Below are 221511 nucleotides of genomic sequence, written 5' to 3'. Positions count from 1 at the left end.
GCCGGTGGCGGAATGGCAGGCGTCGAGGATCGCCACCAACTCGGCGCCGGTATCGAGGATCGCCTGCATCTTCACCTGCAACTCGTCATCGACGATGGCGTTCTCGACCGCGCCGATCGCACCGCGCCAGCCGGTGCTGTCCGAGGGCAGCAAAATCTCGTCATAGCCGCCGGCCTCGTCGCCGTTCTGGTCGGGCGCCTGCGAGCCATGGCCGGAGTAGTAGAAGATCACCGTGTCGCCAGGCCCGGCCTTGGCGGCCAGATCGTCCAGCGCGGCAAGGATCGCGGCGCGGGTCGGGTCGGCGGCGGGGGCCAGACCCTGCGCCAGCCTGGCACCCGGAGTCGTCAGCACCCGGATCAGCGCCGGATCGGCGCCGCGCGCCAGCAGCGCATCGGCCAGCAGGCCGACATCGTTCTGCGGCCCTTTCAGATCGGCATCCAGGCTGTGATAATCCGAAACCCCGACCAGCAGGGCCCGCACCTCGGCCAGGGCCGGGCTTGCGGCGCCAAGGGCCAGCGGCAAGACGGTAGACAGGAGGCGGTTGCGGAATCTCATGTCCGTCAACCTACCCGCTGGATCAAACCAATCAAGGAAAGTCGTTTACCTAACAGAACTTGTCATCCAGGGCCCCCCGGCGGGGAACAAGGGCTCAGGCCGGGGACTCCGGCCCCGGGGCAGCGGCGGCGGGCGGCGCCAGCTTGGGCCAGGCGGTCTCCACCGCGAAACCCTTCTCGACCGGCAGCAGCCGCAGCCGGGCGCCGTGCCTTGTGGCGATCGCCTGCACCAGCGCCAGCCCCAGCCCGTGCCCCTTGGTCGTGCGATCCCGCTCGGCCCGGACAAAACGCTCGAATGCCTCGTCGCGGATTTCCGCCGGCAGGCCGGGGCCGGTATCGGTGACGCTCAGCAGGTGGCGGTCGGGGCCCTCGGTCAGCGAGAGGGTGACGGATTCGCCCTCGGGCGTGAACTTGATCGCATTGTCGAGCAGGTTGGACAGCAGCTGGGCGATCAGATTGCGGTCGCCGAGAACCCAGAGACCGGGGTCGATATGTATAGACATATTCAGTCCCTTGTCCTCGCCCAGAGGCTCGTAGAGCTCGAACACCTCGGCGGCGCATTGCGAGAGATCGACCGGCACGACCCCGGCGGCCGAACCGGACTGCGCCTCGGCCGAGGAGATGTCCAGCAGGCTGTCGAAAATCCGGATCGTGCCGCGCATCTCGGACTGTATGGCGGCAATCTCGGCATCCTGCCCCTTCAGGTTCTGCAGCTTCTGCATCATCCGGTTCAGCGGGGTGCGCAGCTCATGCGCGATGGAATCGGACAGCCGGTGGGTGGCGCGGTTCAGGGTCTCGATCCGGTCCAGCATCTGGTGGACATGGCCTTCCAGAGCGCCGAACTCGTCATGGCTGCGGGGGCCGGGCAGGCGGGCCGCCAGATCTCCTGCCGCGACCCTGTCGGCCAGACCGTTCAGCCGCTCGATCCGGCGCAGTACCAGCCGCGCCACCACCCAGCCGGCAGCCAGCGCGGCCAGAACCATGAAGGCGGCAACCACCCAGATCATCTGCCGCAGATCGGCCAGGGTGCGATCGACCTCGCCGGTGCCGCGCGCCACCAGCAGCGGGAAGCCGCCCGGCAGCATCCGGGTCACGCCCTGATAGGAGGTCAGGGTCTCGCCAAGGATGACGTTGAACTGGCGCAGGCCGGTGATCGAGAAGTCGTCGCTGGCCAGCGCCGGCAGGCCCTCGGGCCAGGTCTCGATATTCCCGGCCAGTTTCTCGCCGGCCTTGTCCTGCAACAGGAAGATCGCCTCGAACGGATCGGTGCCGGCGCGGAATTCCATCGCCTGGCGCAGGGCCGGGATACGGCGCTGTTCGTAGAGCGCCGCGAAGGCGTCCATGTCGCTTTGCAGAAGCTCGATCTGCCGGGCCGTCAGGCTGCGTTCGGTCAGCCGATACTGCGCCACCATGGCCGCCAGCGAAATCACGATGATCCCCGCCGCCACCGCCAGCGTCAGCCGCAGCGAGGCGGGGCCGGGGCGTGGCAGCATCAGCTCTCGACGCCCGTCGGGGCCGGGGCGGTCGGCGCGAAGACATAGCCTTCGCCGCGCGCGGTCTGGATGATCGGGCGCCCGGCGGCGGCTTCGAGTTTCCGCCGCAACCGCCCGACATGGACATCGACGACATTGGTCTGCGGGTCGAAATGCAGGTTCCAGACATTTTCCAGCAGCTGCATCCGCGTCACCGTCTGCCCGGCGTTCTGGGCAAAATAGGTGATCAGCTCGAATTCCTTCGGGCTCACCGCGACATGGTTGGTGCCGATATGCACGGTCCGCGCCTTCATCCGGATCTGCACGTCGCCGAAGGTGATCAGGTCGTTGTCGAGCACCTCCATGGTTCGCCGCCGCAGCAGCGCCCGCAACCGTGCCTTCAGCTCGTCCGGTTCGAAAGGCTTGGCCAGATAGTCGTCGGCGCCGCGGTCGAGACCCTCGATCTTGTTCGCCGCCCGACCCAGGGCCGAGACCACCAGGATCAGCGCGTTCGAGCCCTTGGCCCGGATCCGGGGAATGGTGTCGATCCCGTCGCCGCCGGGCAGGGTGCGGTCGAGCACGATGACCGCGAAATCGGCCAGGCCCGCCGCTTCCAGCCCGGCATCGAAACTGCGCATCACGATCGGCTCGGCATCCAGCTCGGCCACGGTCCGGGAAATTGCGGCGGCGGTTTCGGAATCATCTTCGACAATCAAAATGCGTGTATCTGTCATAACCCTACCCTTGCGTCACAACTTCAGAAAAGAACCACCGCCGGGTCAAGAACATTCGCCCCGCCGACCGGCCGCGCGCCGCGCCCCTTGCCCCAGGGATCGACGATGACATGCAGGGTCTCGCCTTCGCGGCGCTCGATCAGCAGCACCAGCGGCCCGGTGACCTCCAGCGTCGCCAGATCGACCTCGGCCACCGGCTTGCCGTTGATCGTCAGGATGATGTCGCCCTCGACCAGGCCGGCAAAGCCCGCCGGGCTGGCCGGGTTCAGCCCGGTGACCCGGCCGTCGCTGCCGCAGGCGATGCCGAGACCGGCGAAACTGTAGCTGGCGACCTTGCCGGGCGCGGCGCCGGCCGACATCTTGGCCAGGATGGACCCCGTCGGTTTCAGGTCCAGCACCACCCGCACCCGGAAGCCCTGCCGCAGCACCGTCAGCTCGGGGAAATCGCCGATCCGCGCCTCGATCCGGAATGCCAGGTCGCCGGGCGCATGCAGCACCCCGGCGCCGAAGGCCAGGATCACGTCGCCCGGTTCCAGCCCGCCGCGATCCGCGATGCTGCCCGGTTTCACGGCGTCGATGAGCAATCCGCGCTCGGCCTCGATCCCCAGGGCCGCCGCGATCTTGCGCGACACCGGCCGCAGCCGCAGCCCGAGGTCCGGCACCGGCTTCAGCGAGCCGTCGGCCAGTACCGGCACCAGCCGCTCGATATCGACCGAGGACATCGCATAGGCGATCCCGGCGAACAGCCGCGAGCCGTCGGCGATCTGGCTGTTCATCCCGACCAGCCGGCCCTCGGCATCGACCAGCGGGCCGCCGGAGGAGCCCGGGTTCACCGCCGCGTCATGCTGCACATAGCGGATCGGCATCGCCTCTTCGATCTGCCGCCCGGTGGCCGAGATCATGCCCTGCGTCGCGGTGAATTCGGCGCCCAGCGGGGCGCCCAGGGCAAAGACCGGCTCTCCCACATCGGGAAGGTAGTCGGCCGGCAGCAGGCCCTTGCCCAGCACCGCGTCGGGCACCGCGATCAGCGCGATGTCGCGGCCCTTGTCGCGGGCCACCACACGGGCCGACAGCCGCTGCCCGTCGCGGGTCCGCAGCTCGACCGTGGTGGCATCGCCGACCACATGCTGGTTGGTGACCGCCAGCTGTCCGTCGCCCCAGAGGAAGGCCGACCCCAGGAAGGCTTCGTCGAGGTCATCCGAATAGACGACCAGCACCGCGTCCATCGCCTTGTCCAGCGCCGTTGCGCGGGCCGGACCGGCGAAATGCATCAGCGCGGCAAGCACCAGCGCGATCATGGGAATCAGCCGTGTCGGGCTGGTGGGGCGCCAGCGGCGGGGCTGGGCTGCGCGGGATGGGGTTGCCTGATAGGTCACGGTCATGATCTCCAATCTCTGGTTGAACCCTTGGTAACGCAGGGGTTTCCACGAGGCACATGACAAGTCCCGTCACAAAGGGGCGGCATCGGCTTTTTCGTTTGAATGCGGATGATCCGGCCAAGCATAGTGACGGCAGATTTGCATTGGAGACGACCGACATGTTTCTTGATCCTCTTTCCCGCAGCGCGACGGCGCTGGTGCTGAGCCTGGCCCTGGCGCTTCCTGCGGCGGCCGGGGATGGCAGCCTCCGGCAGCTCGACCTCTCGGCCCAGCTCTATGCCCGCGGCATCGCCGACGGCGATCCGCTGCTGGTTCTGGCGGCGGCGAAACTGCGCAAGGGCCTGTCCTTTACCCCGGCGCCGCGCGATACCAAGACGCCCGCCGCCGATGCCGCCGCCCCGGCGCCGATCACCTGGGACGAGATGCTGGACAGCGCCCGCGAACTGGCCGCCGGCGACCCGGCGCTGCTGGGGCTGATCGAGGACGTGGCGGCGGAGAGCGCGAAGGGCGTGACCACCGGCCAGGTCTACTCGATCTCGCGGATCGACGATGGCGGCGAGGATGTCTATGACAACCTGCCCTTCGCGGCAGGGGAATATGCCGAGGTCTATGTCGAAAGCGCAGACGGCAGCGATCTGAACCTCTATGTCTATGACGCGGCGGGGCGGCTGGTCTGTTCGGATACCGATATTTCGGCGATCTCCTATTGCGGCTGGCGCCCGTCCGAAGGTGGGGCCTTTACCATTCGGGTCGAGAACCGTGGCCAGGGTGATGCTGGCTATTCGTTGATGACGAATTGAGGAAACCGTTATGAAACGCCTGCTTGCAGCAACTGCCCTGTCGATGCTGATGGCCACCCCCGGGCTGGCCCGCGAGAGCTGGGCGATCCTGGTCGGCGCCGCGCAATACGACAACCTGGACGAGCGCTACTGGCTGAGGGGTCCGGCCAACGACATCGAACTGGTCGCGACCTATCTGGAGACCAACGACACGATGCGCTTTGCGCCGGACCATGTGCTGGTGCTGGCGGACGGGATCGAGGGCGCGCCGCGGCCGACGCTGGCGGCGATCCGTGCCGCCTTCGCCGAGATCGCCGAAAAGGCGCAGCCCGGCGATTTTGTCTATCTGCATTTCTCCGGCCACGGCTCCCAGGCCCCGGCGCCGGAAGGCTCGGGCGAGCTCGACGGTCTGGACGAGCTGTTCCTGCCGGTCGATATCGGCCCCTGGGAGGACGCGATCGGCCATGTCGACAATGCCCTGGTCGATGACGAGATCGGCGCGATGATCGACGCGATCCGGGCCAAGGGCGCCGATGTCTGGGCGGTGTTCGACAGCTGCCATTCCGGCACCGTCACCCGCGGTGCCCCGGATGGCGACGAGGAGGTGCAGCTGCGCAAGCTGCCGCCCGAGGCCCTGGGCATTCCGCTGGAGCGGATGGACGCGGCCGAGGCCGAAGCCGCCGGGCAGAGCCGCGGCCTGCCCGACCCGCGGGCCCGGCCGGAGCCGCCGGTGGATGTGGCGGAACCCGAAGGCATGGGCAGCTTCATCGCCTTCTTCGCGGCCCAGACAAACGAGACAACGCCGGAGAAGCGGATGCCCAAGGGCGCCCCCGACCGGCGCCCGCAGGGGGTCTTCACCTACACGATCTTCGAGACCCTGGCCGAGCGGCCCGGCATCACCTATCGCCAGCTGGCCCAGGAGGTCCTGCGCAAATACGCGGTCAAGAACCTGACCCGCACCACGCCGATGTTCGAGGGCGACCTGGACGGGGTGGTGTTCGGCGGTGCCGGCTCGGGCCGGGTCCAGCAATGGCCGGTGGCGGTCAAGGGCGAGGTGGCGACGATCGACGCCGGAAGGCTGCATGGCATCGGCGAGGGCGAGCGGCTGGCGGTGCTGACCTCGCCCGCCGATACCGAGGATCAGGCACTGGGCTGGGTCGTGGTCTCGCAGGTCGATACCTTCACCACCCGGGCGGTGGCCGAGGGCGGGCTGAAGCTGGCCGACATTCCCAAGGGCGCGGTGCTGCGCAAGGTTTCCGAGCAGATCGACTTCACCCTGACCGTGGCGCTGCCCGAGGGCGACGACCCGGTCGCGGTCGCGACCCGCGAGGCGGCGGCCCGGCTGGCGGCAGACCCCGAGACCGGCCAGCGCCTACGCTTCGTCGAACCGGGGGCCGAAGCCGACCTGCGCCTGGCGGTGCTGCCCGACAGCGACCGGCCGGATGCGATCTGGATCCTGCCCTCCTCGGGCATGATCGACACGGCCGAGGCTTCGGTGCCCTCGGTCTCGACCGGCGACAAGACGGTGGACGAACTGTCCGCCGTGCTGGGCGAGGATTTCATGTGGATGGCGCGGGCGATCAACCTGATGAAGATCGGCGCCGCCACCGGAGGCTCGGGCCTGGCGGTGAAGGCCGAACTGCGCCGCGCCCGCTGGGACCCGGTGGCCGAGGATGTCGATGCCTCGACGCGCGACGTGCTCGACACCGCCAACGTGCCGCGGCTGATCCCAGACGACGTGATCGGCGCGCGGCTGGAGAACACGACCGACGGGCCGGTGGATTTCAACATCCTCTATGTCGGCGCGGATTACTCGATCACCTGGATGGGCAACGGCCGGCTGCAACCCGGCGACGTGCTGGACGACGACTATGTGCTGGTTTCGGACAGTGCCTTCGGCCGCGACCGGATGGTCGTGGTGCTGACCCCGGCGGCGGAACAGTCGGCGGTCGAGGATCTCTCGTTTCTCGAACAGCGCGAGGTCGAACTGTCCCGGGGCAGCATGACCGATGTCGAGGCGGCGATGCGCGACGCCGGCTTCGGCGAGACCACGCGCGGCGCGGTCAGCCTGAAGAAGAAGCGGAAGGATGCCGGACCAGGGAAGGAGCCGATGATCCTGCAATTCGAGATCGACACGGTGCCGGGGACGGAGGGCTGAGCCCCGGCGCCCTGACGGTGGCGCGGGACGGCCGGCATCCGGCGGTCAGCGGCGGATGTCGTCTTCCAGGAACCAGCGCACCGAATCGGCAAAGGACGCATCGGCGGCGAAACCCAGGGCGGCGCCCTTGCCGGGCACCAGCGCGGTGCGCCAGCCCTTGACGATGGTCTCGATCACCGGGTCGGTTTCCCAGGTGATGCGGGCCTCGGCCTCGGGGCCGAAGACCTCGGTCATCGCGGCGATCATCTCTCCGATCGTGTCGGTCCGGCCCGGCAGGTTGAGGCAGCGATTGGTGCCGAAGGCGGCGCCCTCCAGCTCGGCGGCATAGATCAGGTTGCCGATCACGGTGCGCGGCGCAGTGTGCCAGACCGGAAAGTCGCGCGGCACCGGGCAGTTTGCCGGGCGCCCTTCCATCGGGTCGCGGAAGATCGAGGACATGAAGGACGAGGCCGCCGCATTGGCCTTGCCGGGACGGATCGAGACGGTCGGCAGCCGCAGCCCGCGCCCGTCGATCAGTCCGCGCCGCGAGAAATCGTTCAGCAGCAGCTCGCCAATCGCTTTCTGGGCGCCATAGGAGGTCTGCGGATTCAGCTCCAGCCCGTCATGGATCGGGTCCGGCTCGTCGCCACCATGCACCGCCCAGGACGAGGCATAGACCACGACCGGCTCGTTGCCCGCCGCCCGCGCCGCCTGCAACAGGTTCAGCGTGCCGGTAAGGTTGACCCGCAGCCCGAGGTCGAGATCAGCCTCGGCCGCGCCCGAGACCACGGCGGCCAGGTGATAGACCACATCCGGTTTCGACGCGAACAGCGCCCCGACCTGCGCCGGGTCCGAGATATCGGCCGCGGTCCCGGTCACGGGGAAGGGCGCTTCGATCGCCGCCGGCGCGGCCAGATCGACCAGTTCCATGGCGCTGATGTCCTGCCCGCGCAGCTTGCCGCGCGCCGCCAGCGCCCGGGCCAGCTTCTGGCCCAGGAACCCGCCGCCACCGGTGACGAGGACCCTCATATGGTCCATCCGCCGTCGATCACATGCGCCTGGCCGGTGGTATAGCCGCTCTCGTCCGAGGCCAGATAGACCGCCAGCGCGGCAATCTCCTCGGGCGTGCCGATCCGGCCCATCGGCTGCCGGGCGATGAACTGCGCCAGCGCGGCCTCGTAATCCCCGGTGGCCCGCAGCCGGGCGTGCAGCGAGGGGCTGTCTACGGTGCCGGGGCAGATGCAGTTGCAGCGCACGCCCTGGGTCACGAAATCCTTGGCCACCGATTTGGTCATCCCGACGACCGCCGCCTTCGAGGCCCCATAGATGAACCGTCCCGGCGCCGAGGTGACGGACGAGGCGACCGAGGCCATGTTGATGATCGAGCCGCCGCCGCGCTCGACCATGCCCGGCAGGGCCGCCTGCATCGCAACGAACTGGGCCCGCGCGTTCAGCGAGAAGGCGAAATCCCAGTCGGCATCGGTGGCCTCAAGGATGGTGCCGGAATGGACATAGCCGGCGCAGTTGAACAGCACGTCCGGCGCCGCCGCGACCACCGCTTCGCGCAGCGCCGCATCGTCGGTGACGTCCAGCCCCAGAACCTCGCAGTCCAGGCCCTCCAGCAGCGTCGCGTCCCGGTCGGTCGCGACCAGACTCGCGCCCTCGCGCAGGAAGGCTTCGGCCGAGGCACGACCGATCCCCTGGCCCGCTGCCGTGATGAAGGCGCGCTTGCCCGATAGTTTCATTGCGTGGTCTCCTTCCGGTTTCGCCAAGGTCTCGCCCGAGACGTCGGGGAAGGCAAGAGAAGCCATCTTGGTCTGACAAATACCCGCCAACCCCCTTGACCGCGCCGCTGTCGGACGGAATAGGTTGGACCGATCCGAGGGAGATTGAAGATGGCTGACCACGATACCCGTGCCAACAAGACCTACCGCAGCCAGGAGTGGTTCGACAATCCGAACAACCCGGGCATGACGGCGCTCTATCTCGAGCGCTACCAGAACCACAGTTTCAGCCGGGAAGAGCTGCAATCCGGTCGCCCGATGATCGGGATCGCCCAGACCGGCAGCGATCTGGCGCCCTGCAACAAGATTCATGTCTTCCTTGCGGATCGGGTCAAGGCGGGGATTCGAGATGCCGGCGGCGTGCCGATCGAGTTCCCGGTGCACCCGATCCAGGAAACCGGCAAGCGTCCGACCGCCGCGCTGGACCGCAACCTGGCCTATCTCAGTCTCGTCGAGGTTCTGCACGGCTACCCGATCGACGGCGTCGTGCTGACCACCGGCTGCGACAAGACCACCCCGGCGATGCTGATGGGCGCCGCGACGGTGGATCTTCCGGCCATCGTCCTGTCCGGCGGGCCGATGCTGGACGGGCATTGGCGCGGCAAGCTGGCCGGATCGGGCACCGTGGTCTGGGAAAGCCGCCGCCTGCTGGCCGAGGGCAGCATCGACTATGACGAGTTCATGAACCGGGTCTGCGCCTCGGCGCCCTCGCTGGGCCATTGCAACACCATGGGAACCGCCTCGACGATGAACGCCCTGGCCGAGGCCCTGGGGATGAGCCTGCCGGGCTGCGCCGCGATCCCGGCGCCGTTCCGCGAGCGCATGGTCATGGCCTACGAGACCGGCAAGCGGATCGTCGAGATGGTCAAGCAGGAGCTGCGGCCCTCGGCGATCATGACCCGCGACGCCTTCATCAATGCCATCGTCACCAATACCGCCATCGGCGGCTCGACCAACGCGCCGCCGCATCTGCAGGCCGTCGCCCGCCACATGGGGGTCGAGCTGAGCGTGCAGGACTGGCAGGACTACGGCTATGACAAGCCGCTGCTGGTGAACATGCAGCCGGCCGGCGAATATCTCGGCGAGAGCTTCCACCGCGCCGGCGGCATCCCGGCGGTGATGGGAGAGCTGAAGAAGGCCGGGCTGATCCGCGAAGACTGCATGACCGTCAATGGCAAGACCATGGGCGAGAATCTGGAGGGCTGCGAAAGCGCCGACCACGCGGTGATCAAGACCGTGGCCGAGCCGATGCGCGAAAACGCGGGCTTCGTGGTGATGAAGGGCAATCTCTTCGACTCCGCGATCATGAAGACCAGCGTGATCTCGGAAGACTTCCGCAAGCGCTTCCTGTCCGAGCCGGGCAAGGAGGGCATCCACACTGCCCGCGCCGTGGTCTTCGAGGGCCCCGAGCATTATCACAGCGCGATCAATTCGCCCGAGCTTCAGATCGACGCCAACTGCATCCTCTTCATCCGCGGCGTCGGCTGCGTCGGCTATCCCGGCAGCGCCGAGGTGGTGAACATGCAGCCGCCGGACCGGCTGATCCGGGAAGGCATCAACCACCTGCCCACGGTCGGCGACGGCCGCCAGTCGGGGACCAGCGAAAGCCCCTCGGTGCTCAATGCCAGCCCGGAAGCCGTCGTGGGCGGCGGCCTGGCCTATCTGCAGACCGGCGACATGGTCGAAATGGACCTGAACACCGGGCGGATGAACGCCCTGGTGTCGGACGCGGAATGGGCCGCCCGCAAGGCCGCCTGGGTGCCGCCGAAGATCGAGCATCAGACCCCCTGGCAGCAGATCTACCGCGAGAATGTCGGCCAGCTCGGCGATGGCGGCTGTCTCGAACTGGCGACGAGCTATCAGAAGGTCTATCGCAACCTGCCGCGCGACAACCACTGACTCCGCCGCGCCGGAGGGATTGCAGCGCGGCGCCGATGCCGCGAAAACCACCCGGCGGCGCCGGCCGGCGCCGCCCCCGGCCTGCCCGGGGCAGGCATCACCATGAAAGGACTCCAGATGAAACTGCTGCGCCACGGGCCGAAGGGCCAGGAAAAACCGGGAATGCTGGATGCCGGGGGGCGGATCCGCGACCTCTCCGCCGTCGCTCATGACTTCGCCGGTGACTCGGTCTCGCTGGCGGCGCTGGACAAGCTGCGCGGTCTCGACCCGACCAGCCTGCCCGAGGTCCCCGGCGACACCCGGATCGGCGCCTGCCTCGCCTCGGTGCCGAATTTCTGGTGCATCGGGCTGAACTATGCCCAGCACGCCGCCGAAACCGGCGCCACCCCGCCGAAGGAACCGATCCTGTTCTCCAAGGCCACCAGCGCGCTGGCCGGGCCGGACGATCCGGTGGTGATCCCGAAGGGCTCGGTCAAGTCCGACTGGGAGGTGGAACTGGGCGTGGTGATCGGCGCCCGGGTCGATCACGTGTCCGAGGCCGACGCGCTCTCGGTGGTGGCCGGCTACTGCACGATCAACGACCTTTCCGAGCGGGAATGGCAGACCGAACGCGGCGGCACCTGGACCAAGGGCAAGTCGGCGCCCGGTTTCGGCCCCTGCGGCCCCTGGCTGGTCACGGCCGACGAAGTCCCGGACCCGCAGAAGCTGGGCCTCTGGCTGTCGCTGAACGGCGAGAAGGTGCAGGACAGCGATACGTCCGACATGATTTTCGGCGTTGCCGAGATCGTCAGCTATGTCAGCCGTTTCCTGACTCTGCTGCCGGGCGACGTGATCGCCACCGGCACCCCGCAGGGCGTCGGCATGGGGATGAAACCGCAGCGCTTCCTGCGCCCCGGGGACGAGATCGAGCTCGAGGTCCAGGGCCTCGGCCGCCAGCACCAGAAAGTGGTCGCCTACCCCGGCTGATCCCGTCTTCGGGTCTCAAATACTCCGGGGAGGGTCCGGGAGGGGCAGCGCCCCTCCCGGCGGGTCGGCCCGGGCGCAGCCCGGGGCGAAGCCTATTTCCCGGTCTCGAATTCCTCGGCCAGGATCGCGAAGCGCTCGTGGTCGCGCCAGTCGCCGTCGATCTTCAGATAGCGCGGTGAAAAGCCCTCGTGCCGGAACCCCAGCCGCCGCACCAGTGCCAGCGACGGCGCGTTGCCGGGCTGGATATTGGCCTCGATCCGGTGCAGCCCGATCACCCGGAAGCCGCGCCACAGGGTCAGCCGCACCGCCTCGGTCATCCGGCCGCCGCCGGTGACTCCGGCGATCCCCCAATAGGACATGTAGGCGCTGCAGAAGGCCTTCATCACGATCTGGCTGAGGTTCGTGACCCCGACCAGCGCCCCGCTGTCGCCGTCCTCGGCCAGGAACCCGGCCGCAATGCCCGCGGCATGGCCGGCCCGCCAGTTCCGAAATCCCGCCATGTCGGTGAAGGGCGCCACCCAGGGCGCGTGCAGGCCGGTGCTGGCCCGGTGTGCGGCGATCAGCGCCGGCCCGTCGGCATCGGTCGCGGCGCGGAGGGTGATCCTTGGCGGTAGACGGCTCATGGCGCGGGTCCGGCGGCTTGACGGCCCCGCCGTGGCGCCAAGGGTCGTCGGGCCGGCGCCGGGGGGGAGGGCACGCGCCCCGAAGGGTTCGGGGCGCGTAGGTCAGTTCAGCGCAAGTCTTCCGGCAGGATCGCCTCCGGAATGTTCTGATAGCTCACCGGGCGCAGGAAGCGGCGGATCGACAGGGTGCCGACCGAGGTGGCGCCGAAATTGGTCGAGGCCGGGTAGGGCCCGCCATGCACCATCGCGTCGCAGACCTCGACCCCGGTCGGGTAGCCGTTGGCCAGGATCCGGCCGGCCTTGCGCTGGAGGATCGGCATCAGCGATTGTGCCGCCTCGGTATCGGCATCGTCCATGTGCAGGGTGCAGGTCAGCTGCCCCTGCACCGACTTCGCCACCGCGCGCATCTGCTCGAGATCCTTGACCCGCACCACCAGGCCCAGCGGTCCGAAGACCTCTTCGCCCAGGGCTTGGTTGGCCAGCCAGTCGTCGCCGGTGGTGGCAAACAGATAGGGCGTCGCCGAGCGCAGGTCGCACATCGAGGTCAGCACCTCCTGAACACCGCTGGTTCCGGCCACCCTGTCACGGCCCTGGCGATAGGCCTGGGCGATGCCGTCGGTCAGCATGGTCTGCGGCCCGACCTTCTCCAGCGCCGCCTGGGCGGCGGCGACGAAAGCGTCGGCCTCGGGACCCTCGATCACCACGGCGATGCCGGGATTTGTGCAGAACTGGCCGGCGCCCATGGTCAGCGATCCGGCCCAGCCCTCGCCGATCGCGGCGCCGCGGGCCGCGACGGCGGCGGGGAGCAGGAACATCGGGTTGACGCTTCCCAGCTCGCCGAAGAACGGGATCGGCTCGGGACGTTGGGCGCAGAGGTCGAACAGCGCCCGGCCCCCGGCCAGCGAGCCGGTGAAGCCCACCGCCTTGATCAGCGGATGCTGCACCAGCCCGGTGCCGACATCGCGGCGCCCGCCCTGGATCAGCGAGAAGGTGCCCGGATGCACGCCGCAGCTCTTCTGCGCCGCCAGGATCGCCTCGGCGACGATCTCGCCGGTGCCGGGATGGGCCGAGTGGCCCTTGACCACCACCGGGCAGCCGGCGGCCAGCGCGGCGGCGGTGTCGCCCCCGGCGGTCGAGAAGGCCAGCGGGAAGTTCGAGGCGCCGAACACGGCCACCGGGCCGATCGGCTGCTCGATCAGCCGGATGTCCGGGCGCGGCAGCGGCTTGCGATCCGGCAGCGCCGCATCGTGGCGACGGTCGAGATAGTCGCCCTTCAGGATATGCTCGGCGAAGAGCCGCAGCTGGCCGGTGGTCCGGCCACGTTCGCCTTCAAGCCGGGCAGCGGGCAGGCCGGTCTCGGAACAGCCGATCTCGGTGATCGCCTCGCCCCGGGCCTCGATCTCGTCGGCGATGGCGTTCAGGAAGGCCGCCCGGTCGGCGCGGCTGCTGTAGCCATAGCTCCAGAAGGCCGCCTCGGCGGCTTCGCAGGCGGCATCGACATTGGCCACGGTGCCGACCGAGAAGCTGTGGGCCGGGCCCTGCGCCGGGCTCGACTGGAACTTCGCTTCGCCGTCGACCCATTCCCCGGCGATCAGATGTTTGCCGTGAGGGGTAAATTTCAGTGCGTCCTGCATGGCGGGCTCCGTTCCAGGTTTCAGGTCCAACAATTGAGGCGGACAATAGTCCACGCGGCGCGGGGGGCAAGGGCATAGATCGACATCGCGCAGGCCGAGTCGGCCGCCCCGGGTCCGAATCGGCCGGCCTTGGTGTCGCGCCGGGGTTTCGGGCCGGATTCGGGGCCGGCAGTGCAGCGCCGCAACAGTTTCGGCCGGACTCGGCCGGACTCGTGCCGATTCGGGTGCCGGACGGGTGAATCTCTTCCATTGAAGCCGCTTTTATGGCAACAGAAAGCATGAGGGGTGCCGAATTGCGCCATCTCCTTCGCTTTAGGATTGGAGAGACTTACATGAAGAAATTCGCTGCAACCGCCGCGCTGGTCGCCAGCTTCACCGCTTCCTCCGCCATGGCTGGTGGCCCGGGCCCTGTCATTATCGAAGACGCTCCGGTCATCATCGAAGACGCCGGCTCGTCCTCCTCGGCCGGTTCGCTGGGCGCAGGTGGCGTCATCGGTGCGCTGCTCCTGCTGGGTGTGGTCGCCGCGATCGCGTCGAGCTCGGACTGATCTCCGACACGGATCTGGAATTAGGCAAGGCGGTTCGGTCATCGGACCGCCTTTCTTGTGCGCGAGGCTCTGTCTCGGCGTGGCTCCGGTCCGCGGCTTGACGGAAATCGCGGAATAGTTTTACCTGACGCAAATCCAATATCCGGATTGGGCGGGTAAATTCTTGATTTCCAAAGATATCACCCTGCGGGGCCTGCAAATCTTCGAGGTCGTCGCCCGGACCGGCTCGGTCGCCAAGACCGCGCAGGAACTGGGCATGTCGCTGCCCGCGGTATCGCAGCAGCTCAGGAACCTGGAAGACTCGGTCGGCCGCTCGCTGCTCGACCACGGCCGCAGGCCGATGCTGCTGACCCCGGCGGGCACGGCATTCCTGAAACGGACCGAGGACATCCTGCGCAGCCTGCGCCGGGCCTTGACCGAGGCCTCGGTGCTGGATCTCTCGCATGTCCCGCAGCTGCGGCTGGGGGTGATCGACGATTTCGACAACCATGTCACGCCCGAACTGGCCGCCGCCCTGGCGGGCACCCTGGCCGATTGCGAGTTCCGCCTGCATATCCGTCCCAGCCACGAGCTGTGCGAACTGGCCCGCGCCCGCATGCTGGACGTGGTGGTGGCCGCGGCGCAGGTCGGCGGCATCGAGGGGCTTGAGGAATACCCGCTTCTCGCCGACCCTTTCATGCTGATCGTGCCGCGCGGCTTTGCGCTGGACCGGGCCGAGCCGATGCAGTCGCTCTCGGCACTGCCGTTTCTGCGCTACGACCGCAACCAGATGATCGGCCAGCAGATCGAGGCGCAGCTGCGCCGCCTGAACCTGAACCTGCCGAACCGGTTCGAGCTGGGGTCGAACCCGGCGATCACCGCGCTGGTCGCGCATGGCAGCGGCTGGGCGGTGACCACCGCGCTCAGCTATCTGCGCTCGGGCCAGTTCCACGACCGGGTCGAGGCGCTGCCGCTGCCCTTCGAACCCTTCTCGCGGACGATCTCGCTGTTCGCGGCCTTCGACTGGATCACCGGCGCCGCCAGCGAGCTGGCCGGCACCCTGCGTCGCCTGCTGATGTCGGAAGTGATGCCGGCAATGCACGAGCACCTGCCCTGGGCGGCGCCGCAGATGCGGGTGCTGCATCCCGAATAGCCGCCGCCGCGGCCCGGGTCACTTCAGCAATTGCTGAAAGGTGATGTAACCCATCACCGGGTGCAGGTACTGCCGCGACTGCCAGAGGGTGCCGTCATCGCCGATCCAGTAGTCGTTGCGGATCGTGCCGCCATAGCTGTCAGAGCAGACCTCGGCCATGTGCCGTGTCGCATGGCTGCGTTCGAGGATTTCGATGGTCTCGGCGCCGACCGGGTCCATCCGGCAGCTCAACCGCGATTTCAGGATCTGCCGGTCGCCGCCGATGTAGCGCATCACCTTGCCGTAGCTGCTGCTCTCGTCGGTCCGAAGCGCCGCGAGAGTGGCATCGGTCTCTCCCGCCAGAAGGTCGCCGGGCAATCCGCGGCTGGCCGAGAGCACGCCCTGTTTCAGCGTCACCGACAGCTTGTCCAGAGAGACCCAGGTGCCGTAACCGCCGTTCTGCCGGGCCAGGCGCAGCGTCGCGGCGGCCTTGCTGCGTTCGATCGAGGCCAGGATCAACGGCCCCTTGGCGTCTTCCAGCGCCGCCCGGGTCAGCTGGGCGGCGGGCGGGGGCGGGGCCTTGTTCCGGCCCTTGATCTTCTGGGTGATCAGGCGGGTCGCTTCGGTCAGGGGCGATGTGGTGCCTTCGCCGCCGGATGAGCAGGCGGCCAGGCCAAGGGCCAGCGCCAGAACCATCCCGCGGATCATCGCCAGAACATCCCCCATTCCCGCGACAGCTCCAGCGAGTGATAGTCGCGCACGCTGTCGTAGAGCCGGCCTTCCATCTCCAGCATCTGGCCGCCGTCACGCACCAGCGGCCGCAGCACCATCCCGGTGGTGCTGGTCGTCGGCTTGCCCAGCAGCCAGCTCAGCGGGACTTCCACCCGGATACCCTTGTCGAACGAGCCTTCGCCGAAATCCTCGTGGGAGACATCGGTCAGGGTGGCGAAGGCGCCGACCTTCCAGCCGTTGGCGAATTCGCGGTCCAGCGCCACGGTCGCGCCCCAGTCGCCGGCCAGATAGCGCCCGGCCTGGATCGAGGTCAGGTAGCCGTTGCCCAGGGCGTAATAGGCCGAGACATGGCCGGTCACGACCGAATAGTCCTGAAACCCGAAGCCGCCGTCGAAATCGCGTTGCTTGACCCAGTTCGCCTCGGCGCCCAGGGCCAGGCGGCTGTCCACCGGCTTCCACAGCACCTCTGCCGATACGCCGCCGAACATCCGCTCCAGATAACCGGCGGAGACGCGGCCGTAGAGGTCCTTGCCGGGCCGGAAGTAATAGGAGGCGGTCAGGTGTTCCAGAACCGTGCTGCCTTCCTGGGCATAGCGCAACGCATCCGAGCGGACATGCGGCAGGACCGAATCCGAAACCCGGTCGCTTTCGTCGTAGTTGCCATAGACGCGCTGCGTGACCGACCCCGAGAGGACGAAGCCCGGGGCGACCTCGAAGCTGCCCCTGGCGCGCAGGCCGACGTCGCCCAGCACCGGATTCCGCGGGTCGAACACGCCGATCGTGGCATAGGGCTCGATGGCCCAGCTCAGGCGCGGATAGGCGCCCTCGGCTTCGATGCCGCGCGGCTGGTCGGCGGCATCGGTGATCTCTGCGGCGGCCAGGATTTGTTCGGTGCCGTCGGGCAGGTTCTCGAACCGTTCGAGATCGCTGCGCCGGATCGTCACCGCCGAGGCCGGGATGCCGTTGACCACCGGCACGACCGAGATCACCTCGACCGAGGGCGGCAGGATATAGCTCATCGCCCGCATCACCCGGCCGATCGCCATCGGCTCGGCATCGTATCGGGTGTTGCGGATCCGCAGGGTCGCGGTGTTGCCGGTGACCTGCATGTGCTCCAGCAGCATGCCCTCGTTCGCCACCGCCTCGGCCGAGACCCGGCGGATGGTGTCGGTATTGGCCGGATCGGCGGTCCATTCGGTGCCCCAGCTGTCCAGGGCACTTCGGTCGCGCGGCTTGACCGGCAGCGGCGCCTTGGCGTTGGAGCCGGGCAGGGCGGGCTTCTTGGGATTCAGGATGAGGCTGGCCGAAAAGCCCAGCGTCGAGCCATACATGTAATAGGCCCCGACATGGAAGGAGTCGGAGAGCTTGTATTCGGCGCCGATGTTGAACGGGCTGGCCCTTTCGAACAGGTCGCGGCTGTCGGACTCCAGCGTATAGGCGTCCGAGGAATACTCGAACTTCAGGGTCAGCTTGTCCGTCGGCGCGAATTGCAGCCCGGCAAAGGGGGCGACCGGGCCGCGGAACCATTGTGCCGTGTTCAGCGTGCCGCCGAGGTCGCCGGCGCTTCTGTCGGGGCGGGTGCCGATGCTGCCGATGCTGCCATGGCTGCCGAACCGGCCCCAGCCCAGACCGGCGCTGACCTTGACCTTGTCGCCAAGGTTCTTGGTCGCAACGACATATTCCGCCGAAGAGTAGCCGGTGCCCAGAAAGTCCTGCAATCCGACGGTGACGGCGGGCATATACTTGCCTTCGTCCAGCAGCCGGAAACGGATGTCGAAGCTGCGGTCGTAGTAATCGACATAACCGCCAAGATTCAGGTCCTTGAACTTGGAATAGCGGAAGCTGGCCGAAATCCGGTCGGTCAACTGAAACGACAGGTTGGTGCGCTGAATGCCGGCGAAACTGGAAAGCGTCATCGACAATTGAGCGTCGGGCGCGCTTTCGCCTGAGGGCATGTCGATGGTGCCCGGCACACCATAGAGGTTCAATGACCCGGCAGGTTCGGGCAGCACTGACCCGGTGCTTGCCGCGACGGCACAGCAGGTCAGCGCCGCAACGCGACCCTTGCGGACAATGGCCCGCTGCCGTGATCGATAACGTTTGCTCACCGGCACTGCCCCTTTTCCGGTCGCAATTCTATTTCCCGCCAGATTAGCCTGATGCTGCGGAAAGTAAACTTTCCCGGGTTGGTGGCGGCTGGCTATTGGCCGGGCTGCGTCGAAAACACAACTGTGCCGGGGGCCTCGTCGAAGGCATTGTCCCGGATCCAGCGCAGCACCACCTTGCGCGCGGCTTCGGCATCCGACGCGTCCAGCGCCAGTTGCAGATCCCGCAGCATCGTTGCGACCTCGATCTCGGACAGGGACTCCTCCTGGGCCCGCAGGATTTTCGGATGCGGTGTCGTCACCCTGTCGGGTCCGCTCAGCAGTTCCTCGTGCAGCTTCTCGCCGCGGCGCAGGCCGGTGATGACGATCCGGATGTCGCCGTTCGGGTTGTCGTCGCTCTGCACCGTCAGCCCGGCGCCCTCGATCATCTGTTCGGCCAGGCGCCGGATCGGCACCGGCTCTCCCATGTCGAGCACGAAGAGATCGCCGCCGCGGGCGAAGCTGATGGCGGTCAGCACCAGCCGCGCGGCCTCGGGGATCGTCATGAAATAGCGGGTCACGTCGTCATGCGTGACGGTGACCGGCCCGCCGCGCGCAATCTGGTCGTGGAACAGCGGAATGACCGAGCCGGAAGAGCCCAGGACATTGCCGAAACGCACCATGGAGAACCGGGTTTCCGTCGCGCGGGTGGCCAGGTCCTGCACGATCAGTTCGGCCATCCGTTTCGAGGCGCCCATCATGTTCTTCGGCCGCACCGCCTTGTCGGTCGAGACCAGCAGGAAGTTCTCCAGCCCCATGTCGCGCGCGGCCTCGGCGACGACGCGGGTGCCGATGACGTTGTTCTGCAGGCCCGCCAGAGGGTTCTCCTCGACCAGCGGAACATGCTTGTAGGCGGCGGTGTGCAGCACCGTCTGCACGCCGTATTCGGCGATCACCCGGCGCACGGTCCCGGCGTCGGTGACAGAGCCGAGCTGCGCCACGATCTCGGGCGGGGTCCGGTCGTCGATCCCGCGCAGCATGTCGATCCCGCGCAGCTCCCGGTCGATCTGGTAGAGCGCGGGTTCCGAGTTGTCGAACAGCACGATCCGCGCCGGGTTGCAGTCGGCAAGCTGGCGACAGAGTTCCGAACCGATCGAGCCGCCGGCGCCGGTCACCATGACCGACCGCCCGGCGAAGGTATCCCTTGCGCCCGGCAGTTCGTCCTGGATCTGGGCGCGTCCCAGAAGCCCTTCGAGAGAGACCGGCTCGATCCGGCGCAGCAGCTCCTTCTCGCCGGCCAGCTGCGCAAAGGAGGGCACCGCGTGAACATCCACATCGAAGCTCTGCAGCCGCGCCAGCTTCAGCGACAGTTCGCTGCGCGACAGCTGCGGCATCGCCAGCAGCACCCGGTCGATCCGCCGGTTCCGGATCAGCTGGCGCAGATCGCCGGGCCCATAGACCGGCACGCCCGAAATCGTCAGCCCGCGCAGGGCGGGGTTGTCGTCGACGAAGGCCAGCGGGTCGATCGAGTCATGCGTCGACAGCGCGGCGGCAAGCTGTATCCCCGTCGATCCGGCGCCATAGATCAGCACCCGCCGCTGTTCCACCTTGCGCCGGTAGACCCAGAGCAGGGCGTGCAGCATCCCGATCCGGCCCAGCACCGAGATGGTGAACAGGATCAGCCCGTAGGTGTAGAACAGCGAGGCCGGAACCGACGAGGGCCAGACGCGGTCCACCGCCAGGCCGGCGACGGCCATCAGCGATGCAAAGACCGCGGTGCGCAGGATCGCGCTCCAGTCATAGGCGTTCAGCTTGATCTTCGGCAGGCCGAGCCCCCAGGCCAGGCTGCCGCCGATCAGCGTCAGGGCCGGGAACAGCAGCCAGGCGTTGGCAAGATCGGCAGACCCGGGGAGCCGGTTCAGCGACAGCGACAGCGCCTTGAACAGCGACAGGTTGATGACCAGCAGATCCGCCAGCAGCAGCAACATGCGCTTTCGGCGGCGGCTCATGTTCTCGGCCAGATGCCGCAACGAGACGCCGCCGCGGTGATAGCTCATGCGCAGTCGGCGGAGGGCTTTCACATCCGATCTCCCGAACCCGCGTTGCTGCACGTCGCTGCCATATTCGATCCACGTCCCGTGAAATCAGGAAAAACCATTGTCAGGGTCTTGTTTCTTTCGCGCGTCATTCACTTGGCAGGGGGCGCCATCCACGGCAACCGGCAACCCGGATGTGCTAGCAGATTGCGCGTGTTTCCGCTAGATGGCGGGCTCCGGCGCGGCAAGGATCGGCAGGGTCCGCCCGGTCTACCTGCGGCGCGCCCATCGGCCCCGCCGGCCAAGCAGCACGGCGCCGGTGGCCAGGATCATCCGCATGTCCGTGCAAAGCGTCCGGTGGCGCTGATAGATCAGGTCCAGCCTGGCCTTGCGGGGCACGCAGCGGCGGGCATAGATGCGGTCGGTTTCCTCGGCGTCGGTGGCCTGGGCCAGCAGCCGGGCCTCGTGCCGGTGAAACACCAGCGAGGCCAGCCCGGTGACGCCCGGACGGCTCTGCAGCACCCGGGCATAGAGCGCCGGGAACCTCTCGACATATTGCCGGAGCGGCGGACGCGGGCCGACGAACCCCATGTCGCCGCGCAGGATGTTCCACAGCTGCGGCAACTCGTCCAGCCGGGTGGTGCGCAGCCAGCGCCCGCTGCGGGTGATCCGGTCCCGCTTGTCGCCGCCCGAGACTCCCCGGTCCTGCGCGACGCCCCGCATGGTGCGGAACTTCCACAGGGTGAAGCCCCGGGTCGGGCTGCGCATCCTTTCGGCGCCGTAGAGCACCGGGCGCCCGTCCCGCAGAAGGATCAGAACCGCGATCGCGGCCAGCAGCGGCAAGGTCACCACCGCAAGGACCAGCGCCAGTGCCAGGTCGAAGATCCGCTGCGCAGTCACCGGACCGGCTCCGCGGGAACCGCCGCGCCGGTTGGGGCTGGGATGGGCCGGGCCGGGTTCGGCATCAGGGATCTGTCCTTGCGGTCGGGAAGCGCAATTCTTGCCGAAGCGCCGAAAGATGCAAGGCTGGATGCCGGGCCGGTCCCGGCAGGGGGCGGCGGGCGCGTTCGGGGCTTTCGCCGCGCCGACGCCCGGCATAGAATTTTGACCATTCGGTCATGCTTGCGGGAATCGGCCCCGCGTGCGACCGTCCCGACGCTTGCCCGACTGCATGAGGACTTCGAATTGCCCAGCGATGCGCCTGCCGCCAACCGGTCCCACCTTCCGCTTGTCCAGGGTGTGCCCGAGGGCCTGACCCGCAATCCGGGGATGCCGCTGGACCTCGACTGGGTCGCCTCGGTCCAGGCCAATACCTCGGCGATCGAGCGGCGGGCGGCCAGCCTGCCGGGGCGGCGCTCGGTCAAGAAAGAGTATCAGGCGGCCTGGCTGCTGAAGGCGGTGACGCTGATCGACCTGACGACGCTTTCGGGCGACGACACGCCGGGCCGGGTCCGGCGGCTCTGCGCCAAGGCGGTGCATCCGGTGCGGCAGGACATTCTCGACGCGCTCGGGATGCGCCCGATCACCACCGCGGCGGTCTGCGTCTATCACGAGATGGTGCCGACGGCCGTGGCGGCGCTGGAGGGAACCGGGGTTCCCGTCGCCGCTGTCAGCACCGGCTTTCCGGCCGGGCTGTCGCCGCTGCCGTTGCGGATCGCCGAGATCGGCGAAAGCGTGAAGGCCGGGGCCTCCGAGATCGACATCGTGATTTCCCGCCGCCATGTGCTGACCGGCAACTGGCAGGCGCTCTATGACGAGACCCGCGCGATGCGCGAGGCCTGCGGCGAGGCGCATATGAAGACGATCCTGGCGACCGGAGAGTTGCAGACCCTCCGCAATGTCGCCCGCGCCTCGCTGGTCTGCATGATGGCGGGGGCGGATTTCATCAAGACCTCGACCGGGAAAGAGCCGGTGAATGCCACGCTGCCGGTCTCTCTGGTGATGATCCGGGCGATCCGCGACTATCAGGCCCGGACCGGGATCAAGGTCGGCTACAAGCCCGCGGGCGGGATTTCCAAGGCCAAGGACGTGCTGACCTATCTGGCGATGATGAAGGACGAACTGGGCGACCGCTGGCTGCAGCCCGACCTGTTCCGCTTCGGCGCCTCGTCCCTGCTGGGCGATATCGAGCGGCAGCTGGAGCATTTTGTCACCGGGCGCTATTCCTCGGCCAGCCGGCATCCGATGTCATGACCCGCCGCCCGGAATATCCGAAGGGCGGCGCCTGCCTGGGCGGGCGCGAAGCGCCTGCCGGGGGGCAGGCAGGCGCTGCCCGGTCTGCCGACCGGGCGATGCCCTGGCCACCAAGACCGCAGCACGCCACCACTCCGGAGGGCACAGTATGACCGTATCCCAAATCTTCGACTCGATGGACTACGGCCCGGCCCCGGAAAGCGCCGCCGAGGCGCTGGCCTGGCTGGTCGATGGCGGCAGTGCCTTCGGCCATTTCATCGACGGCAGCTTCACCAGGCCCGGCAAGGGGTTCGAGACCCGCAACCCGGCGACCGGCGCGGTGCTGGCCAGGGTCACCCAGGCCACGCAGGCCGATGTGGATGCGGCGGTCAAGGCGGCCCGTGCGGCGCAGCCGAAATGGGCCGGGCTGCCGGGCCATCAGCGGGCGCAGAAACTCTATGCCCTGGCGCGGCTGGTGCAGAAACACGCGCGGCTGTTCGCGGTGCTGGAGACGCTCGACAACGGCAAGCCGATCCGCGAGAGCCGCGACATCGACGTGCCCTTGGTGGCGCGGCACTTCTACTACCACGCCGGCATGGCGCAGCTGATGGAAGAGGAACTGCCCGACCGCGAGCCCCTCGGCGTCTGCGGCCAGATCATCCCCTGGAACTTCCCGCTGCTGATGCTGGCCTGGAAGGTCGCCCCCGCCATCGCGATGGGCAACACGGTGGTGCTGAAGCCGGCCGAATACACCTCGCTGACGGCGCTGCTGTTCGGCCAGATCTGCCAGGAGGCCGGGCTGCCCGCCGGCGTGGTCAACATCGTCACCGGTGACGGCGCGGTGGGCGAGATGATCGTCGGGCATCCCGATATCGACAAGATCGCCTTCACCGGCTCGACCTCGGTCGGCCGCAAAATCCGCGAGGCCACGGCGGGGTCGGGCAAGGCGCTGACGCTCGAACTGGGCGGCAAGTCGCCCTATATCGTCTTCGACGATGCCGATCTCGACAGCGCCGTCGAAGGGCTGGTCGATGCGATCTGGTTCAATCAGGGCCAGGTCTGCTGCGCCGGGTCGCGGCTGCTGGTGCAGGAAGGCGTCGCCGAACGCTTCTACGGGAAGCTGAAACGCCGGATGGACGGTCTCAGGATCGGCGATCCGCTGGACAAATGCATCGACATCGGCGCGGTGGTCGATCCGGTGCAGCTGGAAACGATCACCCGGATGGTGGAGGAAGGCGGCGCCGAGGGTGAGGTCCACCGCTCCGCCGCCCCGCTGCCCGAAGGCTGCTACTACCCGCCGACGCTGATCACCGGCCTGCACCCGGCGGCACGGCTGATGCAGGAGGAAATCTTCGGCCCGGTGCTGGTGGCCACCACCTTCCGCACCCCGGCCGAGGCCGTCGCGCTGGCCAACAACACCCGCTACGGGCTGGCGGCGACGCTCTGGACCGAGAATGTCAATCTGGCGCTGGACGTGGCGCCGAAACTGGCCGCCGGGGTGGTCTGGGTCAACGCGACCAACCTCTTCGACGCGGCGGCGGGTTTTGGCGGGGTCCGCGAAAGCGGCTTTGGCCGCGAAGGCGGCTGGGAAGGGCTGCGGGCCTATACCCGCGCCAGGGGCAAGGCGAAGGCCCTGAAACCCGTGCTGCCCGCGGCGGCGCCGGACAAGCCCCAGGTCGAAGGGATGGACCGCACCGCGAAACTCTATATCGGCGGCAAGCAGGCCCGCCCCGATGGCGGCTACTCGCGCGCCGTCTGGTCGCCCAGGGGCAAGCTGCTGGGCCATGTCGGGCTGGCCAACCGCAAGGACATCCGCAACGCGGTCGAAGCGGCGCAGGCGGCCAAGGGCTGGGCCCGAACCACCGGCCATCTGCGGGCGCAGATCCTCTATTACATCGCCGAGAACCTCTCGGCCCGGGCCGGGGAATTTGCCGGGCGGATCGCTGCGATGACCGGGCAGGGCGGCAAGACGGCCGAGGCCGAGGTGGCCGCGTCGGTCTCGCGTCTCTTCACCTATGCCGCCTGGGCCGACAAATACGACGGCGCCGCAAAGGGCGTGCCGTTGCGCGGCATCGCGCTGGCCATGCACGAGCCGGTCGGTGTCATCGGCGCCTTCTGCCCCGACGAGGCGCCCTTGCTGGGCCTGGTCTCGGTGATCGCGCCGGCGGTGGCGATGGGCAACCGGGTGGTGGCCGTGGCCTCGGGCGCCTGGCCGCTGGCCGCGACCGACTTCTATCAGGTGCTGGAAACCTCGGACCTGCCCGGCGGGGTGGTCAACATCCTCACCGGCTCCGCCACCGAACTGGCGCCGCATCTTGCGGGCCATATGGACGTGGACGCGGTCTGGAGCTTTTCCTCCACCGACCTATCCGGGGTGATCGAGCGCGAGAGCGCCGGAAACCTCAAGCGGACATGGGTCAACAACGGCCGGGCGCGGGACTGGATGCAGCCCGATGCCGGCGCCTTCCTGGCCGCATCGACCGAGGTCAAGACGATCTGGGTGCCCTACGGAGAATAGCGTCCGCGCGCCTTTCCGGCCGCGAAACCGCCGGAATTCTGGAGCGATCGTGACGGACCCGTGAGGCCGGTAATACTTGCCCCGCCCGGATTCCGTGTTAAGCCAAGGCTTTGCAGGATTCGGAATAGTAACAGGTCGATGACAACATCTGCTTCACGTTTTTCGCGCCGCACGGCATTGTTGATGATGGGCGGCTTCGTTTCTGCCTGTGCCGCGAGGCCCGACGACACGGCCCCGCCGACGACCCAGGCATATGACGAAGGCTACGGTCCGCTCGAAGACGGCGAATACGTCCTGCCGCATGTCGATCCGGCCTATACCGCCGGGGTCAACAAGCGTGCCCTGGTCACCTACACGGGCGACGAGGCTGCCGGCAGCATCATCGTCGATCCGTTCGCCAAGTTCCTGTTCTACACGCTCGGCGACGGCACCGCGATGCGCTATCCGATCGCGGTCGGGCGGGAAGGGCGCGGCTTCCGCGGCACCGCCACCGTCAAGCTGAAGAAAAAGTGGCCGGGCTGGATGCCGACCCAGAACATGATCCGCACCGAACCCGAGGTCTATGCCAAATATGCCGCCGGCGTGCCGGGCGGGCTGCGCTCTCCGCTGGGTGCGCGGGCGCTCTATCTCTATCGCGGCAACCGCGACACCTATTACCGGATCCACGGCACCAACGACCTGCCGTCGATCGGGCACAACTCCTCGGCGGGCTGCATCCGGCTGTTCAACCACGACATCATCGATCTCTACGACCGGGTCGAGATTCCGTCGCACGTGCGGGTCCGCACGCTGGACGAGTCGGTCGAGAAGGAAGGTCTGGAAATGGCCCATCGGGGCGACGACATGGCCCCGACCGTGACCGATATCGACACCGGCGCCATCGAGATCGAGAACCTCTGATCGGGCGCCTCTCGCTTAAGCAAACGCGAGTCCCATGCCCCCGGGGCGGCAGAGCCCGCCCCCGAAGCGCCTTGGCGCGGAATTTCCGGTGCAGGCTGGTGACAAACCCGCTAGGATTTCCGACATAGGACAAGGTGATTGACCCAAGGGGACTGAAATGGCCGATCTGGAAGCCCAAATTCGCGAAAGCCAGGAGCAGGTGGCGCAGACGCAGGCGCGAATTTCCGCCGTGACAAGCCGGATTGAAACGGCGCGGGCCAAGCTGGCCAGCGGCGACGATATCTCGGTCGATATCGAGAATGCCTCGCTGGAAGAGGTCCATCGCCACACCGATCTGATGAACGCCAATATCGCCGAACTCATCATGGGGCTCGACGATGTGACCGCCGGCTTCTCGCGCGATTTCGACGAGATGCGCAACAAGACCGGCTGGGAGACCTTCGTCGGGATTTTCAGCAAGGGCAAATCCGAGTCGATGCGGCAGGAACGGATGCGCACCGCCAGCATCGACGACAAGCTGCAGGATCTGATCGGCAAGTCCGACATCATCGTGAAGCTTCTGGAAGGCCAGCTTGCGACGCTGAACGACCAGAAGGCCAGGGTCGAGACCAACCTCACCGCCACGCTGGACGAACGCGAGGCCGTGGTCGGGGAACTGGAAACCCTGCGCGCCGACATCCAGGCCATGGACCCGAAGATCATCGAGCTGGAAAACAAGATCAGCGTCGAACAGGATGCCGCCGCCCGGACCAAGCTGGAAAGCGATCTGGCGGCGCTGAACGCGCAATATAACGAGATGGTCCAGCAAGAGCAGGTCATGCTGGCCAAGAGCCAGACGCTGGAACGCTATATCGAGGCCGGCAAGACCTGGGTGGACAGCCTGCAGAACCAGGCCGCGACCCAGATGGTGCTGATCAACAAGCTTCAGACCGATACCAAGCAGCGGGTGGTGCTCTACGACGCGCTGACCAAGTCGCTGAAGACCGCGCAGCAGCAGGACGTGGCGCACCGGATCAACGAGATCGGGGTCGAGACCGACAAGGAAGCCCAGGCGGCAATGGCGGCCATCGGATCGGCCACCAACACGCGGATGGCCGAGATGCTGGAGGCGCATGAGGATCACATGGTCTTCGCGCGCAAGGTGCTGGAGCAGAAGGCCAAGGCCGACGAACGCTTTGCCCGCCGCTTCCAGGCGATCGTCGAGAAGCACGACAAGAACCTCTACGGTTCGGAGGGCTGATCCGGGCCAATGGCGGAGCCGGGAAACACGGTGGATCTCGAGGCCGACCATGTCGGCCTGACGGACACCTATGCGGTGCGCCGCTATTTCCGCAAGTTCGAGACGATCATCGGCCACATGGGCCGGGTCGCCGACGAAATGCGGGCCGAGGGCAGCCTGTCGCGCTCGGATGTCGAGGTTCTCACGGTCTATGTCAGGGCGCTCTCGGCCACCTTCGGGGCGCTCGGGCACAAGTATCTGCTGACCGGCCGCGATCCCGGCCAGGTCTTCGGCAGCCTGTCGATGGACCGCGTCGAAAGCGGCTTTCCGGTGTTCCGCGAACTGCTGGTCATGGCCAATGACGCCCAGCAGGCCGGGGTGCATCTGTCGGGGATGCCGACGGTGGCCGAGCTGAAGGAGCAGATGATCCACGAGATCCTCTCGGAACAGCAGATCCCGACCAAGCTGCAATTCGCCCTGTCGCAGCGGCTCTACTATCAGGCGCTCTACGACGGCGGGCTGTTCTGGGCGACCAACGACCCGGTGGCGCACTGGATCGGCGATCTGGGCGAGGACCGGCGCCGGTTCATGGTGCATTGGGCGGTCTATGACAGCCAGATCAACCTGCCCACCGTCTACCTGATGGAGGTCGAGGATACCGGCTCCTGGGCGCTGCCCAAGGACACCCGCCGCTGGCCCGAGGCGCAGCGCCATCTGATCGCGCAATCGGTGGCCGGGCTCAAACTGCTGACCATCGCCCAGGGGTTCGACCGGGATTTCGACGACCTGCACCCGAAACGGCTGCGCCGCTTCCATCTCGGGCCGATGTACAGCTCGGCCTACACGCTGCAGACCGGCCCCCTGCGCGAGGTGCTGGAGGACGCGGGGTCGGAAGAGGGGCAGGACTGGGCCCTGGCCTGGACCGTCGAGACCCTGGAAAGCGAAAGGGTGGAGCAGGAGAAGAGCGGCTGGTTCGGCAAGGTCGAGCGGCAGATCTTCGCGCTCGATCCGTTCTCCGGGCGCGGCGTCGATACCGGCGCGACCCGGACCGAACGGGCGATCATCCTGCCGGCCCGACCCTATCAGGTGCTGGCCGAACGCAACCCGCCGGGCTTTCGCGAGGTCCGCAAATTCGTGGTAAGCCCGAAGGGCCGGGTGCTGAGCTACCGATGACCGCCCGCCCGCCCCATATCCGCTTGCCGGCCCGCGGCAGGCACATTTTGAAAAGCATGAATTTCAAGGGAACCGCCGCATGAGCCAGACCTCCGACCAGATGGAACTGCGCGAGGACGACATCCGCGCCCATTACGGCGCCGCCGAGGCGCTGCTGACCGGGTTCGACCACGCGCCGCGGCTGGCCAGCGCCAGGGTGGCGGCGGTGGACGCGCCGGAACGCTCGCCCGGGATCGGCCGGCGGCCGCGGTTCCGCTCGACCACGCCGGGGCTGGTGACGCGCTCGACGGTGCGGCCCGGATCGGTGCGGCTGATCGACCGGATCGCCGAGTCGGATGGCGAGGACGCGCTGACCTCGCCGGTGCAGGCCACCGTGACCCGCAGCCTGCGCCGCGCCCTCTCCATCGCCCTGGCTCTGGGCGACGCGGTGGCGGGGATCACCGGGCTGGCCGAGCTGAAGAAGGAAAACCTCGAAGGCCGCCTGCCGCCGGCCCGGGCGGCGGAATTCTCCGAACTGCTGGCCGCCGAAGCGCTCTCGGTGCTCTATACCTTCGGCAATGCCCTGGCCTTCCTGCTGGCGCCCTCGGCCACCCAGGCGACGGTCGAGATCGGCGGCGTCGACGAGGTGCTGACCGACAACGCCCCGCTGGCGCTGCAGGGCGCGCTCTGGGAGCTCGATCAGGACATCGGCGCCCTGGCCGAAGGCGACGCCCGGCTGGTCGCGGTGGTGCTGGCCTATGCCGAGGCGCTGATGGAAAAGGTCGCCGCCCGGGCCAAGGACGCGCCGCGGATCGGCGCTTTTGCCACCAGCACCTGGCGGGTGGAGGCCGATGACCTGCCGATCGCCGGCTTCACCCCGGCCCGCAAGGCGCGCAGCAGCACCCTGACCATGCAGTTCAAGAAGCCCGAAGAGGTCGTCGGCAACCATATCGCCAAGTATCAGGCGATGAAGCTGGCCAAGATGCTCATGGCCTACGACTTCGAGCGGCGCCTGAACCCCTTTGTCGAGGCCGGCGGCTTCATCTTCACCTTCATGGGCGACGGGGCGCCGGGGACCGGCAAGACCACGCTGATCCAGATGATGGCCGGGCTGATACAGGGTTATTGCGAGGTGGCGGGCTATCCGTTCCGCTACCAGAACTTCTCGATCGACCAGATCGACAGCTACCAGGGCAAGTCGGCGCAGAACGCCAAGGCGTTCATCACGAACGTGCTCGACCCTACGGTGATTGGCTTCGGCACGATCGACGACATCGACCAGATCGCCGGCAAGCGCGGCGACCGGCAAAGCTCGGCCGGGCAGCAGGAGGTCACGGCGGTCTTCATGGAGGCTTTCGCCGGGGCCAATACCGTGGTGCGCGGCAACTGCACCTACGGCATGTTCTCGAACTACCCCGAGAACGTGGACGACGCCCTGCGCCAGCGGGCCGGGGCGCGGTTCCTGGTCGATGGCCCGCAGACCCGCGAGGACTATATCGACATCCTCGCCCTGCTTCTGGGCAAGAACCACGAGATCCCGCTGGGCAATCACAAGCTCTACGCCGCGCAGGAGCTGAAGCGGGCGGTGGCGGACAGTTTCGAGAAACACGGTCGCCCGCAGGAGGACGGCCTGCGAAAGGTCTGGGAACGGACCGAGAAGGACCTCGGCAAGCTCGACACCCTGGCCAAGCTGGGCGCCTATCTGAAACGTATCCAGGAGGCCGACCCGCGCTTCACCGGCCGGGCGATCAAGAACATCACCGATGCGGTCAAGGTCCGGGCGATGGATTTCGAGCTGCCCGACGACTGGATGGAAGACCCGACCGAGTTCCTGCACAAGCCCTACGAGCAGAAGCTGGCGATGCTGAAGGCCATGGCGCAGCCGATCACGGTGGAGATGGTGATCCAGGAGATCAACCGCTACGCCGACAGCGAATTCCGCTATGCCGACAAGTCAGACGAGGTGGCGATCTCCAACGCCGTGCGCGAGATGGAGCGCATGGACGAGGCGCGGCGGCGCTATGCCGCGAAACTGAAGGGATGACCTTCACCCTGACCATCCTGCTGCCGATCGCGGTCTTGGTCGGTGTGGCGGTGCTGCTGCCGCGCTGGATGCAACGCATCACGCCCGAGACGCTGGCCGGGCTGATCCTCAACGGGCTGGCATCCGCCGCGGTGCTGACCGTCCTGGCGACGCTCTGGTTCTTCGGGTCCTATCTCTACAGGGGCGACGTGCTGCTCGACCTCTTCGAAATCGCGCCCGGCAGCACGGTGCTCCATTTCCTCCGCCTCGGGCTGGCCTCGGCGCTGATCTGGGGGCCGGTGCTGGTGCTGGCCGTGGCGGCGGTTCCGAAACGCTGGAAGGAGGCCACCTGGTGAGCGAAGGTCTGGGTCTGCTGATCGAGAAGGGGCTGATGTTCGGCAATCTGGTGCCGGTCACCTCGTCGGCGCTGGTCGAACGCTACAACCGCGCTCTCAAGAAACTGACCGGCCGGCAGACGAAGCTGACCGATTTTCACATCGACCTCTCGGGCTATTCCCCCGAGATCGGCGACGAGCTGGGCGATGACCTCTATCTGAACCAGAACGGCTGCAACCGCGAATTCATCCTGCTGACCACCGATCAGCGCCGGGCTCCGCTGCTGAATGCCAAGTTCTCCGCCTCGCGGCCGATCCTGAAACGCTTCATCGCCGAGAACGAGGCCGAGCTCTTCGCCCTCACCGCCCGCGACGCGGTCTGCGGGGAGTTGACCAACTCGGTCTACGAACTCTCGAAACCCGAACGCCTCTTCGACATCCGCCGGATCAAGGTCGAGGCCGACACCACCGGCAGCCATGTCGCCGAGGCGCAGAAGCTGGCCGGGCTGATCGAGCGGTTCCGCAACGAAGAGGACGCCTGGTGGGACGACGTGCTGATCGCCGAGATGATCGGCCTGGCAAAAAGCACCGGCGACGTGACCCGAAATCCGCTGGCGCTGCGGCCGCTCGTGGTCGATCAGGCCAATTTCTGGACCTCGCATTTCGGCGGGCTCTATGTGTTCCGCGACGTGCCGCATCCGGCGGCGATTTCGATCGGCGCCAAGGACCGGCTCGGCCCGCTGCCGATTGCCGATGTCTATGACCTCGGCCAGCGCAACGAGATCGCGCATTTCCTGGAAGCCAACGATCTGGTCGAACCCATCGTGAAGGCGCGCGGCATCGACGCCGCCGCGATCCTCGGCCAGAAGATGGATTTCATCCTGGTCGAGGCCGGCGCCCAGCTGGGGCTGGATCTCGGCGAGGCGACCCGCGCCGATCTGCGCAACGTGGCGCGGCAGGTGGGATCGGCCCTGCCGGTCGAGTTCCGGGCCCTCGGCGACCTGAAGCGTTGGGCCGAGGCGGGCGGCACCTGGCCCACGATCAGCTCCGAGCATCCGGCCTATTTCTACACCCTGCGGGCCCGCAACCACGCCGACCGCGACCTTGTGAACCAGCTCCTGGCCGAGCTGTCGCCGCTGGACGTGCGGCAGCTGTTCATCTGCCACAAGGAGCTGTTCTACAGCCTCTACAGGCATTGGTCGCCGACCAAGCAGCACTATGTCGCCCGCTTCCTCGAACAGGAGTATCTGACCGACAAGGCCGGCGCGCGCGAGGCGCTGTTCGGCGGGGACGAGCCGATGGCCGACCCGCCGGTCTCGCCCCCCGCGGCGCCGAAACCGCCGGTCTCGCCCTGGGAACGGGCACGCCGCGACAGGGCGCTGATCGATCTCGTCGGCCCCTGGGGCGCCTTGAAGGGAGACAGGTAGATGGCCTTTGTCCGGCTCTTTCTGATCATGGCCGTGGTGCTGGGGGTGATCTACTGGCTGGTCTCGATCTACTCGCGCTCGGTCCGCACCGAACGGCTGGAAAAACGCTGGGACCGCGACCGGCCGCCCGGCATCGACCGCGAAACCTATGTCCGCGAAGGGCTGGAGAAATACGACAACTCCTTTCGCCGCAAGCTGATCGTGCTTATCTTGATCCTGCCGTTCATCGCCGTGTTCGGGGCCATCTATGTAACCAACTACATGCCGGGGTATCGCTGAACATGTGGCGCAAGATCAAATGGGGCATAAGGATCGTCGTCGCGCTGATCCTGGTCGCCTTCTTCCATTACGTCCTGCCGCAGCATGATGTGGTGCGCGTGACCGGGACCGAGGTGATCCGCACCGATTTCACCGCCTTCAACCGGCTGTTCTACGCCCAGGCCGATGCCGGCAATGCCGAAGGCACCACCCGGGACATCCGGCTGATCTACGCGGTGCGCGACGGCGACCGGGTGATCGTCTACCGCAACGAGGATACCGGCACGATCTGGCCGCCCTATTTCAAGTTCGACTCGTCGAACCTGCAGGCCGAGGCGCAGGATCTGCAATCCACCAAGGCCAATCCGCAATGGGTGATCATGACCCATTACGGCTGGCGGATTCCCTTCCTCTCGATCTATCCGAACGCGGTCGGGATCAAGGCGGTGGACGGCCCCGACGTGCGCATCATCCCCTGGTTCAACATCTTCTTCTTCCTGTTCCTCGGCTTCGTCGTCCTCCTGGTCCGGCGCATGATCGCCCAGTTCCGCGAGCGCACGGTGGACCCGATGCTGGAAGACGCGGGCGAGGTCTGGGACAGGGTCGATGATCACGCCGACGCCGCCGCCGACAAGGCGAAAGGCATCTGGGGCGGCTTCACCGCCTGGCTCGGCACCTGGAAGGGCAAGCCACGGGTGCCGCGAAAATAGCGGCCCCGCGCCGCGAAGGGAGGGGGCCATGTCCCTGCTGACGCCGGTTGCGGCCGACATCTGGATCATCGAAGGCGGCATCGTAAATTTCTACGGCTTCCCCTATCCGACCCGCTCGGTGCTTGTCCGGCTGCCCGATGGCGCTCTGTGGGTCTGGTCGCCGGTGGCGCTGAGCCCGGCGCTGAGGGCCGAGGTCGAGACGCTCGGCACGCCCGCCCATCTGGTCAGCCCGAACAGGATTCACCACCTCTATCTGCAGGACTGGAAGACCGCCTTTCCCGGGGCGCGGCTCTGGGGGCCGCTCTCGACGATCCGCAAGCGCTGCGACCTGTCCTTCGAACCGCCGCTGGAAGAGACCAGTCCCGCCGCCTGGCAGGGCGCCTTCGATCAGGTCTGGTTCCGTGGCTCGCGTCTTCTGGACGAGATCGTGTTCCTTCACCGCGCATCCCGCACCGTCATCATCGCCGACATGTCCGAGAATTTCTCGGACCGTTTCCTGCGTGCGCATTGGTCGGGCTGGAAACGGGTCGTCGCGCGGCTCTGGGGCATCGTCGAGGGCAAGGGCTATGCCCCGCTCGAACTGCGCCTGACCTCCTTCGCGCGGGCCTCGCTGCGGGCCTCCCGCGACAGGATGCTGGCCTGGGACCCCCGGCGGGTCATCATGGCGCATGGCGAATGGCAGAGACAGGACGGCCGCCGCTATCTGGAAAGGGCCTTCGCCTGGATCGGCGGGCCGGGCTGAGGCTGCGCCCCGCCCGGCCCCCGGGTGATCAGTCGATCCGTTCCATGCGCAGACCGAGACGGTCGTAATTCACCGCCATGTAGCCGCTCGGCAGGGTGATCACCGCATCGGGGAAGCGCTGAAGCACATCCTGCGCCATCACGCCCTGGTAGATCTCGGGATGCCCGCGATAGCGGAATTGATAGACCGGCAGGCCATTTGCGGCGGTCGAGACCCTTTCGATGTCGGTCTTCAGCCGCGCGTCGCTGATCGAGACCGTGCCGCCGCTGCCGCTGTCGCTCGACGATGCCGCCGCCGCCACCAGAAGCAGCAGCATCAGCGGCACGATGAGGCCGCTTGCCGAGGATGACGAGGTGTCTTCGATGACGACCGTCGGTTCGACGATCGCCGGCGCCATGCCGCCGGCCTGGACCGATTGGCCGACCGTCATGGCCGCTGCAAGGGTGAATGCAAGTCTTGTCTTCATGGGGTCGTTCTCCAGACCGGTTGACGTTCCGGCAAGCCTCGTTGAACGGGGATCACCCGTCAAGCCTTGACTCCCCGCCCGGCGCCCGCTCAGTGCAGCGTCGCCTGAACCAGGTAGCCCTCGACCCGCTCCTCGCCCAGGGCCTTCAACGCCTCCAGCCGATGCAGACCCTCGATCAGCACGTAACCCTTGCTGCCGTCGGCCCGGACCTTGATCGGGGTCAGCTGCCCCTGTTCCAGGATGCTCTCGGCCAGCGCCGTCACCTTGGCGGCGTCCAGCGTCTTGGCCCGCTTGGCGGGCACCCGGACCTGATCGGTGGGAAAGAAGGTTTTCTGAAGCATGCGGCAGCCTCCGGCTGGCAGGGACAGCGGCAGCGTAGCATCCCGTCGCCTGCGGGCATAGCGCCGATGCGGGGGGCTAGCCGGACAGGGACAGCGCGATGACGCCGCCGGCCACGATCACCGCCGCCAGGATGCGCCCCTTCCAGGGCCGCTCGCCAAAGGCGATGACACCGATCAACGCCGCGATGATGACGCTCGACTCCCGCACCGCCGAGACCGCGCCCAGCGGCGCGATGGTCTTGACGTAGAGCACCAGCCCATAGGCCGTCACCGCCGCCGCCCCGCCCAGGAACCCCATGATCAGCGTGCGCGGCGCGAAATGGCCGCGGTTGCGGCGCCGGTGCAGGGCGATGTACAGCGGCACCGGCGCCTCGAAGAGGAACAGCCAGCCCATATAGCCGGTCGCGGTTCCGGACAGGCGGATGCCGATGCCGTCGGCGGTGGAATAGGTGCCGATGCACAGCCCCAGCAGCACCGCGAAGCCGACCGTGCTGCGCGGCGCCGCCGCGGCACCGCGCTGCAGGGCCAGCAGGAAGATGCCCGTCACGATGGCCACCAGCCCCGCCATCGCCAGCGGCGCCAGCGTCTCGCCGATCAGCAGCCAGGCCGAAAAGGCCACGATGGCCGGGGCCAGCCCGCGCGAGATCGGATAGACCTGGCTCAGGTCGCCGAACCGATAGGCGCGGAACAGCAGCAGGTAATAGCCGTAATGCACGATCGTCGAGACCGCGATCGACGGCCAGCTTTCCGGCGCCGGTATCGGCGACATCAGGATCAGCACCACCCCGGCAAAGGCATGGAACAGCGACACCGCGCCCAGAACCCCGGCGCGGTCGGTCTCGGATTTCAGCATCGCATTCCAGCCGGCATGGAGCAGCGCCGAGAACAGCACGATGCCAAGGGCGTAAGCGGTCATGGGCAGTCCAGGGTTGCGGCCTCAGCGATGAATTGGCCGCGGTCGGGGATCGGGCCGGATGGTCGGAAACGGGCCAGGCGCCGAAACGCAACCCGCCCCGACAGTGCCGGAGAATGATCCCGACGACCAGAGGGTCGTGCGGGGTGGAGGCGTTGCCCTCGCTTGTCGTGACGGCAGAGCGGCACCCGCCATGCCACCGTTGCCGTTCACCTTTCGCTAACCATGATCGTCCCCATTTCGGGGAGTCCAGCAAAATCAATCACTTGACCCCCCGTCCCCATGGGGACGCCCCGAAACGGGCCGGGATTCAGGCCGGAATCGGCCCGATCCGGACCAGGTGGTTGTCGAAGGCGAGCCGCTTCTCGCGGGCGGTCCACAGCGGCGTCGCGCCGGCCAGGCCGGTCGCCGCGCCGGTGCCGGTGGTCACGCAGAACCCCTCCGCCGCCGCGGCGACGCCGCAGAGATCGGCCGAGTCGTAGCTGCCGATCCAGTCGCCGGTCTCGACCTCGAAGACCTGCGCCAGCCCGCCCTTCGGAGAGGTGATCGCCACCAGCTCGCCGTCGCCCGAGAACGAGACCGAGCCGGCATAGTTCTGCATCCGCGCGTGTTCCGCCGGCGGGGCCTTGACCAGCCGCACGGCTTCCCCCCGGCGGTGCAGGCCCAGCAGCGGCGGCGTCACCGAGGCATCGCCCTGCCACTGCATCGCGAAGGCGACCAGCCCGTCGCCGCGCACCGACAGATGCCGGATCGAGTGCTGGTGCAGCTCCTGCGGCAGCGCCACCGATTCCGGCAGATGCCCCGTGGCCTCGGCATAGGTCAGCCGCGGCGCCATCGTGTCGCGGTTCAGGATCTCGCGGTCGCTGTCGGGATGGGTCTCGATCCCGCCGTTGGCAATCGCGAAGCCGCCATCCGGCAACCGTGCGATCTCATGCGGTCCGATGCCGCCCGAGGCGAACTCGCCAACCCGCAGATACCCCGCCGCCACGTCCCAGACCCCGATCACGCCGCGCACCGCGTCATAGTCGTTCTCGGTGGTCAGCAGCAGCGTGCCGTCCGCGGCATAGGCGCCGTGGCCGTAGAAATGTCGCCCCGGCGGCGAACGCAGCTCGGCCCGCACCGTTCCGTCCCGGCAATCGATGATCAGCGCGAATGTCCCGGGCCGCCGCGCAAATGCCACAGCGTCGGGGCGCAAGGGATGCGCCGCCGCCGCATGTCCGCGTTCCGGCAGGGGCAGCCGGAACCGTTCCTGCCCCGCTGCACTCAAGCCGATCAGCCAATAGCTGTCATCGTCGCGCAGCGCCGCCGCCAGATAGGCCGGGCTGCCGGCATCGGCCCATGTCGGGCGCGGCATCAGTCCGGCCGCCAGAAGCCCCGAGACAAATCCCCGTCGCGTTGCCATCGTCAGTCTCCGTCGTTGATCGAGAACCCTTCCGAGACGCCGAGCGCCGGGCCCAGCTCGCCACGCACCGCGTTGCGGATCGCGAACAGCATCTGCTGCAGCGACTCGACCCGGAACCGCGCCATCGGATCGGCTACCCCGGCAAAGATCGGATCGTCCAGCGCCCGGGCGCTGTCGATGGCGCGGCCGAAGGCATAGTCGATCTGCGAGGCCAGATCGGGATCGTCGCCGGCATCCTCGGCCAGATGCGCCGTCAGGTCGCGCAGCGATTGCAGCGACAGTTCGACATTGCGCAGCGACCGGCCCGAGCGCCAGGCCTCGGCCCGTTTCGGACGCGGCCGGTCGAAGGTGCCCAGCGGCTGGCCGAGCCGCGTGTTGGCGGTGAATTCGAGCCCGGTGTAAAGCGCCTTGTAGAGCTCCTGCAGGGCTTCGTCGGTGCTGCGATAGGTCTCGTTCGCGCCGGCATTGCGCATCGTGTCGGCATAGCTGCCGCCCCATTCGTCGCGGATCGCCCCGGTCAGATCGGCAATGTCATGGCTCACCGCCCGGATCAGGCTGCAGCGATAGGCCGGGGTGCCCAGCTCGGCGAAACCGGGGTCGTAGAGCAGCAGGTCCAGCGCGAAATAGCCGCGCACCGCGACCGAGGCGCTGGCGAAGGCCCCGGGATCGTTCACCACCGGATCTTCGCCCAGGATCATCCCGCGCAACGCCTTCGGCCCCATGCCGCGGCTGTCGGGCCAGAAGGCCAGGGCAAAGGCGCGGTTGCCGGTCTCGGTCGGACCGAAGCGCAGGTGGCTGGCCGAGGTCCAGGCGTCGAAGGCGGTCTGATAGGCGCTGCGCAATCCGGCACTGTCGGCACGGCAATCGGCCTGCGCCGCGGCGTCCAGCGCCGCGCCGGTATCGGCAAGGGTCTCGATTCGCGGCAGGATGTGGTTGTCGATCACATCCGAGATCACGCCGGGCGCGTCGGCCAGGGCGGGAAGCGGCAGGCAAAGCACCAAACCGAACAGGAATTTTCGCATCAGAGTGACTCCAGATATCGGATCAGCGCCGCCCGATCCTTTGGCGGCATCTCCACCACCCGATCGCGCATCGGTCGCGCCTCCCCATCATGCCAAAGAATTGCCTCGAGCGGCGACCTGGCCCTGCCGTCATGCAGGAGGGGTGCTGGGTGGCCGTCGGGTCCGCGGGCAGACATACCCCATAGAGGCGCGGTCCGCCACTCCTGCCCGGTCGCGTCGCCCTGCGGGCGGTGATCGGCCAGGCCCGGACCCATGTCATGCAGCAGGAAGTCGGAATAGGCGGCAGGGGCATCGGGGGCATCGCCCAGCCGGGGCCTGTGGCACAGCGCGCATCCGACGGTCTCGAACAGTTCGGCGCCCCGCGGATCGGGAGACCCGGCCGGGACCGGCGCGGCGAGGTTTCGGGTATAGAGGCTGACCAGGTCGAGCATCTGGTCGGTCACCTCGGCGCCATCCGGCCCGGCCCCGTCCGGCGCCGCCCGACAGGCGGCTTGCGCCGCGGTGCAGTCACCCCAGCCACCGGGCCGCAGCGGCGAGCCCAGGCCGATGTCATCGGCGAATGCGGCGGCGGCCTGGTGCCGCAAGTCGGGCTGGCTGGCCTTCCAGCCGAAGCGTCCCGGCCGTCCGGCGCCGTCGCGGTTGGCCCGGCCCGAGATGCCGTCGCCGTCGCGGTCCTCGGGGTCTTCCGCCGCCAGGATCGCGGCATCGGGCAGCCGGTCGATCAGGCCCAGGCCGCGCAGCCGGGGCGCCAGCCGGGGCGAGAGCATCAGCCCGGGCGCGGGGGCGCCATAGGCGACATCGGTCAGGCTCGGTTCCGGCTGTCGCAGGCGGGCCGTCTCGCCGCCCGACAGCGCCACCTCATGCTCGGTCCAGTCGAGCCGGACCGCCGCTTCGGCGGCGTGGCCGGCGATGCCGCGGGTCTGGATCTGGCGGCCATAGACCGGGTCGGGTTCCGGACCCTGCGGGCCGGACACCGAAATCTGCACCACCAGCCCGACGCTCGGCTCTCCGGCCCCGGGCAGCCCGGCCCCGCCGCCGCCCGGATGGCAGGCCGCGCAGGAGCGGGCATTGTAGAGCGGTCCCAGCCCGTCCGAGACCAGGGTGGAAGAGGGCGAGGAGACCCAGAGCTTGTCGAACAGGGCCTTGCCGGCCAGAAACTCGAGCTGCGCCGCACCATCCCCGGCGCCCTCCGGCACCGCCTGCTCGGCCGGCCCGGCGGTCGGCAGCGCCAGCAGACCCAGCCCGACCCCGGCCAGGCAGCCGAGGCTCCTGACCCCCAGGCGCGGCGGGCGAGTCCCGAAGGTTGGCATGGCGTCTCCGTCCGTATTTTCCGAGTCTTTTCCTTGGTTATCCCGTGCCACGGTCGAGTGCAAATGTTTCGGCCGACATCGGCCTGTCACAAAAGCTTGCAAAGTTTCCCTTTGAACCCCCTTGCGGTCCCCGGCGACTCGGCCTAGAAGCGCAATCCTTGGCGCGGGGTGGAGCAGCCCGGTAGCTCGTCAGGCTCATAACCTGAAGGTCGTAGGTTCAAATCCTACCCCCGCAACCAAATCTCTTCGCGTTATCAAACGCTTAAACGCCGCCCTCCGGGGCGGCGTTTGCGTTTCCAACGCGCGTGGAAGCACTGTGGAAGCAAGAGGGGGCGAAGTCCTTCATATCGCTGCGTAATCTATGAATCCGACACAATAGCTGGTCTCGGCTCGAGGCGAATTTGCAGGTCACCGAGCATCGAGCCATCCATACCACCACCCACGAGATTCTGCAGATACTCTAGAAGATCATCCTGACGGGGCTGGCCGAAGGCCAGGCGATACACTGTCAGGCTGCGCTTGAGCCAAGCCAAGCGGGTTACCTCCCGGCTGAACGGCAACATCGGCACGCGCCGTTCGACCTTCACTGAGCCCTCATAGATCCAATAGGGGATGAGATCGGTGTCTACTGGCGCCTCGGCTCGGGCGCGTTCGAACATCAGTCTCCACGGATCGTCAGGAGACCGCCCGCCGCCCCTGATTGCGTCGGCCTGCCGTTCGGCAAGGTTGAGGCGTACTGCGTGGCTCTTGAACCGGTGGACGCGGCCTTCACGCTGTTCGAGATCCACCGGGTTGCTCGGCAAGTTCCAATGGTAGACGCGATAGCAATAGGGATGAAAATCCAGCCCCTCCTGTCCGACCGAGGTCGTTGCGAGAACAAACGGTCGAAACGGTGAGTTAAACGCTTCGCGGACGCCTCCGAGCCGTGCAACGGCGCCATCCTCATCTTTGTAGTCGGCGAGCCGCATCGCAAAGCGTCCGCGCATCTGGAACTTGCTGATGGAGAGGGACTCGCCGTCGACATGCACATCATCGACGTCGATTTGCGAAGGGCGAATGGCGAGGGCATGGGCCATCGCATGAGCGACCCCGGTTGCTCGTTCTTTGGCTGGACTGGTCCCGAGGCCTTCTGCGTCGACGAGGTAGTGGGCGTATTCGTCGAGGACGGCCTGAAGATTGTGCTGGGCCCCATAGACCAGAACGCGCCGCCAGTAGTGGTCGTCTGTATCCCGTCGAAGCAAAGCGACCGCGTCATGCTGATTGAACAACGTCCGGAATGACCACGCGACTTCAGCGGCAGCGCTGAGCAGGCATGGATCGTCCCAAGCCAGTTCGGGGGCGATCCGCTTGAGGGCGCGAAGCGCGCAGACCGCCGGACTACCCAGTGCGACGTCGACAAGCAGATCCGAAAGATCAGCGGGCAAAGCGCCAACGTCGCGCGTCGTCACCGCGGCCGCTAGTTCACGAACATGATCCTGATAAGCGTCCTCGTTTGCCAGGGCGCGCATGCCTGCGGGACTCTCCAGCCATGCGCTGGACCGTGCGCCAAGGAGGTCATCGATCACTGCGGGAGCGGCCCACTCCGCGCTGCCGGTATCGTGCAGCGCTTCGACTTGTTCGTTCAGAACATCGAGGACGGGCTTGAGGCGGTCGCTTATCGCGGCGCGCATCCCCTCCTGCGACAAGAGTGTCTCGGTTTCGCGGAACACCATCAGCGGATCAGCCAGTTCCGCCAGCTTCGGTGATGGATAGATCAGCAGCAGGGCGCGCAGACCTGCAAGCCGACCGTGGTCGTGCCGAAACTGCAACGGGCGCAGGCGATGCTGTTCAAAATAGCGCCGACCGGATTCGCCGACGCCCATGCGCCGTTCGGCCTCGTAGGACAGCAGTGCTGCAATCGCGTCCGGCACCATAGACCAAGAGGAGAACAACAGCGCCTTGGTCAACGGCGCGCCGGAACGTGGGTCGCCGTAATACGGCATAGCAGCGGGTATCCAGAGATTCTGTTCAAGGTTCTGGCCGAAGATGTCGTCCATGATCGCACGCATGCGACCATTGGCCGGGTCCAGAGGCGCGTAGCCGTCGATGGCGTCGTGATCTAGCATGGTCGCGCGCGCTGACTGGATTGCGGAGCGGAGCGCGGGCGAAGGAGCTTCAACCTGGTTTTCAAGCAGCCGTTTCAGACTGTAGTGACGCATAAAGTTGAGCAGGTACGGTGAAGACTTCCAGTACTCGATGATTTCCGGAGCATCGAGTATGCGCGCCACTTGGGAAACGGCGGATGCCTGCGCGAGATCGGCGGGCGCGACCGAGACGCTGATGGCCGGCTCACTTATCATTGAGTCGCGATCGACTGTGGACGCCACCCGCTCGGTTCGGGCGATCACCTGCCGAAGGCGCCTTTCAATGGCCTCGCGGCTCGCGACCGCTGGCGCGTGAGATTGTGGCAGGGCATGAAGGAGCCTGCGGAAGTCGCGCATTTCGCGTGCAAGCGTCACCGCTACCCGCGGTCCTTTTTCCCGGCCATAGAGGAAACTAACGGTCTCAAGGAAGTCCTGGTAATGGTCGCCTTCGTCAGGCTCGTCGCCGTTGAGTGTGAGCATTCGGTAGGGCGTGGCGGAAAGCAGCAATGTGCGGGCTGCGTGCCCATCGCTGCCCGAGTAGTCGAACAGCTCTCGCGCGAGGATCGCTGCGTCGTTGTCGCCGTGCAGTAGGTCCCGAAACCGCTGAAACTCGTCCATGATGATCAGGTCGGGTTGCAGTGCATCCACGCAGGCGTGGGACAGCTTTGCGCGGAGCCGTGCGACCAAGCTGTTGCGGGGCTGTGTGATCTCCGGGGGATAGACGTCCCGGCGCCGCGGGAAGAGTTCGCAGACCCGCTCAAGTTCCTCGAAGAGATTGTGATCTGCCTGAACGTCGCGGCGGAAGCGATCGATTATTCGCTTGTCGACCCCTTCGAGGGTGAGATCCCGCACTGCGCGGTTCCAGCCGTCCACGCCGGCCGTGACCTGCAGCAGGTTGTGTAGGCCCCGTGGGCGCGCAACGAGATCGCGCAGGAGATGGCACAGCAGGGCGCGTTCCTGCGCAACTCCCGTTGATGAGCGCAGATCGAATGTCGTGCCCGGCGTCAGACTGATGAAGTTCACCTTGTTGGCATCGAGACCCACCTGACCGCGCAGTTGCAGAGGAACGAGAGTCATGCGGGTCGGCAGGGCGAGCTCGCGCCGCCCGAGGACGTTCAACCTGTTTAGGTTCTGGGCGGCGATTGCCTGGTTCGAGCAGATGTAGAGGATGTCGATCCGTTTGGTGCTGTCCCAGAGGTGCTCGATCATGCGAGCGATGACCCCGCGCGCCACCATCGTCTTTCCGAGGCCAACTTCGTCGGCGACCAAAAACTGGCGGACAGGATCGTCCTGGCCGTAGAGCCGATCGAAGACATAATCGACGGTGCGCCGCTGAAAGACCTTGAGGGGAGCGAGCGCCGCGTCGGCGCGGAACCGTTCATTTGGCATGCGCGGCGTCCTGCGTGGCGAGCGCAATTCGGAAGGTGTTCCAAAGCGCGCGGAACTCGGCGGGAATCGGATCGGTATCAACGCTGTCGCCCGTTTCAAGGCGCGCGATCAGCCGTTCGATGGCGCGGAGCTGGTCGCCGCCCCGGCAGAAGGCCCGAACCATCTCCTCGAGGATCGGAGCGTCGTCGCTTGCCGAGCGCCAGGCGCCCTGACCTGACCCGTCTTGCGCCGCAAGGGCGGCGGTGAAGGGATCTCCCAACTCGGAGAGTAGCAGCCGCAGGTAGCGAAAGAATGCGTCCCTGCTATCGATGACCCAGCGAAGGATGGCGGCGTGGCGCTCTGCGGGGAGCCCATCCATCATGAGCCCAGTGCTGAACAGGATAGAGAGATTTTCCTTCTCGTCCGTCAGATAACAGGCGAGGAATCGGGTGAGGTCGACCAACGGCATCGTGCCAAGGTCAGCCGGCTGTCCTTGCCGAAGCAGCTCTAGCACGGAGTGCGCATGCCCTTCGCCCCGTGTGATTGGCCAAACGCGCAAAGCGCCAATCCCAGCAAGCGGCATCGGTTCGGGTGGTACAAGCCAGACCCGCCACGTCGAAGCGCCTTCATCGGTTGGCTCGCCACGCTCGCAACGGAGCTTGAGGCCCGTTCGGCATATCTCGCGCCGCGCCAATTCCAAGCGCGCCTCGGCTGCCCGTTGCGCCGCATCGGCTGCACTCATCTCGTTGCGGATGAAAGGCCGCGTCAGCCTGCCAAACCCCTTCTCGCCAAGGATTTCCTCGATGCTTCCGACCCGCGAGCGCTTTCCCGTCAGGGTGGCGAAGATCTCTACATTCTTGCCGGTCAGCAGCGCTGGCCGCGTGGCGTTTCCCGAACCGATAGTGATCGCGGTGTCCCAGCCGCGCTCGGCGATGAACGCCTTGGCGTGAAGCCCTTGCAAGGCCGTGGCATCCTCCTCCTCGCCATCTTCCGTGGTCGCCATTTCATCGAGTACGGCAACGCGGGCAAAGCCATCCAGCGTGACATCTGAGACTTGTGCGAGTTCGTCGGACCGCCCGATGAAGATGGGTTTTCCGGCGCTGGTCAGGCCGCCGAGCATCGACAGGGTCTGATCATCGCAGAAGGGTGAAACCACGCCCAGCCGCGCGCAGGGTTCCGGGCGCCAAGGCTTCCCGCCGAGTCCGTTGACCGAGAAGGAGACGCTCTGGAACGGCTCGGGCAGAGTCCATTCGGCGCGCCGGATGTCTGCGGCGAGTTCATCGACGAGTGTATTCGTGCCCTCGGGAGCGCCTGCGGTCGTGATGCCGGGAAGCTGACGGAGAAATTCGGCGATCGGGCGGTTGATGGCTTTGGGCTGCTTGGTGACCACGCCGTCGAGGGTGGCCGCAAGATCCCAAGAACGATCACGTGTCAGGTTCCGAGATAGGATGAGTAGGCGAACGCGCGCTGGGTCTTCGGGTCTTAGCGGTGTGAAACGAAGCGCCCACATCTTGGGATGGAAGGCTCCGCCTTTGGGTGCTGCCACCTCGACCACGATGCGTTCGAGCAGCGAGCAAAGGCGGGAGTGCGGTCGGGCACTCGCCTGGATGTGGCCCGCGTCGGTGAAGACGACGAGCCGGCCCGCGATGCGCTCGGCACCCTCCAGCAGCGCCAAGGGGTGAGAAAGTATGTCGTCGCGATTTTCCGCTGCAAATAGCGCCAGACTTACCGGCACCGCGAGCGCGGTCTCGAAGTCGAGCGAGAAGGTCGTGGCGACCGCCACGTCGAAGACATAGCCTGCGGGCGGCTGAAGATTGGCGCCGTATAGTGTTCGCTGCTCGGGATCGAGGCTGCGCCTATTCAGCATTCGCGAGATCCCGGAGATGGGATTTGGCCTGCGCCCAGCGGAAGCTGAGGCGTTCTGCGCCCGATGCACCGGTCCAGCGGTCGCGCACGGCATGATTGGCGTAGCGGGACTGGCTGGTCTTGAGCCGGCGTTCACGCTCTTCGACAAGCTGTCGCCCCGCGGGCGACGAAACCACTTGCTCTGTCCCCGCTAGAACCAGTTCTCGCCACTCGGTCACAAAGCGCTTTGCGGCTGGTCGGACGGCGTGCGCCGGATGCTCCACCACGTTCCAGAAATCATCGAGCGACCACGCACGGACGGCGCCGAGATCGAGTTCGTCGCTCCAGGCTTCAAGCCGCTCGCGATAGGTGTCGATCCAATCATCGCGCTGGCGCAGCTCGCTGAGCGCGAGGTTGTAGAGCAGAGCCGCACCGTGCATCAGATGGGAGAAGATTTCCCCATGTTGGACGAGGCGCCGAGCGGCGACCGGAAACGCCGCCAGATGAGGATGCGTCCAGATCTGGTCGCAGTCGGCGTCAATGCCTTCGCGCGCCAGCATCGTGAGCAGTGAGCTCGGTTGACTGGCGACCAGCCGGTCGATGAGAAACTGCGCCTCCTCAGCGGTCAGGTGGAAGACGGCGCGATCGAGCAGGTCGCTTGGCATCTGCGGCAAGGCTGGATTCCAGACGGTGGGCGCCTGGGCGCCGGCCATGACTTCTTCATTGCTCGATGTGACGTGCGAACGGCCTCGACGGCGCAACGCGACGAATAGGCTGTCAAGGGAACCGGGGAAAACCCGGATCCCCCATGCGCCGAGCCCGGCCCAATAAACCGAACTCGGAAGCCGCTGGAGACGCGGCCCGGCATCGCGGCCGATGATGCCGTTGGACTCCCCGCCAGCTTTCAAGGCGTCGGCGAGCCGGATCTCCGCTTCGCGCGCCTGAGTGCGCAACTGCGCTTCGGGAACGTCGCGCTTTTCCAGATCCCGATAGAGCCACGGAATGAACAGCATGTACCGCAGCCGCGTCTGGATCGTGCTCGTGCCAGGGAAGAGGTGATCGGCGATGGAGTCCCGGATCGCGCCAAGCCCCAGCTCATCGCGGGTCTCGCGCTCTTGGAACAGCGCCATGATGCGCTGTGACCGCTGACGCTCTGCTTCATCAAAGTCTATCCAAGCAAGCGACGACATTTGTTCAGGCTTTTCGTGGCTTGTGCCCGTTCCGTGAAGGACCAGTCGCACGTTTAACTGCCTGCATCATGTGCGGCCGCTTCCGCATGGGCTGGTCTCCTTCACTGTTGATCCCCTTGTGGATAAGGAATAACAACTCGCAAATCCGCGAACAAGCGGATTGACAGAAGGAAGCAGCGATGATCAGGCCATGTCTGCCGACGGGATGACTTTCGGTCGCGCGATAGCGAAGGCTCGCAAGGAGCTCGGTCTCAGCCAGAAGGAGCTCGCGGCGCGGGTGATGAAGGAAGAGGGGGGAGGGTCGATATCCCCGCAGTACCTCAACGACATCGAGCACGATCGCCGCAGCCCTAGTTCGGGCCACCTGATCCGCCAGTTCTCCGGCATTCTGAACATACCTGAGGATTACCTCTACGCCTTGGCAGGTCGGCTTCCGGATGATCTTCGGCCAGATACGTCCACCCCGGACCAGGTCGTCAGGGCCTTTGCCAATTTCAGGAAGACCTTGAAGGAGTAAGGAGGCTGGCATGGTGAAGATGATCCGTGACAACACGGGCCGCTTTGCCGAACGACCCTTCTATGAGGCGTGGGAGCTCGACAACGAATGCGAGCGACTGATTCAGGACCTGCTGCTGAAGCGCCGCGGAACGGTTGACTACCCTGTGGCGACCGACGACCTGACCGTGCTGATCGAGATGCACGACGCCGATCTCGACCCTTACGCCGACCTGTCGGCGTACGGCGCCGATGTTGAAGGTGTTACCGAGTTCTTCCCCGACCGCGGGCCCAAGGTCTCCATCTCGGACCGAATCGCCTCGGACGAACGGCGCGAGAATCGCTTCCGCACCACGCTCACCCATGAGTTCGGGCACGTGAAGTTCCACGGGCCTCTTTGGGAGCAGAAGTTCGCCACCGGGGACCTGCTCGAACACGGGGTGAATGCAAACAAGGCGATCTCCAAGCGTGACAACATCCTGGATGCCCCGCAGTCCGACTGGATGGAATGGCAGGCCGGCTACATCAGTGGCGCGCTGCTGATGCCGGCCACGCCGGTACGCCGCCTCGTTTCCGACTACTGCAGCCCGCGCGAGCTCCATGGCGATATCCATGTTTCGACGGAGCATGCCGCGCAGCTTGTCCAGATGGTCATGGAGAGGTTTGCAGTCTCGGAAGAAGCTGCGCGCATCAGGCTTCTGAAGCTCAACCTTATCACTTCGACATACGGGCAGCCCTCGCTCTTCGATCGCTGATCGCGAATCCGCGGAACTGCGTAATTTTTCGATTGACTTCGTGCCAGCCGATACTACGCTAATTAGCAGATCAGCTAAAACATGGAATCGCCAGAAAGGAGACCGCGGTGACCGCAATGTCCGCTTTCCTTCGCAAGACGCCCGGCGAGGCGCTGCGCGCATACTTCGACCGGCCGGAAATCGGCCTGCCCACCGAATTCGATTGGAGCGTGCCGGAGGCCGAGCTTTCCAGGCCGCTGCTCGGTGCCATCGAGAACATGTCCCGCATTCAGCGCGACCGGATCTCCAACGACGCCGAGCGCGTCCATGCCCTGTCCGACGAACCGGGGCAGGCCGCGATCTATAGCGTCGCGGAGGATCCCGCCCTCCTCGACGGGCTCGCGAACCCGCACGCGCGGTCGCTCTGGATGTTCCTGAACGCCCAGGATCGCTTCCGTCATGCTGAGGAGGTTCGCTTCACCGAGGACCGCCGACGCGGTCGGATGTGGGCTGGCTACATGACCGACGCGGGTTGCGTCGTGCAGCGCGACGCGTCGGCCCGCCATGTCTTTGTCTCCGCGATCAAGGAGTTCTCGAGTGCCGCCCATGCCCATGTCGACATCTTCGACCGGATGAGGATGACCCATGAGGGCGACGAATGCGACCTGGTGCAGGTGACGATCTACCGCGAGGGGCGGCCAGACGATCTGCTCCGCTTCGACGACAAGGGGGCGCTCGTCCGGCAGGCATATCGTCCCGTGTTCGAGGCCGCCGTGACCTATGAGCCCGCGACCGGCAGCATCGAGGTTATCGCCAACGACAAGGCGACGCGGAGCGAGATCGTGAAGGCCACGGTCACGCACCTTCTCGGCATCGAGTTCAAGGAGAATCGCCTGCCGTTGAGGTGCTACGATCTTTCGGTGTTGCTGAAACCGTATGATTTCCCGACCGATCCGGAGGACGGGATCGAGGCGGTCGAGGTGCGAGAGCTGCGCGTGATGCCGATCGACGACGGCGATCTCAGGGTTACGCTGGAGAAGCCCGCGCGCGCCGACGAGTCGATCTGGACGAAGGCGGAGGAGCGGTTCGGGGACCGTACTCCCCTCAGCGAGGGCTACGTCGTCACGCGGGCCAAGATCGCCGTGAAGCTCGCCCGGCGCCCGGGCGGGGACCGACGGCGAACGCTGAGCTTCACCATCAGCTGGCCGCATGGTTGCGATCTGAAGGACCGCACCGCGACCGAGCAGATGATCGGCGAAAAGTACCTGCGGCGCTGGGGGATCCTCGTCGATGACGCGCAACTGTTCGAGGATTGATCGCGCCGCCCGCCGGCTGCTCTCGTCCATCGCCGGAACCCGTGATGCGCGGGTCTCTGGCCTCGCGCTGGCGCAGATGCGTGGCGCAGGAGAGGTGCTGATGGCTGCGGGACTGCTCGTGCCGCGTGGTGCCGGCTCGTGCGTTGTCGCGGAGGACGATCTCGACGACATGCCTGTACCTGTGATCAACCACCCCATTACGGGGCATCCTGGTCACCTCGGCAATTCTGTCTGGCAGGACGAGCGCACGAGCGCCCGCCGTCGCGTCCATGCGCTCGACATGATGGCCACGGCCCGGAGGACGGTAAACAGGCTCGACTGCACGCTCGGGGATGATCCCGTGCCATACCTCGGTGGCGCTGCGTTGGACTTCGGCAAGGCCCGCTTGCCAAGGCGCACTGCTCGGGTGGGGATATGGGTGGCGCGCGGGCTGACGAGGCGGGAGGGTTTCGAGGCTTTTCGTGAACTCGTCCGGTGCCGCCCGTCTGACGGTCTGCGCGTGGTTCTCGTTCTCGATCCCCCGGGCCGAGCGCCCATCCCGTTCATTCGTGGTCATGAGTTCGTCGCGCTGGAAGACGTGGTCGAACACGAAGACGGGCTTGCGGTAGCTCCCGAAATCCTCGCTGCACGCCTGTTCAAGGGCCCGTCGCATCAAGGGCCGGTCTGGGTCTCCGGCGACGGCGGCGTGCTGATCGTGCATGGCAAATGGCACGAGTTCACTGGCGGCAAGCAGAAGATCGCCGTTGCAATGCTGGCCGAGGCCTGGCTCCGCGGAGATCCGGTTCTGCCGATCGCGCGCATCCTCGAGGAAGCCGAGTGCGGCCGGTCCGTCAAACGTCTGAAGGATCTCTTCGGTGGCCATCGGACGTGGCGAGACGTCATTCGAGAAAGCGGCTCCAACGCCTGGCTCGAGGTGTGACGCGACGCAAACATGACAATCAGGCCGTCCTTCGGGGCGGCTTTTTTCGTTTTCGGGGCCTGGAACTGCATTCCTCCCGTCTCCGCTCCCTCCGCCCTCCCCATCTCCTCCCCTCGCATACCCCAATCTCCTTCGCAGGCATTCGGTCAAACGCGAAGGAGACGAAGATGTCAGTCACGCATCTCAATCAGGTCGAGCTGGCGGCTCGATGGAAGATCAGCCCGCGCACGCTGGAGCGCTGGCGTTGGACGGGTGAGGGCCCTGCCTTCATCAAGATTGGTGGCCGGGTCGTGTACCGGCTCGAGGATGTCGAGGCCTACGAGGCCAATCGGCACTGCTCGAGCACGGCTGACAAGCCCAACGTGAAGCTGGCGTGAGGGGGGTGACCATGACGATCCCCAACCGCATCACCCTCGACGACCTTCCCACCATGCCGGTCGGCGAGATCGCAGCGCTGCCGGCTGATGAACTGGCGCTGCTGAAGCACGAAGCCGACGAGTGGCTGCGCGCAGCGAAGTCTCTCTGCGACTGGCTCGATGGCGCCATCGCGCTGAAGTACGGCGACCGGGCGCAGGAGGCGCGCCGCGCGGAGGGCAAGGACACCGGCACTGTCCGGCTGCAGGACGGCCCGGTCACCGTAGTCGCCGAGCTCCCCAAGCGGGTCGTTTGGGACCAGGCAATGCTCGCCGGTCTGGTCGAGCGCATCCGGGCCGATGGCGCCGATCCCGCCGAGTACGTCGACATCGCGTTCAGCGTGCCCGAGCGCAAGTACACCGCCTGGCCGAAGGACATTCGCCAGGAGTTCGAGCCCGCACGCACGGTCCGTACCGGCAAGCCGAAATTCCGGCTGGTGATTGGCGAGGAGGTGCGCTGATGGCCATCTCGCTCGCATCCCTGCAAACCTCGTCGGTTCTGCGCCCGCCGCGCGTGCTCATTCACGGCGTCGCCGGCATCGGCAAGTCCACCTTTGCCGCATCCGCCGACGCGCCGGTGTTCGTTCTCACCGAGGATGGTCTCGGCAAGCTGCAGGTGCCGCATTTCCCGCTGGCGACGAGCTACGCCGAGGTCGCCGAGGCGCTCGACGCCCTGCTCGACGAGGACCACGCCTATTCCACGGTTGTCGTGGACAGCGTCGACTGGCTGGAGCCCTTGATTTGGGCCGAGACTTGCCGGCGCAACGGCTGGCAGTCGATCGAAAGCCCCGGCTTTGGCAAGGGCTATGCCGAGGCGCTCAACATCTGGCGCGAATGCATCGACAAGCTGAACGCGCTCCGCGACCGCAAGGGCATGGCGGTCATCCAGATCGCCCACACCGACATCAGGCGCTTCGACAGCCCTGAGCATGAACCCTACGACCGGTACGTGATCAAGCTGCAAGCCCGTGCGTCTGCGCTGCTGCAGGAGCACTCGGACGTGGTGCTCTTTGCCAACTACCAGATCTCGGTGGCGAAGTCCGACGTGGGCTTCAACAAGAAGGTGACTCGGGCGCTCGGGTCCGGTGCGCGCGTCATGCACACCGAAGAGCGCCCCGCCTTCCTGGCTAAGAACCGCTACGGCCTGCCGGAAACCCTGCCTCTCGATTGGTCGGAGTTCCTGGCCGCCATGCCCCAATCCGACTGATTGCGACAGAAAGGACAAAACGATGGCACGTTTCGACACCGCCTTTGATGCCACGGGCATCGAGCCCGCAACCGCTTACGAGATCCTGCCCGCGGGCAGGTATAGCGCCCAGATCGTCGAGAGCGAGATGCGCGTCACGAAAAACGGGATGGGGCAGTATCTCTGGCTGATGCTCGACATCCTCGAGGGGCCGCACAAGGGGCGCAAGATCTTCGACCAGCTGAACCTGGTGAACGCCAACCCCACCACGGTCGAGATCGCGCAGCGTACGCTGTCGGCGATCTGCCACGCCACGGGCAAGCTTCAGGTGAACGACAGCGAGGAGCTGCACCTGATCCCGATGACGATTCAGGTCGGCGTGAAGCCCCCGAAGAGCGGCTACGGCGAGCGCAACACGATCCGCTACATGGTGCCGGAAGCCCCGGCGCAGGCGACCCAGCCCAAGCCCGCCGCGTCGCAGCCGGCCAACACGCCCGCCCAGTCGGCGCCCGCCCGCCCGGCCACCGCGCCCTGGAACCGTAAGAGCTGATGCCTTCGGTCGCCGCGGTCTGAGACTCGCGGCGGCCCGAACATCGCCAGACCCGAGAGAGCGACCATGACCAATACCACCGACGCGGCCTGCGCGGCCGCGAACACCCCCGGCTTGCCTGACGACACCCGCCGCCTGATCGAGATCGAGGACGCCATCGCGAAGATCCGCACGCAGATCGCGACGGCCGATCTGGCGCGGCAACGCACGGCCAGGCCGATCGACCCCGACTGGTTTCACCGCGCGCGCACGGCGCTGCGTCACCTCAAGCGCGAGCGCGCCGAACTGATTGCCCGCCAAGGCGGTCGGCGGCGACGCGAGCGGATCAAGGACGCGATCATTGCCGTCCTGCGCGAACGCCATGACAGCACCGCATGGACCGAGGTGCTGGCGGAGGCGCGGGCGCGGCTCGAGCAGGAGGAGGCATGCTGATGGCCGAGCTTCCCGCCCCTCCAACGCCAACCTTGTCCGCGATCTATGCTTCCTATGAGGCCAGGCAGGGCGACGGCTTCCGTGATCACCTCGGCGCGTCGCTCATCGGCAAGTCATGCTCCCGCGCGCTCTGGTACGATTTCCGTTGGACCACGCCCGCGCGGCACTCTGGGCGCATCCTGCGGCTGTTCGAAACCGGCCAGCTGGAAGAGGCGCGGCTGGTCCGCGACCTGCGCGCTACCGGCGCGACGGTGCTGGAGGTCGATCCCGAGACAGGGCGGCAGTTCCGCGTCGAAGCCCATGGCGGCCATTTCGGCGGCTCGCTCGACGCCGTCGCCCTCGGGCTGCTCGAGGCGCCGAAGACCTGGCATGTCGTCGAGTTCAAGACGCATTCGGCCAAGAGCTTCTCCGAACTTGTCGCCAAGGGCGTTGCGCGTGCCAAACCCCGGCACATTGCCCAGATGCAGGTCTACATGCACCTGACCGGCATCACGCGGGCGCTCTACGTCGCGGTCTGCAAGGACACCGATGCGCTGCACATCGAGCGCGTCCCGGCCGATCCCGAGATGGGCGAACGTCTGCTCGAGAAAGCGCGGCGGATCATCTTCGCCCAGCACCCGCCCGAACGGATCAGCGCGGATCCCGCCTGGTTCGAGTGCCGGTTCTGCGACCATCACGGGCTCTGCCATGGCGAGGACGCCGCGGCAGTCACCTGTCGCTCCTGCCTGCATTCGACGCCTGTCGACGGCGGCTGGCACTGCGCACGCCATGATCGGCAGATCGATCCCGCCAACCAGCGCCGGGCCTGCCCCCGGCACCTGTTCATCCCTGATCTGGTCCCCGGCGAGGTTGCCGACGCAGGCGAGGACTTCGTCTCCTACCGCATGCGCGACGGCTCCTCCTGGACCAACGATGCCCGCGAGAAGGAGGCCGCCGCATGCTGACCCTGCGCCCCTATCAACAGGCCGCGATCACCTCGATCTATGGCTATTTCGAGAAGAAGAGTGGCAACCCGCTCGTCGTGATCCCTACGGCCGGCGGCAAGAGCCTCATCATGGCCGCCTTCATCGACGGCGTGCTCAAGTCCTGGCCCGACCAGCGCGTGCTCGTCGTCACCCATGTGCGCGAACTGATCGCGCAGAACCATGCCGAGATGCTGGGGCTCTGGCCCGAGGCACCGGCGGGCATCTACTCGGCCGGGCTTGGACGCCGCGACGCGCGAGCCCGCATCCTCTTCGCCGGCATCCAGTCGATCCACGACAAGGCGACGCGGATCGGCCACGCCGACCTGGTGCTGATCGACGAGGCCCATCTGATTCCGGGCCGGTCGAACACCATGTATCGCCGCTTTCTCACCGACTTGCAGGCGATCAATCCCGCGCTGAAGGTGATCGGTCTGACGGCGACGCCCTTCCGGCTCGATAGCGGCATGCTGCACGAGGGCGAGAATGCGCTCTTCACCGACATCGCCTACGAGGTGTCGGTCCGCGACCTGATCGATCAGGGCTATCTCTCCCCGCTCATCTCGAAGCAGACGAAGACCCGCCTCGACGTGACGGGCGTAGGATCGCGCGGCGGAGAGTTCATCGCGCGCGATCTCGAGGACGCGGTCGACCAGGATGCCATCACGCGGGCGGCCGTGGCCGAGGTGATCGCTCACGGCGAGACGCGCCGGTCCTGGCTCGCCTTCTGCTCGGGCGTGCGCCACGCCACCCATGTCGCCGAGGAGTTCCGCCGCCGTGGGGTCAGTTGCGCGACCATCTTCGGCAAGACGCCGAAGGACGAGCGCGACCGGATCATCGCCGCCTTCAAGCGCGGTGAAATCAGGGCGTTGGCTTCGATGGGGGTGCTGACGACGGGCTTCAACGCGCCGGCCGTGGACCTGATTGCCATGCTGCGGCCCACCAAGTCGGCAGGGCTCTATGTTCAGATGGCCGGACGGGGCACGCGGCTCGCTGAGGGCAAGGAGAACTGTCTCGTGCTCGACTTCGCGGGCAATGTCCGCCGACACGGCCCCATCGACCTGGTGCGCCCGAAGCGGCCGGGCGGCCCTGGCGATGGGCCACCATCCACGAAGATCTGTCCGAAATGCGGGACCATCGTGGCTGCGGCGGCTCTCGAATGCCCCGGTTGCGGCTTCGAGTTCCCCGGCCGCGAGGTGAAGCTCGAGCCGACCGCCTCGACGCTGGAGGTGCTGTCGACCGGAAAGTCGCAATGGGTCGGCGTCACCGACGTCACCTACTGCCGCCACGAGAAGCGCGGTGGGCGGGTCTCGCTGAAGGTTACCTACCGCTGCGGTCTCGCCTTCCACACGGAATGGGTCTGCTTCGAGCACGAGGGCTATCCGCGCCGCAAGGCCGCAAGCTGGTGGCGCGAGCGGGCGCCCGAGCTGGAGGTGCCCGAGACCGTCGACGAGGCGCTCTTGCTGGCCGACCGGTTGCGCCGCCCCACCGAAATCGCCGTCCGCCCCGCGGGCCGATTCACCGAAATCACTGCCTACAGGTTCGCTCCATGCCTTACGTCCGTGCCGGCCTCTGCGCCGTCTGCCACCGGGAACCCCGTGGCTGGGGTTGGTTCGACGCGCGCTTTCGCCTCTCCGACCCTCGCCGCGACACGACCCGCCGGGATCTCTGCAGCCGGGTTTGCCAGGACATCTGCCACAGGAGGGCGGGCATGATCGATCCGACACCCAATGAGGTCGCGGCCATGGTGGAGGGCGGCAAGGCCGGCGGCGCCTATCTCGACAGCCTCGGCCGGACCGATCTCGCTCAACTCACCGAGGAGGAATGGGACAGCTTCGTCGAGGCGATCGTCACCGGCTATTGTGACCATCTGCGTGAGTTGGCGGCGAAGGACCGCGCGCGGCTCGATGGCATGATCCCGGAGGTGCCCTTCTGATGGCGGACACCTCGTGGATGGCGCGCGTCGGCGCGCGCCTCGTGAACAATGGCTACGCGATCCTGCCGATCGCGCCCGGCACAAAGAAACCCGGCCAGTTCGCGCGCGCGGCCTGGCACGACTACCCGCAGTGGAACCGGCACGCGACTCGCGCCACGACCGAGATCGAGGTCGCAACCTGGTCGACCTGGCCCGGCTGCGGCGTCGGAATCGTCGGCGGTGCGGTCGCCGCGCTCGACATCGATATCGCCGAGGATGGCGAACTGGCCCTTCGCATTGAGCGGCTGGCGCGCGAGCGGCTTGGCGACACGCCTGCACTCAGGATTGGCAAGCAGCCGAAACGGCTGCTGGTCTACCGCGCAACCGAGCCTTTCGCCGGTATCCGGCGCGCGCCGCTCGAGATGCTCTGCCTCGGGCAGCAGTTCGTGGCCTATGCCGAGCATCCCGACACCGGCCGGCCCTATGCCTGGCCCGATGAAGGGCTCGCGGATCTCGACATCGAGAGCCTGCCCGAGATCGACGCTGAACAGGCAGCGGCCTTCCTCGACGAAGCACTGGCGCTGATCCCGCCCGAGCTGCGTCCTAAGAGCCTCGGCGCCAACGGGGCAAACGGAGCCGGGAGCCCGTGTCTGCCGGGGCACGCCCAGGCCGGCACGCTGGCCGCGATCCGCAGCGCGCTCGCCTGGCTGCCCAACGCCGAGCTCGACTACGATAGCTGGGTGCGCATCGGCATGGCGCTGAAGGGGGCGCTCGGCGATGCGGGCGCGCCGCTCTTTGCCGACTGGTCGGCGCAGGCGGCCAAGAACGATCCGGCCGCGACGGCGAAGGCCTGGGCGAGTTTCAAGCCGGAGCGGATCGGCGCCGGCACGATCTATCACCTTGCCATGGAGAAGGGCTGGCGCCCCGATCCGGACCTGCTGCTCGACGGCAGTCAGAGGGTCAGCGAGGGCGACGCGCATCCCGCAGCCGGCCTTCTCGCGCGGCTGGCGCGGCCTGGGACCGCGGCGCCAATCCTCGCACCCGCGTCGTCCTTCACCCTGACGATCCCGAACGGGCTCGTGGGCGATCTCGCCCGCCACATGATCGACACGGCGCGCCGACCGCAACCGCTTCTCGCGGTGGGCGCCAGCCTCTGTGCCCTCGGCGCGCTGATGGGGCGGCGCTACCGAACGGAGACCGACCTGCGCACCAACCTCTACATCGTCGGCATCGCCGATAGCGGCTCGGGCAAGAACCACGCCCGCGAGGTGGTGAACCGTCTCTTCTTCGAAGCCGGGCTCGCGCATCATCTGGGCGGCAACAAGATCGCCTCGGGCGCGGGGCTCCTGACCGCGCTCCACCGCCAACCCGCGATCCTGTTCCAGATCGACGAGTTCGGGATGTTCCTTTCGGCGGCGGCCGACCGGAAGCGCAGCCCACGCCATGTGACCGAGATTCTCGACAACATGACCGAGCTTTACAGCGCGGCGAGCGGGGTGTTTCTCGGCGCGGAATACGCCAACCGTGATGGCTCGAATGAGCGGCGCGACATCGTCCAGCCCTGCCTGTGCGTTTACGGTACGACGACGCCGCTGCATTTCTGGGGGTCGCTGCAGGGGGCCAATGTGGTGGATGGCTCGCTGGCCCGGTTCATCATCCTCGTGACGGACGACGACTATCCGGACGAGAACCGGTCCGTCGGATTGCGCCGGTCGCCGCCCGGACTGATCGAGGGGCTGCAGCGGCTCGCAGAAGGTGGTGGCCGGGCCAGCGGCAACCTGGCCGGTCGGACCTCCGGACCCGAGACCGCCGTGGATCCGATGACTGTGCCGATGGACGATGCGGCGCAGGCGCGCTTCGATGCTCTCGGCGAGGAGACCACCGCAGAGCTCAGGGCTGCGGCGGGCACGTTCCAGACGCCGATCCTTGCCCGGATCGCGGAGAACGCGGCCAAGGTCGCGCTTGTCCTGGCCGTGGGAAGGGACCCGGTTCAGCCCGTCATCCGGATTGAGGAGGCCGTCTGGGCCATCGACTTCGTGCGCCACTTCGCACGGCGCACCATCGACGCCGTCGAGCGCCATGTTGCCGATACCGAGACAGAAGCGCATCTGAAACGCCTGCGCGAGATCATCCGCAAGGCCGGTTCGGCAGGGTTGACGAAGTCCGAGCTCACCCGTGCCTCGCAATGGCTTCGGGCGCGCGACCGTGACGACATCCTGCTCACGCTGGTCGAGAGCGGCGACATTGTCACGTTCGAGCAGGAGACCGGGGGGCGGAAGGCCATGCGCTTCCGGGCGCTGCGGTGAGGTGCCTGTGCAATGCTTCCTTCAACGGCCGCCATCCTTCATTTGAAGGAAGGCCACGTCCAAGCCTCGGTATTGAAACGGAAATCCGGCGCGGGGAGACTTCTTTCAATATTTCACGCAAAGACCCTCGCGCGCGCGGGAAAGGGGAGCATGACACACATACCCATTGAAAAAACTGAAATATGGAAAGAAGATGATTCTTGTATATCTTCCAATGGCTTGCAGCCCCACTTCCTTCAAGTGGAGGGACTGAAGCCGTTGAAGAAATCCTTGGGCGCTCACCACGCCCCGACCATGCCTCTGACCCGATCTCGCGATCCCGGTCCGGGCGCGCGTTCTGCCCCTCGATCCAGGCAGGCGTGGGCCTCGGCCGATCACTCGAAGAGGAGGTCGTCATGGACCGCTCCCCACACATCGCCCCGGCGCCTTCCAAGGTCGCCGGCACTCTCGACCGCTGCATTCTCGCGCTTGATCTCGGCACCAGCACCGGCTGGGCGCTGCGCGCTCCGGACGGGTTGATCACCAGCGGCACCGCGAGCTTCAGGCCGGGCCGCTATGACGGCGGCGGCATGCGGTACCTGCGCTTCACCAACTGGCTCACCGAGATCGACCGCTTGTCCGGTCCAATCGCCGCCATCTGGTTCGAAGAGGTGCGCCGCCATGCCGGAACCGATGCGGCCCACGTCTACGGCGGCCTCATGGCCACGCTGACCGCGTGGGCGGAACTGCGCGGCGTGCCTTACGAGGGCGTTCCCGTCGGCACGATCAAGCGGCATGCCACCGGCAAGGGAAACGCGCCGAAGGAGGCGATGATCGCGTCCGCGCGCGCCCGCGGCTTCAGCCCCGCCGACGATAACGAGGCCGATGCCATCGCGATCGTCGTTTGGGCGATCGAGACGAATGGAGGTGTCGCATGAGGTGGCATCCCAAGGGCTACGGCGGCCGTCGTCGCGACCCCGAGCAGGTGAAGCGCGAGGGTTGGCAGGAGCAGGGAGTGCTGGCGGTGTCGGTGGATGATGACCGGCTGACCTGGCCTGAACGGGAGCTCGTTCGCCAGTTGGGCGAACGGCTCTACGGACCGCGTGCTGCCGACGATGGAGGGTGCCATGAATAAGTGGACACCCTCCCTTGTCGAGGCCCGCCTGGCCGAGGCGGCCTTCGTGCTCAAGCGCCTGCCCGAGCCGCGACGGCAGGGCTATTTCAGCACATGGCCTGAGGTCATCCACTCCTTCGCCGACAAGGTGGGGCAGAAGCCGAAGCCCATGCGTGTGCTGCCCTCGCCGCAGGCGATCAGCCGGATGGAAGAGACGCTGACCTGGACCGCCTGCCTTGATCCCGTCGATGGCAAGATCGTCTGGATGCGCGCCCATGGCGAGCGCTGGAAGACCATCTGCTGGACCGTCGGGCTGCAACGCTCGGCCGCCCATCAGCACTGGCTTTACGGGCTCTGCGTCATCTCGCTGAAGCTCAACCGGCGTTGGTTCAACCGCAACCTTTCGAAACGGCGCGTGATCGAACTGGCCCGTGGTGCGTAACCCTGCGCGCCACAGGGAAAGATGTGCGGCGGACACTTTTCGACGGGACAGAAAGGCCTCTCCCGGGCTAGAAATCGGATAAGCTCGGGAGAGGCGCGTGCGGGACGGACCGAGGCGCCGGCTTCCAGAGTCCACCGTGGGGTCCAGCCGGGGTCCATCTCGCCAACCCTTTGAATTCAATGGTTCCTTCCTGGCGGATATGTATGCTGGCGGGCTTGGCTCGGGATTTCGCCAGCGACAGGGCCGAATTTTTGGGAAGCCACCCGGAATCCGGATCCACCCGAGCCGCACGCAAACCCCAATAAACACTGGCCCTCTGGCCGGATGCCCTGGATGCCGCTGGACCCCGCCTGGAGTCCAGCGCGGAATCCGGTGTCCGGAGTCCAGCTGGCATCCACCACTCACGGAACGCTCGTTCATGACGCTGACCTTCGCCCCCGATAAGGTCGAGATGTGGCCCCTGACCAAGCTCCAGCTCTACGCGAAGAACGCGAAGGTGCACGGGGCCGACCAGGTCGCGAAGATCGCCGCCAGCATGGCCGAGTTCGGCTGGACCGTGCCGTGCCTCGTCGCGGACGACGGGGAGCTGATCGCGGGCCACGGCCGGGTGCTGGCCGCGACGCAGCTCGGGCTGACCGAGGCGCCGGTGATCGTGCTGGGGCATCTGACCGAGGCGCAGCGGCGGGCCTACCGCATCGCGGACAACAAGCTGACGGAACTCGGCAGCTGGGACGAGGCGCTGCTCTCGTCGGAACTGCAGGACCTGCTGGCCGAGGATTTCGACCTGTCGCTGGTCGGCTTCTCCGATGGCGAACTCGACAAGCTGCTGGCGCTCGATCTGGACGGGGACGGTGAAGATGGAGGTGGCACCGGGGGCTCCGTGCCGCCGGTGACCATCCCCGAGCCGCCGCGCAACCCGGCATCGCGCACGGGAGATCTCTGGCTCCTCGGCGATCACCGGCTGCTCTGCGGCGACGCCACCAACCACGAGGATGTCCGCCGGCTGATGAATGGCGAGCGCGCCGTGCTGTTCGCCACCGACCCGCCGTATCTCGTAGACTACGACGGCTCGAACCATCCGACCCGGAACAAGGACTGGTCGGCCTCCTACGGTACCACCTGGGACGACAGTTCGCAGGGAGCCGAGCTCTACGACGGTTTCATCGCCGCCGCCGTGGCCGAGGCGATCACCGAGGACGCGGCCTGGTACTGCTGGCACGCCTCGCGCCGCCAGGCGATGCTGGAAGAGTGCTGGGAAAGGGCGGGCGCCTTCGTGCACCAGCAGATCATCTGGGTGAAGGACCGCGGTGTTCTGACCCGCTCGCACTACCTCTGGAAGCACGAGCCCTGCTTCATGGGCTGGCGCCGGCCGCACCGCCCGCCAAAGGTGGCAGAGGAAACGCTGCCCTCGACCTGGGAGATGCCGTCCTTCGCCAAGGACGAACGCCCGGATCATCCGACGCCGAAACCGCTCGACGCCTTTGGCATCCCGATGCGCCAGCACGTCGCCCGCGGCGGGCTCTGCTACGAGCCGTTCTCCGGCTCCGGCTCGCAGATCATGGCGGGCGAGGCGAACGGTCGTCGCGTCTACGCGATGGAGATCAGCCCGGCCTATGTCGATGTCGCCGTGGAGCGCTGGCAGGCCGAGACGGGAAAGAACGCGATCCTGGATGGCGACGGTCGAACCTTCGCCGAGGTGAAAGCCGAAAGGCTCGATCTGTCACCGGCAGACAAGGAAGCCGCGGCATGAAGCAGAGCCGTGCCATGTCGCTGGTTGAGGCTGTCGTCAACGTGGCGGTGGGCTACGGTGTCGCCGTTGCGACGCAGATCCTGATCTTCCCGGTCTTTGGGCTGCACACGACGCTGGCGCAGAACCTGAAGATCGGCGCGGTTCACGGTGGTGAGCGTCGCGCGTTCCTTCGCTCTGAGGCGGCTGTTCGAGGCGCTAAGGGTGCGATCCGTTCATAGTCAGATGAAGTCGCGGTGTTCACGTACTCGCGCGGCGAGTTTCGGAAGGCCCTTCGCCGTCAGATCGAGGATGAATTCGGGCGGTGAAAAGGGCGGGTTGTCGTAGAGTTCCCGCAAGCTCCGGAGCACAGCGAGTGCTTCTGACGGATAGAGATCAAATGTTCGCGAGAGAAATTCGTCGGCGTCAATCGCTTCAATTTCGAATTGCTCGAGGAGGTCCGCAGGAAAGTCGGCCAGGTTCTCGGTCACAATGTGTTGTGCGCCGCATTGGATGGCGGCGGCAAGAACGTGGCGGTCATCCGGGTCTGGCAGGTTCAGCGCCGGGATCAGTGGCTCGTACCCCGTGACGATCGCCTCCGCGAAGTGTACCTGCATCGCGCGTTGCTGCGAACGGATGCTATCTTCGAGATGTGGTTTCTGTTCGAGAAGGTTCCGCGTCCACTCGTCGAGGATTTGTTCTGTCCACCGGCCGCGGAACAGACCGGCGTGATAAAAGCGCAGGAGAACGTCCCGCTTCCGGAATGGAAACAGGACGTTGGCATCAAGGATGACGACAAAGCGATCGGCGACGTGCTTCAAGACGCTTCGAACTCCTGTCCCAAGCGTGCGAGATCATCCAGCGCCGCTGTCCGTGCAGCATCACGACGCGCTTTGTAAGCCATGAGATCGGCATGCATCACGCGCCGATGCGAGCCCACCGGAATGAACGGAATCTCGCCCTCCTTGAGTAGCTTGCTCAGATATGGACGTGACACATTCAGGATGTCTGCGGCTTGCTGAGTTGTGAGCATGGCGCCGGTAGGAACGAGTGTGACCATGTCGCCGCGCGCGACGTGACCCAGTAGATCGATCATCAGGTCGGCGATGGCGGGGGCCAATCTCACCGGCTCGCCGTTCTCGCTGTGGATCACCAGCGCACCGTTCTCGGCGCGCGCGTTCGCAAGGGCAGTGGCGGCTTCCGCCGCACTTGCAATCTCTTCGTGCGTTGGAAGACGGCGTGTCAGGTCAATCACTTCCGCGGTGTTGTCCATCTCGGCCTCCATCTAGGGGTTGTCTCAATGGTGTAGATAACGACGCAAGCTGCCTCCGACAAGTGAAATAACCGAAACAAGTGAAAATAGTGTAACTAGGCGGGCCGCTCGAGGGACGCCCGAACGGCCCGAGCTTTCTGGGGATCAGCCAGGAATTCTGTAGACGCGCCCGCGCCCCTCGATCTTCTCGGAGGTAATGGTCAGGCCGAGCTTCTTCTTGAGCGCGCCGGACATGGCCCCGCGAATGGTGTGGGGTTTCCAGCCGGTGGCTTCGACGATCTCGTCGATGGTGGCGCCGCTCTCGGCGCGGAGCATTTCGATCAGCTGCGCCTGCTTGGTGCCCTTTCGGTGCTGGACCGGCGCGGATGGCATCTCGGTCGGCGGTGTCTCGTCCTGTTCGTCCGTCATCCCGAGGGTGCGGTAGGCCAGCGGGGTGGCGCGCAGCGTGATCGGTCCACGCTTCTCATCATGCCGCCAGACGGTGTTGAGGTCGGTCGCCGGGATTTCCTCGATCAGCCCGTGCTTCAGGAGGCTCTTGCAGACATTGCCTACAGCGCCGCCCTTGAGGTTGGCGGTGACAGGGAAGATTGCCCCGTCCTCGCGCGCACAAGCGGTAGACAGGATGATGGCTTGGGCATCGGAAAGCTGGATCTGTGTCATGGGATCGTCTCCGTGTTCGAGGCCCGCGACATGCGGCACCTTCTACGACCCCAAGCCGCGCAGGGTGCGCGGCGGGAGCTCCGGCGATGCCGGAGATCAGCGGGCGTGCTCGCCCTCGCCGAAGGCGCTGTCGGTGATGCGCTTCAGGAGGCTTGCGTAGTGTTCGAGGGTGCCGACCATCGCCCAGCCCACCTCGTCGGGGCGGCAGTTGAAATGGTCATCACTGAGCGCCTGCAGGCGGGCGAGCATCTCGTCGATCTCGGCCTTCTTGCCGATGAAGGCGGCCAGCGCCGCCTCCCGGTTGCGGCGCGCTTTCTCGGCGCGGGCCTCAAAGCGCGGGGTGGTGATCGGGTTCAGGCGCGTGGTCATCGTCTTGGCTCCTTGGCTCGAGTTGCATCGTCGTCGTGGGATGAACGTTCGCTCCACGCGCGGCGCTTATCAACTCGATAAACACATGATTTCGAATGATAATCTGGGTTGGCGATGCGGGGCATGAGCGAGCGCCAGTATGCCGCCCATGTCGGGCTGTCGCGCGGTGCGATCCAGAAGGCCAAGGCCGCCGGCCGGCTTGTTCTGCACGAGGATGGCAGCATCGACGCGGCGGCCTCCGACCGTCTCAGGGCGGAGGCGACCGATCCGTCGAAGACCAGGAAGGCGCCGAAGGAGCAGAAGCTGAAGCCGGTGCCCGAAGCCGCGGTGTCGGCCGTCGGCGACACGCTCAGGGAACAGGGCCTCGCGGCCCCCGCAGCGGGCGGCGGCATGACCTTCCTGCAGGCGAAGACGGCGCACGAGGTGCTGAAGGCGCAGGAGCGGCGGATTCGGCTGGCGAAGCTGAAGGGAGAGCTCGTCGACCGCGACCGCGCCACGACGCTGGTCTTCCGGCTCGCGCGCGAGGAACGCGATGCGTGGGTCAACTGGCCGGCGCGGGTGGCCGCAACGATGGCGGCGGAGTTGACGGCCTCCTGCAGCGAAGCGGCAAGCCACGAGGTGACCATCGAGGTGGCGGCCATGCAGAAGGTTCTGGAGGCCCATGTCCGCGCCCATCTCGAGGAACTCGCCCAGCCCCGGATTGCCCTCTGAGGATATCACCGCCTTTGACGGGGCCGAGGCGCTGCTGCGGGCCTGGGGCCGCGGGCTCACGCCCGATCACTGGCTGACCGTCTCGGAATGGGCGGACAGGCATCGCTGGCTGAGTTCGCGCGCCAGCGCCGAGCCCGGCCGGTATCGCACCGAGCGCACGCCCTACATGCGCGCGATCATGGACGCGCTCTCACCCGGCGATCCGGCGCAGCGGGTGGTGTTCATGAAGGCCGCACAGGTCGGCGCGACGGAGGCCGGCAACAACTGGATCGGCTTCGTGATCCACCAGGCGCCGGGGCCGATGCTGGCGGTCCAGCCGACGGTGGAACTGGCCAAGCGCAACTCGCGCCAGCGGATCGACCCGCTGATCGAGGAAAGCCCGGCGCTGAAGGAACGCGTCCGCCCGGCGCGGGCGCGCGACAGCGGCAACACGCAGCTGTCCAAGGATTTCCCGGGCGGCGTGCTGGTGATGACCGGCGCCAACTCGGCGGTGGGGCTGCGCTCGATGCCGGCGCGCTACGTCTTCCTCGACGAGGTCGACGCCTATCCGGCCTCGGCCGACGAGGAAGGCGACCCGGTGGGCCTCGCCGAGGCGCGCTCGCTGACCTTCGCCCACCGGCGCAAGGTCTTCCTGGTCTCGACGCCGACGATCCGCGGCGTCAGCCGGATCGAACGGGAATACGAGGCGAGCGACCAGCGCCGCTTCTTCGTGCCGTGCCCGCATTGCGGCGCGATGCAGTGGCTGCGGTTCGAGCGGCTGTGCTGGCAGAAGGGCAAACCGGAGACGGCAGCGTACCACTGCGATGCCTGCGACCAGCGGATCGAGGAACACCACAAGCCGGCGATGCTGGCGGCGGGCGAGTGGCGGGCGACGACGGAGGCTCGCGATGCGCGGACGGTGGGGTTTCATCTCTCGGCGCTCTATTCGCCGCCGGGGTGGAAGAGCTGGGCCGACATCGCGCGGGACAAGGAGGCGGCGGCTGGGTCCGACGAGGCCGAACGGGTGTTCCGCAACACGGTGCTGGGCGAGACCTGGATCGAGACGGGCGACGCGCCGGACTGGCAGCGCATCGCCGAGCGGCGCGAGGACTGGCCGGCGGGCACGGTTCCCGCGGGCGGGTTGTTCCTGACCGCCGGCGCCGACGTGCAGAAGGACCGGATCGAGGTCGATGTCTGGGCGTGGGGCCGTGGACTGGAAAGCTGGCTCGTCGATCACGTGGTGATCGAGGGTGGCCCGGCGCGGCCCGAGGCATGGGAGGCGCTGACCGATCTGCTGGGCCGCAGCTGGCGGCATGCCGGCGGCGCCGAACTCAGTCTCGCGCGGCTCGCCATCGACACGGGCTACGAGACGGCCGCGGTCTACGCTTGGGCGCGCTCGGTCGGCTTTGCGCAGGTGGCGCCCGTGAAGGGTCTCGAAGGCTTCAACCGGGCAAGCCCGGTTTCGGGGCCGACTTTCGTCGACGCTACGGCGGGGGGCAAACGCTTGCGTCGCGGCGCAAGGCTCTGGAGCGTGGCGACCTCGACCTTCAAGGCCGAGACCTACCGCTTCCTGCGGCTGGCGCGGCCGACGGCGGAAGAACTGAGCAAGGGTGCGGCGTTCCCCCCCGGCACGGTGCATCTGCCCGGCTGGGCCGACACCGAGTGGATCCGGCAGCTGACGGCCGAGCAGCTGGTGACGGTCCGCAACCGCCGCGGCTTTGCCAAGCTCGAATGGCAGAAGATCCGCGAGCGCAACGAGGCGCTGGATTGCCGGGTCTATGCCCGGGCCGCCGCCTGGATCGCGGGCGCGGATCGCTGGCCCGAGGCGACATGGGCCGATCTCGAGGCGCAACTCGGGGTTCCGAGCGGGATGGACAGCCCGGCCGGCCGGATCGGGCGGCCAGACGCGGCCCCGCAAGGCAAGCGCCGCTCCGACTGGCTCGGGCGGCGGGAAGGATGGTTCTGAGCATGGCCGACTGGACAGAGGCTGAACTGGCCGCGCTCCGGCGCGCCTATGCGAGCGGGACGACGCGGGTGAGCTATGACGGCAAGACCGTGGACTACGGCTCGGCCGAGGACCTGCTGGGGCGCATCCGTACCATCGAGCGCCAGATCGCAGGCACCACGACGCGACCCATCGCGGGCTTCGCCGGCTTCTCGCGCGGGGATCGCTGATGGTCTCCTGGTTCGACAGGGCCATCGCCTCGGTCGCCCCTCGGGTCGCCACGCGGCGCGTGCTGGCGCGACAGGCTTTCGAGGGGCTCGCGCGCTCCTACGAGGGTGCGGCCCGTGGCCGGCGCACCGACGGCTGGCACGCGCCGGGATCCTCGGCGGACGCCGAGATCGGCCGCGCTGGTGCGCTGTTGCGCGACCGGATGCGGGAACTCGTGCGCAACAACCCGCACGCGGCCAAGGCGGTCTCGGTGCTGGTGAACAACATCGTCGGCGCCGGGATCATGCCGCGCGCGGCAAGCGGGGACGCCGCGCTCGACCGCGAGGTGGACCGGCTCTTCGATCTCTGGGCGCGGGGCTGCGACGCGGATGGCCAGCTCGACTTCTACGGGCTGCAGACGCTCGCCTGCCGCGAGATGGTCGAGGCCGGGGAGGTGCTGGTGCGCCGCCGGCCTCGCCGCCCCGGCGACGGCGTCATGCCGCCCGTGCCGCTGCAGCTGCTGGAGGCCGACTTCCTCGACGCCACCCGCAACGGCGCGATCGGGTCTGGACAGGCGGTGCAGGGGATCGAGTTTGACGCGCTCGGTCGGCGTCGGGCCTACTGGCTCTTCGGCTCCCATCCGGGCGACGCGACACTCAGCCTGAAGGGCAGGCTGACCAGCCGACCAGTTCCGGCCAGCGAGATCGCCCATGTCTACGAGAAGCAGCGCACGCAGGCGCGCGGGGTGCCCTGGGGTGCGCCGGTGATCCGCGCCCTGCGTGACCTCGACGACTACGAGGTGGCCGAGATCGTGCGCAAGAAGACCGAGGCCTGCGTCACCGCCATCGTCTTTGGCGACGAGGAGGCGCAGCAGGGCATCGCGCCCGCGGTGATCGACGCCGACGGCAACCGTGTCGAGCAGTTCGAGCCCGGTCTCATCGCCTACGCGCGCGGCGGCAAGGACATCCGTTTCAACCAGCCGGCGGCCACCGGCGGTTATGGCGAATACAAGCGCGCGAGCCTGCACACCATCGCGGCCGGGTTCCGCGTGCCTTACGAGTTTCTGACCGGGGATCTCAGCGAGGTGAACTACTCGTCGATCCGCGCAGGGCTCGTGGAGTTCCGCCGGATGATCGACGCGGTGCAGTGGCAGCTCTTCATCCCGATGTTCTGTGCGCATGTTTGGCGCTGGTTCACCGAGGCCGCATGGGCGGCGGGGCGGATCCCGACGCCGGACGTGCCGGTGGAATGGTCACCGCCGAAGTTCGAGGCGGTCGATCCGCAGATGGACGCGATGGCCGACCTGCTCGCCATCCGCTCCGGCACGATGACGCTGGCCGAGGCCATCGCCCGGCAGGGCCGCAACCCCGACGCGGTGCTGGCCGAAATCGCCGCCACGAACGAGAAGCTCGACGAGCTGGGTCTCGTGCTCGACAGCGATCCGCGCCGCGTTGCCAAGAATGGCATGGTGCGGTCGAATGGCGCACAGAACAAGATCTCCAGCATTGACTGCAGTAAATACTGCAGTATATATGGAGCACATTTTAGCAGGAGGCTCGAATGGAAAGGCCAATCGCTTTCAAAGTGCTACCTTTTGAAGATGGTAAGCTGTTCCGTATGAAGGCGGAACCAATTGATGCTGCCTCGATCAAGGGGACTACCGTGGCACCAGCCGTTGTCGTCGCTCGAAAGGCGGCGATCCTAGGCGAGATGGAAACCGGAATTTTCGATGCCGAAGATATCTTAGCGATAACGGATGGAGATTGGACAAACGCAATATTGATTGTGGTCAACCAAGATCAAAGTGATGAGCTTGTCGCTCCGTTGTCGCAAGAGATGCAAAATAACGACGCGGATTTTCTTGATTCAGTGCGAAAATTGGAGCCATCCTTGGCAAAACTTGCTGAAGCGACGGTGGCGGAAGTCCGATCCCAAGGGGTCGAGGGGAAGCTAGTCGAGAAATCCAAAGGGCGGTGGGTCAATTCACCAATAAACAGCTTTACGCTTAAGGCGCAGCCTCGCAAAAAAAATTTACAATTCACGCTTTACGGTAACCCTTCCAGCTACGAACACGGAGGCTTCCTTCGCCCAGATCAAAACAGCTATTCTCGTGGTTGGGTCGAAACTGAGGATGACGTCAAGACGTTCGCGGGTCTGGTTTTCCAAGCTCACAGTCGTAAGAAAAGATAACTTCGGGGCAACTCCATCGCCCAACTGGAGTCGGACGTGGTCTGGGGCATCATCACCTCGAACCCGGCCATGGCCGATGGCACGGCGCTGTTCCATGCCAGCCACAAGAACCTCGCCGGGACCGGCACGGCGCTCGGGGTCGACAGCGTGGGCGCGGCGCGGGCGGCAATGCGCAAGCAGACCGGGCTCGACAAGAAGACCGTGCTGAACATCCCCGGGGCTCCGCCCGTTCACGCCTCGAACCGTCCACTGGACGGTTCGCCGCCATGCGAACCGGCGTTCACCCTTCCTGATCGTGCCGGCCGCGCTGGAGTTGAAGGCCGAGCAGCTGGTCGCCCAGAACCTCGTGCCCGCCCAGAGCGGCAACGTCGTGCCGCAGTCGATCCGCACGCTCACGCCGCTTGCCGAGCCGCGGCTGGATGCGGCGGGCGACAAGGCCTGGTATCTCGCGGCCTCGCCGAACCAGATCGACACCATCGAATACGCCTATCTCGAGGGCCAGCAGGGCGCCTATATCGAGACGCGCAACGGTTTCGACGTCGACGGCGTCGAGATCAAGTGCCGCCTCGACTTCGGCGCCAAGGCCATCGACTGGCGCGGTCTCTACAAGAACCCCGGCGCCTGAGCCGGGCCATCCCCTGAAGCGTGGGCGGTCCTGGCGGGCCGCCCTTCGTCTTTCCGCGAAAGGAATGCGCGATGAAGAACTACGTCCAGCCCGGCAATACCCTCACCCTGACCGCGCCCCATGCCGTGGCCTCTGGCGATGGCCTGCTCGTGGGCTCCATCTTCGGCGTGGCCGCCGGCGATGCCGAGAGCGGTGCCACCGTCGAGGCCGCGCTCACCGGTGTCTTCGATCTCATCAAGGTCGGCTCGCAGGCCTGGGCCGTCGGCGACAAGGTCTATTGGGACGATACCAACAAGCGCTGCACCACGGTCGCCACCGACAACACCCTCATCGGCGTGGCGGTCGAGGCGGTGGCGGGCGGCGCCGGCGACACGACCGGCCGGGTGCGTCTGAACGGCAGCTTCTGATGACCGCCTTCGCCGCCGCTCTCGACGCGCTCTTCGCTGACGCGCATCTCGCGCGCGATGTGGTCTATACGGCGGAAGGCGGCGCGCCCTCGCTGGTCCGGGCGATCCTCCGGCGGCCCGACGACGTCACCGGCTTCGGTGAGGCCCACATCTCGTCGCAGACCACCCGGCTGGATCTGCGCCTCGCCGAAGTGGCGAACCCGAGGCCCGGCGACCGCATCGAGATCGACGGCGATGCCTTTCTCATTCAGGGCGAACCTGTCCGCGACCGCGGGCGGCTGGTCTGGACCGTGGAGCTGTGCCCGGCATAGAAAGGTTCAAGTCCAGTCGGGAGGGGCAGATGCGACACGAATGGAGCCGTTTGAACCATCTGCAACTCGGCCGCTACGCCGAGTATTTCACCAAGATGCAGTTCGTGCTGCTAGGCCTCGACGTCTATTCTGCCGAGGTCGACGACCGCGGTATCGATTTCGTGGTGCGGCAGGAACCAGGCAGATACTGGGATGTGCAGGTCAAATCCGTTCGGAACCTGAATTATGTGTTCGTCAGGAAGGACGTTTTCCGCCTGAGAAAAAACCTCCTGCTCGCCCTCGCTCTTTTCGAGGAGGACCGGGAGCCAAGCCTGTATCTCATTCCGGCCTCACGCTGGGAAGAACCGGACGGACTTTTTGTCGATCGTGATTATGACGGAAAGACCAGCAAACCTGAGTATGGCCTGAACCTGTCTCGCAAATGGCTTCCTGAACTTGATTCTTTCCGTTTCGAGCATTCCGGCACCAGCATATTCGGTATCAGTGCCCCCACCTGATCGTCCTGCACGGGTTCCATGAAGCTGAAGCTCGCCATTGAGGTGGACAAGATTTGGTGAAGTGGACCAAGTCTCCACCGAAGGCCTGATCTCGTGGCCGCCATGGCGGCCGAGGTGAAGGCCGGAGAGAAGGCCGTGACCGCCGCCATGCGCGAGGCCGGGACAGGGCTCAAGACCGCCTGGCGCGGCCAGATTACCGGGGCGGGGCTCGGACGACGCCTCGCGAACTCGATCCGCAGCCAGACCTATCCGAAGGCTGGCGAGAGCCTGAACGCCGCGGCGCTGGTCTGGTCGAAGGCTCCAGTCATCGTCGGCGCGCATGACACTGGCCCCCTGATCCGCTCGAAGGACGGGTTCTGGCTCGCGATCCCTACCGAAGCCGCCGGCCGTGGCCTGCGCGGCGGCAGGATCACCCCTGGCGAATGGGAGCGACGGCGCGGCCTGCGCCTGCGCTTCGTCTATCGCCGCCGGGGCCCGAGCCTGCTGGTGGCAGAGGGAAGGCTGAACAGCCGGGGGCTCGGTGTCGCTTCACGCTCGAAGACCGGCCGCGGTCGCACGACGGTGCCGATCTTCCTGCTGGTCCCTCAGGTCAAGCTGCCGAAGCGGCTCGATCTGGACCGTGACGCAGAGCGAGCGCTCGACAGCGTGCCGGGGCTGATCGTGGCGAACTGGGTGGAGGTCAGGCTGTAGCTTCGGCTAATCGACGACGTGAGTTGGCCACAACGCTTCAATGTGACGATAGACGTCGACTAGGATGAATTTCTCGCGGCCCACAGCGTCTTTGAGCTCCTTGGGAAATTTTGCCATGGTCTCGTAATCCGGAAGAACTACGAATTGAACCTGATTGTGTTCAAAGTGGAAATCGTGTGGAACGCGCCACTCTCGCTCATGTGCATAGTCGATCGTCTTTCCACCGAGCTGCTTGGAGTATTTCTCCGTCTTGGGGCGATATCCGGGCCAGAACGGTGTGACGAAGGTCTTCACATGATCGTCCCACTGCTGTTTTTCCCAATGGTCTGCGCGGACGTAGTACGCCGGACCGCCTCCGGCAGCGAATACATGCGGCTTGGTGAAGCCTAATCCGAACGGAGAATAATGGCGAACGTGCTTCAGGAGGCTCGACCATGGACATTCCGTGAAACAGACCGCGGGATTGCCAGTCCAAGGGATGCCACTAGCCTTTAGCGTCTTTTCTTCCAGCATTTTAATGAGATTTTCGAAAGGCTTCTCGCCATCACCCTTCGTGAAATGCGCCACAAAATCTGAATCGCTCATCTGTCATTCCCGCTGCAATCCGCTCATCGCAGAAGCTAACTTCGACATCAGACGATGCCCACCCCTCGTGAAACTATTCTCGCCGCGCTGCACGCGCGGCTCTCGGCGCTGCCCGCCACCGCGCTCCGCGGCGACGTCCTGCCCGAGCGCGTGCCGGCCGAGGGGCTTCTGATCCTGCGCGACGGCGAGCCGGGGGAACCGGATGTCACGCTCTCGCCGCTCGCCTACCACTACCAGCACCGCGCCGGGATCGAGGCGGTCGTGCAGGGCGCCGACCGTGACGCCGCCTTCGACACGCTGACCGCCAGCATTGGCACGGCGCTCGCCGCCGACCGCACGCTGGGCGGGCTCTGCGACTGGGTCGAGGCGGAAGCGCCGCGACCCGTTGATCTACCGGTTGAAGGCGCGGTCAGCCTGAAGGCCGCGGTCATTCCAGTGGTGTTGCACTATTCGACAGCCGATCCGCTGACCTGATCCAACCGACCACAGGAGACCACCATGGCACGAGCCCAGGGGGCGCGGGCGCTGATGGCGCTTGCGTTCGAGACGACCTATGGCACGCCGCCCGCGAGCGGCTTCACGAAGATGCCCTTCGCCAGCACGACGCTCGGGGCCGAGCAGCCGCTCCTGAACTCCGAGCTTCTCGGCTACGGCCGAGATCCGCTGGCACCAATCAAGGACGCGGTGACAACTGACGGCGATGTGGTCGTGCCGATTGATGCCGAGACCTTCGGCTTCTGGCTGAAGGCGGCGTTCGGCGCGCCGACCACGACCGGCACCGGCCCCTGGACGCACGAGTTCCAGTCCGGCGCCTGGACGCTGCCCAGCATGTCCATCGAGACCGCCATGCCGGAGGTGCCGCGCTATGCCATGTATTCCGGCTGCGTCCTCGACCAGCTGACCTGGTAGATGCAGCGCTCGGGGCTCTTGACCGCCACGGCCCGGCTGGTCGCGCAGGGTGAGACGGTGAGCACGACGACCAGCGCGGGAACCCCGGCGGCGCTGGATCTGAAGCGCTTCGGGCATTTCAACGGGTCCATAACCCGAAACGGCACGGCGCTTGGCAACGTGGTCTCGGCCGACATCACCTATGCCAACAACCTCGACCGGATCGAGACCATCCGCAACGATGGCCGCATCGACGGCGCGGACCCGTCCATCGCGGCGCTCACCGGCTCCATCGAGGTGCGGTTCGCCGACCAGACGCTGGTGACGCAGGCGTTGGGTGGCGACCCCTGCGAGCTCGAGTTCGCCTACAGCCTGCCGTCGGGCGAGAGCTTTACCTTCACGGTTCACGCCGTCTACCTGCCGCGTCCCCGCATCGAGATCTCCGGGCCGCAGGGCGTGCAGGCGACGTTTGATTGGCAGGCCGCGCGCGACAGCGTGGCCGGCCGGATGTGCACCGCCACCCTGATCAATGACATCGAGGAATATTGATGCTGACGCTCGACCTGACCAACGCGCCCCGCTGGCACGATCTTGCCCCCGGCGTGAGGGTGCAACTGCGCCCATTGACCACCGCGCTGATGGTGGCGACGCGCAGCGATCCGGCCGTGGAAGCCGTGCCCGAGGACGCCTCCGACGAGGAACGCGCCGTTGCCTTTGCCAAGGCTCTGGCGCGCCGGGCCGTGCTGGCCTGGGACGGCGTCGGCGATGCGGAGGGGAAGCCCATCGACCCGAGCCCCGAGGCGATCGACGCGCTCATGGACGTCTGGCCGATCTTCGAGGCGTTCCAGCTGACCTATGTCTCCAAGGGCCTGCTGCTGGAGCAGGAAAAAAACGCCTCCGCGCTCTCGCCGAATGGTCCTTCGGCGGGGGCGAGCGATACTGCCAAGCCTGCGCACCCTACGAGGGCCGCGAGCAAGCCTGCCCGGACTGCCCGGCGCGGCTGAACCGGCCGCTGACGCTTGAAGGCTGGCAGGTCTGGGATCTCGTCGGCCGCCTCGGCGGTCAGCTGCGCGCGCTGCCCGGCGCCGTCGTCGGCTGGGACATGACCGCCGCGCTGGCCCTCGGCCGTGCGCTCGGCGTGCCGCCGCTCGTCATGGCTGAACTGTTGCCCATCATCGAGGCGGTGATGGTCGCCAAGCTCAACGAGCAGGTGGCGTCAGGCAGCCTCGAGAGGCGTGATGTCTGAGACATCGATTGTCTTGCGCGCCTGCGCCAGATCCCATGCGCGCTGCAGGTTCATCCAGTATTCCGGGGTCGTCCCGAAGAACTTCGCGAGCCGGAGTGCCGTGTCCACGGTGAGCGCGGTTTCGCCCTTTACCAGCCGCTCGATCCGGGTGCGCGGCACATGAAGGCGCTTGGCAAGCGCGATCGGGCTCATATCGAGCGGGCCGAGATAGAGCTCGGCCAGGACCTCGCCGGGGTGAGAGGGGTTCTTCATCATGCTCATGTCGTACCCTTTCAATGATAATCGACGATTTCGACATCGGCCGGTCCCTGGTCCGTCCACACGAAGCAGATGCGCCACTGGCCATTGATACGCACCGAATGCTGTCCGGCCCGGTCGCCCTTCAGTTCCTCGAGGTGATTGCCCGGTGGAAACCGGAGATCCTCGAGCACCACGGCGGCATCGAGAGCCGACAGCATTGCACGCGTTCGCTTGACCAGGTCGGCGGGGAAACCCTTGCCGAACCGGTCTGCCACCGCGTTCGCCGCGAGCTTGCCCTTCGTGCTGACGATCATGGGGGTATGTATCACGTCGTGATACATATTTCAAGGGGCGCGTGCCAGGGTCTCCCGGGCTGACGACATCTCAAGAGGAACGCCAACATGGCAGAGAAACGGGTTAGCGTCCGCCTTGCCGCGGTCGGCGGGCGGCAGGTGCGTGCCGAACTGGAAGGCGTGGGTGAGGCGGGCACCCGCGGCTTCGGGCGGCTCAGCCGCGAGATGGAGGCGGCGAACGCGCGCCTTGCGTCGTTCGCGCGGCGGGCCAGGGTCGCGGCGGCGGCCGCGGTTGCAGCCGCCACGGCGGCCGGCGTGGCCATGGTCCGATCGGGTCTCCAGACCGTCGATGCGCAAGCCAAGCTGGCGCAGTCGCTGGGGACGACGGTCGAGAGCGTCCAGGTGCTCGAGCGCGCCGCCGAGCTCAGCGGCAACTCGATGGGCGAGCTTGAAGCCGGCTCGGCCCGTCTCACGCGGCGCCTGTCGCTCTTTGCCGCCGATGGTGGCGGCCCGGCGGCAAAGGCGATCGAGCGGCTCGGCCTCAATGCCGAAGACCTGCTGCGCCTGCCGCTCGACCAGCGCATCGCCGCCGTGACGCAGAGCATCCGCGAGAATGCCTCGGCCGCCGAGCAGGCGGCGCTGTTCAGCCAGCTGTTCGGGGACAGGGCCTTCGTGGCCTTCCAGCGGCTGGATACGGCGACGCTGCGCCAGGCGGCGGAGGACGTGAGCGCGTTCGGTGTCGCGGTCTCGGAGCAGGACGCCGACCAGATCGAGCGGACGAATGACGCGCTCTCGCGGCTGGGGCTGATCTGGCGCGGGCTGTCGAACCAGCTGGCGGTCGTCGCTGCGCCTGCACTTGAAGCGATTGCAGACGCCATGGCGGCGCTCGCCAGCCGAACCGGCCCGCTGGGGCAGGCAATCTCGGGGCTGTTCGACAACATCGGCCGCCTTGCCACCCAGGCCGCGACCTTCGCCGCCTTCCTCGCTGGCCGATGGGTCGCCGGGCTGGCCGCCGCCGCGCTTTCGGTCCGTGGTCTCGCCACGGCGCTGGTTGTCCTGCGCGGCGCGCTGGTGCGCACCGGGATCGGCGCGCTGATCGTCGGGGCAGGGGAGCTGATCTACCAGTTCGCCAGGCTCGTGCGGGGCGCGGGCGGTTTTGGCGAGGCGCTGGAACTCATGGGCAATGTCGCTGGCGCGGTCTGGGACGGGATCAAGCTCACCGTCAGCTCCTTTGTCGATGACTTCCGCGCCATGCGGGCCGATATCGAGGGGATCTGGCTGCGGCTCATGGCGTTTCTCTCGCAAAAATGGGCTGACTTTCTTGCCCGGATCGGGCCGACCTTCAACGCGGTCTCGGAGCGGATCGGAGCAGAGGCCCGGATCGATGTCTTCGGGGCGCAGAGCTATGCCTCTTACCTCGAGCACGCCGCGAGCAATGCCGGCCATCAGGCCGATGCCCTGCGTGCCCGCGCGGCCGAGACCCGCGCCCATGCCTTCGACGGCGTGCGTACTGCGGTGGATGCGCTGCGGGCGGCGATGCGGACGAGCGGAGAGGATGGTGCGGGCGCGCTTGACGAGGCAGCCGCCGCCGCGGATCGGGTCGCGGATGCCCTCGATACCGCCGATCAGTCCGCGCGCGCCGCCGGCGCGACCAACGTGGAGAGTGCGGACCGGGCGGTGACTGGCTGGCAGGCGGTCACGGAGGCGTTGTCGGACTATGCCGGCAAGGCGCGCGAGATCGGCGGGGACATCGGCCAGAGCCTCGTCAGCGCCTTCCAGTCGGCCGAGAACGCGGTGGGCGAGTTCGTCAGGACCGGCAAGCTGAACTTCAGCGATCTCGTCACCTCGCTGCTGGCCGATCTCGCCAAGCTCGGGGCGCGCCGCTTCATCCTGGGATCGATCGCGAACGCGCTCGGCGGCATCCTTGGCGGTGCGGGTGGGATATTCGCGGACGTCCTGCATGGCGGGGGCGTGGTCGGCTCGGCCGGGGCCGCGCGGATGGTTCCGGCCATGGCCTTCGCCGCCGCGCCCCGGATGCATTCCGGCGGAACACTCGGCCTGCGCCATGACGAGGTGCCGGCCATCCTGCAACGCGGCGAGCGGGTGCTCTCGCGGCGCGAGGCGCAGGCCTTGGGTGCGGGCGGCGTCACCATCAACATCAATGCCCGCAACGCCGAGAGCTTCCGGCAGTCGCGCACGCAGATCGCGGCCGACATTGCCCGCGCGGTCTCGCTCGGGCGCAGGGGACTCTGAGCCATGGCATTCCACGAGGTGCGCTTCCCCGACAACATCAGCCGTGGCGCGCGCGGCGGGCCGGAGCGGCGCACGCAGATCGTCGAACTGGCCTCCGGCGACGAGGAGAGGAATGCCAGCTGGGCCAACTCGCGCCGCCGCTACGATGTCGCCTATGGCATTCGCCGCGCCGACGACCTGGCCGCGGTGGTCGCCTTCTTCGAGGCGCGCAACGGCCGGCTTCATGGTTTCCGCTTCAAGGACTGGGCCGACTACAAGTCCTGCCTGCCGTCGGGCACGCCTGCGCCGACCGACCAGATGATCGGCACTGGCGACGGTGAGACGACCGCGTTTCAACTGGTGAAGACCTACGCATCGGGCTCGCAATCCTGGACCCGGACCATCACCAAGCCGGTGGCGGGCACGGTGCGCATCGCGCTCGACGCTGCGGAACAGTTCGGCGGCTGGTCGGTCGATACCACCACCGGCGTCGTGACCTTCGACACGGCCCCCGCCACGGGCGTCGCCGTCACCGCCGGCTTCGAGTTCGACGTGCCGGCGCGTTTTGATACCGACGCGCTGGACGTGACCCTCGATCTCGAGCGGCTGGGCTCGATCACCTCCATCCCGCTCCTGGAGATCCGGCGATGAACGATTCAGGCAGTTTCCTCGGCGCCGTGCTGCGCGAGCTTGCCACCTCCACGGCCGTGATCCTTGCGGCCTGGGGCGCGCTTGGCGGCGCGACCAACGCGCTGACCACAAAGATGCGCCTGCGCGACGCGCTGCGCCACATCCTGCTCGGCGGGCTGATCGCGGCGGGGATGGGCAGCCTGTCGATGGCCGTCATCACCTCCTGGCTCGGCCTGCCGCCCGAAGCCATCCCCGCGGGCGGGGCTGCGGGATCGGCGGCCTACCTGGTGGGCGTCTTCGGGCCGGCTGTGATCGAACTGGTGCTCGCCCGCCTGCGCAACGCGCGGGAGGGGCGCAATGACTGAGCTCACCCGCGTCCTGCGCAGCCTGCGACGTGCCGCCGACGATCCGCGCGCCGCATTCGCGCATCAGCTTCGCATCGGCCTCTCCGTGGCCGCGCTGATCCTGCTCCTCTCGCTTCTGGGGTAACGCCATGCAGATGACTGACCGGGGCCTCGTGGCCCTTGCCCGGCACGAAGGCATCGTGCCGGGGCCATACATGGACGTGAAACAGGTCTGGACCTTCGGCATCGGCCACACGGCCGCCGCCGGGCCGCCGGATCCGGAGGCCATGCCGCGCGGCATGCCCGAGGATCTGGAGGCAGGGATCAGGGAGGCCTTCCGGACCTTCCGCGCCGACCTTGCGCGCTACGAGGCGGATGTCCTGCGCGCCGTGACCGTTCCGCTCGCGCCGCACGAGTTCGATGCGCTGGTCTCGTTCCACTACAACACCGGCGACATCGCCCGCGCGGCGCTGACCCGGCACCTCAATGCCTGCAATCGCGTTGCAGCCGCCAACGCGTTTCTGAACTGGCGGCGGCCGGCCTCGATCATCCCGCGCCGGGAAGCCGAGCGCGACCTGTTCCACTATGGCCGCTACCCGGGCGGTCCGATCCCGGTCTGGTCCGTGGATCGCGCGGGGCGGGTGGACTTCTCGCAGGCCATCCGGCGGCTCACCGAGAACGAGGCCAAGGCGCTGCTGCGCCACGCAAGCGCGCCGACGTGGTGGCGCAAGCTGTTGGAATACTTCAAGGGAAGGGCAATATCATGACCTGGAATCTTGCACGCGGGCTGGTCTACCTGGCTTGCCTGGCGGCCTCGGGCCTTGCGATGGCCGGGTTGGCGGAGTTCGACCTCGCGACGGGGACGTTCGACCTTAAGCCGTTCAACCTCTACGCCCTGGCCGGCACAGGCGGAGGGGTCGTCTCCTCCGCGCTGGCCTCTCTGGCATTGCTGCGCGGCTGGGGGCGAAGGTGAAAGCCCTCTCGCCCGATCTTCAGGCCCATCTCGACGAGGGCACGACCACGCTCGCCTGGGTGTGGCGGATCACGCGGACCGATGGCGCGAGTTTCGGCTTCACCGATCATGACCGGACGCTGAACTTTGACGGCACGGAGTTCGAGCCGGAAAGCGGGCTGACGGCCTCCGAGGTGCGGTCGGGCTCCGACCTTTCGGTCGATGCGCAGGACGCCGAGGGCGTGCTGACCTCGGACCGGATCACCGAGACCGACATCCTCGATGGCCGCTGGGACAATGCGGAGGTGGAGGTATGGCGGGTGAACTGGACCGACACCAGCCAGCGCGTGCTGATGCGACGTGGGGCCATCGGCCAGATCCGGCGCGGGCGGCTCGCCTTCGTGGCGGAGGTGCGCTCGCTTGCCCATGTGCTGGGCCAGACGGTGGGGCGGACCTTCCAGGCGAGTTGCGATGCTGCGCTTGGCGATGCGCGCTGCGGGGTCGATCTCGATGATCCGGCCTTCAAGGGCAGCGGCGCCGTCGTTGATCTCTTGCGCGACCGTGCCTTCATGGCCTCGGGGCTCGGCGGGTTCGAGGCCGGCTGGTTCAGCTACGGCACCATCGAGTGGACCAGCGGCGCGAATGCCGGGCGTCGGGCGGAGCTCTTGGGCCATGAAGTCACCGACGGTGTCGCGGTGCTGACACTGCTCGAGCCACCGGTGCTGGCCATTGCCGAGGGCGACGCGTTCATCCTCCGCGCGGGCTGCGACAAGCGGATCGAGACCTGCGGCGCGAAGTTCGCCAACACCGCGAACTTCCGGGGCTTCCCGCATATCCCCGGCCAGGACACCATCCTGCGCTATGCCACCAAGAACGGCGGCCACGACGGGAGCGTGCTGTGAGAGCCAGCGCGGACCCCGAGCGTGTCATCGCCGCCGCGCGCTCCTGGCTCGGCACGCCCTATCACGACCAGGCCAGCCTCAAGGGTGTCGGCTGCGACTGCCTCGGGCTGGCTCGTGGGGTCTGGCGCGAGGTGGTCGGCCCTGAGCCGTTCCCGATCCCGCCCTACAGCCGGGATTGGGGCGAGATGGGCCCGCGTGAAGTTCTGGCCGAAGGCGCGCGTGCCATGATGATCGAGGTCGAACCGGCGGCGGCCGGCCCCGGCCCGCTGGTCCTCTTTCGAATGATGCCGCGCGCCATCGCCAAGCATGTCGGGATCCTGACCGGGCCGGACAGCTTCATCCATGCCTATGAACGGCTTGGCGTGATCGAGGAACCGCTCACGCAACCCTGGCGGCGGCGCATGGCCTTCGCCTTCCTGTTTCCGCAACACTGAAGTTTTCACATGGCCACACTTGTGCTCGGCGCCGCCGGCGCCGCCATTGGCGGTTCGATCGGTGGCGGGATCCTTGGCGTCAGCGCCGTCACCATCGGCAAGTTCATCGGAGCCGGCATCGGCTCGGTCGTCGACAACTGGATCGCTTCCTCGCTGGCGCCGGCTCAGCGCATCGAGGGCGCGCGGCTCGACAGCCTGCGGATCACCTCCGCGACCGAAGGCGCCGTGATCCCGCGCGTCTTTGGCCGCATGCGCACGGGCGGCAACATCATCTGGGCGACCGACTTCCGCGAGGAGACCAAGACCACCACGCAGGGCGGCGGGAAGGGCACCGGCCCGAAGGTCAAGACCACCGAGTATCTCTACTACGCCAGCTTCGCTGTTGCTCTCTGTGAAGGCCCGATCACCGGCATCGGCCGGATCTGGGCCGACGGCAATCCGATGGACCTCTCCGGCGTCACCTGGCGCTGGTATCCGGGCGACGAGGCGCAGACGCCGGACCCGTTCATCGCCGCGAAGATGGGGGCGGAGAACACCCCGGCCTATCGCGACACCGCCTATGTCGTCTTCGAGGAGCTGCCGCTTGGGGATTACGGCAACCGCCTGCCGCAGCTCTCCTTCGAGGTCTTTCGCCCGCTGGCGGATCCCGACACGGCCGAAGGGCTGGTGAAGGCCGTCACCATGATCCCGGCCTCGGGCGAGTTCACCTATGCCACGGAGGGCATCCGCAAGGGCAGCAGTGGGGCGCAGGAGCCGGAGAACCTGAACGCGCTGTCGGACACCGCCGACATGGTGGTGGCGCTCGACCGGTTGCAGGCCAGCGCGCCGCACTTGGAGAGCGTCAGCCTCGTGGTGGCGTGGTTCGGCGACGACCTGCGCGCAGGCTCATGCAAGGTGCGGCCCGGCGTCGAGGTGGCTGAGAAGACCACCAGCCCGCAGATGTGGAGCGTCAACGGCGTGAGCCGGTCCGCCGCCTATCTCGTCGGCCGCGATCCCGAGAACCGGCCGGTCTATGGCGGCACGCCGGCCGACTTTGCCGTGGTGCAGGCGATCAAGGAGATGAAGGCACGCGGCCTGCGCGTGACCTTCTATCCCTTCATCCTGATGGACGTGCCGCCGGGCAACAGCCTGCCGAACCCCTACAGCGACAACGCGGCCGAGATGGGCCAACCGGCGTTTCCCTGGCGGGGACGGATCACCTGCTCGCCGGCGGCGGGTTACGCGGGCTCCGTGGACAAGACCACGGCGGCCGAGGCCCAGGTGGCGGCCATTTTCGGCAATGCCAGCCCCTCGGACTTCGCCATCTCGGGCGAGAGCGTCTCCTGGACGGGCGATCCGGGCGACTGGGGCCTGCGGCGCATGGTGCTGCATTACGCCCATCTCTGCGCGGCGGCGGGCGGTGTCGATGCCTTCCTGATCAGCTCCGAGATGCGCGGGCTGACCACGATCCGCTCGGGACCCGGCACATATCCTGCGGTACAGGCCTTTCGCGAACTCGCCGCCGACGTCCGCGCCATCCTCGGGGCGGGCACGAAGATCAGCTACGCGGCAGACTGGAGCGAGTATTTCGGGCACCAGCCGCAGGATAGCTCGGGGGATGGGTTCTTCCACCTCGACCCGCTCTGGGCGGACGGCAACGATGATTTCGTCGGGATCGACAACTACATGCCGCTCTCCGACTGGCGCGACGGCTTTGAGCACATGGACGCGCACCAAGGCTGGCCCGCGATTTACGACCGTGGCTACCTGCAGGCCAACATCGCCGGCGGCGAAGGGTTCGACTGGTTCTATGCCTCCGACGCTGACCGCGCCGCGCAGCTGCGCACGCCCATCACGGATGGCAGCGCGGGCAAGCCATGGGTCTTCCGCACCAAGGACCTGCGCAGCTGGTGGTCGAACCCGCATTACGACCGCCCGGGCGGGGTGGAGGCCGGCACGCCGACGGCGTGGGTGCCCGAGGCCAAGCCCATCCACTTCACGGAGCTCGGCTGTCCCGCCATTGATCGCGGCACCAACCAGCCCAACGTCTTCTTCGACCCGAAGTCCTCGGAAAGCTTCACGCCGTACTTCTCCCGCGGCTGGCGCGATGACGCGATCCAGCGCGCCTACCTGGAGGCAACCTACCTGTATTGGGGCGAGGCGGCGAACAATCCAGTCTCCTCCGTCTATGGCGGCCCGATGGTCGACCTTCCCGAATGCGCCGCCTGGACCTGGGACGCCCGGCCATACCCGTTCTTCCCGGCGCTGACCGACGTCTGGACGGATGGCGAGAACTGGCGGCTGGGGCACTGGCTCACCGGTCGCCTCGGGGCAGTCTCTCTCGCCGCGCTGGTCCGGCATCTCTGCCTGCGCGCGGGCTTGCCCGAGGACCGCATCGACGTCTCGGGTCTCTGGGGCGCGGTCGAGGGTTACGTCATCGACGCGCTGGAGTCCCCGCGCGCCTCGATCACCACGCTTGCGCGTCACTTCGGCTTCGATGCCGTCGAGACCGAGGGCGTGATCCGGCTCAAAATGCGGGGCAGGGCGGCGGTGGCGAGCGTTTCGCCGGATGGTCTTGTCGCCGCGCAGGAGGGCGAGGGTCTCGAGCTCACCCGCGGCCAGGAGACCGAACTGCCGCAGGCACTGAAGTGGCAGGTCGCGCGGGCTGACGAGGATTACGAGGCCGCGCAGGTCGAGGCCCGGCGCATCACCGTCGATACGACTCGGATCGCCTCGGAGGACTTTCCGATGGCCGTGCCACCCGAGGAGGCCGAGCGCCGCTGTCGCCGCGCGCTGATGGAAGCCTGGACGGGCCGCGAGAGCGCCACCTTCCGCCTGCCACCGTCGAGGCTGGCGCTCGATCCGGCTGACGTCGTGGCGCTGGCACATGATGGGCGGTCCCTCCCGTTGCGCCTCGTCTCCATCGCAGATGCGGACGCGCGCGGCATCGAGGCCGTCCGCCAGGACCGCGAGGCCTACGACCTGCCGCCGGGGGAGCCGCGGCCCTCGGCGCTCTCACGGGCTGTGGTGTTCGGCGCGCCCGAGGTCGTGTTGCTGGATCTGCCGCAACTGTCCGAGGACCAGCCCGCGCATCGGCCGTTCATTGCAGCCCATGCCGCGCCGTGGCCGGGCGAAATGGCGGTGTTCCGAAGCCCCTCCACGGACGGGTTCGATCTGCTGACGACGTTCGGCAGTCGGGCACGGATCGGCACGCTGGTTTCCGACCTCCATCCGGGACCGACGTCGCGGTTCGATCTTGGCAATGTGCTGGAGGTCGATCTGCTGTCGGGCACGCTGGAGAGTGTCACCGACCTGGCGCTCTTCGGTGGGGCAAACGCGCTCGCCATCGAGAGCGCGCCCGGCACCTGCGAAATCGTGCAGGCGGGCGCGGCGGAACTCATCGCGCCGGGCCGGTATCGCCTGACCCGGCTTCTGCGCGGCCAGCGCGGCACGGAAGGTGCCATGGGCAACCCGGCACCTGCCGGCGCCCGCGTCGTGGTGCTTGACGACAGCCTCGCCACGCTGCCCATCGCCGAGGCCGATATCGGCATCCCGTGGAACTGGCGCATCGGCCCGGCGAGCCACCCGGTCAGCGATGAGACCTACGTCGCGCAATCCTTCACGCCCGAAGGCGTCGGCTTGCGCCCGTTCTCGGTCGCCCATGTCGAGCCGCCTTGGCGCAGGCCGCGCACGCCCGGAGACCTCACCATCTGCTGGACACGCCGATCTCGCGCGCTCGCGGCCGACAGCTGGACCGGGCTCGAGGTGCCGCTCGAAGAAGAACTCGAAGCCTACGAGGTCGAGATCCTCGACGGCGCTGCCGTGAAGCGGGTGCTGAGCGCGACCACCACCAGTGCGCTCTACACCGCCGCCCAGCAGACCGCCGACTGGGGCGCACCGCTTGGTCCCGGCGACAGCCTCGACATCCGAATCTACCAGCTCTCCGCCCTGGTGGGGCGGGGCGCGCCGAAAACCGTCACGCTGAGCTTCTGAGACCACGCAATGAGTTCTGGCCAGCCGCGCACCCTCCGGCGTAGGCTGGTGACATGCGCCCCGAGGACGAAGACCAGATTGCCGCCCAGCTTGCCAGAGTGATGGCCGTGGCCTGCGTGCGCAACACGCAGTTGGAGGCCCTGCATGCCGGCCTGACGCCAGTCTCGCACACGGGTGATGGCACCGACGTCATCGTCGAGGACGCTGCGGGCAGACGCATTCCGTGGTCCGAGGTCTCGCGGATCAATGACGACGAAATGGGTGCTCTGATGCGCGAGATCGTGGACCGGCTCTACACATTCCATCTGCGGATCGACGATCCGGCATTCCGGGCGGAGATCGATCGCTGGGCCGCGATGACCGCCAAGTGGGATGCGCCGAAGCCCGATCCGATTCTCTCGGCCATCCCAGGGGAGACGCCCGAACACGGGTAGCCCGCCAACGCCCATCTCAGCGCCATTGCTCGCCGTCTGCCATGCAGGCGGCGTTCTTCGTTCTGGAGACCGCCCATGTCCGACACCACGACCCATCTTCTGCTGCCCTACATCCTTGGTGGCCAGGCCCAGAAGCATGTCACCCACAACGAGGCGCTGCGGATCCTCGACGGGCTCGTGCAGCTCTCGGTCCTCGATCGCGACCTGGCCGCGCCTCCAGCAACCCCCACCGATGGCGATCGCTACATCGTTGCTTCGGGTGCGACCGGCGACTGGGCCGGCTGGGACCTGAACGTGGCGCTGTTCAGCGATGGGGCGTGGCTGCGCCTGCCGCCGCGCACAGGCTGGCGGGCGTGGGTCGAAGACGAGGCGCTGCTGCTGGTCTACGACGGTTCCGGCTGGGTCGGCACCACCCCGGACGCGCTGCAGAACCTCGCACGGCTCGGGTTCGGCACCACGGCGGATACCTCGAACCCGTTCTCGGCAAAGCTCAATGCCGCGCTCTGGACCGCGAAGACCGTCGCAGAGGGCGGCACCGGCGATCTGTTCTACACGATGAACAAGGAGGCTTCGGGCGACGATCTCGGCCTCACGCTGCAGACCGGCTTCGTGACCAAGGCGCTGCTGGGGCTCTTCGGTTCGGACCGCTTCCGCCTTGCCGTCTCGGACGACGGCAGCACCTTCTTCGACGCCCTCAGCGCCGACAACGCCAGCGGCATCGTCGACCAGCCCCGGCTGCCCCGCTTCAAGGCCTGGACCAATTACGACAACTACGTCGGTGTCGGGACCTGGACGAAGATCGGGATCAACAACACCGACTATAACGACCAGGGCGCCTTCGACGCCGCGAACAACCAGTTCGTGGCGCCATCGGACGGCACCTATCTCTTCGGCGCGACGCTCCTCTACAAGGTCAACGCCAGCACCTCGGCGCGGATGAGCGGGCGGCTCGTGCTGAACGGCACGACCGAAATCCGCGGCTCGCGCGGAGAGATCAGCGGGGCGCATGTCTCCGAGGCGACGGCGCTCTGGCTGCAGACGATGGTGGATCTGGCGGCTGGCGATACCGTCGAGCTGCAGGGGTATTTCCGCGCGGCGGATGGGTATTTTGCGGCAGATCAGACGTCGTTCTGGGGCGCGAAGGTGGGGTGAAGGGGCTCCGCGGGCGGGTTCTCTATTGCGTCCTGGTTGGCCTCCCAATCTGCATAGGTGCGCCCATCCGGAAGTTTCCAGAGGATCCGGCCATTGGCGCTCGCTCCAATGACAGCCGCTGCGGCGGCGGAAGCAGACCTGAAGCTGTAGGCGCTTGTGAAAACCAGAAAATCGCCTTCCTCGCGGAGTACGCCCTTCTCGACTAGGGTCTTCCGGAGCGAGAGAGTTCCCCTCGGTATCGTTCGGGTCGTTCGAATTCTCGCCCTTGACCCAGCCGTGACAACGAAATCGCCAGACGGGCTTATCTCCATCTCTGCAGCGAAGCCGTCGCCACGAAAAAAGAAGCGAGGGCTTTCAGTGGAGTCAGTTTTCGGAAGGTCGCGCCTCTGGCTTTGCTCCGGTTTTTGTCCGCGGATTTCTCGGAAGAGATCCCAGCCGAGCGCTCCGACTAACGTTTTCGTCTGGTCGACGAACTCGTCCATGGCTGCGCGATCTGGCAGTGGCAGCTTGCCGGCGTCGTTCGCAGGGGTCTGTGTGTTGTTAGGCAGGGACCAGCGCGGATTGCTCCCTACACCCCTGATAAGACATGCCTCGACGTAACGTGCATGGCTCTTGGTCAGATTCTCGTCCTTGCTGATCAACGCCACGGTATCGGTCCAGAAGCCTTTGGCGTCACTTCCGGTTTCGTTCGAATTATGATTTGACAAGCGACCACCGACGCCTTCGGATTCACCGATGTATGCGAGTTGCCTGTCCTGCGCCTCCTCGTCCGTCCCGATCAGGATGTAGACGCCTGGCCGCTCGATCTCGGGGAAAGCTTGGCGTACCCGCCGGAGCTGATTGCGCCGGAAAGCGATTGCCTGGATCGTCGACATCGAGATTTGCGCCACTCGAATGCCATTCGGGTCGCCGTCGAGCAGGAAGATATTGATCGAGCGGGGTTTCATCAAAATTCACATGGCTCGGGATACGACTTCGGGATACGGCAAAAAAATCAACTCACATGCCCTGAGGATTCTTCAAAACGCTCGCAATGCTTTGGCTCCAGGCCGCCTTAAAGGCTGGGTCTGATGCGAAAAGCTTGTACAGTTCGAGCTCTTCCTTTCGGCGCTTCAGCATCACCTCCTGCAGCATTTTTTCGAGCGCGAGTTCGCGATTGAAAGGGTCTGGGTTCGCCTCATATTTCTCGGCGTAGTCGGGATGCGCTCGGACGCTGTTCACGATGTTCACGAACTTGACCCGTTGCTCCTCAGGCGTCGCGCTCCAACCTTGGAACCATCGTTCATTGAAGGTTCTGATGATCTCATCCAGCGGATCCTTTTCCGGGTCTCCCTCCCTGTATCCCCGAGGGTTCGGGTTTTGAGGGTCAAGCCCGGAGGGGGACGAATCGAGGCCGATGGAATGATTGAGTTTCGTCCGTTCGAGACCGTAAGAAGACAGATCGACCGCTTCCAGCAACTCGTCGAGCGTATCCTGGTCAGGGTCCGTGATTTTCAGTTTCGGCAGCAGAAACTTCAGGAACCAGAACAACTTCTCCCACGCGACGACCTCGAACGGGATGATCGAGGCCATCTGGCCGTAGATCTTGACGAACTGACGCGCCTTGATCTTGAAGTCGATCTTGTCCTTTTCTTCGAGTTCAAGCTGCTGGTTGAAACGGTCTGCCACAGTGTCAATCAGCGGGCTGAGCTTTTGCGCGTCTTCCCCCGCGAAATAGCGCGTGACGAAATCTTCCACTTCCTGCCACTCATAGACGCCAACCTGATCGAGCGAGGCCTTCAGGTCATGCAGCACATTCACGTCGGTGGCCGATGAAAGTGTGGTGATGGTGTAGAAGGGGTCGAAGGCGGCCTTGATGTCGGCGGCATCGTTGAAGAAATCGAGGATGAACAGGTCCTCGGTCCGTTTGCCGAGCTTCGGCGCTGCACGATTGAGACGCGACAACGCCTGAACGGCCAAAACGCCTTGCAGCTTCTTGTCCACATACATCGCGGTCAGCTTCGGCTGGTCGAAGCCAGTAAGGTATTTGTTGGCCACCACCAGGAGCCGGTATTCGTCCTTGTCGAATTGATCGCGGGTTTCGGTTTCGGGAAAGCCGTTCATCTCGGCCTCGGTGTAGCTCACCCCATCCACGACCTTCTCACCTGAAAATGCGATCAACGCCTTGAACGGATTGCCCCGCTCGGCCAGAAGCTTGGTGATCGCCTTGTAGTAGCGGATCGCAGCCTCGATGTTCTGGGTGACGATCATCCCCTTGGCCTTGCCGCGCAGCTTCTTCGGCGTCACCACCTGCTCGATGAAATGGTCGAGCATGATCTCGGCCTTGGTGTTGATCGTCTGCTGGCTGCGCTCGACATGGGCGCGCAGCTTCTTCTGGGCTTTCTTGGTGTCAAACAACGGATTGTCGGCGATCGACTTCTGGATCTCGTAATAGCTCTTGTAGGTCGTGTAGTTCGCCAGCACGTCGAGGATGAAGCCCTCTTCGATGGCCTGCTTCATGCTGTAGAGGTGAAATGGCTTGAAGCTGCCGTCGGGCTGGCGCTCGCCAAACTTTTCCAGCGTCGTGTTCTTGGGCGTCGCCGTGAAGGCGAAATACGAGGCGTTGCCGCGCATCTTGCGCGCCTGCATCGCCCTGAGGATGAGGTCCTGCGGATCGACCTCGTCGGGGTCCGCCTCGCCCCCGCCCATCGCGCGGTTCATGTTGTCATGGGCAAGGCCGCTTTGTCCGCTGTGGGCCTCGTCGATGATCACCGCAAAGCGCTTGTCGCTGAGGTCGGCGATCCCGTCGATGATGAAGGGGAACTTCTGGATCGTGGTGATGATGATCTTCTTGCCGCTTTCCAGCGCCGCTTTCAGATCGGCCGAGCGCAGCGCCGGAGCGACGATGTTCTTGACCTCGGAGAAATCCTTGATGTTCTCGCGCAGCTGCTTGTCCAGAAGCCGCCGGTCGGTCACCACGATCACGCTGTCGAACAGCGGCTGATCCGCCCCCCGCGCGCCGGGAACGTCCGGACGGGCCGGATAGGTCTCGATCAGCTGATAGGCCACCCAGGTGATCGAGTTCGATTTGCCCGAACCCGCCGAATGCTGGATCAGATAGCTATGCCCCACGCCCTCCGTCGCGGCGTGATCCAGCAGCTTTCGAACCACGTCCAGCTGGTGATAGCGCGGAAAGATCAGCGTCCGTTTTGCCAGAGGATCTGTCGGCTTGCCCTCGAGCAGCATGAAATGCTGGATGATGCCGGCCAGGCTGCGGGGCTGGAACACCTCTTCCCACAAATAGGCGGTCTTGTGGCCGCCGGGGTTGGGCGGATTGCCGGCGCCTTCGTTGTGGCCCTTGTTGAAGGGCAGGAAATAGGTGGCGGGGCCGGCAAGCCGGGTGGTCATGTACACCTCGTCGGTGTCCACCGCCATATGCACCAGCGCGCGGCCGAATTGCATCAGGGTTTGATTGGGGTCGCGGTCCTCGCGGTATTGCTTCTGGCCGTGATAGCGCGCGGTCTGGCCGGTCCAGGGGTTCTTCAGCTCCAGCGTGATCAGCGGCAGGCCGTTGACGAACAGAACCATGTCGATCTCTTCGCCCGGATTGGCGCGGGAATAGCGGACCTGTCGCGTGACGCTCCAGATATTGGCGGCGAAGTTTTCGTGCACGCTGGCCGCCGAACTGGCCAACGGCGCAGGGAACAGCAGCGTGAAATGCGCGTCTTCGACCGAGAGCCCCTTTTTCAGCAGGTGCAGCGCGCCCTTTTGCCGGATCGTGCGGTCAAGCCGCTCAACGATCTTGCGCTGCCAGTCACCGGGATTGCGGGTTTTCAGCCGGTCCAGCACCTTGCCTTGCGTCCTTTCCAGAAATTGCCAGAAGAACCGGGTGTCGAGCGCGAATTCGGCGTCGAAATCCTCGGGCCGGCCGATGCGAAAGGGGCCGGGGGCGGTGGCAGAGGGGCTGGTGGAAAGCTCTTCGCGGGTCAGCCCGGAAAGGTGACGTTCGATGGCCTGTTCCAGCGCAATTTCCCTTGTGTTGCTGACCATGCCTTACCCCCCTATGCCTGTGCGCTCAATTTCGTTTCGCGCCCTGCGCCCGCGTGCCCCGCCGCCTGCGCCGTCACCCTGATCTTGCCCGTCACCGCCGCGTCGATCAGGCTGGCCTTGTATTCCCTGAGCGCGGCGATCTGCTGTTCCTTGATGGAAATGGCGGCTTCGAATCTTCCTTTGGCATCTTCAATGAAGCCCACAATTGCCAATTGCTCGGAGTGTGGTGGAACGATCATGAAGTGCTGAGCCAAATTATTGTACCTAATCCGCACCGCGCGCTGTCGGACGGCGTTGCAAATGACCTGAATGTAGCGAGCAAGTGCCATTTCTCGCAGTAGATAGGCGAAATAGTGCTGAGAAAGGTTGTGTCCGATTGGGTCGCAGATCACATATTCCGGTGTGCATTTGCCGTCGGAATCTGAAACCCCGATAGCCCCCTCGAAGGCATCCATCGAATTTAAGACAAGCTGTCCCTTTCTGATGCCCTGATAACCTCCTTCGATGATGGCTTCGGTATAGCCCTCGAGACGACGATTTGATCGAAGTGTTACTTGACCGTCGCGAAAACAAGTAACGACCCCATCGTTGGGCCTGACAGGCAATCGACTTTGCATAAAGAGATACTTGAAACGCCGCACTTCCCAATGCGCGGGGATTTTGCCGATCCAGTCTATGCCGCTGTCCTTCATCGGGGCGGCGGGGTTCAGGCCGCGGGTGACGGCCTGCTGGATCAGGATCTGCCGCCGCTCGCGCAAAAGCGCGATCTGCCGCTCCCTGATCCGCACCGCCTCATCCACCTTGGCGCATTTTTCATCCAGAAAAGAAACAATTGCAGCTTGTTCGGAAGCTGGCGGGGCTGGCATAAGGACATTCTTCAAGTCGTTCTGTGCAATCTTCATCCTAATGGTATTGAGCTGGCCGGTTCCGCTCAATTTCATCAAAATGCCTTTCCCATGGCGCAGTAGGTTTTTCTGGAAAACGGAGTTTGAGAGTACCCGATCATAGTAGTCGACGTTAGTGTCGGGGCGAGTGGCGAATAGGGCATAGTAAACGGGACTGATCGCGCCGAAGTATTTGGATCGTCCAACAGCGCCAACGATTACGTTCATGCTGTTCAGGACGATGTCACCCGGGCGTGCGATTTTATAACCTGTCAGATCGTCCTTTCGCTTGTTGCCCCCCCGTCCTTCTTCGCTGTAAAGAGTCACGCCCTGGGCAATTGAAAGTGAGAGCACTTCCTCGGTGATAACTGGGTCGTTCTTCTCATTTCGGAAAGCAAAATTAGCGCGGACAGGTTGCAGATCCCAGTGCGCTGGAATCTCTCCAATCCAGCCCTCGCCGCTGTCCTTGTAGCTGTCATATCTGGGCCAGCCTGCAACGCTCATTGCGCGGCCTCCGTGCGGGCCGGGACCGTGCCCAGGATATCGGCGATCAGGCCGTCGGCCTGCGCCTCCAGCGCCAGGATGTCGCGCGTCACCTCCTCGAGGCTGCGCAGCGGCTTGTGGCGATAGAAATACTTGTTGAAGCTGATCTCGTAGCCGATTTTCACGCTGTCGAGGTTGATCCACGCCTCGGGCACATGGGGCTGCACCTCTGCCTTGAAATAGCGGTGGATGCTGTCCTTCAGCGGCACGGATTCGCTGTCGCGCAAGTCGGTGCTGGGCTCGTAGGTCAGCCAGCTGCCATCGGGCTGTTGGTCATACCCGAAATCACCCAGATCATTGATGGCGCAGCCCAGCCGCGCGGCCAGGTCTTCAAGCTCGGCTTGGGTGAAGCGGTGGCGCTTTGCGATGATCTTTTCGGCCGTCTCGTCATACCAGCTGACCGCGTTCAGGATCGCGTTCTTCTCGGTCGCCGTCATCTTGATCTTGCGCGCCTTCAGCACCTTGGCGACGCTCTCGCGGAAGGCATTGAAATCGGCGGTTTCCTCGGTCCCGATCTCGTCCATGAGAATGTGGCCGATCTCCAGCAGGCCGCGCAGGCGCAGCCAGTTGGCGGTGTCGGTCAGCCTGGTTCGTTGCTTGGCGTTGAGCGTGAGGCCCTGTTCCTCGGCCCAGTCGCGAACGGGTTTGGCCTGGGTTTTCAGGAAGCCCGGCTCATAGACCTTCTCGCCATGCTCGGCCCAGAGCCACTCCATCGGCTCGCGCAGGGATTTGTCAAAGCGCAAGGGTTCGAGCGCCTCGGCGCTGAAGCGCGCGCGGCGGCGGTCGGGGCGCTCGATCGTGACCTTGTAGTAGCCGAAATCGGCGTTGTCGAAGATCTTGACCGCGATGCCGGTGGGGTCGCCGACCGCGTCAAGCTGGCGCTCGATCGGCTGGAATTCCTGATAGGCGCGGACGATCTCGGCGATATGTTCCGGGGCGAATTCGCAGTTCTTGTCGCCAAGGTTCTTGCGCAGCTTGCGGAACATCAGGTTGGCGTCGATCAGCTGAACCTTGCCGCGCCGCGCCTCGGGCTTGGCGTTGGTCAGCAGCCAGATGTAGGTGGTGATGCCGGTGTTGTAGAACAGGTTGTTGGGCAGCTGGATGATGGTGTCCAGCATGTCGTTTTCGATGATGTAGCGGCGGATGTTGGATTCGCCGCTGCCCGCGTCGCCGGTGAACAGGCTGGAGCCGTTGTGGACGGATGCGATGCGCGAGCCGATGGGGCTGCTTTCGGTGGGCTTCATCTTGCTCACCATCTCCATCAGGAACAGGAGCTGCCCATCGCTGGAGCGTGGGGTGGCATCGACGGTTTCGGTATTGCCCCAATAGTCGGTCAGTTCGACCTGAAAGCGCGGGTCGATGACGTCGTTCCCGTCCTTGATGTGCTTGAGATCGCTTTTCCAACTTTTGCCATAGGGCGGATTCGACAGCATGAAGTCGAATCGCTGGCCGGCAAATTCGTCGGTGGCGAGTGTGGAGCCGACCTTGATGTACTCGGGGTTGTTGCCCTTGATCATCATGTCGGATTTGCAGATGGCATAGGTCTCGTCGTTGATTTCCTTGCCGTAGAGGTAGACATCGCCCTTGGCGGCGATGGGGCCTTCGGGATCCTTGATGTAGTTCTGGGCCTCGGTCAGCATCCCGCCGCTGCCGCAGGCTGGGTCATAAATGGTCATGACTGGCGGAAGGCGGTCGCCGATCGGGTCAAAGATCAGGTGGGTCATCAGGTGGATGACTTCGCGAGGCGTGAAATGTTCGCCGGCTTCCTCGTTGTTCTCTTCGTTGAACTTGCGGATCAGTTCTTCGAACACGTAGCCCATGCCGAGGTTCGACAGGCCAGGCATGACATTGCCGTCGGGGTCTTCGACATCGTGGGGTGAAAGGTTGATGTAGGGCGAGATGAACTTCTCGAGCACGTCGAGCAGGACCTGCTTGTCCGCCATGTGCCGCATCTGTTCGAGCAGCTTGAAGCGGGTGACGATCTCCTTGACGTTCTCGGAGAAGCCGCGGAGGTATTCCTCGATGTTGGCCAGAAGGATCTGCTGGTTGTTGGTCGCGGTGGCGTAAAGCTGCTTCAGGGTCCACTTGCTGGTGTTGTAGAATACGTAGCCAGACGCAGCCGTCAGCGGCGCGTCGTCGAGTTCTGTCGCCTTCATTTCGTCGCGTTGAAAGCGGACCTCTTCGAGAACGGCCTCTTTCGTCGGCTCGAGCAACGTATCGAGGCGGCGCAAGACGACCATCGGGAGGATGACGTCACGGTATTTACCTCGGACGTAGACATCGCGCAGGCAGTCATCGGCGATGGACCAGATGAACGAGATGAGCTTGTTATGGGCGGCGTGATTCACTGTCGTTACTCGTCTTTGTTTGCGGCCCGGACTTCAGGCTCGACTGTTGCTTGTGTGGTGATGGAACCGGATGCGACTGCCGCTTCATTTGCGCAAACGGCTTCCTTGTTCAGAAGAACAATCTGCTGGTCCTGCGGCCTGCGGGCGCTTGGATCGGTGTCCAGTCCGAGCCGCCTCAGCGCGTAGTAGAGAAGTGCGCGCCTCACCTTGATCTTCGCCTTCCCGCTCCGCATCCCGTAGTCGAGCGCGATCACTTTCGCCTGCGTCTCCGACAGCGCGGGGTGGGGCCCGATTTTCAGCGTGACTTCGGAATGCCAGTCGAGGTCGTCGTCCGCCGAGACATCGCAGTTCCGCGTCCCGCGAACCTCGAGCATCCGGGAAAGAAGAAAATCCTTGAAGCACGCATCGGTTTCGCAGAATGCCCGCGTGTGCCAGCGAAAGCCGTCAGACGCGATGGCATGTGGCGCGATCCAGCGCCAGCGCGGCTCGGGTATGGACAGGGACTGATACTTCACCTCAATCGCTTCGTGCCGGCGGATGGCATCTACCACCGAGCGCAGTGTCACCGGATTGATGCCGCGCACCGGAGCCGGCGCCGTGGCAAAGGGCGGAAGCTCGGCGATCCAGCAATCTTCCCGATCCAGCACATCGTCGGCGACAAGTCGAAGCTGCGCGAGATAGCGTGCGGCATCGGGCTGGCGGAACCTGCAGGCGAAGTCCGGGCCGCGCACATAGCTTCGCACACTCTTGTCGTAGACCATGTTGCCTGGGGCTATCTCGATGTAGCGGCTCAGGTCCGACGAAGCCTGGTTTACCGAGATCCCGAACTGATTCATCAGGTCGCTGCGGTTCACATGCCCGTCCCAGAACAGGCGGAACTCTATGAACTCGAGCCGCTGCTCGATGCCCCAGCGAAGTTCGCTCCTGTCCCTGTCCACGTTCCGCTCCCGATTGCCCCTGCGCGCACGTGAACTGTGCGCGCCCAATTTCTGGGCTTTCTCGGAGGGTAGCGGTGAGGCGCAGCGCGATCAATCGAAAAAGGGCGCGGCCGCGCGCGTTTATCCCAAGGATTGCTTGAGGTTCTGCGCCACCGTGTCGGCAGCTATCCGCACCGGCTCGGCCGCGAGATGGGCGTAGCGCGCCGTGGTCTGGACCTGCGTGTGCCCGAGCAGCTTGCCGATCATCGGCAGGCCCTGACCCGAGGCGACGGCCATGGACGCGAAGGTGTGGCGCAGGTCGTGGATGCGCACGTCCTTGACGCCGGCGCGGGCGCGGACGCGTCGCCAGAAGGGCTGGAGATCGCTCAGGCGCTTGCCCGGCAGAGTGCCGGTGATGACCCACGGGTTGCCATCCAGGCGCTGGGCGTTGCGGAGCAGGTCGACGGCGGGTTGGTCAAGATGGACGATCTTCGCGCCAGTCTTGGAATCCGGCAGGCGGAGGACGCGTTCCGCCAGATCGACGTATTCCCACTTCAGCGTCATGATCTCGTTCAGCCGACAGCCGGTCAGGATCAGCAGCCGCGCGGCCAGGATGGCCGAGGGCAGCTCAATCCCTTCGGCCTCCATCTCGCGCAGCACCTCGCCGATCCGGCGCAGTTCGGCGGCGCTGAGGAAACGCTCGCGCTTCTCCTCAGGGTACTTCCGGATGTGCTTTCTCGGATTGGTGCCGTCCGGACGCAGGCCCCACATCTCGGCAAGGCTGAACATCTTCGAGATCACCTCGAGGCAACGGTTTGCCTGATAGGGGATGTGGCGCAGGTCGTGATGAAATTTCGCCACGTCCGCGCGGGTGATGCCGGTAACCGTAAGCTGGCCAAGCGCGGGCAAGATGAAGCGCTGCAGGTTGCGCCGGTATTCCTTGGCCGTGCTGGCCTTCAGGCGCACCGAGATGTGTTCCCGGTCGAACCTCTCCGCCAGTTCCTTCACCGTGATTGCCTTGCGTCCAGCGTCGCGTTCGGCGGCGGGGTCCTCGCCATTGCGCGCGGCGGCGACGATGGCGATGGCGCGATTGCGCGCCTGCTCGCAGGTCAAAACAGTGCTGGGTCCAAGGCTGATCCGGCGGGATCGGCGTCCAGCACGATACTGGACAACGTAGCTCTTGCGCCCGCTCGGTAGCACGCGCAATCCGAAGCCGGGGATCTCGCTGTCCCAGACGAAGTATTCGGTGGGGTGGGGTTCTGTAGCGTCGACGAGGCGTTTGGTGATCTTCGGCATGGCGCTTTTCGGCGGTTCTTTCTCCGTTCCACAGTGCTGAAGTGCGGGTGGCAGTCAACGAACACGTTGAAATTGCGAAGAAAAAGGAAATGCCGCGGATTGCCGAGTAGGGGGGGCCGCGCTCTGGTGCGGGGAAACTATGCGTCCATCGAATCACATCGCAGGTTCCGGACCCCGCGACCCGCTGATAAGTTGACCCGCAAATGATATCGGGGTTCCCCTGGCTTCCAGGACCACCCTCAACGCAAAGAACCTCGAAGCGCTGGGTGCAGAGCGTCTGGCGCAACTCCTTATCGAGATCAGTACCGGCAATGCGGCCGCCAAGCGCACGCTGCGTCTCGCGCTGGCGGGCGCGCAGGGCCCGAAAGAGGCCGCGCGGGAGATCACCAAGCGGCTGACCAGCATTGCCCGCGCCCGCAGCTTCATTACCTGGAAGAACCGCAAGGCACTGGTCGATGACCTCGAAACCCAGCGGCGCGCCATCGTCGAGCAGATCGCTCCCGCCGATCCGCAAGAGGCGCTGACGCTGATGTGGCGGTTCATGGCGCTGGCCACGCCGGTGTTCGAGCGCTGCGACGATTCCAGCGGCACGGTCATCGACATTTTCCACCAGGCCTGCGCCGATCTGGGCGCGCTGGCGAAGGTCGTCCGGCCGGATCCGATGGCGCTGGCCCGGCAAGTTCTCGATGCGCTGCAGGACAATGGCTATGGCCAGTATGACGACCTGATCGCGCTCATGGTGCCGGCGCTCGGTTCCGATGGTCTGGAGCATCTGAAAGAGCTGGTCGAGGAGCTTGGGCGCACGCCGGTGCCCGTGCCCCCGAAAAGCGAATGGGAACAGGTGGGCTGGGGCACAGGCGGCCCCCGTTATGTCCACGAGATGGCGGAGCGCGAACGCCAGAGCATCGTCTCGATGGCGCTCAAGGACATTGCCGATGCGCAGGGCGACGTCGATGGTTTCATCGCCCAGTATGAACCCGAAACGCGCCGGGTTCCGAAGATCGCGGCCGAGATCGCGCAGCGGCTTCTGGGCGTGGGCCGCGCGGAAGACGCGCTCGGCTTCATCGAGCGGGCCGAGTTCGGCAATAACGGCTGGATCCCGAGGGAATGGACCGAGGCGCGCCTCGCGGTGCTTGAAGCGCTGGGCCGCTGCGACGAGGCCCAGGCCTTCCGTTGGCAAACCTTCGAGCGGACCCTCTCGGTCGAGCATCTGCGCGCCTACCTCAAGCGGCTGCCCGACTTCGATGACTTCGAGGCCGAAGAGAGGGCGATGGCGCAGGCCATGGCCCATCCAAACCTTCTTGCTGCGCTTCAGTTCTTCCTCGACTGGTCGGCGCTGGATCGCGCCGCGGAACTCCTGGTGGTCCGGCATTCGGAGATCGACGGGGATCACTACGAGTATCTGGTGCCCGCGGCGGAGGCATTGTCAGAGCGTCATCCACTGGCGGCGACGCTGGCGCTGCGCGCGATGATCGACTTCACGTTGACCAAGGCGCGCTCGAAACGGTATCGCTATGCCGCCGAACACCTGACCGAGTGCGCCCGGCTCGCGCAGGAGATTCCGGACTTCGGCGGCGTCGAGTCGCACGACGCCTACGTCGCACGGCTGAAGGAGGAGCACAGCAAGAAGTTCGGCTTCTGGTCGCTCACCGCCGCCTGATGGTCCTTCCGCCGACTTTGTAGTTGCGAAGATGTATGGCCGGTTTGTATTCAGTGCGTGATGTTCAAGCAGTCGAGAGGCAAGAAAAAATGGAAATCGAACAAGCGCTTGTTGCTTCCCTTGAGAAAGCAATGAAGGAAACAATTGATGAGAAATTTGGTGATGCAGTAAGGGATTTTGAACTCAATTTTGGCTATATACATAGCGCACTCGCTCAGAATCTAGAATCTGGCGCAAAGTCTGCGATGAAGGAAGTAATCGAGCAGCAGGTCGATTTTTCGCGGTTCATCACAAAAGAGCTCATAACCACAGCCATGGCTGCTGCCATTAAGGAAATCGTGGAAGAGCAAGTCGACGTTTCGAAGTTGATCACAGAGGATCTGGCCAAAGGAACTCGCTGAATGGACTGATCAGCGGTCGGACCAGTGTGTCACGAAGGCCGGCCATTTTGTGGCCGCTTGACGTGCTACCGGAAAATCAGGTCTCGGCCCGCTGGAAGCATTATGGAAGCACGATACCGAAAAACGCTGCGCAATCCCAACAGATCGTGCGCAGCGGAGCCACTTCGCGGGGGTCGGCAAGCGTCGGAAATTGCGCAAGAACTCGTGGTTCAGAGTGATTGTTCATGGTTCGTTCAGCACGGCTCATAACCTGAAGGTCGTAGGTTCAAATCCTACCCCCGCAACCAAATTCCAAGAAAAACTAGAATTCACGTGTCTCCCTGGAGAGCGTGAGGTCTTGCGATTGAACCGACACCTTGTTCAGGCGCCCGTCCTTCTGGCGGTGAGCCCGGGATCACCATGCCTCCACATGAGTTTCGCCGTGGACGGTGGGCTGCCGTGATTCCGATGCATCAGGTCTTCTGTCGCGAAAGAAACCTGAGCTGTGGTTGCATTGCCTATTGACCCCCGGGAAGATCAGGGAGGCATGGATCGGGCAGAACCGGTTCCCGGAGCCTCGGAAATGGGTCGCCTGGTGGATGGCCGGGAAAGAGCGAGTTGATCGAGATGACAGAAACGACCCTGGAAAGACTCGCCATGTCCGGTCTCGCTCTGCTGGTTGTGGCAGTGCTGGTCGTTGCCGCTGCTCTGATCGGCATGGGCAACTATGCGATGGACGATGCCTATATTGTCGAGCACTCGGTCAAGGGCATCTTGGCGGGTGCCGAGACACGGTTCATCGGCTCGACCCCCTGGCAGGGGGTGACGAGCCCCCTCTACGTCGGGGCATTGTGGCTGCTTGCGCTGATCCTGCCGATCGACATCGCCCATTGGTTGATGGGCGGGCTTTCGGCCTTCGCGCTGGTCCTGGGCTGGTATGTGCTGTCGCGCCGCTCGGTGGGGCCGGTTGTCGCGGTCGTCGTGGCGGTTGTCGCCCTGTTCTCGGGCATGACGATCTACCAGATCGGCAATGGGCTGGAAACGGCCATGGCGATGGCCGCGTTGACGTGGATACTGGTGGCCTTCGACCGCAGGAAGCCGCCGATCTGGGGGTATGGGCTCTTGGGGTCGCTTCTCTTCATCCGGCCGGAGCTTGCCGCGGTCCAGGGGCTGATCGCACTCTTCGTGTTGGCCAAACGGCCCTCGGGCTGGCAGGCCGGTCTGGTAGTGGCAGTCGGCACATTGGCTGTGATGGGAGCTTCGCTGTTCGCGGTTTCGGGTGGCGTCGTCGCCAACACGGTATCGGCCAAGACCTATTTCTTTGCGGAAGGCTGTCAGCCTGCTGCGGCACGCGCCTATCTCGCCGCCGGTGGCGTGGCGGGCTTTCTCGGCACTGTCGGAGCTTTCGGGTTCGGCTTTGCATTGGTTGTAGCATCCCGGCTCCGCTCCATTGCAGCCGGCTTCATCTTCGTCTTCCTGCTGGCCTATTTCTTCCGGTTTCCAGGGGCGCTCTGGCACAACGAGTTCCGCTATCTCTACCTGTTGCTGCCGTTCGCCGTTCTCGGCTGGTCATCCGCGCTTGCTCATCAGAACGCGACGTTCCGAAGAGTGACTGCGGTGATCGGGCTCATGGCCGTGACACATGTCGTGATGACTGCCGGCACCCGTCTTTCCGCCTATGTGGATGAGGCCAGGACCGTTTCCAAAGAGAATCTGTCCGCGAGCCTTTGGGTCGCACAGAACGTGGCGCCGGATGATGTGGTCATGGTTCACGATGCCGGACTGATTTCGCTCCATGGTCGGCAGCCGCTGGTCGATCTTGTGGGCTTGAAGTCTCCGTCCAGCGCAAAGGTGCACCACGACATGACCTATGCCCAGTGCCGACGAGTCCCGCAGGCGATCTCCGAGATCGCCGGACGGGCGGGCGCAGGCTACATGATCGTGACGCGGGACTGGAATCGGATCTTCCGGCTGACCGAAGCACTCGAGGCCACCGGTTGGACCGTAGAGCGTGCCGATGGGGAACGTGGCGACACGCTGTATCAGGTCTACCGAATTGACCAACCGGCGAGTGAGTAGCGTCTTGTCGGGGTGGCGCGCGACAAAGCCGGATGGTCCGGTCGCCCGGGTTTCCAGGGATCGGCGCCGAGATCAGTCCGCCGCCGGCGCGGTTCAGTGCAGTGCGGTCCAGATCAGGCGCAGGGCCAGCAGGCAGAGGAAGACCAGGATCACCCTGTCGAAGCCCTTCGGACCGATCCGCCTTGCGATGGCGGCGCCCAGGGGCATGCCGAGCAGCAGCGGCACAACGGCGAGGATGCCGATGCCGAACAACTGCCAGGTCATCAGCCCGTAATAGGCCAGCGACGGAAGCTGAACGAGGCCCATGGATGCGAAGAAGAGCGAGATCGTGGCGATGAAGGCCGGCCGGCTGAGGCGCATCGCGGACAGAAAGCTGAGCGAGATCGGCGCCGATATCCCGGCGGCGCCCTGCAGCACGCCCGCCGCCACGCCCACGGGCACCACGGCGCGGTTGGCATGGTGCCGGCTGAGGGTCAGCTCGGGCCGGGCCAGGCGCAGCAGGACATAGAGGAACACGACGGCGGCGGTCAGGAGCTGCAATGCGTCGATCGGCAGCAGCGCCAGAACGACCGTGCCGGCGATGGTTCCGATCGCGCCGGCCAGGGCGAATGCCAGGGTGAAGCTGCGGCCAATTCCATGACTGCGATAGCTCCAGCTCTGCCAGGTATTGGTCAGCAGGTTCGGAACCGCCATGATCACCACCGCGACCCGGATGTCGAAGACCCCAGCGATCACCGGGACCGCGATGACCGGCGCCCCGGCCCCGGTCGCGCCTTTCAGCACCCCGCCCATCATGAGAGCTGCCAGAATGGCGGCCAGGGCAAGTGGGTCGGTGTGATCGAACATGGGGTGCAACTTGCCGATGGCGGCGGCAGAGGCAACCCCCGTTTTGCGGCGGCCGGGGGTGGCGTGGCGCTCAGGCACCTCCGGGTGATTTCCGGCGGCGCCAGGTGTTCAGTCCCACATCTCGCGCATCCGGGCGGCGACATCGATCGGTGCCGGGGCTGCGCGGGCCGTGCCGGGCGCCATGGGCACCGAGGACCAGTGTTCCTGTTCGAACCTGTCCAGGGCCTCCTTCGGAATGAAGCGGCTGCGCAGCGCGTAAAGATGGCGGTCCCCGTTGCGGGCCTGCTGGGTGACGTAGAAGCGCAGCGGCAGGCCCAGGGTCAGCCGGTCCCTGGCGCGGGTCATCGCGACATAGAGCAGCCGCCGTTCCTCCTCGGTTTCCTCGCTGGTGCCGGTCCCGAGGTCCGACGGGATGCAGCCGTCGACCGCATTCAGGATGAAGACCGATTTCCACTCCTGCCCCTTGGCCGAATGGATCGTCGAAAGGATCAGGTAATCCTCGTCCTTCAGCGGCACGCCGGCCTGACCGCTTGTCGCGTCGGGCGGATCCAGCGTCAGCTCGGTCAGGAACCGTTCGCGCGAGGGGTAGCCCGCCGCGATCTGCTCCAGCTGCGCCAGGTCGGCGCGGCGGAATTCGGCATCCTCGTGCAGGCGGTCGAGATGCGGATCGTACCAGGCCCGCGCCAGGCCGATGGATTCGGGCCAGCCCGCCCGGGCCGTGAGCGCCGCGACAAGGGCGGGCCAGTCGGCCTCGGACCTCGGTGGCGGATCGACCGATTGAAGCGCGGTCAGCGGGTCGGGCGCCAGGTCCAGCGCGTCGAGCACCCGGCCCGCCGCCACCGGGCCGACGCCGGGGATCAGGGTCAGCACCCGGAACCCGGCGACACGGTCGCGCGGGTTCTGGGCAAAGCGCAGCATCGCCAGCAGGTCCTTCACATGCGCCGAGTCGAGAAACTTCAGCCCGCCGAACTTGACGAATGGCACGTTGCGCCGGGTCAGTTCCACCTCCAGCTGTCCGGAATGGCTGGAGGCGCGAAACAGCACCGCCTGTTCCTTCAGGGGCACTCCGAGTTCACGATCCTCGAGCACGCGGGTGACGACATAGCGGGCCTGTTCGGCCTCATCCGCCAGGGTCACCAGGCGCGGCTTCTCGGCCGAGGCGCGATCGGTCCAGAGCGTCTTGGTGAAGCGTTCCTTCGCCTGCGCGATCACGCTGTTCGCGGCGTCGAGGATCGGCGCGGTGGAACGATAGTTGCGGTCCAGCGTCACGACATCGGCGGGGGGCGAGAAGCTTGCCGGAAAGTCGAGGATGTTGCGCACCGTCGCGGCACGAAAGGCATAGATCGACTGGGCATCGTCGCCGACCACCGTCAACCCGCGCCCGTCCGGCTTCAGCGCCATCAGGATGCGGGCCTGAAGCCGGTTGGTGTCCTGATACTCGTCGATCAGCACATGGTCCCAGGCCGCTCCGACATGGGCCGCGAAAGCGCTGTCGGACATGACCTGCGCCCAGGCCAGCAGCAGGTCGTCATAGTCGAGCACGTTCTGCTGCTGCTTGGCCCGGACATAGGCGGCGAAGAGCCGTTTCAGCTCGGCCTCCCAGCCCGAGACCCAGGGAAAATGGCGGCGCAGAACCTCGGCCAGCGGCTGTTCGGCATTGACGACGCGGGAGTAGATCGCAAGGCAGGTGCCCTTCGCGGGGAACCGGCTTTCGGTCTTCGAGAGGCCAAGCCCGTGCCTGCAGAGGTTCATCAGGTCGGCACTGTCCTCGCGGTCGTGGATGGAGAACTCGGGGTTCAGTCCGATCGCCTGCGCGTGGTCGCGCAGCACCCGGGCGCCGATGCCGTGAAAGGTGCCGGCCCAGGTCAGCGCCTCGGCGGCATAGCCTGTGCCCATGGCCTGCGCGGTGATCCTCTCGACCCGGCGGGTCAGTTCGGTCGCGGCGCGGCGCGAGAAGGTCATCAACAGGATGCGCCGCGGATCGGCGCCGTTGATCAGCAGATGCGCCACCCGATGTGCCAGCGTCATGGTCTTGCCCGATCCGGCCCCGGCGATCACCAGCAGCGGCGGCGCAGGCTGGCCGCTGTCGCCGTCGAAGGTGGCTGCGGCGCGTTGGGCGGGGTTGAGCTTTGCCAGATAGCTGTCCGACATATGCGGGCCTTCGATGCGAGGGATATGTGTCGTCCCGGCACTGTAGTCTGGCGCGAACAATTAGGGAACAGGCGGGGCGACAATGTCGGGAACTGTGGATTTCCGGGGACGGACTGCCGATGGCGGGGAACAGGGGCGCCGGGGCGATGTCTCTGGTGGTCCGGCGGCTGTTGCGGCTAGGGTGGCCGGGGAAGACAGGGAGGGGCGGAATTGGCGGGACTGTTCGATCTGAGTGGCAGGACGGCGCTGGTCACGGGCTCGTCGCGCGGGCTGGGCCGGGCCCTGGCCGAGGGTCTGGCCGAGGCCGGGGCGCGCGTGGTGCTGAACGGCGTCGATCCCGGGCGGCTTGCGCAGGCCCGGGCCGAGTTGCAGGCGGCGGGGCACGAGGCGCTGAGCGCCCCCTTCGATGTCACCGACGAGGCCGCCATCGCCGAAGCCTTCGCGGCGCTGGATGCGCAGGGGGTGGCGGTCGATATCCTGATCAACAACGCCGGAATCCAGTTCCGCAAGCCGATGCTCGACCTCGACAGCGCCGATTGGCGGCGGGTGATCGAGACCAACCTGACCTCGGCCTTCCTGGTCGGGCGCGAGGCGGCGCGGCGGATGGTGTCGCGCGGGCAGGGCAAGATCGTCAATATCGCCTCGGTCACCAGCGAACGGGCCCGCGTCTCGATCGCGCCCTACACGGTCGCCAAGGGCGGCATCAAGATGCTGACCAAATCGATGGCGGCAGAATGGGGGGAGGCCGGGCTGCAGGTCAACGCGATCGGCCCTGGGTATATGTTGACTGATATGAATCAGGCACTGGTCAATGATCCGGTATTTGATGCATGGGTCAAGGATCGGACACCGCAGCGCCGGTGGGGCCGGCCGGACGAGTTGCAGGGCACCGCGATCTATCTCTGTTCCGCGGCGTCGAACTACGTCAACGGGCAGGTCATCTATGTCGATGGCGGGATGACCGCGGTGTTGTGACACCCGCGGCTAGTGCGGATGCGAGATCAATCGCGCAAGGTATCTGCCATATTCGGTCTTGCCGTAGGTCCGGGCATGCTCGGCCATCTTGTCGGCGTCGATCCAGCCCATTTCATAGGCGATCTCCTCGGGGCAACCGGATTGCATTCCCTGGCGCTGTGACAGGGTGCGCACGAAATTCCCCGCGTCCAGAAGCGAACCGTGGGTGCCGGTGTCGAGCCAGGCAAAGCCACGGCCCATCCGCTCCACCGTCAGGGTGCCGTCGGCCAGATAGCTTTCCAGCAGGGTCACGATCTCCAGCTCGCCCCGTGCCGAGGGCCGCACCGCCCGGGCCCGTTCGGGCGCCTCGCCGTCGAGGAAATAGAGCCCGGTCACGGCATAGTTCGACGGCGGCTCGGCGGGCTTTTCGATGATCTCGCGGACCTTGCCGTCCGGATCGAAGGCCACCACGCCATAGCGCTCGGGGTCCGCGACGTGATAGCCGAACACCGTCCCGCCCGCAGGCTTGGCATCGGCCGAGGCCAGCAGTTCCGGCAGGCCGTGGCCGAAGAAGATGTTGTCACCCAGCACCATGGCCGAGGGTGCCCCGGCCAGGAAGTCCTCGGCCAGCAGATAGGCCTGCGCCAGCCCGTCCGGCGAGGGCTGCGGGATGTAGCTCAGCGAAATGCCCCACTGGCTGCCGTCGCCCAGCAGCTTGCGGAACTGCGCCTGATCCTCGGGCGTGGTGATGACGGCGATCTCGCGGATGCCGGTCAGCATCAGCGCCGAGAGGGGATAGTAGATCATCGGCTTGTCATAGACCGGCATCAGCTGTTTCGAGACGGCCAGGGTCAGCGGGAACAGGCGGCTGCCGGTGCCCCCCGCGAGGATGATGCCCTTGCGTCGGGTTGTCGGCCTGGTCATGCGATCTCCAGTTCTTGCAGCACGGCACTCAGCCCCGCCTTCCAGTCGGGCCGGGACAGGCCCAGCCGGTCGAGGCCGGAGCAGTCGAGCCGGGAATTGGCGGGGCGGCGGGCCGGGGTCGGGTAGTCGGCGGCGGGGATGTCCTGCACCCGAGTGCGGCGCCCCGCGGCGGCAAAGATCGCGCGGGCGAAATCGGCCCAGCTGACATCCGGCGCGCCGGAGAAGTGGTAGGTTCCGGACAGCGCGGGGTCGCGGGTCAGGGCTTCGGCGATATGGGCGCAGGCCTCGGCGATGGCGCGGGCCGGCGTCGGGCCGCCGATCTGGTCGGCCACGACGTTCAGGCTGTCGCGGGTCTCGGACAGGCGCAGCATGGTCTTGACGAAATTCGATCCATGCGCCGAGAAGACCCAGGAGGTGCGCAGGATCGCATGGGTCGCGCCCGACCCGCGCAGGGCCTGCTCTCCTGCCAGCTTGCCACGTCCATAGGCGCCGAGCGGGGCGGTCGGCGCATCGGGGCCAAAGGGCCGGTCGCCCGAGCCGTCAAAGACATAGTCGGTCGAGACATGCACCATCGGCAGGCCGAGCGCAGCGCAGGCCCGGGCCATGGCGCCGGGCGCCTCGGCGTTGATTCTGGTCGCCAGGGCCTCTTCGGTTTCGGCCTTGTCCACGGCGGTATAGGCGGCGGCGTTGATGACGGCATCGGGGCGCAGGGCCGTGATGGCCCCGGCGCAGGCGTCGGGGTCGGTCAGGTCCGCTTCGGCGCGGCCCAGGAACCGGGCGCCGGGCAGGACCCGGGCCAGCTCGCGCGCCACCTGGCCGGTCTGTCCGAAGACCAGGATCATGCCCGTGTTCCCAGCCGTTGCCCGACCCCGGCACGGGCCTGAAGCGCCCGCCACCAGGGCTCGTTGGCCAGATACCAGTCCACGGTCCGTTCCAGCCCTTCGTCCACCGTGACGGACGGGCGCCAGCCGAGTTCGGTGCGGATCCGTGTCGGGTCGATGGCATAGCGGGCGTCATGGCCCGGGCGGTCGGTAACGAAGGTGATCAGATCGGCATGGGGGCGGGCGTCCGGCCGTCTGTTGTCGAGAATGGCGCAGATCGTCCGCACCAGATCGATATTGGTGCGTTCGTTCTCGCCGCCGATGTTGTAGTTGCGGCCGGGCCGGCCCTTTTCGAGAACGCAGAGCAGCGCGTCGGCGTGATCCTCGACATAGAGCCAGTCGCGGACATTGGCGCCGGTGCCGTAGACCGGAATCGGCTTGCCCGCCAGGGCGTTCAGGATCACCACCGGCACCAGCTTTTCGGGGAAATGGAAGGGGCCGTAGTTGTTCGAGCAATTGGTCAGCAGCACCGGCAGGCCATAGGTCTCGGCCCAGGCGCGAACCAGATGGTCCGAGGCCGCCTTGGAGGCCGAATAGGGGCTGCGGGGGTCGTAGGGCGTGTCTTCGGTGAACTGCCCGGTCGGACCGAGCGAGCCGAAGACCTCGTCGGTCGAGATATGGTGAAAGCGGAAGGTCTCGGGGCGGCCCTGCGCCGTCCACCAGGCCCGGGCGGCCTCTAGCAGAGTGTAGGTGCCGGTGACATTGGTCGAGATGAAGTCGCCCGGTCCGTCGATCGAGCGATCGACATGGCTTTCGGCGGCCAGATGCATGACCGCATCCGGACGATGCTGCGCGAATATCCGGTCCAGCGCGGCGCGGTCGCGGATGTCGGCCTTCTCGAAGGCATAGAGCGGGCTGTCTGCGACGCTGGCGACGTTGTCGAGACAGGCGGCATAGGTCAGCGCGTCGAGATTCACCACCTCATGCCCGCGCGCCACCGCCAGCCGCACCACCGCCGAGCCGATGAAGCCGGCTCCTCCTGTGATCAGCAGTTTCATCGTTAGCTCCCGGCCCGGAACGGGCTGTCGAAGGCCGCGAAGGCCGGGGCCTTGAGGTCTTTCTCGGACAGGACCGGCGCGGTGCCGGGATTCGGCCAGTCGATCCCGCAGCTGTTCCAGAGCACCGCCCCGTCACAGTCGGGGGCATAGTAATCGGTGCATTTGTAGATGATCTCGCTGTCCGGCTCGAGCGTCATGAAACCATGCAGGAAGCCTTCCGGGATCATCAACTGCAAGCCGTTGTCAAAGGACAGCTCGACGCCCACCCATTGTCCGTAGCTCGGGCTGCCTTGCCTTATGTCCACGGCCACGTCGAAGATCCGCCCGCGCCCGCAGCGCACCAGCTTGGCCTGGGCATGCGGCGGGGCCTGGAAGTGCAGGCCCCGCACGGTCCCGGTCTGGCGGCTGAGCGAATGGTTGTCCTGCACGAAGTCCAGGTCGAGCCCGGCCTCGACCATCCGACGCCGATTGTAGCTTTCCGAGAAGAACCCGCGGTGGTCGCCGAAACGCTGCGGTTCGAGGATCACCACGCCGTCCAGCGCGGTTCTTGTCAGTTTCATCTGCCTGTCACCCCGGAAGTCCGATTACCGCCCCACGCCGTTGCCTTAACAAAGCAACGCGCCTGCTTGCAAGAAAGGCGGTCCGCTGCTGCCGCGCCGCGATGCCGGAGGGACGGGCGGGGCGGCTCATGCCGGGGCATCGCGCTTCCAGTTCTCTGCCAGACCGCGCGCGGCCGTCAGCAGCAGGGCCATGTCGATCCCGATCGCGGTAAAGCTGGTGCCTGCCGCCACCGCCTCGCGGGCAAAGCCCTGGTCCGGGGTCAACATGCCGGCCGGCTTGCCTGCCGCGACGATGCGCCGGATGCCGTCCAGCACCGCCGCCCTGACCTGCGGCGCGGTCGGCTGGCCGGGCAGGCCCATGCTGGCCGCCAGATCCGCCGGACCGATGAAGATGCCGTCCACGCCATCGACGGCGGCGATCGCCTCGATCTCGGCCAGCGCCTCGACCGTCTCGACCTGGACCAGCAGGCAGACCTCGTCATTGGCGCGGGTCGCATAGTCCTTGTACTGGCCGAAATGTCCGGCGCGGGTCAGCCCCGCCATGCCGCGCATTCCCTGCGGTGCATAGCGGACCGCCTCGACGGCTCGGGTCGCCTCGGCCGCGTTCTGGACATAGGGCACCAGAAGGGTGCGGGCACCGATGTCGAGAAGATGCTTGATCTCGGTCGCGTCGTTCCAGCCGGGCCGGACGACCGCATGGGTCGGCGAGGGATCGACGGATTGCAGCATGGTCAGCACGGTCGGCAGGGTGACCGGGGTGTGTTCGGTGTCGATCAGCATCCAGTCGAAGCCGCAGGTCGCCAGCGCCTCGGTATGAAGCGAATTCGGGATCACGTTCCAGATCCCGATCTGCTGCCGACCGGCCCCGAGCGCCGCCTTGAAGGGATTCGGAGGCAGGTTCATCATCGGTCCCCGGCGCCGAGAAGCGTGGCCAACCGACGCAGCGCGGCCAGATAGCCCTCGGTTCCCAGGCCGGCGATCACCGCCTCGGCCCGGGCCGAGACATAGGAATGATGCCGGAACGCCTCGCGCCGGTGGATGTTCGAGATATGGACCTCGATCACCGGGCCGTCGAAGGTGTTCAGCGCGTCGAGGATCGCCACCGAGGTGTGCGAATAGGCGCCGGGGTTGATCACGATGGCGGCGGCCTTGTGGCGCGCTTCGTGGATGAGATCGACCAGCGCGCCCTCGTGGTTCGACTGGAAGCCCAGCACCTCCAGTCCCAGATCGGCGCCGAGCGTCGCGCAGCTCGCCTCGACATCGGCCAGGGTCTCGGCCCCGTAGATTTCCGGTTGCCGCTGGCCCAGCAGGTTCAGGTTGGGGCCGTTCAGAAGGTAGACTGTCTTGCTCATCGGAAGGTCCTGGGTCGCCATGTGTCGGGGTCAGTCTCGACCATCCGGGCGCCGGGCGCCAGCCCGGTCTGTCGGCCGCGGGGTCCGGGCGGGCAGGGGAGGCGGGCCGGCTCCGGACAAATCCGGGATTGCGCCATGCGTATTTGTCCATCACGCTGGCAATTGCCCAATCAGACATGGGCAATGGGAGGACATCATGATTCTTAGGAACACACTGCGTTCGGCAGCCGTTGCGCTATTCGCCCTTGCCGCGCCCGCCATGGCCTTCGAGCCGGGTGAGCCGCAATGCATCGCCCCGGCCGGTGCCGGCGGCGGCTGGGACTTCACCTGCCGCCAGACCGGCAAGATGCTGCAGGACCTGGGACTGATCGGCAGCACGATGCAGGTGACGAACCTTGCAGGGGCCGGCGGCGGCGTCGCCTTTGCCGAGGTCGTCACCAAGCGCGACACGGAGAACGATCTGATCGTGGCCGCCTCGTCGGCCACCACGACCCGGCTTGCGCAGGGTGCCTATCCGGGCAACTCGATGGACCAGGTCCGCTGGCTGGCCACCATCGGCGCCGACTACGGCGTCATCGGCGTCGCGGGCGACAGCAAGATCAACACGCTGGGCGAGCTGCTGGACATGGTCAAGGCCGATCCGCGCTCGGTTGCCTTCGCAGGCGGCTCGGCGGTCGGCGGCTGGGACCACCTCAAGGTGCTGATGGCGGCCCGCGCTGTGGGCATCGACGATGTGCGGACCATCAAGTACATCGCCTTCGACGGCGGCGGCGAGGCGATGACCCAGCTTCTGGCAGGTTCGGTGCAGGCCTTTACCGGCGATGTCTCCGAGGCGCAGGGTTTCGTGAAATCCGGCGATCTGAAGGTGTTGGCGGTGCTGGCGCCCGAACGGCTGACCGGTGACGCCGCCGCCTTTCCGACCGCCAAGGAGCAGGGCGTGGACGTGATCGGCGCCAACTGGCGCGGCTTTTACGCGCCCGGCAAGATGTCGGACGAGGCCTATGACTTCTGGGTCGGGGCGCTGGTCAAGCTCTACGACAGCCCCGAGTGGAAGGATGTCATGGCGGCCAACGGCCTGGCCGACCTGAAGCTGAGCGGGCCCGAGTTCGAGGCCTTCGTGAAGCAGAATGTCGAGGACATCCAGGCGCTCTCGAAAGAGATCGGCATCCTGCAATAGGCGGGCGGGGCCGGGCCTTCGGGTCCGGCCCGGTTCCGACATCCGGCCCGGCCGGCCCTGCGACAGACCGGGCGGCGGGCCAGCGATTCAGGGGGATGACATGAGTGATCGAATTCTGGGCGGCCTGGCGCTGGTCTTTGCCGCCTTCTACATCTGGCAGGCCACCCTGATCCGCGAGAGTTTCATGTCCGACGTGGTCGGGCCCAAGACCTTTCCGCTGATCCTCGGGGTCGCCATGGGGGTCTGCGCACTGGTGATCCTGCTGCGCCCGGACAGTGACCCGGTCTGGCCCAAAGGGATGCAGCTTCTGGAAGTGCTGATGGCGGTGGCGGTGATGTTCGCCTATGCGCAGCTGCTGCCCGACCTCGGCTTTCTGATCGCCACGGCGCTGGCTTCGACCTACCTGACCTGGCGGCTCGGCACCGGGCCGGTGATGGCGGTCATCGCGGGCATTGCCACCTCGGGCGGCATCTACATTGTCTTTCGTCTGATCCTCGGCCTGTCACTGGCCAAGGGTCCGTTGGGGTTCTAGGCGATGGAAACGCTCAATGCACTCGCCGAAGGGTTTGCCGTCGCCCTGACCCTGCAGAACATCTTCCTGGCGCTGATCGGCTGTGCGCTCGGCTCGATGATGGGCGCCCTGCCCGGCCTGGGCCCGGCCAACGGCGTCGCGGTGCTGATCCCGCTGGCCTTTTCGCTGGGGCTGGAGCCGACACCGGCGCTGATCCTGCTGACCTCGGTCTATTACGGTTGCATGTATGGCGGCCGGATATCGTCGATCCTGCTGAACATTCCCGGCGACGAACCGGCGATGATGACCTGTCTCGACGGCTATCCGATGGCGATGAAGGGGCAGGCCGGGCTGGCGCTGTCGCTCTCGGGCGTGGCCTCCTTCGTCGGCGCGGTCTTTGCCACCATCGGCCTGGCCATTCTGGCGCCGCAGCTGGTCAAGATCGCGCTGCTGTTCCGCCCGGCCGAGTATTTCGCGCTCTATGTGCTGGCCTTCGCCACGCTGGGCGGCATCTCCTCGACCAATCAGGCGAAATCGGCCTTTGCCTCGCTGCTGGGGCTGATGCTGGCGATGATCGGCTACGATTCCCAGACCGGCACCCCGCGGATGACGCTGGGCCTGCTGCATCTGAACGACGGGATCGATTTCCTGGTGGTCATTGTCGGCCTGTTCGCGGTCTCGGAAGTGCTGATCTTCCTCGAGAACCGGCATGGCGGAGTCGACCACAAGCCGCCCGCGATCGGCCGGGTCACGCCGCCGCTGAAGATGCTGCGCTTCACCGCGCCGGCCATGGGACGCGGCACGGTGCTGGGGTTCCTGGCGGGGATCCTGCCCGGGGCGGGCGCCTCGCTGGGGTCGTTCATCGCCTATAGCCTTGAAAAGAAGGTCTCGGACAAGGACCGCACCTTCGGCAAGGGCGATCCGCGCGGGGTGGCGGCGCCCGAGGCCGGGAACAATGCCGCTGCGGGCGGGGCGCTGGTGCCGATGCTGGCCCTGGGCGTGCCGGGCTCGGGCACCACGGCGGTGCTGCTGGCGGTGCTGCTGTCGATGAACATCACCCCGGGGCCGCTGCTGTTCACCGACCGGCCCGATGTGGTCTGGGGCCTGATCGCGGCGCTGCTGCTGGCCAATGTGATGCTGCTGGTGATGAACATCCCGATGGTCAGCCTGTTTGCCCGGGTCCTGCTGGTGCCGCCCCGGTTCCTGATGCCGGTGGTGGCGATGATCTCGTTCGTCGGGGTCTATGGCGTCACCGGATCGAGTTTCGACCTGACCGTCATGGTGATCTTCGGGGTGCTGGGCTGGGTGCTGCGCAAGCTGGACATTCCGCTGGTGCCGGTGGTGCTGGGCGTGCTGCTGGGCAATGCGATGGAGGTCAACCTGCGCCGCGCGATGGAGATCGCCGATGGCGACTGGACGGTGCTGTTCGGCTCTGCGCTGGCCATAGGTCTCTGGGCGGTGGCCCTGGTCGGCTTCGTGCTGCCGATCTTCTTCGGTGCGCGGGTGAAGCGGAAGATGCGGATGGAGGACGAGAGCTCGGTCAAGGACTGAGGGTCCGGCGCGGGGGCGGCGGCCGGCCCGGGCGGTTGCCCGGTTAGCCCTTCTGCAGCCGGTCGATCGCGCGAAGGTGCTGCAGCAACGGCTGCAAATCCTCGATCCGCAGCATGTTCGGCCCGTCCGAGGGGGCGTTGTCGGGGTCGTCATGCACCTCGATGAACAGCCCGGCGCAGCCCACCGCGATGGCGGCCCGTGCCAGGGGCGGCACCATCCGCCGGTCGCCGCCGGTCGATCCGCCCAGTCCCCCCGGCTGCTGCACCGAATGGGTGGCGTCGAAGATCACCGGATAGCCGGTCTCGGCCATGATCGGCAGCGCCCGGAAATCGGAGACCAGCGCGTTGTAGCCGAAGGAGGCGCCGCGTTCGCAAAGCATGATCTGCTCATTGCCGGTCGAGGCCACCTTCTCGGCGACATTTCTCATGTCCCAGGGGGCCAGGAACTGGCCCTTCTTGATGTTCACCGGCTTGCCGGTCTCGCCCGCCGCCAGAAGCAGATCGGTCTGGCGGCAGAGGAAGGCGGGGATCTGCAGCACGTCAACGACCGCCGCCGCCATGGCGCAATGGCCCGGCTCATGCACGTCGGTCAGCACCGGGCATCCGAATTCGTCGCGAATCCGGCCCAGGATCTCCAGCCCGGCCTCGGCGCCCAGCCCGCGCTTGCCCTTCAACGAGGATCGGTTGGCCTTGTCGTAGCTGGCCTTGAAGACGAAGGGCGTCTCGGTGGCGGCGCAGGCGGCGGCGATGCGCTCGGCCAGCATCCGCGCGTGGTCGAGGCTCTCCAGCTGGCAGGGGCCGGCGATCAGGGCGAAGGGCAGGGCGTTGCCGAAGCTGGCGTTGCCGATCCGGACCGTCTTCATCTGTCTGGCCTTCCCCGATGGTTGCGGCGCAGACATAGGCCAGCCCCGGTCCCGTCGCAACGTTCGCCGCTGCTATTTCGCAATGCGGAATATCATTCCGCGAGATTGACGGCTCCGCCCCGGCTGACTAGGCTTGCGCCGGTCGGTGGTGGAGTTCCGACGGATCAGCGGCAGGAAAGAGAACGGCTATGGGAAGCGAAACCGGGGCAGACCGCGCGGTGCGCGTGGAGAGGGTCGGCCGTGTGGCCCTGCTGGAGATCGACAACCCTCCGGTGAACGCCCTGGGGTCTTCCGTGCGGGCCGAGATTCAGGCGGCGCTTCGTGCCCTCCAGGCCGAGGAGAGCGCCGGAGTCATCGCCATCCATTCTGCCGGGCGGACCTTTTCGGCCGGAGCCGATATCCGGGAATTCGGCAAGCCGCCGCGCGCCCCGGCGATGCCGGACCTCTATGACGAGATCGAGGCCTCGGCGATTCCGGTCATCGCGGTGATGCAGGGGATGGCTCTGGGCGGCGGGCTGGAACTGGCGCTGGCCTGCCATGCGCGGATCGGGATCGAGGGGCTGAAGGTCGGCCAGCCGGAGGTGCTGATCGGCCTGTTGCCGGGCGCCGGCGGAACCCAGCGGCTGCCCCGGTTGACCGGAGTCCCGGCGGCGCTGGACATCTGCCTGTCGGGCCGCAAGGTCCCGGCGGAAGAGGCGCTGAAGCTGGGCATCCTGGACCGGCTGGAAGCGGGCGAAACCCGCGCCGTCGCCCTGGACGCCGCCGAGGCGGTGTTGTCGGGCCGGCTGGCGACACGGCGGACTTCGGAGATCGACTTGGTTGCCGACCCGGCGGCGCTGGAGGCGGCGCGGGACAGGCTGCGCCGGACCCAGCCGCATCTTGTTTCGCCCCTGGCCTGCGTCGATGCCATCGAAGCCGCCGCGCTGCCCCTGGCCGAAGGGCTGAAGGTCGAACGGCAGAGGTTCCTCGACTGCATGGACACGCCGCAGCGGGCAGGGCTGATCCACGCCTTCTTCGTCGAACGCGCCGTGGCCAACGTGCCCGAGAAATCCGCGACCCCGCGTCCGCTGTCGGCGCTTGGCGTGATCGGCGGCGGCACCATGGGCTCGGGCATCGCCACCGCGGCGCTTCTGGCCGGGCTGTCGGTGACGCTGGACGAGGTTTCCGACGAGGCGCTGGCGCGGGGCGTTTCCACGATCACCAGGAACCTCGACGGTGCGGTGAAGCGGGGCAAGCTGGCCGCCGATGCCCGCGACTCCACACTGGCGCGGCTGACCGCCAGCACCGAGATGGCGGACCTCGGCGAGGCCGATCTGATCATCGAGGCGGTGTTCGAGAACATGGAGGTGAAGAAGGACATCTTCACCAGGCTGGACAAGATCGCGAAACCGGGGGCGGTGCTGGCCTCGAACACCTCCTATCTGAACATCAACGAGATCGCCGCCGCGACCAGCCGGCCCGGGGATGTGCTGGGTCTGCATTTCTTCTCGCCCGCGCATGTGATGCGGCTGCTGGAAATCGTGGTCGCCGACAGGGCCGCGCCCGAGGTGGTGGCGACCGGCTTTGCACTGGCCAGGCGGCTGGGCAAGGTGGGCGTCCGGGCCGGGGTCTGCGACGGGTTCATCGGCAACCGTATCCTGTCGCATTACCTGAAGGAGGCCACCTATCTGCTGATGGACGGCGCCAGCCCGGCGCAGATCGACCGGGCGCTGGAGGACTTCGGTTTTGCCATGGGGCCGTTCCGGGTTTCGGACCTTGCCGGGCTCGACATCGGCTGGGCCGAGCGCAAGCGCAAGGCGCCGATGCGCCCGCCCGAGGAACGCTATGTGCCGATTGCCGACGTGCTCTGCGAGCATGGCTGGTTCGGGCGAAAGACGGGGCAGGGCTACTACGACTATTCGCAGGACCCGGCGCCGCCCTATCCGCCGGCGATGGAGGTGATCGAGGCGGAACGGGCCAAGGCCGGGATCGTGCCGCGGAGCTTCCCGGACGAAGAGATCGTCGAGCGCTACATGACCGCGATGATCTCGGAAGCCGCGCGGGTGGTCGAGGACGGCATCGCGCTTCGGCCCGCCGATGTCGATGCGGTCTTCCTGTTCGGCTATGGTTTCCCGCGCTTTCGCGGCGGCCCGCTGCACTATGCCGACACGCTGGGCGCCGCCGAGATCGTCTCGCGGATCGAGCGCTATGCCGCCGAGGACCCGCATTACTGGCAGGTGCCGGCATTGCTGCGCCGGATGGCCGAGGATGGCGGCAGCTTCGACGATCTGAACAGGGCGGGCTGAGATGGACCTGAGCTACTCCCCCGCCGAACTGGCCTTCCGCGACGAGGTGCGCGGGTTTCTGGCCGCCAACCTCCCGGCCCGGATCAGCGATGCGGTGCGGGCGGGCGGAGAGCTGGACCGTCAGACGATGCAGGACTGGCACGCGATCCTGGCGGCGCGGGGCTGGCTGGCGGCATCCTGGCCGAAAGAGCACGGCGGGCCGGGCTGGAGCCCGGTCGAGCGGCATATCTTCGAAGAGGAATGCTGCCGGGCCTATGCGCCGCGGGTCGTGCCCTTCGGCGTCTCGATGCTGGGGCCGGTGCTGATCCGCTTCGGCAGCGAGCGGCAGAAGGCCGCCTATCTACCCCGCATCCTGTCGGGCGAGGACTGGTGGTGTCAGGGCTATTCCGAGCCCGGCGCCGGATCGGACCTGGCCAGCCTGCGCACCCGTGCGGTGCGGGAGGGCGACCACTATGTCGTCAACGGTCAGAAGACCTGGACGACGCTCGGCCAGCACGCCAACCGGATCTTCTGCCTGGTCCGCACCGACCCGGAGGCAAAACCGCAGGCCGGCATCAGCTTCCTCCTGGTCGATCTGGACACGCCCGGCATCGAGATGCGGCCGATCCGGCTGATCGAGGGCGGGTACGAGGTGAACGAGGTCTTCTTCACCGATGTGCGGGTGCCGGTCGGGAACCTGGTGGGCGAGGAAAACACGGGGTGGACCATCGCCAAGTTCCTGCTGACCCATGAGCGCACCAATATCGCCGGGGTCGGCTTCTCGATGCAGGCGCTGGAAGAGGTCAAGGCACTGGCCCGCAAGATACGGCGCGGCGGGCGGCCGCTGATCGAGGATCCCTTGTTCGCGGCACGGCTGGCGCGGGTCGAGATCGACCTGGAGGCGATGAAGATCACCAATCTCAGGATGCTCTACCGGGCGCAGAAGAACGGGCAGCCGGGGCCGGAAACCTCGATCCTCAAGATCAAGGGCACGGTCATCATGCAGGAATTGCGCGATCTGGCGCGCCGCGCCCTGGGGCCGATGGCGGCGCCCTTTCCGGGGCCGGCGACCGAAGGCAACCTGACCTTCGGCCCGCCCGACAGCGCCCATAACGCGGCGCGCTATTTCAATGGCCGGAAGACTTCGATCTACGGCGGATCGAACGAAATCCAGCGCAACATCCTGACCAAGACGATGCTGGAGCTGTAGCGATGGATTTCGACCTGACCGACGACCGGCAGATGTTGTCCGAAACCCTGCGCCGCTACCTGGCCGAGTCCTATCCGGTCCCGCATCGCAACGCGGTGGCCTATGAGGCGCCGTTCCATGACCCCGCGCAATGGCAGGCGCTGGCCGACCTGGGGGTGATTGGCGCCCTGGTGCCGGAAGCGGCGGGCGGCTTCGGCGGTGCCGGCTTCGACATCTCGGTGGTGTTCGAGGAACTGGGCCGCGGTCTGTGCCCGGAACCGTTTCTGGGCGCCCTGCTGGCGGCGCGGCTGATGCTTGCGGCGGGCGAGGATGTCTCGGAACTGATGGCCGGCACCACACACTATGCCCTGGCAAGTGCCGAGATCGACGCGCCCTATGCGGCCGACCTGATCGCCACCGAGGCGCGCGCCGAGGGCGGCGGCTGGCGTCTGACCGGGCGCAAGAGCGCCGTCTATGGCGGCCAGGTGGCCGCGCGGTTCCTGGTGACGGCCAAGGCAGAGGGCCGGCTGGCGCTGTTCGAGGTTCCGGCGGCCGCGGCCACCGTGGCGGGCTATGGCATGATCGACGGCGGCGGCGCCACAGAGCTGGTTCTGGACCGAACGCCGGGCCGGCTGATGCTGGAGGACGCTTCGGAAGCGCTGGCGGCGGCCGAGCAGGCCGGAATCGTGGCGCTCTGCGCCGAGGCGGTCGGGCTGATGGACGTCAGCCATGCGATGCTGCTCGACTACCTGCGGACCCGGACCCAGTTCGGCCGTCCGATCGGGCAGTTCCAGGCCCTGCAGCACCGCGCGGTGGACATGCTGACCGAGATCGAGCAGGCCCGTTCGATCACCATCGCGGCGGCGGCGGCGCTGGACGGGCCGGACGCCGGGCGCATGGCAGCAATGGCGAAGAGCCTGATCGGACGGGTGGCACGGCAGGTGGCGGAGGAAACCGTGCAGATGCATGGCGGCATCGCCATGACCTGGGAGGCGCCGGTGTCGCATTACGCCAAGCGGCTGGTGATGCTGGACGCGCAGCTGGGCGACACCGACTTGCACCTGGCGCGGGTCATGACGGGATACGCGGCCTGAGCGGCGCACGGGCGGGCGCAGGGTCCGCCGGTGCCCTTGCCGAAAAGGCGGGAGCCTCCGGCGGGAGTATTTGGGACCCAAAGATGGGGCGGTCAGGCGATCTGCACGATCTGCTTGCCCAGGTTGCCGCCCTTCAGCATGGCGATGAAGGCGGCGGGGGCGTTTTCCAGGCCTTTGGCGATGTCCTCTCGATAGCGGACCTGCCCGGACCCGACCAGCGGCGCCACTTCGGCGAGGAAATCGGGCAGACGGTTCCAATGGTCCGAGATGATGAAGCCGGAGACCTTGAGGCGGTTGACCAGGATCGTCCGCCAGGCACGCGGCAGCATGTCGGGGCCCGTGCCGCCGTCCCGGCCCATGCCGCCGAGATCATACCAGGCGATGGTGCCGCAGAGCGGGATCCGACCCTGCGGGTTCATCAGCCCGAGCACCGCCTGCAGCACCGCGCCGCCGACATTCTCGAAATAGATGTCGATCCCGTCGGGGCAGGCCTCTTCCAGTTCGGCACCGATGGACCGGGCGTCCCTGGCCCGGCCGCCGGCATCCTTGTGGTCGATACAGGCGTCGAAGCCGAACTCCTCCACCGCCAGGCGGCATTTCCGGGCGCCGCCGGCGATTCCGACCACCCGCAATCCGCGCAGTTTCGCCAGTTGCCCGACCATCGAGCCGACCGGTCCGGTGGCCGCCGCCACGACCAGGGTCTCGCCGGTCCGCGGGCGGCCGAGTTCCGTCAGCCCATACCAGCCGGTGAAGCCCGGCATGCCCAGGACGCCCAGGGCGGTGGTCACCGGCGCCTGACCGGGATCGAGCCGCCGCAGCGCATGGCCCGGCAGCACCGCATGGCTCGCCCAGCCCAGCGGGCCGAAGACCCAGTCGCCCTCGGCCAGGTCCGGCGCCTGCGAGGCCAGGACCTGCCCGACTGCGCCGCCCTCCATCGTCTGGCCCAGTTCGACGGCCGCGGCATAGGATTTGCCGGCGTCCATCCGGCCCCGCATATAGGGATCGAGCGACAGATGGCTGACCCCGACCAGCACCTCGCCCGGGCCCGGCTGCGGAATCGGCAGGGTCTCGAGCCGGAAATCCTCGGGCACCGGGGCGCCCTGCGGCCGCCGGGCCAGCACGATCCGTTGCATGGTGTCGTTGGTCATTCCTTCGCCTTTCGGGTTGAGCTTCGGTAACGGAAGACGCCGGTGCCGCTGGCGACCGGGGCGCCGGCATCATCGGTCACCATGCCCTCGGCAAAGAAGGTCCGGGCGCCGCCACCGGTCCGGCGGGCCTCGGCGATCAGCCTCTCGCCCTTGGCCTGGCCGAGGAAATTGACGGTCAGCGACAGGGTCATCGCCAGCTGCGGCCGGTCCGGGTCTCCGGTATAGCAGCCGGCAAAGCCCATGGCCGTGTCCAGCAGCGTGGCATGGATGCCGCCATGCGGGATGCCGTAGCGGTTCATCAGGAAGGGCTGCAGCGGCAGTTCGAAGCGGCAGAAATCCGGGCGCCAGTCCAGCATCCGGAAGCCCAGATGGCGTTGCAGCGGATAGATTTCCTCGCCCAGAATCGGGTCGCGCGGTGTCTCGGTCATGTCATGTCCCTGGTTGCCGCCAGCCCCTGTTCGGCAAAGCGGGGCACCGTGGCGCCCATCGCCAGCCCGCGTTCGGGGTTCGAGGCGTTGCCGTCGAGGGCCCGCTTGTAGACGCCCTGAAGGATGGCGCCCATCCGGAAATTGCAGAACGCCAGATAGAAGCCGAGATCGGGGATCGCCGCCAGGCCGCGCCGGGCGCAATAGGCCGCGACGAATTCGGCATCGCTCATCAGGCCCAGGGCTTCGCGGTCGAGCCCGTCCAGCCCGCGCCCGTCCGGACCCGGAGGCATGTGCCATTGCATCAGCACCGCGGCGAGATCGGCATAGGGATGGCCGATGGTGGACAGTTCCCAATCCAGAACCGCCAGGCAGCGCGGGCCGTCATCGGCGAACAGCAGGTTGTCGATCCGGTAGTCGCCATGAACCAGGGTGCGTTGCCCGTCATCGGGCGGAATCGAGACGTCGAGCCAGCCGATCAGCGCCTCCATCTCGGCGATCCGGGTGGTTTCCGAGGCGCGGTACTGCTTGGTCCACCGGTCGATCTGGCGGCGATAGTAATTGCCCCCGGGGCCATAGTCCGACAGCCCGACCGCGGCGATATCGACGGAATGGATCGCCGCCAGCACCCGGCTCATCTCCTCCTGCACCGCGCGGCGGTCGGCGCGGGCCAGTTCCGGCAGTGCCGGGTCGTCGAAGTTGCGGCCGCGGACGTCCTCCATGACATAGAAGGCCGAGCCGATCACGCCGTCATCCTCGCAGAGCAGATACATCCGCGGCACCGGAACCTGCGACCCGGCCAGCGCCTTCTGGACGCGGAATTCGCGATCGACCGCGTGGGCGGATTTCAGCAGCGTGCCGGGCGGCTTGCGGCGCAGTACGTAGCTGGTCTCGGGGGTCGTCAGGCGGAAGGTCGGGTTCGACTGGCCGCGGGGGAACTTCTCGGCCGTGACCGGGCCGCGGAAGCCCGGCAGATGCGCGCTCAGCCAGTCGGTGACGGCCCCGGTGTCCAGCTGGCCCGGGTCATGGGCTTCGGTCATGCCGCGTCCCCGAAGTAGCGCCGGCCGAGCCAGTCGGCGACCAGCGCTGGCTTGCCCTGGCCCTCGATCCTGACCGTGACCGCCATGGTGGTCTGCACTTCCTGCGGGCCGAGTTCGGCAAAGGCCTTGAGGGTGAAATGGCCGCGCAGCCGGGCGCCGACCCGGACCGGAGAGACGAAACGCACCCGGTCGAAGCCGTAGTTTACCCCCATGGTCACGCCTTCCATCACCGGCACCCCGTCGTTGATCATCGCCGGCAGCAGCGAGAGCGTCAGGAAACCATGCGCGATGGTGCCGCCGAAGGGGCTGTGCGCGGCGCGGGACGGGTCGGTGTGGATCCACTGGTGATCCTCGGTCACCTCGGCGAAGGCGTCGATCCGGCTCTGCGTCACGTCGAACCAGCGCGAGACCCCGACCTCCTGCCCGACGCGGGCAGCCATTTCGGCGCGGGTGACCATCGGTATTCCTCCTGAAGCGAATCCCTGGCGGCGGAACGCCCCGGTGATAGCGCCGGCGGCGCGTCTCCGCACCCCCTGCCGTCGCGGCCGGGCCGCACCCGGTTCAGCGCAGGTCCGGCAGGGTGTAGTCCTCGAACATCTTGCGCAGCGTGAGCTTCGAGACCTTGCCGGTCGCGGTCAGGGGCAGGCTTTCAACCAGGACCATGTCGTCGGGCAATTGCCATTTCGCGAAATGCCCCTCCATCAGCTTGTGAACCTCGGCCAGGTCCGGCGTCGCGCCCTCTTCAGGGACCGCGACAAGCAGTGGCCGTTCGTCCCATTTCGGATGCGGCACCGCGATCACCGCGCAGGCGGCGATCCCCGGTGCGGCCATCGCGGCATTCTCGAGGTCGATCGAGGAAATCCACTCGCCGCCCGACTTGATCAGGTCCTTCGAGCGGTCCTGAATGGTCAGGAACCCGTCCGGGTCGATCGTGGCGATGTCGCCGGTGCCGAACCACCCCTCGCGGTCCAGCGCCTTGGCGCTTGCCGCCGGATCATTGAAATAGCCCGTGGCCACGGCATTGCCGCGCACATAGAGCTCCCCCGCCGCCTTGCCGTCATGCGGCAGCCGCCTGCCCTCGTCGTCGACGATCTTTAGATCGACGCCGTAGAGCCGCCGGCCCTGCCGGACCTTGAGGTCGATCTTCTTGTCGCGCGGCAGGTCGCGGGCCCAGATCGGCAGGTTGCCATGGGTCCCGACCGGGCTCATCTCGGTCATGCCCCATGCGTGGCAGACCGTCACGCCCATATCCTCGAACGCCTCGATCATGCTGCGCGCCGGCGCCGAGCCGCCGACGATCATCTCCTGGAAGCCTTCCGGCAACCGGCCGCGCGCCTTGATCGTCGCCAGCAGCCCGAGCCAGACCGTCGGCACGCCCCAGGCCGAGACGACCTTTTCCCGCTCCAGCAGGTCGAACAGGCTGTCGCCGTCCAGACGGCCGCCGGGAAACACGATATCGACCCCGAACATCGGCGCCGAATAGGGGATGCCCCAGGCGTTGACGTGGAACAGCGGCACCACCGGCAGGACGCGGCTGCCCTCGTGGAAGGTGCCGGGATGCAGCATGCCGGTGGTGAGCGCGTGCAGCACCGTCGAGCGGTGGCTGTAGAGCGTGCCCTTGGGATTGCCCGTGGTGCCCGAGGTATAACAGAGCCCGGCGGCGGTGTTCTCGTCCATCTCCGGCCAGTCGTAGCTTTCCGGCTGACCGTCGAGCAGCTCTTCATAGCACAGCACGCCGGGCAGCCCGGTGTCGGGCATATGGGCCCGGTCGGTCATCACCACGAAGCGCAGATCGCGTGGCAGCTTGTCGGCAATCGCGGCGATCAGCGGCACGAATGTCGTATCGACGAACAGCAACCGGTCGGCGGCATGGTTGACGATATAGACCAGCTGTTCGGGCGACAGGCGCGGGTTGATCGTGTGGCAGACCGCGCCGCTGCCCGAGATCGCGTAGTAGAGTTCGAAATGCCGGTAGCCGTTCCAGGCCAGCGTCGCCACCCGGTCGCCGGGCTGGATGTCCAGACCGGCCAGCGCATGGGCCAGCTGCGAAACCCGCGCCAGGGTCTGCGGATAGGTCTGCTCGTGTATGTCACCTTCGGTCCGGGCCGAGACGATCCGCCCTTTCGGATAGGCTTCGGCGGCATAGGTCAGAATATCCGCTATCATCAGCGGACGGTGCATCATCATCCCAAGCACGGTTTCCTCCCAGTCATCTTGTTGAGGAAACTCTGACGGCATCGCCCGGTGAAGGCAAACGGGAAAGCTGCGCGATTCCGTGAAGACCAAGACGTTGGACCGATCGGTCCAGCCCCGTGAGGTCAGAGGCGGCTGACGGCGCGGACCAGTTCCAGTAGGCGCGGGCCGAATTCGTCCTGCAGCCGTTCGGGGGGCAGAAGATAGGCCGGGCCGCCGAGGTTGAAGGCCATCGGCGGATTGCCGACCTGCGGCGAGAGATAGGGCACCGAGACCGCATTCACGTCGGGCTTCCACTGGCCGATGTTGGCATAGAAACCGCGGCTTGCGATCTGTTGCCGGGCGTCCTCGATCCCGTCCAGAATTCGCGGCAGGTCCTCGGGCGGGGTCCGCTCGCGCAGCTGCGCCAGGATCTGTTCCCGCTCCCCCGGCGCGGCGGCGGCGATATAGGCGCGGCCCATGGCCGAGCGGGTCAGCGAAATCCGCGACCCGACGTTGAGCTGCAAGGAGATCACCCCGGCCGCCCGGGCGCAGGCGACATAGGTCATCGACATGCCGTCACGCCCGCCAAGCGCGACCATGATGCCATCGCCGCAGGCATCCGCCAGCTGCTGCATCCGCGGCAGGGCGATGTCGCGCAGCCAGGAACCGCCCAGGCTGGCCAGGCCCAGCGACAGCACCGGCACGCCGACCCGATAGCGCCCGGTGGTGTCGTCGTAGACCAGGTAGCCCAGCTTCAGCAGCGTGTAGGTCAGCCGCGAGATGGTCGAGTTCGGGAGCCCGGTGCGCTCTGCGATCTCGCGGTTGCCCAGGCCCTGGTTGTCGTCGGGCCGGAAGGCGCGCAGGACTTCCAGTCCGCGGTGCAGGGCGGTGACGAACTGGCGGTCGCCGCCGGCGTCGTCCTCGTCGTCGGCGAGAGGGGCGGCAGGGGATCTCTTGCGCATGTCGGCTCCTCGATGGTGGCCTAGATCTTCATCCCCGGCAGGTTGAGCGAGGCGGTATTGCCGCCATCGACCGGCAACGCCTGCCCGGTGATGTAGCTGGCGTCGTCCGATGCCAGAAAGGCGATTGCGGCGGCGATCTCCTCGGGGCGGCCATAGCGGCGCAACTCGCAGCGATAGCCCAGCCGGTCCTCCTTGCCGATGGCGCGGGCATGGTCGAAGACCTCCTGGGTCATCCCGGTCTCGACCAGCCCGGGACAGACGGCGTTGACCCGCACGCCGTAGCCGCCCAGATCGCAGGCGGCGGTCTGGGTCAGCGAAATCACCCCGGCCTTGGACGCGGAATAGATGTTCCCCCCGGCCCCCGAGCGGATCCCGGCGACCGAGGCGGTGTTGACGATCGCGCCGGCGCGCTGTTCGGCCATGATCCTGCCCGCATGTTTCAGGAAATGCCCTATTCCGATCAGGTTGACCCCCAGCACGCGGGCCCAGTCGTCGCTGTCGATCTCGGTGATCGGGGCGGTGTGGCAGAGCACCCCGGCATTGTTCGAGAGCGCGTCGAGTCGCCCGTATCGCTCGATCACGGCGGCGAGGCAGTCCTGCACCTGCGCCTCGTCCGCGACATCGCAGACCTGCGCCATATGCCGGGCGCCCTCGGGCATCGCGGCGGCCAGCGCCTGGGCATCCAGATCGACTCCGATGACGCGGGCCCCCTCGCGGGCCAGCCGCGCCATGGTGGCCCGTCCGATGCCGCCCGAAGCCCCGGTGACCAGGGCAATCCTGCCGTCGAACCTCACCCGCCCGTCCTTTCCGGTTGCGCCCGGTCTGCTTCCCCGGCCGCTGGCCAATAGGGCGCCCGCAGCTCGCGTTTCAGGACCTTGCCGATGTCGCTGCGCGGCAGGGAGTCGCGGAACTCGACGGCCGAAATCCGCTGCACCTTGCCAAGTCGCGCGTTGGCCCAGTCCCGCAACGCCTCGGCGCTCGCCCGTGCCCCGCCCCGCGGGACCACCAGGGCCAGCGGGGTTTCGCCCCAATCCGCCGAGGGCACCGCGATCACCGCCGCATCGGAAACCTCGGGATGCTGCATCAGCACCGCCTCCAGGTCCGAGGCATAGACGTTGAACCCGCCGGTCAGGATCATGTCCTTCTTGCGGTCCGACAGCCGCACATAGCCATCGGGATCGATCCGGCCGATATCGCCGGTGCGGATGAAGTCCAGCCCCTCGGGGCTGCGCCAGACCACCTCGGCGGTCTTCTCGGGCGCCAGATGATAGCCCGCCATCATCGAGCCGTTCCGCGCCACCACCTCGCCCGGCACGCCGGGCGGCAGTTCGGCGCCCGAATCGTCGATCACCCGGACGTCGCAACCCGGGGCCGGGCGGCCGGCGGTGTCCCACTTCCCGGGGTCCGCATCGCAGTCGAGCACGCAGGAAACGCCACCTTCGGTCATGCCGTAGAAGGCGACCAGATTGCCCGGCCAGCGCGCCTGCACCCGGGCGATCAGATCGGCCGAGAGGGGCGCCGAGGTGGACAGTTTCGCCCGGTAGGAGGTGAGATCGTAGCTATCGAACCCGGGATGCTCCATCAGGCGCCGATACTGCACCGGGACCAGCATCGCATGGCTGACCCGGTGCTGTTGCGACAGTTCCAGGAACCGGGCGCAGTCGAAGCGGGCCATGGTCACGATCGAGCCGCCCGAGACCAGAGTTGGCAGTACCGCGACAAGCGTGGTGTTGGAATAGAGCGGGGTCGAGACCAGCGTGACCGCCTCGGGCCCCATGTCCCAGCGAAGCAGCCGGTCGAACTGGCGGGAGCGGAACAGGTGGTCATGCTCGATCCCCTTCGGCGCCCCTGTGGTGCCGGAGGAATAGATCAGGTCGAAGAGGTCTTCGCCCCCGACCGGCACCGGGTCCAGCGGCTCGGCCCCCGCGGTCCAGCCGTCAAGCTCGGCCAGCGGCACGACCTGCGCCCCCAGGCCCGCGGCGGTCTCGGCAAATGCGGGCGAGGCGAACAGCAGCCGGGCACCGCAGTTGTCGCGCATCTGCCGCAGGGTCGCGGGATTGGCGCTGGTTGGCAGCGGCGCGATGCAGGCGCCGGCGATGAGCGTTCCGCAATAGACCGCCAGGTGCCGGGCCGAGTTCTCGGCCAGGGTGCCGACGAAACCGCCCGGCCCGATGCCCTGTTCGGCCAGCCGTCGCGCCACCCGCGCCGCCAGCCCGGCAAATTCGGCCCAGGTCAGGCTGCCGCTTTCGTCCGTCACCGCGATCTTGTCGGGATGCCGCGCCGCCGCGGCCAGAAACTCGTCCGCGAAGGATCGCACCGTGCCGGGTGCGGCGGGCGGCGGCGTGATCTGTCTTGCGCGGTGCATCGAACCTTGCTCTCCCCGGCGCAGGATTTCCATCGCGCCGAATCCTAGGAGACCGGTCAAATTCCGTAAAGCGAAAATCCCTTCCGCGCGTTGACAGGGCGCACGGGCCGGGTGAAAATCCCGAGACGGACCATCCGGCCCCGTCGGTTCAGGAGGATCAGCAATGGACGACATGTTTGCCCTGACGGACCGGGCCAGGGAACTGCGGGCCGCCCTGCTGCGGTTCATGGAGGATCATGTCTATCCGGCGGAAGAAGTCCACGCCCGCCAGCATGCCGAGGGCGGACGCTGGGAAGTTCCGCCGATCGTCGAGGAGCTGAAGGCCAAGGCCCGCGCGGCGGGGCTGTGGAACCTCTTCCTGCCCTATGAGGACGCCCGAAAATACGGCGGCGCCGCGCTGTCGAACCTCGATTACGCCGCGCTGTGCGAGATCATGGGGCGCTCGCCGATCGGGCCGGAATGCTTCAACTGCTCGCCGCCCGATACCGGCAACATGGAGACGATCTGGCTCTATGGCAGCGAGGAGCAGAAGGAGCGCTGGCTGAAGCCGCTGCTGGACGGCGAGATCCGGTCCTGTTTCGCGATGACCGAACCGGATGTCGCCTCGTCCGACGCCACCAACATCCAGACCCGGATCGAGCGGGACGGCGACCACTATGTCATCAACGGCCGGAAATGGTGGTCTTCCGGCGCCATGGACCCGCGCTGCAAGATCGCCATCGTGATGGGCAAGACCGACCCGACGGCGGAAAGCCACAAGCAGCAATCCATGGTGCTGGTGCCCTTCGACACGCCGGGCGTGAAGGTCGAGCGTCCGCTCACGGTCTTCGGCTACGACGACGCGCCGCATGGCCATGCCGAGGTCAGCTATACCGATGTGCGGGTCCCGGTGTCGAACATCCTGCTGGGCGAGGGTCGGGGCTTCGAGATCGCGCAGGGCCGGCTGGGGCCGGGGCGGATTCACCATTGCATGCGGTCGATCGGGATGGCGGAACGGGCGCTGGAGGCGATGTGCCGGCGCGCCCGGCAGCGCGAAGCCTTCGGCCGGCCGATCTCCGACCACGGCGTCACCCGGCACTGGATCGCCGAAAGCCGGATCGAGATCGATCAGGCACGGCTGCTGACCATGCGGGCGGCGCATATGATGGACACGGTCGGCAACAAGGCGGCCCGCAAGGAGATCGCCATGATCAAGGTCGTGGCGCCGAACATGGCCTGCCGGGTGGTGGACCGCGCCATCCAGGTGCATGGCGGGATGGGGGTCTGTCAGGACAGCTTCCTGGCTGCGGCCTATGCCAATCAGCGCACCCTGCGGCTGGCCGACGGACCGGACGAGGTGCACCGCGAGACCATCGCCAAGCTGGAGCTGCGGCAGTATCGCGATTCGCCGTCGCGCTAGCCGCGGCGCAGGGGCGGGCCCGACCCGCCCCCGGCCATCCTACTATTGCGCGGTCCAGCCGCCATCGACCGGGATCGCGGTGCCGGTGACATTGTGCGATGCCGGGTGGCACAGCCAGGCAGCCAGCCGTCCGATCTCGGACGGGTCAGAGGTGCGCTGACTGGGCTGCTTCTCGGCCAGCAGGCTGGCGATGCCCTTGTCGCGGTCGCCGCCGAATTCGGCCGCCCGCGCCTCGACCTGCGGCTCGATCAGCGTGGTCTCGGTCCAGCCCGGGCAGATGCAGTTGATCGTGACCCCGCCCGAGGTCTTGCTGCCGGCCGTTGCATATTCCAGCGCCGCGACCTTGCTCATCCCGACCAGGCCGTGCTTGGCCGCGACATAGGGCGCCTTGTGAACCGAGCCGACCAGCCCGTGCACCGAGGCGATATTGGCCACCCGGCCAAAGCCGCGCCCGGCCATGTCGGGCAGCGCCCGGCGCATGGTGTGGAAGGCGGCGGAAAGGTTGACGGCGATGATCGCGTCCCAGATCGCCGGCGTCGCGTCCTTCAGCGAGACGGTGGTCTGAATCCCCGCATTGTTGACCAGGATGTCGAGACCGCCCCAGTCGGCAAGCGCGTCCATCATCGCGTCGATGGCGGCCGGGTCCCTCAGATCGGAGTTGAGGAACCGGGTCTCGGGGGCGCCCGCCTCGCGGATCTCGGCCTCGATCGCGGTGCTGTCGTCGGCGTCGATCAGCCCGTGCAGGGCGATCCGGGCGCCTTCGCCGGCCAGGGCGCGGGCGATGGCCAGCCCGATGCCCTGCGTCGAGCCGGTCACCAGCGCCGTGCGCCCGCTGAGATATCCTTCGCTCATCCAACTTCCTCCAGTCTGTTGCGCAATTCGGTCTTGAGCACCTTGCCGTAGTTGTTCTTCGGCAGTTCGTCGCAGAACACATAGGCCTTGGGCCGCTTGAACCGGGCGATCTGGTCCAGGCAGAGGGCGTCGAGTTCCGCCTCGCCGACCGTTCCGCCCGGCACCCGGACCACGAAGGCCACCACCTCTTCTCCCCAATCCGCGTGCCTGCGGCCGACCACGGCGACCTCGCGCAGCTCCGGATGGGTCAGCAGCACCTCTTCCACCTCGCGCGGGTAGATGTTGCTGCCGCCCGAGATGATCATGTCCTTGGACCGGTCGTGCAGGGTCACGTATCCGTCTTCGTCCATGGCGCCGACATCGCCGGTCCAGAGCCAGCCGTCGCGCAGCGTCGCCGCGGTGGCCTGTTCGTTGCGCCAATAGCCGGCCATGACGCCGACCCCCTGCACCAGGATCTCTCCGATCTCGCCCGGCGGCAGGGCATTGCCCTCGCTGTCGGCGATCCTGACCCGCGCCGCCGACTGGGCCCGGCCGACCGAGGCCAGCCGCTCGCGCCAGCGCGGCGAGGTGCGGTCGGCGATGTCCTCGCGGGAGAGCGCGGTGATCGCCATCGGGCATTCCCCCTGGCCGTAGATCTGCACGAAGCGCGGCCCGATCGTCTCGACGGCCGCGATGATGTCGGCCAGATACATCGGCCCGCCACCATAGACGATGGTGCGGATACCTTCCGCCCCCGATCCCCGCGCCCTGCATGTGTCGATCAGCCGCCCGACCATGGTCGGGGCCGCGAACATCGACACATTCCGCAGCCTTGCCGAAAGGTCGAGTATCTCGTCCGGATCGAAGCCGCCCGAGCGTGGCACCACATGCCGGGCGCCGCGGATCACGTGCATGAAGTTGTAGAGCCCCGCCCCATGCGACATCGGCGCCGCGTAAAGCGCCGCGTCCCCGGCCCCGACGTCGTCCACATCGACGAAATAGGACAGGGTCATCGCCATCAGATTGGCGGCGGTCAGCATCACCCCCTTGGGCTTGCCGGTGGTGCCCGATGTATAGAAGAGCCACAGCAGGTCATCGGCCGCCAGAGGCGCCGGTTCGGGGCGCGGCGTGGCGGCCAGAAGCTTTCGGTGCGCCTCTCCGCCAAGCCCGAGCACGGCAACATCGCCGCCGACCCGCCCGGCCAGGTCATCGACGTGATCCGGGCTGGTGAAGCAGAGCCTGGCGCCCGAGTGGTCGAGCATCCAGGCCACCTCCTTCGGGTGCAGCTTGGCATTGATCGGCACCACCGCCGCCCCGGCGGACCAGGCGCCATAGAGCACCGGCAGGTAATCGGTGCAATTGGCGGCGAAGATCGCCACCCGGTCGCCCGGCGCGATGCCGTGGAATCTGGCCAGCCCGGCCGCGATCGCCGATGCGGCGTGGTCGAACCCCGCGTAGTCGGCGACCACCGTTTCGCCTTCCAGCAGCGCCGGGCGTTGCGGATGCCGCCGGCTGGTCCGGCGCAGCCATTCCGCCGGGTTCATGGCCGGCCCCGGCGGCAGGGCGCGGGCGCTTCGGTCCGGCCGCCATGGTTGCGGCCCCGGTTCGGGATACGGGCGTTCATTGTCTCCTCCCTCTGTCGGCCCTAATAATGCGCCCGGGCCGGACCACATCAATCCGTAGAGTCCCGCGATTTTCGGCATGGAGAGGGACAGTTTGGCAGCAAGCGCCGATATAGGGTTCGAATTCGCGCCCACCGGGCTGGCCGTGACCCGGCACCGGACGATCGAATCCTGCAATGCCCGGTTCTGCGAAACCTTCGGCTATGCGCGCCACGAGCTTGAAAACCAGTCGCTGGCAAAGCTCTATCCATCCTCCGAGGAATTCCGGCGCATCGGAGCGATCGGCCTGGAGCGCATGCGCGGCACCGGGCGCTACCATGACGAGCGCATCATGAAACGCCGCAACGGCGAGCATTTCTGGTGCCGGGTGCGGGGCCAGTCGCTGACGCCGGAAGATCCCTTTGCGCATGCGGTCTGGGCCTTTGCCGACATCTCTGCGGTCCGGCCGATGACCCGTCTGACCCGGCGCGAGAGAGAGGTCGCCATGTTGCTGACCCATGGCCATACCAGCCGCGAGATCGGCGGCTTGCTCAACATCTCGCCGCGAACCGTCGAGGCGCATCGCTCGCGCCTGCTCGCGAAACTGGAGGTTCGCAACAGCAGCGAGCTGATCGCCCGGTTGACCGGGCTGCCGGGATAGGGCCGCCGCGCCCGGTGGCGCCGCCCGGCCCGGCACGTTGACATGGCCCTGACGGCTCGCCACTCTCCGCCGCGAAATCTGGCACAGCAGCAACCGGGGAGGGGTGAATGGCGCATATTCTGGCGATCGATCAGGGCACCACATCGAGCAGGGCGATTGTCTTTGACGGGGAACTGCGTCCCGTCGCCAGTGCGCAGGAGGAATTCGAGCAGCACTACCCGGACTCCGGCTGGGTCGAACATGCGCCGGAAGACCTCTGGCAGACCGTGCTGCGGGTGTCGCGGGCGGCGCTCGCCAAGGCGGGTGATGCCACCATCGCCGGGATCGGCATCACCAATCAGCGCGAGACCACGCTGGTCTGGGAGAAGGCCAGCGGCAAGCCCCTGCACAATGCCATCGTCTGGCAGGACCGGCGCACCGCTTCCACCTGCGAGCGGCTTCGTGCGGAAGGCCATGAAGCGGCGGTGACGCAAGCCACGGGGTTGTTGCTCGACCCGTATTTCTCGGGCACCAAGCTGGCCTGGGTGCTGGACCAGACCGAAGGTGCGCGGGCGCGGGCGGCGGCGGGGGAACTGCTGTTCGGCACCGTCGACAGCTGGCTGATCTGGAAGCTGACCGGCGGCAGGGTGCATGCCACGGATGCGACCAACGCGGCGCGGACGCTGCTGTGCGACCTGCGCACGGGGCAATGGTCGGAAGAGATGTGCCGCCTGCTCGACATCCCGATGGCGATGCTGCCGGAAATCCGCGATTGCGCCGCCGACTTCGGGACGACCGAGCCCGAGCTGTTCGGCCGTGCGCTGCCGATCCTCGGCGTTGCCGGCGACCAGCAGGCGGCGACCGTGGGGCAGGCATGTTTCCGGCCGGGGATGATGAAATCGACCTATGGCACCGGATGCTTTGCGCTGCTGAACACCGGCGATGCGCCGGTGATCTCCTCGAACCGGCTGCTCAGCACCGTGGCCTATCAACTGAACGGCAAGCGCAGCTATGCGCTGGAAGGGTCGATCTTCGTGGCGGGGGCGGTGGTGCAATGGCTGCGCGACGGGGTGAAGCTGATCGGCAAGGCCGCCGAGGCCGGACCGCTGGCGCGCAATGCCGATCCGGCGCAGGACCTGGTGCTGGTGCCGGCCTTCACCGGGCTTGGCGCGCCCTACTGGAATGCCGATTGCCGCGGCGCGGTGTTCGGGCTGACCCGCAACTCGGGCGCCGCCGAACTGGCGCGCGCGGCGCTGGAAAGCGTCGGCTTCCAGACCCGCGACCTGATGGAGGCGATGCGGGCCGACTGGCAGACCGAGGGCGCGGCGGTGCTGCGGGTCGATGGCGGGATGTGCGCCAGCGACTGGACGATGCAGTTCCTGGCCGACATCCTCGACGCGCCGGTGGACCGGCCGCAGGTGCTGGAGACCACGGCACTGGGGGCGGCCTGGCTGGCCGGGATGCAGGCCGGAGTCTATCCGGACCAGGATGCCTTCGCCGAGAGCTGGGCCCTGGAACGGCGCTTCGAGCCGGGGATGGACCCGGCCCTGCGCGATGCCAGATATGACCGCTGGAAGCGGGCCGTGGCGGCGACAATGGCGGTCTAGGCCGGTGTCCCCATGGGGACACGTTGATTTCATTGGGATATTTCGAACAAACTCCGGCTTGGTTAACCGAATCTTGACGGTTTTGCCCGGATGACAGGCTTTGTCATTCGGCTTCCGCCGGGGTCCGGGGTAGATCCTTTTCCCGGAAGCCGCAGCGCCGGATCGCCGCGGCGGGGGGGAAAGGAGATCGCCCATGCTGACACGTCGCCGGACCCTGGCAGGGCTGGTCTTTGTCGCGGGCCTGGCCGCAAGGCCCGCCGCCGCGTCGTCCTGGCGGATTCTCGGGCGCTGCAAGCTGGACCTGGCGCAGGAGGCCGACCGGATCGAGGTCGGCCCCGGACGCGGCCGCTGCACCACCCTGCGGCTTCAGGTCGCCGGGGCGGCGGTCCGCTTTGAACGGCTGGTGATCCGGTTCGGCAACGGCGACAGCATCGAGGTGCCGCTGGGCGATCTGGTCCCCGCCGGCGGCCGAAGCCGCGCCATCGACATGCCCGGCAGCCGCCGCCGGATTCAGGCGGTGGAAATGGCCTATCGCGGCGCCGGCGCAGGCGATCAGGCCGAGGTGACCCTTCTGGGTCTCTAGGGCCGGGAACGGAATTTCAACCGAAGACCTTTTGAGCAGCAGTCGGCGGGCGCGGTCCTGGAGGGGCGCGCCCGTCAATTTTCTGTCGGGGGCTTTGAATCTATACAAATCCAGTTTCAATTGGCGACGTGGAGCTAAACTGCGATTCCTTTCCGAGGACTATCATTCGCTCGTTTAGCTGCGCCTTTCAAATTGGAGTTGCCGAATCTGGGTCGAACGGATACTTTGAAACAGAACCGGAAACGTCTGGGGGCTAAATGCGAGCATTTATTTCCTATTCTCACCGAGATAGTGGTGCGCTTGAGCGCCTGCATGTTCATCTTGCAAACCTTCAGCGCGAAGGTCGAATTGAGGCGTGGTATGACCGCGAAATCCTCGCGGGCGATGCTTTAGATGAAGAAATCAATAAGGAGCTGAACTCCGCGGATCTCTTTCTTCTCATGGTTAGCCCGGATTTCATCGCGTCGGAGTATTGTGTTGAGCGAGAAATGCAGCGCGCACTTGAGCGGCATGATGCGGGCGAAGCACGAGTTGTACCGATTATTGTCGAACCGTGCGACTGGGCAGGGATTCCGCAACTACGAAAATTGAAGGCGCTTCCCAAGGACGGTCTACCAATTTCCGAATGGACGAACAAGAACACTGCTTACCTTGATATCGTACAGGAGCTTCGGCGAATCGTTGATGCTGGTGGGGCGGTGATGCGTGAACATGCCAATGAAGCAATTGCGCCGGCGCAGCCGCAGCGAGGCGTTCCGCGCTTTCGCATACAGCGCGATTTCGACGAGATTGATCGCAGTGAGTATCGAGACGCAGCCTTTGCCACGATCAGAGACTATTTCCGGAGGGCAATTGGCGAGTTAGACGAAATTGAAGGTCTGCGAGGTCGTTTTGTTGACCGATCCGAATACTCGTTCGGCGGCACAGTTGTGAACCGCGGCCTTCAGAACGGAACTGCGCACATCACGGTCTATCGTCGAAGTGGACGGCTTATGTTGGCGGATATCTACTACTCCTTTGACGAAAATGCTGCAGACAATACGGCGAATGGCGGATTCAACGTTTCTTCGGACGAATACGATCAGTTTCTTGTCAAGGCTTTGGAGGCTATTGGGAACGAACCTAGTAGGCTGAATGCAGAGCAGGCGGCCGAATACCTATGGAACAGATTTCTCGAGCAGGCGGGGATCACCTATGCCTGAGAGCGTGCTCTTCCAGTGCAGCAACTGTGGCCACCACTTTGCAGCTGAAATTCTTGATGAAGAGGAGCGCCGCGAAACCCTGCGCGTCAACCAACCGATTGGTTCCGGCCACTGTCCCAAGTGCGGACGAACCGACATTCGCCGCAGATGGGTTTGACAGCAAGATGCAGTGTTCTTGGGCTAACGTATTTGGTATCTCGGTGGGGCTATCTCCGCGGACCACGTGCCCCTTTTTATTGGTAAGTGAACCGTTTGGATACGTTGAGCACGAGTCTTCTGAGTTCAATACGGTGAGGTAGGCATGTTGTCACCCGAAGAGTTCACTGTTGGCGATGTTGGTACTGCCAGACCTCTTAGCTTGCTTCTTCCGATAAGTAAGTACGACGAGGCCATGCTGATTGGCGAACTGGAGGGTGTCGCCGTAGCGGTATTACTTTCGGGGGATCAAAAATCCTGCCTTATTGAATGCGAAGGCAACGATAGCTGGAAGGGCTTGATTGTTCCGGACGTCCGAGTTGAAGTGGATGAAAGCAGCCTGGTTGACGTTAATGTATACAATCCTCCGTCTTTGGCGGTAGTCAGGACCGGCACTCGCCTTGCTATTCGGGCAACACGGGAAAAGTGGATCCAGTCACGGCAATTGGTCACCTTGCATGAAGGTTTGGTGCCAGCGGGGGAACTACAAGCGACATTCGCCAGATGGCAGGTTGTTGTCGGCGTAGGCGATACCAGGCGTGTGTTATGGTCAAGACGAGAAGACGAAGACTCCTAGGACAAAGTCTGGGTTTGAATGCGGCCATGACCCACCGCTTCGCGCCCTCGGTCGCTACTCGCCCGACGCCCCGCCCTGAAAACGGTTGCCGTGGCGCCAGTCGCAGGGGGCTTCCTGCATTTCCAGATGCAGCCGGTCGCCGGCATAGGGATGCGCGCGGGCCAGGGCTTCGTCGAAGTCGATGCCCAGTCCGGGCGTCTCGGGCGGCAGGATGAAGCCGTCTTCCCAGGTGATCGTGTTGCGGATCAGCGCCATGTGAAAGGCGCCGCCGGTCTCGATGGTCTCGGCCATCAGCAGGTTGGGGATCGAGGCCGAGAGGTGGATGTTGGCGGCCCATTCCACCGGCCCGGCATAGAGATGCGGCGCCATCTGGGCGTTGTGGGTCTCGGCCAGGGCGGCGATCTTCTTGCCTTCCCAGATGCCGCCCGCCCGGCCCAGGGCCGGTTGCAGGATCGCGGTGCCGGCACGCAGGGCGAGGGCGAATTCGTTCTTGGTGGTCAGCCGCTCGCCGGTGGCCACCGGGATGCGGACGCCCCGCGCCACCTCGGCCAGCGCGGCGAAGTCGTCGGGCGGGACCGGCTCTTCGTACCAGAGCGGCGACCAGGGTTCGAGCGCCTGGCCCAGCCGGATCGCGCCGCCGGTGGAGAACTGGCCATGGGTGCCGAACAGCAGGTCGGCGCGGTCGCCCACCGCTTCGCGGATCGCCTTGCAGAAGGCCACCGAGCGGCTGATGTCGGACATCGCGGGCATGTGGCCGCCGCGGATCGTATAGGGGCCGGCCGGGTCGAACTTGATCGCGGTGAAGCCCAGATCGACCATCCGCAGCGCCGCCTCGGCGGCCATGTCGGGCGAGGTCCAGAAGGCGGCGGCGTCGTCCTGCGGGCCGGGGTAGAGATAGGTGTAGGAGCGGATGCGCCGGTTCATCATGCCGCCCAGCAGCGCCCAGACCGGGCGGTTCCTGGCCTTGCCGAGGATGTCCCAGCAGGCGATCTCGAGCCCCGAGAAGGCGCCGATCACGGTCGGGTCGGGACGCTGGGTGAAGCCGGCGGAATAGGCGCGGCGGAACATCAGCTCGATGTTCTCGGGGCTCTCACCGGCCATGTGGCGGGCAAAGACATCCTCGATCACCGCGTTCTGCGCCTTCGGTCCGACGGTTGAGGCATAGCATTCGCCATAGCCGCTGATGCCGTCGTCGGTGGTGAGCTTCACGAAGGTCCAGTAGCGCCCGCCCCAGCCCGGGGCCGGGGGGGCGACGGTGAAGATCTCGATGTCCTTGAGTTTCATGCGCGGCCCTTCCATGCTGGCCCCATGGAAATCACCATTCGCCGGCTCGGTCCAGAGGATGCGGCGGCGGTCCTGGCCTCGGAGGGCGTTTTCGATCATCCCTGCCGGCCGGATCAGACCCGCGCCTTCCTGTCCCGCGACGATCACGTTCTGGTCGGCGCCTTCGACGGGGCCCGAATGGTCGGCATGGCCAGCGGCATGGTGCTGCTGCATCCAGACAAGGCGCCGGCCTTCTTCGTCTCGGAGGTCGGGACCGCCGAGAGCCACCGGAAGCGCGGGATCGCCAGCCGGCTGGTCGCCCTGCTGCTGGAGACGGCGCGGGGCCTGGGCTGCGAGGGAATCTGGCTGGCCACGGAAGCCGACAACGCCGCGGCGCGGGCGCTCTATCGCAGGCTCGCGGCGCGCGAGACGGAGGGCATCGTGGTCTATGACTGGGACGGGGCGATGGACGGTTAGCCGCCCCTTGCGGCATCCCAGAGCAGTTTCAGCGAGATCGCCAGCAGCGCCCAGGTGACGATCTGGAAGAACAGCTTCTCGGGCAGGATGCGGACCAGCCGGACCCCGGCGAAAACCGCCAGCGAGGCGGGCAGCATCAGCAGCAGCGCGACATGCAGGTTGTCGGCGGAGAGCTGGCCGAGGAAATAGTAGGGGATCAGCTTCACCGCGTTGATGATGGCGAAGAGGATCGTCGTGGTGCCGGCGAAGACCGTCTTCTTCAGCCGCAGCGGCAGCACATAGACCTGATAGGGCGGGCCGCCGGAATGGCTGACGAAGCTGGTGAAACCGGCCACCGTGCCCCAGAACCAGCCGGGGCCCAGCCGCGGCTTGCGCGGCGGGCCTTCCTGCGCATGGCGCAACAGCAGGTTCAGCGCGAAGGCGGCGCCGATCAGGCCGATCAGCCCGGTGACCAGACGCTCGGGCACCAGGGTGGCGGTGGCCCAGCCGATCGCGACGCCGAGGATGCAGGGCGGGATCAGGATCCGCAGCAGCAGCCTGTCGAAGTCGCGGCGATAGGCCCAGAGACCGAACATGTCCGAGACGACATAGACCGGCAGCAGCAGCCCCGCCGCCATGACCGGGTTGATCACCAGGGTCATGATCGGCACCGAGAGCATGGCGACGATCGGCAGACCCCCCTTGGACATGCCGACCAGAATCGCCGCGGTGATGGCCGCGGCCCAAAACCCGAAATCTTCGAAACCCATCGATCGGCCTCCCTGCCTCGGGCGCCGCTTTAGCGCAAACATCGGCGGTCTGACAGGGGTTGGCGATGTGCCGCGGCGCAGCGGCCTTGCACGCCGGGGCAACAGGGCCTAAGCCTCGCGCCGTCAATCCAACCCATGCGGGAGACCGAAGACCATGGCCAGATCGAAAATCGCCCTTATCGGCGCAGGACAGATCGGCGGCACACTTGCCCACCTTGCCGTCACCAAAGAGCTCGGTGATGTCACCCTGTTCGACATCGCCGAAGGCGTGCCGCAGGGCAAGGCGCTCGACCTTGCCGAGAGCGGCCCGGTTTCGGGCTTTGACGCGGAGCTGAAGGGTGCCAACGATTACGCCGACATTGCCGGGGCCGATGTCTGCATCGTCACCGCCGGGGTGCCGCGCAAACCGGGGATGAGCCGGGACGACCTGCTGGGGATCAACCTCAAGGTCATGAAGGCGGTCGGCGAGGGGATCAAGGCGAACTGCCCGGACGCCTTCGTGATCTGCATCACCAACCCGCTGGACGCGATGGTCTGGGCCCTGCGCGAGTTCTCGGGCCTGCCGGCCGAGAAGGTCGTCGGCATGGCCGGCGTGCTCGATTCGGCGCGGTTCCGGCATTTCCTGAGCCTTGAATTCGGCGTCTCGATGCGTGATGTCACCGCCTTCGTGCTGGGCGGCCATGGCGACACGATGGTGCCGCTGGTGCGCTATTCCACCGTCGCCGGCATTCCGCTGCCGGACCTGGTCAGCATGGGCTGGACCACCCAGGACAAGCTGGACGCGATCGTGCAGCGCACCCGCGATGGCGGCGCCGAGATCGTCGGGCTGCTCAAGACCGGCAGCGCCTTCTACGCGCCCGCCGCCAGCGCCATCGAAATGGCCGAGGCCTATCTGAAGGATCAGAAGCGGGTGCTGCCCTGCGCCGCCCGTGTCGACGGGGCCTATGGCCTGAAGGGGCTGTATGTCGGCGTGCCGACCGTGATCGGCGCCGGCGGCATCGAGCGGATCATCGACATCAAGCTTTCCAAGGACGAGCAGGCGATGTTCGACAAGTCGGTCGAAGCCGTCGAGGGCCTCGTCGCCGCCTGCAAGGGCATCGACCCCTCGCTGGCCTGAGGCCAGGGTTCGCCGAAACAGGAAAGGGCGGCAGACTTCGGTCTGCCGCCCTTTCGATTTCTTCTATCGTGTCGGGTCAGGCCGCCTGCTTGCGCTTGCGGCGCGCGGCGAAACCGAAGCCGCCCAGTGCCATCAGCAGCATCGGTGCCGCGGCCGGAAGCGGGACCGTTGCGGCAGTGACGACGGCCGACTGGATGTAGAACTGTTGCTCGCTGGTGCCGCCAAAGGCAAAGGTCGCAGAGCTGACATTTCCGAAGCTCAGTCCGCTGAGGCCGGCAAAGGTATATTCTGTCAGAGTGCCGCCGTTGATGCCGAAGAGCAGTGTCTCATTCGTCGTCAGCGGAACATGGCCTTCGGCGCGGAACAGGATGTCGCTGAGCGTCCTGAGGCCGTCAAAGGCGATGGTCACGGCCTCGCCATATGTCACGTTGTCATCACTGGACGGCGTGCACTGGTCCGACTGGGTCAGCGACTTGCAGACGCCGAGGCCGGCATCGCCGGCGTCGAAATAGGCGTAGGCGTCGTTGCCACTGGCCGTGGCCGAGAAAGTCACGGTCTCGCCATCGAAAAACGGGCTGCTGATCATCGTGCCATTTGCGACGCCCTTTTCGCCGCTGTTGGCATAGCCCATGAAGTCGAGCGTTGCGGCCTGCGCCGCCCCGGTCATTGCCCCGGCCGCAAATGCGGCGGCAAGTATTAGTGTCCTCAACATAGTCCCCCTCCAGTATTACAAGACAGGCGCCGAACAGACGCATTCAGGAAAAACAATCAGTCGGGAATCCGAAAAGATCTCGAAAGAACAGTGATTCCCGAACTTTCCCCCAAGGGGACGTTAACATAGAATCGACCAACCGGGGCGACGGTGTTTCGCGCATCTTCGGTGCTGCGGGAAATACTTCGTTGACGCTATGGAAACGATTCAGTGTCGACCCAATGGAGGTCTTCCGCCGGGCAACTGCGGCGGACGGCCCGGCGTTCTGCGCGGATTGGTCGATCGGCTCTGCGATCCCCTTCCCTGCGCGTGACGTGACGGAGGATTTGCCGGACTGTCCGAGGCGGCCCTAGGCTGCGCACATTTGCCAAGGAGTTTCAAATGCGACCCTTTCTGTCGGGCCTGTTCGGCCTGGTTCTGCTCTCCACCCACATGCTCGCCTCGCCCCTTGCCGCCGAGGGGATCTCGGCCGAGATCGGCGAGACCGGCATCACCGCGACCCGCGACCGGCTGGCCGCCTTGCCGGCGCCGGATGATGCCGAGCGCTTTGCCCTGGCCGGGCTGCGGTTTCTGGGCGGGGTCGAGGCGGCGCTTCAGGCGCGCTACGACCATGCCTTCAGCCCCGAGATGAACATGATCCCGGTGCTGCGCCTGACGGTGCCCGAGAACCCGGCCCCGCAACCGTTCCGTGCCGATCTGGTGCGCGACATCTTTGGCGGGCTGATCGCGGAAATGGCGGCGGCGCGGGCCCAGTTGGCGGCGATCCCGGAGGACTCGGATTTCGGGCTGGAACTGCGGCCGGCGGATCTGTGGTTCGACATCGACGGCGATGGCCGGCGCGGCGCCGGCGAGGAGTTCCACGAGGTGCTGGGCATGGCGCTGTTTGCCCGGACCGGCTTCGACTCCGGCGGGCTGGAGCAGATCACCATCCGCTTCGATGTCGCCGACAGCCGCTGGCTGAGCGCCTATGCCGCGCTGATCGAAGGCGTGGGCGAGCTGGTGCTGGCCTATGACCCGACCCGGGCGATTGCCGATGTGATGGCGGCCAATCAGGGTCTGGCGGCGGTCAATGACGGCCAGCCGATGCTCAACGCGATGGACATGAATTTCGGCCGTTTCGTCGACAGTGCGGTGGCGGTCCAGCGCGCGCTGGCGCAGCAGCCCGACCGCGACCACGCGGCAAGGGCGCTGCAGCGGTTCGAGGAGGTTGTGCGGGCCAATCACGATTTCTGGCGGTTGGCCGCGGCCGAGACCGACGATGCAATGGAGTGGATCCCCAATGCCCGCCAGCATTCGGCCCTGGGCCTGGAAATGCCGCCGAATGCCGGCGAGGAATGGCTGAAGGTGCTGGACGACGCCGACCGGCTGCTGAAGGGTGAACTGCTTCTGCCCTACTGGCGGCTGGGCGAGGGCGCCGGGCTGAACCTGCGCAGGATGTTCGAGGACCCGCGCCCGGTCGATCTGTTCGCCTGGGTGCAGGGCATCGGGGCGCTGCCCTATGCCGAGACCGGCGAGCGGATCAGCAGCCGCAGCTGGCGCAGCTTCGACCGTCTGATGCAGGGTCGGGGAATGCTTTTCGCGGTGCTGTTCAACTGAGTCGTTTCGGGAACGGGTGCTTGTGATCACGGCCCGGAATGCCGTGATCACAAAATCCTCTTTTTGCCGCGGTTCAATGCGCTAACATCGAAAATCCCTGTATTTTGACGGGCCGCTTTGGCATGACGCGGGAAACCGGACCGTTTCGAAAGGCAGGCACTTGCGATGAATATCCACGAATATCAGGCCAAGGCTTTGCTGAAATCCTATGGCGCTCCGGTCTCGGACGGCCGTGCGGTGCTGAAGGCCGAGGATGCCAAGACCGCCGCCGGTGAACTGGACGGGCCGCTCTGGGTGGTCAAGGCGCAAATCCACGCCGGGGGCCGCGGCAAGGGCACGTTCAAGGAGGCTGCCGCCGGCGACAAGGGCGGCGTCAGGCTGGCCCACAGCGTCGAGGAAGCCGCCAACGAGGCCCGCAAGATGCTGGGCCGCACCCTGGTCACCAAGCAGACCGGCCCGGCGGGCAAGCAGGTCAACCGGATCTATATCGAGGATGGTTCCGACATCGAGCGCGAGCTCTATCTCGCCGTGCTGGTCGATCGCGCTACCTCGCGCATCGCCTTTGTGGCTTCGACCGAAGGCGGCATGGACATCGAGGAGGTCGCACATTCGACGCCCGAGAAGATCCTGTCCTTCTCGGTCGATCCGGCGACCGGCCTGTCGGATTTCCACGGCCGCCGGGTGGCCTTCGCCCTGGGGCTGAAGGGGCCGCAGGTCAAGCAATGCGTGGCGCTGATCCGGACGCTCTACAAGCTCTTCGTGGACAAGGACATGGAGATGCTCGAGATCAACCCGCTGGTGGTGATGAAGGACGGCAATCTGAAATGCCTCGACGCCAAGATGGGGTTCGACGGCAACGCGATGTATCGCCATGCCGACATCCTGAGCCTGCGTGACGAGACCGAGGAGGACCCCAAGGAACTGGCCGCCTCGAAATTCGACCTGAACTACATCGCGCTGGACGGCGAGATCGGCTGCATGGTCAACGGCGCCGGCCTGGCGATGGCGACGATGGACATCATCAAGCTCTACGGTGCCTCGCCCGCCAACTTCCTCGATGTCGGCGGCGGCGCCACCACCGAGAAGGTGACCGAGGCGTTCAAGATCATCACCTCGGACCCGCATGTGAAGGGCATTCTGGTGAACATCTTCGGCGGCATCATGCGCTGCGACATCATTGCCGAGGGCATCATCGCCGCGGTCAAGGAAGTCGGCCTGCAGGTGCCGCTGGTCGTGCGGCTGGAAGGCACCAATGTCGAGAAGGGCAAGGAGATCATCGCCGGCTCCGGGCTGAACGTGATCGCCGCCGACGACCTGAAGGACGGGGCCGAGAAGATCGTCAAGGCGGTCAAGGGCTGAACGGGGCGCGCGGGCGAGGGGGCGCGAGATGGACGATCCCATGCCAGGCAGGAGAGCATGATGTTCAAGGCCAGCCATGCAGGTTTCGGTGCCGTCCTGGCGCTGGCGGCTGGTCTGGCTTCGGCCGCTGTTGCCGGTCCCTCCGACACCCGCGCGGCGCTGTCTGCCTGCGCCACGGGTTTCCCGACCCCCGCGACCATCGCCAGCGGATTTGCCGCCGCCGGCTTCGTCAGCCAGGGCGACATGGGCGGGATGCAGATGTTCCTTTCGCCGGATGGCAAGACCGTGGCGGGCACCAAGGGCAGTGCCGAGACCGGGCTGCGCTGCGTCGTCATGGAGCACAAGCTGAGCACCCGTAAGGCCGGGCAACTGGTCGATGCTCTGCTCCGGCAGATGCCCGGCGCCAGCAAGCTGACCCCGCCGACCAGGGAGGTGACGGTGCTCTATTCCGGGATGCTGAACAACAGGCTGTCGAATGTCTTTGTCGCCAGGCGTTTCGAGTTCGGCCCCGTCGCCGGGGCGGCTCTGCTGGTCGAGGCCGAGTGACCCGGGGGCCCGGGCGCACAAGAGGAGTTGGGACCATGAAACTTGCGGGATGGATGATCGGGCTGACCCTGGCCCTGGGCGGCTGCGTGCCGCTGACGGTCGGGCCCCAGGTCGCCCCCGAAGTGGGACGTGGCCGCTGTCAGGACCTGCCGGGCGAGACGTTCCAGCACATGGCGTCGAAATACCCGGTGCGCTGCGGCCCGCAGGAGGAAACGCCGCATTGAGCGGCCCGACAAGATGACCCAGTCCGCAATCACCCAGCCCGTTCCCGGTCCCGCCGCGCAGCATCGCGCGGCACGGGGGGTCGCCGCCACCGTGGCGGCCGGGCCATTGATCTGCGCGACACAGACCCTACCTGCCCCGGGGCGACCGGCGCAGTTCTTCGCATCCAGGGGGCCGACCGAGGCCCCGTGGTCCCTTTCCGCCGCCGCGCCCCGGCGCCACCACTGACCAAGGAGCCACAAGATGGCGATACTCGTTGACGAAACCACCAAGGTGATCTGCCAGGGCCTGACCGGAAGCCAGGGCACGTTCCACACCGAACAGGCGATTGCCTACGGCACCAAGATGGTCGGCGGGGTCACTCCGGGAAAGGGCGGCACGACGCATCTGGACCTGCCGGTCTACAACTCGGTGCACGAGGCGGTGGCCGAGACCGGTGCCAATGCCAGCGTGATCTACGTGCCGCCGCCCTTCGCCGCGGATTCGATCCTGGAAGCGATCGACGCCGAGGTGCCGCTGGTGGTCTGCATCACCGAGGGCATCCCGGTGCTGGACATGATGAAGGTCAAGCGGGCGCTGGACGGTTCGGCCACGCGGCTGATCGGGCCGAACTGCCCCGGCGTGATGACCCCGGATGCCTGCAAGATCGGCATCATGCCGGGCAGCATCTTCAAGCGCGGCACGGTGGGCGTGGTCTCGCGTTCGGGCACGCTGACCTATGAGGCGGTCAAGCAGACCACGGATGTCGGGCTGGGACAGTCCTCGGCCATCGGCATCGGCGGCGACCCGATCAAGGGCACCGAGCATATCGACATTCTCGACATGTTCCTGGACGACGACGAAACCCAGTCGATCATCATGATCGGCGAGATCGGCGGTTCGGCCGAGGAGGAAGCCGCCGAGTTCCTGAAGGAACAGGCGAAGAAGGGCCGCAAGAAGCCGGTCGCAGGCTTCATTGCCGGGCGCACCGCGCCTCCGGGCCGCCGGATGGGCCATGCCGGGGCGATCGTCTCGGGCGGCAAGGGCGATGCGGAATCGAAGATCGAGGCGATGAAGAGCGCCGGCATCGTGGTGGCCGACAGCCCGGCGGGCCTGGGCGAGGCCGTCCTGAAAGCGATCGGGTAAGGTGATGCGCGCGGGTCCGGTCTTGGGCGAGTCCTGGGCAGTGCCGGTTCCGCCGGCGCTGGCAGCCGCCTTGTGCCTGGGCCTGGCCACCCCGGCGCTGGCCGGTCCCGCCTATGACGCCTCGGGCATCGCGGCGCCCTGTCTGGCCGCCAGTCCCGATGTCGAGGGTTTCCGCGCCGCCTTCGAGATGGCGGGCTGGGCCGAGGCGCAGGGCGCCGGGCGGACGCGGGCGCTGCGTGCGTTGGGCGAGGTCCAGTCCATGGTCCAGATGCTGCCGCGGTTGGATACGCCCGAGGACTACCGCCATTTCATCGAGAAGGCGCATCAACGGGCCGAGATGGGCGACGACTGGCTGTTGGTGATGGTCCACGAGGGTCTCTCGGCCGGATTGACGTTCTATGAAGCTTCTGCCGGAGACAGCTTGGTCAACTGCTACATGACCGGCACCGATCTTCCCGCCGTGGCCGAGGCCATGGCCCAGCCGAAGGCCCGCCAGCCGGATCACGCCCGGCCCCTCCATGGCTCGTTCGGCGGCTTTTCCGAGAACCCCGACCTGCCGGGCTATCGGGCGCTGCATTACGACTGGATCGTGATCGCGCCGCCCTTCACGCCCGAACCGCCGCTTCTGGGCGCCCAGTCGATCATCGTCAGCTATTCCTTCGACGCCGCCGCCCCGCCCGAACCGCCCGTCACGCAACCCAATCCGCGCAACAGCCGCAACGTCAGGAAACACCCATGACCGAGCAATCCCCGAACGACCAATTCCGCGCTTCGTCCTTTCTGCAGGGACACAACGCCGAATATCTCGAACAGCTTCAGGCCCGCTACGCAGAGGACCCGACTTCGGTCGATGGTGCATGGGCCGAGTTCTTCCGGCAGATGGGCGAGTCCGAGCTGGATGCCAAGGCCGAGGCCGCCGGGCCGTCCTGGGCGCGGGACGACTGGCCGCCGGCACCGCATGACGAGCTGACCGCGGCGCTGGACGGGCAATGGGCCGAGCCGGCCGCGCAGGGCGAGAAGATCAAGGCCAAGGCCGCCGAAGCCGGGATTGCCGTCACCGAGGATCAGGTCCGCCGCGCGGTGCTGGACAGCATCCGGGCGCTGATGCTGATCCGCGCCTATCGGATCCGGGGCCATCTGGCCGCCGATCTCGACCCGCTGGGGATGCTCAACCGCACCGACCATCCCGAGCTGGATCCGAAGAGCTACGGCTTCACCGAGGCCGACATGGACCGGCCGATCTTCATCGACAAGGTCCTGGGCCTGGAACATGCCACGATGCGGCAGATCGTCGAGATCGTGAAACGCACCTATTGCGGCACCTTTGCGCTGCAGTACATGCATATCTCGGACCCGGAGCAGGCCGGCTGGCTGAAGGAGCGGATCGAGGGCTACGGCAAGGAAATCCAGTTCACCCGGGAAGGCCGCAAGGCGATCCTGAACAAGCTGGTCGAGGCCGAGGGCTACGAGAAGTTCCTGCATGTCAAATACATGGGGATCAAGCGTTTCGGCCTGGACGGCGGCGAAAGCCTGATCCCGGCGCTGGAGCAGATCATCAAGCGCGGCGGCGCCCTGGGGGTGAAGGAAATCGTCTTCGGGATGCCGCACCGCGGCCGCCTGAACGTGCTGACCAACGTGATGATGAAGCCCTACCGGGCGATCTTCAACGAATTCCAGGGCGGCAGTTTCAAGCCCGAGGACGTGGAAGGCTCGGGCGACGTGAAGTATCACCTCGGCGCCTCCTCGGACCGGACCTTCGACGGCAACACCGTCCACCTCAGCCTGACCGCCAACCCGAGCCACCTGGAAGCGGTGAACCCGGTGGTTCTGGGCAAGGCGCGGGCCAAGCAATACCAGTTGAACGATACCGACCGGACCAAGGTGCTGCCGATCCTGCTGCACGGCGACGCCGCCTTTGCCGGGCAGGGGATCATCGCCGAGTGTTTCGGTCTCTCGGGCCTGACCGGGCACCGCACCGGCGGCACGATCCATGTCGTCGTCAACAACCAGATCGGCTTTACCACGGCGCCGGCCTTCTCGCGCTCCTCGCCCTATCCGACGGACATCGCCCTGATGGTCGAGGCGCCGATCTTCCACGTCAACGGCGACGACCCGGAAGCGGTGGTCCATGCCGCCAAGGTGGCGACCGAGTTCCGCCAGAAATTCCACAAGGACGTGGTCATCGACATCTTCTGTTATCGCCGCTTCGGCCATAACGAAGGCATCGAGCCGATGTTCACCAACCCGGTGATGTATTCGCACATCAAGAAGCAGAAATCGACGCTGCAGCTTTATACCGAACGCCTTGTGGCCGACGGGCTGATCCCGGAAGGCGAGATCGAGGACATGAAGGCGGCCTTCCAGGCGAAGCTGAACGAAGAGTTCGAGGCCGGGAAGGAATACAAGCCGAACAAGGCCGACTGGCTGGACGGCAAGTGGTCGCATCTCGACCGCGAGGGCAAGGAATACGACCGCGGCGAGACCGCGATTCCGAAGAAGCTGCTGAAGGAGGTCGGTGCCGCGCTGGTCGCCAAGCCGCCGGGATTCACCCTGCACCGGACCGTCGAGAAGATGCTCGACAACAAGGCCGAGATGTTCAGGACCGGCAAGAACTTCGACTGGGCGACGGCCGAGGCGCTGGCCTTCGGCAGCCTGCTGACCGAGGGCTATCCGGTGCGGCTGTCGGGGCAGGATTCGATCTCGGGCACCTTCTCGCACCGGCATTCGGCGCTGATCGACCAGACCAATGACGAGCGCTACTTCAGCCTCAACCATATCCGGCCCGGCCAGGCCCGGTTCGAGGCGATCGACTCGATGCTGTCGGAATATGCGGTGCTGGGCTTCGAATACGGCTATTCGCTGGCCGAACCGAACGCCCTGACGCTGTGGGAAGCGCAGTTCGGCGATTTCGCCAATGGCGCCCAGATCATGTTCGACCAGTTCATTTCCTCGGGCGAACGCAAATGGCTGCGGATGTCGGGCCTCGTCTGCCTGTTGCCGCATGGCTACGAAGGCCAGGGGCCGGAGCATTCCAGCGCCCGGCTGGAGCGGTTCCTGCAGATGTGCGCCGAGGACAACTGGATCGTCGCCAACTGCTCGACCCCGGCGAACTACTTCCACATCCTGCGCCGGCAGCTGCATCGCAGCTACCGCAAGCCGCTGGTGCTGATGACGCCCAAGTCGCTGTTGCGGCACAAGATGTGCGTCTCGGATGCCGAGGATTTCACCACCGGCTCGTCCTTCCACCGGGTTCTCTGGGACGATGCGCAGAAAGGGCATTCCGACACCAAGCTGGTGCCGGACTCGAAGATCAGGCGCGTGGTCATGTGCTCGGGCAAGGTCTACTACGACCTGCTGGAAGCCCGCGATGCCGCCGGGATCGACGATATCTACCTGCTCCGGGTCGAACAGTTCTACCCGTTCCCGGCCCTGTCGCTGGTCAAGGAACTGGAACGCTTCAAGCAGGCCGAGATGGTCTGGTGCCAGGAAGAGCCCAAGAACCAGGGCGCCTGGAACTTCATCGAGCCGAACATCGAATGGGTTCTGGGCCGGATCGGCGCCAAGCACGGCCGACCCACCTATGCCGGACGCCATGCATCGGCCTCGCCTGCCACCGGCCTCGTTTCGCAGCACAAGGCCCAGCAAACCGCGCTGATCAATGACGCGCTGAAGATCGAAGGGAAGTAGTCATGTCCACCGAAGTCCGCGTGCCGCCCCTGGGCGAAAGCGTCTCCGAGGCGACCGTTGCCACCTGGTTCAAGAAGCCCGGCGATGCCGTGGCGATGGACGAGATGCTGTGCGAGCTGGAGACCGACAAGGTGACGGTCGAGGTGGCCGCGCCGGCCGCCGGGACCCTGTCGGAGATCATCACTGCCGAGGGCGAGACGGTGGGGGCGAATGCGCTGCTGGCGACGATCGCCGAGGGCGCCGCCGCCGCGCCCGCCAAGCCTGCGGCGAAGGCCGCCGAGCCCGAAGCCCCCGCGCCGGCACCTGCCGAAGCCTCGGGCAAGGCCCGCGACCCCGAGGATGCGCCCTCGGCCAAGAAGGCGATGGCCGAGGCCGGGCTGTCCAAGGATGCCGTGACCGGCACCGGCAAGGACGGTCGGGTGATGAAGGAGGATGTGGCCAAGGCGGTGTCCGCCCCCGCAGCCGCCGCGACTGCCGCGCCGCCGCCGGCCCCGCCGCGCGGTCCGGTCAGCGCCGACGATGCCGCGCGCGAGGAGCGGGTCAAGATGACCCGGCTGCGCCAGACCATCGCGCGGCGCCTGAAGGACGCCCAGAACACCGCCGCGATGCTGACCACCTATAACGAGGTGGACATGTCGGCGATCATGGAATTGCGTAACGAATACAAGGTGATGTTCGAGAAGAAACACGGCGTCAAGCTGGGCTTCATGTCGTTCTTCACCAAGGCCTGCGTCCATGCTCTGCACGAGGTGCCGGAGGTCAACGCCGAGATCGACGGCACCGATGTGGTCTACAAGAACTTCGTCCATATGGGGATCGCGGCGGGCACGCCGACGGGGCTCGTGGTGCCGGTGATCCGCAATGCCGACGCGATGTCCTTTGCCGAGATCGAGAAGGCAATCGCCGAGATGGGCGCCAAGGCGCGCGAAGGCAAGCTGTCGATGGCCGAGATGCAGGGCGGGACCTTCACCATCTCGAACGGCGGCGTCTACGGCTCGCTGATGTCCTCTCCTATCCTGAACCCGCCGCAGTCGGGCATTCTGGGGATGCACAAGATCCAGGATCGCCCGGTCGTGGTCGGCGGCGAGATCGTGATCCGCCCGATGATGTATCTGGCGCTGAGCTACGATCACCGGATCGTCGACGGCAAGGGCGCCGTGACCTTCCTTGTCCGGGTGAAAGAGGCGCTGGAAGACCCGCGCCGTCTGCTGATGGACCTCTAGGGACATCGGTAGGTCCGGGGCAGGAGGCAGGGTTATGTGGCACGGCAGCTTGCTTGCGATCCACACCACCACAGAGGCGCGTGCGCCGATGCGGCGGCAGGAGAGCGCGCGGCTGCTGGCCGGGCAGGGGATCGAGGGCGACCGCTATGTGCTGGGGACCGGGACATATTCCAGCATCCCGGATATCCGCGAGGTGACGCTGATCGAATCCGAGTCGCTCGCCGCCCTGAAACGCGACCATGACATCGACCTCTCCCCGGACGAGCACCGGCGCAACCTGACGACCGAGGGCGTGCCGCTCAACCATCTGGTCGGGCGCCGGTTCCGGGTCGGCTCGGTGGTTCTGGAAGGCGGGCGGCTGAATGTTCCCTGCCGGCTGCTGGAACTGGTGACCGGCAAGAAGGTCTATGAGCCGCTGATCCACCGCTCGGGGCTGAACTGCCGGATCATCGAGGGCGGAGACATCCGGCCCGGCGACCGGATCGAGCCGGCATGAACCGCCCGGTTGGCATTTCCGCGTCGATCCGGCGAGGGTGCCGCCGGGGGACGCGATCTGATAGAGACACTCACGCGGGGCCGGGGCCCATCTGCCCACGCCTGCGGCAATAACGGAGACCCAAGATGTCCGACTTCGACCTTATCGTCATTGGCGCCGGCCCCGGCGGTTATGTTGCCGCGATCAGGGCGGCACAGCTGGGCCTCAAGGTTGCCTGCGTCGAGGGCCGCGAGACCCTGGGCGGCACCTGTCTGAACGTCGGCTGCATCCCGTCCAAGGCGCTGCTCCATGCCAGCCACATGCTGCATGAGGCCGAGCACAACTTTGCCAAGATGGGTCTCAAGGGCAAGAGTCCCTCGGTCGACTGGCCGCAGATGCAGAGCTACCGGGCCGAGACCGTGGCGCAGAACACCAAGGGCATCGAATTCCTGTTCAAGAAGAACAAGGTGACCTGGCTCAAGGGCTGGGGCTCGATCCCCGAGGCCGGCAAGGTCAAGGTCGGAGACGAGGTGCATGGGGCCAAGGCCATCCTGATCGCCTCGGGATCCGAGGCCTCGCCGCTGAAGGGCGTGGAGGTTGACGAGAAGGTGATCGTGACCTCGACCGGGGCGCTGGAACTGGCCAAGGTTCCCAAGACCCTGGCGGTGATCGGCGCCGGGGTGATCGGGCTGGAACTGGGCTCGGTCTATGCGCGGCTGGGGTCCGAGGTGACGGTGATCGAATATCTCGACACGATCACCCCCGGCATGGACGGCGATCTGCAGAAGGCGCTGAAGCGCACCCTGGAAAAGCAGGGGCTGAAATTCGTCATGGGGGCCACAGTGCAGGGCGCCAAGGTGTCGCGCAACAAGGCCAAGCTGACCTGGAAGCTGAACAAGGACGACTCGGAAGGCGGCATGGATGCCGATTGCGTGCTGCTTGCCACCGGACGGCGGCCCTATGTCGATGGGTTGGGGCTGGAGGCGTTGGGCGTCGAACGCACCAAGCGCGGCCAGATCGCCACCGATGCGCAGTGGAAGACCAATGTGCCGGGCATCTATGCGATCGGCGATGTGATCGAAGGTCCGATGCTGGCCCACAAGGCCGAGGACGAGGGCATGGCGGTGGCCGAGGTCATTGCCGGCAAGCATGGGCATGTGAACTATGGCGTGATCCCCGGCGTGATCTACACCACACCCGAGGTTGCCACGGTGGGCGCCACGGAAGAGGCGCTGAAGGCCGAGGGCAGGGCCTACAAGGTCGGCAAGTTCCCCTTCATGGGCAATGCCCGTGCCAAGGCGGTGTTCCAGGGCGATGGCTTCGTCAAGATGCTGGCCGACAAGGAGACCGACCGGATCCTGGGCTGCCACATCATCGGTCCGGGGGCCGGCGACCTGATCCACGAGATCTGCGTGTCGATGGAATTCGGTGCCGCGGCCGAGGATGTGGCGCTGACCTGCCACGCCCACCCGACCTATTCCGAAGCGGTGCGCGAGGCGGCCCTGGCCTGCGGTGACGGGGCGATTCACGCCTGACATATGGGGCGGGGGGCGAGCCCGCGGGCATCCGCACCCGGAAGGATCGGCGCTGTCGGGCGTTTTGCCGCGATGCAGAAATCTGCTCTTGCGGAAAGCTGCGCGAATGTGGTCGAAAGCGACAGAATGTTGCGAGAGGGAAGAATCATGCAGCCCGACCAACGACCCTGGCGCTCGGCGCTCTACATTCCCGGCGGCAAGGAGCGGGCGCTGGACAAGGCGCGCGGGCTCGACTGCGACGCGATCCTCTTCGATCTGGAAGACGCCGTCGCGGTGGGCGAGAAGGCTTCGGCCCGGGAGATGCTCTGCTCGGCGCTCAGGACCGGCGGCTATGGGCCGCGCGCCCGGATTGTCCGGGTCAACGGGCTGGATACCGCCTGGGGCGCCGAGGATCTGGCGGCGCTGAAGGGGCTGGAGTTCGACGGCGTCCTGCTGCCCAAGGTCGGGCATCCGGACGACATCGCCGCGGTCCGCAAGGCGCTGCCTGGCGTCCCGGTCTGGGCGATGATGGAAAGCCCCGTCGCCATTGCCAATGCCTATGCGATTGCGGCAGCGCCCGGGCTGGCGGGCATGGTGCTGGGCACCAATGACCTGGCCAAGGATCTGGGCTGTCGGCACCGCGCCGACCGGCTGCCGCTGATGCTGGCCCTGCAGACCTGCCTGATGGCGGCGCGCGGCGCCGGGCTGATCTGCCTGGACGGGGTGTTCAACGCCTATCTGGACGAGGACGGGCTGGAGGCCGAATGCCAGCAGGGCCGCGACCTGGGTTTTGACGGCAAGACCCTGATCCATCCGGCGCAGCTGGCCATCGCCAACCGGGTCTTTGCCCCGACCGAGGCCGAGATCGACCTGGCCCGCCGCCAGATCGCCGCCTGGACCGAGGCCGAGGCAAAGGGCCAGGGGATTGCCGTGGTGGATGGTCGTATCGTCGAAAATCTGCATATCGTTACGGCGCGGGCCTTGCTGGCCAAGGCCGACGCCATTGCAGGGAGAACGGCATGATCTGGATTGTCATCGGGGTAGCGCTCTGGTCGGGGGCGCATGTCTTCAAGCGGCTGGTGCCGAATGTGCGGCGCGGCATGGGCGATGCGGCCAAGGGCATGGTCGCCGCGGCCTCGCTGCTGGCCATCGTGCTGATGGTGATCGGCTATCGCATGGCCGACCCGGACTATCTGTGGCAGCTGGGTGGCTGGGCGCGCCATGCCAACAACACGCTGATGGTCCTGGCGGTGATCCTGTTCGGCGCCTCGCATTCCAAGAGCCATGTCCGCGGCTGGCTGCGGCATCCGATGCTGACCTCGGTGATCCTCTGGGCCGTGGCGCACCTGCTGGTCAACGGCGATGTGCCGTCGCTGGTGCTGTTCGGCGGGCTCGGGCTCTGGGCGGTTGCCGAAATCGTGCTGATCAACCGGGCCGAGCCGAAATGGGTGCGGCCCAAGGGCAATGCCCGGGGCGACCTGATGTTGCTGGCGATTTCGGTGGTGGTCTTCGCGGTGATCTCGGCGCTGCACATCTGGCTGGGTCCGAACCCGTTCACGGGGGCCTGACGTGATTGCCTATCGCTTTCTGACCGAGGATGACACCAGCGCCTTCTGCCACAAGGTGACCGAGGCGCTGGCCAAAGGCTGGCAGCTGCATGGCGGGCCGACCTATGCCTATGACGCCGCCAGCGGCAAGATGCGCTGCGGTCAGGCCGTCACCAAGGAGGTCGAGGCCGACTATTCCCCCGAGCTGAAGCTGGGGGCTCTATGAAGACCACGGCGGGCCGCTTCTTCGAGGACTACCGGGTTGGAGAGGTGATCCGCCACGCAGTGCCGCGCACCGTGAAGATGGGCGAGCGGGCGCTTTACCACGCGCTCTACCCGGCCCGGCACGCGCTGCACTCTTCGGATGAATTCGCCAAGAGCTGCGGCCTGCCGTTCAGCCCCCTGGACGATCTGGTGACCTTCCATGTCGTCTTCGGCAAGACCGTTCCGGATGTCTCGCTGAACGCGGTTGCCAACCTGGGCTACGCCGAGGGCCGTTGGCGGATGCCGCTCTGGCCCGGAGACACGCTGACCTCGGAGTCGGAGGTGATCGGGGTCAAGCAGAACTCCAGCGGCAAGACCGGCGTGGTCTGGGTCCGCACCACCGGGCGCAACCAGCATGGCGAGACGGTGATGGACTATGTCCGCTGGGTCATGGTGCGCAAGCGCGATGCAGAGGCGCCGGCGCCGGAAACCGTGGTTCCGGAGCTGGCGGCCACCGTGGCGCCGAAGACCCTGGTGATCCCGCGAGGGCTGGACTTCAGCCGCTATGATTTCGGCCTGGCCGGGGAACCGCATCGCTGGGCCGATTACCAGATCGGCGAGGTGATCGACCATGTCGATGGCGTGACGCTGAGCGAGGCCGAGCACATGATGGCCACCCGGCTGTGGCAGAACACCGCCAAGGTGCATTTCGACGCCACTCAGCGGCCCGACGGCAAGCGGCTGATCTATGGCGGCCACATCATCAGCCTGGCCCGGGCCCTGAGCTTCAACGGGCTGGCCAATGCGCAAATGATGGTGGCGATCAACGGCGGCGCTCATGCCAATCCGGCCTTTGCCGGGATGACGGTGCGGGCCTGGAGCGAGGTTCTGGACCGGGCCGAGACCCCGGCGCCGGGCGTCGGCGCATTGCGGCTGCGGCTGGTCGCCACCACCGGCGCCGCCGGGGCGTTGCGCGACGCTTCGGGCCGATACCTGCCCGAGGTGCTGCTCGACCTCGACTATTGGGCGCTGGTCCCGATGTAATACTCGTGATCACGGTGCCGAAAACTGTGATCACGAAAGCCGGAAATCGACCACGGTGGCACTTCGCCGCGCCATGTTAGCGCTGATGCCGCGTGGACTCGGGGCGAATATTTGCTATCACCGGATCAATAGGTCGGCTGCAGCGCCGCCAGCGCCGGAAAGGAGTCACGCATGGATGATGTCACGACGGTCGAGAGACCGCTTTCGCCGCACCTGCAAATCTATCGCCCGCAGATTACCTCGATGTCGTCGATCCTGACCCGGTTGACCGGCAACGCGCTTCTGGTTGCCTTCGCGCTCGGGGTCTGGTGGCTGGCCGCCGCGGCGACCTCGGACGCCGCCTTCGCCACCGCCGATGCGGTTGTCACCGGCTGGTTCGGCGATCTGGTCTTCACCCTCAGCCTCTGGGCGGTCTGGTATCACTACCTCGCCGGGCTCCGGCATCTGTGGTGGGACGCGGGTCACGGGCTGGACCTGCCCACGGCGGAAAAGCTGGGCTGGGCCTGTGTCATCGGTTCGGTCGTTCTGACCGTCATCACCCTGTTCCTGGTCTGAGGGAGGCAAGACAATGCGCTATCTGACCGACCGCAAACGGGCCGAGGGCAAGGGGGCTTCCGGCCACGGCACCGACCACCATTGGTACATGACCGTCACGTCGGTGACGCTGGCCTGCCTGGTGCCGATCTTCCTGGTGCTCTTCGGCCGTGCCATGGGCGGCACCCGGGCCGAGGTGATCGAGGCCTTTTCGAACCCGTTCATGGCGATCCTCACCGCGCTGGTCCTGGTCGTCGGCATGAACCACTTCTGGCGCGGGGCCTATATGCTGGTCTCGGACTACTGGCGCGGGTCGCTGCGCAAGGGCCTGTTCATCCTGGCGATCGGGCTCGCCTATCTGGTGATGGCGGTCGGGCTCTATGCCCTTGCCCGCATCGCGCTCTGAGGGAACGACATGGCGGCATATGAATACGAGACCCACGACTACGATGTGGTCGTGGTCGGCGCCGGCGGTTCTGGCCTGCGGGCCACCCTGGGAATGGCCGAGCAGGGGCTGCGCACCGCCTGCATCACCAAGGTCTTTCCGACCCGCAGCCACACCGTCGCGGCGCAGGGCGGTATCGCCGCCAGCCTGTCGAACATGGGGCCCGACAACTGGCAGTGGCACATGTATGACACCGTCAAGGGCAGCGACTGGCTGGGCGACATGGACGCCATGGAATACCTGACCCGCGAGGCGCCCAAGGCGGTCTACGAGCTGGAGCATTACGGCGTTCCGTTCAGCCGCACCGAAGACGGCAGGATCTATCAGCGGCCCTTCGGCGGCCATACCACCGAATTCGGCGAAGGCCCGCCGGTGCAGCGCACCTGCGCCGCCGCCGACCGCACCGGCCACGCCATCCTGCACACGCTCTATGGCCAGAGCCTGAAGCAGAAGGCCGAGTTCTACATCGAGTATTTCGCCATCGACCTGATCATGACGGACGGGGTCTGCACCGGTGTCGTGGCCTGGAAGCTCGATGACGGCACGATGCATGTCTTCAACGCCAAGATGGTCGTACTGGCCACCGGCGGCTATGGCCGGGCGTTCTTCTCGGCCACCAGCGCCCATACCTGCACCGGCGACGGTGGCGGCATGGTGGCGCGGGCCGGGCTGCCCCTGCAGGACATGGAGTTCGTCCAGTTCCACCCCACCGGCATCTACGGCGCCGGCTGCCTGATCACCGAGGGTGCGCGGGGCGAGGGCGGCTATCTGACCAACTCGGAAGGCGAGCGGTTCATGGAACGCTACGCCCCGACCTACAAGGACCTGGCCAGCCGCGATGTCGTCTCGCGCTGCATGACGATCGAGATCCGCGAAGGCCGCGGCGTCGGTCCCAACAAGGATCACCTGCACCTCAACCTCAGCCACATTCCTCCGGAAACGCTGGCGTTGCGGTTGCCCGGCATTTCCGAGAGTGCCCGGATTTTCGCCGGCGTCGATCTGACCAAGGAACCGATCCCGGTGCTGCCCACGGTGCATTACAACATGGGCGGCATCCCGACGAACTACTGGGGCGAGGTGCTGAACCCGACCAAGGACGACCCCGACGCGATCCAGCCCGGGCTGATGGCAGTGGGCGAGGCCGGCTGTGCCAGCGTGCATGGCGCCAACCGGCTGGGCTCGAACTCGCTGATCGACCTGGTGGTCTTCGGCCGCGCCGCGGCGATCAAGGCGCGGGAGGTGATCGACCCGGCCAGCCCGGTTCCGGCGACCAACACCGCCAGCGTCGATGCGGCGCTGGACCGGTTCGACCGGCTGCGCCACGCCAAGGGGCCGGTGCCGACCGCCGAACTGCGGCTGGAGATGCAGAAGGCGATGCAGGCCGATGCGGCGGTGTTCCGCACCGACAAGAGCCTGGCCGAAGGTGTCAAGGCGATGACCGCGATTGCCGGCAAGATCTCCGATCTCGGCATCACCGACCGCAGCCTGGTCTGGAACAGCGATCTGATGGAGACGCTGGAACTGACCAACCTGATGCCGAACGCGCTGGCCACCATCGTCGGCGCCGAGGCGCGCAAGGAAAGCCGCGGCGCCCATGCGCACGAGGATTACCCGGAGCGCGACGACAAGAACTGGCGCAAGCATTCGCTGACCCGGGTGAACGGCAACAAGGTCGATCTGAGCTATCGCCCGGTGCATCTGGAACCGCTGACGGCCGAGGCCGAGGGCGGCATCGCGCTCAAGAAGATCGCCCCGAAAGCCCGGGTCTACTGAGGGCGCCATGGCCAATCCGCAAGCCAGGGCAGCGTTGAAGGGGACCGGGCTGAAACCGGTGCGGATCAAGCAGACGGTGCACTACATGCGCCGTTTCGGCTTCTCCCCCGACATCGTTGTCGATGTCGGCGTCTACGACGGCACCGGCTGGCTGTATCGGGCCTTCGAGGGGGCGCAATTCCTGCTGATCGACCCGCTGAGCGAAAGCGCCGAACTGGTGGCACCGATCGCGCCGCCGGGGCACGAATTCCTGGCGGTGGCCCTTGGATCGGAAGATGGCGAGATGGACCTGACCGTGACCCACAAGGCCAACGGCGGCGGCGGCAATCTGTCGGGGTTCCACAGGCGGGTCGATGGTTCGCGCAACTGGTCGAGCTGGACCGAGCAGCGCCGGGTGCCGGTGCGCCGCCTGGACGAGATCATGGCCGACCGGCCCGGCAGCGTCGGGCTGAAGATCGATACCGAAGGCCATGAGGCCGAGGTGCTGGACGGGGCCGGCGAGACGCTGCGACGCTGCGTCTTCGTGGTCGCCGAGGTTTCGGTCAGCCGCCGCTTTGCCGAGACGCCGCTGCCCAGTGCCCTGATCGCGCGGCTGGCGGAAGCCGGGCTGGAACTGCGCGACGTGCTTGCGATGGCTCCGCCCGACCATGACATGCCGCGCCACATGGACATGCTGTTCACGCGCTGGCCTCAGCAAGAAGGCATTGCCGCATGACCCGAGCCTCGATCCTTGCCGTGCTGGGAACCCTGACGCTGACCGCCTGCGGCCCGATGTCGCCCGCCGCCGCCGCGCGTGTCTGCGAAGAGCGTGCGCGGGCCGCCACGGGCGTGCATGGAAGCTATTATGTCGGCGTCTCCACCGCCAAGAGCGGGCCGGTGGTCGGCGGCGAACTGAGTGTCTCGTCGGACTATCTTCAGGGGCGCGACCCCTATGACGTCTATGACCAATGTGTCCGCGAAAAATCGGGTCAGGGGCCGATCCGGCCGCTGGATCTGGGCTGATGAGCGGCTATTCCGGCACCCCCCTGGCCCGGAAGCTGGGCCTGAAGGAGGGCCTGGCGGTGGCCTTTGCCGGGCTGCCCGAGGGCCTGGACGACCTGACCCGCGCGGCGGCGTTCCGGGATCTGCAGACGGTGCCGGACTGGCGAGGGATCGAAGGTGCGGGGCTGGACTACATCCACCTCTTCACCGATTCCGCCGCCGAGCTGGACGCCGCGACGCCGGCGTTGCGGGCCCGGATGGCGCCGGGGGGCAGCTTCTGGGTCTCTTGGCCCAAGAGGGCCTCGAAGGTCGAAACCGACGTGACCGAGGACGTGATCCGCGCCCGGGCGCTCTCCGACATCCTGGTCGATGTCAAGGTCTGCGCCGTGGACGAGGTCTGGTCCGGACTGAAACTGATGATCCGCAAGCATCTGCGGGACGAACACGCGAAAGGGCTCTGAGATGGTCGAATTCACTCTGCCGAAGAACAGCCGCATCCGGGTCGGCAAGACCTGGCCCAAACCGGCCGGCGCCACCAATCTGAAGACCTTCAAGATCTATCGCTGGTCTCCGGACGACGGCGAAAACCCCAGGGTAGACACCTATTTCGTCGATCTCGACACCTGCGGCCCGATGGTCCTGGACGCGCTGATCAAGATCAAGACCGAGATCGACCCGACCCTGACCTTCCGGCGCTCCTGCCGCGAAGGGATCTGCGGGTCCTGCGCGATGAACATCGACGGCGGCAACACGCTGGCCTGCATCTACGGGCTGGACCAGATCAAGGGTGACGTGAAGATCTACCCGCTGCCGCACATGCCGGTGGTCAAGGATCTGGTGCCCGACCTGACCCATTTCTATGCCCAGCATGCCAGCATCATGCCCTGGCTGGAAACCAAGACCAACCGGCCGGCGAAGGAGTGGCGGCAGTCGATCGAGGACCGCAAGAAACTCGACGGGCTTTACGAATGCGTCATGTGCGCCAGCTGCTCCACCGCCTGCCCGAGCTATTGGTGGAACGGCGACAAATACCTCGGCCCGGCGGCGCTTCTGCATGCCTATCGCTGGATCGTCGACAGCCGCGACGAGGCCACGGGTGAACGTCTGGACGAGCTGGAAGACCCGTTCAAGCTCTATCGCTGCCACACGATCATGAACTGCACCAAGACCTGCCCCAAGGGTCTCAATCCGGCCAAGGCGATTGCCGACATCAAGCGGATGATGGTCGATCGGGTCGTCTGAGACCGGCGCAATCGTGGCGAAGGTCGGGTATTCCGACCGCATGGATGCGGAATACCTGACTTAGCGCCGCCCGGATCGACACGCATATTGGGAGCAGGAGGATGTCTCATGTCTCACCCTGTTCCGCTTCCGCCGCCGCGCCTGACCAAGGCCGACTTGGCGACTCTGCGCTATCTGATCGAGCGCAGCGCCGGCCCGTTGCAGCCCGAGGAGACTGAACGGACGCTGCCTGCGCCGTCCGGGCTGTGCTGGCTGGAACAGCGCTTTCCGACCATCTGACGCCCGGCCCGCGGCCGGGGCGCTGCACCGACCCGTCGCCTTGGCCGGGCCCCGCCCGGGCCGCCCTCTTTGCTGGTGCAGCAATTCTTCCCTTGACTTATTCCCCCGGAACCCCGATGTGATGGCTGTCCCCGCCCCCTGCCGCGTGAGCAGGCGGTTCTGTGCAATCACAGCTCCCGGGCGGGACGAAGGCCGCAACATGCGGCCTCTTACGAGGTTCCCACGATCACGCAGGGGTCCGACGGCCTGACGGTATTGGAACAATCCGGTTCCGCTGCCAGAGCTGGCCGCCCTATTGCGCTGCCGTCCGGCACTCTGCGATTCCCGCGGGTCCGCCGGGACGGTCCGTATTCGCGCCGGTTCTGCCGGCCCGATCGAAAGAATATTGATGTCTGACTTCAAAACCCTTGGCCTGTCCGACCGGATCCTGGCCCGCCTGGCCGAGATCGGCCATACCGAGCCGACCCCGATCCAGTGGAAGGGCATACCGCATGTCTTCGCCGGCCGCGACGTGATGGGCCTGGCCCAGACCGGCACCGGCAAGACCCTGGCCTTCGGCCTGCCGATCATCCAGGAACTGTCGAAACTGCACGGCAAGCCGGCCCCCGGCACGGCCCGGGCGCTGATCCTGGCGCCGACCCGTGAACTTGCCAAGCAGATCGAGGCCAGCCTCGGCGTGTTCACCAAGGGCACGCCGCTGAAGACCGCGGTCGTGGTCGGCGGCGCCTCGCTGCGTCCGCAGGCCGAAAAGATGAAACGCGGTCTGGATATCCTGGTGGCAACGCCGGGCCGTCTGATCGACCATCTCGACCGAGGCTCGATCTCGCTGGGCCAGACCCGGTTCCTGGTGCTGGACGAGGCCGACCAGATGCTGGACCTCGGGTTCATCCACGCGCTGCGCCGGATCGTGAAGGTGCTGCCCGAAGAGCGCCAGACCATGCTGTTTTCGGCCACCATGCCGAAGCTGATCACCGAGATTGCCAACAGTTACCTGCAGAGCCCGATCCGGGTCGAGGTCTCGCCCCCCGGCAAGACCGCCGACAAGATCGACCAATCGGTGCATTTCGTCGCCCAGGGCGAAAAGGCCAGGCTGCTGGAAAGCTATCTCGACCAGCACCGCGACGAACTGGCACTGGTCTTCTCGCGCACCAAACATGGCGCCGAGAAGCTGAAGAAGCTGCTGGAAGACTGGGGCTTTGCCGCCGGCTCGATCCACGGCAACAAGAGCCAGGGGCAGCGCGACCGCGCCCTTGCCGCTTTCAAGGCGGGTGAGTTGCGGGTGCTGGTGGCCACGGATGTGGCGGCGCGCGGGATCGACATTCCGGATGTGCGGCATGTCTACAACTACGATCTGCCGAACGTCCCGGACGCCTATGTGCACCGCATCGGCCGCACCGCGCGGGCCGGCAAGGACGGTCGCGCGGTGGCCTTCTGCTCGCCGGCCGAGATGGACGAGTTCCGCGCCATCGAGAAGACCATCGGCAATGCCCTGCCGGTGATCGGCGGCACGCCCTGGGTCGGATCGCAGATCGAGAAGCCGGTGCAGAACCAGCGTCGCCGCAGTGGCGGCGGGTTCAAGTCGGGCGGGTTCCGCGCGGGTGGCGGCAAGGGCTCGAACGGCAGCGCCAAGCCGAAGGCCCGGCATCGCCAGCGCCGCAGGTCGTCGGTCGGCGCGGCCTGAGCAGCCGGCTTCGGGCCCGCAAGGGCCCGAAGCGCATCGCTTGCAAGTTCCGGCGTCTCGGCTAGCGTCACATCCGTGACGATCTGCCTGGAGCTCCGATGAAACCTCAGACCCCCGAACATGACGCCCCCGCCGACGCCGCCGAGCGTCTGGCCTGTGCGCCGGTGATCTGCTACCCGCCCGAGACCCTGCCCGATCCGGGGCTGGAGCGCCTGCGTGCGGCCCGGCAAGGCTGGGTTCTGGAACAGACCGTCACCGTTCCGCCACGCGAGGCCGCCTGCGCCCGGGTTCCGGCGGGCTGGTTCTTTCGCATCGTCTCGACCGAAGGTCCGCAGGTGGGCGATCTGAATCTCTGGAATGCCGGCGATCTCGGCGAGCGGTTCTATTCGGGCAAGACGCGCGCGCTGCACGGCACCCATCTGTCCGGCGGCGACCGGCTGTGGTCCAGCTTCCCGCATCTGCGTCCGATGGCGACGATCACCGAGGACACGCTGGACTGGTACGGGTTCGACCGCTTCGGCGGCGCCGTGCATGACGTGATCGGCACCCGTTGCGATCCCTATACCGGGCGGCTTCTGTCAGGCACCGACTATCACCATTGCTGCCATTCCAACCTGACGCGGGCGCTGGCCGCCGAGACCGGGATGCGCCCGGCCGAAGCCGAGCCGCTGGTGCATGACGTGCTCAACGTCTTCATGTGCACCGGCTTCAGCCGCGACACCGGGCAGTATTTCATGAAGGCTTCGCCGGTCCGTCCCGGTGATTTCCTGGAGTTCTTCGCCGAAATCGACCTGCTGCTGGGCCTTTCGGCCTGCCCCGGTGGCGACTGCGGTGCCGAGCATTCCAGCGACACCGCCCGCTGCTACCCGCTGCTGATCGAGATCTACCGTCCCAAGGCCGCGCCAAGGGGCTGGACGCCGCCGGAACCCAGCCGATACGACGGGTCGCACGGGCTCTGACAGCGGCCGGGTTCAGAAATCGACGGTGACTCCGGGCAGGCGCAACGCCTTCACCAGTTCGCGCAGTTCCTGCCGGGCGGCGACATTCGAGATGTTGAAGTTGTGCACCCCGATGTCGCGCAGATCCAGCAGGGTCAGGCCGCGCGGGAACAGCTCGCGGAAGATCACCCGCTCCGTGAAGCCGGGCGCGGTGCGGAAGCCGATCCGCTTGGCCAGCTCGGCGATGGCATTGGTCATCTTCTGCTTGTTGTGCATGTTCTGCGCACCCAGCCGGTTGCGCACCACCACCCAGTCGATCGGCGCCAGCCCGGCCTGCGAGCGCAGTTGACGCGCGTTCCACACCATCTCGGAATAGACCGAAGGCCCGGTGACATGGTTGGTTTCGGCATCGACGCGGGCCAGCAGGTCGAAATCGACGAAGCTGTCGTTCAGCGGCGTGATCAACGTATCGGCCAGGGAATGCGCCACCTGCGACAGCCGGGTATGCGAGCCGGGGCAGTCGATGATGATGAAGTCGCAATCGCCCTCGAGCCCCGACACGGCCGCCGACAACCGCCGGTCATAGACGTTCTCGCCCGCCTGCAACTGGTCGCGCGGCACGTCCGGAAGGTCGCGATATTCGGGGGTCGGCAACGCCAGGCCTTCCTTCAGGGCAAATGTGGCGCGATTCTCGAGATAGCGGGCAAAGGTCTTTTGCCGCAGATCCAGATCAATGGCGCCGACCCGATGGCCCAACCGGGCCAGGGCTGTCGCAACATGCATCGACACGGTGGATTTCCCCGCGCCACCCTTTTCGTTCCCGACGACGATGATATGTGCCACTGGCCGTCCTGCTCTGAGCGCTCTCTGCGCGTGGTCTGACGCGCTTCGGCGCGTTTCCGCCACTATATGTTGTGCGAGTCGCCTTGAAAAGCACTTCGGGCGCTATCCGCCTTCGACCGGCCGACCTAGCGCCACGATGGCCACACCCAGGCCGGTCAGCAGCGCATAGAGCAGGCTGCGCGGCCGGTTCTGGCGCCGGTGCGCCGCCAGCGTCGCCAGCAGTGACTGCAGCGCGTAATAGGCGGCGAAGGCCCGCGAGGCATAGGCGACAATGGCGAAGATGTCGAAGCTCCAGGTCAGGATCGGGCCCAGGGCGATCAGCCCGGCGTAGCCCAGCCGATGGCTGATCCGGCCGCCGCTCAGCTCGTGGAACAGGCCACCCGAACCGCTTGTGTCGGCCACCGCGGCCGAGAACTGTGCCGACAGGGCCGCCAGGACCAGCAGCGCCGGCAGGATCGGCGCAACGATCCCCATCATGTCGACCAGCGCGGTCTCGCGCAGCTCGATCTGGTCCGGGCGGAAGACATAGGCAAAGAGGACGATGTAGATCATGTAGATCAGGGCCGAGAACAGTTGCGCCCAACGCATCGACCGGATCCGGGTCGCGGCCCGGTAGCTGTCGCCCATGTAGCGAGATGTCTCGAAGCCCTGCACCGTCACGATCAGCCCGAAGCCCAGCGTCACCGCACCGAGTCCGCCCGCCGAGACGGGCAGGGCGTGGAGTTCTCCGGCACCGGCCGCATGGCCGAAATAGACCGCCAGCCCGAGAAGCAGCCCGGCGATTATCGCCAGTTTCAGCGAGACCGAGACATATTCGAGCCGCTCAAGCATCGCGAAGCCGCGGGTCCAGCCGACGGCGAGGATGGCCAGCATCACCGCCGAGGTCAGCATCTTGGCGTGGAGGGGGTCGTTCCAGCGCGTCAGGCTCAACCCGAAGGCGCCGAGCAGGTTGAGGTAATAGGCCACCGACACCACATAGGCGAGGCCGAGCGTGGCCGAGGCCAGCCGCTCGATCGTCCGGTCGGGCGCGGGCCGGGCCTCGGCCTCGTCGATCCGGGCGATGGAATAGCGGATCGCATCGCCAAAGCCCCAGGCCAGCCAGCACAGTCCGGCCATCGCCAGCGGCGCATAGGCGCCATAGGCATGGCTCAGCACCGGGCCGAGCAGCAGGAAACCCGATCCGATGATCGAGGCCAGCGGCGTCACCATCGCCCGCCAGGGCGGATCGGTGCGCAACCGTGGCAACCAGAGCAGGCCGAGTGCCGCGGCGATTGTGATCAGGATGGCGGCATTCAGCAGCATTTGCCGGAAGTCCGGTTTGACGTCGGCGTTGTCAACCGGGCCCAGGGTCGCAGGCGGTCTAGCTGATCGGAACCGGCGCCGGGCAGCGGGCATAGCCGTCCAGGCAATCCTCAGCCGGCCAGTCGGTGCGGCCCCAGCAATAGCGCCCGCCGCCCTCGCTCAGCCGCATGATCCAGACCACGGGCGCATCCTCCAGGGTCCGGCGTTGCTCGCCGTCCAGGGCCAGCACGATGTAGTCGTCGCCGTGGTCGAGCACGGTATAGAAACCCTCCTGATCCGGTTCTCCCAGATAGTTGGTCATCAGGTGCTCCCAGCGGAAGCTGGCCCGCTTGTTGTCGTCGAAGAAGGTGACCCGGTGCGGATTCAACTGGCAGGTCAGCTCGTCATCGCCGGTCAGGCCCCAAAGCCCGGACGCGTCGTCGAAGACATCGGCATGCGCGGGCAGGGCGGCGCAGAGCAGGAGGGCGGAAAGGGTCAGGCGCATCGGCGGAATCTCGTTCGGGGCGACGGGGCCAGTATCGGTGGCCGGCGCCGGAACGGAAAGTGACATTGTCCGTTACCTTGACCCTGCCACGGCCGGGCGCCGAAACGAAAAGCGCCGCCCCGGAGGGCGGCGCGATTTCTGCCATGGGCGGGTGCTCAGAACCCGAGGCCGGCGTATTTGTTCTTGAACTTCGACACGCGGCCACCGGTGTCCATCAGGCGGGTGCCGCCACCGGTCCAGGCCGGGTGAACCGAGGGGTCGATGTCCAGGGCGAGCTGTTCGCCTTCCTTGCCCCAGGTCGATTTCATCTGCACCACGGTGCCATCGACCAGCTTGACGTCGATCAGGTGGTAGTCGGGATGGGTATCGGCTTTCATCTCCGGATCTCCTTACGCGTCTGCGCCGCTGTCGAGCGGCTTGTAGTTGGTGACTTCCGCGATCCGGGCCGACTTGCCGCGACGTGCACGCAGATAATACAGTTTGGCGCGGCGGACGCGGCCACGACGGACGACCTCGATCGAATCGATATTGGTCGAATACAGCGGGAACACCCGTTCCACGCCTTCACCGAAGGAAATCTTGCGGACCGTGAACGATCCGGCGATGCCCTTGCCGTTCTTGCGGCTGATGCAGACGCCTTCGTAATTCTGGACCCGGCTCCGGGTTCCTTCGGTCACCTTGTAACCGACCCGGACGGTGTCACCGGCCTTGAAGTCCGGAATGGTCTTGCCAAGCGCAGCGATCTGCTCGGCCTCGAGTTGTGCGATCAGGTCCATGCCTGTCACTCCTATGTTCCGCGCGGTTTCTTCCGCGACGTGGGGACGCCAGAGAGCTCTCGGTCTTCACCCGGGTCCCTACCATGCGCTTGCAGGTAAGCCCGCCAGAGATCAGGTCGTCGTTCCTTGGTCAGCCTTTCGGCCTCGGCCCTCCGCCAGTCGGCTATCTTCGCGTGATGGCCCGAGAGAAGAACCTCGGGTATCGCACGACCGTCCCAAACGGCAGGCTTCGTGTATTGCGGGTATTCAAGCAAACCGGCCGAGAAGGAGTCCTCCCCGGCTGACGCATGATTCCCGAGCACGCGGGGTATAAGCCGGACGGTCGCATCGATCAAGGCCTGTGCGGCGATCTCGCCCCCGGTCAGGACATAATCGCCCAGCGAGACCTCGGTGATGTCGAAGGCCTCGATCACCCGTTCGTCGACGCCTTCGAACCGGCCGCAGAGCAGCGTCAGCCCCTCGGTTCGGCTCAGCGTCTCGGCCATGGCCTGGGTAAAGGGTTTGCCGCGCGGCGAGAGGTAGATCACTGGCCAGCGGGCGCGGTCGGTGGTCGTGCCCCGTGCCGCCTGGGTCAGCGCCCGGGCGACGATGTCGGGGCGCATCACCATCCCGGCGCCGCCGCCCGCCGGCGTATCATCGACGGCGCGATGCTTGCCCTCGCCGAACTGGCGCAGGTCGATGGTCTCCAGCCGCCACAGCCCTTCCTGCAGGGCCTTGCCGGTCAGCGACGCGCCCAGAACCCCGGGGAAGCACTCGGGAAACAGGGTGACGACCCTGGCAACCCAGGCATCCTTCAACTCGGGCGGGCCGTCCATCAACGCCCGCGGTGCGGCGCTCGCGCGGATCGACTTGCGGCCGTGCGACTTGGGTTGGTCGCTCATCGCGCGGCCTCCGGCGCCGTGGTCCGCTTGCCGGGCGCCCGCCGGGCGGCGTCGGGGTGAACTTGCTGGGTCATTCCTCGTCCTCGGGCCGGGCGATCAGCTCTTCCGGCGGATCGGCGACGATCCGGCCCGAGGCCAGATCGACCGTCGGCACGGTCTTCAGCGTGAAGGGCAGCAGAAGGGTCTGCGCCGCGCCCGGTTGGTGGACTTCCAGGATGTCCCCGGCGCCGTGGTTCAGCACCGCGCGGACCCGGCCCAGCAACTCGCCGCCCGAATTGCGGACTTCCAGCCCGATCAGGTCGGCATGGTAGAATTCGTCATCCGGCAGCGCCGGCAACCGCTCCCGCGGGGCGAACAGCCGGGTTCCGCGCAGGGCGTCGGCCTGTTCCTTGGTCGTCACCCCGCCCAGCCGCGCGGCAAATCCGTTCGGGATCGGCCGGGTCAGGCGGACGGAAAACTCCCGGCTGCCGTCCTCGGTCGAGAGCGGCGCATAGGTCTCGATCGCTTCAGGCTCGGCGCAGAAGCTCTTCAGCCGCACCTCGCCCTTGACGCCGAAGGCACCGGAAATGGCGCCGACCAGAACCAGCGGTTCGGCCATGATCCCTCCGTTTCTGGACCCGAGCGGGTGGCGGATGGGGCGCGGCGGCCACGCCCCATCCCGGTTGATCACTCGCTGGCCGGTTCCGCGGCTTCGGCGGGGGCTTCTTCCGCAGCGGGAGCCGGCGCGGCGGCCTTGGCGGCCTTTTCCTCGGCGCGCTTCCTGGCGGCTTCGCCCGGGATGCCCTTCTTGTTGTTGGCGCGGGTCTTCTTCGGCAGCACGCCGGCCGCTTCCAGCATCCGCGACACCCGGTCGGTCGGCTGCGCACCCTTGTCCATCCAGGCCTTGATCTTGTCGAGATCCAGTTTCACCCGCTCTTCGCTGTCTTTCGGCAGCAGCGGGTTGTAGGTGCCCAGCTTCTCGATGAAGCGGCCATCGCGGGGCATCCGCGAGTCGGCGGCGACGACCGAGTAGAACGGGCGCTTCTTCGAGCCGCCACGGGCAAGACGGATTTTCATAGCCATGAGTTTGTCTCCTTTGGATGGCTGTTTCGGGCGCCGGAGAACCGGGCCCAATTCCTTGTTATTTCTGGAACTTCTGGTGGTGGTGGATGACTTCCTCGATGATGAATGCGAGGAAGGCCTTGGCGAATTCGGGGTCGAGATCGGCATCGACCGAAAGGGTCTCCAGCCGCGCGATCTGTTCGGCCTCGCGGCTCGGGTCCGAGGGCGGCAGCGCGTGTTCGGCCTTCAGCCGGCCCACCGCCTGGGTGTGCTTGAACCGCTCGGCCAGAGTGTAGACGAGGATCGCGTCTAGCCGGTCGATGCTTTCGCGATGCTCCTTCAGCAGGGCTGCAGCGCGGGCGGCGGGGTCTGTCATTGCGGGCCTCTCGGGTCGGTTGCGGTCGTCGGATTCGGATGCCGCCAGACCTGCGGGCGGTATTCGGCGGGCGGTGTCGCGGCATCGGGGTCAAGCCTGGCACCCAGCTGGGCGGCGAAGGCCCGCCAGGCGCGGCCCGGCAGCAGCGGCCCGCCGTTCATCGTCGAGCGTTCGGTGCCGAAGAAATCGACAAAGCCCTGCATGTCGGCCGCAGTCGGGCGACGCAGGGTGAGGCGGTCGGGGGTGATCGGGGCGGTGCGGGTGGCAATCATGCGTTGCCTCCGCCGGTCGGGGCGATGTGGCGCCAGATGCGGACCCGCTCGTTGTCCATCTCGTGCCAGCCCTCGGGCGTGGCGCCGAGCCGTTCGGCGACCCGGACCGAGCCGGTGTTCTCGGGGTCGATCCAGCTCATCAGGGGATCGTTTCCGGTGCTTGCATGATACCAGTCCCGCGCTGCCGCGCTGGCCTCGGTCGCATAGCCCCGGCCTTCGAACCCGTCGAACAGGTGCCAGGCCAGTTCCGGCTCGGAATGGTGCAGATGAAAGATCGGCCCGGCACGGCCGACGAAGGCGCCGCTTGCGCGCTCGATCACCGAGAACAGCCCGTAGCCGCGCAGGTGCCAATGCCCGATCCCGGCCAGAAAGGCCCGCCACATGGTGAATTCGTCGGCCTTGCCGCCGATGAACCGGGTGCGTTCGGACTGGCCGAACCGGCGGATCGCCTCGAAATCCCCTTCGGCCAGCGGACGCAGGGTGAGGCGGTCTGTGGTCAGGGTCGGGCCAAGCGCGGCTGTCATGCGGCCTCCGGGCTGTGCCGATAGACGACATCGTCGGGGTCCGGACCGGTGGCCTTGGGGTCGATGCGGGCGCCCAGACGTTCGGCGAGGGCCCGCGAGCGGAGGTTGGCAGGGTCCACATAGCTGACCAGCGTGGTCAATCCGCGCGGCCCGAAGGCCCAGTCGCGCAGGGCGCGGGCGGCCTCGGTCATGTAGCCCCGGCCCTCGGCCCAGTCATAGGCAAGCCAGCCCAGCTCGATTTCCGGGAAGCGCGGCGGCTTGTTCAGCCCGACCTGCCCGGCCAGCCGGCCGCTGGCGGTCTCGGTGACGCTCAGGGCGCCATGGTCCAGAAAGGTCCAGCCGGCCTCGTCGGCACAGAACCAGCCCCAGGCCTCGTTGCGCTGGATCGGGCCGCCCATGTATCGGGCGCGGTCCGAGGCGAGCATCTCGGCGAAGGGTTCGAAATCCGCCAGAACCTGCGGGCGCAGGGTCAGCCGGGCTGTAGTGAGCGTCGGAGGAGTCATGCGCGGGCCTCCACCCGCGGGCGCGGCCGCGCGGGGTCCAGCATCGGGATATGGAGGCCGGCGCCGGTCACGTCACTTCTTCTTGCCAAAGCCGGACAGGCCCGGCGGCAACTGCATGCCGCCGCCGCCCAGACCGGGCAGGCCGCCGCGGCCGCCCATGCCGGGCATCTTCTGGCCCAGGGCCCTGGCGGCTTCCTGCATCGCGGCGGGGTCGTTCATGTCGGGGGCGCCGCCCTTGCCGAACATGCCCTTGATCGCCTGCTTGAGCATTCCGCCCTTGCCCATCTTCTTCATCATGTCGGCCATCTGCCGCTGCATCTTCAGAAGCTGGTTCAATTCCTGCACGTCGCGTCCCGCGCCCGCCGCGATCCGGCGCTTGCGCGAGGCCTGCAGGATCTCGGGGTTGGCCCGTTCGCGCTTGGTCATCGAGTTGATCAGGGCGATCTGGCGGCGCAGCACGGCATCGTCGAACCCGGCCTCGGCAACCTGTTTCTGCATTTTGCCCATGCCCGGCATCATGCCCATGATCGATTCCATGCCGCCCATCTTCAGCATCTGTTCCAGCTGCATCCGCAGGTCGTTCATGTTGAACCGGCCCTTCTGGAACCGCTTCATCATGCGCTCGGCCTGTTCGGTCTCGATCGTCTGCTGCGCCTTTTCGACCAGCGCCACGATGTCGCCCATGCCGAGAATCCGGCCCGCCACCCGGTCGGGGTGGAACTCCTCGAGCGCGTCCATCTTTTCGCCGAGACCGACGAACTTGATCGGCTTGCCGGTGACCGCGCGCATCGACAGCGCCGCGCCGCCGCGCCCGTCGCCGTCCATCCGGGTCAGCACCACGCCGGTGATCCCGACCCGGGCCTCGAACTCGGTCGCCACGTCCACGGCGACCTGGCCGGTCAGGCCATCGACCACCAGCAGGGTCTCGCGCGGCTTGGTGGCGTCGCGGACCGCGGCCACCTCGTCCATCAGCACCTGGTCGATCTGCAACCGGCCGGCGGTGTCGAGCATGAAGACGTCATAACCGCCCATCGCGGCCTGGGTCTTGGCGCGCTTGGCGATTTCCAGCGCCGACTGGCCCTTGATGATCGGCAGCGTATCGACGCCGATCTGGCGGCCGAGAATCTCGAGCTGTTCCATCGCCGCCGGGCGGTTGGTGTCGAGCGAGGCCATCAGCACGCGCTTGCCCTCGCGTTCGGTCAGGCGCTTGGCCAGCTTGGCGGTGGTGGTGGTCTTGCCGCTGCCCTGCAGGCCGACCATCAGGATCGGCGCGGGCGGGTTGTCGATCTTCAGCTCGCCGGATTCCGTCCCGTCGCCGGCCAGGACATGCACCAGCTCGTCATGGACGATCTTGACGACCTGCTGGCCCGGGGTCACCGATTTGGTGACCGCCTGGCCGGTGGCCTTTTCCTGCACGGCCTTGACGAAATCGCGGGCGATCGGCAGCGAGACGTCGGCTTCGAGCAACGCCACCCGGACCTCGCGCAGCGCCGTGGCGACATCGGCCTCGGACAGGGCGCCCTGCTTGGACAGCCGGTCAAAGACTCCGGAGAGCCTTTCGGAGAGTGTCTCGAACATGCGCGGTCCCTTCCTTGTCGTGCTACCGTACCGATATGGGACCGGGCGCGGAAATGCCCAAGGGCACCCGTGGGCGCAACGCGCTGACGGATGTCGATCCCCGGATCGGTCCGGGAACCGGAAGCATAGAGACCTCCGGAATCCGGCAGGGGTTAGACCGGGCGGGCGGACGAGTCAAGATGCCGGGCCTGTCGGGGCCTGCCGCGCCGGCAAAGGAAAAGGGCGCGCGGTTGCCCGCGCGCCCTGTCGATCGACGAGGTGGAAGATGTCGACCGGTCGTTGCGATCAATCGTAGAGCGCGGCGTTCATCGCCGTCAGCTCCGCCAGGGTGTAGTCCGCCGGGTTGACGCCCACGGTGGCGGCCAGCTGCTCCTTGGCCGGGGTCACGGCCTCGGATACCGGGTTGTGCACTTCACCGGTCAGGATCGCCCGCTCGGTTTCGGCATCGTTGTCCTGACGGGCCTGCTCGAGGCGGGTCAGGTCGGCGAGCGAATATGCGCCCGGCTCGACACCGAGGCTCAGCGCCAGTTGGGCTTCACCCGGGGACACGGTGGCGCTGTCGGTCGAGGACAGGTAGCCGCCCGGCGACGCCAGGATGAACCGCGTGGTTTCGGCATCGTTTTCCTGCCGCGCATTGTTCAGACGGATCAGTTGATCGGTGGTATAGACACCCGGCTCGACGCCCAGGGCGAGGGCCAGTTGGGCATCGCCCGCCGACACGTCGGCAGCGAAGGCGGGGGCGGCGGCGACAACGGCCAGAACGGCCAGAAGATTACGCGAAAACATGGTAGTCCTTTCTACTCAACTCGCCGGGGCTTCTTGCCCCAGCCTGGTGGCTTGTTTGTTTCTGGGCCGCGGGGGGGAAGTGCGGCCGGTGTCATGGAATTGGGTGTCGGCCGCCCCGAACAAAAGGCGCAAATCCGAGCAGGGACATGTTTGTATGTGCACATACGATTCAGCGACGGAAAACCTTGAATCGGTCGTAGCTCGTTCCTAGCCGCTTGCTGCGGTGCAGCGGGGATTGCGCCGGCGGACGGCTTGCGCCAGTAGACAGGAAACACAATGAAAAAAGGGTCACAGATGCCGACGACGAACTGGGACGAGATTCGCACCGCCTATCAAGTCGCGCGCTCCGGCACGGTTTCGGGCGCCGCCGAGGCGCTTGGCGTCCACCACGCCACGGTGATCCGCCATATCGACGCGCTGGAAAGCCGGATCGGCGTCAAGCTGTTCCAGCGCCATGCCCGCGGCTACACGCCGACCGAGGCCGGGCGCGACCTGATGGCGGTCGGCCAGGCCACCGACGACCAGATTTCGCAGCTGGTCTCGCGCATCCGCGGCCGCGGCGCCGAGGTGACGGGCGAACTGGTGGTGACCACCGTTTCCGGCCTGTCGGCGCTGCTGGTGCCGCTGATCGCCAAGTTCCAGGGGCAGCACCCGGGGCTTACCGTCCGGTTCCTGACCGATGCCCGGGTGTTCCGGCTGGAATATGGCGAGGCGCATGTGGCGATCCGCGCCGGATCGGCGCCGGAAGAACCCGACAATGTGGTGCAGCCGCTGGCGGTCCTGCACGGGCATCTCTGCGCCTCGCCCGCCTATATCGAGCGTCACGGGCGGCCGGTGAACGGGGATTTCAGCGGCCACCGCTTCATCGGCCATGCCTCCGAGCGGACGGCGGCCCCCTTCTATCGCTGGCTGAGCGACACGGTGCCGGACAGCGCGGTGGTGTTCCGCGCCTCGGACAGCGAGGCACGGGAAGAGGCGGTGGTCGCCGGGCTGGGGCTCGGCTTCGTCGCCGCCTCGACCCGCGACCGCTACCCCGAACTGATCGAGGTGATGGAGCCGCTGGACGCCTGGGCGGTGCGGCTCTGGCTGGTGACCCATGTGGACCTGCACCGGACAACCAAGGTGCAGGCCTTCCTGAGCTTTCTGAAAGAGGCGACGCGCGACTGGCCGAAGTGATGCGGCGATGATCCCGCACCGCCGCTCGGCGGTGCGGGCAGGGCGGGGGTTTCACACCCCCGCACCCCCGTGGGATATTTCCAAGGTAAAGCCGGGCGCCCGGGGGGCGGCTCAGCGCACCAGGCCGACGATCTCGTAGGTCCGGGCCAGGATCGGCGCCGCGATGGCGCTGGCGCGGGCGGCACCCTTGCGCAGCTGATTGTCGATTTCGCCCGGATCGGCCATCATCCGCGCCATCTCGTCCGAGATCGGCGCGATCTTCGATACCGCCAGTTCGGCCAGCGCCGGCTTGAACGTGCCCCAGCCCTGGCCACCGTATTCGGCCAAGACCTGATCGACGCCGACATCCGCCAGGGCGGAATAGATATCGACCAGGTTCTTCGCCTCGGGACGGTCCTTCAGCCCCGCCGCTTCCGACGGCAGCGGTTCGGCATCGGTGCGCGAGCGCTTGAACTTCCTGGCGATGGTTTCGGCGTCATCGGTCATGTTGATCCGTTCCATGTCGCTCTCGCCCGACTTGGACATCTTCCTGGTGCCGTCGCGCAGGTTCATCACCCGCATGCCGGGGCCCTCGATGACCGGGGTGGTCATCGGGAAGAAATCGACCTTGTAATCGTGGTTGAACTTGGCCGCGATGTCGCGGGTCAGCTCGACATGCTGCTTCTGATCGTCGCCGACCGGAACATGGGTGGCGTGGTAGATCAGGATGTCGGCCGCCATCAGCGCCGGATAGGCATAGAGCCCCAGCGACTGCTTCTCGGCGTTCTTGCCGGCCTTGTCCTTCCACTGGGTCATCCGGTCCATCCAGCCGACCCGGGCGACGCAGTTGAAGATCCAGGCCAGTTCGGCATGTTCGTGAACCATCGACTGGTTGAACAGGATCGACTTCTCGGGCGAGATGCCGCTGGCGATCAGCGCCGCCGTCAGCTCGCGGATCGCATGGGTCAGGTGGTCGGGATCCTGCCAGACGGTGATCGCATGCAGATCGACGACGCAGAACAGCGTCTCGAAATCCTCCTCCTGCATGGTGACCCAACGCTTGATCGCTCCGAGGTAGTTGCCCAGGTGCAACTGGCCCGAGGGCTGGATGCCCGAAAAGACGCGCGGCGAGAATTTGGCAGGTTGGTTGGCCATGTTGACAGGCTCCGACTGGATTATGCGGTCCGGCTCGCATACCCATGTGCCGATACAGCGTCAAGGAAGCCCGATGCCCTTCGATCAGGACCACAATGCCTCGCCCTTCAACGATGTCCCGCCGGTGGTGGTGATCGGCGCCCTGGTGCTGGTCGCCATCGAGATCGTGCTGGAGCTTGCCCAGCAGGGGGTGATCGGCGGCGCAGGGGGAGTCGGCTGGCGCAGCGAGGCGATCGGCCGGTTCTCGTTCTGGGCGCCGCAGTTCGACTGGATGATGCTGGACAGCGGCCGCTGGCAGATCGGCATCATCCAGCGGCTGGTGACCTATCCGTTCATTCACGGCGGCTTCACCCACATGATGTTCGGCGTGGTGATCCTGCTGGCACTGGGCAAGTTCGTGGGCCAGGTGTTCTCGGGCCTGGCGCTGGTGGCCTTGTGGTTCGGTTCCGCCATCGCCGGGGCGCTGGCCCTGCTGCTGCTGACCGACACCCAGATCCCGCTCTTCGGCGCGATGCCGCCCGATTACGGGCTGGTCGGCGCCTTCACCTTCCTGCTCTGGCGCAAGGCGAAGCAGACCGGCGAGCACCCGGCCAGGGCCTTCCGGATGATCGGCGTGCTGATCGGGCTGCAACTGATGTTCGCCCTTATGCAGGGCGGGATCGGGGTGCAGGTCATCGCCGAACTGGCCGGCTTTGCCGCGGGCTTCCTGCTGTGCTTCCTGCTGGCGCCCGGCGCCTGGGCGGCGATCCGCGCCCGGCTGCGCAACCGATAGGCGCGCAACCTAGCCGCGGCGTTTCAGGGCGCCGCGAAAATCGGCCAGCCGGAAGGCGCCGACAACCTGGCCGCAGCCGAAATAGACCATGGCGCCGAGCGCGACCAGCAGAAGCAGGGCAATCGCCCGGGCGCCACCCGGTGCGAACATCGGCGCCGCAAGCCAGGAAAAGCCCCAGAGCGCCAGCCCCATCAGCGCCGCCGACAGCAGCATCCGCGGCAGCCGCCGGCGCAGGGTGGCGTCCATATGCACCACCTCGCCCATCTCGCGGCTGCCCAGCCAGAGCTGCAGCACCATGCCCCAGGCCGCCAGCGTCGTGCCCACCGCGGCCGCGGCAAAACCGATGAACGGCGCCAGGCCGATCGCGATGCCGGCATTCAGCGCCAGCGAGACCAGGGCATAGTAGAACGGGCGCTTGGTGTCCTCGCGGGCGAAATAGAGCGGTTGCAGCACCTTCTGCAGCACGAAGGCGGGCAGCCCGAGACCGTAGATCGTCAGCGCCAGCGCGGTGTTGGCGGCGTCTTCCGTGGTGAAGGCGCCGCGCTGGAACAGCGCCTGCACCAGCGGGCCCGGCACCACCATCAGCGCCACGGCGGCGGGGATCGTCAGGCCCAGAGAGACCTCGGCGGCGCGGTTCAGCCCGTTGCGCTGGCCCTCCAGGTCACCCGCCGCCAGCCGGCGCGACAGTTCCGGCAGCAGCACCACGCCGATCGCGATGCCGACGACCCCGAGCGGCAGCTGATAGAGCCGGTCGGCATAGTTCAGCCAGCCGATGGCGCCGTCGAAATAGCTGGCCACCTGGCGCCCGACCAGCAGGTTGACCTGCACCACCCCGCCGGCCAGCGCCGCCGGCGCCGCGATCCGGGCCAGGCGCCAGAGTTCTGGCGTCATCCGGGGGCGCCGGAAGCGCAGCGGATAGCCCGCCCGCCGGGCCGCCCACCAGACCAGCGCCAGTTGCGCAATGCCGGCCAGCGGCACCGACAGCGCCAGGGCATCGCCGACCCGCAGCCCGAGTGCCTGGCCGCCCTCGGTGCCCGTCAGGGTGGTCAGCAGCATCGCGAGGATGAAGATCACGTTCAGCAGCACCGGTGCCGCGGCGGCAGCGGTGAACCGGCCCAGCCCGTTCAGCACCCCGGCCAGAAGCGCCGCCAGCGAGATGAACAGGATATAGGGAAAGGCGATCCGGCCATAGACCACCGCCAGCCCGAAGCGCTCGTCCTCGGCAAAGCCCGAGGCCATCAGCCAGACCAGCCCCGGCATGAAGATCACCCCCAGGGCCGAAAAGGCGGTCAGCAGCAGCGCCATGCCGGAAAAGGCATCGCGGGCGAACTCCAGCGGTGCGTCGCCGGTTTCGACCTTCTTCGAGAACATCGGCACGAAGGCCATGTTGAAGGCGCCCTCGGCGAAGAAGCGGCGGAACATGTTGGGCAGCGAGAAGGCCACCAGGAAGGCCTCGGCGATCGGCCCGGCGCCCAGGAAGGCGGCGATCAGGATGTCGCGGGCAAAGCCCAGCACCCGCGAGGCCAGGGTCCAGCCGCCCACGGTCATGAAGCCCTTGATCAGACGGGTGGCCGCCATGTCAGGCGTTCGCCTTCTGCGCGCCGCTGATGATCGCCTCGCGCAGCTTCTTCTCCAGCGCCTTGCGGCGGCTTTCGGAATGCAGTTTCAGCCCGAACATGTCCTTGACGTAGAACGTGTCCACCGCCTGCGCCCCGTAGGTCGCGATCACCGCGCTGGCGATGTAGATGTTGTTGGCGGCCATGGTCCGGGTCAGGTCGTAGACCAGCCCCAGCCGGTCGCGGGTATCGACCTCGATGATCGTGTAGATGTCCGATCCCTCGTTGTCGAAGGTGATCGAGGTCGGCACCTTGAACACCCGTTCGCGCTTCTTGATCTTGTCGCGCCCCGCCAGCGCCTCGCGCGCCACCACCTCGCCCTTCATCGTGCGGCGGATCATGCTGGTCAGCTTCGGCAGCCGGGCCTCTTCATAGGGCCGGCCTTCGGCATCCTGCACCCAGAAGGTCGCGGTGGCATAGCCGTCCTTCGAGGTATAGGTGCGGGCATCCACCACATTGGCCCCGACCAGCGCCAGCGCCCCGGCCAGGCGCGAGAAGATGCCGGGGTGATCGACCAGCGCGAAACAGGCGCGGGTGGCGTCCCGGTCCTCGTCCAGCAGCAGGTCGATGCCCAGCTCGTCGTCCTTCATGTCGCGCAGCAGCCGGGCGAAGATCAGATGCACCGGATGCGGCAGCCCCTGCCAGTAGGGGTCGTAGTGCCGCGCGATCTCGGTGCGGATGTCCTTTCTGTCCCAGGCGCCCTGTTCGGGGCTGGCCAGCGCCTCGCGCAGCTGCCGCTTGGCCTCGTTCACCCGGGTCTCGCGGTTGACCGATTCCAGCCCGCCTTCCAGCGCCGTCTCGGTGGCCCGGTAGAGGTTGCGCAGCAGCACCGCCTTCCAGTTGTTCCAGGTCCCCGGCCCGACACCGCGGATGTCGCAGACGGTCAGCACCGTCAGCAGGTCCAGCCGCTTGCGGGTCTTCACCGCCTTGGCGAAATCGCGCACCGTGCGCGGGTCGGCCAGGTCGCGCTTCTGCGCCATGTCGCTCATCAGCAGGTGATAGCGGACCAGCCATTCGACGGTCTCGCATTCGTCCGGCTTCAGTCCCATCCGCGGCGCCACCTTGCGGGCGATCTGCGCGCCGAGCACCGAGTGGTCCTCTTTCCGGCCCTTGCCGATGTCATGCAGCAGCACCGCGAGATAGAGCACCTTGCGGTTGACCCCGGCCTTCATGATCTCGGTGACGATCGGAAGCTCCTCGGCCAGCTCGCCGCGCTCGATCTGGCTGAGGGTCGAGATGCATTGGATGGTGTGCTCGTCGACCGTGTAGTGGTGATACATGTTGAACTGCATCATCGCCACGACGGGCGCGAATTCCGGCAGGAAGGCGGCCAGCACCCCCAGTTCGTTCATCCGGCGCAGGGCGCGCTCCGGATTGCCATGTTTCAGCAGCAGGTCAAGGAACCGCGCCCCGGCCTCGCGGTTCTCGCGCATCTGGTCGTCGATCAGCCCCAGGTTGCGGGTCACGAGCCGCATCGCGTCGGGGTGGATGAGATGCCCGGTGCGCAGCGCCTCTTCGAAGATCCCCAGCATGTTCAGCTTGTTCTCGAGAAACTTCTTCTCCGAGCTCACCGCCAGCCGGCCCTGCTGCAGCTTGTAGGGCGCGCGCACCTTCCTGGCGCGGCGGAAGAACCCGACCAGGCTGGGCGCGGTCTTGACATGGAGCTGCTCCAGGTCGGTCAGGAAGATCCGGGTCATCTCCCCGACCGTCGTGGCATGGCGGAAATAGGCCTGCATGAAATGCTCGACCGCGCGGCGGCCGCCATGATCGGCAAAGCCCATCCGCTGCGCGACATCGACCTGCAGTTCGAATGTGAGCTGGTCCTGCGCCCGGTTCGCGATCAGATGCAGATGGCAGCGCACGGCCAGCAGGAATTCCTCGGCCTCGCGGAAGCTGGCGTATTCGTCCTGGGTGAAGACGCCGCGCTTGATCAGCACGGAAAGGTCCTCGACCCCGTGCAGATACTTGTCGATCCAGAACAGCGACTGCAGGTCGCGCAGCCCGCCCTTGCCCTCCTTCACGTTGGGCTCGACCATGTAGCGCTGGCCGCCCTGCTTCTTGTGCCGCTCGCTGCGCTCGGCCAGCTTGGCTTCGATGAATTCCCCGCCGGTGCCCTTGAACAGCTCGCTGCGCAGCTTCTTCTTCAACTCGGCCGCCAGCGCCTCGTCGCCGGCCAGGTAGCGCTGTTCCAGCAGCGCGGTGCGGATCGTGTAATCCTCGCGCCCCAGCCGGATGCAGTCCCTCACCGTGCGGGTGGCATGGCCGACCTTCAGATGCAGGTCCCACAAGATGTAGAGCATGGTCTCGACCACGCTCTCGGCCCAGGGCGTCGTTTTCCATGGGGTCAGGAACAGCAGGTCCACGTCGGAATAGGGCGCCATTTCGGCCCGGCCATAGCCGCCCACCGCCAGCAGCGAGACCCGTTCCGCGGCGGTCGGATTGGGCAGCGGATGCATATGGGTCAGCACCGCGTGCAGGACTTCGATGACCAGCCCGTCGGTCAGCCTGGCATAGGCGCGCACCGTCGGCCGGGCCCGGCGGGGCTGGGCGGCGAAAGCCTCGGCGATCGCCGCGCGGCCGCGGGCATTGGCCTCGGACAGCACCCCGACCACGGCGGCGCGCCGGGCCCGCGGGTCGTCATGCGGGGCCGCGGAAATGGCCGCGTCGATGGCGGCGCGGACCGCCACGGCGTCAAAAATCGAAGACGCCGGACAGATCAGCCTGTCCGGCGCCGATTCGGTCTGTTGCGGCAGATTTGCGGGCCTAGAAGCCCGCGCCGCCAAAGCTTCTCGGGGCAGGGTCAATCACAACCACCTGGGAGTTCTGGATCTGGGCGACCGCAAGGCCGCGCTGGTTGGTGCCGTTGGGCAGCAGACGGAAGATGCCGTTGACCCCGACAAAGCCCTGGGACTGGGTCAGGGCGGCGGCGGTCAGCGCCTGCGACTGGCCCTGCTTGACCAGCGCCCCGATGGCGGCGATGCCGTCATAGGCAAGGCCCGAGATCGGGTGCGGGGCGGCGCCGTAGGCGGCATAGTAGCGGTTGTCGAACAGCTGGGTCATGCCCGGGTCCGGCAGCGCGAACCAGCCGCCCTGCAGGCCCGGCAGGGCCTTGGCGCTGGCCGGGATGTCCCAGCGTTGCAGGCCCATGAACTGGGTCGCGGTGGTCGAAAGCCCCTGTTCCGGCAGCAGCTGGGCCAGCAGCGGCAGCGCGCCATCGGTGCCCGAGGTCATGAAGATCGCGTCGGCGCCGGTCGATTTCGCCTTGGCGACGATCCCCGGAACCGCGCTGACCACCGCCTGCTGCGACAGGTCGAAGCTGCTGGTTCCGGCCAGGGTGGCGCCGGAATTGCGGATCGCCCGGACGATGGCGTCGCGGCCCAGCATCTCGGCGCCGCTGTTGCCATGCACCACCAGGATCGAGCGCTTGCCCTTCCGCGCGGCATAGTTGACCAGCCGCTGGGCCGTGGTGTCGAACAGGTTGCCCAGCACGAAGACATTGCCGCCGGCGATGGTCGGGTTGTTCGAGAAGGCCAGCACGTTGACCCCGCGCGCCGCGGCGGCATGGCCGGCAGCATTGGCGGCCTCGGCGAAGACCGGGCCGAGAATGATCTTGGCGCCCTCGTCGATCGCCCTGGTGGCGGCGGCGGCGGCCTGGGTGGCGTTGCCGCCGGTGTCATAGACGCGCAGGTCGATCTGCACCCCGTCGAGATCGGCGATCGCCAGCCGCGCCGCGTTCTCGAGATTCGAGGCCAGGACCTGATCGCCGCCGGACCCGGTCTGCGGCACCAGCAGCGCCACCGGCACTGGCGCCGAGGCGTCGATCCTCGGGCTGCCCACCGGGAACGGTTCGCAGGCGGCCAGCCAGAACGCGGTGAGGAGGAGGCTGATACGGGCCAGCAGGGAAAGGCCGAGGCCGGTTCTCGGGGTCATGTCTGGCTCCTTCGACAGGTCGGACAGCATGGGGTCATGTGTCGGTTGTCAGCTCTGTTGGCGTCGTTCTTGCGCTCGGCCCTAAACTATGAGCATCACGGGCCGGTGTAAACGGAGCAATCGGGGGGCTGCCGATGCGCGCCGAAGCAAAGCCGATCTCCGCCGGTCTGCATCTGGTCTCGACCCCGATCGGCGCGGCACGGGACATCACGCTGCGGGCACTGGACGTGCTGGGCAGCGCCGATGTGCTGGCCGCCGAGGACACCCGGACCCTGCGGCACCTGATGGAGATCCACGGGGTCGCCCTGAACGGCCGGCGGGTGCTGGCCTATCACGACCATTCCGACGCCCGCGCCCGCGAGCGGCTGCTGGCGCCGCTGCGGGAGGGCAGGTCGGTGGCCTATGCCTCCGAAGCCGGCACCCCGCTGATCGCCGATCCGGGCTATCAGCTGGTCCGGGCCGCGGCGGCCGAGGGTCTGCCGGTCACCGCCGCCCCGGGCGCCTCGGCGGTGCTGACCGCGCTGACCCTCTCGGGCCTGCCCACGGACCGTTTCCTCTTTGCCGGATTCCCGCCGCCGAAAGCCGCCGAACGGCGGAGCTGGCTGGCCGAGATCCTGGCGGTCCCGGCGACGCTGGTGCTCTATGAAAGCCCGAAACGGATTCAGGGATTGTTAAGCAATCTGGTGCAAACATCCCCGGACCGGCAGGCAGCCGTCTGCCGCGAGCTGACCAAGCGATTCGAAGAGGTCATCCGGGGAACGGTGGCCGAAATCGCCGAGGCGCTGGCCGGTCGCGACCTGAAGGGCGAGATCGTGCTGGTTCTGGACCGCGGGCCGGCAGACGGGTCGGGTTTCGATCTGGACGCGGCGTTGCGCTCGGCGCTGAAGACGATGAGCATCCGCGATGCGGCGGATGCGGTGGCGGGGGCCGCGGGTCTGCCCCGGCGACAGGTGTATCAGGCGGCGCTCGCCCTGGGGAAGGACTCCTAGGCCTGGCGATCCGCCCCGAACAGGCGGACGCGACATGCGGCGACGGCGCAGCACGGCAAAACCCTCCCGGAAGACCGCCCGGCAAATTCGCGGCGCGGTGAATTACCGCAATGGCGCCGCTGCCGAGGACATCGTGGTCGATGACTATGCCCGGCGCGGCATCCCCGCGGCGCGGCGGCGCTGGCGGGGGCCGGGCGGCGAGATCGACCTGATCCTCGAAGCCGGCGAAGGGCTGATCTTCGTCGAGGTGAAGCGCGCCGAGACCCATGAGCTGGCCGCGCAACGCCTGTCGCGGCGGCAGCTGGACCGGATCTGCAGTTCGGCCAGCGATTTCCTGTCCGGAATGCCGAAGGGCCAGCTGACCGATTGCCGGGTCGATCTGGCGCTGGTCGATGCGCAGGGCAGGGTCTCGATCATCGAGAACGTCAGCCAGCTCTGACCCCGGCTCTTGCCCTCCCCTTGTTGCTGCCCCATGTAGATGGGGCTGTGCCGGAGGGTTAGATGCCGCTGAAGATTGCCATCCAGATGGACCCGATCGGTCCGATCAACATCGACGCCGATTCGACGTTCCGGATCGCCGAAGAGGCGCAGGCCCGGGGCCATTCGCTGTTCTACTACACGCCGGACCGGCTGGCCTGGCAGGACGGGCGCGTGACCGCGCGGGGCTGGCCGCTGGAGGTGCGCCGGGTCAAGGGCGACCACTACCGGCTGGGCGCCGAGACCGAGGTCGACCTGGCCGACTGGGATGTGGTCTGGCTGCGCCAGGATCCGCCCTTCGACATGGGCTATATCACCACCACCCATATTCTCGAGCATCTGATGCCCGGCACGCTGGTGGTCAACGACCCGTTCTGGGTCCGCAACTCGCCGGAAAAGCTGCTGGTGCTGAGCTTTCCCGACCTGCACCCGCCGACCACCATCGCCCGCGATCTTGAAACGCTGAAGGCCTTCAAGCACGCGCATGGCGACATCATCCTGAAGCCGCTCTACGGCAATGGCGGCGCCGGGGTGTTCCGGCTCGACCCGGCCGACCGCAATCTCAACGCCCTGCACGAGCTCTTCACCTCGATGAGCCGCGAGCCGCTGATCGCGCAGAAATTCCTGCCCGCCGTCGCCAGCGGCGACAAGCGGATCATCCTGGTCGACGGCGAAGCGGTCGGCGCCATCAACCGGGTTCCGGCCGAGGGCGAGACCCGGTCGAACATGCATGTCGGCGGCCGTCCCGAACCGGTCGGCCTGACCGAGCGCGACCGCGAGATCTGCGACCGGATCGGCCCGGTGCTGAAGGAAAAGGGCCAGATCTTCGTCGGCATCGACGTGATCGGCGACTGGCTGACCGAGATCAACGTCACCTCGCCGACCGGTATCCTGGAGCTCGAGCGTTTCGACGGCGCCAATATCGCCGGCCGGATCTGGGATGCGATCGAGGCCAGGCGGCAATGACCCTGCGCCTGCGCCTTCTCTCTGCCTGGCTCCGGAGGGTCGAGAAGCGCCGGCTGGCGCGGTCCGAGCCGGAGGTCGCGCGGGCGCATTTCGAACGCCAGGGCCGGAGGTTCCGCGACCCGCCCTATGCGCTCTACCAGGAGGACCGGATCGGCGGGATTCCGGTGACCTGGGGCTCGGCGCGGCCGCGTCGGCCGGAGATCCTGCTCTGGATCCATGGCGGCGCCCATGTCATGGGCTCGCCGCGCACCCATCGGGCCATGGTGACCCGGATCGGCGCGATGACCGGGCTCAAGGCGGTGCTGCCCGACTATCGCCTGGCGCCCGAGGCCCCGTTTCCGGCCTCGCATGACGACGCGCTGGCGGTCTGGGACGGGCTGGTGGAGATGGGCCATGCGCCGGGAACCATCATTCTGGGCGGCGACAGTTCCGGCGGCGGGGTGATGCTGTCGCTGCTGGCGACACTGCTGGCCCGGGGGCAGCGCCCGCGCGCCGCGGTGGCGCTGGCGCCGTTTCTCGACCTCACCTGCTCGGGCGATTCGATCCGGGACAACGCGGAGAGCGACCTCTACCTGCCCGCCGGCCGCATCGCCGAGGTCTGCCGGCTGTTCCTGAACGGCGCCGATCCGAAGGACCCGCGGGCCTCGGCGCTCTACGCCCGTTTCCCCGATTGCCCGCCGGTGTTCTTCCAGACCGCCAGTACCGAGATCCTGCGCGACGACACGCTGCGCATGGTGGCGCATCTGACCGCCGAGGGCGCGGCGCCCGAACTCGATCTCTGGGGCGACCTGCCGCATGTCTGGGCGATGTATCAGGGCTGGCTGCCCGAGGCCGATGCCGCTGTGACCAATATCGCCGGTTTCATCCGGCGACAGCTTCCCGCTCTCCCGACAGGCGGAAACTGACCGCTTCGGCGACATGGCGGCGGCTGACCGGCGTGGCGCCGTCGAGATCGGCGATGGTGCGGGCCACCCGAAGCACCCGGTGATAGCCGCGGGCCGAGAGACCGAAACGTTCGGCCACCCGGCCCAGCAGCGCCCGTCCCTCGGCATCCGGGGTCGCCACCCGTTCCAGCACCGCGCCCTCGGCATCGGCATTGACCCGGCAGCCCGCGTCGGCACCATAGCGTTCGGCCTGCAGCGCCCGCGCCGCCGAGACCCGTGCCGCGACGCGCGCCGAACTGTCGCCCGATTCCGGCAGGTCGAGATCGGTAAAACCCACCGGAGGAACCTCGATCCGCAGGTCGAACCGGTCCATCAGCGGCCCCGAAATCCGCCCCAGGTACTCCTCTCCGCAATGCGGCACCCGGGCGCAGGCCCGGGCCGGGTCCGAGAGATGGCCGCATTTGCAGGGGTTGGCGGCGGCGATCAGCAGGAAGCGGCAGGGATAGCGGACATGGGCATTGGCCCGGGCCACCACGACCTCGCCCGTCTCGATCGGCTGGCGCAGGGTCTCCAGCACCGCGCGCGAGAACTCGGGGAACTCGTCCATGAACAGCACGCCGTTATGGGCCAGCGAGATCTCGCCCGGCCTTGCGCCGCGCCCGCCACCGACGATCGCCGCCATCGAGGCGGTGTGATGCGGCTCGCGGAACGGCCGCAGCCGGGAAATCCCGCCCTCCTCGATCAGCCCGACCAGCGAATGGATCATCGAGGTTTCCAGCGCCTCGACCGGCGACAGCGGCGGCAGGATGCCCGGCAGCCGCGCCGCCAGCATCGACTTGCCCGAACCGGGCGGGCCGACCAGCAGCATGTGATGGCGGCCGGCGGCGGCGATCTCCAGCGCCCGCTTGGCGCGTTCCTGGCCCTTGACCTCGCGCATATCGCGCAGCCCCTCCGGCCCGGCGACCTCTCCCGGCTTGGCCGGTTCGATCGGGCGCCGGCCCAGAACATGCGCGATCACATCGCCCAGCGATCCGGCGGCATAGACCGGAGTCGCCCCGACCCAGGCCGCCTCGGCGCCGCAGGCCTTCGGGCAGATCAGCGCCTTTTCCGCCTCCGCCGCCGCCATCGCCGCCGGCAGCGCCCCGATCACCTGCACCAGGGCGCCGTTCAGCGACAGCTCGCCCAGTGCCACCGTCTCGGCCACCAGGTCGGCGGGCAGAATTTCCAGCGCCGCCACCAGCGCCAGCGCGATCGGCAGGTCGAAATGCGAACCTTCCTTGGGCAGGTCGGCGGGCGAGAGGTTTATCGTGATCCGTTTCGACGGCAGCGCGATGTTCAGCGCCGACAGCGCCGAGCGCACCCGTTCCTTCGCCTCGCTCACCGCCTTGTCGGGCAGGCCGACCAGCGCGAAATTCGGCATCCCGGGGGTGACGGCGCATTGCACCTCGACCAGCCGCGCCTCGATCCCCTGAAAGGCCACAGTATAGGCCGTGGCGCCCATGCCATCTCCCAAGCTGATTGCCCCCTCGGTAGCCGGAAGATGGTTTAGGAATTGTTAACGCCGCTCCCGACGGCTGCCGGCTTCACCGTGCAAATATCCCGGGGGGTGAGGCCGCAGGCCGAGGGGGGCAGCGCCCCCCTGACGCCGGCTATCCCCAAGGCGCGGACTCGTCCGTGATGACCTGCCCGAAGACATTCTCGCGATGCCAGCGCAGGTTATGAAGGCTGGGCCAGTTCCGTGGGTCGGCCGGTCGGCACAGCTTGCCATCGGGCAGAAACAACCGGTCTACTACCTCGGGCGGGACCTTGTTCCGGGACACAAGGATTGACCAGTCGTCGGCGACGGATAGGAGACCGCGGTCAAACATCCAGTGCAGGGTTCCCGACAGGGCCAGGCCATTGCGCACCGAGTCGTTTCCCTGCCGTGCGACCGGGCGAATATGGGCCGCCTGGACTGCAGGGCGCCCGCCACCGTTGCGCAGGCGCAGGCCTGAAATGGCGCAGCGGTAGTCATAGGCCTCGCGGACTTTTCGGCGAAAGACCACGTCCCGATAGGGGAGGCGGGTCAGGCGTTCAATGACGGGACGTTCGAAGGTGGCGGCGGGATCGTCCATCTCGGGCTTGTGCGGGTCGTAGCGCGTGTTCTCGATCCGCTCCAGGTCCTGCGGCAACCCGATCTTGACGATCTTGGCGAAGTCTCGATCGGGCAGGCGGCGTACTGCAAGCTGGAGCGCCCCGCCCTTCTTCGGGGTGCCATCGGCTTCGGCCAGCGACTGCTCAAGCGGACGCCCATCCAGCAACCGTGGCACCTCACGATCCAAGGGCAGGTAGCTGCCGGGCTCGATCAATGCCAGATAGCGGTCAGGGGTGCCGGGCTTGGGGATCACATCCTGTATCTTCGCGACAGCAAAATACCCGCGTGGGCCTGCCTTCACCGGTTCATAGTAGATGACCCAGTCTCCGATGCCTTCCTTCACGGCTTTCAGATATGTCTTCGGAAAGTCATAGACGGTGTCCGGCTCATCCTCGTAGATCGAGTCCGTCTTGTGCATCAAGATGAGTTTTCCCATGCATTTAGAAAGCCATTCCGTATGGTTTTGGCAAGCCGCTATCGCTCCCTATCAAGGGGCCGGGGCGGCTCGGATGACCGCGCTTACCCGCCCGCCATCGCCATGAAGCTCGGCCAGGCCTCGGGGTCCTGCAGGGTCATGTCGCGGCAGGTCGGGTTGCAGAAGCCCCAGCGGCGGCCGCGGAATTCCAGCACATGGGTCACCGGCCTGCCGGAATAGGGGCAGGCGGTGTTCTCGGCCTCGGTGCCCGCGACCGCCCGTGCCGGCAGCGGCTTCGGGCCGGGCCAGGGCCGGGCGGCCAGCGGCAGGTGATAGCGCGGGATATCCGGCCCTTCGACCGCGCCGAGGGCGCGCCAGCGGCGAAAGGCCGGGTCGGCGAGTTGCAGATCGACATAGGCCTGCGCCTCGGGTCCGACCGGCAGGCCGTAGCTGGCGATCCGTCCCGCAACCGGGGCAAAGAAGGCATCCGCCGCCGACCAGGCGCCGAACAGCCAGGGACCGGCGCTTCCGAACCGGTCGCGGGCCAGCGCCCAGAGCCGTTCAAGCCGCGCCAGGTCGGCCAGCACCCCCGCAGCGGGCCGGAAACCGGCATAGGAGACCCGCAGGTTCTGAGGGCAATCGCCGCGCAGCGCGGTGAACCCGGCATGCATCTCGGCGGCCATCGACCTTGCCATGGCGCGGGCCGACGGATCCTCGGGCCAGAGCCCGGCCTCGGGGTGGCGGCTGGCCAGCTCTTCCGCGATCGCCAGCGACTCGGTCACCGCGGTGCCATCGGGCAGGCGCAGGGCCGGGACCGTGCGGGCCGGGGCGAATTCGGCCAGCTGCTTCAGGAAATCGGCGCCGTAGATCTCGGCGAACTGCAACTGCAGCGGCAGGCCGGTCTTCTCGAAGAGCAGCCAGCCGCGCAGCGACCAGCTGGAATAGGAGCGCTGTCCGATGGCAAGGGCGTAGGTCATGGCAGCCTCCGTTGCGTGGCCCCCCTGCCTAGCCCGGCGGCCGGCATCCGCAAAGCGAATGTTTCCGATGTTCCCGATCAGGGTTTGTGATTGATCTCGTGGACCTGCGGCGGGTCCGACAGGGTGATCCGGGTCAGCGACAGCGGGTCGATGGTCCGGGCGATGACCTGCGCCGGGCTCTGGCCGAGCGCCGCCTGAAGCTGGGTCAGGATCACTCCGAAATGCGCCACGACCACGATGTCGCGGCCCGGATGGTCCCGGTGCAGCGCCGTCACCGCCCTGGCGACACGGGCGGCGGCGGCGTTCCAGCTTTCGCCGCCCGGCGGCGCCACGTCGCCCGGGACCTCCCAGTAGCGCCGCGACAGGTCTGGATGCGCCTCGGCGATCTCGGCAAAGCCCTTGCCGTCCCAGTCGCCGAAATGGAACTCGCGCAGGTCGGCGCGATGCGGCAGGCGCCGGCGGCCCCGGGCCAGGGCATCGGCGGTGGCCACGGCGCGCGACAGGTCGGAAGAGACCAGCAGCGCCCCGGCCGGCAGCGCCGCGTCGAGCCGCGCGATGGCGGCGGTGTCGGAGAGATCGGCGGGCACGTCGCGCCAGCCGGTGAAGACCTTCTGATGCGTCGGCCCGTGCCGGACCCACCAGAACCGGGTCACGGCAGCGCCCCCTTCAGCACCAGCGGCAGCCCGGCCACCACCAGCACCGCCAGATCGGCCCGTGCCGCCAGTCTCTGGTTCAGCCCGCCCTGGGCGGCGCGGAACCGCCGCGCCAGGGCGTTGTCCGGAACCACGCCGCCGCCGACCTCGTTCGAGACCACGACCACCGGCGCCGGGCAGTCGTCCAGCGCCTGCATCAGCTCCCGTTCCGCCTCGGCCAGGTCGGCCCCGGCCAGCATCAGGTTCGACAACCACAGCGTCGCGCAGTCGAGCAGCGCGATCTCGTCCTCCGCGACCGTCGCCAGCGCCGCGCCCGGCTCCAGCGGCGCCTCGACGGTGCGCCAGTCCGGCCCGCGCGCCTGCCGATGCGCGGTGATCCTGGCCTGCATCTCGGCGTCATGCGCCTGCGCCGTGGCGATATAGACCCGCGCCCGGCCGCTGCCCGTCACCAGCGTCTCGGCAAATCCCGACTTGCCCGAGGAAGCGCCTCCCAGCACGAGCGAGAGATTTTTCAGCGTCATGGTGAAACCCGAGGTGATCCGGATGCGTTGGTCCTGCGTAACCCAGAGCATCCGGGCGCGAAACCCCGGCGGGCCGAAAGGGAGAGGCGCAATGGCGATGGCGGCAGGTGCGGATCAGGACCGGAGATTCACCCGCAGCGCGATGCGGGCCGAAATGCTGGACGCCGAGACCGAACAGGCCCTGGCCCATGCCTGGCGCGACCGGCGCGACGAGGCCGCCCTGCACCGCCTGATCACCGCCTATATGCGGCTGGCGATCTCGATGGCGTCGAAATTCCGTCGCTACGGTGCGCCGATGAACGAGCTGATCCAGGAGGCCAGCCTCGGCCTGATGAAGGCGGCCGACAAGTTCGACCCGGATCGCGGCGTGCGGTTCTCGACCTATGCGGTCTGGTGGATCAGGGCCTCGGTGCAGGACTACGTGATGCGCAACTGGTCGATGGTCCGGACCGGCTCGACCAGCAGCCAGAAGGCGCTGTTCTTCAACCTCAAGCGGGTCCAGGCCCGGATCGAGCGCGATTCCGCGGCGGCGCCGCTCGACGGGCACCAGCTGCGGCAGCGGATCGCCGGTCAGATCGGCGTGCCGCTGGCCGATGTCGAGATGATGCAGGGCCGGCTGTCGGGCTCGGATGTCTCGCTCGACGCGACACAGGCGCCGGGCGAGGAGGGCCGGACCTGGGTCGAGACGATCGAGGACGAGGCGCCGCAGGCCGCCGAACGGGTGGCCGAGACAATCGACCGGGCCCGGCTGAGGCGCTGGATCGACGCGGCGCTGGCCGGGCTGTCCCCGCGCGAGCGGCTGATCGTGGAAAGCCGCAAGCTGACCGAGGAGGTGCGGACGCTGGAAAGCCTGGGCGACGAACTGGGCCTGTCGAAGGAACGGGTGCGGCAGCTGGAAGCCGGCGCCTACGGCAAGATGCGGCGCTGGCTGGAGAGCGAGAGCGGCGAGGTCGCGGCGCTGCTCGGCTGACCGGCGCCGATGCGGGCGCGGAACGAGAGGGGCTGCCTGCCCCTCTCGCGCTCTCCCCGGGGATATTTCCAAGGTAAAGCGGCCGGGCCGGGCCTTGCCGGCGCTTGTTGAGTTCGCGCCCCGGCGGGCCTAGACAGGGACAGGCTTCGGGGAAATGGAAATGCTGGCGGGCAAACGGATTCTTCTGATCATCGGCGGCGGCATCGCGGCCTACAAGGCGCTGGAGCTGATCCGCGAGCTGAAGCGGCGCGGCGCCACGGTGGTGCCGGTGCTGACCCGGGCGGCCGAGCAGTTCGTCACCCCGCTCTCGGCCTCGGCCCTGGCCGGGGAGAAGGCCTATCGCGATCTCTTCGACCTGACCGACGAGGCCGAGATGGGCCATATCCAGCTGTCCCGGTCCGCCGACCTGATCGTGGTGGCGCCGGCGACCGCCGACCTGATGGCGAAGATGGCCAACGGGCTGGCCGGCGACCTGGCCTCGACCCTGCTGCTGGCCACCGACACCCGGGTGCTGATCGCCCCGGCGATGAATGTGCGGATGTGGCAGCATCCGGCGACGCAGCGCAATCTGGCCCGGCTGGCCGCCGACGGGGTCGAGACGGTCGGCCCCGACAATGGCGACATGGCCTGCGGCGAATACGGGCCGGGCCGGATGGCCGAACCGGTGGCGATCGCCGGCGCGGTCGAAGCGGCGCTGGCCGATGGGCCCCTGGCCGGGCGCCATGTGCTGGTGACCTCGGGCCCGACGCACGAGCCGATCGACCCGGTGCGCTATATCGCCAACCGGTCCTCGGGCGCCCAGGGCAGCGCGTTGGGCCGGGCGCTGGTGGCGCTGGGCGCGCGGGTGACCTTCATCAGCGGGCCGGCCAGCGTGCCGCCGCCCGAGGGCGTGACCCTGGTGCGGGTCGAGACCGCGGCCGAGATGCTGGCGGCGGTCGAGGCGGCGCTGCCCGCGGATGCGGCGGTCTTCGCGGCGGCGGTGGCGGATTGGCGGGTCGCCAATGCCGCCGGGAACAAGATCAAGAAGGACGGTTCGGGCGCCCTGCCGTCGCTGGATTTCGCCGAGAATGCCGACATCCTGGCCAGGGTCTCGCAAATGGCGTTGGGCCGGCCCCGGCTGGTGGTGGGTTTCGCCGCCGAGACCGACAACCTGCTGGCCCATGCCCAGGCCAAGCGCAAGCGCAAGGGCTGCGACTGGATCGTCGCCAATGATGTCTCGCCCGAGACCGGGATCATGGGCGGCAGCGAGAACGCGGTGACGCTGATCGATGCCAATGGCGCCGAGAGCTGGCCGCGGATGGACAAGGACATGGTCGCCCGCCGCCTGGCGGCGCGGATCGCCGAGGCGCTGGCATGAGCGCCGGGGCCACCGTCCGGCTGCTGCGCGAGGACTGGGCCGACCCCGAGGTGGCGCTGCCCGCCTATGCGACGCCGGGCGCGGCAGGGGCCGATCTGCGGGCCAATCTGCCCGCCGAACAGCGTGCGACCGGGCTGACCCTGGCGCCGATGGCGCGGGTCGTGGTGCCGACCGGCTTCTGCATCGAGATTCCCGAGGGGTTCGAGATGCAGATCCGGCCCCGCTCGGGCCTGGCGCTGAAACACGGGCTGACCCTGCCCAATTCTCCCGGAACCATCGACAGCGATTATCGCGGCCCGCTGGGCGTGCTGCTGGTCAATCTCGGCTCCGAGCCGGTGGTGATCCATCACGGAGAGCGGATCGCCCAGGCCATCGTGGCGCCCGTGGTGCAGGCCGGTTTCGAGCTGGTCGAGTCGCTCAGCGACACCCGGCGGGGGGCGGGCGGTTTCGGCTCGACCGGCCGGGGATGATCTTCGCGCTGCTTCTGGCCGCCCTGGTGCTGTGGGTCGGCGGCGGCTGGCTGGGCTGGCCGCGCGGCCTGCGGCTGGGGCTGCTGGCACTGGGCTGGGCGGCGATCTTCGGTCTGCTCCTGCTGCCGTCCGGGGACGGGCTGGCCCGGGCACTGGGCGGTGGTGCGGCGGCCTGGGGTGCGGTCGGCGTCGCCGGGCTGCTGGTCGCGCTCTATGCCCAGGGGCTGGCCTGGCTGAAGGCCAAGGCCCGGGCGCGGCAGGCGGCGCCATCGCCCTCGGCGGCCTTTTCGGATGCCGAGCTGGAGCGCTATTCGCGCCATATCCTGCTGCAGGAGCTTGGCGGACCGGGGCAGAAGAAACTGAAATCGGCCCGGGTGCTGGTGATCGGCGCCGGCGGGCTGGGCGCTCCGGCGCTGCAATATCTGGCGGCGGCGGGGGTCGGGACCATCGGGGTGATCGACGACGACAAGGTCGATGTCAGCAACCTGCACCGGCAGGTGATCCATCCCGATGCCGCCACCGGCCAGCCCAAGGTGCAGTCGGCGGCGGCGGCGATGCAGGCGCAGAACCCGCATATCCGGGTCCGCCCCTATCAGCGGCGGCTGACCGGAGAGATCGCCGCCGATCTCTTCGCCGATTACGACCTGATCCTCGACGGATCGGACAATTTCGACACCCGCTACCTCGCCAACCGCGTGGCGGTGGCGCAGGGCAAGCCGCTGATCTCGGGCGCGATGACCCAGTGGGAAGGGCAGATCTCGATCTGGGATCCGGCCCGGGGCGGGCCCTGCTATGAATGCGTCTTCGCCGAAGCCCCGGCGCCCGGCATGGTGCCGGCCTGCGCCGTGGCCGGGGTCGTCGGGCCGCTGCCCGGGGTGATCGGCACGATGATGGCGCTCGAAGCCGTCAAGCTGATCGTCGGCGCGGGCGAGCCGATGCGGGGCCGGATGCTGATCTGGGACGGGCTTTATGCCGAGGCCCGGGTGGTGCGGATGAGCCGTCGCGAGGATTGCCCGGTCTGCGGCGAAGGGGCGCAGGCCGTGGGGCAATGAACAGGCCCGGAAATGGGCTCCGGATTGTCTCCGATGCCGAAACCGGGCCATGGTTTTGCCCAAATCCGTTGCTAATCCGGCAGCAATGACGATGACCGGTTCCGATCCCCTTTCCGGCCCGCTGGTGGCCCAGACGCCCGCGCCGCCCACGGCGCGGCGCTGGCGCGACTATGCGCTGCTGGCCGGGCTCTTCGCGCTGGTCCTGGCCGGGCTGGCCGGGCTGGCGGCGGCCACCGGCTGGGAAGAGACCCTGGCCCAGATCGCCAAGCTGACCTGGGCGCAGATCGGCCTCCTGCTGGCGCTGAGCCTGGCCAATTACGGCTTTCGCGGGCTGCGCTGGCATCTCTTCGCCCGCCGCCTGGGCGTGCCCACCTCGGCGCTGCGCAATGTCACCCATTTCCTCGGCGGATTCGCCATGTCGGTGACGCCGGGCCGGGTCGGAGAGCTGGTGCGGATGCGCTGGCTGCGGCGCGAGACCGGCTGGCCCGTGGAACGCACCGCGCCCCTGGTTCTGGTCGATCGGGCGTCGGACCTGGCCGCGATGGCGGTGCTGATGGCCGGCGGCGTCGCGCTTTCGACCGGCGGCACCAGCGGCGCCCTGCCGGTCGCGGTGCTGGCCCTGGCCGTCGCCTGGATTGCCACCCGCCCGACACTGCTGCATGGCGCCGCCGGAATCGGCTATCGCGTCACCGGCCGCTTTGCCCGGCTGTTCGCCCGGCTGCGTGGCGCCGCCCGCTCGCTGGGGCGCTTCACCTCGCCCGCCGTGCTGCTGGGGGCCGGGGTGCTGGGCGTCATCGGCTGGGCCGCCGAAGGTTATGCCTTTCACCTGCTGCTCGGCTTCATGGGGGCCGAGATCGGGCTTGCCAAGAGCATCGCCATCTTCACCTTCGCCACCCTTGCCGGCGGTCTCACCGGGGCGCCGGGCGGGGTCGGCGGGGCCGAGGCGGCGATGGTCGCGCTGCTGGCGCTGGAAGGCGTGCCGCTCGACATCTCGATCCCCGCCACCGCGGTGATCCGCCTCACCACCCTCTGGTTCGCCCTGCTGATCGGGCTGATCGCCTTCCCGCTTGCCGAACGGATGCCGAAATGACCTGGAATGAAATCGAGATTGCCGGCTGGGGCCGGGCCCTGCGCGGCAAGGCCGAGGCCGCGCGCCCCGAACGCGCCGGTCTGCTGGCCGGGTTGTCGGGCGAGGGCCCCGCCATCGGGATGCGCCGCAGCTATGGCGACGAGATGCTGAACACCGGCGGCCGGGTCATCGACATGACGCGGCTCGACCGGATGCTGGGATTCGACAGCGCCAGCGGCGAATTGACGGTCGAGGCCGGCGCCCGGCTCGGCGACATCGCCCGCGCCTTCGCGCCAAGGGGCTGGCTGCCGGCGGTGATGCCCGGCACCGGCTTCTGCACCGTCGGCGGCGCCATCGCCAATGACGTGCATGGCAAGAACCACCACGGCGCCGGCTCTTTCGGCCAGCATGTCGCCGCCATCACCCTGATCCGCAACGGCAAGGCCGGCACGATCACGCCCGAGACGGACCCGGACCTGTTCCGCGCCACGCTGGGCGGGCTGGGCCAGACCGGGATCATCGCCCAGGCCACGTTGCGGCTGACGCCCTGCAAGGGCGACCTGATGATGGTCACCGAACGCCGGGTCGCCGACTGGGATGAACATGTCGCCCTGCTGGAAGCCTCCACCGCGCCCTATTCGGTCGGCTGGATCGACGCCACCGCCAGGGGCGCCAGCCTCGGCCGCGGCATCCTGGAAGAGGGCGAGACCGGCTCGGGCCTGGTCCCGAAGCGCAAGCCCGGCAAGAAGGTGCCCTTCGACGCGCCGGGCTGGGCGCTGTCCTCGCCGATCGTGCGGATGTTCAACAACGCCTACTGGCGCCGGGTGCCGCGTTCGGGCCGCACCGTGGTCAAGCCGATCACCGATTTCTTCTTCCCGCTCGACCGGATTCGCGACTGGAACCGGCTCTATGGCAAGCGCGGCTTCCACCAGTTCCAATGCGTCGTGCCGACCGAAAGCGTCGATGCGCTGCGCGGCATGCTCAGCCAGATCGCCGAGGCCGGAATCGCCTCGCCGCTCTCGGTGCTCAAGCGCATGGGGCCGGGCCGGGCCGGAATGCTGTCCTTCCCGATGGAGGGCTTCACCCTGGCCGTCGATTTCCCCAACCGCCCCGGCGCCGCGCCGCTGATCGAGATGCTGCACGGGCTGACCGAAGCCGCCGGGGGCCGGGTCTACCTGGCCAAGGATTCGCTGCTGCGCCCGGACCGGCTGCCCGGCATGTATCCCGAACTGGCCGAATGGCGGAAGGTGGTCGCCAAGGCCGATCCCGAAGGCCATCTGCAGACCGACATGACCCGCCGCCTGAAGCTGAGGAGCTGAGCGATGCAACAGACCTGGATCATTCTCGGCGCCTCGTCGTCCATGGCGCGGGCCTTCGTCCGTGAACTGGCCGCCCGCGGCGACTCGGTGCTGCTGGCCGGCCGCGACATGGCGGATCTTGCCGCCCTGGCCTCGGATGCCGGGCTGCGCGGCGCGCCCCTGGCCGAAGCCATCGCCTTCGACGCCCGCGATCCGGTCAGCTTCGGCCCGATCATCGAACGTGCCACCGCGGTCGAGGGGACGATCAGCTGCGCGGTCTTCGTCGGTTCGATGCCGCCGCAATCGGCCATCGACGCCGATCCTTCGCTGATCGACGGCACCGTGACCGACAGCTACACCGGCCCGGCCCGGTTCCTGCACATGCTGGCACCGCTCCTGGAACAGCGGGGCACGGGCACCGTGATCGGGGTCGGCTCGGTGGCGGGCGACCGGGGACGGCTGCCGAATTACGTCTACGGTTCGGCCAAGGCCGGCTTCCACGCCTATCTCTCGGGCCTGCGCAACCGGCTGGGACGGTCAGGGGTGCATGTCGTCACCGTCAAGCCCGGCGTGATCGACACCGCGATGACCTGGGGCCTGCCGGGAATCAAGAAGGCGGCCGCGCCCGAAGCGGTGGCCGCCGCATTGATCCGCGCTGCCGAGAAAAAGCGGAATATCCTCTACACACCGTCAATCTGGCGCTGGATCATGCTGATCATCCGCACGATCCCCGAGCCGGTGTTCAAGAAACTCAGGATCTGAACCGCCGGAATGCGGTCCAGATCCCGAGATTTTGGCGGTGGCGCTCAGAAGTTCGCCGCCGCGCGGCCCTTTGGCGGCTAACATGCGGGGAGGGGCCGCATGGCCGCCTGGGGCGGAACTGATGTGAACTCAGATGAAGATGTTCGGCCGCGACGGGCGACGGTTGGTTTCGACCGCGGCGTGGGTCGAGCCCGCCGACCTGTCGGCATCGGAGGAACGTGGCGACCGGCGGTCACTCAGGATGGCGATGGCGTCGATACGGTTCTGGCGGGCCTTGGACATCAGGTTCGGCATTGGTGTTCTCCCGAGTAGTATGCTGGCTCGACTGTTGGTCGTCGATGGGTCCAACTTCACTTGGAAATGCGACCGGAATGCGACGCGAATCCTGCCATTTTCGAACAACTTAAAGGCGATCTTCTGCGAATTGAGGCGGTGCCTGCGGCTTGCTTCCGGCTCTCGGGGGATTCGCCGCATCCTTCTGGTTTTGTTGTAGAATTTGGCTGCCCGGTGGCGACCGCTGCGGTTGTTCCCGGTCGCCGCTTCCGCCCCATTTGCGGCAATCCTGGGGCCGGAAAATGTGCCGGTCGGCGGCGTTGCCAGCGGCCCGTGTCAGGCGCGCGTTCCGGGGAGAATCGGGGTGCGGAATCGGCCCGCAACATGGGGGGCAGACAAGAAAAAACCCCGTCCCGCCGGAGGGCGAAGGACGGGGTTCGAGATGCGCGCGCCGGTGTCGGGTTCCGTTGCGCGGCAATTGCCCTGACGGGGTCGGGGGGGGTACAGGCGGGGGGACCGCCTTGGTCCCGTCAGGCCAGGATCGGACTCTGGTCGAGCCTCTGACTGATTGTATCGAATAACGCGCCGACCTCTGCGCTCTTGATTTCCGGGAGCGAGCGCGCAGCGCCATTCTCATGACGCAGACGACGCCGGGTCAGACGTGCCAGCGCCAAGATGCGGCGGTTGCGGGCTTTGTTGCAGAGGTCGTTTTGCATCGGTTCAGTCCTGTCGTTCCACGGCAAGTTTTCCCTGCCGTCGAGGATCATGTTTCGTGGCAAAATGTGGCAGGATTTAGTCCAACCTGTCGTTTCCTACAGGTATCGGGTGCAAAGCTGCTCTTGCAGAATCGGAAAGCGTTTCGATTCTGCATTCAATCCATGGTTGTGACCTTGCATCGTCCCTTCCTGGGCGTCAATGGCCGAATTTTCGCCGCAGGATCGCCATTTGCCGTTCGCGGAGTGGAAACGACAGGGCTGGACCCATTGCCTGCCCGAGTCGCTGCTGCCATGATGTCCGCCAACCAAGAGCAAGAACGGGCAGCGGCAATGGCGGACGACCTTTTGCAGGGCATGGAAAGCTATGATTCCTCGTCGATCGAGGTGCTGGAAGGGTTGGAACCGGTCCGCAAGCGCCCCGGCATGTATATCGGCGGCACCGACGATCGGGCCCTGCACCATCTGGTGAGCGAGATTCTCGACAACTCGATGGACGAGGCGGTGGCCGGCCATGCCACGCGAATCGAGGTCGAACTGCACGAGGACTATTCCGTCACCATCCGCGACAACGGCCGCGGCATGCCCTTCGACCCGCATCCGAAGTTCCCCGGCAAATCGACGCTCGAGGTGATTCACTGCACCCTGCACGCCGGCGGCAAGTTCGGCGGCAAGGCCTATCAGACCTCGGGCGGCCTGCACGGCGTCGGGGCCAGCGTGGTCAACGCGCTCTCGGACCACATGCGCGTCGAGGTCGCCCGCAACCGCCAGCTGGTGGCGCAGGAGTTCTCCAAGGGCATCCCGCAGGGCCCGCTGCAGCAGCTGGGCAGCATCGCCAACCGGCGCGGCACCGCCACCACCTTCCATCCCGATCCGGAAATCTGGGGCAGCCACCGGTTCAAGCCCGCCCGCCTGCTGAAGATGGTCAAGTCCAAGGCCTATATCTTCTCGGGGGTGGAACTGCGCTGGAAATCCGCGATTCCCGACGGAGACACCCCGCTGGAGGCCACCTTCCACTTCCCCGGCGGTCTCTCGGACTATCTGAACGAACAGCTCGAAGGCGCCACCGCCTATGCCGACCGGCCCTTCGCCGGGAAGGTCAGCTTCGAGGAGAAGTTCCAGACCCCCGGCTCGGTCGAATGGGCGATCAACTGGACCCCGTCGAAGGACGGCTTCATCCAGTCCTATTGCAACACCGTCCCGACGCCCGAGGGCGGCACCCATGAGCAGGGCTTCTGGGCCGCCATCCTCAAGGGCATCCGCGCCTATGGCGAACTGGTCAAGAACCGCAAGGCCGGCGACATCACCCGCGACGACCTGACCGCCGGCGGCTGCGCCCTGGTCTCCTGCTTCATCCGCGAGCCGGAATTCGTCGGCCAGACCAAGGACCGCCTTGCCACGACCGAGGCCGCCCGCCTGGTCGAGGGCGCGGTGCGCGACCATTTCGACAACTGGCTGGCCTCCGACACCAAATCCGCCGGGGCGATCCTCGATTTCCTGGTGCTCCGTGCCGAGGAACGCCTGCGCCGCCGCCAGGAAAAGGAAACCGCCCGCAAGAGCGCCACCAAGCGCCTGCGCCTGCCCGGCAAGCTGGTCGACTGCACCGCCACCAACCGCGAGGGCACCGAGCTGTTCCTGGTCGAGGGCGACAGCGCCGGCGGCTCGGCCAAGATGGCCCGCGACCGCGCCACCCAGGCGCTGCTGCCGCTGCGGGGCAAGATCCTCAACGTGCTCGGCGCCGCCTCGGCGAAGATGGGCCAGAACCAGGAGCTGTCGGACCTCTGCCAGGCGCTCGGCACCGGCATGGGCAGCAAGTTCAACGTCGAGGATCTGCGCTACGACAAGATCATCATCATGACCGACGCCGATGTGGACGGCGCCCATATCGCCAGCCTGCTGATGACCTTCTTCTTCACCCAGATGCGGCCGATGATCGACAAGGGCCATCTCTACCTCGCCTGCCCGCCGCTCTACCGGCTGACCCAGGGGGCCGAGCGGCTCTACGTCTCGGACGAGGCCGAGAAGGATCTGTGGCTGGCCAAGGGGCTGGGCGGCAAGGGCAAGATCGACGTGCAGCGGTTCAAGGGCCTGGGCGAGATGGACGCCAAGGACCTGAAGGAAACCACGATGAACGCGAAGACCCGCAAGCTGATCCGGGTCAGCATCGACGACGAGGACGGCGGCGAGACCGGCGATCTGGTCGAGCGGCTGATGGGCAAGAAGCCGGAATTGCGGTTCCAGTATATCCAGGAAAACGCGCGGTTTGTTGAGGAGCTGGATGTTTGAGGGGTTAAGCCTTTGATAATCTAAGGAACTGATGCTCAGATACAAACAGTGGCCGATTAGATGTCTGTCTAAGCTTAAGTGATTTGATCATCTTCGTTCCCCGATTGAGCTCAATCCAATCGCGCGATGCATTGCCGCCAATGAAGAGATAGTCTGTCTTCCGAGTGACTGCTCGTTCAACAATGGCGCCGAACCCAGAAATTCTTTCCTCCATTATTCTTCTGGGTGAGACAGAAAAACTTCCTGTAAGAACAACTCTCTTGTTCTCAAGATCGCTGTTTATGTCGGAAATTTTGTATTCCTCGAAGTTTGCTACACCTCCTGTTTGTGCCAGTCCTGTGTCTCCGTAGGAATCGCCAACGACATGACCGATGGCATCGCAGATCTCATTGCTTTCTGTGTCATCAATAATTCCATCGGCTATCGCATCCGCGCATGTGACAAATATCTGGCGGACACCCACTACATCTCTTATCGAGGGGTTTCTTTCGATGTAGGATATCAGTCCTTGAGCCTCATGCAGTGTAATCCGTCCATCGCAAACGATACCTCTGCAAAATCCGAGGAACCGGTTCAGACTGCTCTTCGTGCAGGTTGGGTCGATTTCTGAAAGCCGAAGACGCGCCGCATCAGCAATGGTTGCGTGTTCAAGAAGGTCGCTCTGAAAATCCTCGATAATGTCATATGCGTCCCCGTCGGAAGCGCGCAGCACAAACTCTTCACACTCTGCTATCAGAGGGGCAACCTCACCTTTTTCTACGTAGCCACTTGCAGCAATGCCTTCGAGGAAGCCGGTGAAGTGACAAAAGAACTTCTTCTCATTGTTTCGTCTATGGATTCGTGACAGTTCCACACCGTTATGCTCGAGTTCAGCCATGAGGGCCTCCTAGTTTTCTCGATTTTCAGATACGAAATGCGGGCATGTCAAGATTGTCGAATGATGATGGAATATCGGAACTGATTACCTGCGATATGGATATATTAGGCTGAAACCATTCCGCCCCCTCCCGCCCGGCCGCAGGCCGGGCAGCGGCCGACCCGCCCCCCACGGGCCGGCCGCTGTCCGTTTCGCACCTCGGCAACCGCACCGGCCATCTCCCCTTTCACCTCCCGTTAACCACACCTCCCGCATCCTCCCGGCATCCCTTGCGAATTAAACATGCATACATTAAATGTGGGACTGGGACTGGGACGAGACCAAGCGCCGCAGCAACCGCGCCAAGCATGGCGTGGACTTCGCCGCGATCGTCCGGTTCGACTGGGAGACGGCGACTTTCGAAGAAGACCGCAGACGCGACTATGGTGAGGTTCGCGTCGTTTCGGTCGGCAACCTGGATGGCAGGCTGCACATCTGCACCTGGACACCGCGTGGCGGGAGACCCCGCCTCATCAACCTGAGGAAGGCCAATGACCGCGAGAAAAAAGCCTACTACCGCGCCCGCGCCCCTCATTGACGAAGAGGGCGAAGTTCGCGAACTGACCGAAGAGGATTTTCGCCGGTTCCGCCCGATGTCCGAACGCCCCGACCTCCTTGCCCTGGTCAAGGGGCAGGGCCGGCCGCCGCTTCCGCCCTCGAAGAAGAAGCAGCGCGTCACCATGTACCTCGACCCCGACGTGCTGGCCCGGCTGAAGGCCGACGGCAAGGGCTGGCAGACCCGCGCCAATGCCGCGCTGCGCAAGGCGCTTGGCCTCTAGAGGCGCCGCCCCCTTCCCCCCGCCGGTCCCGCCGACTAGGCTCTGCCGCATCCAGCCCGGAGCCCGCCCATGCTGCCCGATACCCTTCGTCACGCCACGGTCATGTTCGCCGCCGGGGTCGGCATCCCGATCCTCGCCGCGATCAACGCGCAGCTCGGCGCCCGGATCGGCGCGCCCTTCGCCGCCGGGGCGGTGCTCTTCGTCGTCGCCTTCCTTGTCGCGCTGGTCTCGATGCTGCTGCTGGGGCAGGGCGGGGCGCTCGCGAAGCTTCCCGCGCAGCCGCCGCATCTGTTCCTGGGCGGCTGTTTCGTTGCCTTCTACGTGCTTTCGATCACCGTCATCGCGCCGCGCTTCGGCGTCGGAAATGCGGTGATGATGGTGCTGCTCGGGCAACTGGTCTCGGCCGCGGTGATCGACGCCTTCGGCCTGTTCGGCGCCCGGGTGATCGGCCTTTCGGCGCAGCGGATGATCGCGCTGCTGCTGATGGCCGTCGGGGTCGTCCTGGCGCAGACCTCCTAGCCCTCTCGACGCATCGTGATGGCTCGCATAGCCTTGCCGCCATGCGAAGATTTCTGTTCCTCCTGCTCACGCTTCTGGCTGCCTGCACAAGGCCGCTGGCGCCGCCCGAAGCCGCCTTCCTGCGCAATTTCACCGGCGACCGGCTGGACACTTCGGCGATCCGAATCCATCCCGGTCTGGTCACGCTGACCCGGCGCTTTCCGGTGCAGCCGCGGTTGACCTGCCAGAGCCGTCTCTACCCGCCGAACCCGAACAAGACCGCGCTCGGCGCCGCCCCGGCGATGACGCTGTGGAACACGATCATGGTCCGCTCGGACTGGGCGGCGAAGGATCTCACCGGCGGGGTGCCGCGGCAGATGGATCTGGTGCGGGCGATGCTGCTGGCGCATGAGGCGGTGCATGTCTGGCAATGGCAGCACCGGGCCGAGACCGGCTATACCCCCTGGCGGGCGGCGCGCGAGCATGTCACCAGCGCCGATCCCTATCTGTTCGACCCCGACACCACGGCCGATTTCAGCAGCTTCGGCTACGAGCAGCAGGGCGCGATCGTCGAGGAGTATCTCTGCTGCCGGGTTCTCGCCCCGAATGCCGAGCGGACCCGGCGCCTGCACGAGATGCTGGCCAAGGTCTTCCCCGTCTCCCCGATCTCGACCCCGCTGGCGCAGCAGGTGCTGCTGCCCTGGCGCGGGGTGCAGATCGAGGGGATTTGTGACTGAGCCGTTAACCACGATGATGTCCCCACGGGGTTCGCAAGGAATTTCAACGGCTTGACCCCCCGTCCCCATGGGGACGCCGGCTATCCGTCCAGCCCGCGGCCCTTCAGCAGCGCCTCGGGCCCCGGCATCCGGCCCCGGAAGGCGGTATAGGCGGCGTCGGCCTCCTGGCTGCCCCCGGCCGACAGGATGAACCGCTCCAGCCTGTCCGCCGTCGCCGGGTCGAAGGCATCGCCGACCTCCTCGAAGGCCTGGAAGGCATCGGCGTCCATCACCTCGGACCACATGTAGGAATAATAGCCCGAGGAATAGCCGTCGCCGGCGAAGACATGCGCGAAATGCGGGGTCGCGTGCCGCATCCGGATCGCATGCGGCATCCCGATCCGCTCCAGCTCCGCCGCCTGCGCCGCCATCGGATCGGCAGGCGCGGGACCGTCGTGAAACGCCAGATCGACCAGCGCCGAGGCGACGTATTCGACGGTCTGGAACCCCATGTCATAGGTCTGCGCCGCCAGCAGCCGGTCCAGCATCGGCTTCGGCATCGGCTCTCCCGTCACCGCATGGGTCGCGTACTTTCCCAGAACCTCCGGCACTTCCAGCCAATGCTCGTAAAGCTGGCTGGGAAGTTCGACGAAATCGCGCGGCACCGAGGTGCCCGAGATCGACGCATAGGTCACATCCGACAGCATCTGATGCAATGCGTGACCGAATTCGTGGAACAACGTCCGCGCGTCGTCGTAGCTGAGCAATGCCGGTTCGCCCTCGGCCGGTTTGGCGAAGTTGCAGACGTTCACCACCACCGGGCGAATCTCTCCGGCCAGTTTCTGCTGCTCGCGGAAGGCCGAGCACCATGCGCCCGAACGTTTCGAGCCGCGGGCGAAATAGTCGCCGATGAACACCGCCAGATGCTTGCCGTCCTTCATTGCCTCCCAGGCCCGCGCGTCGGGGTGATAGAGCGGCACGTCCAGCGGCCGGAAGGTCACGCCGAACAGCCGGGTCGCGCAGTCGAAGGCGGCCTCGATCATCCGGTCGAGTTGCAGATAGGGTTTCAGCTCGGCCTCATCCAGATCATGTTCGGCCCGGCGCCGCTTTTCCGAGTAATAGCGCCAGTCCCAGGCTTCCAGCCGTCCGTTGATGCCGTCTTCGTGCATCATCTCTTCCAGCCTTGCGGCGTCGGCCTCGGCCTTGGCGCGGGCCGGTTTCCAGACCTGCATCAGAAGGTCGCGCACCGCCTCGGGGGTCTTGGCCATCTCGGTTTCTAGCTTGTAGGCCGCGAAGTTCGGGTAGCCGAGCAGTTCGGCCCGCTCCTGCCGCAGCCGCAGGATTTCGGCGGCGATCTCGCGGTTGTCGGTGGCGCCGCCGTTCTCGCCGCGTTTCGACCAGGCTTCATAGGCCTTCCGACGCAGGTCGCGGCGGGGCGAGAATTGCAGGAAGGGCACGATCAGCGAGCGCGACAGGGTGACCACCGGCCCTTTCGCACCCTTCTCGGCCCCGGCGGCGCGGGCGCTGGCGACGACGAAATCGGGCAGGCCCTCAAGATCGGCTTCGGAGAGTTCCATGAACCAGTCCCGCTCATCGGCCAGAAGGTTCTGGGTGAACCGGGTCGAGAGCACCGCCAGCCGTTCCTTGACCTCGGCCATCCGGCTCTGCGCTTCGCCTTCCAGTGCCGCGCCCGCGCGGACGAAGCCGCGCCGGGTCAGCATCAGCACCCGGTTCTGCTCGGGCGTCAGACCGAGTGTATCGCGCGCTTGCCAAAGCGTCTCGATCCGCTGGAACAGCGGCCGGTTGCGGGTGATCTCCGAGCCATAGGCGGCCAGCTTGGGCGAGAACTCGCGCTGCAGCGCCTCGCGGGTCGGGTTCGAGTCGGCGCCGGCCAGGTTGTAGAACACGCCCAGCACACGGTTCAGGGTCTCATCGGCCAGTTCCAGCGCCTCGATCGTATTGGCGAAGGTCGGCGCTTCGGGGTTCTCCGCGATCCGGGCGATTTCGGCGCGCGCCTCGGTCAGGGCGGCTTCGAAGGCGGGGGCGAAATCGGCATCGGTGATCTCGGCGAAGGGCGGCAGATCGAATTGCGCGGTCCAGGGCGAAAGCAGGGCGTTCATGGGCGGGTCTCCTTTGCGCGGCACTCTAGGCGTGCGGCGCGGCAGGGAACAGCCCGCAGGGGCGGGAAAGCGGCCTCAGCCGGGCTGGCGCCGCAGATGCCGTTCCAGTCGCCGGAGCAGCAGCGACAGGCCGATGGTCATGAACAGATAGATCAGCGTCACCACGTTGTAGGTCTCGAAATAGCGGAAGTTCCCCGCCGCCGTGACCTTGCCCAGCTGGGTGATGTCGGCGACGCCGAGCACCGAGACCAGCGAGCTGTCCTTGACCATGGCGACGAAGTCGTTGCCATAGGGCGGCAGGATGGTCCGGAAGGCCTGCGGCCAGACCACCAGACGGAACCGGTTCCACCCCTTCAGGCCGAGCGCCTTGGCGGCCTCGATCTGGCCCGGATCGACAGCGGTGATTCCGGCGCGGAACACTTCGGCCAGAAAGCTGGCATAGGCGAAGGTCAGTGCCATGATCGCGCGCCAGAGAAAGGGGAAGTCGCGGGTCTTCATTGGCTCCCAGCCGGTCCAGCCGGTGGCCCAGTTCCAGGCCGCGATCAGCGCCGGGGCAAAGACGAAGGCGACATAGAGCAGCAGCACCATGATCGGGATGCCGCGCATGATCTCGATGTAGAACCGCGCCAGCTGCCGCAGCAGCAGCCAGCGCGACAGCCCGGCCAGCGCCAGGCCCAGCCCCAGCAGCGTTGCGAAGGCATAGGCCACCAGGGTGACGAAAAGGGTGATGCCGATGCCCCGCGACAGGGTGGTGAGGACCCGGAAATAGAGATCGTCCGCGACGACCTGCCACAGGAGCCATGCGCCGATCAGCCCGGCGGCCACCAGCCACCAGGGAAAATCGGCCTTGTCAGCCTGGGCTCGTCTTTGGGTCATGTGGCGCGAGGGTCGAGAGAGGGATCACTCGCCCTGCTTGAAGTCCAGGAACCAATGCTTGTTCAGCTTTTCGATCGTGCCGTCGGCCTGCATCGAGGCGATTGCGGCATTGATCGGCGCCACGAGATCGGAGCCCTTGGGGAAGATGAAGCCGAAGTCCTCGGCGCCCAGCGGCTCGCCGATCAGCTTCAGCCCGCCATCCGAGGCCGCGACATAGCCCTTGCCGGCGGTGCCGTCGGTCAGCACCAGATCGACATCGCCGGCCTGCAGGGCCTGAACCTCGGCGCCGAAGGTCTCGAACAGCTTGATCCGCGGGTTGGCCTCGTCGCCGTCCAGCACATCGTAGACCCCGACATAGAAGGGCGTGGTGCCGGGCTGGGCGGCCATCAGCAGATCGGGGTCGGCGGCAAAGCTGGCCGCATCGGTGAAGCGGGTCTCGTCGCCGCGCACCAGCATGACCATTTCCGAATGCATGTAGGGGTCCGAGAAATCGACCATTTCCTTGCGGTCGTCGCGGATCGTGATGCCGGTCATGCCGATGTCGAACTGGCCTTCGCTGACTGCCGGGATCATCGCGTCCCAGGAGATGTTCTCGTAGGTGATCTTGGCGTTCAGGCGCTTGGCGATCTCGGCCATGGCGTCGTATTCCCAGCCGATCTGGTTGCCGTTGCCGTCCAGGAACTGCAGCGGCGGATAGGCGTTCTCGGTGACCACCGTGATCTCGCGCCCGCCCAGATCGGGCAGGTCCTGCGCTGCGGCGGGCAGGGCGGCGAACAGGGCAATTGCGGCAAGGGCAGCGCGGCGGGTCAGCATCGGTGTCACTCCGGTGTCAGGAAACTGTTGTGCACAGGTTAAGACTGCGGCGCGGGGGGAGTCCAGCGGTGGCGCTCAGTCCGCGATCACATCCGCCCAGTCCGGATGCCGCCGTACCTGCGCCTTGATGTAGGAGCAGACCGGGACGATCTTGACCCCTTCGGCGCGGGCGTCCGCGATCAGCCGGTTGGCCAGTTTCAGCGCCACGCCCTGGCCGCGAAACGTCTCGGGGACGTTGGTGTGATCGGCGATGATGCGGCCGGGGCCGGCGATGGAATAGGTCAGCTCGGCCTCGGCCCCGTCCAGCGCATAGACATAGCGGCCCTTCGACCCGGTGACTTCGCGGGTGATCTCGATCTCAGACAAGGGTCGCCTCGGTGGCGGAACGGAACTGCGCCTCGGTGACGCCATCGGCCAGTTCGACGATATGCAGGCCCTTGTGGGTGACGTCCAGCACGCCGAGATTGGTGATGATCCGGTCGACCACGCCCTTGCCGGTGAGCGGCAGGGTGCATTTGCGCAGCACCTTGGATTCGCCGTGCTTGTTGGTGTGGTCCATGACCACCACCACCCGGCCGACGCCGGCCACAAGGTCCATCGCGCCGCCCATGCCCTTGACCAGCTTGCCGGGGATCATCCAGTTCGCCAGGTCGCCGGTCTCGGACACTTCCATCGCGCCGAGGATCGCCATGGCGATCTTGCCGCCGCGGATCATCCCGAAGGAGGTGGCGCTGTCGAAATAGGCGGTGCGGGGCAGTTCGGTGATCGTCTGCTTGCCGGCATTGATCAGATCGGGGTCTTCCTCGCCCTCATAGGGGAAGGGACCCATGCCCAGCATCCCGTTCTCGGATTGCAGGGTGATGTCCTTGTCGCCGACATAGTTGGCCACCAGCGTCGGGATCCCGATGCCGAGGTTCACATACATGCCGTCCTTCAGTTCCTCGGCCGCCCGCGCGGCCATCTGGTTACGGTCCCAGGGCATCAGACGGCCTCCTTCTTGCGGGTCGTGCGTTGCTCGATCCGTTTCTCGTGTTCGCCTTGGACGACCCGGTGCACATAGACGCCGGGCAGGTGGATCGCATCGGGGTCGAGCGAGCCGGTGGGCACGATCTCCTCGACCTCGGCGACGCAGGTCCGGCCGCACATCGCCGCCGGCGGATTGAAGTTGCGCGCGGTCTTGCGGAAGATCAGGTTGCCGGTCTCGTCGGCCTTCCAGGCCTTGACGATCGACAGGTCGGCGACGATGCCGCGCTCGAGGATATAGTCCTCGCCGTCGAAGGTCTTCACTTCCTTGCCCTCGGCGATCACCGTGCCGACGCCGGTCTTGGTGTAGAAGCCGGGGATGCCGCAGCCGCCGGCCCGCATCCGTTCCGCCAGGGTGCCCTGCGGGTTGAATTCAAGCTCCAGTTCGCCGGACAGATACTGCCGCATGAATTCGGCATTCTCGCCGACATAGGACGAGAGCATCTTCTTGATCTGCCGCGAGGCCAGCAGGACGCCCAGCCCGAAGTCATCGACGCCGCAGTTGTTCGAGGCGACGGTCAGGTCCTTGGTGCCGGCGTCGCGGATCGCCGCGATCAGCAATTCCGGAATGCCGCAGAGGCCAAAGCCCCCCGCCGCGATGAACATGCCGTCGAACAGAAGCCCGTCGAGCGCTTCCGAGGCCGTGCCATAGACTTTCTTCATGGGGTCCCCCGAGAGGTTTGCTGTTCTCTTCTCCGTCCCGGGTCCGCCGGAGTCAATGCTGCGCTGCGGCGGATCGATCAAGATAGCGCTAACCGTCCCCGGGTTGGCGATCCGCCGCTATTCCGCGGCGGGTTTCCTGGCCGCCGCCTTCTTTGCCGCGGGTTTCTTCGCGGGCGCTTTCTTGGCTGTGGTCTTCTTGGCGGCCGGCTTCTTGGCGGCGGCCTTCTTCGGCGCCGCCTTCCGGCGCCCGCCCTTGCTGGCGGCCTTGGCATTCACCAGCTCGACCGCCTGTTCCAGGGTCACCGACTCGGGCGGCAGCTCCTTGGGCAGGGTGGCGTTGACCTTCTCCCATTTGACATAGGGCCCGTATTTTCCGTCCATCACGTTGACCGGCCCGCCATCCGGATGCTCGCCCAGTTCGCGCAGCGGGGGTGCCGCCGCGCGGCCCCGGCCCGGCCCGCGTGCCGCCTTTTCGGCCAGAACCTCGACGGCCCGGTTCATCCCGATGGTAAAGACCTCGTCGACCTCGGGCAGGTTGGCATAGACCCGGCCGTGCTTGACATAGGGCCCATAGCGGCCGATCCCGGCCTCGATCAGCTCGCCATCCTCGGGGTGGTTGCCGACCGGGCGCGGCAGGCTGAGCAGCAGCACAGCCTTTTCCAGCGTCAGTTCCGAGGCATCCCAGCCCTTGGGCAGGCTGGCGCGGGGTGGTTTCGGCACTTCTTCGGTGGCCTCGCCGCGCTGCACATAGGGGCCGAAGCGGCCCGACCGCAGCGAAATCTCGTCGCCGTTGTCCACACCGAGAACCCGGTCACCGCCGCCCTCGGCCTCGTCGCCCGAGCCGCCGATCGGCCTGGTGTAGCGACATTTCGGATAATTGCCGCAGCCGATGAAGGCGCCGCCCGAGCGGGCGGTCTTCAGGTTCAGCCGTCCCTCGCCGCAGAGCGGGCAGATCCGCGGATCGCTGCCATCGGCGCGCGGCGGATAGAGATGCGGGGCCAGAACCTCGTCGATCTTGGTCAGGACCTCGGAAATCCGCAGCTCCGAGGTTTCCGCCAGCGCCGCCGAGAAATCGCGCCAGAACTTCTCCAGCACGTCCTTCCAGTTCCGGTCGCCGGCCGAGACGTCATCGAGCTGCGCTTCCAGATCGGCGGTGAATTCATAGGCCAGATAACGCGAGAAATACGTCATCAGGAAGATCGTGACGAGACGGCCCTTGTCCTCGGGGATCAGCCGGTTCTGTTCCTTGCGGACATATTCCCGCTCCTGGATCGTCGAGACGATCGAGGCATAGGTCGAGGGTCGCCCGATGCCGAGCTCTTCCATCCGTTTCACCAGGCTCGCCTCGGTGTAGCGCGGCGGCGGCTGGGTGAAATGCTGCGCGTTTTCGACCTGGCGTTTTTCGGCGGTTTCGCCCTCGGTAATCTGCGGCAGGCGGCGCTCGTCATCTTCCTCGGCCCCGGTGCCGTCGGCGGCGGGCGCATCGTCGCGGCCCTCGGAATAGACCTTCAGAAAACCGTCGAACAGCAGCACCTGGCCGGTGGCCCGCAGCCCGACCTGGTCATCGTCGCTGCCGATCTCGACCGTGGTCCGTTCCAGCCGGGCGCCGGCCATCTGGCTGGCGATGGTCCGCTTCCAGATCAGGTCGTAGAGCTTGCGCTGGTCGCCATCGGTCAGGCCCAGTTTCTCGGGCGTGTTGGCCATGTCGGTCGGCCGGATGCATTCATGCGCTTCCTGCGCGTTCTTGGCCTTGTTCTTGTAGATGCGCGGGCTGTCGGGCAGGTATTCGGCCCCGAAGGCCTGCTTGATCGCCTCGCGCGCCGCCGCGACCGCCTCGGGGGCCATGTCGATGCCGTCGGTCCGCATATAGGTGATATGCCCGGCCTCGTAGAGCCGCTGCGCCGCGTTCATGCATTGCCGCGCCCCCATGCCGAACTTGCGGCTGGCTTCCTGTTGCAGGGTCGAGGTCATGAAAGGGGCGGAGGGGTTCTTCGAAGCGGGTTTCGCCTCGACCTTGCGGATGCTCAGTGCCCGGCTCTCGACCGCGGCCTTGGCCAGTGCCGCCTCGGCCTCGGTCGCCAGGTCGAACTTGTCGAGCTTCTTGCCGCCGTAGCTGACCAGCCTTGCGGTATAGGTCTGGCCGCGCGGCGTCGCCAGCACCGCCGAGACGGTCCAGTATTCGCGCGGCTTGAACGCCTCGATCTCCATCTCGCGCTCGACGATCAGCCGCAGGCAGACCGATTGCACCCGGCCCGCCGACTTGGCGCCCGGCAGCTTGCGCCAGAGCACCGGCGACAGGTTGAAGCCGACCAGATAGTCCAGCGCCCGGCGGGCCAGATAGGCCTCGACCAGTTCCATGTCGACCTGGCGCGGATGCTGCATCGCCTCGGTCACGGCGGATTTGGTGATCGCGTTGAAGGTCACCCGGCTGACCTTCTTGCCCTTCTTGAGCTCCTTGGCCAGCGCCTCCTGCAGGTGCCAGGAAATCGCCTCGCCCTCGCGGTCGGGGTCGGTGGCGAGGATCAGCGTGTCGTCGGTCTTCAGCGCCTCGGTGATCGCACGAATGTGCTTTTTCGAGTCGCTGGCGACCTCCCATTTCATGTTAAAGTCCTGCTCGGGATCGACCGACCCGTCCTTGGGCGGCAGGTCGCGGACATGGCCGAACGAGGCCAGAACCACATAATCCGAGCCCAGATATTTGTTGATCGTCTTGGCCTTGGCGGGCGATTCGACAACGACGACGGGCATGAAATTTCCTTAGCAGAACGGGGGCGGATGGCCCGGGGCGGGGGGCCGGACCGTTTGGCGGGGGAACATGTGGGCGGGTCGGGAGGATGTCAATGCAGGCCGGAACGACGTCGGGTCGCAGCGTTTCGGGCCCGGCGCCGGGCGTCGCAAGGCGGGGATGGGTGCGCGCGCCGGCGCCTACGGTCAGGGCGCGTGGCGTCGCGGCAGGGTCTCAGTTGATCCGGGTCAGCAGCCCGCCGGCCTGGCGTTCGATCCGGCCTTCCAGTTCCAGGTTCAGCAGTTCGGCCCCGATGTCGCTGGCCGCCAGGCCCAGGTCGCGGATCAGCTGGTCTTCGGCCAGCGGGCTGGGTGACAGACGTTCGAGGATCTGCCGGTGCAGGGCCGAGGTCCGGGCCAGGTCGCGGCGCTGTGGCGGGGTGGGGATGCTGTCGGCGGGCCGGGGCGGCGGTGCCGCCGCCGCTTCGTTGCGGGCGGGCGGCGCCGCCAGCGCCTCGATCACATCCTCGGCATTGCGCACCAGCAGGGCGCCGTCGCGGATCAGCATGTTGCAGCCCGAGCAGCGGGCATCCATCGGATGGCCCGGCACCGCCATCACCTCGCGCCCCGCGTCCAGTGCCGCCCGGGCGGTGATCAGCGAGCCCGATCTTGCTGCGGCCTCGACCACCACCACCGCCCGTGCCAGCCCGGCGACGATCCGGTTGCGGCGCGGGAAATGGCGGGCCTGCGGCACCGTGCCCATCGGCTGATCCGACAGCCGCAGCCCGCGGTCGCCGATCTCCTGCGCCAGCACGGCGTTTTCCGGCGGATAGACGACATCGACCCCGCCGGCCATCACCGCCAGGGTTCCGGTCGCCAGCGATCCCAGATGTGCCGCGGTGTCGATCCCGCGGGCCAGGCCCGAGACGACGATATGCCCCGCCCGGCCCAGCCCGTCGGCCAGCGTCCGCGCCATCCGGGTGCCGAGACTCGAGGCATTGCGGGCGCCGACCAGCGCCACGGCGGGACGGGCCAGCAGCGACAGGTCGCCCAGGGCCCAGAGCAGCGGTGGCGGGTCGTCCAGCTCCGCCAGGGCGGCGGGATAGGCATCTTCACCAAAGGCGATCAGCCTGGCCCCGGCCAGCCGCCCGGCCCGCCGCTCGGCCCGGACGACATCGAGCGGGCAGACCCGATAGTCCTCGACCCCGGCGGCACGGGCGACTTCCGGCAATGCCTCCAGCGCCGCCGCGGCGCTGCCATGTTCGGCCATCAGGCGGTAGAATGTCGTCGGCCCGACCCGGCGCGAGCGCAAGAGGCAGAGCCAGTGCAGCCGCTCTTCTTCCCCGTGGGGTGGGTGGATGGGGTGGGGGGGAGAGAATTGATCTTCAGCCATTCCGGGGTCCGCACTCTTGCCCGGCGATCATGTTCCCTGAATGGTTAACAGGTCGTTTAAGAGGCTGCGGTCAGCCGTCCGTTGCAGCGCTGGCGCAGGAGTTCCCAGTAGACCAGCCCCATGGCCGCCCCGATGCCCAGGGTCGCAGCCGTCGCCGGTTGCCCGGCAAGCTGCATCCGCAGCGCCGCCAGCGTCAGCCCGATCAGCCCGGCGACCGCCCAGCCTCCGGCCCCGGCCCGCCGCGCCAGCAGAAGCGACAGGATGCCCGGCAGCAGCATCGGCAGGGCCGACAGCGGCACCGCCATCAGCGCCGCGCCCAGGCTCCAGAGCTGCGCCACCGGAGGGCCGGCTCCCAGTCTCGGCTCCGCCAGGCTGGCCGCCATCGTCAGCACCGCGCCGAGCACCGCCATGACGGCAAGGCAGCCCGCCGCCGCGATCAGATGATCCATCGGGCCGCTGGCGCGCCCGGCCGGGGTGCGGAGCAGGCTCATGCGGCCGCTCCGGCGCGGGCGGGCTGAATCGCAGGGTCTCGGGTCATCCTCGGCCTCCTCCAGCGCCAGACCTAGCAGCCTGCCCGCCCCGTGCAAGCGCGGCGCCCGGCGTCACTTGCCCGGCGCCGGCAGGGGCCGGGTGAAGATCAGGCAATCGAAGGGAAACGGTCCCTCGGGGCCGTCCAGCAGCACCGTCTCGGTGCCGCGCAGGGTCCAGCCGGTCTTGCGGTAGAAGGCCGCGGCGCGGGCATTGCCGGGATTGCATTCGAGCAGCGCCTCGGCATGGCCGGCCGCCGCGATCCTCTCCAGCCCGTCGCGCATCAGCACCGCCGCCGCGCCGCGGCCCTCCAGCGCGCGGCTGACATAGATCTGGTCGATATGGCTGCCCTTGATCGCGCAGAATCCCTGCGGCGCGCCCTCGGGGCCGATCACCCGCATGTCGTCGCCGAATCCGCGCAGGCGGCGCAGCAGGTCGGCGCGGCTGCGCAGGGCGATCATCCAGGGTGGCGAATAGGCGCCATGCGCATCGTGCCAGCGCTGGTGGAACAGATCGGCCAGCGGGTCGTAATCCGCCTCGACCGCCCGCCGCGGTGTCGGCTGGCCGCTCAAGCCGACGAGCCGCCCACCGTCAGCCCGCCGATCAGCAGGGTCGGCTGCCCGACCCCGACCGGCACCCACTGACCGCCCTTGCCGCAATTGCCGATCCCGGGATCGAGCTTCATGTCGTTGCCGATCGCCCGGATCTGCTTCAGCGCCGTGGGACCGTCGCCGATCAGGGTCGCGCCCTTGACAGGCGCGCCGACCTTGCCGTTCTTCACCCGATAGGCCTCGGTGCAGGAGAAGACGAACTTGCCGTTGGTGATGTCGACCTGGCCGCCGCCGAAGCCGACCGCATAGATGCCGTCCTTCAGATCGGCGACGATCGCGTCGGGATCGGCATCTCCCGCCAGCATGTAGGTGTTGGTCATCCGCGGCATCGGCGTATGGGCATAGCTCTCGCGGCGCCCGTTGCCGGTGGGCTCCACCCCCATCAGCCGGGCGTTCTGCCGGTCCTGCATGTAGCCGACCAGCACGCCGTCCTCGATCAGCACGTTCCGGCCGCTGGGCGTGCCCTCGTCATCGACGCTGATGCTGCCGCGCCGGTCGGGAATCGTGCCGTCGTCCAGCACCGTGACGCCTTTCGCGGCGACCTGCTGGCCCATCAGCCCGGCAAAGGCGCTGGTCTTCTTGCGGTTGAAATCGCCTTCCAGCCCGTGGCCCACCGCCTCGTGCAGCAGGATTCCGGGCCAGCCGGCGCCCAGGGCCACGTCCATGATCCCCGCCGGAGCCGATTCGGCCCCCAGGTTGACCACCGCGATCCGCAGCGCCTCGTCCACCGCCGCCTGCCAATGCGCCGGCTCGATCAGCCCCAGAAGCGAGGTCCGCCCCCCGGCACCGTGGCTGCCGCTTTCGCGCCGGCCGCCGTCTTCCACGATGACCGAGACGTTCAGCCGGGTCATCGGCCGCGCATCGCGGACCAGCAGCCCGTCGGGACGCAGGATTTCCACCTCCTGCATCGAGGCGACCAGCGAGGCCGAGACCTGCACCACCCGCGGATCGCGGGCCCGGGCATAGGCGTCGATCTCGGCCAGGGTCTCGATCCGGACCCCGAATTCGGCATCGGTCAGCGGGTCGCGGTCGGTATAGAGCCGCCGGTTGGTCGGTTTCGGGCCCAGGGCGAGCGTGCCGCCGCCGTCGCCGACCGCCAGCCGCGCGGTCTCGGCGGCGCGCGCCATCGCCGCTTCGGTGATCTCGGTCGAATGGGCATAGCCCGAGGTCTCGCCCTTGACCGCGCGCAGGCCGAAGCCTTCGGCCGCGTCATAGCTGGCGGTCTTCAGCCGGCCGTCGTCCCAGCCCAGGGCCTCGAACCGGCGCCGCTCCAGAAAGAGTTCCCCGTCATCGGCCCCATCCAGGGTGCGCTTGAGCAGAGATTCGGCGGCCGAACGGTCGATCTGGCCCTCGAAAGGGCGGAACGGGGCGGGATTGGAGGCGGTATGAGACATGGGGCGATGGGCCTTCCGGGGCAGGTTTGGCGGCGTTTTGGCGGCTCCGAGAGTCGCAGATGCGGCATAACGCACCGTTGGCGTTGCGGCTTGGTCTTGTTAGAACCTCACTAATATGGTTTCACACCGCGCAGACACAATGGGATTCCGGCCGGGCCCGTCTTGGCGGGCGACTCGTCGGCAATCAGCGAACAGGAACGTGACATGCGTGGATTGAAGCTCCTCTCGGGCATTTCGGTAGCCGGTACCATGGTTATGTGGGCAGGACTCGGCCTGGCCCAGGATGCGCTCGGGGCGCTGGAGACGATTGGCAAACCGACGGATGGCGGGATGTATTTCCAGCCTGCCGCCACGGAACTGGCCTCGGACATCCATTGGCTCGACGGCATGATCAACTGGATCATCGGCGGCATCGTGGCCCTGGTGGTCGTGCTGCTGGCCATCGTGATCCTGCGCTACAACCGGCGCGCCAATCCGACACCGGCACGCTTCACGCACAACACGCCGGTCGAACTGGCCTGGACCCTGCTGCCGATCATGATTCTCGTGGTCATCGGCGCCTTCTCGCTGCCGATCCTGTTCAAGCAGCAGGAGATTCCGGTCGGCGACATCACCATCAAGGTGACCGGCAACCAGTGGTTCTGGAACTACGATTATGTCGATGAGGGCTTTGCCTTCGACAGCTACATGATCGGCCAGCCGGCCACGATCGACGACGCCGCCGAGCCGGACGTCAAGCCCTATGTGCTGACCGACGCGATGAAGGCCAAGCTGGTCGCCGCCGGCTATACCGAGGACGAGTTTCTTCTGGCCACCGACAATCCGGTCGTGGTGCCGGTCGGCAAGGTCATCGTGATGCAGGTCACCGCCGCCGACGTGATCCATTCCTGGGCGCTGCCCGCCTTCGGCGTCAAGCAGGACGGGGTGCCGGGCCGGATCGCGCATCTGTGGTTCAAGCCCGAACGCGAAGGCGTCTTCTTCGGCCAGTGCTCCGAGCTTTGCGGCAAGGACCATGCCTATATGCCGATCACCGTGAAAGTGGTCTCGGAAGAGGCCTATGCCGACTGGCTGGCCGGTGCCAAGCAAGAGTTCGCTTCGCTGGATGCCGGCGACCAGCCGGTCCGGCTTGCCTCGAACTGATCCGGTCGGTGCCGGCCCCCGGGGCCGGCCACGACAAACCGGCATTCCCGGACAGACCTGTTTTGGATAGACAATGACCGATGTGACCACCATTGCAGAGGGCGACGCGGGCTTTCGCGACTATGTCGCGCTGCTCAAGCCCCGGGTCATGTCCCTGGTTGTCTTCACCGCGCTGGTGGGTCTGCTGGTGGCGCCGGGCGGCGTCAACCCGGTGGTCGGCTTTGTCGCGGTGCTCTGCATCGCGGTCGGGGCCGGGGCCTCGGGCGCCCTGAACATGTGGTATGACGCCGATATCGACGCGGTGATGCGGCGTACCCGCTCGCGTCCGGTGCCCTCGGGCCGGGTCCGCGCCGACGAGGCACTGGCGCTCGGCCTCGGCCTGTCGGGTTTTGCGGTGACGATCCTGGCGCTGGCCACCAATTTCCTGGCCGCCGGGCTGCTGGCCTTCACCATCTTCTTCTATGCCGTGGTCTACACGATCTGGCTGAAGCGCCGGACCCCGCAGAACATCGTCATCGGCGGGCTGTCGGGGGCGCTGCCGCCGATGATCGGCTGGGCGGCGGTCACCGGCAGCGTGACGCTGGCCCCGGTGATGATGGTGGCGCTGATCTTCATGTGGACGCCGCCGCACTTCTGGTCGCTGGCGCTGTTCATGAAGGCCGATTACGACGCCGCCGGGGTGCCGATGCTGACTGCGACGCATGGTCGCAGAACCACAAGGCGCCACATCCTGGCCTATGCCGTCGCCCTGGTTCCGGTGGCCCTGGGCCTCGGACTGACCCAGATCGGCGGGCCGTTCTATCTGGCGCTGTCGCTGGTCCTGAATGCCGGCTTCGTGCTGGGCGCGCTGCGTCTGGTCCGCCGTGACGAGGCGCTGGCCGAGGCCGACGCCTACAAGGCCGAGAAGGCCTTCTTCCGCTATTCGCTCTGGTATCTGTTCCTGCATTTCGGTGCACTGCTGCTGCAGGCGACGCCGGGCGTTCCCGGCTGGGGGGGCTGACGCGATGCCGATCACCCAGGAACACGAACTCCACCGCCGCCGCCGCGGCCGCAACTACGGCCTCGGGCTGGTTCTGGGCGGTTTCGTCGCCCTGGTCTTTGCGCTGACCATGGTGAAGGTCACCAATCTCGGCGCGACCCAGACCCCCGGCGCCGCCGCACCCGCTGTCACAACTTCCGAGGACAAGCCATGAAACTGCCGAAGGATCCCAATACCCGCGTGGTCTTCGCGCTTGTCTCCGTGGTCCTGACCATGGGCGCGCTGGCCTGGGCCGCGGTGCCGTTCTATTCTTGGTTCTGCCGGGTGACCGGGTTTGCCGGAACCACCTCCACCGCCGTCGGCCCCGCCGACAAGGTGCTGGACGAGACCATCCTGATTCGCTTCGACGCCAACACCGATCCCGGGATGCCCTGGGAATTCAAACCGGTGGTCAAGAAGATGACCCTGCATATCGGCGAGACCGGCATGGCGTTCTTCGAGGCCTACAACCCGACCGACCATCCGATCGGCGGCAGCGCCTCGTTCAACGTCGCGCCCGACAGTTCCGGCGGCTATTTCACCAAGATCGACTGCTTCTGCTTCACCGAACAGATCCTGCGCCCCCATGAAAGGGTGCAGATGCCGGTGACCTTCTATGTCGATCCGGACATCAAGAACGATCCCGATGCGAAATACGTGCACGAGATCACTTTGTCCTACACCTTCTACCAGACCGAGCTGACCGAAGAGCAGCTGACCCAGCTTGCCATCGATCCGCCGATCGGGCAGAGAACAACTAACTGAGACGCACCGGATCCAGGGGGCGAGGGAAGACCATGGCGCACGAGAAGAATCACGACTATCACATTCTGCAACCCTCGATCTGGCCGTTTGTCGGCGCCGTATCGGCGTTCGCGATGCTGTTCGGCGCGGTGCTCTATTTCCACAACTACGGTCCGTGGCTGCTGCTGATCGGGTTCGCCGCGGTGCTCTACACGATGTATGCGTGGTGGGCGGATGTGGTGGCCGAGGGCAATGGCGGCGATCACACCCCGGTGGTCCGCATCGGCCTTCGCTACGGCGTGATCCTCTTCATCATGTCCGAGGTCATGTTCTTCTCGGCCTGGTTCTGGACCTTCTTCAAGCACGCCATGTATCCGATGGGCCCCGACAGCCCCGCGGTCGATGGCGTCTGGCCGCCGGCCGGGATCGAGACCTTCGACCCCTGGCACCTGCCGCTGATCAACACGCTGATCCTGCTCTGCTCGGGCGCTGCCTGCACCTGGGCGCACCACGCGCTGGTGCACGAGAACAACCGCAAGGATCTGGTCAACGGCCTGATCATCTCGATCGTTCTGGGCGCGCTGTTCACGGTCTTCCAGGCCTATGAATACAGCCACGCCGCCTTCGGCTTCTCGGGCAACATCTACGGTGCCACCTTCTTCATGGCGACCGGGTTCCACGGCTTCCACGTCATCATCGGGACGATCTTCCTGGCCGTCTGCCTGATCCGGGCGCTGCGGGGCGATTTCACGCCCACGGCGCATGTCGGCTTCGAAGCCGCCGCCTGGTACTGGCACTTCGTCGATGTGGTCTGGCTGTTCCTCTTCGCCGCAGTCTACGTCTGGGGCGGCTGAGACGGACGACGATCTTGCGCGGCATGCAGAAGACCGGAGGGCGCGGGGCCAGTCCCGCGCCTTTCGCATGAGACGCTATCTCGGCGCGCTGGCCTTTGGCGTCATCGGGATCGGCATCCTGATATCGCTGGCCGTCTGGCAGTTGCAGAGACTGGACTGGAAGCGGGGCATCCTGGCCAATATCGAGGCCCGGATCGCCGCCGCGCCGGTCCCGATCCCTGCCGATCCCGACCCCGAGGGCGACAGGTATCTTGCGGTCACCGCCACCGGTCATATCGGCCCCGGAGAGCTGCACCTGCTCGACAGCATCCAGAATGTCGGGCCGGTCTGGCGGATCATCGTGCCCTTCGTCACCGACGGCCGCACGGTCCTGCTCGACCGCGGCTATGTGCTCGACGGTCGGCAGAACGATCCGCATGCCGGCGCCGTCACCCGGATCGTCGGCAACCTGATCTGGCCCGACGACCGCACCAGCTCGACACCGCCGAACGACCCGGAAAAGAACATCTGGTTTGCCCGCGATCTCGACGAGATGGCCCGGGCGCTCGGCACCGAGCCGCTGCTGGTCGTCGCGCGCGAGGATACCGGCGACGGGATCACGCCGCTGCCGGTCTCGACCGAGGGGATTCCCAACGACCATCTGCAATACGCCATCACCTGGTTTCTTTTGGCAGGGGTCTGGGCGGGGATGACAGGGCTGCTGCTCTGGCGTATCTCTCGCCGGACCGCATAGGACGAACGGCAGGCATGGAATATATCTCGACCCGGGGCCGCGCGCCCGTGCTGACCTTCGAGCAGGCGATGCTGACCGGACTGGCCCGCGACGGCGGGCTCTATGTCCCGGCCGAAGTGCCGCAGATGAGCGCCGACGAGATCGCCGCGCTGGAGGGGCTGCCCTACGAGGAGGCCGCCTTCCGGATCGTCTGGCCCTTTGTCGAGGGCACCTTCACCGAGGACGAGCTGCGCGACTGCATCGAGCGTGCCTATCAGGGCTTCGGCCATGTCGCCCGGGCGCCGCTGGTTCAGCTGGCGCCGTCCCATTTCCTGCTGGAGCTGTTCCACGGCCCGACGCTGGCCTTCAAGGACTTCGCCATGCAGCTGATCGGGCAGCTGTTCCAGACCGCGCTGGCCAGGACCGGGCAGCGGATCACCATCGTCGGTGCCACCAGCGGCGACACCGGCAGCGCCGCCATCGAGGCGTTCAAGGGCCTGGAAAACGTCGATGTGTTCATCCTGTTCCCCGATGGCGACCGGGTGTCCGAGGTGCAGCGCCGCCAGATGACCACCCCGGCCGAGGAGAATGTCCACGCGCTGGCGATGGACGGCGATTTCGACGCCTGCCAGGCCCGGCTCAAGGACATGTTCAACGACCATGCCTTCCGCGACGAGGTGGCGCTGGCCGGGGTGAATTCGATCAACTGGGCCCGGGTGCTGGCCCAGGTCGTCTATTACTTCACCTCCGCTGTGGCCCTGGGGGCGCCCGAGAGGGCGGTGCGGTTCTGTGTGCCCACCGGGAATTTCGGCGACATCTTCGCCGGCTATATCGCCCGCGGCATGGGTCTGCCGGTCGAGCGGCTGGTGATCGCCACCAACCAGAACGACATCCTGCACCGGACCCTGGTGACCGGCGAGCATCGCCCCGAGGGGGTCGAGCCCTCGATCTCGCCGTCGATGGATATCCAGATATCCTCGAATTTCGAGCGGGTGCTCTTCGATGCCTACGACCGCGAGGGCAATGCGGTGGAGGCGCTGATGGAGGAACTGGGCGACGGCGGCTTTGCGCTCAGCCAGGGGGCGCTGGACCGGCTGCGCGAGAATTTCGGTTCCGGCCGGGCTTCCGAGGCCGAGACCCGCGCGACGATCCGCCGGGTCTTCGAAACCACCGGACAGCTGATCTGCCCGCATACCGCCGTGGCGGTGAAGGTGGCGGAAGAGCATATGGGACGGGCGCCGATGGTCACCCTGGGCACAGCGCATCCGGCGAAATTCCCGGTGGCCGTCGAGGCTGCCACCGGCCAGCGCCCGGCACTGCCGCCGCGGATGGCCGATCTCTTCGATCTGCCTGAACGCGTCACCGCGGTGCCGAACGACCTGGCCAGCCTTCAGCACCTGATTCGGGAGAACCGGTCCAAGTGACTGTCGAGTTGCATCGTTTGCCGAACGGGTTGCGGATCGTGACCGAGAACATGCCGAGCCTGCGCTCGGCCTCTGTCGGGGTCTGGGTCAGCGCCGGGGCGCGGCACGAACGCGCCGACCAGAACGGCATCGCGCATTTCCTGGAACACATGGCCTTCAAGGGCACCGCGCGGCGCAGCGCCCTGCAGATCGCCGAAGAGATCGAGGACGTCGGCGGCTACATCAACGCCTATACCAGCCGCGAAACCACGGCCTTCTATGCCAGGGTGCTCGAATCCGACGTGCCGATGGCGCTGGACGTGATCGCCGACATCGTCCTGAATCCGGCCTTCGATGCCGCCGAGCTCGAGATCGAACGCGGGGTGATCCTGCAGGAAATCGGCCAGGTTCTCGACACGCCCGACGACATCATCTTCGACTGGCTGCAAGAGGTCGCCTATCCCGACCAGCCGCTGGGCCGCGCCATTCTCGGCCCGGCCGAGCGGGTCGCGGGCTTCAATCGCGACGACCTGCGCGCCTTCGTCAACGAGCATTACCGGCCCGAGCGGCTGATCGTCTCGGCGGCGGGCGCGGTGGATCACGACGCCATCGTGAAGCTCTGCGAAGACCTCTTCGGCCATCTGCCGGCCGGGGGCGGCGAAGGCGGCGAGGCCGGCCGCTTCGGCGGCGGCGAGCGGCGGGTGAAGAAGAAGCTGGAACAGGCGCATATGGCGCTGGCCTTCGAGACTCCGGGATTCCGCGATCCGCTGGTCTACACCAGCCAGATCTTCTCGACCGCACTCGGCGGCGGCATGTCCTCGCGGCTGTTCCAGGAGGTTCGCGAACGGCGCGGGCTCTGCTATTCGATCTATGCTTCGACCGGAGCCCATGCCGAGACCGGGCTGATGACGATCTATGCCGGCACCAGCGGCGAGGATATCGCCGACCTGACCGCGCTGACGCTGGACGAGCTGAAACGCGCCGCCAGCGACATCAGCGAGGCCGAAGTGGCCCGTGCCCGCGCCCAGATGAAGGCCGGGCTGCTGATGGGACTGGAAAGCCCCTCGGCCCGGGCCGAGCGGCTGGCGCGGCTGGTCGGCATCTGGGATCGGGTGCCGCCGCTGGAGGAAACCATCCGGCGGATCGACGATGTCTCGGCGCAGGGCGTGCGCGACTTTGCCCAGGCGCTGATCGGAACAACCCCGGCCCTGGCGCTCTACGGCCCGGTCGGCAAGGCGCCGTCACTGGCGCGACTGAGGGAAAGGCTCGCCGCCTGATGTTTTTGCCGCGCCGCAAGGTGAGGATCGAGACCGAGCGGATGATCATGCGTCCGCCGCAGCACAGTGACTTCCGTGCCTGGGCCGGGCTGCGCCGGGACGGGGCCGAGTTCCTGAAGAAATGGGAACCGACCTGGGCCGCCGATCACCTGACCCGGCGCGGCTTCACCAACCGGGTCTACTGGGCGCAACGCTCGGTGGCTTCGGGTTCGGCCCTGCCGCTGTTCCTGTTCCGCCGCGAAGGCGAGGTTCTGGTCGGCGCCATCACGCTCGACAACATCCGCCGCGGCCCGGCGCAATCGGGCACGCTGGGCTACTGGATCGGCCAGGCATATGCCCGCCAGGGCCTGATGCGAGAGGCCCTGCAGGCCATGGTCCACCACGCCTTCACCACGCTCGACCTCAGCCGTCTCGAGGCCGCCTGCCTGCCCGAAAACACCGCTTCCCGCGGGGTGCTGGAGAAATGCGGCTTCAAATACGAAGGCGTGGCGCAAAGCTATCTGCAGATCAACGGCCGCTGGCGCAACCATGTGCTCTACGCCAATCTGCGCGGTGATCGCCGCGGCCGCTCGGACGTCGGCTGAGCGCCCGGATTTTCGGCGCCGCGCCGGGCCGGACCGCCAGCTCACCAATCTGTGAACCCCGGATCCGCCGCGACCGCTGCTAGGCTTGCCGTGACCCGGAGGCCCCCATGCACCGAATCCTCGCCGCCGTCTTCCTTGCCCTCGTGGCGCTCCCGGCCAGCGCCCAGTCCCGCATTCCCAGCCATTGCATCGCCGTCGCGGATGCCGGGCCCGAGCGGCTCTGGCGCGCCGACTGGCGCGATCCGGTGGCCAGGGACACGGTCCGGATCCGCTATATCGACCACTCGATGTTCCTGATCCAGACCCCGGGCGGGTTGGCGGCGGCAACCGACTTCACCGGCTTTCTCGGTCCGGTCGATCTGGTCCCCGATGTCGTCACCATGAATCACGCCCATTCCAGCCACTGGACCAGCGCGCCCGATCCGCGGATTCCGCATGTCCTGCCCGGCTGGGGCCCGTTCGGGCAGGGGATCGAGCACCATCTCGACCTTGGCGAGATGCTGGTGCGCAATGTCTCCACCGACATCCGGCTGGGCGCGTCGGGGGTCGAGCCGAAGGGCAATTCGATCTTCGTCTTCGAGGTCGCGGGCCTCTGCATCGGCCATCTGGGCCACCTGCATCACGAACCCGATGCGGCGCAATATGCCGCGCTCGGGCGGATCGACGTGCTGATGGTGCCGGTCGATGGCGGCCGGACGCTGGACCTGCCGACGATGATGCGGGTGGTGGAACGGCTGCGCTCTTCGGTCGTGATCCCGATGCACTGGTTCTCCGGCGCGGCGCTGGATGCCTTCCTGGTCGGCATGTCGGACGGATTCGCGGTCGAGCGGAGCGATGCCAGCGAAATCACCCTTTCGCTGCGCAGCCTGCCTGCACGCCCGACGATCGTGGTGCTGCGCCCGGACTATCTGGAGTGACGGCCTGCGTTCTCCTGCTGCGCGGCATCAATGTCGGCGGCGCCGGCAAGCTGCCGATGGCCGATCTGCGGGCCCTGCTTGCGCGGCTCGGCGCCGACCGGGTCGCGACCCATATCCAGAGCGGCAACGCGGTCTTCCTGCATGAGCGGCCCGGCGCCGCGCTGCCCGCCGCGATCCGGGACGCCATCGAGGCCGGGCACGGGTTCCGCCCCGCGGCCTTCCTGCTGTCCGGTGCCGAGTTTTCCGCCGTGCTGGCCGCAAACCCCTTCCCCGAGGCCGAGTCGGACCCCCGGCCGATGCATCTGTATTTCCACGACAATTCCGCCCGGCCCGATCGTGCCGCGCTGGACGCCCTGCTGGCGCCGGGAGAGCAGTGGCATTGCACCGACCGGGTGCTCTATCTGCGCGCGCCCGATGGCATCGGCCGGTCCGCCTTCGCCGCGAAACTGCCCCGTCATTTCAAGGCCGTGATGACGGCGCGCAATCTGCGGACCTGCCGGAAGCTGGCGGAGATGGCCGGGGCTCTTTCGCGCTGATCGGTCTTGCCCCTCCGCCACCGCCGTGCAGAATCCGTTCACGGAGGCACCATGCTCAATCCCTGTGATACCCATTTCGTCGAACGCCTGACCGATGTGCTGCCCGAAGGCACGATCCGCGAGGCCGGGCCCGCCTATCTGGAAGAGCCGCGCGGCATCTGGCGCGGTCATGCCGGCGCGGTGGCGCTGCCGGCGACGGTCGGCGAGGTCTCGGTGATCGTCGGGCTGGCGGCGCAGGCGCGGGTCGGGATCGTGCCCTGGTCGGGCGGCACCGGCCTGGTCGGGGGCCAGATCATGACCGGCGGCCCGGCGCCGCTGGTGCTGTCGCTGGAGCGGATGCGGCGGGTCCGGGCGGTGCATCCGGACGAGAACCTGATGGTCTGCGAGGCCGGGGTGACCCTGGCCGAGGCGCAGGAGGCGGCCGAGGCGGCCGGCCGGCTCTACCCGCTGTCGCTGGCCTCGGAAGGATCGTGCCGGGTCGGCGGAAATCTCTCGACCAATGCCGGCGGCGTGCAGATGCTGCGCTACGGGAATGCCCGCGAGCTCTGCCTCGGGCTCGAGGCGGTGATGCCCGACGGGACGATCTGGCACGGGCTGAAACGGCTGCGCAAGGACAATACCGGCTATGACCTGCGCAACCTCCTGATCGGCGCCGAGGGCACGCTGGGCATCATCACCGCCGCGGTGCTGCGGCTCTCGCCGCGGATGGTCCGCAACGGCACCGCGCTTCTGGTGGTGCCGGACCCTGCAGCGGCGCTGCGGCTTCTCAGCCTTGCCCGCGAGATCATCGGCGAATCGGTCAGCGCCTTCGAACTGATTTCCGGGGTCGGGCTGGGCTTCATTTCCGAGACCCTGCCCGACCTGCGCCAGCCCTGGCCCGAGGCGCCCGACTGGGCGGTGCTGATCGAGGTCGGCACCGAATCCGACCGTGACCCCCAGGCCCTGATCGAGGCGTTGTTCATGGCGGGCAACGAGGCGGGGATGGTGCTCGACGGGATGATCGCCGGGTCGCAGGCGCAGAGCCAGGCCTTCTGGGCGCTGCGCGAAAGCATGAGCGAGGCGAACCGCCGCATCGGGGCGATCCTGTCGAACGACATCTCGCTGCCGCTGGGCCGGATCGCCGGTTTCATCGACGAGGCGCGCACCGCGATTGCGGCGCTCGGGCCGCTGCGGATCAACTGCTTTGGCCATCTCGGCGACGGCAACCTGCATTTCAACATCTTCCCCGAACCCGGCGGAACCCGCGCCGCCTGGGCCGACCGGCGCGAGACGCTGATGCGGCTGGTCAACGATCTCGTCGCGGCGCATGAGGGCTCGTTCTCGGCCGAACACGGCGTCGGCCGTGCCAAGGTGGGAGAACTGGAACGCTATGGCGACCCGGCCAAGCTGGCGGCCATGCGGGCCATCAAGGCGGCGCTGGACCCGCTGGGTATCATGAACCCGGGCGCGGTGCTGCGGGCCTGAGCGGCCGGGCGCGCGCCAGCGGTTTCGGATCGCTGCGCGATCCGACCGGG

Annotated in this window: 223 protein-coding genes, 1 tRNA gene and 2 pseudogenes (1 of these 226 only partly in view); 133 read left to right on the top strand and 93 right to left on the bottom strand. The window is 66.8% G+C overall.

The genetic code is table 11. The features are described 5' to 3' along the window. The 4 genes from NUW50_RS07775 to NUW50_RS07760 all read right to left on the bottom strand — a co-directional run. On the bottom strand, nucleotides 1–555 hold the start of the coding sequence (locus NUW50_RS07775) for a caspase family protein (RefSeq protein ID WP_258288536.1). 1458 nt of this gene lie to the left of the window's left edge; 555 of the gene's 2013 nt are visible here — the first part of the coding sequence; the start codon lies at nucleotides 553–555; its stop codon lies off the left edge, out of view. Between the two features lie 94 nt (nucleotides 556–649). Next, on the bottom strand, nucleotides 650–2047 hold the full coding sequence (locus NUW50_RS07770; RefSeq protein WP_258288535.1) for a sensor histidine kinase: 1398 nt from the start codon (nucleotides 2045–2047) through the stop codon (nucleotides 650–652). Further along, entirely contained in the window at nucleotides 2047–2760 is a 714-nt protein-coding gene (locus tag NUW50_RS07765; RefSeq protein ID WP_258288534.1) for a response regulator transcription factor, read from the bottom strand. The genes NUW50_RS07770 and NUW50_RS07765 overlap by 1 nt, the downstream gene beginning before the upstream one ends. Nucleotides 2761–2783: 23 nt before the next feature. Next, nucleotides 2784–4142: a trypsin-like peptidase domain-containing protein gene (locus NUW50_RS07760; protein WP_258288533.1), complete on the bottom strand. Its 1359-nt coding sequence runs from the start codon at nucleotides 4140–4142 to the stop codon at nucleotides 2784–2786. A gap of 155 nt (nucleotides 4143–4297) precedes the next feature. Between NUW50_RS07760 and NUW50_RS07755 the strand changes: the two genes are divergently transcribed. Both NUW50_RS07755 and NUW50_RS07750 read left to right on the top strand, forming a co-directional pair. Beyond that, the gene (locus NUW50_RS07755; protein WP_258288532.1) at nucleotides 4298–4939 is read left to right on the top strand and encodes a hypothetical protein; all 642 of its coding nucleotides are present in this window, start codon (nucleotides 4298–4300) and stop codon (nucleotides 4937–4939) included. Between the two features lie 10 nt (nucleotides 4940–4949). Next, complete coding sequence (locus NUW50_RS07750; RefSeq protein ID WP_258288531.1) at nucleotides 4950–7076, top strand: caspase family protein; 2127 nt, start codon at nucleotides 4950–4952, stop codon at nucleotides 7074–7076. Between the two features lie 45 nt (nucleotides 7077–7121). On the opposite strand, the gene denD is transcribed toward NUW50_RS07750, so the two are convergent. Both denD and NUW50_RS07740 read right to left on the bottom strand, forming a co-directional pair. Further along, complete coding sequence (gene denD / locus NUW50_RS07745) at nucleotides 7122–8084, bottom strand: D-erythronate dehydrogenase (RefSeq protein WP_258288530.1); 963 nt, start codon at nucleotides 8082–8084, stop codon at nucleotides 7122–7124. Beyond that, nucleotides 8081–8800: an SDR family oxidoreductase gene (locus tag NUW50_RS07740; protein ID WP_258288529.1), complete on the bottom strand. Its 720-nt coding sequence runs from the start codon at nucleotides 8798–8800 to the stop codon at nucleotides 8081–8083. The genes denD and NUW50_RS07740 overlap by 4 nt, the downstream gene beginning before the upstream one ends. Nucleotides 8801–8950: 150 nt before the next feature. Between NUW50_RS07740 and NUW50_RS07735 the strand changes: the two genes are divergently transcribed. After that, complete coding sequence (locus tag NUW50_RS07735; RefSeq protein ID WP_258288528.1) at nucleotides 8951–10738, top strand: IlvD/Edd family dehydratase; 1788 nt, start codon at nucleotides 8951–8953, stop codon at nucleotides 10736–10738. 117 nt (nucleotides 10739–10855) lie between these two features. After that, nucleotides 10856–11704 carry a fumarylacetoacetate hydrolase family protein gene (locus NUW50_RS07730; RefSeq protein WP_258288527.1) on the top strand — a complete coding sequence of 283 codons (849 nt, stop codon included), beginning with the start codon at nucleotides 10856–10858 and terminating at the stop codon, nucleotides 11702–11704. A gap of 92 nt (nucleotides 11705–11796) precedes the next feature. Here the strand turns inward: NUW50_RS07730 and NUW50_RS07725 are convergent, their stop codons facing one another. Together NUW50_RS07725 and NUW50_RS07720 are read right to left on the bottom strand one after the other, a co-directional pair. After that, nucleotides 11797–12327, bottom strand: coding sequence for a GNAT family N-acetyltransferase (locus tag NUW50_RS07725; protein WP_258288526.1), 531 nt, complete (start codon nucleotides 12325–12327; stop codon nucleotides 11797–11799). 107 nt (nucleotides 12328–12434) lie between these two features. Then, complete coding sequence (locus NUW50_RS07720; protein ID WP_258288525.1) at nucleotides 12435–13961, bottom strand: aldehyde dehydrogenase (NADP(+)); 1527 nt, start codon at nucleotides 13959–13961, stop codon at nucleotides 12435–12437. 332 nt (nucleotides 13962–14293) lie between these two features. Between NUW50_RS07720 and NUW50_RS07715 the strand changes: the two genes are divergently transcribed. Next, nucleotides 14294–14509 (top strand): hypothetical protein, encoded by a 216-nt coding sequence (locus tag NUW50_RS07715; protein WP_258288524.1) that lies wholly within the window; start codon nucleotides 14294–14296, stop codon nucleotides 14507–14509. A 163-nt stretch (nucleotides 14510–14672) separates the two neighbouring features. Continuing rightward, nucleotides 14673–15641: a LysR family transcriptional regulator gene (locus NUW50_RS07710; RefSeq protein ID WP_258288523.1), complete on the top strand. Its 969-nt coding sequence runs from the start codon at nucleotides 14673–14675 to the stop codon at nucleotides 15639–15641. Nucleotides 15642–15659: 18 nt separating this feature from the next. Here NUW50_RS07710 and NUW50_RS07705 read toward each other — a convergent pair whose 3' ends face one another. The 4 genes from NUW50_RS07705 to NUW50_RS07690 all read right to left on the bottom strand — a co-directional run bounded on the left by NUW50_RS07705 (nucleotide 15660) and on the right by NUW50_RS07690 (nucleotide 21372). Further along, on the bottom strand, nucleotides 15660–16346 hold the full coding sequence (locus tag NUW50_RS07705) for a YjbF family lipoprotein (protein ID WP_258288522.1): 687 nt from the start codon (nucleotides 16344–16346) through the stop codon (nucleotides 15660–15662). Further along, complete coding sequence (locus tag NUW50_RS07700) at nucleotides 16325–18460, bottom strand: YjbH domain-containing protein (protein ID WP_258288521.1); 2136 nt, start codon at nucleotides 18458–18460, stop codon at nucleotides 16325–16327. Before NUW50_RS07700 ends, NUW50_RS07705 begins: the two co-directional genes overlap by 22 nt. Before the next feature lie 92 nt (nucleotides 18461–18552). Beyond that, nucleotides 18553–20493: a polysaccharide biosynthesis protein gene (locus NUW50_RS07695; RefSeq protein ID WP_258288520.1), complete on the bottom strand. Its 1941-nt coding sequence runs from the start codon at nucleotides 20491–20493 to the stop codon at nucleotides 18553–18555. Between the two features lie 249 nt (nucleotides 20494–20742). Next, nucleotides 20743–21372 carry a sugar transferase gene (locus NUW50_RS07690; RefSeq protein ID WP_258288519.1) on the bottom strand — a complete coding sequence of 210 codons (630 nt, stop codon included), beginning with the start codon at nucleotides 21370–21372 and terminating at the stop codon, nucleotides 20743–20745. Between the two features lie 339 nt (nucleotides 21373–21711). Here NUW50_RS07690 and deoC point away from each other — a divergent pair, with 339 nt between their 5' ends. The 11 genes from deoC to NUW50_RS07635 all read left to right on the top strand — a co-directional run bounded on the left by deoC (nucleotide 21712) and on the right by NUW50_RS07635 (nucleotide 33928). Beyond that, the gene (gene deoC, locus NUW50_RS07685) at nucleotides 21712–22665 is read left to right on the top strand and encodes a deoxyribose-phosphate aldolase (RefSeq protein WP_258289304.1); all 954 of its coding nucleotides are present in this window, start codon (nucleotides 21712–21714) and stop codon (nucleotides 22663–22665) included. A gap of 148 nt (nucleotides 22666–22813) precedes the next feature. Next, nucleotides 22814–25162 (top strand): aldehyde dehydrogenase family protein, encoded by a 2349-nt coding sequence (locus tag NUW50_RS07680; RefSeq protein ID WP_258288518.1) that lies wholly within the window; start codon nucleotides 22814–22816, stop codon nucleotides 25160–25162. Nucleotides 25163–25345: 183 nt separating this feature from the next. Then, entirely contained in the window at nucleotides 25346–26062 is a 717-nt protein-coding gene (locus NUW50_RS07675; RefSeq protein ID WP_258288517.1) for a L,D-transpeptidase, read from the top strand. Nucleotides 26063–26219: 157 nt separating this feature from the next. Next, nucleotides 26220–27302, top strand: coding sequence for a hypothetical protein (locus NUW50_RS07670; RefSeq protein WP_258288516.1), 1083 nt, complete (start codon nucleotides 26220–26222; stop codon nucleotides 27300–27302). Nucleotides 27303–27311: 9 nt separating this feature from the next. Further along, complete coding sequence (locus NUW50_RS07665) at nucleotides 27312–28454, top strand: hypothetical protein (protein WP_258288515.1); 1143 nt, start codon at nucleotides 27312–27314, stop codon at nucleotides 28452–28454. Nucleotides 28455–28533: 79 nt separating this feature from the next. After that, the gene (locus tag NUW50_RS07660; protein ID WP_258288514.1) at nucleotides 28534–30477 is read left to right on the top strand and encodes an AAA family ATPase; all 1944 of its coding nucleotides are present in this window, start codon (nucleotides 28534–28536) and stop codon (nucleotides 30475–30477) included. Then, the gene (locus NUW50_RS07655; RefSeq protein ID WP_258288513.1) at nucleotides 30474–30812 is read left to right on the top strand and encodes a hypothetical protein; all 339 of its coding nucleotides are present in this window, start codon (nucleotides 30474–30476) and stop codon (nucleotides 30810–30812) included. The genes NUW50_RS07660 and NUW50_RS07655 overlap by 4 nt, the downstream gene beginning before the upstream one ends. A gap of 8 nt (nucleotides 30813–30820) precedes the next feature. Next, complete coding sequence (locus NUW50_RS07650; RefSeq protein WP_258289303.1) at nucleotides 30821–32218, top strand: DUF6638 family protein; 1398 nt, start codon at nucleotides 30821–30823, stop codon at nucleotides 32216–32218. Beyond that, nucleotides 32219–32497: a hypothetical protein gene (locus NUW50_RS07645; RefSeq protein ID WP_258288512.1), complete on the top strand. Its 279-nt coding sequence runs from the start codon at nucleotides 32219–32221 to the stop codon at nucleotides 32495–32497. It begins immediately after the preceding gene. A gap of 2 nt (nucleotides 32498–32499) precedes the next feature. Then, complete coding sequence (locus NUW50_RS07640) at nucleotides 32500–33186, top strand: DUF1523 family protein (protein WP_258288511.1); 687 nt, start codon at nucleotides 32500–32502, stop codon at nucleotides 33184–33186. A 28-nt stretch (nucleotides 33187–33214) separates the two neighbouring features. Then, nucleotides 33215–33928, top strand: a complete 714-nt coding sequence (locus NUW50_RS07635) for a DUF4336 domain-containing protein (protein WP_258288510.1) — start codon at nucleotides 33215–33217, stop codon at nucleotides 33926–33928. A 28-nt stretch (nucleotides 33929–33956) separates the two neighbouring features. Here NUW50_RS07635 and NUW50_RS07630 read toward each other — a convergent pair whose 3' ends face one another. From NUW50_RS07630 to NUW50_RS07605, 6 genes are all read right to left on the bottom strand, one after another. Beyond that, entirely contained in the window at nucleotides 33957–34394 is a 438-nt protein-coding gene (locus NUW50_RS07630; protein WP_258288509.1) for a tail fiber domain-containing protein, read from the bottom strand. Nucleotides 34395–34483: 89 nt separating this feature from the next. Continuing rightward, on the bottom strand, nucleotides 34484–34735 hold the full coding sequence (locus NUW50_RS07625) for a ParB N-terminal domain-containing protein (RefSeq protein WP_258288508.1): 252 nt from the start codon (nucleotides 34733–34735) through the stop codon (nucleotides 34484–34486). Between the two features lie 76 nt (nucleotides 34736–34811). Beyond that, nucleotides 34812–35651 (bottom strand): EamA family transporter, encoded by an 840-nt coding sequence (locus NUW50_RS07620; protein ID WP_258288507.1) that lies wholly within the window; start codon nucleotides 35649–35651, stop codon nucleotides 34812–34814. Nucleotides 35652–35958: 307 nt separating this feature from the next. Beyond that, nucleotides 35959–37050: a DUF1513 domain-containing protein gene (locus NUW50_RS07615; protein ID WP_258288506.1), complete on the bottom strand. Its 1092-nt coding sequence runs from the start codon at nucleotides 37048–37050 to the stop codon at nucleotides 35959–35961. A 2-nt stretch (nucleotides 37051–37052) separates the two neighbouring features. Then, entirely contained in the window at nucleotides 37053–38072 is a 1020-nt protein-coding gene (locus NUW50_RS07610) for an imelysin family protein (protein WP_258288505.1), read from the bottom strand. Further along, a complete protein-coding gene (locus NUW50_RS07605) occupies nucleotides 38072–39382 on the bottom strand; it encodes a di-heme oxidoredictase family protein (RefSeq protein ID WP_258288504.1) in 1311 nt (436 codons plus the stop codon). The genes NUW50_RS07610 and NUW50_RS07605 overlap by 1 nt, the downstream gene beginning before the upstream one ends. Before the next feature lie 162 nt (nucleotides 39383–39544). Between NUW50_RS07605 and NUW50_RS07600 the strand changes: the two genes are divergently transcribed. Next, nucleotides 39545–39621: transfer RNA gene (locus NUW50_RS07600), tRNA-Met, on the top strand. Between the two features lie 120 nt (nucleotides 39622–39741). Here the strand turns inward: NUW50_RS07600 and NUW50_RS07595 are convergent. Genes NUW50_RS07595 through NUW50_RS07585 form a run of 3 tightly spaced genes read right to left on the bottom strand, consistent with a single transcriptional unit; the run spans nucleotide 39742 to nucleotide 45908 of the window. Further along, on the bottom strand, nucleotides 39742–42894 hold the full coding sequence (locus NUW50_RS07595) for a helicase-related protein (RefSeq protein WP_258288503.1): 3153 nt from the start codon (nucleotides 42892–42894) through the stop codon (nucleotides 39742–39744). Further along, complete coding sequence (locus tag NUW50_RS07590) at nucleotides 42884–44740, bottom strand: phospholipase D family protein (protein ID WP_258288502.1); 1857 nt, start codon at nucleotides 44738–44740, stop codon at nucleotides 42884–42886. The genes NUW50_RS07595 and NUW50_RS07590 overlap by 11 nt, the downstream gene beginning before the upstream one ends. Next, nucleotides 44730–45908, bottom strand: coding sequence for a DUF6361 family protein (locus NUW50_RS07585; protein WP_258288501.1), 1179 nt, complete (start codon nucleotides 45906–45908; stop codon nucleotides 44730–44732). Before NUW50_RS07585 ends, NUW50_RS07590 begins: the two co-directional genes overlap by 11 nt. A 190-nt stretch (nucleotides 45909–46098) precedes the next feature. On the opposite strand from NUW50_RS07585, the gene NUW50_RS07580 reads away from it, so the two are divergent. From NUW50_RS07580 to NUW50_RS07495, 18 genes are all read left to right on the top strand, one after another. Then, nucleotides 46099–46425: a helix-turn-helix domain-containing protein gene (locus NUW50_RS07580; protein WP_258288500.1), complete on the top strand. Its 327-nt coding sequence runs from the start codon at nucleotides 46099–46101 to the stop codon at nucleotides 46423–46425. A 10-nt stretch (nucleotides 46426–46435) separates the two neighbouring features. After that, nucleotides 46436–47158 carry an ImmA/IrrE family metallo-endopeptidase gene (locus tag NUW50_RS07575; RefSeq protein WP_258288499.1) on the top strand — a complete coding sequence of 241 codons (723 nt, stop codon included), beginning with the start codon at nucleotides 46436–46438 and terminating at the stop codon, nucleotides 47156–47158. A 116-nt stretch (nucleotides 47159–47274) separates the two neighbouring features. Beyond that, nucleotides 47275–48453 carry a hypothetical protein gene (locus NUW50_RS07570; RefSeq protein ID WP_258289302.1) on the top strand — a complete coding sequence of 393 codons (1179 nt, stop codon included), beginning with the start codon at nucleotides 47275–47277 and terminating at the stop codon, nucleotides 48451–48453. Further along, entirely contained in the window at nucleotides 48428–49372 is a 945-nt protein-coding gene (locus tag NUW50_RS07565; protein ID WP_258288498.1) for a hypothetical protein, read from the top strand. The genes NUW50_RS07570 and NUW50_RS07565 overlap by 26 nt, the downstream gene beginning before the upstream one ends. Before the next feature lie 167 nt (nucleotides 49373–49539). Continuing rightward, nucleotides 49540–49749 (top strand): helix-turn-helix transcriptional regulator, encoded by a 210-nt coding sequence (locus tag NUW50_RS07560; protein ID WP_258288497.1) that lies wholly within the window; start codon nucleotides 49540–49542, stop codon nucleotides 49747–49749. Between the two features lie 11 nt (nucleotides 49750–49760). Next, on the top strand, nucleotides 49761–50246 hold the full coding sequence (locus NUW50_RS07555; RefSeq protein WP_258288496.1) for a hypothetical protein: 486 nt from the start codon (nucleotides 49761–49763) through the stop codon (nucleotides 50244–50246). Beyond that, on the top strand, nucleotides 50246–50992 hold the full coding sequence (locus tag NUW50_RS07550) for an ATP-binding protein (protein ID WP_258288495.1): 747 nt from the start codon (nucleotides 50246–50248) through the stop codon (nucleotides 50990–50992). Before NUW50_RS07555 ends, NUW50_RS07550 begins: the two co-directional genes overlap by 1 nt. Before the next feature lie 22 nt (nucleotides 50993–51014). Next, nucleotides 51015–51521 carry a DUF669 domain-containing protein gene (locus NUW50_RS07545; protein WP_258288494.1) on the top strand — a complete coding sequence of 169 codons (507 nt, stop codon included), beginning with the start codon at nucleotides 51015–51017 and terminating at the stop codon, nucleotides 51519–51521. Between the two features lie 66 nt (nucleotides 51522–51587). Further along, on the top strand, nucleotides 51588–51953 hold the full coding sequence (locus NUW50_RS07540; RefSeq protein WP_258288492.1) for a hypothetical protein: 366 nt from the start codon (nucleotides 51588–51590) through the stop codon (nucleotides 51951–51953). Then, nucleotides 51947–52897 carry a PD-(D/E)XK nuclease family protein gene (locus NUW50_RS07535; RefSeq protein ID WP_258288491.1) on the top strand — a complete coding sequence of 317 codons (951 nt, stop codon included), beginning with the start codon at nucleotides 51947–51949 and terminating at the stop codon, nucleotides 52895–52897. The genes NUW50_RS07540 and NUW50_RS07535 overlap by 7 nt, the downstream gene beginning before the upstream one ends. Next, the gene (locus NUW50_RS07530; RefSeq protein WP_258288490.1) at nucleotides 52891–54630 is read left to right on the top strand and encodes a DEAD/DEAH box helicase; all 1740 of its coding nucleotides are present in this window, start codon (nucleotides 52891–52893) and stop codon (nucleotides 54628–54630) included. Before NUW50_RS07535 ends, NUW50_RS07530 begins: the two co-directional genes overlap by 7 nt. Further along, complete coding sequence (locus NUW50_RS07525) at nucleotides 54627–54851, top strand: DUF6511 domain-containing protein (protein ID WP_258288489.1); 225 nt, start codon at nucleotides 54627–54629, stop codon at nucleotides 54849–54851. The genes NUW50_RS07530 and NUW50_RS07525 overlap by 4 nt, the downstream gene beginning before the upstream one ends. Then, the gene (locus tag NUW50_RS07520) at nucleotides 54851–57136 is read left to right on the top strand and encodes a PriCT-2 domain-containing protein (RefSeq protein ID WP_258288488.1); all 2286 of its coding nucleotides are present in this window, start codon (nucleotides 54851–54853) and stop codon (nucleotides 57134–57136) included. The genes NUW50_RS07525 and NUW50_RS07520 overlap by 1 nt, the downstream gene beginning before the upstream one ends. 395 nt (nucleotides 57137–57531) lie before the next feature. Then, nucleotides 57532–58053: a crossover junction endodeoxyribonuclease RuvC gene (locus NUW50_RS07515; RefSeq protein ID WP_258288487.1), complete on the top strand. Its 522-nt coding sequence runs from the start codon at nucleotides 57532–57534 to the stop codon at nucleotides 58051–58053. Continuing rightward, a complete protein-coding gene (locus NUW50_RS07510; protein ID WP_258288486.1) occupies nucleotides 58050–58250 on the top strand; it encodes a hypothetical protein in 201 nt (66 codons plus the stop codon). The genes NUW50_RS07515 and NUW50_RS07510 overlap by 4 nt, the downstream gene beginning before the upstream one ends. Then, nucleotides 58243–58671: a DUF6362 family protein gene (locus NUW50_RS07505; protein ID WP_258288485.1), complete on the top strand. Its 429-nt coding sequence runs from the start codon at nucleotides 58243–58245 to the stop codon at nucleotides 58669–58671. Before NUW50_RS07510 ends, NUW50_RS07505 begins: the two co-directional genes overlap by 8 nt. Nucleotides 58672–59089: 418 nt before the next feature. Next, nucleotides 59090–60421: a site-specific DNA-methyltransferase gene (locus NUW50_RS07500; protein ID WP_258288484.1), complete on the top strand. Its 1332-nt coding sequence runs from the start codon at nucleotides 59090–59092 to the stop codon at nucleotides 60419–60421. Next, nucleotides 60418–60639, top strand: coding sequence for a DUF7220 family protein (locus NUW50_RS07495; protein WP_443135094.1), 222 nt, complete (start codon nucleotides 60418–60420; stop codon nucleotides 60637–60639). Before NUW50_RS07500 ends, NUW50_RS07495 begins: the two co-directional genes overlap by 4 nt. Here NUW50_RS07495 and NUW50_RS07490 read toward each other — a convergent pair whose 3' ends face one another. From NUW50_RS07490 to NUW50_RS07475, 4 genes are all read right to left on the bottom strand, one after another. After that, nucleotides 60640–61218, bottom strand: coding sequence for a PIN domain-containing protein (locus NUW50_RS07490; protein ID WP_258288483.1), 579 nt, complete (start codon nucleotides 61216–61218; stop codon nucleotides 60640–60642). After that, nucleotides 61215–61670 carry a helix-turn-helix domain-containing protein gene (locus NUW50_RS07485; RefSeq protein ID WP_258288482.1) on the bottom strand — a complete coding sequence of 152 codons (456 nt, stop codon included), beginning with the start codon at nucleotides 61668–61670 and terminating at the stop codon, nucleotides 61215–61217. The genes NUW50_RS07490 and NUW50_RS07485 overlap by 4 nt, the downstream gene beginning before the upstream one ends. Before the next feature lie 144 nt (nucleotides 61671–61814). Then, nucleotides 61815–62330 (bottom strand): DUF3489 domain-containing protein, encoded by a 516-nt coding sequence (locus NUW50_RS07480; protein ID WP_258288481.1) that lies wholly within the window; start codon nucleotides 62328–62330, stop codon nucleotides 61815–61817. 96 nt (nucleotides 62331–62426) lie between these two features. After that, nucleotides 62427–62699 carry a hypothetical protein gene (locus tag NUW50_RS07475; RefSeq protein WP_258288480.1) on the bottom strand — a complete coding sequence of 91 codons (273 nt, stop codon included), beginning with the start codon at nucleotides 62697–62699 and terminating at the stop codon, nucleotides 62427–62429. A gap of 114 nt (nucleotides 62700–62813) precedes the next feature. Here NUW50_RS07475 and NUW50_RS07470 point away from each other — a divergent pair, with 114 nt between their 5' ends. The 10 genes and pseudogenes from NUW50_RS07470 to NUW50_RS07425 all read left to right on the top strand — a co-directional run bounded on the left by NUW50_RS07470 (nucleotide 62814) and on the right by NUW50_RS07425 (nucleotide 70261). After that, nucleotides 62814–63410 carry a hypothetical protein gene (locus NUW50_RS07470; protein ID WP_258288479.1) on the top strand — a complete coding sequence of 199 codons (597 nt, stop codon included), beginning with the start codon at nucleotides 62814–62816 and terminating at the stop codon, nucleotides 63408–63410. Continuing rightward, nucleotides 63361–65355 carry a phage terminase large subunit family protein gene (locus NUW50_RS07465; protein ID WP_258288478.1) on the top strand — a complete coding sequence of 665 codons (1995 nt, stop codon included), beginning with the start codon at nucleotides 63361–63363 and terminating at the stop codon, nucleotides 65353–65355. The genes NUW50_RS07470 and NUW50_RS07465 overlap by 50 nt, the downstream gene beginning before the upstream one ends. 2 nt (nucleotides 65356–65357) lie before the next feature. Beyond that, complete coding sequence (locus NUW50_RS07460; protein ID WP_258288477.1) at nucleotides 65358–65564, top strand: phage head-tail joining protein; 207 nt, start codon at nucleotides 65358–65360, stop codon at nucleotides 65562–65564. Next, nucleotides 65564–67162, top strand: coding sequence for a phage portal protein (locus NUW50_RS07455; RefSeq protein ID WP_258288476.1), 1599 nt, complete (start codon nucleotides 65564–65566; stop codon nucleotides 67160–67162). Before NUW50_RS07460 ends, NUW50_RS07455 begins: the two co-directional genes overlap by 1 nt. After that, nucleotides 67102–67731 carry a hypothetical protein gene (locus NUW50_RS07450; RefSeq protein ID WP_258288475.1) on the top strand — a complete coding sequence of 210 codons (630 nt, stop codon included), beginning with the start codon at nucleotides 67102–67104 and terminating at the stop codon, nucleotides 67729–67731. The genes NUW50_RS07455 and NUW50_RS07450 overlap by 61 nt, the downstream gene beginning before the upstream one ends. Nucleotides 67732–67737: 6 nt before the next feature. Continuing rightward, nucleotides 67738–68356, top strand: a pseudogene (locus NUW50_RS21510) (phage major capsid protein); the annotation flags it as partial. Nucleotides 68357–68427: 71 nt separating this feature from the next. Further along, nucleotides 68428–68763 (top strand): DUF2190 family protein, encoded by a 336-nt coding sequence (locus tag NUW50_RS07440; protein ID WP_258288473.1) that lies wholly within the window; start codon nucleotides 68428–68430, stop codon nucleotides 68761–68763. After that, nucleotides 68763–69074: a head-tail joining protein gene (locus tag NUW50_RS07435; protein ID WP_258288472.1), complete on the top strand. Its 312-nt coding sequence runs from the start codon at nucleotides 68763–68765 to the stop codon at nucleotides 69072–69074. The genes NUW50_RS07440 and NUW50_RS07435 overlap by 1 nt, the downstream gene beginning before the upstream one ends. Nucleotides 69075–69103: 29 nt before the next feature. Then, a complete protein-coding gene (locus NUW50_RS07430) occupies nucleotides 69104–69571 on the top strand; it encodes a hypothetical protein (RefSeq protein WP_258288471.1) in 468 nt (155 codons plus the stop codon). A 93-nt stretch (nucleotides 69572–69664) separates the two neighbouring features. Next, entirely contained in the window at nucleotides 69665–70261 is a 597-nt protein-coding gene (locus NUW50_RS07425; protein WP_258288470.1) for a DUF6441 family protein, read from the top strand. A gap of 6 nt (nucleotides 70262–70267) precedes the next feature. Here NUW50_RS07425 and NUW50_RS07420 read toward each other — a convergent pair whose 3' ends face one another. Beyond that, a complete protein-coding gene (locus NUW50_RS07420; protein ID WP_258288469.1) occupies nucleotides 70268–70846 on the bottom strand; it encodes a hypothetical protein in 579 nt (192 codons plus the stop codon). A 54-nt stretch (nucleotides 70847–70900) separates the two neighbouring features. Between NUW50_RS07420 and NUW50_RS07415 the strand changes: the two genes are divergently transcribed. From NUW50_RS07415 to NUW50_RS21505, 4 genes and pseudogenes are all read left to right on the top strand, one after another. Beyond that, nucleotides 70901–71320 carry an acyl-CoA transferase gene (locus NUW50_RS07415; protein WP_258288468.1) on the top strand — a complete coding sequence of 140 codons (420 nt, stop codon included), beginning with the start codon at nucleotides 70901–70903 and terminating at the stop codon, nucleotides 71318–71320. Between the two features lie 24 nt (nucleotides 71321–71344). Continuing rightward, a pseudogene (locus tag NUW50_RS07410) lies at nucleotides 71345–72283 on the top strand (phage tail tube protein). Beyond that, nucleotides 72283–72738 carry a hypothetical protein gene (locus tag NUW50_RS07405; RefSeq protein WP_258288467.1) on the top strand — a complete coding sequence of 152 codons (456 nt, stop codon included), beginning with the start codon at nucleotides 72283–72285 and terminating at the stop codon, nucleotides 72736–72738. The pseudogene NUW50_RS07410 and the gene NUW50_RS07405 overlap by 1 nt, the downstream one beginning before the upstream one ends. After that, complete coding sequence (locus tag NUW50_RS21505) at nucleotides 72735–72980, top strand: DUF7697 family protein (RefSeq protein WP_443135104.1); 246 nt, start codon at nucleotides 72735–72737, stop codon at nucleotides 72978–72980. The genes NUW50_RS07405 and NUW50_RS21505 overlap by 4 nt, the downstream gene beginning before the upstream one ends. On the opposite strand, the gene NUW50_RS07395 is transcribed toward NUW50_RS21505, so the two are convergent. Together NUW50_RS07395 and NUW50_RS07390 are read right to left on the bottom strand one after the other, a co-directional pair. Further along, a complete protein-coding gene (locus tag NUW50_RS07395) occupies nucleotides 72951–73241 on the bottom strand; it encodes a HigA family addiction module antitoxin (protein ID WP_258288465.1) in 291 nt (96 codons plus the stop codon). The genes NUW50_RS21505 and NUW50_RS07395 overlap by 30 nt on opposite strands. Before the next feature lie 11 nt (nucleotides 73242–73252). Next, nucleotides 73253–73534, bottom strand: a complete 282-nt coding sequence (locus tag NUW50_RS07390) for a type II toxin-antitoxin system RelE/ParE family toxin (RefSeq protein ID WP_258288464.1) — start codon at nucleotides 73532–73534, stop codon at nucleotides 73253–73255. Between the two features lie 87 nt (nucleotides 73535–73621). Between NUW50_RS07390 and NUW50_RS07385 the strand changes: the two genes are divergently transcribed. From NUW50_RS07385 to NUW50_RS07335, 11 genes are all read left to right on the top strand, one after another. Next, complete coding sequence (locus NUW50_RS07385) at nucleotides 73622–75766, top strand: phage tail tape measure C-terminal domain-containing protein (RefSeq protein ID WP_258288463.1); 2145 nt, start codon at nucleotides 73622–73624, stop codon at nucleotides 75764–75766. Nucleotides 75767–75769: 3 nt separating this feature from the next. Beyond that, a complete protein-coding gene (locus tag NUW50_RS07380; RefSeq protein WP_258288462.1) occupies nucleotides 75770–76396 on the top strand; it encodes a DUF2460 domain-containing protein in 627 nt (208 codons plus the stop codon). Next, nucleotides 76393–76740, top strand: coding sequence for a hypothetical protein (locus NUW50_RS07375; RefSeq protein WP_258288461.1), 348 nt, complete (start codon nucleotides 76393–76395; stop codon nucleotides 76738–76740). Before NUW50_RS07380 ends, NUW50_RS07375 begins: the two co-directional genes overlap by 4 nt. Further along, nucleotides 76733–76864 (top strand): hypothetical protein, encoded by a 132-nt coding sequence (locus NUW50_RS07370; protein WP_258288460.1) that lies wholly within the window; start codon nucleotides 76733–76735, stop codon nucleotides 76862–76864. The genes NUW50_RS07375 and NUW50_RS07370 overlap by 8 nt, the downstream gene beginning before the upstream one ends. A gap of 4 nt (nucleotides 76865–76868) precedes the next feature. Continuing rightward, nucleotides 76869–77486 carry a lysozyme gene (locus NUW50_RS07365; protein WP_443135093.1) on the top strand — a complete coding sequence of 206 codons (618 nt, stop codon included), beginning with the start codon at nucleotides 76869–76871 and terminating at the stop codon, nucleotides 77484–77486. After that, nucleotides 77483–77692: a hypothetical protein gene (locus NUW50_RS07360; protein ID WP_258288458.1), complete on the top strand. Its 210-nt coding sequence runs from the start codon at nucleotides 77483–77485 to the stop codon at nucleotides 77690–77692. Before NUW50_RS07365 ends, NUW50_RS07360 begins: the two co-directional genes overlap by 4 nt. After that, nucleotides 77689–78573 (top strand): DUF2163 domain-containing protein, encoded by an 885-nt coding sequence (locus NUW50_RS07355; RefSeq protein ID WP_258288457.1) that lies wholly within the window; start codon nucleotides 77689–77691, stop codon nucleotides 78571–78573. Before NUW50_RS07360 ends, NUW50_RS07355 begins: the two co-directional genes overlap by 4 nt. Further along, nucleotides 78570–79007 carry an NlpC/P60 family protein gene (locus NUW50_RS07350; protein WP_258288456.1) on the top strand — a complete coding sequence of 146 codons (438 nt, stop codon included), beginning with the start codon at nucleotides 78570–78572 and terminating at the stop codon, nucleotides 79005–79007. Before NUW50_RS07355 ends, NUW50_RS07350 begins: the two co-directional genes overlap by 4 nt. A gap of 9 nt (nucleotides 79008–79016) precedes the next feature. Then, entirely contained in the window at nucleotides 79017–82979 is a 3963-nt protein-coding gene (locus NUW50_RS07345; protein ID WP_258288455.1) for a baseplate multidomain protein megatron, read from the top strand. 53 nt (nucleotides 82980–83032) lie between these two features. Further along, nucleotides 83033–83413: a hypothetical protein gene (locus tag NUW50_RS07340; RefSeq protein ID WP_258288454.1), complete on the top strand. Its 381-nt coding sequence runs from the start codon at nucleotides 83033–83035 to the stop codon at nucleotides 83411–83413. A gap of 75 nt (nucleotides 83414–83488) precedes the next feature. Further along, entirely contained in the window at nucleotides 83489–84565 is a 1077-nt protein-coding gene (locus NUW50_RS07335) for a DUF2793 domain-containing protein (RefSeq protein WP_258288453.1), read from the top strand. Here NUW50_RS07335 and NUW50_RS07330 read toward each other — a convergent pair. From NUW50_RS07330 to NUW50_RS07305, 6 genes are all read right to left on the bottom strand, one after another. After that, a complete protein-coding gene (locus NUW50_RS07330) occupies nucleotides 84532–85512 on the bottom strand; it encodes a GIY-YIG nuclease family protein (RefSeq protein WP_258288451.1) in 981 nt (326 codons plus the stop codon). The genes NUW50_RS07335 and NUW50_RS07330 overlap by 34 nt on opposite strands. Before the next feature lie 52 nt (nucleotides 85513–85564). Then, on the bottom strand, nucleotides 85565–88594 hold the full coding sequence (locus NUW50_RS07325) for a type I restriction endonuclease subunit R (protein ID WP_258288450.1): 3030 nt from the start codon (nucleotides 88592–88594) through the stop codon (nucleotides 85565–85567). Nucleotides 88595–88605: 11 nt separating this feature from the next. Next, nucleotides 88606–89982 (bottom strand): restriction endonuclease subunit S, encoded by a 1377-nt coding sequence (locus NUW50_RS07320; protein ID WP_258288449.1) that lies wholly within the window; start codon nucleotides 89980–89982, stop codon nucleotides 88606–88608. After that, the gene (locus tag NUW50_RS07315) at nucleotides 89979–92369 is read right to left on the bottom strand and encodes a type I restriction-modification system subunit M (protein ID WP_258288448.1); all 2391 of its coding nucleotides are present in this window, start codon (nucleotides 92367–92369) and stop codon (nucleotides 89979–89981) included. The genes NUW50_RS07320 and NUW50_RS07315 overlap by 4 nt, the downstream gene beginning before the upstream one ends. A gap of 5 nt (nucleotides 92370–92374) precedes the next feature. Further along, complete coding sequence (locus tag NUW50_RS07310; RefSeq protein WP_258288447.1) at nucleotides 92375–93307, bottom strand: WYL domain-containing protein; 933 nt, start codon at nucleotides 93305–93307, stop codon at nucleotides 92375–92377. Between the two features lie 120 nt (nucleotides 93308–93427). After that, the gene (locus NUW50_RS07305; protein ID WP_258288446.1) at nucleotides 93428–94582 is read right to left on the bottom strand and encodes a tyrosine-type recombinase/integrase; all 1155 of its coding nucleotides are present in this window, start codon (nucleotides 94580–94582) and stop codon (nucleotides 93428–93430) included. A gap of 208 nt (nucleotides 94583–94790) precedes the next feature. Between NUW50_RS07305 and NUW50_RS07300 the strand changes: the two genes are divergently transcribed. The 3 genes from NUW50_RS07300 (at nucleotide 94791) to NUW50_RS07290 (ending at nucleotide 98701) form a co-directional block, all read left to right on the top strand. After that, the gene (locus NUW50_RS07300) at nucleotides 94791–96242 is read left to right on the top strand and encodes a DUF6880 family protein (protein WP_338001354.1); all 1452 of its coding nucleotides are present in this window, start codon (nucleotides 94791–94793) and stop codon (nucleotides 96240–96242) included. Between the two features lie 89 nt (nucleotides 96243–96331). After that, nucleotides 96332–96643 carry a hypothetical protein gene (locus NUW50_RS07295; RefSeq protein ID WP_258288444.1) on the top strand — a complete coding sequence of 104 codons (312 nt, stop codon included), beginning with the start codon at nucleotides 96332–96334 and terminating at the stop codon, nucleotides 96641–96643. Nucleotides 96644–97240: 597 nt separating this feature from the next. Continuing rightward, a complete protein-coding gene (locus tag NUW50_RS07290) occupies nucleotides 97241–98701 on the top strand; it encodes a hypothetical protein (protein ID WP_258288442.1) in 1461 nt (486 codons plus the stop codon). 93 nt (nucleotides 98702–98794) lie between these two features. Here the strand turns inward: NUW50_RS07290 and NUW50_RS07285 are convergent, their stop codons facing one another. Both NUW50_RS07285 and NUW50_RS07280 read right to left on the bottom strand, forming a co-directional pair. Further along, nucleotides 98795–99547, bottom strand: a complete 753-nt coding sequence (locus NUW50_RS07285; RefSeq protein WP_258288441.1) for a sulfite exporter TauE/SafE family protein — start codon at nucleotides 99545–99547, stop codon at nucleotides 98795–98797. Nucleotides 99548–99655: 108 nt separating this feature from the next. Beyond that, nucleotides 99656–101698 (bottom strand): ATP-dependent helicase, encoded by a 2043-nt coding sequence (locus NUW50_RS07280; RefSeq protein ID WP_258288440.1) that lies wholly within the window; start codon nucleotides 101696–101698, stop codon nucleotides 99656–99658. 210 nt (nucleotides 101699–101908) lie between these two features. Here NUW50_RS07280 and NUW50_RS07275 point away from each other — a divergent pair, with 210 nt between their 5' ends. Then, nucleotides 101909–102673, top strand: a complete 765-nt coding sequence (locus tag NUW50_RS07275) for an SDR family oxidoreductase (RefSeq protein WP_258288439.1) — start codon at nucleotides 101909–101911, stop codon at nucleotides 102671–102673. A gap of 9 nt (nucleotides 102674–102682) precedes the next feature. On the opposite strand, the gene rfbA is transcribed toward NUW50_RS07275, so the two are convergent. From rfbA to aroQ, 6 genes are all read right to left on the bottom strand, one after another. After that, nucleotides 102683–103576: a glucose-1-phosphate thymidylyltransferase RfbA gene (rfbA, locus tag NUW50_RS07270; protein WP_258288438.1), complete on the bottom strand. Its 894-nt coding sequence runs from the start codon at nucleotides 103574–103576 to the stop codon at nucleotides 102683–102685. Continuing rightward, nucleotides 103573–104418 carry a dTDP-4-dehydrorhamnose reductase gene (gene rfbD, locus NUW50_RS07265; protein ID WP_258288437.1) on the bottom strand — a complete coding sequence of 282 codons (846 nt, stop codon included), beginning with the start codon at nucleotides 104416–104418 and terminating at the stop codon, nucleotides 103573–103575. Before rfbD ends, rfbA begins: the two co-directional genes overlap by 4 nt. Beyond that, nucleotides 104415–105455: a dTDP-glucose 4,6-dehydratase gene (gene rfbB / locus NUW50_RS07260; protein WP_258288436.1), complete on the bottom strand. Its 1041-nt coding sequence runs from the start codon at nucleotides 105453–105455 to the stop codon at nucleotides 104415–104417. The genes rfbD and rfbB overlap by 4 nt, the downstream gene beginning before the upstream one ends. Before the next feature lie 2 nt (nucleotides 105456–105457). Beyond that, nucleotides 105458–106015, bottom strand: coding sequence for a dTDP-4-dehydrorhamnose 3,5-epimerase (gene rfbC, locus NUW50_RS07255; RefSeq protein WP_258288435.1), 558 nt, complete (start codon nucleotides 106013–106015; stop codon nucleotides 105458–105460). A 126-nt stretch (nucleotides 106016–106141) separates the two neighbouring features. Next, nucleotides 106142–106918: an HpcH/HpaI aldolase family protein gene (locus tag NUW50_RS07250; protein WP_258288434.1), complete on the bottom strand. Its 777-nt coding sequence runs from the start codon at nucleotides 106916–106918 to the stop codon at nucleotides 106142–106144. After that, a complete protein-coding gene (gene aroQ / locus NUW50_RS07245) occupies nucleotides 106918–107367 on the bottom strand; it encodes a type II 3-dehydroquinate dehydratase (RefSeq protein ID WP_258288433.1) in 450 nt (149 codons plus the stop codon). Before aroQ ends, NUW50_RS07250 begins: the two co-directional genes overlap by 1 nt. Before the next feature lie 196 nt (nucleotides 107368–107563). Here aroQ and NUW50_RS07240 point away from each other — a divergent pair, with 196 nt between their 5' ends. From NUW50_RS07240 to NUW50_RS07230, 3 genes are all read left to right on the top strand, one after another. After that, nucleotides 107564–108544 (top strand): Bug family tripartite tricarboxylate transporter substrate binding protein, encoded by a 981-nt coding sequence (locus NUW50_RS07240; RefSeq protein ID WP_258288432.1) that lies wholly within the window; start codon nucleotides 107564–107566, stop codon nucleotides 108542–108544. Between the two features lie 100 nt (nucleotides 108545–108644). Further along, nucleotides 108645–109076: a tripartite tricarboxylate transporter TctB family protein gene (locus NUW50_RS07235; RefSeq protein WP_258288431.1), complete on the top strand. Its 432-nt coding sequence runs from the start codon at nucleotides 108645–108647 to the stop codon at nucleotides 109074–109076. A gap of 3 nt (nucleotides 109077–109079) precedes the next feature. Beyond that, nucleotides 109080–110606 (top strand): tripartite tricarboxylate transporter permease, encoded by a 1527-nt coding sequence (locus NUW50_RS07230; RefSeq protein WP_258288430.1) that lies wholly within the window; start codon nucleotides 109080–109082, stop codon nucleotides 110604–110606. Nucleotides 110607–110649: 43 nt separating this feature from the next. Here NUW50_RS07230 and kdsA read toward each other — a convergent pair whose 3' ends face one another. Further along, nucleotides 110650–111468, bottom strand: coding sequence for a 3-deoxy-8-phosphooctulonate synthase (gene kdsA / locus NUW50_RS07225; RefSeq protein WP_258288429.1), 819 nt, complete (start codon nucleotides 111466–111468; stop codon nucleotides 110650–110652). Nucleotides 111469–111656: 188 nt separating this feature from the next. Here kdsA and NUW50_RS07220 point away from each other — a divergent pair, with 188 nt between their 5' ends. Genes NUW50_RS07220 through NUW50_RS07210 form a run of 3 tightly spaced genes read left to right on the top strand, consistent with a single transcriptional unit; the run spans nucleotide 111657 to nucleotide 116015 of the window. Continuing rightward, nucleotides 111657–113753 (top strand): 3-hydroxyacyl-CoA dehydrogenase NAD-binding domain-containing protein, encoded by a 2097-nt coding sequence (locus NUW50_RS07220; protein WP_258288428.1) that lies wholly within the window; start codon nucleotides 111657–111659, stop codon nucleotides 113751–113753. Between the two features lies 1 nt (nucleotide 113754). Beyond that, a complete protein-coding gene (locus NUW50_RS07215; RefSeq protein ID WP_258288427.1) occupies nucleotides 113755–114942 on the top strand; it encodes an acyl-CoA dehydrogenase family protein in 1188 nt (395 codons plus the stop codon). A 2-nt stretch (nucleotides 114943–114944) separates the two neighbouring features. Next, nucleotides 114945–116015: an acyl-CoA dehydrogenase family protein gene (locus NUW50_RS07210; protein WP_258288426.1), complete on the top strand. Its 1071-nt coding sequence runs from the start codon at nucleotides 114945–114947 to the stop codon at nucleotides 116013–116015. A 92-nt stretch (nucleotides 116016–116107) separates the two neighbouring features. Here the strand turns inward: NUW50_RS07210 and NUW50_RS07205 are convergent, their stop codons facing one another. From NUW50_RS07205 to NUW50_RS07170, 8 genes are all read right to left on the bottom strand, one after another. Beyond that, nucleotides 116108–117163: an NADP-dependent oxidoreductase gene (locus tag NUW50_RS07205; protein WP_258288425.1), complete on the bottom strand. Its 1056-nt coding sequence runs from the start codon at nucleotides 117161–117163 to the stop codon at nucleotides 116108–116110. Next, the gene (locus NUW50_RS07200; RefSeq protein WP_258288424.1) at nucleotides 117160–117591 is read right to left on the bottom strand and encodes a PaaI family thioesterase; all 432 of its coding nucleotides are present in this window, start codon (nucleotides 117589–117591) and stop codon (nucleotides 117160–117162) included. Before NUW50_RS07200 ends, NUW50_RS07205 begins: the two co-directional genes overlap by 4 nt. After that, nucleotides 117588–118628, bottom strand: coding sequence for a phosphotransferase family protein (locus NUW50_RS07195; protein WP_258288423.1), 1041 nt, complete (start codon nucleotides 118626–118628; stop codon nucleotides 117588–117590). Before NUW50_RS07195 ends, NUW50_RS07200 begins: the two co-directional genes overlap by 4 nt. After that, nucleotides 118625–119086, bottom strand: coding sequence for a MaoC family dehydratase (locus tag NUW50_RS07190; protein WP_275982005.1), 462 nt, complete (start codon nucleotides 119084–119086; stop codon nucleotides 118625–118627). Before NUW50_RS07190 ends, NUW50_RS07195 begins: the two co-directional genes overlap by 4 nt. A 103-nt stretch (nucleotides 119087–119189) precedes the next feature. Continuing rightward, complete coding sequence (locus tag NUW50_RS07185; RefSeq protein ID WP_258288422.1) at nucleotides 119190–120824, bottom strand: long-chain-fatty-acid--CoA ligase; 1635 nt, start codon at nucleotides 120822–120824, stop codon at nucleotides 119190–119192. Nucleotides 120825–120946: 122 nt separating this feature from the next. Continuing rightward, nucleotides 120947–121765: an IclR family transcriptional regulator gene (locus NUW50_RS07180; RefSeq protein ID WP_258288421.1), complete on the bottom strand. Its 819-nt coding sequence runs from the start codon at nucleotides 121763–121765 to the stop codon at nucleotides 120947–120949. Between the two features lie 20 nt (nucleotides 121766–121785). Further along, nucleotides 121786–122559, bottom strand: coding sequence for an SDR family NAD(P)-dependent oxidoreductase (locus NUW50_RS07175; RefSeq protein ID WP_258288420.1), 774 nt, complete (start codon nucleotides 122557–122559; stop codon nucleotides 121786–121788). Next, nucleotides 122556–124163, bottom strand: a complete 1608-nt coding sequence (locus NUW50_RS07170; protein ID WP_258288419.1) for a class I adenylate-forming enzyme family protein — start codon at nucleotides 124161–124163, stop codon at nucleotides 122556–122558. Before NUW50_RS07170 ends, NUW50_RS07175 begins: the two co-directional genes overlap by 4 nt. 130 nt (nucleotides 124164–124293) lie before the next feature. Between NUW50_RS07170 and NUW50_RS07165 the strand changes: the two genes are divergently transcribed. After that, complete coding sequence (locus NUW50_RS07165; RefSeq protein ID WP_258288418.1) at nucleotides 124294–125529, top strand: acyl-CoA dehydrogenase family protein; 1236 nt, start codon at nucleotides 124294–124296, stop codon at nucleotides 125527–125529. A 42-nt stretch (nucleotides 125530–125571) separates the two neighbouring features. Here the strand turns inward: NUW50_RS07165 and NUW50_RS07160 are convergent, their stop codons facing one another. Further along, nucleotides 125572–126381, bottom strand: coding sequence for a 3-hydroxybutyrate dehydrogenase (locus tag NUW50_RS07160; protein WP_258288417.1), 810 nt, complete (start codon nucleotides 126379–126381; stop codon nucleotides 125572–125574). Then, nucleotides 126378–127904: an AMP-binding protein gene (locus NUW50_RS07155; RefSeq protein ID WP_258288416.1), complete on the bottom strand. Its 1527-nt coding sequence runs from the start codon at nucleotides 127902–127904 to the stop codon at nucleotides 126378–126380. Before NUW50_RS07155 ends, NUW50_RS07160 begins: the two co-directional genes overlap by 4 nt. Nucleotides 127905–128076: 172 nt before the next feature. Between NUW50_RS07155 and NUW50_RS07150 the strand changes: the two genes are divergently transcribed. The 5 genes from NUW50_RS07150 (at nucleotide 128077) to NUW50_RS07130 (ending at nucleotide 132765) form a co-directional block, all read left to right on the top strand. After that, on the top strand, nucleotides 128077–128622 hold the full coding sequence (locus NUW50_RS07150) for a PAS and helix-turn-helix domain-containing protein (protein WP_258288415.1): 546 nt from the start codon (nucleotides 128077–128079) through the stop codon (nucleotides 128620–128622). A 107-nt stretch (nucleotides 128623–128729) separates the two neighbouring features. Continuing rightward, a complete protein-coding gene (gene glpK, locus NUW50_RS07145) occupies nucleotides 128730–130208 on the top strand; it encodes a glycerol kinase GlpK (RefSeq protein WP_258288414.1) in 1479 nt (492 codons plus the stop codon). A 193-nt stretch (nucleotides 130209–130401) separates the two neighbouring features. After that, nucleotides 130402–130791, top strand: a complete 390-nt coding sequence (locus NUW50_RS07140) for a hypothetical protein (protein WP_258288413.1) — start codon at nucleotides 130402–130404, stop codon at nucleotides 130789–130791. Nucleotides 130792–131048: 257 nt separating this feature from the next. Then, entirely contained in the window at nucleotides 131049–131993 is a 945-nt protein-coding gene (locus tag NUW50_RS07135; RefSeq protein ID WP_258288412.1) for a toll/interleukin-1 receptor domain-containing protein, read from the top strand. 301 nt (nucleotides 131994–132294) lie between these two features. Beyond that, a complete protein-coding gene (locus NUW50_RS07130; RefSeq protein WP_258288411.1) occupies nucleotides 132295–132765 on the top strand; it encodes a hypothetical protein in 471 nt (156 codons plus the stop codon). Between the two features lie 54 nt (nucleotides 132766–132819). Here the strand turns inward: NUW50_RS07130 and NUW50_RS07125 are convergent, their stop codons facing one another. Then, complete coding sequence (locus NUW50_RS07125; protein ID WP_258288410.1) at nucleotides 132820–134049, bottom strand: mandelate racemase/muconate lactonizing enzyme family protein; 1230 nt, start codon at nucleotides 134047–134049, stop codon at nucleotides 132820–132822. A 24-nt stretch (nucleotides 134050–134073) separates the two neighbouring features. Between NUW50_RS07125 and NUW50_RS07120 the strand changes: the two genes are divergently transcribed. Further along, complete coding sequence (locus NUW50_RS07120) at nucleotides 134074–134505, top strand: GNAT family N-acetyltransferase (RefSeq protein WP_258288409.1); 432 nt, start codon at nucleotides 134074–134076, stop codon at nucleotides 134503–134505. Here NUW50_RS07120 and NUW50_RS07115 read toward each other — a convergent pair. Further along, nucleotides 134502–135254, bottom strand: coding sequence for a sulfite exporter TauE/SafE family protein (locus tag NUW50_RS07115; RefSeq protein ID WP_258288408.1), 753 nt, complete (start codon nucleotides 135252–135254; stop codon nucleotides 134502–134504). The two genes, NUW50_RS07120 and NUW50_RS07115, sit on opposite strands and share 4 nt — an antisense overlap. A gap of 154 nt (nucleotides 135255–135408) precedes the next feature. On the opposite strand from NUW50_RS07115, the gene mdh reads away from it, so the two are divergent. Continuing rightward, nucleotides 135409–136371 carry a malate dehydrogenase gene (gene mdh / locus NUW50_RS07110; RefSeq protein ID WP_258288407.1) on the top strand — a complete coding sequence of 321 codons (963 nt, stop codon included), beginning with the start codon at nucleotides 135409–135411 and terminating at the stop codon, nucleotides 136369–136371. A gap of 76 nt (nucleotides 136372–136447) precedes the next feature. Here the strand turns inward: mdh and NUW50_RS07105 are convergent, their stop codons facing one another. Continuing rightward, the gene (locus NUW50_RS07105; RefSeq protein WP_258288406.1) at nucleotides 136448–137038 is read right to left on the bottom strand and encodes a VPLPA-CTERM sorting domain-containing protein; all 591 of its coding nucleotides are present in this window, start codon (nucleotides 137036–137038) and stop codon (nucleotides 136448–136450) included. A 426-nt stretch (nucleotides 137039–137464) separates the two neighbouring features. Between NUW50_RS07105 and NUW50_RS07100 the strand changes: the two genes are divergently transcribed. The 24 genes from NUW50_RS07100 (at nucleotide 137465) to NUW50_RS06985 (ending at nucleotide 159519) form a co-directional block, all read left to right on the top strand. Further along, nucleotides 137465–138679 carry a hypothetical protein gene (locus NUW50_RS07100; protein WP_258288405.1) on the top strand — a complete coding sequence of 405 codons (1215 nt, stop codon included), beginning with the start codon at nucleotides 137465–137467 and terminating at the stop codon, nucleotides 138677–138679. A gap of 165 nt (nucleotides 138680–138844) precedes the next feature. Then, on the top strand, nucleotides 138845–140038 hold the full coding sequence (gene sucC / locus NUW50_RS07095) for an ADP-forming succinate--CoA ligase subunit beta (RefSeq protein ID WP_258288404.1): 1194 nt from the start codon (nucleotides 138845–138847) through the stop codon (nucleotides 140036–140038). A 60-nt stretch (nucleotides 140039–140098) separates the two neighbouring features. Continuing rightward, complete coding sequence (locus NUW50_RS07090) at nucleotides 140099–140584, top strand: hypothetical protein (RefSeq protein ID WP_258288403.1); 486 nt, start codon at nucleotides 140099–140101, stop codon at nucleotides 140582–140584. Between the two features lie 35 nt (nucleotides 140585–140619). Next, nucleotides 140620–140808 (top strand): hypothetical protein, encoded by a 189-nt coding sequence (locus NUW50_RS07085; protein WP_258288402.1) that lies wholly within the window; start codon nucleotides 140620–140622, stop codon nucleotides 140806–140808. A gap of 241 nt (nucleotides 140809–141049) precedes the next feature. Then, complete coding sequence (gene sucD, locus NUW50_RS07080; protein ID WP_258288401.1) at nucleotides 141050–141931, top strand: succinate--CoA ligase subunit alpha; 882 nt, start codon at nucleotides 141050–141052, stop codon at nucleotides 141929–141931. Nucleotides 141932–141935: 4 nt separating this feature from the next. Further along, entirely contained in the window at nucleotides 141936–142670 is a 735-nt protein-coding gene (locus NUW50_RS07075; protein WP_258288400.1) for a hypothetical protein, read from the top strand. Further along, nucleotides 142667–145618: a 2-oxoglutarate dehydrogenase E1 component gene (locus NUW50_RS07070; RefSeq protein ID WP_258288399.1), complete on the top strand. Its 2952-nt coding sequence runs from the start codon at nucleotides 142667–142669 to the stop codon at nucleotides 145616–145618. The genes NUW50_RS07075 and NUW50_RS07070 overlap by 4 nt, the downstream gene beginning before the upstream one ends. A gap of 2 nt (nucleotides 145619–145620) precedes the next feature. Continuing rightward, on the top strand, nucleotides 145621–146841 hold the full coding sequence (gene odhB, locus NUW50_RS07065; RefSeq protein ID WP_258288398.1) for a 2-oxoglutarate dehydrogenase complex dihydrolipoyllysine-residue succinyltransferase: 1221 nt from the start codon (nucleotides 145621–145623) through the stop codon (nucleotides 146839–146841). Between the two features lie 34 nt (nucleotides 146842–146875). Next, on the top strand, nucleotides 146876–147337 hold the full coding sequence (locus NUW50_RS07060; RefSeq protein WP_258288397.1) for an MOSC domain-containing protein: 462 nt from the start codon (nucleotides 146876–146878) through the stop codon (nucleotides 147335–147337). A 125-nt stretch (nucleotides 147338–147462) separates the two neighbouring features. Then, the gene (lpdA, locus tag NUW50_RS07055) at nucleotides 147463–148851 is read left to right on the top strand and encodes a dihydrolipoyl dehydrogenase (RefSeq protein WP_258288396.1); all 1389 of its coding nucleotides are present in this window, start codon (nucleotides 147463–147465) and stop codon (nucleotides 148849–148851) included. Between the two features lie 147 nt (nucleotides 148852–148998). Further along, on the top strand, nucleotides 148999–149853 hold the full coding sequence (locus NUW50_RS07050) for an HpcH/HpaI aldolase/citrate lyase family protein (RefSeq protein WP_258288395.1): 855 nt from the start codon (nucleotides 148999–149001) through the stop codon (nucleotides 149851–149853). Continuing rightward, entirely contained in the window at nucleotides 149850–150398 is a 549-nt protein-coding gene (locus NUW50_RS07045; protein ID WP_258288394.1) for an NnrU family protein, read from the top strand. Before NUW50_RS07050 ends, NUW50_RS07045 begins: the two co-directional genes overlap by 4 nt. Before the next feature lies 1 nt (nucleotide 150399). After that, a complete protein-coding gene (locus NUW50_RS07040; RefSeq protein ID WP_258288393.1) occupies nucleotides 150400–150603 on the top strand; it encodes a DUF1737 domain-containing protein in 204 nt (67 codons plus the stop codon). Next, the gene (locus tag NUW50_RS07035) at nucleotides 150600–151625 is read left to right on the top strand and encodes a MaoC family dehydratase (protein ID WP_258288392.1); all 1026 of its coding nucleotides are present in this window, start codon (nucleotides 150600–150602) and stop codon (nucleotides 151623–151625) included. Before NUW50_RS07040 ends, NUW50_RS07035 begins: the two co-directional genes overlap by 4 nt. 171 nt (nucleotides 151626–151796) lie before the next feature. Then, nucleotides 151797–152180 (top strand): succinate dehydrogenase, cytochrome b556 subunit, encoded by a 384-nt coding sequence (gene sdhC / locus NUW50_RS07030; protein WP_258288391.1) that lies wholly within the window; start codon nucleotides 151797–151799, stop codon nucleotides 152178–152180. Between the two features lie 13 nt (nucleotides 152181–152193). After that, the gene (gene sdhD / locus NUW50_RS07025; protein WP_258288390.1) at nucleotides 152194–152565 is read left to right on the top strand and encodes a succinate dehydrogenase, hydrophobic membrane anchor protein; all 372 of its coding nucleotides are present in this window, start codon (nucleotides 152194–152196) and stop codon (nucleotides 152563–152565) included. A 9-nt stretch (nucleotides 152566–152574) separates the two neighbouring features. Beyond that, nucleotides 152575–154377 carry a succinate dehydrogenase flavoprotein subunit gene (sdhA, locus tag NUW50_RS07020; protein WP_258288389.1) on the top strand — a complete coding sequence of 601 codons (1803 nt, stop codon included), beginning with the start codon at nucleotides 152575–152577 and terminating at the stop codon, nucleotides 154375–154377. Between the two features lie 7 nt (nucleotides 154378–154384). After that, on the top strand, nucleotides 154385–155092 hold the full coding sequence (locus tag NUW50_RS07015) for an FkbM family methyltransferase (protein WP_258288388.1): 708 nt from the start codon (nucleotides 154385–154387) through the stop codon (nucleotides 155090–155092). Further along, on the top strand, nucleotides 155089–155379 hold the full coding sequence (locus NUW50_RS07010) for a hypothetical protein (RefSeq protein ID WP_258288387.1): 291 nt from the start codon (nucleotides 155089–155091) through the stop codon (nucleotides 155377–155379). The genes NUW50_RS07015 and NUW50_RS07010 overlap by 4 nt, the downstream gene beginning before the upstream one ends. Further along, nucleotides 155379–155819, top strand: a complete 441-nt coding sequence (locus NUW50_RS07005) for a hypothetical protein (RefSeq protein ID WP_258288386.1) — start codon at nucleotides 155379–155381, stop codon at nucleotides 155817–155819. The genes NUW50_RS07010 and NUW50_RS07005 overlap by 1 nt, the downstream gene beginning before the upstream one ends. A 1-nt stretch (nucleotide 155820) precedes the next feature. Then, nucleotides 155821–156600, top strand: a complete 780-nt coding sequence (locus NUW50_RS07000; RefSeq protein ID WP_258288385.1) for a succinate dehydrogenase iron-sulfur subunit — start codon at nucleotides 155821–155823, stop codon at nucleotides 156598–156600. A gap of 108 nt (nucleotides 156601–156708) precedes the next feature. Further along, nucleotides 156709–156879, top strand: coding sequence for a hypothetical protein (locus NUW50_RS06995; RefSeq protein WP_258288384.1), 171 nt, complete (start codon nucleotides 156709–156711; stop codon nucleotides 156877–156879). 388 nt (nucleotides 156880–157267) lie between these two features. Continuing rightward, nucleotides 157268–158560: a DEAD/DEAH box helicase gene (locus NUW50_RS06990; protein ID WP_258288383.1), complete on the top strand. Its 1293-nt coding sequence runs from the start codon at nucleotides 157268–157270 to the stop codon at nucleotides 158558–158560. A gap of 98 nt (nucleotides 158561–158658) precedes the next feature. Further along, the gene (locus NUW50_RS06985; RefSeq protein ID WP_258288382.1) at nucleotides 158659–159519 is read left to right on the top strand and encodes an urea carboxylase-associated family protein; all 861 of its coding nucleotides are present in this window, start codon (nucleotides 158659–158661) and stop codon (nucleotides 159517–159519) included. Between the two features lie 12 nt (nucleotides 159520–159531). Here NUW50_RS06985 and NUW50_RS06980 read toward each other — a convergent pair whose 3' ends face one another. The 14 genes from NUW50_RS06980 to NUW50_RS06915 all read right to left on the bottom strand — a co-directional run bounded on the left by NUW50_RS06980 (nucleotide 159532) and on the right by NUW50_RS06915 (nucleotide 168864). Further along, the gene (locus NUW50_RS06980; protein ID WP_258288381.1) at nucleotides 159532–160341 is read right to left on the bottom strand and encodes a division plane positioning ATPase MipZ; all 810 of its coding nucleotides are present in this window, start codon (nucleotides 160339–160341) and stop codon (nucleotides 159532–159534) included. Between the two features lie 102 nt (nucleotides 160342–160443). Beyond that, nucleotides 160444–161643 carry an amino acid permease gene (locus NUW50_RS06975; protein ID WP_258288380.1) on the bottom strand — a complete coding sequence of 400 codons (1200 nt, stop codon included), beginning with the start codon at nucleotides 161641–161643 and terminating at the stop codon, nucleotides 160444–160446. A 58-nt stretch (nucleotides 161644–161701) separates the two neighbouring features. Beyond that, complete coding sequence (locus NUW50_RS06970; RefSeq protein ID WP_258288379.1) at nucleotides 161702–162193, bottom strand: hypothetical protein; 492 nt, start codon at nucleotides 162191–162193, stop codon at nucleotides 161702–161704. A gap of 89 nt (nucleotides 162194–162282) precedes the next feature. Further along, nucleotides 162283–162504 (bottom strand): 50S ribosomal protein L31, encoded by a 222-nt coding sequence (gene rpmE, locus NUW50_RS06965; RefSeq protein WP_258288378.1) that lies wholly within the window; start codon nucleotides 162502–162504, stop codon nucleotides 162283–162285. 12 nt (nucleotides 162505–162516) lie between these two features. Next, a complete protein-coding gene (rplS, locus tag NUW50_RS06960) occupies nucleotides 162517–162903 on the bottom strand; it encodes a 50S ribosomal protein L19 (RefSeq protein WP_258288377.1) in 387 nt (128 codons plus the stop codon). 11 nt (nucleotides 162904–162914) lie between these two features. Next, nucleotides 162915–163784: a tRNA (guanosine(37)-N1)-methyltransferase TrmD gene (trmD, locus tag NUW50_RS06955; protein ID WP_258288376.1), complete on the bottom strand. Its 870-nt coding sequence runs from the start codon at nucleotides 163782–163784 to the stop codon at nucleotides 162915–162917. A 70-nt stretch (nucleotides 163785–163854) separates the two neighbouring features. Next, nucleotides 163855–164382, bottom strand: coding sequence for a ribosome maturation factor RimM (rimM, locus tag NUW50_RS06950; RefSeq protein ID WP_258288375.1), 528 nt, complete (start codon nucleotides 164380–164382; stop codon nucleotides 163855–163857). Nucleotides 164383–164450: 68 nt separating this feature from the next. Next, nucleotides 164451–164846 (bottom strand): 30S ribosomal protein S16, encoded by a 396-nt coding sequence (gene rpsP, locus NUW50_RS06945; RefSeq protein WP_258288374.1) that lies wholly within the window; start codon nucleotides 164844–164846, stop codon nucleotides 164451–164453. A 58-nt stretch (nucleotides 164847–164904) separates the two neighbouring features. Further along, a complete protein-coding gene (locus tag NUW50_RS06940) occupies nucleotides 164905–165201 on the bottom strand; it encodes a chorismate mutase (RefSeq protein WP_258288373.1) in 297 nt (98 codons plus the stop codon). Further along, complete coding sequence (locus tag NUW50_RS06935; RefSeq protein WP_258288372.1) at nucleotides 165198–165473, bottom strand: hypothetical protein; 276 nt, start codon at nucleotides 165471–165473, stop codon at nucleotides 165198–165200. The genes NUW50_RS06940 and NUW50_RS06935 overlap by 4 nt, the downstream gene beginning before the upstream one ends. Beyond that, nucleotides 165470–165997 (bottom strand): GNAT family N-acetyltransferase, encoded by a 528-nt coding sequence (locus NUW50_RS06930; protein ID WP_258288371.1) that lies wholly within the window; start codon nucleotides 165995–165997, stop codon nucleotides 165470–165472. The genes NUW50_RS06935 and NUW50_RS06930 overlap by 4 nt, the downstream gene beginning before the upstream one ends. Further along, nucleotides 165994–166500 carry a GNAT family N-acetyltransferase gene (locus tag NUW50_RS06925; RefSeq protein WP_258288370.1) on the bottom strand — a complete coding sequence of 169 codons (507 nt, stop codon included), beginning with the start codon at nucleotides 166498–166500 and terminating at the stop codon, nucleotides 165994–165996. The genes NUW50_RS06930 and NUW50_RS06925 overlap by 4 nt, the downstream gene beginning before the upstream one ends. A 72-nt stretch (nucleotides 166501–166572) precedes the next feature. After that, nucleotides 166573–168078 (bottom strand): signal recognition particle protein, encoded by a 1506-nt coding sequence (ffh, locus tag NUW50_RS06920; protein WP_258288369.1) that lies wholly within the window; start codon nucleotides 168076–168078, stop codon nucleotides 166573–166575. A gap of 285 nt (nucleotides 168079–168363) precedes the next feature. Next, nucleotides 168364–168864, bottom strand: coding sequence for a hypothetical protein (locus NUW50_RS06915; protein ID WP_258288368.1), 501 nt, complete (start codon nucleotides 168862–168864; stop codon nucleotides 168364–168366). Between the two features lie 294 nt (nucleotides 168865–169158). Between NUW50_RS06915 and NUW50_RS06910 the strand changes: the two genes are divergently transcribed. Then, nucleotides 169159–170040, top strand: a complete 882-nt coding sequence (locus NUW50_RS06910) for a LysR family transcriptional regulator (protein ID WP_258288367.1) — start codon at nucleotides 169159–169161, stop codon at nucleotides 170038–170040. A 111-nt stretch (nucleotides 170041–170151) separates the two neighbouring features. Here NUW50_RS06910 and trpS read toward each other — a convergent pair whose 3' ends face one another. Next, nucleotides 170152–171174 (bottom strand): tryptophan--tRNA ligase, encoded by a 1023-nt coding sequence (trpS, locus tag NUW50_RS06905; RefSeq protein ID WP_258288366.1) that lies wholly within the window; start codon nucleotides 171172–171174, stop codon nucleotides 170152–170154. A gap of 73 nt (nucleotides 171175–171247) precedes the next feature. Between trpS and NUW50_RS06900 the strand changes: the two genes are divergently transcribed. Continuing rightward, nucleotides 171248–171946 (top strand): rhomboid family intramembrane serine protease, encoded by a 699-nt coding sequence (locus tag NUW50_RS06900; RefSeq protein ID WP_258288365.1) that lies wholly within the window; start codon nucleotides 171248–171250, stop codon nucleotides 171944–171946. Between the two features lie 9 nt (nucleotides 171947–171955). Here NUW50_RS06900 and murJ read toward each other — a convergent pair whose 3' ends face one another. The 3 genes from murJ to NUW50_RS06885 are packed head-to-tail and all read right to left on the bottom strand — an operon-like array spanning nucleotide 171956 to nucleotide 177492. Then, on the bottom strand, nucleotides 171956–173524 hold the full coding sequence (murJ, locus tag NUW50_RS06895) for a murein biosynthesis integral membrane protein MurJ (RefSeq protein ID WP_258288364.1): 1569 nt from the start codon (nucleotides 173522–173524) through the stop codon (nucleotides 171956–171958). 1 nt (nucleotide 173525) lies between these two features. After that, entirely contained in the window at nucleotides 173526–176315 is a 2790-nt protein-coding gene (locus NUW50_RS06890; RefSeq protein ID WP_258289300.1) for a [protein-PII] uridylyltransferase, read from the bottom strand. Nucleotides 176316–176325: 10 nt separating this feature from the next. Next, nucleotides 176326–177492: a penicillin-binding protein activator gene (locus NUW50_RS06885; RefSeq protein WP_258288363.1), complete on the bottom strand. Its 1167-nt coding sequence runs from the start codon at nucleotides 177490–177492 to the stop codon at nucleotides 176326–176328. 134 nt (nucleotides 177493–177626) lie between these two features. Between NUW50_RS06885 and rsmI the strand changes: the two genes are divergently transcribed. From rsmI to NUW50_RS06865, 4 genes are all read left to right on the top strand, one after another. Next, on the top strand, nucleotides 177627–178481 hold the full coding sequence (rsmI, locus tag NUW50_RS06880) for a 16S rRNA (cytidine(1402)-2'-O)-methyltransferase (RefSeq protein ID WP_258288362.1): 855 nt from the start codon (nucleotides 177627–177629) through the stop codon (nucleotides 178479–178481). Between the two features lie 34 nt (nucleotides 178482–178515). Then, nucleotides 178516–178920 carry a YraN family protein gene (locus NUW50_RS06875; protein WP_275982002.1) on the top strand — a complete coding sequence of 135 codons (405 nt, stop codon included), beginning with the start codon at nucleotides 178516–178518 and terminating at the stop codon, nucleotides 178918–178920. 62 nt (nucleotides 178921–178982) lie between these two features. Beyond that, nucleotides 178983–179924, top strand: a complete 942-nt coding sequence (gshB, locus tag NUW50_RS06870; RefSeq protein WP_258288361.1) for a glutathione synthase — start codon at nucleotides 178983–178985, stop codon at nucleotides 179922–179924. Continuing rightward, a complete protein-coding gene (locus NUW50_RS06865; RefSeq protein ID WP_258288360.1) occupies nucleotides 179921–180829 on the top strand; it encodes an alpha/beta hydrolase in 909 nt (302 codons plus the stop codon). Before gshB ends, NUW50_RS06865 begins: the two co-directional genes overlap by 4 nt. Here the strand turns inward: NUW50_RS06865 and NUW50_RS06860 are convergent. From NUW50_RS06860 to cobU, 5 genes are all read right to left on the bottom strand, one after another. Beyond that, entirely contained in the window at nucleotides 180786–182309 is a 1524-nt protein-coding gene (locus tag NUW50_RS06860) for a YifB family Mg chelatase-like AAA ATPase (protein ID WP_258288359.1), read from the bottom strand. The genes NUW50_RS06865 and NUW50_RS06860 overlap by 44 nt on opposite strands. Nucleotides 182310–182457: 148 nt before the next feature. Beyond that, a complete protein-coding gene (locus tag NUW50_RS06855) occupies nucleotides 182458–183378 on the bottom strand; it encodes an HNH endonuclease (RefSeq protein ID WP_258288358.1) in 921 nt (306 codons plus the stop codon). Between the two features lie 83 nt (nucleotides 183379–183461). After that, nucleotides 183462–184334 carry a glutathione S-transferase gene (locus tag NUW50_RS06850; RefSeq protein WP_258288357.1) on the bottom strand — a complete coding sequence of 291 codons (873 nt, stop codon included), beginning with the start codon at nucleotides 184332–184334 and terminating at the stop codon, nucleotides 183462–183464. 77 nt (nucleotides 184335–184411) lie between these two features. After that, a complete protein-coding gene (locus NUW50_RS06845) occupies nucleotides 184412–184987 on the bottom strand; it encodes a histidine phosphatase family protein (protein ID WP_258288356.1) in 576 nt (191 codons plus the stop codon). Continuing rightward, nucleotides 184984–185508 (bottom strand): bifunctional adenosylcobinamide kinase/adenosylcobinamide-phosphate guanylyltransferase, encoded by a 525-nt coding sequence (gene cobU / locus NUW50_RS06840; RefSeq protein ID WP_258289298.1) that lies wholly within the window; start codon nucleotides 185506–185508, stop codon nucleotides 184984–184986. The genes NUW50_RS06845 and cobU overlap by 4 nt, the downstream gene beginning before the upstream one ends. Before the next feature lie 97 nt (nucleotides 185509–185605). On the opposite strand from cobU, the gene NUW50_RS06835 reads away from it, so the two are divergent. The 7 genes from NUW50_RS06835 (at nucleotide 185606) to NUW50_RS06805 (ending at nucleotide 192486) form a co-directional block, all read left to right on the top strand. Further along, on the top strand, nucleotides 185606–186478 hold the full coding sequence (locus NUW50_RS06835; protein ID WP_258289297.1) for an RNA polymerase factor sigma-32: 873 nt from the start codon (nucleotides 185606–185608) through the stop codon (nucleotides 186476–186478). Between the two features lie 160 nt (nucleotides 186479–186638). Continuing rightward, nucleotides 186639–187835 carry a bifunctional phosphopantothenoylcysteine decarboxylase/phosphopantothenate--cysteine ligase CoaBC gene (gene coaBC, locus NUW50_RS06830; RefSeq protein WP_258288355.1) on the top strand — a complete coding sequence of 399 codons (1197 nt, stop codon included), beginning with the start codon at nucleotides 186639–186641 and terminating at the stop codon, nucleotides 187833–187835. Beyond that, on the top strand, nucleotides 187832–188305 hold the full coding sequence (gene dut / locus NUW50_RS06825) for a dUTP diphosphatase (RefSeq protein WP_258288354.1): 474 nt from the start codon (nucleotides 187832–187834) through the stop codon (nucleotides 188303–188305). The genes coaBC and dut overlap by 4 nt, the downstream gene beginning before the upstream one ends. Next, nucleotides 188302–189357 (top strand): HesA/MoeB/ThiF family protein, encoded by a 1056-nt coding sequence (locus NUW50_RS06820; protein ID WP_258288353.1) that lies wholly within the window; start codon nucleotides 188302–188304, stop codon nucleotides 189355–189357. Before dut ends, NUW50_RS06820 begins: the two co-directional genes overlap by 4 nt. Before the next feature lie 91 nt (nucleotides 189358–189448). Continuing rightward, the gene (locus tag NUW50_RS06815; RefSeq protein WP_258288352.1) at nucleotides 189449–190447 is read left to right on the top strand and encodes a lysylphosphatidylglycerol synthase transmembrane domain-containing protein; all 999 of its coding nucleotides are present in this window, start codon (nucleotides 189449–189451) and stop codon (nucleotides 190445–190447) included. After that, nucleotides 190444–191745, top strand: coding sequence for an FAD-binding oxidoreductase (locus tag NUW50_RS06810; RefSeq protein ID WP_258288351.1), 1302 nt, complete (start codon nucleotides 190444–190446; stop codon nucleotides 191743–191745). Before NUW50_RS06815 ends, NUW50_RS06810 begins: the two co-directional genes overlap by 4 nt. A 3-nt stretch (nucleotides 191746–191748) precedes the next feature. Beyond that, on the top strand, nucleotides 191749–192486 hold the full coding sequence (locus NUW50_RS06805; protein WP_258288350.1) for an SDR family NAD(P)-dependent oxidoreductase: 738 nt from the start codon (nucleotides 191749–191751) through the stop codon (nucleotides 192484–192486). A gap of 129 nt (nucleotides 192487–192615) precedes the next feature. On the opposite strand, the gene NUW50_RS06800 is transcribed toward NUW50_RS06805, so the two are convergent. Together NUW50_RS06800 and NUW50_RS06795 are read right to left on the bottom strand one after the other, a co-directional pair. Then, the gene (locus NUW50_RS06800; protein ID WP_258288349.1) at nucleotides 192616–192780 is read right to left on the bottom strand and encodes a hypothetical protein; all 165 of its coding nucleotides are present in this window, start codon (nucleotides 192778–192780) and stop codon (nucleotides 192616–192618) included. A gap of 509 nt (nucleotides 192781–193289) precedes the next feature. Beyond that, a complete protein-coding gene (locus NUW50_RS06795) occupies nucleotides 193290–193475 on the bottom strand; it encodes a hypothetical protein (protein ID WP_258288348.1) in 186 nt (61 codons plus the stop codon). Between the two features lie 330 nt (nucleotides 193476–193805). Here NUW50_RS06795 and parE point away from each other — a divergent pair, with 330 nt between their 5' ends. Continuing rightward, the gene (gene parE, locus NUW50_RS06790; RefSeq protein WP_258288347.1) at nucleotides 193806–195758 is read left to right on the top strand and encodes a DNA topoisomerase IV subunit B; all 1953 of its coding nucleotides are present in this window, start codon (nucleotides 193806–193808) and stop codon (nucleotides 195756–195758) included. Nucleotides 195759–195762: 4 nt separating this feature from the next. On the opposite strand, the gene NUW50_RS06785 is transcribed toward parE, so the two are convergent. Continuing rightward, entirely contained in the window at nucleotides 195763–196635 is an 873-nt protein-coding gene (locus NUW50_RS06785; protein WP_258288346.1) for a BRCT domain-containing protein, read from the bottom strand. Between the two features lie 295 nt (nucleotides 196636–196930). Here NUW50_RS06785 and NUW50_RS06780 point away from each other — a divergent pair, with 295 nt between their 5' ends. The 4 genes from NUW50_RS06780 (at nucleotide 196931) to NUW50_RS06765 (ending at nucleotide 198688) form a co-directional block, all read left to right on the top strand. Next, nucleotides 196931–197212, top strand: coding sequence for a BrnT family toxin (locus NUW50_RS06780; RefSeq protein ID WP_258288345.1), 282 nt, complete (start codon nucleotides 196931–196933; stop codon nucleotides 197210–197212). After that, nucleotides 197166–197453 carry a BrnA antitoxin family protein gene (locus tag NUW50_RS06775; protein ID WP_258288344.1) on the top strand — a complete coding sequence of 96 codons (288 nt, stop codon included), beginning with the start codon at nucleotides 197166–197168 and terminating at the stop codon, nucleotides 197451–197453. The genes NUW50_RS06780 and NUW50_RS06775 overlap by 47 nt, the downstream gene beginning before the upstream one ends. 69 nt (nucleotides 197454–197522) lie before the next feature. Next, complete coding sequence (locus tag NUW50_RS06770) at nucleotides 197523–197972, top strand: DMT family transporter (protein WP_258288343.1); 450 nt, start codon at nucleotides 197523–197525, stop codon at nucleotides 197970–197972. Between the two features lie 41 nt (nucleotides 197973–198013). Beyond that, nucleotides 198014–198688 carry a hypothetical protein gene (locus NUW50_RS06765; protein ID WP_258288342.1) on the top strand — a complete coding sequence of 225 codons (675 nt, stop codon included), beginning with the start codon at nucleotides 198014–198016 and terminating at the stop codon, nucleotides 198686–198688. Nucleotides 198689–198768: 80 nt separating this feature from the next. On the opposite strand, the gene NUW50_RS06760 is transcribed toward NUW50_RS06765, so the two are convergent. From NUW50_RS06760 to tldD, 11 genes are all read right to left on the bottom strand, one after another. After that, entirely contained in the window at nucleotides 198769–200787 is a 2019-nt protein-coding gene (locus NUW50_RS06760; protein WP_258288341.1) for a M3 family metallopeptidase, read from the bottom strand. A gap of 75 nt (nucleotides 200788–200862) precedes the next feature. After that, a complete protein-coding gene (locus NUW50_RS06755; protein ID WP_258288340.1) occupies nucleotides 200863–201663 on the bottom strand; it encodes an amino acid ABC transporter permease in 801 nt (266 codons plus the stop codon). Between the two features lie 24 nt (nucleotides 201664–201687). Beyond that, nucleotides 201688–202476 carry a transporter substrate-binding domain-containing protein gene (locus tag NUW50_RS06750; protein WP_258288339.1) on the bottom strand — a complete coding sequence of 263 codons (789 nt, stop codon included), beginning with the start codon at nucleotides 202474–202476 and terminating at the stop codon, nucleotides 201688–201690. Between the two features lie 75 nt (nucleotides 202477–202551). Next, nucleotides 202552–202842: a GNAT family N-acetyltransferase gene (locus NUW50_RS06745; protein ID WP_258288338.1), complete on the bottom strand. Its 291-nt coding sequence runs from the start codon at nucleotides 202840–202842 to the stop codon at nucleotides 202552–202554. Then, nucleotides 202835–203458, bottom strand: coding sequence for a 3-oxoacid CoA-transferase subunit B (locus tag NUW50_RS06740; RefSeq protein ID WP_258288337.1), 624 nt, complete (start codon nucleotides 203456–203458; stop codon nucleotides 202835–202837). Before NUW50_RS06740 ends, NUW50_RS06745 begins: the two co-directional genes overlap by 8 nt. Then, on the bottom strand, nucleotides 203458–204162 hold the full coding sequence (locus NUW50_RS06735) for a CoA transferase subunit A (RefSeq protein ID WP_258288336.1): 705 nt from the start codon (nucleotides 204160–204162) through the stop codon (nucleotides 203458–203460). Before NUW50_RS06735 ends, NUW50_RS06740 begins: the two co-directional genes overlap by 1 nt. A 117-nt stretch (nucleotides 204163–204279) precedes the next feature. Next, nucleotides 204280–206910, bottom strand: a complete 2631-nt coding sequence (topA, locus tag NUW50_RS06730; RefSeq protein ID WP_258288335.1) for a type I DNA topoisomerase — start codon at nucleotides 206908–206910, stop codon at nucleotides 204280–204282. Nucleotides 206911–207121: 211 nt separating this feature from the next. After that, nucleotides 207122–208279 carry a DNA-processing protein DprA gene (gene dprA, locus NUW50_RS06725; protein ID WP_258288334.1) on the bottom strand — a complete coding sequence of 386 codons (1158 nt, stop codon included), beginning with the start codon at nucleotides 208277–208279 and terminating at the stop codon, nucleotides 207122–207124. A gap of 56 nt (nucleotides 208280–208335) precedes the next feature. After that, entirely contained in the window at nucleotides 208336–208770 is a 435-nt protein-coding gene (locus NUW50_RS06720; protein ID WP_258288333.1) for a hypothetical protein, read from the bottom strand. A 111-nt stretch (nucleotides 208771–208881) separates the two neighbouring features. Continuing rightward, nucleotides 208882–209379, bottom strand: coding sequence for a GNAT family N-acetyltransferase (locus NUW50_RS06715; protein ID WP_258288332.1), 498 nt, complete (start codon nucleotides 209377–209379; stop codon nucleotides 208882–208884). Beyond that, a complete protein-coding gene (gene tldD / locus NUW50_RS06710) occupies nucleotides 209376–210812 on the bottom strand; it encodes a metalloprotease TldD (protein WP_258288331.1) in 1437 nt (478 codons plus the stop codon). The genes NUW50_RS06715 and tldD overlap by 4 nt, the downstream gene beginning before the upstream one ends. A gap of 249 nt (nucleotides 210813–211061) precedes the next feature. On the opposite strand from tldD, the gene coxB reads away from it, so the two are divergent. The 12 genes from coxB (at nucleotide 211062) to NUW50_RS06650 (ending at nucleotide 221461) form a co-directional block, all read left to right on the top strand. Continuing rightward, complete coding sequence (gene coxB / locus NUW50_RS06705) at nucleotides 211062–211952, top strand: cytochrome c oxidase subunit II (protein WP_258288330.1); 891 nt, start codon at nucleotides 211062–211064, stop codon at nucleotides 211950–211952. Between the two features lie 73 nt (nucleotides 211953–212025). Beyond that, nucleotides 212026–212952 carry a heme o synthase gene (gene cyoE, locus NUW50_RS06700; protein WP_258288329.1) on the top strand — a complete coding sequence of 309 codons (927 nt, stop codon included), beginning with the start codon at nucleotides 212026–212028 and terminating at the stop codon, nucleotides 212950–212952. A 4-nt stretch (nucleotides 212953–212956) separates the two neighbouring features. Next, nucleotides 212957–213145: a cytochrome C oxidase assembly protein gene (locus NUW50_RS06695; protein ID WP_258288328.1), complete on the top strand. Its 189-nt coding sequence runs from the start codon at nucleotides 212957–212959 to the stop codon at nucleotides 213143–213145. Next, a complete protein-coding gene (locus NUW50_RS06690) occupies nucleotides 213142–213735 on the top strand; it encodes a cytochrome c oxidase assembly protein (protein ID WP_258288327.1) in 594 nt (197 codons plus the stop codon). Before NUW50_RS06695 ends, NUW50_RS06690 begins: the two co-directional genes overlap by 4 nt. 32 nt (nucleotides 213736–213767) lie before the next feature. Then, nucleotides 213768–214568, top strand: coding sequence for a cytochrome c oxidase subunit 3 (locus tag NUW50_RS06685; RefSeq protein ID WP_258288326.1), 801 nt, complete (start codon nucleotides 213768–213770; stop codon nucleotides 214566–214568). Nucleotides 214569–214635: 67 nt separating this feature from the next. Continuing rightward, a complete protein-coding gene (locus NUW50_RS06680; RefSeq protein WP_258288325.1) occupies nucleotides 214636–215301 on the top strand; it encodes an SURF1 family protein in 666 nt (221 codons plus the stop codon). A gap of 14 nt (nucleotides 215302–215315) precedes the next feature. After that, nucleotides 215316–216704: a threonine synthase gene (gene thrC, locus NUW50_RS06675; RefSeq protein WP_258288324.1), complete on the top strand. Its 1389-nt coding sequence runs from the start codon at nucleotides 215316–215318 to the stop codon at nucleotides 216702–216704. After that, on the top strand, nucleotides 216701–217960 hold the full coding sequence (locus NUW50_RS06670; protein WP_258288323.1) for a M16 family metallopeptidase: 1260 nt from the start codon (nucleotides 216701–216703) through the stop codon (nucleotides 217958–217960). The genes thrC and NUW50_RS06670 overlap by 4 nt, the downstream gene beginning before the upstream one ends. Next, nucleotides 217960–218544 carry a GNAT family N-acetyltransferase gene (locus tag NUW50_RS06665; RefSeq protein ID WP_258288322.1) on the top strand — a complete coding sequence of 195 codons (585 nt, stop codon included), beginning with the start codon at nucleotides 217960–217962 and terminating at the stop codon, nucleotides 218542–218544. Before NUW50_RS06670 ends, NUW50_RS06665 begins: the two co-directional genes overlap by 1 nt. 107 nt (nucleotides 218545–218651) lie before the next feature. Beyond that, entirely contained in the window at nucleotides 218652–219461 is an 810-nt protein-coding gene (locus tag NUW50_RS06660) for an MBL fold metallo-hydrolase (protein ID WP_258288321.1), read from the top strand. Continuing rightward, the gene (locus NUW50_RS06655) at nucleotides 219458–219997 is read left to right on the top strand and encodes a DUF1697 domain-containing protein (protein WP_258288320.1); all 540 of its coding nucleotides are present in this window, start codon (nucleotides 219458–219460) and stop codon (nucleotides 219995–219997) included. Before NUW50_RS06660 ends, NUW50_RS06655 begins: the two co-directional genes overlap by 4 nt. Before the next feature lie 51 nt (nucleotides 219998–220048). Beyond that, the gene (locus NUW50_RS06650) at nucleotides 220049–221461 is read left to right on the top strand and encodes an FAD-binding oxidoreductase (protein WP_258288319.1); all 1413 of its coding nucleotides are present in this window, start codon (nucleotides 220049–220051) and stop codon (nucleotides 221459–221461) included. Nucleotides 221462–221511 lie beyond the last annotated feature (50 nt).

Origin of the sequence: Frigidibacter sp. ROC022 (assembly GCF_024723735.1) — a bacterium.
Lineage (GTDB): Bacteria > Pseudomonadota > Alphaproteobacteria > Rhodobacterales > Rhodobacteraceae > SLM-1.
Note: the sequence above shows the minus strand (reverse complement) of the source record. Positions and strands in the feature narration are given on the sequence as shown.

What these genes read in the sequence shown, in the direction of transcription:
- NUW50_RS07770 (WP_258288535.1), bottom strand. Translation starts at nt 2,047, where the DNA reads ATGCTGCCACGCCCCGGCCCCGCCTCGCTGCGGCTGACGCTGGCGGTG.
- NUW50_RS07765 (WP_258288534.1), bottom strand. Translation starts at nt 2,760, where the DNA reads ATGACAGATACACGCATTTTGATTGTCGAAGATGATTCCGAAACCGCC.
- NUW50_RS07760 (WP_258288533.1), bottom strand. Translation starts at nt 4,142, where the DNA reads ATGACCGTGACCTATCAGGCAACCCCATCCCGCGCAGCCCAGCCCCGC.
- NUW50_RS07755 (WP_258288532.1), top strand. Translation starts at nt 4,298, where the DNA reads ATGTTTCTTGATCCTCTTTCCCGCAGCGCGACGGCGCTGGTGCTGAGC.
- NUW50_RS07750 (WP_258288531.1), top strand. Translation starts at nt 4,950, where the DNA reads ATGAAACGCCTGCTTGCAGCAACTGCCCTGTCGATGCTGATGGCCACC.
- denD (WP_258288530.1), bottom strand. Translation starts at nt 8,084, where the DNA reads ATGAGGGTCCTCGTCACCGGTGGCGGCGGGTTCCTGGGCCAGAAGCTG.
- NUW50_RS07740 (WP_258288529.1), bottom strand. Translation starts at nt 8,800, where the DNA reads ATGAAACTATCGGGCAAGCGCGCCTTCATCACGGCAGCGGGCCAGGGG.
- NUW50_RS07735 (WP_258288528.1), top strand. Translation starts at nt 8,951, where the DNA reads ATGGCTGACCACGATACCCGTGCCAACAAGACCTACCGCAGCCAGGAG.
- NUW50_RS07730 (WP_258288527.1), top strand. Translation starts at nt 10,856, where the DNA reads ATGAAACTGCTGCGCCACGGGCCGAAGGGCCAGGAAAAACCGGGAATG.
- NUW50_RS07725 (WP_258288526.1), bottom strand. Translation starts at nt 12,327, where the DNA reads ATGAGCCGTCTACCGCCAAGGATCACCCTCCGCGCCGCGACCGATGCC.
- NUW50_RS07720 (WP_258288525.1), bottom strand. Translation starts at nt 13,961, where the DNA reads ATGCAGGACGCACTGAAATTTACCCCTCACGGCAAACATCTGATCGCC.
- NUW50_RS07715 (WP_258288524.1), top strand. Translation starts at nt 14,294, where the DNA reads ATGAAGAAATTCGCTGCAACCGCCGCGCTGGTCGCCAGCTTCACCGCT.
- NUW50_RS07705 (WP_258288522.1), bottom strand. Translation starts at nt 16,346, where the DNA reads ATGGGGGATGTTCTGGCGATGATCCGCGGGATGGTTCTGGCGCTGGCC.
- NUW50_RS07695 (WP_258288520.1), bottom strand. Translation starts at nt 20,493, where the DNA reads ATGAGCTATCACCGCGGCGGCGTCTCGTTGCGGCATCTGGCCGAGAAC.
- NUW50_RS07680 (WP_258288518.1), top strand. Translation starts at nt 22,814, where the DNA reads ATGACCGTATCCCAAATCTTCGACTCGATGGACTACGGCCCGGCCCCG.
- NUW50_RS07675 (WP_258288517.1), top strand. Translation starts at nt 25,346, where the DNA reads ATGATGGGCGGCTTCGTTTCTGCCTGTGCCGCGAGGCCCGACGACACG.
- NUW50_RS07670 (WP_258288516.1), top strand. Translation starts at nt 26,220, where the DNA reads ATGGCCGATCTGGAAGCCCAAATTCGCGAAAGCCAGGAGCAGGTGGCG.
- NUW50_RS07665 (WP_258288515.1), top strand. Translation starts at nt 27,312, where the DNA reads ATGGCGGAGCCGGGAAACACGGTGGATCTCGAGGCCGACCATGTCGGC.
- NUW50_RS07660 (WP_258288514.1), top strand. Translation starts at nt 28,534, where the DNA reads ATGAGCCAGACCTCCGACCAGATGGAACTGCGCGAGGACGACATCCGC.
- NUW50_RS07655 (WP_258288513.1), top strand. Translation starts at nt 30,474, where the DNA reads ATGACCTTCACCCTGACCATCCTGCTGCCGATCGCGGTCTTGGTCGGT.
- NUW50_RS07645 (WP_258288512.1), top strand. Translation starts at nt 32,219, where the DNA reads ATGGCCTTTGTCCGGCTCTTTCTGATCATGGCCGTGGTGCTGGGGGTG.
- NUW50_RS07640 (WP_258288511.1), top strand. Translation starts at nt 32,500, where the DNA reads ATGTGGCGCAAGATCAAATGGGGCATAAGGATCGTCGTCGCGCTGATC.
- NUW50_RS07635 (WP_258288510.1), top strand. Translation starts at nt 33,215, where the DNA reads ATGTCCCTGCTGACGCCGGTTGCGGCCGACATCTGGATCATCGAAGGC.
- NUW50_RS07630 (WP_258288509.1), bottom strand. Translation starts at nt 34,394, where the DNA reads ATGAAGACAAGACTTGCATTCACCCTTGCAGCGGCCATGACGGTCGGC.
- NUW50_RS07625 (WP_258288508.1), bottom strand. Translation starts at nt 34,735, where the DNA reads ATGCTTCAGAAAACCTTCTTTCCCACCGATCAGGTCCGGGTGCCCGCC.
- NUW50_RS07620 (WP_258288507.1), bottom strand. Translation starts at nt 35,651, where the DNA reads ATGACCGCTTACGCCCTTGGCATCGTGCTGTTCTCGGCGCTGCTCCAT.
- NUW50_RS07615 (WP_258288506.1), bottom strand. Translation starts at nt 37,050, where the DNA reads ATGGCAACGCGACGGGGATTTGTCTCGGGGCTTCTGGCGGCCGGACTG.
- NUW50_RS07610 (WP_258288505.1), bottom strand. Translation starts at nt 38,072, where the DNA reads ATGCGAAAATTCCTGTTCGGTTTGGTGCTTTGCCTGCCGCTTCCCGCC.
- NUW50_RS07605 (WP_258288504.1), bottom strand. Translation starts at nt 39,382, where the DNA reads ATGCCAACCTTCGGGACTCGCCCGCCGCGCCTGGGGGTCAGGAGCCTC.
- NUW50_RS07595 (WP_258288503.1), bottom strand. Translation starts at nt 42,894, where the DNA reads ATGCCAAATGAACGGTTCCGCGCCGACGCGGCGCTCGCTCCCCTCAAG.
- NUW50_RS07590 (WP_258288502.1), bottom strand. Translation starts at nt 44,740, where the DNA reads ATGCTGAATAGGCGCAGCCTCGATCCCGAGCAGCGAACACTATACGGC.
- NUW50_RS07585 (WP_258288501.1), bottom strand. Translation starts at nt 45,908, where the DNA reads ATGTCGTCGCTTGCTTGGATAGACTTTGATGAAGCAGAGCGTCAGCGG.
- NUW50_RS07580 (WP_258288500.1), top strand. Translation starts at nt 46,099, where the DNA reads ATGTCTGCCGACGGGATGACTTTCGGTCGCGCGATAGCGAAGGCTCGC.
- NUW50_RS07575 (WP_258288499.1), top strand. Translation starts at nt 46,436, where the DNA reads ATGGTGAAGATGATCCGTGACAACACGGGCCGCTTTGCCGAACGACCC.
- NUW50_RS07570 (WP_258289302.1), top strand. Translation starts at nt 47,275, where the DNA reads ATGTCCGCTTTCCTTCGCAAGACGCCCGGCGAGGCGCTGCGCGCATAC.
- NUW50_RS07565 (WP_258288498.1), top strand. Translation starts at nt 48,428, where the DNA reads ATGACGCGCAACTGTTCGAGGATTGATCGCGCCGCCCGCCGGCTGCTC.
- NUW50_RS07560 (WP_258288497.1), top strand. Translation starts at nt 49,540, where the DNA reads ATGTCAGTCACGCATCTCAATCAGGTCGAGCTGGCGGCTCGATGGAAG.
- NUW50_RS07555 (WP_258288496.1), top strand. Translation starts at nt 49,761, where the DNA reads ATGACGATCCCCAACCGCATCACCCTCGACGACCTTCCCACCATGCCG.
- NUW50_RS07550 (WP_258288495.1), top strand. Translation starts at nt 50,246, where the DNA reads ATGGCCATCTCGCTCGCATCCCTGCAAACCTCGTCGGTTCTGCGCCCG.
- NUW50_RS07545 (WP_258288494.1), top strand. Translation starts at nt 51,015, where the DNA reads ATGGCACGTTTCGACACCGCCTTTGATGCCACGGGCATCGAGCCCGCA.
- NUW50_RS07540 (WP_258288492.1), top strand. Translation starts at nt 51,588, where the DNA reads ATGACCAATACCACCGACGCGGCCTGCGCGGCCGCGAACACCCCCGGC.
- NUW50_RS07535 (WP_258288491.1), top strand. Translation starts at nt 51,947, where the DNA reads ATGCTGATGGCCGAGCTTCCCGCCCCTCCAACGCCAACCTTGTCCGCG.
- NUW50_RS07530 (WP_258288490.1), top strand. Translation starts at nt 52,891, where the DNA reads ATGCTGACCCTGCGCCCCTATCAACAGGCCGCGATCACCTCGATCTAT.
- NUW50_RS07525 (WP_258288489.1), top strand. Translation starts at nt 54,627, where the DNA reads ATGATCGATCCGACACCCAATGAGGTCGCGGCCATGGTGGAGGGCGGC.
- NUW50_RS07520 (WP_258288488.1), top strand. Translation starts at nt 54,851, where the DNA reads ATGGCGGACACCTCGTGGATGGCGCGCGTCGGCGCGCGCCTCGTGAAC.
- NUW50_RS07515 (WP_258288487.1), top strand. Translation starts at nt 57,532, where the DNA reads ATGGACCGCTCCCCACACATCGCCCCGGCGCCTTCCAAGGTCGCCGGC.
- NUW50_RS07510 (WP_258288486.1), top strand. Translation starts at nt 58,050, where the DNA reads ATGAGGTGGCATCCCAAGGGCTACGGCGGCCGTCGTCGCGACCCCGAG.
- NUW50_RS07505 (WP_258288485.1), top strand. Translation starts at nt 58,243, where the DNA reads ATGAATAAGTGGACACCCTCCCTTGTCGAGGCCCGCCTGGCCGAGGCG.
- NUW50_RS07500 (WP_258288484.1), top strand. Translation starts at nt 59,090, where the DNA reads ATGACGCTGACCTTCGCCCCCGATAAGGTCGAGATGTGGCCCCTGACC.
- NUW50_RS07495 (WP_443135094.1), top strand. Translation starts at nt 60,418, where the DNA reads ATGAAGCAGAGCCGTGCCATGTCGCTGGTTGAGGCTGTCGTCAACGTG.
- NUW50_RS07485 (WP_258288482.1), bottom strand. Translation starts at nt 61,670, where the DNA reads ATGGACAACACCGCGGAAGTGATTGACCTGACACGCCGTCTTCCAACG.
- NUW50_RS07480 (WP_258288481.1), bottom strand. Translation starts at nt 62,330, where the DNA reads ATGACACAGATCCAGCTTTCCGATGCCCAAGCCATCATCCTGTCTACC.
- NUW50_RS07475 (WP_258288480.1), bottom strand. Translation starts at nt 62,699, where the DNA reads ATGACCACGCGCCTGAACCCGATCACCACCCCGCGCTTTGAGGCCCGC.
- NUW50_RS07470 (WP_258288479.1), top strand. Translation starts at nt 62,814, where the DNA reads ATGCGGGGCATGAGCGAGCGCCAGTATGCCGCCCATGTCGGGCTGTCG.
- NUW50_RS07465 (WP_258288478.1), top strand. Translation starts at nt 63,361, where the DNA reads ATGTCCGCGCCCATCTCGAGGAACTCGCCCAGCCCCGGATTGCCCTCT.
- NUW50_RS07460 (WP_258288477.1), top strand. Translation starts at nt 65,358, where the DNA reads ATGGCCGACTGGACAGAGGCTGAACTGGCCGCGCTCCGGCGCGCCTAT.
- NUW50_RS07455 (WP_258288476.1), top strand. Translation starts at nt 65,564, where the DNA reads ATGGTCTCCTGGTTCGACAGGGCCATCGCCTCGGTCGCCCCTCGGGTC.
- NUW50_RS07450 (WP_258288475.1), top strand. Translation starts at nt 67,102, where the DNA reads ATGGAAAGGCCAATCGCTTTCAAAGTGCTACCTTTTGAAGATGGTAAG.
- NUW50_RS07440 (WP_258288473.1), top strand. Translation starts at nt 68,428, where the DNA reads ATGAAGAACTACGTCCAGCCCGGCAATACCCTCACCCTGACCGCGCCC.
- NUW50_RS07435 (WP_258288472.1), top strand. Translation starts at nt 68,763, where the DNA reads ATGACCGCCTTCGCCGCCGCTCTCGACGCGCTCTTCGCTGACGCGCAT.
- NUW50_RS07430 (WP_258288471.1), top strand. Translation starts at nt 69,104, where the DNA reads ATGCGACACGAATGGAGCCGTTTGAACCATCTGCAACTCGGCCGCTAC.
- NUW50_RS07420 (WP_258288469.1), bottom strand. Translation starts at nt 70,846, where the DNA reads ATGAGCGATTCAGATTTTGTGGCGCATTTCACGAAGGGTGATGGCGAG.
- NUW50_RS07415 (WP_258288468.1), top strand. Translation starts at nt 70,901, where the DNA reads ATGCCCACCCCTCGTGAAACTATTCTCGCCGCGCTGCACGCGCGGCTC.
- NUW50_RS07405 (WP_258288467.1), top strand. Translation starts at nt 72,283, where the DNA reads ATGCTGACGCTCGACCTGACCAACGCGCCCCGCTGGCACGATCTTGCC.
- NUW50_RS07395 (WP_258288465.1), bottom strand. Translation starts at nt 73,241, where the DNA reads ATGAGCATGATGAAGAACCCCTCTCACCCCGGCGAGGTCCTGGCCGAG.
- NUW50_RS07390 (WP_258288464.1), bottom strand. Translation starts at nt 73,534, where the DNA reads ATGATCGTCAGCACGAAGGGCAAGCTCGCGGCGAACGCGGTGGCAGAC.
- NUW50_RS07385 (WP_258288463.1), top strand. Translation starts at nt 73,622, where the DNA reads ATGGCAGAGAAACGGGTTAGCGTCCGCCTTGCCGCGGTCGGCGGGCGG.
- NUW50_RS07380 (WP_258288462.1), top strand. Translation starts at nt 75,770, where the DNA reads ATGGCATTCCACGAGGTGCGCTTCCCCGACAACATCAGCCGTGGCGCG.
- NUW50_RS07375 (WP_258288461.1), top strand. Translation starts at nt 76,393, where the DNA reads ATGAACGATTCAGGCAGTTTCCTCGGCGCCGTGCTGCGCGAGCTTGCC.
- NUW50_RS07370 (WP_258288460.1), top strand. Translation starts at nt 76,733, where the DNA reads ATGACTGAGCTCACCCGCGTCCTGCGCAGCCTGCGACGTGCCGCCGAC.
- NUW50_RS07365 (WP_443135093.1), top strand. Translation starts at nt 76,869, where the DNA reads ATGCAGATGACTGACCGGGGCCTCGTGGCCCTTGCCCGGCACGAAGGC.
- NUW50_RS07360 (WP_258288458.1), top strand. Translation starts at nt 77,483, where the DNA reads ATGACCTGGAATCTTGCACGCGGGCTGGTCTACCTGGCTTGCCTGGCG.
- NUW50_RS07345 (WP_258288455.1), top strand. Translation starts at nt 79,017, where the DNA reads ATGGCCACACTTGTGCTCGGCGCCGCCGGCGCCGCCATTGGCGGTTCG.
- NUW50_RS07340 (WP_258288454.1), top strand. Translation starts at nt 83,033, where the DNA reads ATGCGCCCCGAGGACGAAGACCAGATTGCCGCCCAGCTTGCCAGAGTG.
- NUW50_RS07335 (WP_258288453.1), top strand. Translation starts at nt 83,489, where the DNA reads ATGTCCGACACCACGACCCATCTTCTGCTGCCCTACATCCTTGGTGGC.
- NUW50_RS07330 (WP_258288451.1), bottom strand. Translation starts at nt 85,512, where the DNA reads ATGAAACCCCGCTCGATCAATATCTTCCTGCTCGACGGCGACCCGAAT.
- NUW50_RS07325 (WP_258288450.1), bottom strand. Translation starts at nt 88,594, where the DNA reads ATGGTCAGCAACACAAGGGAAATTGCGCTGGAACAGGCCATCGAACGT.
- NUW50_RS07320 (WP_258288449.1), bottom strand. Translation starts at nt 89,982, where the DNA reads ATGAGCGTTGCAGGCTGGCCCAGATATGACAGCTACAAGGACAGCGGC.
- NUW50_RS07305 (WP_258288446.1), bottom strand. Translation starts at nt 94,582, where the DNA reads ATGCCGAAGATCACCAAACGCCTCGTCGACGCTACAGAACCCCACCCC.
- NUW50_RS07295 (WP_258288444.1), top strand. Translation starts at nt 96,332, where the DNA reads ATGGAAATCGAACAAGCGCTTGTTGCTTCCCTTGAGAAAGCAATGAAG.
- NUW50_RS07285 (WP_258288441.1), bottom strand. Translation starts at nt 99,547, where the DNA reads ATGTTCGATCACACCGACCCACTTGCCCTGGCCGCCATTCTGGCAGCT.
- NUW50_RS07280 (WP_258288440.1), bottom strand. Translation starts at nt 101,698, where the DNA reads ATGTCGGACAGCTATCTGGCAAAGCTCAACCCCGCCCAACGCGCCGCA.
- rfbA (WP_258288438.1), bottom strand. Translation starts at nt 103,576, where the DNA reads ATGACCAGGCCGACAACCCGACGCAAGGGCATCATCCTCGCGGGGGGC.
- rfbD (WP_258288437.1), bottom strand. Translation starts at nt 104,418, where the DNA reads ATGATCCTGGTCTTCGGACAGACCGGCCAGGTGGCGCGCGAGCTGGCC.
- rfbB (WP_258288436.1), bottom strand. Translation starts at nt 105,455, where the DNA reads ATGAAACTGCTGATCACAGGAGGAGCCGGCTTCATCGGCTCGGCGGTG.
- rfbC (WP_258288435.1), bottom strand. Translation starts at nt 106,015, where the DNA reads ATGAAACTGACAAGAACCGCGCTGGACGGCGTGGTGATCCTCGAACCG.
- NUW50_RS07250 (WP_258288434.1), bottom strand. Translation starts at nt 106,918, where the DNA reads ATGAACCTGCCTCCGAATCCCTTCAAGGCGGCGCTCGGGGCCGGTCGG.
- aroQ (WP_258288433.1), bottom strand. Translation starts at nt 107,367, where the DNA reads ATGAGCAAGACAGTCTACCTTCTGAACGGCCCCAACCTGAACCTGCTG.
- NUW50_RS07240 (WP_258288432.1), top strand. Translation starts at nt 107,564, where the DNA reads ATGATTCTTAGGAACACACTGCGTTCGGCAGCCGTTGCGCTATTCGCC.
- NUW50_RS07235 (WP_258288431.1), top strand. Translation starts at nt 108,645, where the DNA reads ATGAGTGATCGAATTCTGGGCGGCCTGGCGCTGGTCTTTGCCGCCTTC.
- NUW50_RS07230 (WP_258288430.1), top strand. Translation starts at nt 109,080, where the DNA reads ATGGAAACGCTCAATGCACTCGCCGAAGGGTTTGCCGTCGCCCTGACC.
- kdsA (WP_258288429.1), bottom strand. Translation starts at nt 111,468, where the DNA reads ATGAAGACGGTCCGGATCGGCAACGCCAGCTTCGGCAACGCCCTGCCC.
- NUW50_RS07220 (WP_258288428.1), top strand. Translation starts at nt 111,657, where the DNA reads ATGGGAAGCGAAACCGGGGCAGACCGCGCGGTGCGCGTGGAGAGGGTC.
- NUW50_RS07215 (WP_258288427.1), top strand. Translation starts at nt 113,755, where the DNA reads ATGGACCTGAGCTACTCCCCCGCCGAACTGGCCTTCCGCGACGAGGTG.
- NUW50_RS07210 (WP_258288426.1), top strand. Translation starts at nt 114,945, where the DNA reads ATGGATTTCGACCTGACCGACGACCGGCAGATGTTGTCCGAAACCCTG.
- NUW50_RS07205 (WP_258288425.1), bottom strand. Translation starts at nt 117,163, where the DNA reads ATGACCAACGACACCATGCAACGGATCGTGCTGGCCCGGCGGCCGCAG.
- NUW50_RS07200 (WP_258288424.1), bottom strand. Translation starts at nt 117,591, where the DNA reads ATGACCGAGACACCGCGCGACCCGATTCTGGGCGAGGAAATCTATCCG.
- NUW50_RS07195 (WP_258288423.1), bottom strand. Translation starts at nt 118,628, where the DNA reads ATGACCGAAGCCCATGACCCGGGCCAGCTGGACACCGGGGCCGTCACC.
- NUW50_RS07190 (WP_275982005.1), bottom strand. Translation starts at nt 119,086, where the DNA reads ATGGTCACCCGCGCCGAAATGGCTGCCCGCGTCGGGCAGGAGGTCGGG.
- NUW50_RS07180 (WP_258288421.1), bottom strand. Translation starts at nt 121,765, where the DNA reads ATGCGCAAGAGATCCCCTGCCGCCCCTCTCGCCGACGACGAGGACGAC.
- NUW50_RS07170 (WP_258288419.1), bottom strand. Translation starts at nt 124,163, where the DNA reads ATGGAAATCCTGCGCCGGGGAGAGCAAGGTTCGATGCACCGCGCAAGA.
- NUW50_RS07165 (WP_258288418.1), top strand. Translation starts at nt 124,294, where the DNA reads ATGGACGACATGTTTGCCCTGACGGACCGGGCCAGGGAACTGCGGGCC.
- NUW50_RS07160 (WP_258288417.1), bottom strand. Translation starts at nt 126,381, where the DNA reads ATGAGCGAAGGATATCTCAGCGGGCGCACGGCGCTGGTGACCGGCTCG.
- NUW50_RS07155 (WP_258288416.1), bottom strand. Translation starts at nt 127,904, where the DNA reads ATGAACCCGGCGGAATGGCTGCGCCGGACCAGCCGGCGGCATCCGCAA.
- glpK (WP_258288414.1), top strand. Translation starts at nt 128,730, where the DNA reads ATGGCGCATATTCTGGCGATCGATCAGGGCACCACATCGAGCAGGGCG.
- NUW50_RS07140 (WP_258288413.1), top strand. Translation starts at nt 130,402, where the DNA reads ATGCTGACACGTCGCCGGACCCTGGCAGGGCTGGTCTTTGTCGCGGGC.
- NUW50_RS07135 (WP_258288412.1), top strand. Translation starts at nt 131,049, where the DNA reads ATGCGAGCATTTATTTCCTATTCTCACCGAGATAGTGGTGCGCTTGAG.
- NUW50_RS07130 (WP_258288411.1), top strand. Translation starts at nt 132,295, where the DNA reads ATGTTGTCACCCGAAGAGTTCACTGTTGGCGATGTTGGTACTGCCAGA.
- NUW50_RS07125 (WP_258288410.1), bottom strand. Translation starts at nt 134,049, where the DNA reads ATGAAACTCAAGGACATCGAGATCTTCACCGTCGCCCCCCCGGCCCCG.
- NUW50_RS07120 (WP_258288409.1), top strand. Translation starts at nt 134,074, where the DNA reads ATGGAAATCACCATTCGCCGGCTCGGTCCAGAGGATGCGGCGGCGGTC.
- NUW50_RS07115 (WP_258288408.1), bottom strand. Translation starts at nt 135,254, where the DNA reads ATGGGTTTCGAAGATTTCGGGTTTTGGGCCGCGGCCATCACCGCGGCG.
- mdh (WP_258288407.1), top strand. Translation starts at nt 135,409, where the DNA reads ATGGCCAGATCGAAAATCGCCCTTATCGGCGCAGGACAGATCGGCGGC.
- NUW50_RS07105 (WP_258288406.1), bottom strand. Translation starts at nt 137,038, where the DNA reads ATGACCGGGGCGGCGCAGGCCGCAACGCTCGACTTCATGGGCTATGCC.
- NUW50_RS07100 (WP_258288405.1), top strand. Translation starts at nt 137,465, where the DNA reads ATGCGACCCTTTCTGTCGGGCCTGTTCGGCCTGGTTCTGCTCTCCACC.
- sucC (WP_258288404.1), top strand. Translation starts at nt 138,845, where the DNA reads ATGAATATCCACGAATATCAGGCCAAGGCTTTGCTGAAATCCTATGGC.
- NUW50_RS07090 (WP_258288403.1), top strand. Translation starts at nt 140,099, where the DNA reads ATGTTCAAGGCCAGCCATGCAGGTTTCGGTGCCGTCCTGGCGCTGGCG.
- NUW50_RS07085 (WP_258288402.1), top strand. Translation starts at nt 140,620, where the DNA reads ATGAAACTTGCGGGATGGATGATCGGGCTGACCCTGGCCCTGGGCGGC.
- sucD (WP_258288401.1), top strand. Translation starts at nt 141,050, where the DNA reads ATGGCGATACTCGTTGACGAAACCACCAAGGTGATCTGCCAGGGCCTG.
- NUW50_RS07075 (WP_258288400.1), top strand. Translation starts at nt 141,936, where the DNA reads ATGCGCGCGGGTCCGGTCTTGGGCGAGTCCTGGGCAGTGCCGGTTCCG.
- NUW50_RS07070 (WP_258288399.1), top strand. Translation starts at nt 142,667, where the DNA reads ATGACCGAGCAATCCCCGAACGACCAATTCCGCGCTTCGTCCTTTCTG.
- odhB (WP_258288398.1), top strand. Translation starts at nt 145,621, where the DNA reads ATGTCCACCGAAGTCCGCGTGCCGCCCCTGGGCGAAAGCGTCTCCGAG.
- NUW50_RS07060 (WP_258288397.1), top strand. Translation starts at nt 146,876, where the DNA reads ATGTGGCACGGCAGCTTGCTTGCGATCCACACCACCACAGAGGCGCGT.
- lpdA (WP_258288396.1), top strand. Translation starts at nt 147,463, where the DNA reads ATGTCCGACTTCGACCTTATCGTCATTGGCGCCGGCCCCGGCGGTTAT.
- NUW50_RS07050 (WP_258288395.1), top strand. Translation starts at nt 148,999, where the DNA reads ATGCAGCCCGACCAACGACCCTGGCGCTCGGCGCTCTACATTCCCGGC.
- NUW50_RS07045 (WP_258288394.1), top strand. Translation starts at nt 149,850, where the DNA reads ATGATCTGGATTGTCATCGGGGTAGCGCTCTGGTCGGGGGCGCATGTC.
- NUW50_RS07035 (WP_258288392.1), top strand. Translation starts at nt 150,600, where the DNA reads ATGAAGACCACGGCGGGCCGCTTCTTCGAGGACTACCGGGTTGGAGAG.
- sdhC (WP_258288391.1), top strand. Translation starts at nt 151,797, where the DNA reads ATGGATGATGTCACGACGGTCGAGAGACCGCTTTCGCCGCACCTGCAA.
- sdhD (WP_258288390.1), top strand. Translation starts at nt 152,194, where the DNA reads ATGCGCTATCTGACCGACCGCAAACGGGCCGAGGGCAAGGGGGCTTCC.
- sdhA (WP_258288389.1), top strand. Translation starts at nt 152,575, where the DNA reads ATGGCGGCATATGAATACGAGACCCACGACTACGATGTGGTCGTGGTC.
- NUW50_RS07015 (WP_258288388.1), top strand. Translation starts at nt 154,385, where the DNA reads ATGGCCAATCCGCAAGCCAGGGCAGCGTTGAAGGGGACCGGGCTGAAA.
- NUW50_RS07010 (WP_258288387.1), top strand. Translation starts at nt 155,089, where the DNA reads ATGACCCGAGCCTCGATCCTTGCCGTGCTGGGAACCCTGACGCTGACC.
- NUW50_RS07005 (WP_258288386.1), top strand. Translation starts at nt 155,379, where the DNA reads ATGAGCGGCTATTCCGGCACCCCCCTGGCCCGGAAGCTGGGCCTGAAG.
- NUW50_RS07000 (WP_258288385.1), top strand. Translation starts at nt 155,821, where the DNA reads ATGGTCGAATTCACTCTGCCGAAGAACAGCCGCATCCGGGTCGGCAAG.
- NUW50_RS06995 (WP_258288384.1), top strand. Translation starts at nt 156,709, where the DNA reads ATGTCTCACCCTGTTCCGCTTCCGCCGCCGCGCCTGACCAAGGCCGAC.
- NUW50_RS06990 (WP_258288383.1), top strand. Translation starts at nt 157,268, where the DNA reads ATGTCTGACTTCAAAACCCTTGGCCTGTCCGACCGGATCCTGGCCCGC.
- NUW50_RS06985 (WP_258288382.1), top strand. Translation starts at nt 158,659, where the DNA reads ATGAAACCTCAGACCCCCGAACATGACGCCCCCGCCGACGCCGCCGAG.
- NUW50_RS06975 (WP_258288380.1), bottom strand. Translation starts at nt 161,643, where the DNA reads ATGCTGCTGAATGCCGCCATCCTGATCACAATCGCCGCGGCACTCGGC.
- NUW50_RS06970 (WP_258288379.1), bottom strand. Translation starts at nt 162,193, where the DNA reads ATGTCACTTTCCGTTCCGGCGCCGGCCACCGATACTGGCCCCGTCGCC.
- rpmE (WP_258288378.1), bottom strand. Translation starts at nt 162,504, where the DNA reads ATGAAAGCCGATACCCATCCCGACTACCACCTGATCGACGTCAAGCTG.
- rplS (WP_258288377.1), bottom strand. Translation starts at nt 162,903, where the DNA reads ATGGACCTGATCGCACAACTCGAGGCCGAGCAGATCGCTGCGCTTGGC.
- trmD (WP_258288376.1), bottom strand. Translation starts at nt 163,784, where the DNA reads ATGAGCGACCAACCCAAGTCGCACGGCCGCAAGTCGATCCGCGCGAGC.
- rimM (WP_258288375.1), bottom strand. Translation starts at nt 164,382, where the DNA reads ATGGCCGAACCGCTGGTTCTGGTCGGCGCCATTTCCGGTGCCTTCGGC.
- rpsP (WP_258288374.1), bottom strand. Translation starts at nt 164,846, where the DNA reads ATGGCTATGAAAATCCGTCTTGCCCGTGGCGGCTCGAAGAAGCGCCCG.
- NUW50_RS06940 (WP_258288373.1), bottom strand. Translation starts at nt 165,201, where the DNA reads ATGACAGACCCCGCCGCCCGCGCTGCAGCCCTGCTGAAGGAGCATCGC.
- NUW50_RS06935 (WP_258288372.1), bottom strand. Translation starts at nt 165,473, where the DNA reads ATGATTGCCACCCGCACCGCCCCGATCACCCCCGACCGCCTCACCCTG.
- NUW50_RS06930 (WP_258288371.1), bottom strand. Translation starts at nt 165,997, where the DNA reads ATGACAGCCGCGCTTGGCCCGACCCTGACCACAGACCGCCTCACCCTG.
- NUW50_RS06925 (WP_258288370.1), bottom strand. Translation starts at nt 166,500, where the DNA reads ATGACTCCTCCGACGCTCACTACAGCCCGGCTGACCCTGCGCCCGCAG.
- ffh (WP_258288369.1), bottom strand. Translation starts at nt 168,078, where the DNA reads ATGTTCGAGACACTCTCCGAAAGGCTCTCCGGAGTCTTTGACCGGCTG.
- NUW50_RS06915 (WP_258288368.1), bottom strand. Translation starts at nt 168,864, where the DNA reads ATGTTTTCGCGTAATCTTCTGGCCGTTCTGGCCGTTGTCGCCGCCGCC.
- NUW50_RS06910 (WP_258288367.1), top strand. Translation starts at nt 169,159, where the DNA reads ATGCCGACGACGAACTGGGACGAGATTCGCACCGCCTATCAAGTCGCG.
- trpS (WP_258288366.1), bottom strand. Translation starts at nt 171,174, where the DNA reads ATGGCCAACCAACCTGCCAAATTCTCGCCGCGCGTCTTTTCGGGCATC.
- NUW50_RS06900 (WP_258288365.1), top strand. Translation starts at nt 171,248, where the DNA reads ATGCCCTTCGATCAGGACCACAATGCCTCGCCCTTCAACGATGTCCCG.
- murJ (WP_258288364.1), bottom strand. Translation starts at nt 173,524, where the DNA reads ATGGCGGCCACCCGTCTGATCAAGGGCTTCATGACCGTGGGCGGCTGG.
- NUW50_RS06885 (WP_258288363.1), bottom strand. Translation starts at nt 177,492, where the DNA reads ATGACCCCGAGAACCGGCCTCGGCCTTTCCCTGCTGGCCCGTATCAGC.
- rsmI (WP_258288362.1), top strand. Translation starts at nt 177,627, where the DNA reads ATGCGCGCCGAAGCAAAGCCGATCTCCGCCGGTCTGCATCTGGTCTCG.
- NUW50_RS06875 (WP_275982002.1), top strand. Translation starts at nt 178,516, where the DNA reads ATGCGGCGACGGCGCAGCACGGCAAAACCCTCCCGGAAGACCGCCCGG.
- gshB (WP_258288361.1), top strand. Translation starts at nt 178,983, where the DNA reads ATGCCGCTGAAGATTGCCATCCAGATGGACCCGATCGGTCCGATCAAC.
- NUW50_RS06865 (WP_258288360.1), top strand. Translation starts at nt 179,921, where the DNA reads ATGACCCTGCGCCTGCGCCTTCTCTCTGCCTGGCTCCGGAGGGTCGAG.
- NUW50_RS06860 (WP_258288359.1), bottom strand. Translation starts at nt 182,309, where the DNA reads ATGGGCGCCACGGCCTATACTGTGGCCTTTCAGGGGATCGAGGCGCGG.
- NUW50_RS06855 (WP_258288358.1), bottom strand. Translation starts at nt 183,378, where the DNA reads ATGGGAAAACTCATCTTGATGCACAAGACGGACTCGATCTACGAGGAT.
- NUW50_RS06850 (WP_258288357.1), bottom strand. Translation starts at nt 184,334, where the DNA reads ATGACCTACGCCCTTGCCATCGGACAGCGCTCCTATTCCAGCTGGTCG.
- cobU (WP_258289298.1), bottom strand. Translation starts at nt 185,508, where the DNA reads ATGACGCTGAAAAATCTCTCGCTCGTGCTGGGAGGCGCTTCCTCGGGC.
- NUW50_RS06835 (WP_258289297.1), top strand. Translation starts at nt 185,606, where the DNA reads ATGGCGGCAGGTGCGGATCAGGACCGGAGATTCACCCGCAGCGCGATG.
- coaBC (WP_258288355.1), top strand. Translation starts at nt 186,639, where the DNA reads ATGCTGGCGGGCAAACGGATTCTTCTGATCATCGGCGGCGGCATCGCG.
- dut (WP_258288354.1), top strand. Translation starts at nt 187,832, where the DNA reads ATGAGCGCCGGGGCCACCGTCCGGCTGCTGCGCGAGGACTGGGCCGAC.
- NUW50_RS06820 (WP_258288353.1), top strand. Translation starts at nt 188,302, where the DNA reads ATGATCTTCGCGCTGCTTCTGGCCGCCCTGGTGCTGTGGGTCGGCGGC.
- NUW50_RS06815 (WP_258288352.1), top strand. Translation starts at nt 189,449, where the DNA reads ATGACCGGTTCCGATCCCCTTTCCGGCCCGCTGGTGGCCCAGACGCCC.
- NUW50_RS06810 (WP_258288351.1), top strand. Translation starts at nt 190,444, where the DNA reads ATGACCTGGAATGAAATCGAGATTGCCGGCTGGGGCCGGGCCCTGCGC.
- NUW50_RS06805 (WP_258288350.1), top strand. Translation starts at nt 191,749, where the DNA reads ATGCAACAGACCTGGATCATTCTCGGCGCCTCGTCGTCCATGGCGCGG.
- NUW50_RS06800 (WP_258288349.1), bottom strand. Translation starts at nt 192,780, where the DNA reads ATGCCGAACCTGATGTCCAAGGCCCGCCAGAACCGTATCGACGCCATC.
- NUW50_RS06795 (WP_258288348.1), bottom strand. Translation starts at nt 193,475, where the DNA reads ATGCAAAACGACCTCTGCAACAAAGCCCGCAACCGCCGCATCTTGGCG.
- parE (WP_258288347.1), top strand. Translation starts at nt 193,806, where the DNA reads ATGGCGGACGACCTTTTGCAGGGCATGGAAAGCTATGATTCCTCGTCG.
- NUW50_RS06785 (WP_258288346.1), bottom strand. Translation starts at nt 196,635, where the DNA reads ATGGCTGAACTCGAGCATAACGGTGTGGAACTGTCACGAATCCATAGA.
- NUW50_RS06780 (WP_258288345.1), top strand. Translation starts at nt 196,931, where the DNA reads ATGTGGGACTGGGACTGGGACGAGACCAAGCGCCGCAGCAACCGCGCC.
- NUW50_RS06775 (WP_258288344.1), top strand. Translation starts at nt 197,166, where the DNA reads ATGACCGCGAGAAAAAAGCCTACTACCGCGCCCGCGCCCCTCATTGAC.
- NUW50_RS06770 (WP_258288343.1), top strand. Translation starts at nt 197,523, where the DNA reads ATGCTGCCCGATACCCTTCGTCACGCCACGGTCATGTTCGCCGCCGGG.
- NUW50_RS06765 (WP_258288342.1), top strand. Translation starts at nt 198,014, where the DNA reads ATGCGAAGATTTCTGTTCCTCCTGCTCACGCTTCTGGCTGCCTGCACA.
- NUW50_RS06760 (WP_258288341.1), bottom strand. Translation starts at nt 200,787, where the DNA reads ATGAACGCCCTGCTTTCGCCCTGGACCGCGCAATTCGATCTGCCGCCC.
- NUW50_RS06755 (WP_258288340.1), bottom strand. Translation starts at nt 201,663, where the DNA reads ATGACCCAAAGACGAGCCCAGGCTGACAAGGCCGATTTTCCCTGGTGG.
- NUW50_RS06750 (WP_258288339.1), bottom strand. Translation starts at nt 202,476, where the DNA reads ATGCTGACCCGCCGCGCTGCCCTTGCCGCAATTGCCCTGTTCGCCGCC.
- NUW50_RS06740 (WP_258288337.1), bottom strand. Translation starts at nt 203,458, where the DNA reads ATGCCCTGGGACCGTAACCAGATGGCCGCGCGGGCGGCCGAGGAACTG.
- NUW50_RS06735 (WP_258288336.1), bottom strand. Translation starts at nt 204,162, where the DNA reads ATGAAGAAAGTCTATGGCACGGCCTCGGAAGCGCTCGACGGGCTTCTG.
- topA (WP_258288335.1), bottom strand. Translation starts at nt 206,910, where the DNA reads ATGCCCGTCGTCGTTGTCGAATCGCCCGCCAAGGCCAAGACGATCAAC.
- dprA (WP_258288334.1), bottom strand. Translation starts at nt 208,279, where the DNA reads ATGGCTGAAGATCAATTCTCTCCCCCCCACCCCATCCACCCACCCCAC.
- NUW50_RS06720 (WP_258288333.1), bottom strand. Translation starts at nt 208,770, where the DNA reads ATGAGCCTGCTCCGCACCCCGGCCGGGCGCGCCAGCGGCCCGATGGAT.
- tldD (WP_258288331.1), bottom strand. Translation starts at nt 210,812, where the DNA reads ATGTCTCATACCGCCTCCAATCCCGCCCCGTTCCGCCCTTTCGAGGGC.
- coxB (WP_258288330.1), top strand. Translation starts at nt 211,062, where the DNA reads ATGGTTATGTGGGCAGGACTCGGCCTGGCCCAGGATGCGCTCGGGGCG.
- cyoE (WP_258288329.1), top strand. Translation starts at nt 212,026, where the DNA reads ATGACCGATGTGACCACCATTGCAGAGGGCGACGCGGGCTTTCGCGAC.
- NUW50_RS06695 (WP_258288328.1), top strand. Translation starts at nt 212,957, where the DNA reads ATGCCGATCACCCAGGAACACGAACTCCACCGCCGCCGCCGCGGCCGC.
- NUW50_RS06690 (WP_258288327.1), top strand. Translation starts at nt 213,142, where the DNA reads ATGAAACTGCCGAAGGATCCCAATACCCGCGTGGTCTTCGCGCTTGTC.
- NUW50_RS06685 (WP_258288326.1), top strand. Translation starts at nt 213,768, where the DNA reads ATGGCGCACGAGAAGAATCACGACTATCACATTCTGCAACCCTCGATC.
- NUW50_RS06680 (WP_258288325.1), top strand. Translation starts at nt 214,636, where the DNA reads ATGAGACGCTATCTCGGCGCGCTGGCCTTTGGCGTCATCGGGATCGGC.
- thrC (WP_258288324.1), top strand. Translation starts at nt 215,316, where the DNA reads ATGGAATATATCTCGACCCGGGGCCGCGCGCCCGTGCTGACCTTCGAG.
- NUW50_RS06665 (WP_258288322.1), top strand. Translation starts at nt 217,960, where the DNA reads ATGTTTTTGCCGCGCCGCAAGGTGAGGATCGAGACCGAGCGGATGATC.
- NUW50_RS06660 (WP_258288321.1), top strand. Translation starts at nt 218,652, where the DNA reads ATGCACCGAATCCTCGCCGCCGTCTTCCTTGCCCTCGTGGCGCTCCCG.
- NUW50_RS06650 (WP_258288319.1), top strand. Translation starts at nt 220,049, where the DNA reads ATGCTCAATCCCTGTGATACCCATTTCGTCGAACGCCTGACCGATGTG.